The organism is Streptosporangium roseum DSM 43021 (assembly GCF_000024865.1).
Lineage (GTDB): Bacteria > Actinomycetota > Actinomycetes > Streptosporangiales > Streptosporangiaceae > Streptosporangium > Streptosporangium roseum.
Genome location: NC_013595.1, coordinates 7,542,080 through 7,772,765, shown reverse-complemented (window position 1 = coordinate 7,772,765; position 230,686 = coordinate 7,542,080). Strand labels below are relative to the sequence as shown.

The following is a 230,686-nucleotide window of genomic DNA, read 5'->3' as shown; positions in this document are numbered from 1 at the left end:
GCCGGGCGCAGCGTGGGCCGTGTCGCCAGCGGGTGGCGCTCCGACATCAACGCGTGGAGGGGTTCGAGCCGCAGGAGCCGGTGGGCCAGGTCGTCGGGCCAGGGATGGGGGAGACCGTGCACCCTCCCGAAGGCCACGTCGATCTCGGCGCGCTGCAGGGCCGACAGGGCGGTGCCCAGGCTGTGCCGGGTGCTCAGCTCCAGCGGCAGGTCACCCAGATCCGTGATCAGCCTGCGCAGCAGGGCGGAGGCGGCGATCGGGCGGAAGGTGTCGAGCCGCAGGGGTTGCCGGCCGAGCTGCGCCGCGGCCACTATCTCGTCGGCGACGGCCAGGGCCTGCCGCGAGAGGGGCAGCAGCCGCCGCCCGAGGTCGGTCAGCTCGACGACGTGATGGCCGCGCACGAACAGCGGTCCGCCCAGGGTGGCCTCCAGCCGCCGGATGCGGTGGGACAGGGCCTGCTGGGTGAGGAACAGCCGGCTCGCGGCCCGGCCGAAGTGCAGCTCCTCGGAGGTCGTGACGAAGGCCTGGAGCTGGCGGAGGTCGAGATCCACCCCAACAAGCTGCAGTGACAAGCGCTGCTTGTCAAGAAGGCGAGTTGTTGTTGGACGCCGCCGGGCGCAGGCGTTTGAGTGGATCACATGGATGAGGACGTCCGGTCCCGCGGGCCGGTTCAAGACTCGGCCGGTACGGCGGCCGCGGCGGATCCGCGCCGCTGGCGCGCGCTGGCGGTGCTGGCGCTGGTGCAGTTCATGTTCACCGTGGACAGCTCCATCGTGAACGTCGCGCTGCCGTCGGTGCAGCGGGAGCTGGGGGCGTCGACGGCGGACCTGGCCTGGGTGGTCAACGCCTATGTCGTGACCGCCGGCGGGCTGTTGCTGCTCGGCGGGCGGCTGGCCGACCTGTGGGGGCGGCGCCGCATGTTCCTCGTCGGCACGGCGGTGTTCGCGGTGGCGTCGCTGACCAGCGGCATCGCCGCGAGCACCGGGATGCTGGTGGCCAGCCGGTTCGGGCAGGGGCTCGGGGAGGCGCTGGCGGCGCCGGCCGCCCTGTCGATGATCGCGCTGATGTTCGCCGACAGCCGCGAGCGGGCCCGCGCCCTGGCGATCTGGGGAGGGCTGAGCGGGCTGGGCGCCACGGCCGGAGTGCTGCTGTCGGGGGCGCTGACCGAGCTGGCGGGCTGGCGCTGGGTCTTCTTCGTCAACCTGCCGGTCGCCGCGGTCGCGTTGCTGGTCACCCCCCGCCTGGTGGCGGCGCGGCCCGGTTCCGGCGGCCGGCGGGTGGACTGGGCGGGCGCGGTGCTCGTCACCGCCGGTCTGATCGCGCTCATCGCCGGTCTGCTCGCGGCCGGCCACAACGGGTGGACCGCCCCGGCCGTCCTTGTCCCGCTGGGCGCGGGGCTGGCCGCACTGGCCGGTTTTGTCGCCGTGGAGACGAGGACCGCCGAGCCGCTGGTGCCGCTGCGCTTCTTCGCCAGCCGCGTCCGCCTCTCGGCGAACCTGGCGACGATCATGCTGACCAGCGGGATGGCGGCGACCATGTTCCTGCTCACCCTCTACATGCAGAACGTGCTCGGCTACCAGCCGCTGGCCACGGGCCTGGCCTACCTGCCCTTCTGCGTGGCCTTCCTTGGCGGCCTGATGGCCTCGACCGCGCTGACCGCCAGGCTGGGCACCACGGGCACCATCTGCGCCGGTCTTCTCCTCAGCGCCGTCGGGATGGCCTATCTGGCGCTCCGCATGTCGGTCACCAGCGGTTACGCCGCCGACGTGCTGCCCGCCACGGTGATGATCGCCGCAGGGCTGGGGATCGCCTTCCCCACGCTGCAGAACGCCGCCCTGCACGGGGTGACCGACGACGACGCCGGGCTCGGCTCCGGGGTGCAGACGACCATGCAGCAGCTGGGCAGCGCCCTCGGCCTGGCCGTCTTCGCCGCGATCGCGATAGGCCGCACCGGAGCGGCACTGGCCTCCGGGGACTCCGCCCCGGCGGCCGCCGTCAGCGGCTACCAGTGGGCCTTCTCCGTCGCCGCCGGGGTGCTGGTCCTCACCGCCCTGCTGATGCCGGTGACCGTCCGCTCCGTGCGGGAGACCGGGGACGAGGCGCGCGCCGGCGGATGATCGTGATGTCCCGGCCGGTCGGCGTGGCCGCGGTCACGCCGACCGGCGAGCAGTGCGGTCACGGCCGGTCACGGTCAAGGCCCTGCCGTGTCTCACGGGCGCTTCCCGACCCCGGGCAGCTGTTCGCGGCAGGCCTCCATCGCCTCCCTGCTCTGCGACGTGCCCACTTTTATCCCATTTTCGCCAAATCGCACCTTTCCATGGGAAAAGTCGGGATCTTCCACTTCGGCGCCGTTCTCCCTCATGCACCGGGCGAAGCCGAGAATGGCGTCCTGAAACTCGCGGGTGGCGACCGTTCTCTTTCCCGGGCCGGTCGGGCTGTATTTCTCGCAGGCCCTGGACGCCCTCTCCAGATTCTTCTTGTTGATTTTCCCGCGGATTATGACGGCGTCGCCGCCCGGTTCCGGATCGGGCATGTCGACGCCGTTCTCCCGCATGCACCGGGCGAACTTCAAGCCGTCGGCCTGGGGTGACGTGGACGGGCTGGCCGACGGCGTCGCGCCCGTCACGGAGGCGGCCCCGTCGCTCCCGGCCTGTCCGCACGCCGTCAGCGCGGCCAGGGATGCGATCGCCACCGCCATGACTTTTCTCATTTCGATTTCCCTCCTGTTGTCACAGGTATAGCGGGAACCCTGTTAAAAACTCTTCAAACGAATCCGTTTGAACGGTCTTCATCTCCGTGCTCCGCCGGAAGCGGGCGATCTTCGCCGTTCGGGTGTGCAATGCTTGGGCAAAGCGTGTAAAGGGGTACATACGAGGGGTCGGCGATGCCGGAGATCAGACCGCTGCGGCCTGGGGATCCGCCGCAGCTGGGGAGCTACACGCTCAGGGGCAGGCTGGGGGAGGGCGGGCAGGGGGTCGTCTACCTCGGGGAGTCCGAGGACGGGGAGCGCGCCGCCATCAAGCTGCTGCACGTGCGCTTCACCGGCGAGGCCCAGGCGCGTTCCCGCTTCGCCCGCGAGCTCACGGCGGCCCGGCGGGTCGCGGCCTTCTGCACCGCCCGGGTGCTCGTCGCCGACCTCGACGGCGAGACGCCGTACATCGCGAGCGAGCTGATCGACGGGCCCTCGCTGCGCCAGGTCGTCGAGCGGGACGGGCCGCTGGGCGGGGAGGCGCTCGAACGCCTCGCCATCGGCACGGCCACCGCGCTGACCGCGATCCACCAAGCCGGGATCGCCCACCGTGACTTCAAGCCCGACAACGTGCTGCTCGCCGCGGACGGTCCCCGGGTCGTCGACTTCGGCATCGCGAAGATCATCGATGAGAGCGGGACGATCACCACCCGCGCGGTCGGGACCCCCGCCTACATGGCGCCCGAGCAGATCGCCGACGAGCACGTCGGCCTCCCCGCCGACGTGTTCGCCTGGGCCTCCACCATCGTCTTCAGCGCCACCGGAAAGGCTCCCTTCGGTGGCGACACGATCGTGGCGACGCTCAACCGGGTCATCAACCACGAAGCCGACCTGAGCGCTCTCCCCGGCGACCTGCGCGCGACCGTCGCCTCCTGCCTGAACAAGGACCAGAGGCTCCGTCCCACCTCCGACGAGGTGCTCAAACGCCTGCTCGGCCATCCGGTGGACGAGTCCGAGGCCTCCGAGGAGGTGCTGGCCGAGGGCGCCCAGGCCGCCACGGTCGACCTGACCCGGGTGGAGACGCGGCCCACGGCCCGGCGGCGGCGCCGGATGGCCGCCACCGCGGCCGCGACGGCGGCCCTCGGCCTGGCCGCGACCTTCGCCGTCCTCCAGTTCGGCCCCGCCTTCGGCGGGAACGCCACGGTCCTCCCGGGGCGGGGCACCCCGACCCCGGCCCCGGAGAGCACCGTCCGCTCGCCCCTGCTCGACCGGATCAAGGCCGGGGGCGTGCTGAGAGTGGGCTACCGCGACGGCTTCCCGGGGGTCTCACTGGGCGTCCCGCCCACCGGCTTCGAGGTCGAGGTGGCCGAGTACATCGCCAGGGCGCTGAAGGTGCCCGAGGGAAAGGTCAGGTTCGTGCCCGTGGGCTACGCCGACCGGGAGGCGGCGGTCGAGCGGGGCAAGGTGGACCTCGTGATCGCCAACCTCTCGATCGACAGCGCCGACCGCAGCCGGGTCGCCTTCGCCGGGCCCTACTACGTGGCCCATCGCGACGTGCTGGTCCGGGCCGGCATGAAGATCTCCGAAGTGGGGCACCTGCGCGGCAAGAAGCTCTGCCTGGCGGCCGGCCAGAGCACCGGCTCCATGATCAGCGACATGGGCGTCACCTTCGTCGCCGTCCACGACAACGACACCTCCAGGTGCGCGAACCGGGTGGCCGACGGCAGGGCCGACGCCCTGCCCGGTGACGACGTGCTGATCGCCGGGTTCGGCGCCCGCCTGCGCGGGCCGGGACTCAAGATCGCCGGAATCCGGCTCACCACCGAGCGGTACGGCGTGGCCCTGCGATCCGGCGATCCCCGGGCCTGCCAGGCGATCAACGGGGCGATCCGGGCCATGTACGCCGACGGGACCATGCAGGCACTGCTCGAACGCAACTTCGGCAGGGTCGGGTTCCGTTTCGAGACCGGCCTGCCCCGGCTGGAGGACTGCCGGTAGCCGGCACGACCCCGCGGCGGGCCGCCGTACCGCCGGCGGCGGGCGGTCCGCCGCCGGTGGTACGGCGGGAGCGCTGTCCCCCGCCGCTCAGGACACCCATGACGCGGGGCAGGCCGTGGCGGGGCCCTCATCGACGCGGGGCAGGCCGTGGCGGGGCCCTCATCGACGCGGGGCAGGCCGGGCCGGGACCGCCGCGCTGGGCGCTCAGGACATGGGGCAGGCCGGGTCAGGACGCGGGCGGGGCAGTCAGGACATGGGGCAGGCCGGGTCAGGACGCGGGCGGGGCAGTCAGGACGCGGGGCAGGTCGTGTCCTTCGCGGGAGTCCTCCCGTCGAGCAGGTAGCCGTCGACGACCTTCTTCACGCACGTGTCGCCGGACAGGTACGCGCCGTGGCCCTCGCCCTTGTAGGTGACCAGCACGCCGCTTCCGAGCTCCGCGGTCAGCCTCGGTGCCCACTCGTACGGCGTGGCGGGGTCGCCGGTGCCGCCGACCACCACGATGGGCGCCGAACCGGTGGCGTTCACCTTCCTGGCCTCGTCACTGCCCGGGACCGGCCACACCCGGCAGATGGTCCCCAGCCCCGCGCTGCCGAACAGCGGCGAGATCTTCAGCGCCGCCTTCTCGATCTTGGCCAGCTCCTGCGGGGTGGGCCGTTCGGCGGTGTCCGCGCAACTGATGGCCGGGAAGCTGCTCATGAGGGTCGTGTAGGACCCGTCGGGCTTGCGGCCGTTGTAGTTGTCGGCCAGGGCCAGCAGGATCCGGCCGTCGCCCGTGAACCCCTGGCTCAGGGCCTGCTCCAGCAGCGGCCAGCTCAGCTTGGAGTACAGCGCGGCGGCGATGCCGGTGCCGGCCAGTCCCTGGGTGAGCTTGCGGTCGCCGACCGGCAGCGGCTTCTCCTTCAGGTCGGCCAGGAAGTTGTCGACGCTCTTGTTCGCGATGGTCACGTCGGCGCCGACCGCGCACTCGCCGGGCCCCTTGACGCAGTCCTTCAGGAAGGACTCGTAGGCGTGCTGGAACCCGGACGTCTGGACCAGCGTGCGCCGCGCCAGGGTGACGCTGGGGTCGAGCGGGGCGTCCAGCACGAAACGTCCCACGTTCTCGGTGAACTCGGTGGCGTAGACCGCGCCGAGCTGCGTGCCGTACGAGATGCCGAAGTAGTTGAGCCGGTTGTCGCCCAGGGCCCCGCGGAGCCGGTCCATGTCGCGGGCGGCGTTCACCGTGCCGACGTAGGGCAGGACCTTGCCGGAGGTCTGCTGGCAGGCGTTGGCGAACTCCTTGATGACCCTGTCCATCTCGGCCTGCTCCGCCGGGCTGGTGGCCACGCTGTTCATCGAGGTGAACCTGTCCATGATCCGGCTGTCGCCGCACCGGACGCCGTCGCTGCGCTCCACCCCTCGCGGGTCGAAGCTGACCAGGTCGTAGCGGGTGCGCAGGGTGCCGAACACCTTGACGGCCTGGGCCAGGGTGTCGACACCGGACCCGCCGGGGCCTCCGAAGTTGAAGACCAGGGAGCCGATCCGCTCACCGGGACCGGTGGCCTTGGCCCGGATCACCGCCATGTCCACGGTCTCGCCGGCGGGCTTGGCGTAGTCGAGGGGGACCTTGAGCGTCCCGCACTGCAGGTTGGGATCGGGCTTGGCCGGGGCCTGGCCGTCGGGACGCGCGATGTCGGTGCACGGACCCCAGGCGATCGTGCCCGACGGCTGCACCGAGCCCTGTGCCGAGCTCTGGACGGACCCCGGCGTGGAGGGACCGCCGGCGGCACCGTACCCGTTGGGCGAGGTGCCGCCGCCGCAGGCGGCCAGCGCAGTGGACAGGACCGCCGTCACGGTGGCGGCCGTCAGGATTCTTCGCACGGAGTGCTCCCCTCGTAGCGTTCGCCGGGGGGAGCGATTCAACACTAACCGGACGGGGCCTTCCAAAGAAGGACCCGCCCGGCATAGATCACAGACCCATGGACTGCGTGTCGTTGCTCTCGGCGCCACCCGCCTCGGTGACACCGTTCTTCAGGTGGTACCTGGCGATCGCGTCGTTCAGCACCGCCGAGTCGAGCTCGCCCCGCCTGACGAGCTGGGTGAGCACGGCGAGCGTGATCGAGGCCGCGTCCACGTGGAAGTGGCGGCGCAGCGCCGACCGGGTGTCCGACAGGCCGAAGCCGTCGGTGCCGAGCGAGGTCCAGTCACCCGGGACCCACTGGGCGATCTGGTCCTGCACCGCGCGCATGTAGTCGCTGACGCCCACGAACGGCCCCTGGGCCGCCGACAGCGCCTGGGTCACGTACGGCACGCGCTGCTCGGAGTCGGGGTTGAGCAGGTTGTGCTCCTCGGCGGCCAGCGCCTCGCGGCGCAGCTCCGCCCAGGAGGTGGCCGACCAGACCTCGGCCGCCACGCCCCACTCCTCGGCCAGCATCCGCTGGGCCTCCATGGCCCACGGGCCGGCCACGCCGGACACCAGGATGTTGGCCTTCGGACCCTGTACGGCCGGCGCCGGGGCGAACCGGTAGAGGCCCTTGAGCAGGCCCTCCAGGTCCAGGTCGGCGGGCTCGGCCGGCTGCGGGTAGGGCTCGTTGTAGACGGTCAGGTAGTAGAAGACGTTCTCCGGCTGCTCGCCGTACATCCTCCGCAGGCCGTCCTTGACGATGTGGGCCACCTCGAAGCCCCACGACGGGTCGTAGGACACCGCCGCCGGGTTCGTCGAGGCGATCAGCGGGGTGTGACCGTCCTCGTGCTGCAGGCCCTCGCCGTTCAGCGTGGTGCGTCCGGCGGTGGCGCCGAGCAGGAAGCCCCGGCCCATCTGGTCGGCGAGCTGCCACATCTGGTCGGCGGTGCGCTGCCAGCCGAACATCGAGTAGAAGATGTAGATCGGGATCATGTGCTCGCCGTGCGTGGCGTAGGCCGAGCCCACGGCGATCGTCGAGGCCATCGAGCCCGACTCGCTGATGCCCTCGTGCAGGATCTGACCCTCGGTCGACTCCTTGTAGGACAGCAGCAGCTCGCGGTCCACGGCGTCGTAGGTCTGGCCGTGCGGCGAGTAGATCTTGGCGGTCGGGAAGATCGCGTCGAGACCGAAGGTGCGCGCCTCGTCCGGGATGATCGGCACGAATCGGTGGCCGATCTCCTTGTCGCGCATGAGGTCCTTCAGCAGCCGGACGAACGCCATGGTGGTGGCGACGTTCTGCTTGCCGGAGCCCTTCTTGAGCTGCGCGTAGGCGGCGTCGCCCGGAAGCTTGACGGGCTTGGCGCGCATCACGCGCTTGGGCAGGAAGCCGCCCAGGGCCGCGCGGCGCTCCTTCATGTATTCGATCTCGGGGTCGTTCTCGCCCGGGTGGAAGTAGGGCGGCAGGTCGCCTTCGAGCGCGGAGTCCGGGATCGGCAGGTAGAGCCGGTCGCGGAACTCCTTCAGGTCGGCCTTGGACATCTTCTTCATCTGGTGCGTCGCGTTGCGCGCCTCGAAGTCCTTGCCCAGCGTCCAGCCCTTGATGGTCTGGGCGAGGATGACCGTCGGCTGGCCGACGTGCTCACGGGCCGCCTTGTAGGCCGCGTAGACCTTGCGGTAGTCGTGGCCGCCGCGCGACAGCTTGCGGATGTCCTCGTCCGACAGGTGCTCGACCATCTTGCGCAGCCGGGGGTCGCCGCCGAAGAAGTTCTCGCGGATGTATTCGCCGCTCTCGACGGAGTAGGTCTGGAACTGGCCGTCGGGGACGGTGTTCATCTTGTTGACCAGCACGCCGTCGACGTCGGCCGCCAGCAGCGGGTCCCAGTCGCGGCCCCAGACGACCTTGATGACGTTCCAGCCGGCGCCCCGGAAGTAGGACTCCAGCTCCTGGATGATCTTGCCGTTGCCGCGCACCGGGCCGTCGAGACGCTGCAGGTTGCAGTTGATGACGAAGGTGAGGTTGTCGAGCTCCTCGCGGGCGGCCAGGCCGATCGCGCCGAGCGACTCCGGCTCGTCCATCTCGCCGTCGCCGAGGTAGCACCAGACATGGCTGCGGCTGGTGTCCTTGATCTTCCGGTTCAGCAGGTAGCGGTTGAACCGGGCCTGGTAGATCGCGCCGATCGGGCCGAGGCCCATGGAGACTGTGGGGAACTCCCAGAAGTCCGGCATCAGGCGCGGGTGCGGGTAGGAGGGCAGGCCCTTGAAGCCGTGCGACAGCTCCTGCCGGAAGGCGTCGAGCTGGGCCTCGTTCAGGCGGCCCTCCAGGAACGCCCGGGCGTAGATGCCCGGCGCGGCGTGGCCCTGGATGAAGACCTGGTCACCGGACTCGCCGTGGTCCTTGCCGCGGAAGAAGTGGTTGAAACCCACCTCGTAGAGCGACGCGGCCGAGGCGTAGGTCGCGATGTGGCCGCCGACGTTGGTGCGGGCGTTGGCCCGGGTCACCATGACGGCCGCGTTCCACCGGATGTAGGCACGGATCCGGCGCTCGACGTACTCGTCGCCAGGGAACCAGGGCTCTCGCTCCGGGGGGATGGTATTGATGTAGTCGGTGCTGCGCAGGCCGGGGACCCCGACCTGGTTCTCGCGGGCCCGCTCCAACAGGCGAAGCATCAAATAACGGGCCCGAGTGCGACCTTCCGTCTTGATGACGTTGTCGAGCGACTCGAGCCACTCCTGGGTCTCGCTGGGGTCGACATCAGGGAGCTGACTGGGTAGGCCGTCGCTGATGACCGAGAAACGCTGGCGTCCGGAAGCCACTGGGTCTCGCCTTCCGAGGATGGACTTTTGTCTGGTGTAGGTCGTCTTCCATCCTGGTCTCTTACCCCGGAAAGTGCATCTCTACTGACCGGTAACCAGGAGGTCCCTGCTGGCAGGGGCCTGTAAGTGGCCTAGACCACCGATGGTAGGACGAATAGCCACCAAAGGTTACATCCATGTCCCTTCTTTCTGGAGGGCTGGGCCATGCGAATCCGGAAACCCGTCATGGCGGCCGTGCCGGATGGGGCGGCCGGGGTCCGCGGGACTCCGGATGCCGGGCCGCCGCGGCGCGGGAGGCGCGGTGGCGGCCGGGAAGGCGCGCGCCGGGTCTACCAATCCGGTAAAGAAAGATCCTTGATCCGGCCGGTATCGAGGGCGCACCCCCTTGTATGGTGCGGTTCGGCGGCAGATATGCGCATCCGGTGCCACCCTTACCGCGCGCTGTCGTCGTCCCAGCTCAGGATGGATCGTAGGATCGGGTATGTGAGATCTCAGACAATCGAGGTGGTAACGGGCTCCCGGGAGCGGGTGCACAACATCACCGCCGAGTGCGAGAGCTTCGTCCGGTCGTGTGGGGGAGATGGTCTGCTGAACGTCTTCGTGCCGCACGCGACCGCGGGGATCGCGCTGATCGAGCTCGGCTCGGGCAGTGACGACGACCTGATCGCGGCCTTGAAGGACCTGCTTCCGGCCGACGACAGATGGAGGCATGCGCACGGATCCAGAGGGCATGGACGGTCGCATGTCATGCCGGCTCTCATTCCTCCGTACGCCACCGTCCCGGTTCTGTCCGGGCGGCTCGCACTGGGCACCTGGCAGTCCATTGCCGTTGTGGATCTCAACGTCGACAATCGGGAACGCCAGGTCCGTTTGTCATTTTTGTCGGACTAATTCATACGTAGCCCAGTCGTTGCCGTGGCGACCGTTGACGACCGAGGGTCACAGCGTGTGGACTGTGCCGAAGCACTTTGAGCACCGTGTAATCGCGGGGCCATTCAAGCAGGAGGGACAAACGTGAGCGCGACCGCGGGTCAGGCGCAGGGCGAACGCAGCCTGGCCGAACGACTCGGTCTCAAGCCGGGTCAGGTGGTGCAGGAGATCGGATGGGACGAGGACGCCGATGACGATCTGCGCGACTCCATCGAGGAACTGACCGGCAACGAACTGGTCGATGAGGACTTCGAGGACGTCGTCGACATCGTGCTGCTGTGGTGGCGCGACGGAGACGGTGATCTGTTCGATGCCCTGAGCAGCGTGCTGACCAACCTGAGCGAGGGGGGCCAGATCTGGCTGCTCACCCCCAAGGCGGGGCGGGACGGGCACGTGGAGCCAAGCGACATCGGGGAAGACGCCACGACGGCGGGTCTCTCGCAGACCAGCAGCATCAGCGCTGCCCCCGACTGGTCGGGGACGAGGCTGGCCACGCCTAAGGCGCGCCGCTAAGGGGACCTGCCCTGCCGTACGGCTCGCGCGAGCCGTACGGCAGGATGATGGCGCGCCCATCATCCGTTGAAAGGACCTCTGATATGGCAGTCGAGGTAGGCTCTCCGGCTCCGGACTTCGAGCTGAAGGATCAGCACGGCACTCCGGTCAAGCTTTCGGACTACCGGGGCAGGAAGGTCGTGTTGATCTTCTACCCCCTCGCGTTCAGCGGCGTCTGTCACGGTGAGCTCTGCGCCATCCGCGACGAGTTCATCGCCACCGCGCCCGAGGACGTCCAGGTGGTGACCGTATCGGTCGACTCGGTGTTCACCCACCGGGCCTGGGCGGACCGGGAGGGCTACACCTTCCCGTTGCTCTCCGACTTCTGGCCGCACGGACAGGTCGCCCAGGCGTACGGTGTGTTCGATGAGGAGAAGGGGCTCGCCACCCGAGGCACCTTCATCATCGACGGCGAGGGCGTGGTCCGCTGGAGCGTCGTGAACCCGATCCCGGAGGCGCGCGACGTCGCCGAGTACCGCAAGGCACTCGCCGAACTTTCCTGAGTGGTGATCCGGCGGATGCTCACGGGGCGTCCGCCGGTCCCGACCTTCCGGAGGCGATCATGCCCTGCTTCTCCTGCGGGGCCAGGCAGAGCGACCCGATCCGTGGTGCCAGCCCGTGGAAGCGCGGGGTGCGCCAGGAGGCGCAGGTGCTCATCTGCCCGGACTGCCAGCGCGCGCACGATCTCGATCTCGACACGTGCTCCACGTGCGGTTCCGTCGCGCTCATCTGCCGGCTCGGCGAGGTGGAGTGCCGTTCCTGCGGCGCCGTGCGACCGGCGCGGGCCGGCGGGCAGGCCGCGGTCTCCTGCGCGCCCGGCCTGGCCGACGAGGTCGAGGCCGCCCTGAACCGCGTTCTCGGCCGCGTCCATTGATGCTCATATATCGGCTTTAAGAGCATTTACGAGCATGTGGGGTGATCTGCCGATATCTCCATGCGCTAAGGTCGGGCTCGGCCCCGCCCCTTCGACCTGCTGGATGCGTGCATGAGCTCCTTCGTTGTGGCCCTTGACGTCGGCGGCACGTCCATGAAGGGCGGTCTCGTCACCCGCTCGGGCGAGATCCTCCGCACCGACCGCCGGGCGACCCCGCGCGACGAAGGACCCGCCGCCGTCGTCGCGACGATCCGGTCCTTCATCGACGACCTCGCCGTCGCCGGCGGCGGCACCCCCGAGGGAGTCGGTCTGGCCGTACCGGGTCTGGTCACCGCCGACGCGGCGCTCTACTCCGCCAACATCGGCTGGCGCGACGTCCCCGCGGCCGACTTCGTCCCGCTCGACGTGCCCGTCATGCTCGGCCACGACGTGCGCACCGGCGGCCTCGCCGAGAGCGTGCTCGGTGCCGGCCGTGAGGTCTCCGACTTCCTCTTCCTGCCCATCGGCACGGGCATCGCCGGCGCCGTGATCGTCGACGGCGAGCCGTACGGCGGGGCCGCCGGATGGGGAGGTGAGATCGGTCACATCCCGGTCTTCCCCGAGGGGGAGACGTGCGCCTGCGGCCAGATCGGCTGCCTGGAGACCTACGCCTCGGCCTCCGCCGTCAGCCGCCGCTACTCCGCCCGGGCCGCCTCGCCCGCCACGGCCGAACAGGTCGCCGCGCTGACCGTCTCAGGTGACCCTGTGGCCGCGGAGGTGTGGGACGACGCGGTCGAGGCCCTGTCCCTCGCCCTGGCCACCTATACGCTGCTCCTGGACCCCTCCGCGATCGTCCTGGGCGGTGGCCTGGCCGAAGCCGGCCCCCTCCTGGCCGACCCGCTGGCCGACCGCCTCCGCAAGCGCCTGACATTCCGCGCCGCCCCGCCGCTCCGGCCGGCCGCCCTGGGCGTCAACGCGGGCATGCTCGGCGCGGCCCTCCTCGGCTGGCGCGCGGCCGGAGTCCCCGACGCCGGCACCACGTGGTCATTGGATGTGCTGAAGTCCCCCCGGGTGGCGTAAGGTGTTATCCCGTCTGTCGGACGGGATTCCCGGGGCGCTTAGCTCAGCGGTAGAGCGCTCGCCTTACAAGCGAGATGTCACTGGTTCGAACCCAGTAGTGCCCACCAGCCAGAACGCCCCGTTCCTGATCTTCGGAACGGGGCGTGAGTGACTAACTGGGTGACTAACTCTTGAAGATGTCGTCCATAGCCTCCGCGCCCTGCATGAGCACGGGGCGGATCTGCTTCCTGTAGACGGTCTCGGTGACCCCTGTGTTCCGGTGGCCGACCAGGCGTGAGATGTCCTCGATCGGGACGCCGGAGTCCGACAGCAGCGAGACGAAGCTGTGCCGCATCTCGCGAGGAGTCCAGTCGGTGGCCCGTAGCCCCGCCTTCTCAAGGATCTTCCGCATATCCCGGCGCACGTTGCCCGCGCTCATGGGAGTCCCCTTCGAGGTGGAGAAGACAAGGCCCGCTTCTGTCTCCGCCTTCTCCTGTTCCTCCCGGAGCGCTCGCAGCGCGTCGACGCACCGCCGAGGGAGCTTGAGGGAGCGGCGCGACTTGACGGTCTTGGTGTCTCCCTTCTGCCGTACGGACCGCCAGACGTAGATCGCGAATTGCTCGTGATCCCAGCCCGTATCGGCTACCGGTAACCACGCCTTGCGCTCCTCGTCGAACGCGACCACGTGGGACCAGAGGAGCGCGCGTAACTCCTCGGTTCGGGCGCCGATCAGCAGCGAGAGCACGATGTACGCTCGCATGCGCGCGTTGGCCTTCTCTGCCAGGGCGATGACGGATTCCGCCTGAGCGAGCGTGAGCGCCTTGGAGGTACGGCCCGCGCGTCCCTCCGGGATCTCGCAGAGGTCGACGACGTTCCGCTTCACCTTGTCGCGACGCATGGCGCTCTTCACCGACCGGTTGAGGATGCCGTGGATCAGCTTGAGAGATCGGGTGCTCAGCTCACCCGTCTTGCTCGCCAGCCACCGGTCAACGTCCTCCACCGACAGGTCACGCAGCTTGCGCGCTCCCACCGCGGGGATCACGTGGTTGTCGGCGAACGTCGTGTACATCTTGACCGTGGTTGCCGAGCGCCCGCCCAAACCGTGCTGCAACCAGTACTTCACGGCGTCGGCCACCGTGTAGTTGGCCGGAGCGATGGCCAGGCCGTCGTCGTAGTCGCGCATGATCTCCTTGAGCCTGTCCTTGGCCTCCGTCTTGGTCTTGCCGCTGGCCTTCTTGACGATGCGCTTTCCGGCCGGGGTGTAGCCGACCGTCACCGAGGCGATCCAGCGCTCCCGTGTCTCGTCCCAGTGCAGTCCGCCGTCTCCCCGGCTGCGTCGTGTGGTCATGATGCCCTCGTTTCCTGTTCGAGTAGTGCGATGTAGTCGGAGATGGCCGAGGCCGGGATGAGCCGGGTACGGCCCTGGGTGACGGAGCGCAGACGGCCCGCCCTGATCTGCTCGTAGATCACGCTGCGGCTCATGCTGAGCAGGTGCATGGCGTCGCATATGCGATACAGCCGCCGTTCGCCGGGCGGTCCGGGTGCTGTCATCCGTCCTCCCGCTCGGTGGCGATCTTCCGAGCGGTGGCGACCTTCTGGCGGATGTGTTCGGCCATGATCGCCTCACCGGGGGAGTAACCCGATCCGGTGAACCGCCAGTGACCGAGAACGAGGGTCGTCTCGTCGCCAAGGGGCGGAAGGCCGTGCCGTTCGCGTGCTTCGGTGGCCCGGTGTGTTGTGCGAACCTGCCGGAGATCACCGAAGGTGGTGGAGTAGCGACGGGACTTCGTGGAGAAGTGGCCCCGAAACCCCAGCATGTGCGCCCACGGCCGTAGACGGAGAGCCTTGTACTCAGGACGTGCGCCCAGCTCCCAGCAGGTGCGGATCATGCGCCGGGCGTGCTCGGTCACTGGAAGCGCATCCAGGTGCAGGCCGGGTTTGAGGCCGGTGCCGTGACAGCGCCCGCAGGAGGCCATCAGGCTCAGCCGCCCCCGCCCCTTGCAGGCCGGACACGACAGCCGATGATCGACGGTGCCGGAAGCTTCGGCGCCCTTCGTTGCGTACTTGGCGATGTAGCCGGCCACCGCCCGCTCGCTCAGCCCGTCCGGGCCCTGGTCGAGCAGGATGGGCCGGATGTCGAGCTGATCACCCCAGACCAGATCCCACCGGCCGAGATCACTCGGGGGAGAAGTGACCGTGACCCGCTGGACCGCTGGAGGGATCGCCCGAGTGAGCAGACCATGATCAGCCCAGTCCGGAGGGATTTCACTCCCGCCGCCCAGACCGTCGAGCCTGACGATGGCGTGGAAGTGCACCAGGCCGCGCCGCTGATACTCGGCCACCTTGGCGAACGACACCCGGACCCGCTTGGCGAACTCCCGACGGCTCAGTCCAGCCTCGCTGGCGAGGGTGCGCCGCACTTCCAGGGTGAAGCGATGCCACAGCGCGCCCGCGTGAGCCTGCCAGAGCACCGCGCCCACGTAGTCGTAACACTGGCCGCATATGGGTTGCCCGAGCCGTTCGTCTCCCGGCTCGTGGCGAGCATGGCAGCCGACCGGATGCCCGTGCTCACAGATCTTGTCGCGCTTACGGGGACGGCAGGCCCGTACCGTCCCGCCCTTCTCCCGCCGTGTGTGCACCGGTCCGAACGAGGGAGCGGTGAGCGTGACGAACGCCCGAGGGTGCCCGCTCACCTCCTGTGGGACACCCTTGCCGCCGGACAGGCCCGCCCGGATCAACTGGAAGGTGTCGGCCCGGTAGACCTCCGAGCAGGCCGGACAGACCGAGGCCCGCCGGTTGCCGCAGGCCACCAGCAGATGCCCGGACGGCTCATCCGTTGTGCGGTAGCTGTGCAGCACCTCACCGCTGGTCGCATTGACGATCAATGCCTCGCCCGCCAGGTGCACCGGGTGGGCACACCCTCCAGTCGCCGCGACCATCGAGCGCCACCGGGCGTAGCCCGGATCGTTGATCACCCGTGCGAGATCGACCAGCCATTCCGGCTGCTGGTCGATGGTGCGGTGCTGCGGTTCCTCCTTGCTGTTCATGACGTCCTCCTTTGCTCGCTCCCGACAGGTACTCCAACACGTGCTACGTCTTGGCCCATGTGGACATGGTAAACAACACGTGCTACCTCTTGTAAAGAGCAAACGTGGAAGAAGGAGAACTCGGCATGACCGACGAGAAGGGCACCGCCCGGTGGCGAATCATCGCCGACCTCTTGCGTTCAGACGTGGTCCAAGACCACTACCAGCCCGGGCAGGCACTCCCCGGCGAAGCGTTCCTCGCTTCTGAGTACGCCACCTCACGCCCGACGATCCGCAAGGCCATCGCCCAGCTCGTCGGCGAAGGATTACTCACCGTCGCCCACGGCCGAGGCACCTTCGTCCGCCCCACCCCTGACCGCCGCCTCATCCTCATGGGTGGCTCGGAACGCGAAGACCTGCTCAGCCCCACGTACGACCCCGCCAAGCAGGGATGGGAACACGTCACCGTCGCCAGCGAGGCCGAACGCACCGCAGGCGGTGTCACTCCCAACTCGGCACTGTTCATGATCATCGAGGGCAGCAAAGCCGATGTCCTGGGCGTGCGCCGAGGCCGCATGAGCGTCTACCGCTACGCGTACTGGCAGCACACCAAGACCCGCGCCCGCATCCACCTGTGCTCCTACCTCCTGGCTGACCAGGTCGCCACCATCACCGGCGAAGGCAGAGGCATGGAGATCGACTCCGAGATCGAGCCCGAGGACTACTACGCCCACCTGGAGCGCACCCACGGGCCACTGCGCTGGATCACCTCGGTTCACACCCAGATGCCCTACGGCGAGACCTACGAGGACCTCAACATGGAACCCATCGGTACACCCTTGTTGCTGGTTCGCCGGCTGATGCTCAGCAAGGACGGCCGCCCGCTGGAGTTCACCGAGATCGAAGCCCCCGGCGACCGCTTCGAAGCCGCAGCAGCCAGTGAGCATGACCAGGCCGGATCAGATGGACAGGTCTCGCTCAGGGTGTAGTGGGCTCAGACTTTCTTTACTGGTTCAAGGCAGTCCGCCTGCGGCGGCCTGCGCGCGTCGGGCGATCGCTGGCCGCGCTGCGGCTCTCCGGCCGGTCGCGGCCAGCGCCGCCCACGCGCCCGATCACCACAGCGAACGGTCAGGCCGATCGAACATCATCATTGAGCATAGCCAGGCGACCGTCGTATCCGCTGCAACCGGTGGCGGCCGGAGCATGGCTCCGGGTGATCGCGGCGGGCATGAGGTGGGCCGTGAGTGGCTGATGTGAGCCAGATCTTCCCGTCCGCCTCGTCCAAGCTGACGGGAGAAGCGAGCCGGAGAAAACATGCGAGCAAATAGGTCGTACTATCTAATTCTTAATACGCACTTTTCCTAGAGAGGCTTTTTCACCCAAGCTCAGTGCGAGATCGCGAATGCGTACAGACTTGCCCGTTCGAATATTAACTCCGTAATAGCCAAACGAGCCTCCGGGCTCTGGAGTCTCAGCCTGAAGGATGTATTCATCGTTATCAATCCAGCCATACCCGATAGCGTCGCTTGGCTCCGATAGAAGTCGAAGGGTGAGCGTACGTACGACCTTGCCAGTCTTAGCTTCACGGATGACAAGATGCTCCTTGCCGCCCTCCCCGACGCTGGCAAGCACCTCGACCAGCAGACGACCATCCGGAGAAAGGTCGTCCACGGAGTCTCCACCCTTCCACTCGCCAGTGACCAAGCCTTGGCGGTTCAGTATGGTTATGGTGTCGCCGTTCGGTTCGTCTTCCCCGATATCTGTACAGGCTCGTTTAGCTGCGATCACGGCAGCGGCCTGACTTAGGCCAAGCACACGGCAGAAGCCAGGGAGTGTAGAAGTCTGACCTGTGGTGAAGTCGGTTACCAACAGCCGTGGCTGGGCGCCGGAGAACGCGACCGTGAAGAACCGGCCGTCGGGTGAGATGTTCACACTCTGTAAATCGTTGAGCGCCTTTGCGTCTAGACGTGGAGAGATGGCTTTGCGTTGCCCGGCTCGCAGGTCCCATCCGACATACCGCATCCATGATTTACTGAAGTATGAGATGAAATGGCCGTCGGGAGTGATACGAAGTGGCACACCTTGGCGGTAAGAGCCATCTATCTGAACTTTGCTTGCCGCGTCAAAGAGTTGGATATCACTCGAACAGTCGTCTTCATCGTTTTTAAATCCAGCACAGCCCATTCCGTAAGGGAGGTCTAATTCCTGCCTGCCTTGACCTTTTTTGTAGTTCACGTGCAACGTCCACTCGCTACACAGGACCAGCTTCGCCTTGGTGTCCTCCGTCGCATCCGTAAGGCGGTCGCGGCAATCCGAGACTTCTGGTATAGACGCATACTGCACCGGCGGGTCGAATGGGCCTGGCTGCCATTCCGGTATCGCCTTTGACTCGCCGTGCCGGTTGAAATAGAGAAAGCCCACTCCTATTACGAAGACAAGGAGAATGAATAGGCCAGTCCGTCGCAACGACCCGGGCCGAGCGCTGCGTCGTTTGACTTCAAGCAAAAATCTTCTCCCTTCTACCCAGCCAGAGCTGGTCCTGTTCATACCAGAGAGACCCTCGGGGCGGCGGGTTCTACGGGTGAGGCCGTTCAGAGTAACCAGTTCTGAAGGGTATTGTCCACCAAAAGATTTACCGCTGCCTGACGACAATATGCACTGATGTCATCACAGAACGCCAACCGTCCACAGCACTCAAAACAGCATGTCTACCAGACAGCTAAGGCGATCGGTTTGCCTAAAATGGAAAATCATGCTGCCGCGAGGCTTCCGCTCCTCGGGCCTGGCGGCCCTGCGGTACGTATCCTCTTGCCATCGAATGACGGGGCGGACCGTCGGTCAGAGCTACTGTGTACAGCAGCGAATACAGCAACGTCGCCATACACGATCACACGCCACCGGGTCGCATCTGCCACGTGACCAGGGTGAGGAGCCCTCTACGTCGTGACCGGCTCCCGTTTGCAATCAGACAGTCATGCTGCCGCGTAACGTTCGCTCTGGACTTGGCGCTTTGGTTTGTTATCGATGGATCTGCTCCTTCTGGGAGACGTGGCGACATGGGTCCCTCCAGATCCCACGCCGCCACGCCCGTCTTACCGGGCTCTTCCGGACAGCAGCGCCGCCCACATCGCCCGAGCTTCACTGATCGGCCAGGTGGAGGTCTCGTGGACCTGATGGCCGTCATCGAGTTGGAGGGTTCGCCGGACGAACGCTCGGCCGCCGCCCTCGCACAGTTCGTAGACCGTGGCACGGCACCAACAGGTCCAGGCCACCGAGCGTGCCCGTTCAAGCGTCGGGTATGGCTCCCGCCAATCCAGACGAATGTGATCTCGCTGTGGCATTACCACATGCGGACTCAGGCACTCATCGAGCAGAATCACGACGTGCGCTCCACGACACCCCTGGAGTGATGGGACGCCTTACGGAGTTCTTCGTACCGCTGAGCGACGCAGTGGGCGACGGTGATCGGGTTGTCCACGGCGTAGACCCTGTACAAGCGGCGGCCCGTCTTCGCTGAGATCTTTCCCGTCCACCATCGGTAGGCGAGCCCGTCCGTCCAGACCACGAGATTGGTCCAGACGGAGACCAGGGAGACGCCGTAGCCCTGGTGGACGTCGGCCGAGATGCCGCAGTGTTCGAGGCCGATCTGCAGGCGCTCAGCAGCCAGGGCGGCCGGGCATCGTTGGGCCGGCTCTTTCCTGTCGTGGGCGCTCATGACTCCAGCCCCTCCTGATCGCGGAGCTGCTGGGCGAGTTCGGCAACGTCGTCGGCGTCGATCGTCTGATAGAGGCCACGACTCACCTCTCCGTCTGTAAGGTGCTGACCGTTCCGGGTGGCCCACAAACGGCCCGCAGAACTACGCCAAATGCACCATCCAGGAAAGGCCGCCTGGAGGTCCTCCAGAATTACGGGGGTTGACATGGAGTAAGCGTCATTCCATTTGAGTGACGAACCCACCGCGTTCCAGAGACGTCCAGGACGTTTCAAAGTTAGAGTCGAAAACGTCCCTGACGTCCTCACTTCACGAGGTGCACCGTGGCCAACGTCCCCTTACGCCGCGCCATGCTCGATGCGAAGCTGAGCAACCAGAACCTGGCGGATCGCTGCGAGGTGGATGTTAAGACGGTGGAACGCTGGTTACAGGATGAGGCACGAGTTCCGCACCTCCGGCATCAGTTGGCCGCCGCCGAGGCATTAGGAGTTGATACGTCCGTGTTGTGGCCAGAGGCTATCCGTAACACCGTGAAGACCGGTCCGGATCGAGAGGTTCTGACCGTTTACCCCTATCGGTCGGCTTGCCCCAAGTCGATCTGGCGCAACCTGATCAGTTCGGCCCGCAACGAGATCGTCTTCGCCGGGTACACCAACTATTTCCTGTGGCTGGAACACCCCAACCTCGCCAAGGTCCTCAAGCGCAAGGCCGAGCAGGGGTGCAAAATCCGCTTCCTGATCGGCGACCCGGACAGCGAGGTCACCCGCCGCCGGGAGGAGGTGGAGAACGTCCCGCTGACCGTCTCGACCCGTATCCGGATCACCCTCTCGGAGATCGAGCAGGTTCGGAACGTACCTGGCATCGAGGCGAGGTTCGGAGACGAGCACATTGCGATGAGCGTCTTCCGCTTTGACTCCGAGATGCTCGTGACCCCGCACCTGGCCAAGCTCGTCGGCCACGACTCGCCGATGATGCACCTGCGCCGCTACCAGGACGACGGCCTGTTCGACCGGTTCGGCTACCACGCCTCAGAGCTGTGGAGCAACGGCCGAGACGTCTGGGCGGAGGAGCCCAATAAGCGCACGGAGAACACCAGTTCTGGGTGACAACGGCCATGGACGAGGTTGGACCCGGATGCTTCACCGCGGTTTCGTACGTTGACCTGGGACCGCGCCGCCTGGGCACGTGCTCGCGCCGGAGAGGCCCAGCCGGCGCTGAGAGCGCTGAGCGAGGCGAGTGCGGTCCTGGCAAGCACGTCCGGAGCAGACAAAGACGTCCCCCAGGTGCGTGAGCTGCTGACCCGCTATCCCAGAGCGCCCGAGCCTGTCGGCAGACCGGTCTCCAAGCGGACCTGCCGATCAGTCATCCAGGGGTTCCTCGCCGGAGAAGCACAGCTCCAGCATCTCTGGGGAGAAGTGGAGACCGGTGATCCTGCTCGCCAGGGCGAACGATCTCTCGATCGGGAAGTCGATGCACGAGCCGTCTATGTCGATGTCGTAGTCGGGGTCCAGCCCGACCTCGCGCATCTCCTCGACGAAACGGTCCGGATCGGTGCCCGATCGATCGTCCGGGAGTACCGGGTCAAACTGGACGACCGGCTCACCGTCGACGATGTAGGCGAAGGTGTCCGAGGCGTAGTCATGGCGGCAGACCAACACGACCTCGGTTCCCTGTGAGATCGGGATGTATATCTCGGGGTCGACGGCGATCTGCCATCCTCCTGGTTCGACGACCAGGGTCCAGTCGCCGATCTTCGCGGTGCCGATGTAGGCGGCCGCGTCGTCCCCCATACTTTCCACCGAGCGCTGGCCCAGTTCGTCGACCGCCACCGTCTCTTCCATGGTGCTCCCGTCCACGCTGAATCGGCGGAGGACCTCCTCCGGAGCGAGACCCCGGACAAAGGACACACAGTAGATCTCAACCAATTCTTCACAGTCGGAGAGCCAGCGAAATTCCCCGGGGCACTCTGTCATCGTCACTCCTTTGATCATGTGAGGCGCATGATTGCAGTCGTCACCGACAGAAGGGTTCGGAGGTCCGATTGGTGAAGGAACGTCGGTGGACAACCTCGGCCCAGGGATGTCTTCTGGGTGACTATCTGGGTGACAACGACCACGGACGGGGTCGGACAACGGTGGACGGTCGTGGACCGTAAGCCCAGGTCAGTGCCGGTATCGGCCCTGGTCGCAGTCCTGCTCCGATCGCCTTACAAGCGAGATGTCACTGGTTCGAACCCAGTAGTGCCCACCCCAAGCCCTTGGCCTGCTGAGACAGGTCAAGGGCTTTGTTTTCGACCGGACCCTCTCTGCTCCATCGTTCGGTCACCTCGCTTCAGTAACTGGTCCGCGCATGAGCATGCGCCTGTGTCATTCCGTCCTTGGCGATTCAGACAGGGCGAGACAGGTCCTATGCCCGGCGCCATCGGTAACGGTTCGCTACCCTCGGTAATGTGCGTGCGTGGAGGGAGTCTCAGGTGCGCAAACCATATGGTTTTGAGATCGAGCCAGAGGTTCGAGAGTGGCTCGACAACCTGAGCGACAGCGACTTCAAACGGGTTGACGAGGTGGCTGGTCTTCTGGCGGAAAAAGGGGCAGAGCTTGGCGGTCCATGGTCGGATCACCTGGAAGGGTCGGTCTGGGAACTGCGTGTCCGGCTGCGTGATGTTGCAGCTCGGGTGACGTACTGGTGTACTCCGGGTAGGACGATCGTGTTGCTCACTGTTTTTCGTAAGACAAAGCAGCATGATCAGCGGCAGATCGACAGGGCGGTTCGGGCGCAGAAGATCTGCGAACGCGACCATCATGGACCGGTGGCCGAGATCTATGAGAGGCAGGCGTGATGACTGGTTATCACACCCGCTGGGTGCGGCCTGAACCCCTGGTTGAGGATCCCGAACGGATCATGATTCGAGAGGCGCTGGCCTTCGGCAAGGCGCTATATGACCGGCGTGGTGTGCTTGGGCTGAGCGTGGCGGAGCTGGCTGAGCGTGCGGGCATGACCGAGGATGAGATCGAGTGCATCGAGGAAGGCGGGACCGTGCCGACGATCGCCTTGCTGCGGCATCTGGCCGCGGCGCTAAACGCCGACGTTCGTCTCACCTCTGGTCATGATCTGGGCTCGGTCTGGTTCGAGCCACACGCGGCCTGATCGACGGACACCGGTCGCCCGGCGCGCCGAGAGCACGAGTTCTGGGTGACTAACCGGGTGACAACGACCACGGACGGGGTCGTACCGAGCGCCCGCCGCACCGAACGAACCCGCCGCCCGAGGTGCGCGCTGCCACCTGCCGCTGCGACCTCCGGCCCAACCGCTCCACGGACCCTTCGGGATGCCTCGGGCGTCGCACCGGCCGTCTACGCTCGGTAGGCAATCAGAGCTCTACGGCGTACCAATTCCATTGCTGGTCGATCAGCGTGACGGACCCCTCATCAGCCAGGCCATGCAGAGCGGAAACGAAGCTTTCGCGAGGCAGACGCCCGTGCCCCATAGACCTTGCGAACACTCCCACCCTCCAGACATCGAAGATGAGCACTCCTGGTCGAGGTCCAAGGTCGACGTCAACAACTGTCCGCTCGGGGAAAGCGATCGTCATGCAACAGCCGATCCCGTGCACGCGATAATGCACGCCACTGGGAAGCTGCCAGATCCTGGGAGCGCGACGTTGAACGACGGCCCGATGAAGAGCCCACAGGTCGTCTCCACCAGTCTGGTCCGCCATACCGGTCCCGATGTGCCGTGACAGTTCGCCGACACGGGCCGCGAACGCCCGTACCGGTTCGGTAGCGTCCACAAGCGATCTCCCTCATCCATTGGAAAGAGCCATTCCGCCTCCGGCGGGGGACTCCGGCTCCGAGAGTGTTGTGGCCGGCGGCGATCCGTAACACCGTGAAGACCGGCCCGGACCGGGAGGTCCTGACCGTCTACCCGTACCGGTCGGCGTGTCCCAAGTCGATCTGGCGCAGCCTGATCAGCTCGGCCCGCAACGAGATCGTGTTCGCGGGCTACACCAACTACTTCCTGTGGCTGGAACACCCCAACCTCGCCAAGATCCTCAAGCGCAAGGCCGAGCAGGGGTGCAAGATCCGGTTCCTGATCGGCGACCCGGGCAGCGAGGTCACCCGCCGCCGGGAGGAAGTGGAGAACGTTCCGCTGACGGTCTCCACCCGCATCCGGATCACCCTCTCGGAGATCGAGCAGGTTCGCGGGGTGCCCGGCATCGAGGCGAGGTTCGGAGACGAGCACATCGCGATGAGCGTCTTCCGCTTCGACTCGGAGATGCTCGTGACCCCGTACCTGGCCAAGCTCGTCGGTCACGACTCGCCCATGATGCATCTACGCCGTTACCAGGACGACGGGCTGTTCGACCGGTTCGGCTATCACGCCTCCGAGCTATGGAGCAACGGCCGAAATATCTGGGCAGAGAGCCAGACAGAGCGCGCCGACAGTGCGAGTTCGGGGTGATGTGCCTCGCGTTTCCGGACAGCTCGTCACCCGTGCACGGGATATCCGATCTGGGCAAGATCTCCTTCAAGGCTGGAAAGGTTGACATCTGGGTTCAGTGATGACACGACATTTTGAGTGAGGGGCTGCAAGGCATAGATGTGGCGAACGGCCCCGATGTTCACCATGACCTCGTAGTACTCCTCTGCGAACTGCTGGTATGCCTCGGGCCGGCCATCAACCAAGACGTCAAACAGCCACTTAGCGCTGCGATCGTCCTTCGCACCCTCCGGCAGGGCTTCGATGGCCCCAGACCTCCACTCCGTGTCAGCCTGCTCACGCCAGAAACACACCGTTACCCGTGGCGTTCCATCCTGGTCGCTGAACGCAGGCTCTGTGGCAAGGGGACAGAATGCCTCGGGCACCCCATCGAACAGACCAGGCCACGGAACCGGGGGCGTGACCCGATACGGGCTCATCGGCGACTCGTGATCGAAGCCGCGGGCATACGCACCCGTTGGAGAGAAGACAATCGAGTAGTCATTGCCGCACCCGTCCCGCATCGAGGCCACTTCTTGGTCTGGCGACCACTGGGAGTCAAACGAGTAGAACCGGTACTCCCACTCCGGGCTCATGATGGCGTCCAACACGGCCATGGCTCGGGAGCGATCCCGAACGATTGAGATCTCGGGCAGTTGACGGGTCACCTCATGGACATACACGGCCCCATCCAAGCCGAGCCCACTGACAAACATCTACCCCGCCCACCACACCGAACCCGGTGCGATTGCGGGGGCCTCTTGATGCTGTCCTCCTCTTCCTGAGTGACCAACTGAGTGGCAATGACCGGGAACGCCCATGGATACCGGTGGGCGACGGCGGATGGGAAGACCAGGATAAGCCGTCTCTCTAAGACGATCAGACTGACATCGGGATTGCAACGCAGCTGCTTTAGTTGCGCGGCATCGCGTAAAGCCGCAACTCGGTTGCGGCGCTTTCCTTATCAGTTCGAATCTAAATTTCCACAAAAGCTGATATGCGCGATAGGATGTCAAGCACCTCGACCTCCTCACGCATCGCCGCCCATTTGTGCACTGAGGAAAGCGTCAGGTTGTATTTTTTCACCACCTCGGACAGTGCCACCTTCGCCCGAGCCTCCACGACACCCTCGTCAGATCGGTCACAGACCGCTACCACATCAAGCTGCAATGGAGTAGAGCCGTCCTCGACGGGAGAGATTTTCAAAAAATACGGACCCTCAAAGAAATATGCATCGCCGGATTTTCCCTGACGAACAGCGGAGATGGCACTATGTAGCGTACCGAGTACCGAGAGTGGCTCGTCGGTCCAGAGGGCGCCCGGAAAGGTCACGCCTTCGATCTCAACCCACGCCTGTCCGCCAACGAAAAGCGGATATCGTGAGTCCACTTCAAGCGTCTCAACTGGGATGATTATCTCGAACAACCGAAACCTCTTCCTCGGAATCGCGTGTCCTTTATGGCATATGTCAATTGCGGCTCGCTGATCGCCCGTGAGTCTCCGTGATTGATCCTGATTTAGAACCTCCAGCAGAAGAGTCTTCGAGTCAGGAGTCGATCTCCCAGCGGAGGGCGCCAGCCTCGGCGGGGGTTTCGAGAATCTTGATGAGAGGCGTCGGGTCGGTACCAGGAGGAAGGTCTACAGCGAGATAAGTGCCATGGAGCCATTCGTGCGCCAGGCCGGACTCGACGGCCTTGCCATGCAGGAGTTCGTGCAGCCTGACCTGCTCTTGATCCCGAGGAACGAGCGCGACGCGCAGGGTGCGATGACCGGACTTTGTCACGGCCACATTCACTGCAGCGAGAGCCCTCGCCCGTGATGGGCGGGGGCTCTCTGCGTTGTACGGCTACAGGCAGTTGACCGACTCGACCCGTGAGCTGTTGTACGAGCAGGAGTCGATGAGCTTCCCAGATGGGTTGCGGATGTACCCCGTGTCCGCGGTCTGGTTCCAGATGTACGCGAACGTCCCGCCGGATCGACCCCAGTAGCGGATGGTCGAGGTGTCCGTACCCTTACCGGTCCGCACCGTGACCGTCTTCCCAGCGCCGAGGGTGAACGCCCCGAATGTGTAGACGTGATCAGACGCAGACGTCTTGTCGCGGAGGGTCCACCCCTTGAGGCTGATCGCCTTCCGGGTGGTGTTCTTGAGCTGCGCCCACTCGCCGTTCAGGCTGCTGTTCGCCCCGTTGTCCGGCGAGCCGGGCGAGTTGTAGTAGATCTTCATGAACTGGACCGCCGGGAGCGCGGCGGCCTGCGCTGGCACAACGGGAACAAGCACCACAGCCAAAGCGGCAGCGGACAGGGCCAGGGGGAGAAAGCGCACCGGCGGATCCTTCAATATGTGAGATATGGGGCGAATGTGAGACGGCTGGCCGACGGTGCGGGTTGGCACGTGAATGCAGTTTCCTTGGCGCCCCCGGACATGACGACACCCTCGCCCGATCGAGGAGTGAGGGTGCTGGCGTAGGTCCAGAGGTACGGCTACCGCGCGGCGAGGAATTCTTCCAGCGTCAGCGGCTCGTCTGTCTCTTGCATTTTGTCCGGCCCGGCCTCAGCCCGGGTGCCGATGGCGAACAGGGCGGCGGGGGAGACTGCTGCCATGTGCTCAGGTCGAGGCTGTCTCTGACCTTCGTCGGCCCGATCTAGGGTGTCGTATGGTCGAAGATCGATGGTTCCTCCTTGAGGATGACGATGAGCCCGATGAAGTTCAAGCTGCTTTCATCAACGCGCTGAGGGAGCGCGCAGCCTCATGGTCGCTGGCGGTCAACGATGTTGAGGTGCTGCTTCCGGACTACATCGCGTACGGGTACGACCTCCAACCGGGAGAAACATCCTTCGGCAAGCTGCTGGTCTACGCCGATCTTCCTGCCCCGGGATTCAACCGCAGCCTCTTGACGGTGGGTGCTTACCTCGATGGGTCCACGATTTACGGCGACAAGCTCCACAACCAGTTGTTCACCCTTCCCGCAGAGCCCACGCCGCTCGCCTTCACGGGGTCCGGCAGCCCTGAGGAGCTAGCGATGATCACAGGAGATTGGTTCGAAACCATCTGGAGACGCCCGGTCATTCGCCACGAGTGGCTCCGGTCTGGACAGATCTACGCTGATAGATTTCTTTTCGCGGACACAGGCCAGGGTCTGAGCGAAGGCAGAGTCCATACCGTTGCCCTCGGGGCGCCTGATCACATTGTCCACGTCCGAGGCGAATCAACCCTGCAGCGGGTGACGCGGGCGCTTCCCCTTGTAGGGGGAGGGCTGGGTGAGTGACCAACTGGGTGACAACGACCACGGACAGGGCTGGACTCCAGTGGATCACGACGGACTGTATGTCCAGGTCAGAGCTGGTATGGATCCTGGTCAGGGTCCCGTCCCGGTTGCCTTGCAAGCGAGATGTCACTGGTTCGAACCCAGTAGTGCCCACAAAAGAATCCCTGACCTGCATTGACGGGCCAGGGATTCTGTGTCTTCAGGGATGATGCCAAGTATTCGCCGCTTGATGAGCACTCGCTTCATCGGTGAGTGCTCCAAGGGCTGTTCCTGGTGAACGTAACCTGTTTCAGGCGACCTTGACGGAGTGCGGGCCGACGCTGATCGTGACGTCGACGTGTCCACCCAATGCGGCTGCATAAGCGCGGAGAGTCTCCAGCTCCATGGCGTCGAGATCACCGTTCTCGATCTGGGAGACCCGAGACTGGGAGATGCCGAGCGCGGCGGCGACGTCGGCCTGGGTTTTGCCGAGAGACTTGCGCAGTTCCTTCAAGTGGTAGCCGGCCACATAGGCATCCAGCTCGGCTTCGGCGGCGGCCTGTCGCTCCGGGGCGGCCAGCTCGGGATGGAGCCGGTGGGCCTCGGCCTTGACCTCCTGCCAGCGGCGCGCAGGACTCATCGCCTGTCCTCCTTGGTCTTCTCGGCCTTCTTCTCCGTGCAGTACTCCGCGTAGCGGGACTTGGCCAGCGGGATCGCCTCGTCATACCAGCGCGACCACTTGCCTGCCTTGTCCCCGGCCACGAGGAAGATCGCTTCTCTGTCGGGATCGAAGATGAAGACGATTCTAATCTCTGATCGCCCCCGGGAGCCTGGACGGAGTTCCTTCAGGTTGTTCAGGTCATCATCCTCCAGCGTGTCCACCAAGGGACGGCCGAGGGCAGGACCGGCCTCGGCGAGTCGATCGATAGCCCTCTCGATGAGGGTTGCGGAGTCAGGATCGCTTTCGCAGAGTTTGAGGAACCAGGATTCTACGGGCTCCAGTAGAACGATCTCCCACGCCATCTTCGAAATATAACCCCTGACTCATTTTTTGTCCGAAGGATCGGCCATGTCGAAGCGGCTTGGCCCGACCGGCGCCGCGAGCATGGAAGTGATCACACGCCGCCCCTGGAAATGGATGGACCGGATGCCTCAGCGTGGCTCCGCGGGCTGACCCGGCATCGCACCGCCTGGGCGTACGCCCGCGCCGGAGAGACCCAGTCGGCCAGGAGTGCGCTGGGCGAGGCGAGTGCGGCCCTGGACAGCACCACCGGGGCCGGCGAACCGGACTATCGGAGGAAGCGGCGCACACGGCCTCCTGGATGCTGGACCTGTCCGCAGACCTGATCGATGACCGCACCACCCAACGAGCTCGCGTGGTCCTGGTCCGTGTCTCACGCTCTACGCCGATGTTCCTCAAGTTCGGGAACTCCTGGCCCACTACCCCATGAGCGCCTGAGCCCGTTGACAGACGGTCTCCGCGTGGGCTTGCCGATCAACCCTCAAGGGGTTCCGCGCCGAGGAACCGCAGTTCCAGCATCTCCGAGGAGAAGGGGAGGCTGGTGATCCTGCTCGCCAGGGCGAACGAACGCTCCATCGGGAAGTCGATGAACGAGTTGGCGATGTCGATGTCGTGTTCGGGGTCCAGGCCGACCTCGCGCATCTCCTTGATGAAGAGGTCGGGGTCGCTTCCCGACCGGTCACCTGGGCACATCGGGTCGAAGTGGACGGCCGACTCACCATCAACAATGTAGGCGAAGCTGTCCGAGGCGGACTCATGGTGGCAGACCGACACGACCTCGGTTCCCCGCGAGACCGGGGCATATATGTCGGAGTCGACGGCGATCTTCCATCCGCCCGGTTCGATGACCAGGGTCCAGTCGCCGATCTTCGCGGCGCCGATGTAACCGGCCGCGTCGTCCCTCATACTCTCCACCGAGCGCTCGTCCAGCTCCTCGGACGTCACCCCTTCCTCCATGGTGCTCTCGTCCACGCCGAACCGGCGGAGGACCTCCTCCGGGGAGAGCCCTCGGACGAAGGACACACAGTAGATCTCACCCAGTTCCTCACGGCCGGAGAGCCAGCGGAACTCCTCGGGGCACTCTGTCATCGTCACTCCTTTGATCGCGTGGACGGCATGATCGCAGTCGTCGCCGACAGAAGGGGTTCGAAGGTCCGATCGGTAAGGGAACCTCAGGGATGCCCCTGATCTTAGGGATGTCTTCCGGGTGACCAACTGAGTGACAACGACCGTGGACGGGGCCGGACACCGGTGGACGGGCAGGGATCGCAGCCGCAGGTCCGGGCCGGTATCGGCCCTGGTCGGGGCCTGCTCGGGCCGCCTTCAAGCGAGATGTCACTGGTTCGAACCCAGTAGTGCCCACCAGTCAGTAGTGTTCACCAGGCAAAACCTCCCTCCTCTCACTTTTGGGCGCAGGGCGAGAGTGACTAACTCCTGAAGGCTTCGTCTGACGCCTCCGCACCTGTGAGTGCGCCGGGCGGATCTACTCGCGATATGCAGTTTCCGTGACGATCGCGTTGCGATGATCGACGAGGCTCGAGGTGTCCTCGACGGGAGCGTCAGGCCAAGTAGGGGTTGAGCGAACATGGCGAAGGCGCGCCCGCACGCATCGTGATCGGTCGGCGTGGAGAGATCCTCCGGTCGCATCCCCACCTGGGGTCAACCGGCCGCTTGGGCGACTCCGGCAAGGTCCCGGTCTGGGGCGGCCCTTTGTGAACACGCTTCAAGGGTCGACTATCCGTAACCTCAAGGAGCTGAGGCCTGGATCCAGCGGGCGGAGCGAGGTGCGAATGCTCTTCGTCTTCGACCCTTGGCGCCAAGCTGTGTTCCTGGTCGCCGGAGATAAATCCGGCGACTGGAGCGGTTGGTATGACGTGGCGATCAAAACGGCAGAAGTGCGTTTTGCTCGATACCTCAAGGAGGGGGCGCAATGAGCGATCAGGCGGTGACATGGGAGGAACTGCGTGCTGAGCTTGTCCAGCCCAGTGATGAGCAGGAGGTTGCCCAACTCCGCGATGGGCTCGTAGCTCGCCAGCGCGCGTACCAACTCGCTGAAGCCAGACGCAAGCTCGGCCTACGGCAGGAGGATGTCGCTCAGGCGATGGGCGTGTCACAGGCCCGCATCTCACAGATCGAGAGCGGAGTGATCAGCGAAGTTGCCACCCTGGCCGCTTACGTGACGGCGCTGGGAGGTCAACTCAAGGTCGTGGCCGACTTCGGTGACTCGGTCATGGTGCTTGATACTCCTTGCGGACGCCGTACGGGGTGATCTTGCCCATGACGGATGCCGTAGTTCCGGTGTCCTTCTCTCCCTTGCGGGCTTTCGTGCTGCTGCCGCGCCGTCCGGCCGCGTTTCGTAGCTGAGGACCAACTGGGTGACGACGACCCTGGGCGGGGCCGGACAACGGCGTGTGGTCATGGACCGTACACCCGGGTCAGTGCCGGGACCGCCCTGGTCGCGCTCCTGCTCGGATCGCCTTGCAAGCGAGATGTCACCGGTTCGAACCCAGTAGTGCCCACCAACCAGAACGCCTCGTTCCTGATCTACGGAACGGGGCGTGAGTGCCTAACTCTTGAAGATGTCGTCCATGGCCTCCGCACCCTGCAGAGCACCGGGCGAATTTGCTTCCTGTAGACCGTCTCCGTGACCACCGTGTTCCGGTGGCCGGCCAGGAGCGAGAGCACGATGTGCGCCGTACCGGGCGTCCGCCGCGCCGAACGGACCCGCTGCCGGTGGGGCGCGCTGCCACCTGCCATTGCGACCGTCAGCCCAACCGCTATGCGGCCCCTTCGCATTGGTGCCGGCCGCTGCGCTCTCCTCTGTGAATGATGGTGTCGCCCATGGGTGGAAGGGCAATATCATCCGACGCATGGGTGCGGATTCTGATCTTGGTATGGCTCTGGACCGTCTCTATGAGACCTTTTCGCGCTACCCGCTTCCGGACAAGATCGATGTATGTGACCACTGTGTGGCCCCTGAAAGCGTTCAAGCGGCACGTGCGGTACCGCTCCGCGCCCTCAGCGCGTCAGTCCTGGAATCTTATGCGTGGAACGCCCTGTCTACCTGGGGCGACATCGAAGACTTCAAGTACTACCTTCCCCGCCTACTGGAACTGCTGATCAGCGAGGAGCTCGACGGCTTCCTTCATGCCGACGGCCTCACGATTAAGGTCGGCGCTTACTGGCACGACTGGCCGCAGGATGAAAAATATGCTGTGGTGGCCGTCGTCAACGCGTGGTGGCGGATCACTCTGCACCACTATCCACGCGATGTCGACATCATGAAGATGATTGAAATCATCGCGGACAATCTCAAACTCGATCTGTGTGACTACCTGGCCGAATGGGAGTCCAACGCCGACAACGAGGCCGCAGCACTGCACATGGCGTGGTTGGTCGAGGACTTCCCCGTACAGTCGGCTCACGGCGCGGATTGGTATGTCCTGCTGGAGAACTGGATCGATGGTTCCGCCCCCGCCCGCATTCTTGAGGACGCGTTGTCCTCCCCCAGCTCAAGCCAGGTGGAGCAGGACCTGTTGCATGCTCTGGAGCATCACGAATGGTGGAGCCGGAGGCCGAAGTAACCCCGTGCTGGACTTGCCGCCTACGGCCGACTCATCGATGTGAGCGCCTCCGGCGGGGGACTCCGGCTCCGAGATGATCCACGACGGCCAGCCCGTAGCAGGCTGAGCTGGTGGCCCTGATCGTCTCGTCTGCCATCGCCCAGGCAGAGCCCAGCAGGCTGGCTCCTCCGGCTCAAGCCCGGCTGTGCGCGCAGGCCAACCAGTGCGCCAGGAGGTCACCGGGAACATGGACACACGAAGCCGGACTTGCCCCTCCCTCCCCGGCCTGCTGCCCCTCCGGGGTGGGCGACGGCAGACGAGAAGACCAGGGGGCGTGGAGCGCTGCTCAGCGATTGAACCAGAACAATGCGGCGGGTCGGGTCAACCAAAAGACCGCCACGATCCCCAGAATAAGACTGGCCAGCGTGCTGAGGTCACGTAGCCCGAATAACAAAACTAGAAGTACGACGACACCTTCGGTTATGAGGGTAGTGGTCTGTGTCCATTTCTTGCGAGAAAGAAAACTCGCTGCCAATACTCCGAGTAGTAGGGGGAGTGTGAGAGTCAAGAGACCTAGGGGTGGCAGCAGTGACTGCCATGAGGGGTATGTCTCAGTGACGATGAGGCCGATTCGAAGCGTGATAGCCACTAGCCCCACCGTCGATTGAATCCATATGAGCCGTTGAGCCGTTTTCACTTCCTGTGGAACCTGTGCGATCGTGTACGCCTCTGTCATGGAAGCCTCTAAAGGTGGGGATTATTCAGGATCTTGATCGAGTGTAGGGGGTCATCTGATCACAGACCATTGAGTTTGTGCATCAGTGCTTGTCTATCGCACCGTTCCGGATGGCGGGGCTTTCCAGATCATCCGTGCTTTGCCTGGCAGAGACCACGGCCTATCTCTTCGGCCGTGAGATGTCGACCATTCCGGGTAGCCCACAAACAGCCGGGAGGTCTGGTCGGAGGAGCCGCGCACGCCTGCGGAGAGCGCCAGTTCTGGGTGACTATCTGGGCGACAACGACCCCGGACGGGGCGGACAACGGTGGACGGTCGTGGGCCGTACGCCTAGGCCAGGGGCGGTATCGGCCCTGGTCGCGCCCTCGCTTGGATCGCCTTGCAAGCGAGGTGCCATCGGTTCGAACCCAGTAGTGCCCGTCTAAAAGACTCTGGCCTGCGTTGACGGGTTAGAGCCTCTTGCGTTTCCGGGGGCGGTGTCAGGGCTTCACCCTTTGGCGAGTGTTCGCTGTATCGGAAAGCCCGCAGGGCGGGGCCGGTTTCCCGGCCGGTTGTGTGCGATTCGCCGAGGGCGCAGCGCCCTGGGACCGTGTCCTCGGCGCGGATCCGGAGTGTCGTCGACGAGCGCTGAAGCAGGTGACACGGGGCTGAGCGTGGGTTCCGGCGTCCGTGGCCGCGGCACGGGACCCCGTGGAACCGGTGCGTGCCAGTCGCTACGCTCGGAGACACCGCCCGGCCCGCCACGGTCGCATCGAGAGGATCTTCGTGACTGAGCCCGCCCGCTCCTGGCCGCACCTGCTCGCAGCACTGTTGCGCGGGCACGACCTCACCGCGGACGACACCCGATGGGCCATGCTGCAGGTCATGGACGACGCGGCCGAACCCGTCAAGCTCGCCGGGTTCCTGGTCGCCCTGCGCGCCAAGGGTGAGAGCACCGCAGAGCTCCGCGGAATGCTCGACGCACTCATGGAACGGGTCGTGCCCCTCCCGGTCGACGGCGCGGACGTCGTCGACATCGTCGGTACCGGCGGCGACGGCGCCCACACCGTGAACGTGAGCACCATGGCGGCGATCGTCGTCGCCGCCGCCGGCGCCCCGGTCGTCAAGAACGGCGGCCGATCGGTGTCCAGCAAGGCCGGTTCCGCCGACGTCCTCGAAGCCCTGGGCCTGCCACTCGATCTCATGCCCGACGGCATCAGCCGGTGCCTGCGCGAAGTCGGCATAGGCTTCACCTTCGCCCCGCGTTTCCACCACGGGCTCCGTCACGCCCTCCCGGTGCGCAAGGCACTCGGCGTCCCCACCGCCATCAATTACCTGGCACCGCTGACCAATCCCGCCAGTCCCCGTGCCGCCCTTGTCGGCTGCTCCAACCTCGCCCTCGCCCCGGTCCTGGCGAGCGTGCTCGCCGAACGGGGCACCAGCGCCCTGGTCGTGCGCGGAGAGGACGGCCTCGACGAAATCACCACCGCCGCGCCTACCGACGTCTGGATCGCCGGCAGCGACGGCGTCCGGCAGGAGACGCTGGACGCCGCCGACTTCGGACTCGCGCGCAGCACACCGGACGGGCTCCGCGGCGGTGACGCCGCCTACAACGCCTCGGTCGTCCACCGGGTCCTGGCCGGCGAGCCGGGCGCCGCCCGCGACGCCGTCCTCGCCAACGCAGCCGGAGCCCTCGCCGCCCACCGCCGCCTCGGCGGAGGTCTCCACGACGCCTTCGCGACCGGTCTGGAGGAAGCGCGTCACGCCATCGACAGCGGCGGCGCCACCGCCACCCTCGGCAACTGGCTGAAGCTCGCGTCGTCCCTGGCCGACCGGCAGCGCTGACAGAATCCCGGCCGGCGCGCTGACAGAACCCCGGCCGGCGGCGCTGCAAGAACATGGCCGGCCGTGCCTTCCCGGGCCTCGACCCCGATCCGCGCCTGGACCGGCCGGTGTGCGCCATCGGCTGACCGCCGGCGCACGCGCCGTCCACTCGGAGATGCCCCCCGCACCCGGCCGGACGTCGATGAACCCGGCCTGCCGTACAGGGGCAGCGCCGACGGGCTCCGGGGCGTGGCGGCCCGCGCCTTCACCGAGTCGCGCCGCCCGCTGCGCGCCGTACCTCCGCTCGCCGGGGTGCTGACTCGCCACCCCATGCCCGCCCGAGCTCTACAACTGTCGGCCGTGCGAGCGGCACGCAATGACTCGCGTGGACAACGCAAGAAGCAAAGATAGCGCCGCAGCTACAAAGCAATATTGCGAAACTATTTTGCAGAGACCTTGTGGAACGGGGGGCGGGGGTCCTAATGTCACCTCACCCTCATGGCGCCGCTCTGCCCCGAGCGTCTTCAGGGGTTCGCCCCCCGAGAGAAACGAGCATTCGATGTCACGGAGCATCACAGGAGCTGTGGCGAGGTGGTCCGGCAGGCCGCCGCGGAGGGTCGCGGTGGCGGTCGCCGCGGTGACCGCGGCCACCCTCGGTCTCGGCGTCGTGCCCGGCGGCACGGCACTCGCCGGCACGGGCGCGGCCGGCGCCTCGACTCCCGCCGCGACGCGCGCCGTTCCCGTTGTGACGCGCGCCGCCCTCGACCCGTCGCTCGTCGCGGGCCGGGGCGCGGACGTCGGCTTCGCCGAGCAGGAGGCGGAGAACGCCGCGACGGACGGCACGGTCATCGGCCCGGACCGCTCCGCGTACACGCTGCCGGCGGAGGCGTCCGGACGCAAGGCGGTCAAGCTGACGCCGGGGCAGCACGTCGAGTTCACGCTGCCGGGCGCGGCCAACGCGATCACCGTGCGCTACAGCATCCCGGACGCGCCCGGCGGCGGCGGCATCACCGCGCCGCTCGGTGTCACGGTGAACGGCGGGGGCAGGAAGACCATGACCCTCACCTCGCAGTACTCGTGGCTGTACAACCAATACCCGTTCTCGAACGACCCGGACGCCGGGCTGCTGCACCCCGAGTGGTGGATCACCGAGTGCGCCTGTGTGCCCGCCACCACGACGCCGCCCCCGGTGATCACGACGCCGTTCCGCCCGAACCACTTCTACGACGAGCAGCGCCTCCTGCTCGGCCGGACCTACCGCGCGGGTGACAAGGTACGGCTCACGGTTCCCGCGGGGAGCAACGCCGCGTGGACGGTCATCGACCTGCTCGACTCGGAGCTCGTCGGCCGGCCGCACGTCGACCTCGTCGCGGCGAACGTGCTGGCGTTCGGCGCCGACCCGTTCGGCAAGCGCGACTCCGCCGACGCGTTCGACAGGGCGATCGCCTTCGCGCAGCGCAGGCACCTCAACGTCTACATCCCGCCGGGCACGTACCAGGTGAACCGCCACATCATCGTCGACAACGTGACGATCAGGGGTGCCGGCAGCTGGTACACGATCATCAAGGGCCGCGAGGTCGCCCTTCCCGTCCCGGCCCCCGACGGCTCGGTCCACACCGGTGTCGGCTTCTACGGCAAGGACGCGGCGGCCGGTGGCAGCAGGAACGTCCACCTGTCCGGCTTCGCGATCGAGGGTGACGTCCGCGAGCGCATCGACACCGACCAGGTGAACGGGATCGGCGGGGCGATGACCGACTCGACCATCGCCGGGCTCCACATCCGTCACACCAAGGTGGGCATGTGGTTCGACGGACCCATGACGAACCTGCGGATCACGGACAACGTCGTCGTCGACCAGATCGCCGACGCGCTCAACTTCCACACCGGCGTCACGAACTCGGTCGTGTCGAACAACTTCGTCCGCAACACCGGCGACGACGGCCTCGCCATGTGGTCCGAGAAGACCGCGAACGCCAACAACACCTTCGACCACAACACCGTGCAGACGCCGGTCCTCGCGAACGGCATCGCCGTCTACGGGGGTACGGACAACACCGTCTCGAACAACCTCATCGCCGACCCGATCCGTGAGGGCAGCGGCATCCACGTCGGTTCCCGCTTCGGCGCCGAGGCGTTCACCGGACACCTGCGGATCACCGGCAACACCACGGTCCGCGCCGGCACCTACGAGCTGAACTGGAAAATCGGGCTGGGCGCCATCTGGTTCTACGCCCTGGACAAGAACATCGACGCGGACATCCGGGTGGTCGGGAACGACTTCCTGGACAATACCTACAACGCGATCATGCTGGTCAGCGACTGGCCGGTGAAGGACCTGTACTCGATCACGAACGTCCATTTCAAGGACATCAGGGTCGACGGCACGGGCACCTCGGTGGTCAGCGCCCGGGTGAAGGGGGGCGCGTCCTTCGAGAACGTGGACGCCCGCAACGTCGGCGCGGTCGGCGTCAACAACTGCGGGTCGTTCAACTTCCCGTCCACCGGCTCGGAATTCTCGCTCACGGACCTCGGAGGCAACGACGGGGGTGGCACCACCGGGCCCTGGCTCGCCCCGTGGGAGCTGCCGAACACCATCACCTGTGATGACCGTCCCCCGGTCGTCGCGCCGCCGGCGCCGTCCCCGTGGTGACACTCCGCCGGGGCGCGTCCTAGGCGTCGCCGATCTGCCCGGGTGGCTGTCCGGGGGAGACCCGGGAAGCCACCCGGCTGCGTAAGGGCGCCGTCCCGGACGGCCCCATGACATTTGACGGGCGGGCGGTAGGCCCGAATATTCACGTGTGATGCGTTACGGCAATTGATAGCGTTGCCTCAGTTCGCCGGGTACGGAATGGGTGCGGAGTGAATGACGTCGGTTGTCTCTCTTCAAGAGATCGGGCCGGTGGCCATTCACGCATCCGCATTCTTTCCCGGTCCGGTGAGCTGGTCAGGTCTGGTGTCGGTACGGGTCGAAGCGCGTCGGTTATCGCCTTCTAAGCGGGTGGTCGCGGGTTCGAATCCCGTCACAGATTCGAGTCTGTGTAGCTCAGTGGCCAGAGCGCCTAACGGCCGGTGTGCGTCCCCACATCCGTGCCGGCTCCAGGCCTGACCAGCAGGGGAGAGCGGGTCGAAGTCCGTCGGTTATCGGGAACAGGTTGTCGCAGGTTCGAGTCCTGCCGCTGCGGCCCGGCCGCGGTGTAGCTCAGATGGAAGAGCGTCTGTCTAAACACCGGCGGGCATCACCACATCCGCTCTCCCCTTTCACATATCCGCCCTCGGGCGGGTCGAAAAAGGCCGGACGAGGCCGAAAAAGGCCGGAAAAGGGAGAACAGCAATGGCGCGCGACCCCCTCGCATCCGTATCGACGATCGCGACCCCGCAGACCCGGCGTATCCCCGGCCGCACCGACCAGGTCAGGAACGCCGCCGGCGGCTACGTCTTCGCCAAGGACACCTGGACGCGTCTGGAGGACTTCCTCGTCCTCGGCACGAACGGCGGCACCTACTACGTGGGCGAGGACAGGCTGACCGCGGAGAACGCCGAGGTGCTGTTCCGGGCGATCGCCGAGGACGGGCCTCGCGTCGTCGCCCTGCTCACGGATGTCTCCACCGCCCGCCCGTCGCGGGCGCCGAAGAACCGGCCCGCCCTGTTCGCCCTGGCCGCCGCGTACGCCAAGGGCGACGCCGACACCCGCCAGGCCGCCAAGCTCGCCCTGTCGAAGGTGGCCCGTACGACCGATCACCTGGCGACGTTCTTCGGCTACTACAAGAACCTCGGCGGCAAGGCGACTGGCCGCGGCACCGCCCCGGTGGCCGGTCGCAGCCTGCGCTCGGCACTCGGCTCGTGGTTCCTCACCGGCTCACCGGACGACGTCGCGTTCAAGGCGTGCAAGGCCGCCCAGCGCAAGACCCCGTCCGGCGAGGCGTTCTCGCTGCGAGACGTGCTGCGCATCGCCCACCCGGCCGCTGACGGCGACCAGCGCAGGACCTTGTTCGGGTGGATCGCGGGAAACGTCACCGACGGGCAGGCTCGCGAGGTGCTGCCTGCGGTGGACCGGTTCCTGACCGCCAAGACCGTCACCTCCGCCGCGGAGGCGGTCGGTGTGGTCACCGAGCGGCGGGTGCCGTGGGAGTTCCTTCCCGACGCGATGCTCACCGAGCCGTCGGTGTGGGACGCGCTGGTCGACACGGTCGGCATGACCGCGCTCCTGCGGAACCTGGCCCGCATGACGCGCATCGGCACGCTCGGCCCGATGAGCGACGCCACCCGCCGTGCCGTCGCCCGGCTGACCGACGCCGACGCGCTGGCGAAGGCGCGCGTCCACCCGATGGACGTGTTCCTCGCCCTGCGCGTCTACGGCTCCGGCCGCGCCCAGCCCAACCCGCGCGCCGCCGCGCACACCTGGCAGCCCGTCCCGGCCATCCGTGACGCGCTGGAGGAGGCATACGAGGCCTCGTTCGGCCACATCGAGCCGACCGGCAAGCGGCTGCTCGTCGCCGTCGACTCGTCGGGGTCGATGAGCTACGCCGGCGTCACCGCGGGCGGGTCCCGGCTCGGCACCGTGTACGAGGTGGCGTGCGCCATGGCCGTCATGCTCGCCCGCATCGAGAGGGACAACCTGCACGTCATCGACGTCGACACGGCCGTCCACGCCTCCAAGGTGACCCCGCGTACGAACTTGAGGGAGATCGCCTCGTGGCGGCCCTCGGGCGGCGGCACCGACCTGTCGCTGCCGTTCACCTGGGCGAAGCAGCGGAGACTGGAGGTGGACGGGGTGGTCGTGTTCACCGACAACGAGACGTGGTCAGGCCGCTCCCACCCGGTCCAGGCACTCGCCGGCTACCGCAAGTCGGTGAACCCGAACACGCGGGTCGTCGTGGCTGCGATGACCGCCGGCGGATACTCGGTCGGCGCCCCGGAGGACGAGGACGTGCTCAACGTCGTCGGGCTGGACGCGTCCCTCCCGATGATCGTCAACGGGTTCATCCGGGCCTGAGCCGCGCACCGGCTCGCCCGGAAAGCCGGCATGTCCGGAAGGCATGACGCGTCACCTTTGAGGAGGCATCGCCCCGGGGAAGGCCCGGTCCCCGGGGCCGGGAGATCATCGGTCAGCAGGCTTACCAACCCGGCATAACGCTCTCAACTGGGGGAATAAGGTGCCGATGGTCCCTGAAACCCTGCCTGCCGACGGTGACACCCGCAGTTTCCTCGGCGCGATCATACGTAATCCGCACCAGCTGGGCGCGATCGCGCCCAGCTCGAAGGCCGTCGCCTGCCTGGCCGCGTCGATCGTTCCGAGCACCGGCGAAGCCGTCGTCGTCGAACTCGGGGCCGGGGGCGGCGTGATCAGCGACGCGATCCGCCGCCGCCTGCCGCCGGGTGGACGGCAGCTCGCCGTCGAGCTCAACGACGGCATGGTCCGCCACCTGCGGCGCAGCCGTCCCTGGCTGGAAGTGATCGCCGGCGACGCGGGCGATCTGGGAAAGTTCCTGGGACGGGCCGGGGTGACACGGGTCGACGCGGTCGTCTCCTCGCTCCCCTGGACCCTGTTCGACGAACACCAGCAGAAGCGCATCCTGGACGAGGTGTCGGCCGTGCTCGCGGCGGGCGGGAGGTTCAGCACCGTCATCACCCTGGCCGCGATGCCGTTCCGGCGGTTCCGGCAGTTCCGCGGACTCCTGGAGGGCACCTTCGCCACCGTCGGCGTCCTGGGCCCGGTCTGGCTCAACGTCCCGCCCGCGCTGGTCTTCACGGCGTCGACGTCCTCTCCCTCCCCCGGGAGGATCACGTAGTCCTCCGGCAGCCTGCGGGAGCCGGACGGCCCGCCGTCTCCGCGTAACGACCTGCGGTCTCCGTACGTCCGCGCCGACGGAGCAGCTCGAAGCCCGGCTGGAGCGTCGGCCGCCGGCCCGGGGAATGGACGGGCCGCCCCATCCCAGTCAGGCCTGTGGGTTGCACTGCGGACTGGTACAGGGTGGCCCGTAACGCCAGATAATGCCGATGTCATGCACCGTTGACAAGTGTTTTACCTGCATAAACTCCAAATTGTGGACACTGTGAACAGTGAGACTGATGTGGCGACCCGCGGATGGGAGCGCACACCTCCGAGCCTCACGCGGGCCTTCCGGACGCGCCCTTTCGAGCCGACGGAGAGGACGCTCCCGCCCGCGCTCACATGAACGCCAGTTCGAGATCCTGATCGACACGGCCCCAGGAGGAGGCCGCGACGACGTTCGGGTGCTCGTCGCCGGGCGTCGGGCGCATGTCGCCGAGGACGCGGGAGTACGGCCGTCCGGCCTCCTCGCGCCGGCCGCCGGCCCGGAGGGTGATCGCCGGATTCGCCGAGCACGCCTGGGTGATTAGTGGCCCGGCGGGTTCGCGTCCGGTGAAGGCGCAGGCCGGGTTCTCGTAGGTGAACGGGGCGGACGGAGGGAGATCGGACTGATGCGCCACTTCCGCGATCCAGATGGAGATGACCTGTCCGCGGCTTTCGGTGAACGGGGCCACGGGCGCCGGCCCGCTCACTCCTCAGGGGGCGGGCCGAGGATCTCGATCGCGTGCTGGGCGGCGGCGTGACCCAGGACGGTGGGATCGACGGGGGCGGGGGCGGGAAGTCGCCGCTCGCGCGCGGGCTCGCCCACGGTGGCGGCGAAATCTTCGAAGCCGGACGGTGTGGTGATCTGCAGGACCCGCAGGGGCTCGTCCGGCCCGACGGTGAAGGTGTGCGCCAGCCCCACGGGGAGGAAGACGAGGTCGCCGGGTCCGGCGGAGAGGTCCTCCCCGTCGCAGCGGAACCGTGCCGTGCCGGACAGCAGGTAGAACAGCTCGTCTTCCTTCAGGTGCCGGTGGAGGGGAGCTGCGAAGCCGGGCGGATTGACGAACTCCGCGACAGTGAGGCGGCCGCGGGTCTCGGCGCCGGTGGTCTTGATGGTGACGAGGTTGCCGAGGAACCACAGCGTGTCGCCTTCGGCTTCGCCGCGGACGTATGGGCGGACCGGTGCGGTCTGGGTCATGGCCACCTCATTTGAATAGACGCTGGTATGTTGAATATAACGCTGGTATCTCGGATATGGTCAAGGGCCGGTGCTCGGAGGGGCGGGATCGATCATCGTTCCGTCAGGACGGCGCAGGACGGTGCAGGCGCATGGCCGCCGGATCCGACGGCGCCGGAGTGGTCAGCCGATCGCGCAGGTGAGCGAGTGCGCCACCGGTCCGTCCGGCAGGGGGCACAGGCGATGGCGGTGCGGGGACGGGAGCATCACTGCGCCGGGCCGCGACCGGCCGGAGGTGAGCCCGTACGGATTGGAGCCGCCGCCGGCCCGGGTCAGGCGTCGCGTACGGCGGGCCGGCCGTCCGGGCCGTCCGGGGCGCGGCGTCCAGGCGGCAGGGTGGGTACGTGGCTGTAGTTCTCGCCGTGGATGGAGGCGATGTCCTCGTACGTCACCCACTGCTCGATGACGCGGGCCTCGGCGCCCACCCGCGCCGACCAGTAAACGAGGGCTGTCCAGGCGCCGCGGTCGTCGCGGCGGCGGGCTCTCAGCCAGGCGGTGCCGTCCAGGTAGCGGACGAGCGGCGCGCGTGGCGGCAGCTCGGTTTCGTCCACGGCCGGATCGTATCGAAAGGGGAGGAAGTCGGGAAGCACGGATCTCGTCGGACTCCTCCGGCATGACGGACGCGGAGGAGCGCAAGGGCGAGCGGCAGCGCGGGCGATCCGTCTGGCAGGCACTGGTCAGGAGCTCGGTCAAGTCGGTGTACGGCGTCTCGGCCACGAGATCGCCCAGCCGGTCGGCGGACACGAGCACGAGATCGCCCAGCCGGTCGGCGGACAAGAATACGAGATCGCGTAGCCGGTCGGCGGACACGAGCGCCTGTTCCGGCGTCATACGGGGCTCGGTGCCGACGTAGTCCGCATCCAGGGAGTTGTGCCCGATGGTGTCCGGAGGTGACCCTCCTGACAGGGCGTAACCGGGAGGTGGGGCATGGGCGAGGGGCCGCTCCTGCGGGTGGTGCGCGGGAATCCGACACCTGAGGAACTGGCGGCGCTCATCGCCGTCGTGCTCGCGCGCGCGTCCTCGGCCGCCGCTGCGGAGGCGGTGCCGTCCGCCTGGGCCGACCGCTCGCGGTCCATGCGGCAGCCGCCCGTGCCGGGCCGCCGGGCGGTCAGTGACGACTCTCGGATTCCGGCCCCCTGGCGACGCCTGAAATTCTCCCCCTGACCTCCGTCGTGGTGCGACGGGCCGGGAAACGACGGCTCACATGGGAAATGCCTGTGCCGGACCGTGGGGGGCGGTCCGGCACAGGCCGTTCGGGGGGTCAGTGGTCGGGGTTGGTGGTCGGGTTGAGGTTGGTGGGGGTTAGAAGGACAGTCGGTGGTGGGGGTTAGAAGGACAGGGGGGTGGTTCCGCCGTCGAAGGCGTTGTTGAAGACGGCGATGACGGTGGGGGTGGTGGCGGTGTTGATGGGCCAGGTGCTGCCGTCGGCGGCGCTGCCGGTGAAGGAGCTGCGGACGGTGAGGGTTTTGGTGATGGTGCCGGTGGCGGAGGCGGTGACGTCGACGTTGGTGGCGGCGTTGCAGGCGAAGGCGTCGGGGCGGACGGCGGCGCACTGGCCGAGGTGGTAGACGCTGCCGGGCTGTAGGCCGGTGGCGGAGATGGTGATGGTGGTGTTGTCGCTGAGGCCGGTGGAGGGTGCGGCGGAGATGGCGGCGGCGGAGATGGATGCCCCCGAGGAGGCGGGGGTGGTGGTGGCGCCGGCGGCGGGCTGGAAGGCGAGGCCGAGGCCGAGGGCCAGGGCGGCGGTGGCGCCGAGCTTGGTGAGGAGCTTGCCCTTGTTGGTGTTCTGCATTTTCAATCCTTTTTTAGTGGGTTTGGTGGTGTGCAATGAGTTTTGTTGGTGGGAAACAGTCGGGGTCGGGGTCAATTTCGGGGTCGGGGGTCAAGTTCGTTGAGGGTTGATGGGGTCGGGGTTGGGGGTCAAGTTCGTTGAGGGTTGGCAGGTTGGGGTTGGGGGTCATGTTCGGGGTTGGGGGTTGAAATCGGGGTCGGGGTTGATGGGTTCGGGTTGGGGTCAGTTGGCAAGTCGGGGGTTGAGGGTTGGCGGGTCGGTGGTTGGGGTCAAGTCGGGGGTTGGGGGTCAGGTCGGGGGGTGGTGGTCGGGTCGGGTGGGGGTTAGAAGGACAGGGGGGTGGTTCCGCCGTCGAAGGCGTTGTTGAAGACGGCGATGACGGTGGGGGTGGTGGCGGTGTTGATGGCCCAGGTGCTGCCGTCGGCGGCGCTGCCGGTGAAGGAGCTGCGGACGGTGAGGGTTTTGGTGATGGTGCCGGTGGCGGAGGCGGTGACGTCGACGTTGGTGGCGGCGTTGCAGGCGAAGGCGTCGGGGCGGACGGCGGCGCACTGGCCGAGGTGGTAGACGCTGCCGGGCTGCAGGCCGGTGGCGGAGATGGTGATGGTGGTGTTGTCGCTGAGGCCGGTGGAGGGTGCGGCGGAGATGGCGGCGGCGGAGATGGATGCCCCCGAGGAGGCGGGGGTGGTGGTGGCGCCGGCGGCGGGCTGGAAGGCGAGGCCGAGGCCGAGGGCCAGGGCGGCGGTGGCGCCGAGCTTGGTGAGGAGCTTGCCCTTGTTGGCGATCTGCATTTTTTGGCCTTTCGTTGTGGTGGTTGTTTTGTTCTTGCACTTCAAATTCTGCTGATTCGACTTGCTGCAAACCAGGTTTGTCAGGGTCAGCAAGCTGCCTGGGGTTAGCCGTTTCCTGTCAGCCGAAACGCTGGACGGATCCACCCGCCAAATGAGATAGGGCGGCGCCGTACGAAGGGTGGTCCTGGCCGGGGTAAATGCTTCTACCTCGGGTTTTGGTCAGGGGTGCGGCGCGCGTGGATGTCCGGTCCTGGAACTCGGCAGCCGCCCACGGCGGACGGATCGTGTCCGAAAAATTCCCTGATGGGCATTTCGACGGTGGAGCAGCCCGCCTTCACCCGTGTTCCGTCCGGGGCGTCGGAGCGCCGCGAGGGACTGGCGGGCTCTCCATTCCGGGTGCTGAAGCGCTGCGAGGGCGTGGCAGGGCCTCCTGCCCAGGTGTTGAGGCGCTGCGAGGGCGTGGCGGAGTCTCCTGTCCGGGTGTTGGGGCGATGGCAGGGCGTGGCGGGGTCTCCTGTCCGGGTGTTGGGGCGATGGCAGGGCTTGGCGGCGGTTTCGCTCGGGTGCTGAAGCGCCGGCCGGGCTTGCCGGGGTTGCGTCCACGGATGTGGTGTACGGGGTCCGCCGGTGGCGGGCGGCGGTAGCGGCGCCCGTTCCCCCCACTCCGCCCCGCGGGTGTCCAGCTGTGCGGTGCCGTACGGGGTGGAAGGTCAGAAGTGCGGCGAGGGTGGGTGGAGTGGCCCGGGACGGTCCCTTCCGTGCGGCGCCGTGCGGAATGGGTCCTTTCCGTGTGGCGCCGTACGGAATGCTCCTCTCTGTCCTGTCCCGGGGGCATCGGGGCGCCGGTCGACGGGTTCGGGGTGGCCTCGGGGGTGCTCGTCGGCGGGTCCGGGCGCGTCTGGCGGGCCCCGTCACCAGTGCGGACACCTAAGAAATCATGGAATTCCGCCGCATTACTAAGCGGCTAATAATCACAAAGTGTCGCAATTCGGGAGATGTATCCCCAGATTCCACATATGACCATGGGAAGGTCCGGCTGATGGCCAGTGACCGCCGCCAGCCCATGGGAAGGTGAGGAGGGGCTTATGCCGACGCTGTTCGGTTCGCTGCGCAGGCTTCTGATGACGCCGTCGCTGGCCGAGGTGAGTTTCGAAGGGCGGGGATTTCCTGTCACGCCGTCGGATGCCACGCGACGCCTGGAAGCGATTCCCCAGGCGGTGATCTGTGGATTCGAATGGGGAATCGACGCGCGTGACCAGTGGGAGGTCGAGCGCCGGTTGAGCATGGTGGACCCCGAGCAGCGGGGGTTCGCCTACGAGGGCGCGACGATGGCCTTCACCATCCTTGACGCGATGGGGGGCGGCCGCGGCCACCGTACCCGTGACCTGTTGCTCGGTCCGGGGCAGCCGCACATCTTCCTCACCTACATCGGCATCGGTTTCGCCATGGCGCGTCTGCCCAGGCCGCTGTGGAAGAAGGTCATGCCCGACCTCAGCGGGTCGGCCTACTACCCGACGATGAGCTGGCTGGCGGTCGACGGCTACGGCTTCGACCGCGCCTACTTCGACACCCGGCGCTGGGTCGACGAGCAGCGGGTGCCGGCGTCCTACCCCTGGGAGGGCTCGCCCGACTACTTCCCGCGTGCAGTGGACCAGGGCATCGGCCGGGCGCTGTGGTTCATCCACGGCGGTCAGGTGCCCGACGTCGCCTCCGCCGTGGGCCGCTTCGCCAGTCACCGCCAGGCCGACCTGTGGAGCGGTGTCGGCCTGGCCTCGACGTTCGCCGGCGGCGCCGGCAGCGAGGCCCTCGCCACGCTGCGCCGGGAGGCCGGTGAGCATCGGGCGGAGCTGGCCCAGGGCGTGGTGTTCGCGGTCAAGGCGCGCGACTTCTCCGGGTTCGTGCCGCCGCACACCGAGGCCGCCGCCGCCGTCCTCGCGGACCTGTCCATCAAGGACGCCGTCGCGCTCGCCGACGACACCGCCGTGGACCCGTACGGTTCCGGGCCGGTTCCGCAGTACGAGTTGTGGCGGAGCAGGATCCGTTCGCATTTCACCTCGTCCGCGGATCTTCTTCTGAGCTGACCGCGCCGGCGCGTGATCACCGCTGATTTCGCATAAAGCGTTGTTTCCAGCAGTCGTTAAACGGGTCGACCATGCCCGGAAAATGGCTGCATTTCTCCGAGTGAGCACGTATGGAGTGGACCCGAGAACGGCTCCTATGGGTAGATTTATCTAGATTTATTAACCCTTGGATAAGAGGCAACCTGAGGGGCGGAGAGGTAATTGACTGGTTTTATGCGGGCATTGAGACGCCGCATTCTGACACCCGACATCTCAGAAACACTGCTCTCGACACGTGGTTTCCATGTGAAGAGCCCGAAGGCCCGGGAACAGCTGGAGACCATCGGCGCGACGTTTCTCACCGGCTATGCATACGCGGCGGAGGCGCGCACGCCCGCGGAGGCGGAGGAGTGGCTGGAGCAGGTCCCCCGGCAGTTCCGTGGCTTCGCCTACGAGGGCGCCGGCATGGCCTTCACCATCCTTGACGCGATGCCGGTCGGAGGCGGAGGCGGGGGCAAGCTCGCCGGCTTCCTGGCGGGACGCGGCAACGACCACATCTACATGGTCTACGTCGGGATCGGCTGGGCGATGGCGCGCCTGCCGCGGTTCCTGTGGCCGAAGAGCGGCACGCTCGACCCCCTGCTGCTCTGGCTCGTGCACGACGGCTACGGCTTCCACCAGGCCTACTTCCGCACCCAGCAGTACGTGTACGAGCAGTACCAGGCGCCCAGCTTCCCCTGGCCGGCCGACGACCCCACGTCGTACGCCAACCGGGCCCTCGACCAGGGCATCGGACGGGCCCTGTGGTTCGTCAACGGGACCGACGGCGACCGGGTCGCATCCATGATCGAAAAATTCCCCGAGTCCCGCCGCGCCGACCTGTACGGCGGCGCGGGACTGGCCGCCACCTATGCCGGTGGTGCGCACGAGGACGAGCTGCTGGCGTTCCGGGAGCGTGCCGGGGAGTACCGTTCCCTGCTCGCCCAGGGGAGCGCGTTCGCAGCCGAGGCCCGGGTCCGGGCCGACCTGCTGGTGCCGCACAACGAGGTCGCCGCGCGGGTCTTCTGCGGCGCGACGCCGGAGCGGGCGGCACGGGTCACTCACGAAACCCGCCCCGGCGGGACGGTACAGGGCCAGCTGCCGGCCTACGAGGTATGGCGGCAGCGCATCGCCAACGAGTTCGTATCCCTTGGAGGTGTTAGTCCGTGACCACGACAGCTGGCTGGCTGCGGAAGCAGCTACCCGGAATCGTCGCCCTCGTGCTGATGACGGGCGCGTTCGTAGTGAGCCGCCCGCCCACGTCGTCCGCCGACGAGAAGGCGGACATCGCGAGCAGGTACGGGTTCACCCCGATGAACATCGCGATGCCCGGAGGGTTCACCCAGAAGACGATGCGCGCGGTGAACAAGAGATACACGCACATCGACGCGTGGATCTCCTCGGTCGGCGCCGGCGTCGCGATGAACGACCTCGACGGGGACGGCCTGGCCAACGACCTGTGCATCACCGACCCCCGGATCGACCAGGTCGTGGTCACCCCCACGCCCGGTGAGCGGTCCGGCCGGTACGCGCCGTTCGCGCTCAACCCCGGCACCCTCCCCATGAACGAGGCCATGGCCCCGATGGGCTGCCTGCCGGGTGACTTCAACGAGGACGGCCGCACCGACCTGCTCGTCTACCTGTGGGGCCGCACGCCGATCGTCTACCTGGCCAAGGCCGACGCGCAGAGCCTCGGCGCCGGGGCGTACCTGCCCACCGAGCTGGTGCCGGGCGCCGGCGGCGCCGAGTACACGGGGCCGCTGTGGAACAGCAACACGGCCACCTTCGCCGACTTCGACGGCGACGGGCACGGTGACATCTTCATCGGCAACTACTTCCCGCACAGCCCGGTGCTCAACGACAAGATCAACGGCGGCGTGGAGATGAACGACTCCATGTCCCGGGGCCTCAACGGCGGCGAGAACTACTTCTTCCGCTGGACCGCGGGCAGCGCGGGCGCGCAGCCGTCGGCGACCTTCCAGAAGCTCGACCGCGTCCTGCCCAGCAACGTCTCCAAGGGCTGGGAGCTCGGCGCGGCGGCCGCGGACCTCGACGGCGACCTGCTGCCCGAGCTGTACCTCGCCAACGACTTCGGTCCCGACCGGCTGCTGTACAACCGGTCCAAGCCGGGTGAGATCAAGTTCTCGGTGGTGGAGGGCGTGCGCACGCCGCTCATCCCCAAGTCCAAGTCGATCGGCCACGACTCCTTCAAGGGCATGGGCCTCGACTTCGGCGACCTGAACGGCGACGGCATCTACGACATGTTCGTCAGCAACATCACCACCTCGTTCGGCATCGAGGAGAGCAACCTCCAGTTCATGTCCACCGCCAAGGACCAGGCCGACCTGCGCGCGAAGCTCGCCAAGGGCGAGGCGCCGTGGGAGGACCGCAGCGCCCAGCAGTCCACCGCCTGGACGGGCTGGGGCTGGGACGTCAAGATCGACGACTTCAACAACAGCGGCGACCTGGCGATCGCCCAGGCCACCGGCTTCGTCAAGGGTGAGGTCAACCGCTGGCCGGTGCTGCAGGAGCTGGCGACCGCCAACGACGGCGTCCTGCGCAATCCGAGCTCCTGGCCCAAGGTCCGGGCCGGTGACGACGTCGCGGGGCACCAGACCCTCGCCTTCTTCGCCAAGAACGAGGACGGCCGGTACGCCAACATCTCCGAGCAGCTCGGCCTGGCCATCCCGGTGCCCACCCGCGGCCTGGCCACCGGCGACTCCAACGGCGACGGCCTGCTCGACCTCGCGGTCGCCCGGCAGTGGGACGAGCCGGTGTTCTACCAGAACAAGAGCCCGAACCCCGGAGCCTTCCTCGGGCTGAAGCTGACCCACGAGGGCCCCGCCACCACCGGCGCCCCGGCCGCGGGCACGCTCCCGGCCCCGGGCTCGGCCGCGATCGGCACGGAGGTGACGGTCACCACGCCCGACGGGCGCAAGACCATCGCCCGGGTCGACGGCGGCAGCGGCCACTCCGGCCGGCGCAGCCACGACGTGCACATCGGCCTGGGGCCGAACGTGACCGGACCGGTGCAGGTCCGTCTGTGCTGGCGCGACAGGACCGGACAGATCCACGACCAGACCCTTCAACTGACCCCGGGCTGGCACTCCCTCCAGCTCGGCTCTCAGGCCAAGGAGAAGTGACGGTATGGCAGAGAAAACCAACAACCCGCCGCGTCACGACCCCAAGGTCGTCACGGCCCTGCGCAGGTTCGCCCTCTCGATGACGGTCTTCAACATCCTCGGCTACACGGTCCTCGGATTCGAGCAGCCGTGGCTGTGGCCCCTGATCGCGCTGGCCACCGGCTACATCGCGGAGATCGGCCTGGAGTACATCTCGGCCCGCAACGAGGGGCGCCCGCCGCGCTTCACCGGCGGCGGCGCCCGCGGGTTCATGGAGTTCCTCCTGCCCGCCCACATCACCAGCCTCGCGATGAACATGCTGATCTACGTCAACGACCAGGTCCTGGTCCTGATATTCGGCGTCCTCGTCGCGGTCGGCACGAAGTGGGTGCTGCGGGCACCGGTGCGCGGACGCCTGCGGCACTTCATGAACCCGTCCAACTTCGGCATCGCGGTCATCCTGGTGCTCTTCCCCTGGGCCAGCATCGCCCCGCCGTACCACTTCACCGAGAGCGTCTCCAACCCGATCGACTGGATCGTCCCGGGCATCATCCTCTTCTTCGGCACCATGCTCAACGCCAAGCTCACCAACCGGATGTGGCTGATCGTCGGCTGGGTGGGCGTCTTCGCCCTGCAGGCGGTCGTCCGCGGTCTCATCCTGGACACCTCCATCCCCGGCGGCCTGGCGATGATGACCGGGGTGGCGTTCATCCTCTTCACCAACTACATGATCACCGACCCGGGCACGAGCCCGTCCAAGCCGCTGTCGCAGTTCGCCTTCGGCGGCGGGGTGGCCCTGGTCTACGGCGTCCTCACCGGCATGAGCATCCCCTACGGGATCTTCTTCGCCACCGCCATCGTCTGCCTCATCCGCGGTGGCTTCCTGTGGTCGCTCTACATCGTCGACAAGTCCCGCGAGCAGGCCAAGGCGCAGGAGCGCAGTGCCGCCCAGGTGCCCGGTCCGGCCGTCGCCGGGTCGCCGGCCGGTGAGAAGGAGGTCGCGACCGTATGAGCAGGATCGCGATCGTCGGCATGGCGTGCCGCTACCCGGACGCCGCATCGCCGAGGGAGCTGTGGGAGAACGCTCTCGCCGGTCGCCGCGCCTTCCGCCGACTGCCCGACGTGCGCATGCGACTGGAAGACTACTGGGACGCCGACCCGGCCACCCCGGACCGCTTCTACGCGCGCAACGCCGCGGTCATCGAGGGCTACGAGTTCGACCGGATCGCCTACAAGATCGCCGGTAGCACCTACCGGTCGACCGACCTCACGCACTGGCTCGCGCTCGACATGGCGGGCCTGGCACTGGCCGACGCGGGCTTCCCGTCCGGTGAGGGCCTGCCCCGCGAGCGCACCAGCGTGGTCGTGGGCAACACCCTCACCGGCGAGTTCACCCGGGCCAACGTGATGCGCCTGCGCTGGCCGTACGTGCGCCGCACGCTCGCCGCGACGCTCAAGGAGCAGGGCTGGGACGACGACCGGCTGGCCACGTTCCTCGACGACTTCGAGGCCACCTACAAGAACCCCTTCCCCGCCATCGACGAGGACACCCTGGCCGGCGGTCTCTCCAACACGATCGCCGGGCGGATCTGCAACCACTTCGACCTCAACGGGGGCGGCTACACCGTCGACGGCGCGTGCTCGTCCTCGCTGCTGTCGGTGGCGACGGCGTCCAAGGCGCTCCTCGACGGCGATGTCGACGTCGCCATCGCCGGCGGGGTCGACCTGTCCATCGACCCGTTCGAGATCGTGGGCTTCGCCAAGACCGGCGCCCTGGCCAAGGGCGAGATGCGGCTGTACGACCGCGGCTCCAACGGCTTCTGGCCGGGCGAGGGCTGCGGGATGGTCGTGCTGATGCGCGAGGCCGACGCCCTGGAGGCCAGGCACCGCATCTACGCCACCATCGCCGGCTGGGGCATCTCCTCCGACGGCAAGGGCGGCATGACCAGGCCCGAGGTCAGCGGCTACCAGCTCGCGCTGCGGCGGGCGTACGAGCGGGCCGGGTTCGGCATCGACACCGTGGAGCTGTTCGAGGGCCACGGCACCGGCACGGCGGTCGGCGACAGGACGGAGCTCACCGCGCTGTCGGGGGCCAGGTCCGCCGCCAACCCCGACGCCGCGCCCGCGGCGGTCACCTCGATCAAGGGCATGATCGGCCACGCCAAGGCCGCGGCCGGGGTGGCCGGCCTGATCAAGGCGGTGATGGCGGTGCACGAGCAGGTGCTGCCGCCGACCATCGGCTGCGTCGACCCCCACGAGGTGCTGACCGAGGAGTCGTCGTCCCTGCGCGTGCTGCGCAAGGCCGAGCCCTGGCCGGCCGGCGCACCGGTACGCGCCGGCGTCACGGCCATGGGCTTCGGCGGCATCAACACCCACATCGTGCTGGAGAAGACCGGCCCGCGACGGCGCGTGCCGCTCCCCAGCCGCACCAGGATGCTGGCCTCGTCGCTTCAGGACGTGGAGCTGCTGCTCGCCGACGCGGCCTCACCGCAGGCGCTGCGCGAGCGGCTCACCCAGCTGATCGACTTCGTGCCGCAGGTGTCCTACGCCCAGCTCTCCGACCTGGCGGCCACCCTCCAGCGCGACCTGCGCGACCTGCCCTACCGGGCCGCGGTGGTCGTCTCCTCGCCCGAGGACGCCGAGCGGCAGCTCCGGCGCGTGCTGGAGGCACTCGACGCGGGCGAGACCAGCCTGTTCGCCCGGGACGGCCGGGCCTTCCTGGGCCACGCGGACGGAACCGGCCGGGTCGGCTTCCTCTTCCCGGGGCAGGGATCGGGCCGCGGCACCAGCGGCGGCGCGCTGCGCCGGCGCTTCGCCGAGGTCGAGGAGATCTACGCCAAGGCGGCGCTGCCCACGACCGGTGACATGGTGGCGACCGCGGTCGCCCAGCCGCGCATCGTCACCGGCTCGCTGGCCGGCCTGCGGGTCCTGTCCGCCCTCGGGGTGGACGCGGACATCGCGGTCGGCCACAGCCTGGGCGAGCTCTCGGCACTGCAGTGGGCCGGCGCGATGGACGAGGAGACCCTGCTGCACGTGGCGGGGGTCCGCGGCAGAGCGATGGCCGACAACAGCGCCTCGGGAACCATGGCCGGTGTCCGCGCGACGCCGGACGTCGTGACCGGGCTGGCTGCCGGCCTGCCCGTCGTGATCGCCGGATACAACGGGCCGGAGCAGACCGTCGTCGCGGGACCGGTCGAGGCGATCGAGGCCTTCGGGCGCAAGGCCGCCGACGCCGGCGTGCGGTGCACCCGCCTGTCGGTGTCCCACGCCTTCCACTCGCCGCTGGTGGCGCCGGCGGCCGACGCCCTCGGCGCCGAGCTCGCCGGCGAGGAGTTCGGCCCGATCGGACGGCAGGTCGTCTCCACCGTCACGGGGGAGGAGCTGGCGCCGGACACCGACGTCCCGGCACTGCTCCGCCGGCAGATCACCGAGCCCGTGCTGTTCACCCAGGCCGTGGAGCTGGCGGCCAAGGACATCGACCTGTTCGTCGAGGTCGGTCCGGGCCGGGTGCTCAGCGGCCTGGCGTCGGCTCTGACGAAGGTGCCGGCGATCGCGCTGGACACCGACGACGAGTCGCTGGGCGGGCTGCTGCGGGTGGCCGGCGCGGCCTACGTCGCCGGTGTCCCGATCATCCACGAGGAGCTCTTCCAGGGCCGGCTGATCCGGCCGCTGGAGGTCGGCGCCGAGTTCACGTTCTTCGCCAGCCCCGCCGAGCAGGCACCGGAGGTCAAGCTCCGCGCGGGTGTCCGCAAGGTCGACGAGCCCGTCAAGACCGTCGTCACCGGCACGCAGCAGCCGGAGGTGCAGCCGGGAGAGTCGAGCGTCGACCTGCTGCGCCGCCTGGCGGCCGAACGCGCCGAGCTGCCGCTGGAGATGGTGGGCGAGGACAGCCATCCGCTCGACGAGCTGCACCTGAGCTCGGTCACGGTGATGCACATCATCGACCAGGCGACCCAGCGGCTGGGCGTGCCGGCGGCGCAGGCGCCGACGAACCTCGCCACCGCGAGCCTGCGCGAGCTGGCCGAGGCGCTCGACGCGCTGGCCCAGAACGCCCAGGCCGCCGATTCCGCCCCGGCCCGCCTGGTGGCCGGATCGGCTCCGTGGGCCCGGCCGTTCGCGGTCGACCTCGACGAGGTGCCGCTGCCGGCGCGGACCACGCCCGAGGAGAACGGGCAGTGGCAGGTGTTCGGGGCCGGAGAGTCCCCGATCGCCGAGCCGCTGCGCCAGGCCCTCGAACGCGAGAAGGTCGGCTCCGGCGTGCTGGTGTGCCTGCCGCAGGACTGCTCCGAGGAGCATGTGGAGCAGGCGCTGCTGGGCGCCAAGGCCGCCGTCCGCGGCGCGCAGGACAGCCGGTTCGTCCTGGTCCAGCACGGCCGCGGCGCGGCCGGTCTGGCCAAGACGTTGCAGCTGGAGGCCCCTCACCTGCGGACCACCATCGTGCACGTGCCGGCGGGGCCCGAGGCGGTCGGCCGGGTGGTGGCCGAAGTGGCCGCGACCTCGGCCTACGCCGAGGTCCACTACGACGGCGACGGCGTACGGCGGGTGCCGACGATGCGCGCGCTGCCGGTACGGCCGGCCCGCACGCAGCAGCCGCTGGACGGGACCGACGTGCTGCTGGTGACCGGCGGCGGGAAGGGCATCACCGCCGAGTGCGCGCTGGCGGTGGCCGTCGACACCGGCGCCAAGCTGGCCGTGCTGGGCCGCTCGGATCCGGCCGACGACCGGGAGCTGGCCGACAACCTCCGGCGGATGGCGGACTCCGGGGTGAGCGTGCACTACGCCCGGGCGGACGTCACCGACCTGGACCAGGTGCGCCGCGGGGTCGCCGAGGTGGAGGCGGCCCTCGGGCCCGTCACCGCCGTGCTGCACGGCGCCGGCCGCAACGAGCCCGGCGGGCTGGCGAGCCTCGACATGGCCGCCTTCCGGCGGACCTTCGCCCCCAAGGTGGGCGGCCTGCGCAACGTGCTGGCCGCCGTCGAACCCGGCCGGCTGCGCCTGCTGGTGTCCTTCGGCAGCATCATCGGCCGTGCGGGACTGCACGGTGAGGCGCACTACGCCACCGCGAACGAGTGGCTGGCCGACCTCACTCGCGAGGTCGCCGAACAGCACCCGCAGTGCCGCAGCATCTGCATGGAATGGTCGGTCTGGTCCGACGTCGGCATGGGCGAGCGGCTCTCGGTCGTCGACGGCCTGGCCCGCAAGGGAATCACGCCGATCTCCCCGGAGCAGGGTGTGCAGATCATGCGGCGGCTGGTGGCCGACCCCGACGCGCCCACCGTCGTGGTGATCAGCGGGCGCACCGAGGGCATCGACACCGTCCGCTACGACCTGCCGTCGCTGCCGCTGCTGCGCTTCGTCGACAGGCCGCTGATCCGCTACCACGGCGTCGAGCTCGTCACCGAGATCGAGATGAACGCCGGAACCGACCTCTACCTCGCCGACCACCTCCTCGACGGCAACCTTCTCTTCCCCGCCGTGTTCGGCATGGAGGCCATGGCACAGGTGGCCTCCGCGGCCACCGGGTGGGAGACGGTGCCGGTGATCGAGCAGGCGGAGTTCCTGCGGCCCATCATCGTGCCGCCGACCGGCAGCACCACGGTCCGCATCGCCGCGACCGTGACCGACCACGAGACCGTCGAGGTGGCCATCCGCAGCGCGGAGACCGGCTTCGACGTGGACCACTTCCGCGCGCGGCTGCGCTTCACCGGTGACGGCGCGCCGGACGGCCCGCCGGGACAGATCGGCGAGGGACTGCCGGTGGTACCGCTGGACCCGGCCGCCGAGATGTACGGCGACGTGCTGTTCCAGGGCACGCGGTTCCAGCGCCTGCGCCGCTACCACCGGGCCGCGGCCCGGCACGTCGACGCCGACGTGGCGGCGGTGGAGGCGAGGGACTGGTTCGCCGCCTTCCTCCCCGGGGAGCTGCTGCTCGGAGACCCGGGCATGCGGGACGCGCTCATGCACGGCAACCAGGTCTGCGTGCCGGACGCCACCCTGCTGCCGACCGGGATCGAGCGGGTGCACCCCGGCGGCGCCGCGCTGGCCGAGGCGGGGGAGCTGCGCTACTGCGCCACCGAGCGGCAGCGCGACGGCGACACCTACATCTACGACATCGCGGTGCGCACCGCCGCCGGTGACGTCGTCGAGCGGTGGGAGGGCCTGCGCCTGCAGGCGGTGCGGAAGAAGGACGGGCGCGGCCCCTGGGTCACCCCCCTGCTCGGCTCCTACCTGGAGCGGACGCTGGAGGACCTGACCGGCTCGCGGGTCGCGGTCGCCGTCGAACCGCACTACCCGGACGTCCCGGAAGGGGACGAGGGGCACCGGGTCCTGGCGGCCGTGGCCGTGGGACGGGCGCTGGGCCACCAGGCCGAGATCCGGTACCTGCCGGACGGCCGCCCGGAGACCGGCGGCGACCGTACGGTCTCGGCCTCCCACACGGCCGGGGTGACCCTGGGCGTCGCGTCCGCCGGCACGGTGGGCTGCGCCGTCGAGCGGGTGACCGAACGGCCGGCGGAGGCGTGGCGGGAACTGCTCGGCGGGCACGTGCCCGTCGCCGAGCAGGTCTCCGCGCAGACGGGGGAGAGGCTCGACACCGCGGCCACGCGGGTGCGGGCCGCCGTCGAGTGCCTGCGGAACGCGGGCCTCTCGCCGGACGCCCCCCTCACCCCGGCCCCGGCCCAACGGGACGCCTGGGTGGTCTTCGCCTCCGGCGACCTGCGGATCGCGACGCTCGTCACGAGCCTGCGGGACACCCCGGATCCAGTCGTGTTCGCAGTCCTTACAGAAGGGCGGTCGTAGACCATGGGCAAGTACTTCGAATACCTGCACACGGTCGGTTTCGAGGAGACCAACCTCGTCGGCAACGTCTACTACGTCAACTACCTGCGCTGGCAGGGACGTTGCCGGGAGATGTTCCTGAAGCTGCAGGCACCGGAAGTGCTCGTGGACCTCCAGGACGACCTGAAGCTCTTCACGCTGAAGGTCGACTGCGAGTTCTTCGCCGAGATCACGGCCTTCGACGAGCTCTCCATCAGGATGCGCCTGGTCGATCTCACGCAGACCCAGATCGAGTTCAACTTCGACTACGTCCGGCTCGACGCGGGCGGCGGCGAGGCGCTCATCGCCCGCGGCCGGCAACGCATCGCGTGCATGCGCGGACCGAACACCCGGACGGTCCCCGCCAGGGTCCCTGAGGCGCTGGCCCGGGCGCTCGAACCGTACGCGCCGTAGGCGCGGATCCAGACAGTCAGCCAGGAGGTCAGCGTGACAGTCGACAACTCCACGTCATCTCGCGAGATGGCAGAAGCGAAGGCGCTGCGGCGGGCGTTCGGGACGTTCGCCACCGGTGTCACCGTGGTGACGACGGGCGGGACCATCCCGCACGCCATGACCGCGAACTCCTTCACCTCGGTCTCCCTCGACCCGCCACTTGTGCTGGTCTGCGTCGACCGCAGCGCGGTCATGCACCGGTGCCTCACCACCACGGGCTTCTTCGGGGTCTGCGTGCTGGCCGCCCACCAGGAGGCCGCGGCCCGGCACTTCGCCGACCGCTGGCGGACCCTGGGCGCGGCCCAGTTCGACGACGTCGACTGGCTGCCTGGCGAGAACACCGGTGTGCCGCTGCTCGAGGGCACCCTTGCCCGTTTCGAGTGCGAGCTGTGGCGCACCTACGACGGCGGCGACCACACGATCTTCATCGGAAAGGTGCTGTCCATGGAGCAGCAGACCGACCGGGACGCCCTGCTGGTCTTCAACGGCAAGTTCCGGCAGATCACCCCCGATTGGAGTGAGGTGCCTGCATGACCGTCACCGGGCGGGGTGCGAATGCCGTACCCAAGAGATCCTCTCCGGCATCCGGCACCCGCCGGGTGCCGCCCGGGCCGCCTTTCTGGGCCGGGCCGAGCCTGTTCAAGAAACTGGCGACGGACCGGCTCGGCATGATGACCCTCGCCGCGACGTACGGCGACGCGGCCCGGCTGTCCATCGGCCCCAAGACCCTCTACTTCTTCAACCACCCCGACCACGCCAAGCACGTGCTGGCCGACAACAGCGGCAACTACCACAAGGGCGTCGGTCTCGTTCAGGCGCGGCGGGCCATCGGTGACGGGCTGCTGACGAGCGAGGGCGACCTGTGGCGCAAGCAGCGCAGGATGATCCAGCCGGTGTTCCAGAACAAGCGGATCTCCCAGCAGGCCGGGGTCATCGCCAAGGAGGCGGCCAACCTGGTGGACCGGCTCCGGGCCCACGCCGGCGGGCAGCCGGTCGACGTGGTCCAGGAGATGACCTCGCTCAGCCTCGGCGTGCTCGGGCGCACCCTGCTCGATGCCGACCTCGGCGCGTTCAGCTCGATCGGGCACTCCTTCGAGGCCGTCCAGGACCAGGCGATGTTCGAGCTGGTGACGCTGAGCAAGGTGCCGATGTGGGTGCCCCTGCCCAAGCAGCTGCGCTTCCGCCGTGCCCGCGGGGAACTGCAGCGGATCGTCGACCACCTCGTCGCCGACCGCCTCGCGCGGTCCGGCGACGGCGGTGACGACGTCGTGTCCCGCCTGATCGCCTCGACCAGGCAGGAGGCCGACCCCCGGGTCGGCCGGCAGCGGATGCGCGACGAGCTGGTCACCCTGCTGCTCGCCGGGCACGAGACGACGGCCAGCACGCTGTCGTGGACCTTCTACCTCATCGACCGGCATCCGGAGGTCCGCGAGCGGCTGCACGCCGAGGCGGTGGAGGTGCTCGGCGACCGGCTGCCGGCCTACGAGGACCTCCACCGGCTGAAGTACACCGTGATGGTGGTGGAGGAGGTCATGCGCCTCTACCCGCCGGTGTGGATGCTGCCGCGGGAGGCCCAGGGAGACGACGAGATCGGCGGCTACCGCGTGCCGGCCGGTTCCGACGTCCTGATCAGCCCGTACACGCTGCACCGGCATCCGGCCTTCTGGGACGCCCCGGATCGGTTCGACCCGGATCGCTTCGATCCGGACCGCCCCACCGGCCGGCCCCGGTACGCCTACATCCCGTTCGGCGCCGGGCCCCGGTTCTGCGTCGGGAACCATCTCGGCATGATGGAGGCCACGTTCGTGATCGCGATGGTCGCCCGTGACCTCCGGCTGGCCGGCGTGCCCGGCCATCGGGTGGTCCCCGAGCCCATGCTGTCCCTGCGGGTGCGCGGCGGGCTGCCGATGAGCGTCCACTCCGCGACCGGCGCACGCGACGCGCGACCCCGGGCCGGTTCCCGGCGGGGCGGGGCGTGACGTCTCGGATCACACGGGCGCGACGGGCGCGGCGGAGGTCCCGGGAACGGCCGAAGGAGGACGGGCCCGGGACTCTCCCAGCGGGCCGCCGCGCCCTTCGCTCTCCGCCGCTCCGGGAGGTCCGGTTCCCGGGCGGCGCCCGGCGCCTCGCGGGCTCGCCGCCCAGGCCGCCGGGGTGACTTCCGACCTCATGCCTCAGGCCGCGGTACGGCCCCGCTCCCGCCTTCGGGGCGCGGGGGAGGGCTCCCCGGCCCCACCGCACCCGCGCCTGTACGGCCGGGTGCCGGGGTGGGGGTCAGGCCGTGTGCCGTGCCGCGGTCGCGGTCACCAGGTCACGTAGCGCGAGCAGCACCGGGGGGTCGAGGGTGCGCATCGGCTTGAGCTGAACGTCGGCGGGCTCGGTGCTCTTGCCGGCCTGGACCGTGATGGGCCCGTGGCGCCCGATGCACAGCGCCTCGTCGCCGCCGGGCGGGTGGTCGATGGCGTCCTCGCTGCCGGCGGCGGCGGACTGGGCGATCAGGTGCCACTGGCCTTCGGGGACGTCCTCCAGTACGTACGGTCCCGGTTGGTGGAGAATCGTGTAGCGAATGGGCCGGCCCTCAAGGATCCGGTCGGGGAACAGGCCGGCGAAGACCGGCCGGTCCTTCAGCGGCGACGAGATGTCACCGCGGACCGTCATGGTCGTGGTTCCCGCGAGGACGCGGTGGTCGTCGGTGAGGAGCTGTGGCATGACGGTTTCAAGCTGGCGATATTTACTCGGAGAAACACCCACGCTGCTGGTGAAACGTGAGCTGAAGGTGCCGACGCTGGAGTAGCCCACCCGATGGCTGATGTCCGTGACGGTCAACGAGGTCGAGGTGAGAAGCCTCTTGGCCTCGCGGAGCCGTACCGCCGACAGGAACCGGCCGGGCGACAGCCCGGTGACCCGTTGGAAGACACGGGAGAAATGAAACTTGCTGAACATCGCGGTGCGAGCCATGTCGTCAATGGTGATTTGATCACCCAGGTTGTCGTGCATGCTCTCGACGACTCGCAGGACGGCTTGCTCGATTACGTCGTTCATTACTCCTCCCGGGTATTGAAGGCGTCATCTCGATTAACCTTGAATTGACATGGCGAGAAAATTCGCCGTGCGCCCACGGCCTGCACATGTCCCACGAACGGCCTGGCCGGTACGTGTCTCCGTGCGTCTGCTCGAACGTCTCTAAATAGCCCCGGCCGCCGTCGGCGGCTGATTCCGCGGGATTGGGTCGGCTGGCTTCGCCGTCCGTGACGGATATTGGCCTGTTCGTTTATTACACGCGTCGGCGCGTGCGGAAGGCTGCATGGCAGCGCAGATTTCTTTGTAAATATTCGATGTAGCCGAGGGGTTACACAATGTGTGCGAACGTGCCGTGCATATGACCGGCTCTGTCCCGGCCTTTACGTGCGTTCAATTGATATGAATGACCGAGGAATGGTGGGCACGACGGGATGTCGCCGTGCGTTCGGCCGTGCGCGCGGGCAGGCTGCCTTCCCTGTGACGGGGGCGTCGCCCGCGGGGACGGCCGAAGAGGGGCTCTCCGGACCTCACGCCGGTCGCGGGGAGCTGCGGATACCCGTGGGCCGCGGTGGCGCGCCTGCGGCTGCGGCGGGGGAGCGGGTGCGTCGGCGACCGCCTGATTCCTGGCAGAGGCGACGTGGAGGTTGCGTGTCGCCGGCAACCTTCCGCTTTTCGTCTCCGCACTGCTCACGCCGAGATCGTATGCACGCCCCGATGTCGCAGGAATCGATCTCGGCGGTTTCTGGGGTACCCCCAATCGGATTAAGGGGGGTTAGGGGGTGAATAGGGGTTGCCGCCGGTGGGCGGGCCGGTCGATTCTGATGCCATTGGCTGGATGCCGTCGGCCTGCCGTTTTCGCGTGCCGTTTTTCGGGGGTGTGCGTCGTGAGCGGGGGCCGGTTGATGGTGATGGGGTGTGGCGGATGGCCGGGGCTCGCGAGGAGGAGTTCTCGCGTTATGTCAAGGAGGCCAGGCCGGGGCTGCGGCGGACGGCTTTTCTGCTCTCGTCGGACTGGTTCGAGGCCGACGATCTGGTGCAGCGGGCGTTGATCGCGATTCATGGGCGCTGGGAGAGCCTTGAGCATCGTGATCGGATCACGGGGTACGCGCGCACGATCATCATTCGGATGATCATCAGTGATCGCCGGTCTCATCGGTGGTCGCGTGAGGCGTTGGCGGAGGCGCTTCCGGAGCCGGAGCCGGCCGGGGATCCGTACGCGCTGCTGGGCGACCGCCTGGTGTTGATGAGGGCGTTGGCGGCGCTGGGGCCCCGGCAGCGGGCGGTGGTCGTCCTGCGGTACTGGGAGGACCGCAGCGTGGAGGAGACCGCGCTGGCGATGGGGAGCGGGGGCTCGACGGTGCGCAGCCAGACCGCGCGCGCGTTGAGCACGTTGCGTTCGGTGCTGCGGGGCGAGTGACCCGGTGCCGCGGGCCGGGCCTTCCGTCCCGGGGCCGGGGCCGGGGAAAGGCAACGCAGAAGATGCACCGGCAGGACGGCGCCCGGACGATGGAGTTGACCTGAGCCGAACCCGAGGTGAGGAAACGCCTATGACGCCGCGAATCCGAGACGAAGACCAGGTCAGGACGGTGACGCTGGAAGCGTTCGCGGACACCATCGTCCCCGGTGAGAAGCGGTCGCCCGACGACAGGGCCGTCGCGGGCGCCACCACCGGCGGCGGCGCGGTGGCAGCCGGCGCCATAGAGCTGCTGGAGTGGGACGCGACCGGGCTGAGCTCCGGACTGGACGATTTCGCCCGCCTGCTGAACGGCCACGCCCAGGCGTACGCGGCCGAGCACGAGCTGGCTCCCGACGAGTCGGTGCCGCCGTTCGTCGCGCTGCCCTTCGAGCACCGCACCGCCCTGGTGCAGCGGCTGACCACCCCCGGCCACCCGGAGAAGGAGTTCTGGGTCAGCCTCGCCCTGTTCAGCAACATGGCCTTCGACTCTGCGGCCCATCTGCACACCGCCGAGGCGCTCGCCGCCGGGCACCCCGGCCTGATCGCCATGGGCATCGAGCTGCCCGACCCCGACGGCCTGTGGCGGTTCCCCGCGTACTCCTACGGCCGGCAGCTGGCCCGGCTGCACCCGGACACGACCCCCTCAGGGAGCCCCGCATGACCAGCACCGAACGCACCGACGTCCTCGTGGTCGGAAGCGGCTTCGGCGGCGCGATCGCGGCCTACCACCTTGCCGCCGGCGGCGCGCGGGTCGTGGTGCTCGAACGCGGGCCCTGGCTGACGGGAAACGACTTCGACCACGACTTCAAGCTCGGATCGTCCTACACGCGGGCCTTCGACTTCACCGTGGGCGACGGCATGAGCGTGCTCGGCGGCAACTGCGTGGGCGGCGGCAGCGTCGTCTACTTCGCCGCGATGCCCCGCGCGCCGCGCTTCGTCTTCGAACGCCACGGCAGCATCGGCAGGCGGATGTGGCCCTCGGCCGTCAGTCGCGACACCCTTGAGCCGTGGTACGACCGGGTGGAGGAGTCGATCCCGGTCACCAAGCAGGAGTGGAGCGACGTCAGCTACGCCGGAGGGCTGTGGGCCGCCGCGTGCAACCACGCGGGCCGTACGGCCAACCCCCTCCCGAGCGCCATCGACAACAGCAAGTGCGCCAACTGCAACTGGATGATGGCCGGCTGCCGCTTCGACGCCAAGCGGTCCCTGCTGTTCAACTACCTGCCGGCCGCGCTCGCGCACGGCGCGGAGGTCCGGCCGCTGCACGAGGTGCAGCACATCTCGCGGACCGACGACGGCGACTACCGGGTGCACTACAACGTCGTCGACGACGAGGACTACCGGATCCAGGCGGGCAGCGGCACGATCGACGCCAAGATCATCGTTCTCGCGGCCGGCGCCGGCGCCACCCCCGTCATCCTGCAGCGCAGCGAGGCGACGCTCGGCACGATGCCGAACGCCGTGGGCAGATACTTCTCGGGCAACGGCGAGCGGCTCAACACCGCCGTCTTCAACGAGGACAAGGTGCGTGAGGTTCTCGGCCTGAGCCGGGGGGACGGCCTGGCCTACGAGGCCAACCAGATCGGCAAGGGGCCGACCGTGGCCAGCTGGGACCGTCTCGACGGCTCGCTGCCGGAGTACTCCCGCTTCTCGCTGGAGCAGCTCTACTTCCCGCCCGGCCTCGGCACCATCCTCGCCCAGGTGCCCGGCGCGACCGGCCCGAGCTGGTTCGGCGTGGACAAGAAGGAGCTCCTCAAGCGCTGGCGCTCCTGGCTGATCATCTTCCAGATGACCGAGGACGACAACGAGGGGGTGTTCGGCCCGCCCCCCGCCACCGGCAACGCCGACCGGATCTCGCAGCAGATGCTCGGAGTCGGCAGGCTCCGGTACAACCCGACCGCCAACACGCTGCGCGGCTGGGCCGAGGCGGACGCCGAGGTGAAGGACATCCTGGAACGCGACGGGCTGGCCGAGGTGGCGGCGTGGACCAACGACGTGGTCGGCGCCTACACCGTGCACCCGCTGGCCTCCTGCCGTATCGGCGACGATCCGGACACCTCCGCGCTCGACGACCGTAACGAGCTGCGCGGACACCCCGGAATCTTCGTCACCGACGGCTCCGCCGTACCGGGGGCGCTCACCGTCAACCCGGCGATGACCATCGCCGCGCTCGCCGAGCGCGCCGTCCCCGGCATCGTGCAGGCGGCACAGCAGCGGGGCGTGAACGTCACGTACGGCGCGCCGTCGCCGGACGGAGCCATCAGCGGGCGGCAGGGAGCGGCCCGGCTGGTGCCCACCCTGCTGCACAGGTAGCGAAGGAGCAGGCGATGGGCAGGATCCTCACCCCGGTGGCACGACGGAGCGCGCTGTCTCAGGTCCGCCATGTCTCCCCGGTCAGACCAGGCGCTGCGCGGGAGATCGTCGCGGGAGTCTACGAGCAGGCGGAACGGGACTTCGGCATGCTGGCGCCGCCGGTGATCCTGCACTCGCCCGCCCCGGAGCCCCTCGCGGCCTGCTGGCTGATACTGCGGGAGTCGCTCCTCGCACACGGGACGGTCAACAGGGCGATCAAGGAGGCGGTCGCCGCCGCGGTGTCGCTCGGCAACACCTGCCCGTACTGCGTGGACGTGCACAGCGCGACGCTGGGCAGCCTCGTGCGGGGAGACTACGCCGCCGAGATCGCCGGCGACCGCATCGAGGCGATCGCCGACCCCGGCGTGCGCCGGATCGCCGCGTGGGCGCGGGCGAGCGGCACGCGGGAGGCGGCCGCCCGGCACGACCTGCCGCTCCCCGCGGAACAGGTCGCGGAGCTCGTCGGGGTGGCGGTCACCTTCCAGTACTTCAACCGCATGGTCAACGTCTTCCTCGACGAGTCCCCGGTGCCGCCGCAGGTGCCCGCCGGGGTCCGCCCCGGGCTCATGCGGCTGCTCGGGCTGTTCATGAGGCCGGCGGCCCGCAGGGCTCACGCCCCGGGTGCCTCTCTCGACCTGCTGCCGGCCGCGCCGCCGCCGGCGGACCTGTCCTGGGCGGACGGTGCGGCCAACATCGCCGAGGCCTTCGCCCGGGCCGCCGCCGCCGTCGACAGAGCCGGGCACCGCTCGGTGCCGGAACCCGTCCGCGACCTGGTCACCGCCGAGCTGGCCGGGTGGAACGGCGCGCCGGCCGGTCTCAGCCGCTCCTGGGTCACCGACGCGGTGTCCGGCCTGCCGGCCGCCCAGCGCCCGGCGGGACGTCTGGCGCTGCTGACGGCCATGGCCTCCTACCAGGTCGACCAGCCGGTCATCGACGAGTTCCGCCGCACGGAGCCCGGCGACCGGGCGCTCATCGAGCTCACCTCGTGGGCGAGCCTGGCCGCGGCGCGCCGGATCGGAAGCTGGGTGCTGCCGGCCCGACCCGACGGCCCGCGCCAGACGGCTCCGGATGGCTGCCCGGTCGCCGCGCGGCTCTCCTGACCGCCTTCCGGCGGTGCCGGCCCCTCTTTTTCCCGGAAACGCAGGCCTTTCCTGGAAGCGCAGGCTTTTCCCGGGAGCGCCGGCGCCGCCTTTCGGCGGTGCCGGCCGGAGCCGGCGCGGGCCGCCCGCCGGATATGTCGGCGGCCGCGCGGTGAACACGGGATGCCGGGGCCACAGGGCATAAAGGGAGAAGACAGGGACATTTCTCCGATGCATTCTTTGTATAACGCATTCCAGTGGTGCCGCCGGCGAGCGGGATGTCCATTGTTCCACGCGCGCCGCCGACCGGGCCGGCACGCCGGGAATTGCTCTGCAGCCTCGAATCATTCGATCTCCAAGTGAGAGGACAAGGCGTGTGAGCGACCTGGACAACGTGCTCAGGGACCTGACCCGGGAGGGTGACGACGTCGACCGCCTGGTGGCCGGTCTCGACCCAGAGCAGTGGGCGCTGCCCACCCCCGCAACCGGATGGACGATCGCCGACCAGATCGCCCACCTGATCTTCATCTTCCGGCTGGCCGGGACCGCGGCCTCCGACGCCGACAGGTTCAAGGCCATGATCGCCGGGGCCGAGCACGATTTCGACGGGGCGGTCAACGCCGCGCTCGCCGACTACAAGGACGACCCGCCGGAGGTGCTGCTGGCCCGCTGGCGTGCCGAGCGCGCGGCCACGGTCAAGGCGCTCGCCGCCGTGCCGGAAGGCCAGACGGTCCCCTGGCTGGTCAACCCGCTGCCGCCGATCATCCTCGCGTGCGCCGGGATCATGGAGACGTTCGCCCACGGGCAGGACATCGCCGACACGCTCGGGGCGGAGCGGGAACGGACCGACGGCCTCAAGCACCTGGTCGTGTTCGCCGTGCTGACCAGGGACTTCGGCTACCTGTCGCGGGGCCTGACCCCGCCGGCCACCGAATTCCGCTTCGAGATCACCGGCCCGTCCGGGGAGCTGTGGGCGTTCGGCCCCGAGGACTCGCCGGAGCGGGTCTCCGGGCCCGCCGTCGACTTCTGCCTGCTCGTGACCAGGCGGCGGCACCGCGACGACCTCGCGGTCGTCGCCTCCGGCGCCGAGGCCGACGCGTGGCTGGACATCGCCCAGGCCTACCGCGGGCCGGCCGGGGCGGGCCGTTCCCCCGGCCAGTTCGCGACCGCCCGGCGATAGTCCACCTCCTGCGGACCGTGACGGGCGGCACGCGCACGGCATGCCCCCCGCGCAGCCACCCGGCGGACGCCGGCACGGGACGACGCCGTCCCGTGCCGGCGTCCGGTCCGCGTGGCGCGGCCGATGGCCCGGGCCGTTCCGGGATTTCCCCATATTGGTTTACACCGCAATCCGGGAGATGCCCGGAGCGGCGGCGGGATGCCAAAGTCAGGCGATGGGATGGATGCCCGGCCGTCGGCCATGATATACCGCGTCGACCCATCGCTTCATTGGTCCCAAGATGGGGAAGGTACGTCAATGGTGGCGTCAACGAAACAAATCGAGAAACCGGTCGAGAATGCGCCCGTCACCCAGAATCCCCGCCTGCCGTCACTGACGGGAATGCGGTTCATCGCCGCGGCGATGGTCTTTTTCTTCCACGTCGTGTGGCTGGCGAACATGTTCGGCTCGCCGGAGGCCAAGGTCGTCCTGGAGACGCTCTTCGGCCGGCTCGGCTTCGTCGGGGTGGGCTTCTTCTTCGTGCTCAGCGGCTTCGTCCTCGCCTGGTCGGTGCGTACCAAGGACAGGGCGCCGGCGTTCTGGCGGCGGCGGTTCTTCAAGATCTACCCGAGTCACGTGGCCACCTACGTCGTCGCCTTCCTGCTCGTCACCCTGGTGGCGCAGCAGGCCATCAGCAGCGAGGCCGGGATACTCAACTTCCTGCTGCTGCACGCGTGGTTCCCGCAGATGGACATCAGGTTCAGCGTCAACCCCATTGCCTGGTCGCTGGCCTGTGAGGCGCTGTTCTACCTCATGTTCCCGCTCCTGATGCGCTACATCGGCCGGATCAGGCCGGAGCGGCTCTGGGCCTGGGCGGCCGGGGTCGCGGTGGTCATCCTCGCCGTCCCGGTCGTGGCCGGCCTGCTGCCGTACCAGATGCGGTTCCCGTCCCCGGCGGTGACGGACACCGCGCACTGGTTCATCTACACGTTCCCGCCGGTACGGATGCTGGACTTCGTGTTCGGCATCCTGCTGGCCCGCGTGGTCATGACCGGCCGGAAGCTCCCGTTCGGCCTCGGTGGTTCCGTGGCGCTCGGCGTGGTCGTGTACGCCCTGACACCGCTGCTCCCGGGAGGTTACTCCCTCGGCCCCACCATGGTCGTTCCCCTCGGCCTCGTCATCGCCGCCGCCGCCGTCACCGATGTGAAGAAGCTCCCGTCGTGGTTGTCGGGCCGCATCATGGGCTGGCTGGGCGAAGTGTCCTACGCCTTCTATCTGTGGAACGCCCTGGTGCTGGTCTACGGCCACAAGTTGCTCGCCGACAGCCAGGGCCTGAGCACTCCGCTCGCGATCGGCATGGTCGTGCTGCTCTTCGGGGTGACCCTGCTGCTGTCCTGGCTGCTCTTCTCCCTGGTCGAACGCCCGATCATGCGCCGCTTCGCGACGTCGCGGCGCCGCCGGGACGGGGAACCGCAGAGCGTCGCCCGCCGGGGATCCGGCGGCTGACCGCTCCGCCGGGACGGTCCGTTCCCCCTCGCGAGACCGTCCCGGCACCCGCGTTCCGGCTCGTCCGGACAGCACCCGATCGGGCCGGAAGGCGCACACGCCGCCTTCCGGCCCGTACGCGTTCCCGGGCCGGTGCCCGTGAGGTCAGCCTTCGTCCCGCTTACACGCGTTCCCGGGCCCGCGCCCGTGACGCCAGCCATCTGTCATGCGCCGCGCGCACCCGCTCCCACAGCGCCATGCGCTCCGAATCCGGCACATCGGTGAGGATGACCCCGAAGCGGTCGGCGAGGGTCGCGTACCACTCGGCGGCGCCGCCCAGCTCCCACCTGCCGGCGTCGGCGCCGACCCGGGTCAGGACGCAGCCGCGCATCATGTCGCTGCCGGTGGCGTCACGCCGGTAGACCGTCAGGACACGGGTGAAACGGGAGGCGGGCGAGGTCGTCAGCTCGACGTGCCGGGCGGTGAAGTCGGCCATGGTGGCCTGCTCGACGACGAAGTCCATCGCGACGAAGCTGCCGTCCGGGTCGTGGTCGAGGCGCCATCCCCGCGGCTCGACCGGCGAGGGGCGCAGCCTGTAGGTGAACGGGCCCTGCCGGTAGGTGCCGGCCGCCAGCGGCAGCGGCTCGTGGAGCCCGTCGCCGAGGCCGACGTCGACGAGCCAGGAGCCGCCGGGGTTCTCCGGGCCGGGCAGCCCGTGGACGGTCACCGCCAGGTGGTTGGCGTCGGCGCCGGGCGCGGGCTGGCCGTGGGCGACCTGAACGCCGCCCCGGTGCCGGCGCACCTGGTAGCCGAGCGCCGCCAGCAGGGCCGAGAAGGCGCCGTTGAGGTGCATGCAGTAGCCGCCCCATCCATGGCGCACGATCCGGTCGGCGGAGGCGGACGGGGCGATCGTCGTCGGCCGGCCGAGGTGGATGTCGGCCGTCTGGTAGGCGACCCGCTCGACGTGCGCCCGGTGCAGCGACCTCAGCGCGCCGACGGAGGGCGGCCCCGGATGGGACACGCCCAGCCTCGCGAGGTAACCGGTGACATCGATGGCGTCATGACCGAGGAAACGGTCGTCAATGGTGAAATCGACCGGCGTACTGATTGAGTTCAACATTTCTAACCCTTTTCTAGGGCGATGGATTGTTCTCGCACAGACAACGATCCGCGCTTCACGTCCCGCAGGCCATGCTGGTCAGGTGCATCAAGCGGGCATTCCGGTGGCCTTTTCCTGCCAGCCGGGCGCCGGGCGGTCAGGGGCGCGGGGAGAGGAGGCGATGTTTCTCCGGATCGCCGCCGTCATGAGATCCGTACGTCTGTCGAGGGGCGCGGGGAATTCCCGGGGGTGAGGGAATTCCCCGCGCCGCGCGGGAACGGCTTGGCCGTACGGGAACGGTCCGGCCGGCCCCCGGGGGACGGCGGCGTGTCCGGCGCCGGGCGCGGGTCACGCCCGCCGGGCGGCGCGCGGCGGTCCTCACGTACGGCCGCGCGGACAGGCGGCGCCGCGTCCCGGCGTCCCCGGCCGCGGGGGGCACGGGCGTTACCGGGACGCGTGGCGCCGGCGCCGCTACCCGATCGAGACCGGGAGCCAGTTGTGGCCGCGCGCGAGCCACCGGGCGCGGAAGGTGGGGGTTCCGGCGACGGCGAGCTTCGGGAAGCGGCGGAGCAGCATGGGCAGGGCCACCTGGGCCTCCATCCGGGCGAGGGGCGCCCCCACGCAGTAGTGGATGCCGCCGGCGAAGCTCAGCGGCTGGATGTCCGGGCGGTCCGGGTCGAAGCGGTCGGGCTGGGGGAAGCGGCGGGGGTCCCGGTTGCCGGCGGCCATGAGGACCAGCACCTTGGTGCCGGCGGGCACCTCCGTGCCCATCAGGTTCACATCGGCCCCGGCCCAGCGGCTGGTGGCCTGCACCGGCGGTTCGAACCGCAGGGTCTCCTCCACGTAGTTGACCGTGAAGTCCGGGTCCACGCACAGCCGGGCGCGGAATTCGGGCCGTTCGAGCGCCTGCAGCACCCCGTGGCCGAGCAGGTGGGTCGTCGTGTCGAACCCGGCGTTCAGCAGCAACGTCAGATTGCCCATCAGCTCGTCCTGGCTGAGCCGGTCACCGTCGCTGTCGCGCACCTGGACCAGCGCGCTGACCAGGTCGTCCGACGGGGTACGGCGGCGGCGGTCGATCAGCTCACCCAGGTACGCCGACAGTTCGTCCACCGCGGCGTCCGCACGGGCGAGTTCGGACAGCGTGGTGAGCCCTTCCAGGGCGATCATCACGTCCGCCGCCACGGCGCGGAACCAGACCTGGTCCCCCTCGGGAACCCCCAGCATCTCGCTGATCACCGCGACGGGGAGCCGGAAGGCGAACTCGTTCATCAGGTCCATCGGCGATCCGTCCGCGCCGATCTCCGCCAGGCGGTCGAGCAGCTGGTCGGTCATCCGCTCCACCGCGGGCCGGAGCTCCGCCACCCGGCGGGCGGTGAACGCCCCGGTCACCAGGCGCCGCATCCGCGCGTGGTCCGGGGGGTTGGTGAACAGCATGGAGTTGGTGAACCCGCGCAGCGAGGAGTGCGAGCGCCATTCCGGGTAGACGATGTCGTAGCTGCTGGCGTCCTGGACTCTGAACTGAGGTTCCCGGAGGGCGCGGGAGCATTCGGCGTAGCCGACGGCGGCTATCAGGCCTTCCCTGACCTGCACCAGATCTCCGTGGGCCCGTATCGCCTCGTAGAGGGGATAGGGATTCAGGCGCCCCTCCGGGGCCACCATGGCTGCGATCGCCTCATCCGGCTGCATCACGTACACGGTCATCGGGATCTCCTTCTTCCGCAGGCCCACCCGGGCCTGCCTTCGACGCTCGGCTCGGACCAGTGCGGCAACCGCCTCGTGCGGGCCGGATCACGCCTCGGCGCGTGCCGCGCGTACGGGCGCGCCCGCACTGTCACCCAACGGTCAGTTCCAGGACCGACAACGTGCCGGCCGCGTGCACCGCCACCGGCCGGAGCCCGCAGCCGGCGGCCAGCGCGGTCAGCTCGTCCACTCCGCGCTCCTTGCCGCCGCAGTAGACGAGCATCCGCAGGTCCATTCCGGTGTGCGGAGCGCCACCGCCGGCGTCGACGCTCTCCACGACGAACACCCTGCCGCCGCTGCCCGCGGCCTCCGCGCAGCGCCGCAGGATCGCCCGGGAGGCGGTGTCGTTCCAGTCATGGATGATCCACGACAGCAGGTACCCTCCGGCGCCCGGCGGCAGCGGGTCGAAGAAGCTCCCGCTGACCACGTCGGCGCGGTCGACCAGACCGGCCGCCGCCAGTGCCTTGCGCGCGGCCTCGGCGGTGCCCGGCAGATCCACGACCGTGCCCCGCAGCTCCGGATACTCGGTCAGCAGCGCGGTCAGCAGCGAGCCGTCGCCGCCGCCGACGTCGATCACGTGTCCCAGCGATCCCCAGTCGTAACACGACAGGAGCTCGGGGACGCGGGTCGGGACGTTGGCGCTCATCCACGCGTCGAAAGAGGCGCCCTGTGCCGGATTCGCCGCCAGGTCCTCCCAGAACGAGCGGCCGAACTGCAGCGAGTAGGAGGCCTCGCCGGTGCGGACGCTGTGCAGCAGCTGGGCGAAGGCCAGCTCCGCGCGGCCCGCGCCCTCGATGTCGAGCAGGGAGCGCATGCCGGAAGGGTGATCATCACGCAGCGCCGCCCCCTGGGCGGTCAGGTCGTAGCTCCCCGATCCGTCGCGACTCAGGATCCCCCGGGCGGCGAGGTAGCGCATCAGCCGCTCCAGCGCGTCGGCGTCGGCCTTCACCGCCTCGGCCAGCTCGGGCGCGGTGCGCAGGCCGGCCACGATGTGGTCGGCGATCCGCAGCGTCGCCGCCGTACGCAACGCCATCGGCGTCCCAAGGTGCGCCATCGCCCACAATCCGGCGCCCGCTCCGTCCTCATCGGACAACACGCGTTCCTCCTTCGTAACGACCGCAGACCAGCAGGACCCACAGCGTCGGCAAGTCATCCCGCGGCGCGGGATACGCGCTTCATCGTCACGCCGGAGCACGCCTCGGCGCATCTTTCTGAGTGCGGCATATTCCGGAGTGCGGCATAGTCGTTTTATGGCGCGCAGGCCGCCGCCCGCCGGCTCCGGCGGCGGGGCGCGGGCCGTCCGGAACGGCGCCGGCCGTACGGCGTGCGCCCTCCGGTGAGCTGCGCGGCCCCCACGAGGAGCCATTCGGCGCCTATTGGCAGGAAGTGGTTACCCGCGAACAGCTTGCTGACTTCCGTCTGTCTGGTCCGCGCATCGCGGAAAGCGCAGGATTTGTTTTGCGAGAACAAATCCAGAGACCGATGAGACAGAGAAAGGTCGGCAGTAATATGGTAATCGTAATGGACACGGACGCCACTTCCACCGATATCCAGTCGATTGTCGAGCTGGTGGAGTCGGCGGGCGGTGAGGCATTCGTCAGCCGCGGTGTCAGCCGCATCGTCATCGGCCTGGTCGGTGACATCGACCACTTCGCCATGATGAACCTGCGGGGCATGCCGGGGGTCCGCAACGTCGTGCGGATCTCGGCGAAATACAAGCTGGTCAGCCGTGAACACCACCCCGACCGGTCGGTGGTGCAGGTCGGCGGGGTGTCGATCGGCCCGCAGACCGTCACGTTGATCGCCGGCCCCTGTGCGGTCGAGACACCGGACCAGACGCTCGCCGCTGCCCGGATGGCGCAGGCGGCCGGGGCGACCCTCCTGCGCGGCGGCGCGTTCAAGCCGCGCACCTCGCCCTACGCCTTCCAGGGCCTGGGGGAGCGGGGCCTGCAGATCCTCGCCGAGGTCCGGCAGGAGACCGGGCTGCCGATCGTCACCGAGGTCGTGGGAGCGCACGATGTCGCCATGGTCGCCGACTACGCCGACATGCTGCAGGTCGGCACCCGCAACATGCAGAACTTCACCCTCCTGCAGGCCGTCGGAGAGGCCGGGAAGCCGGTGCTGCTCAAGCGGGGGATGAACGCCACGATCGAGGAGTGGCTGATGGCGGCGGAGTACATCGCCCAGCGCGGCAACCTCGACATCGTCCTGTGCGAGCGCGGCATCCGCACCTTCGAGCCCGCGACGCGCAACACCCTGGACATCTCCGCGGTCCCGGTGGCCCAGCGGCTGTCGCACCTGCCGGTCATCGTCGACCCCTCGCACTCCGGGGGCCGCCGCGACCTGGTCCTGCCGCTCAGCCGGGCGGCCGTCGTCGCGGGCGCCGACGGCATCATCGTCGACGTGCACCCGCAGCCCGACATCGCGCTGTGCGACGGCCCGCAGGCGCTGGTCGCCGACGACCTCCAGGCGCTGGCCCGCACGATGGAGGACCTGGCCGGCTTCATGGGCCGCCACCTGGCCACACAACGGGACCTCGTAGCCGTCTGATCCGCGCGGCCAGGGCATTTCAGGAGAACTCATGAATACGACCACAGTCCGCCGCGTCACGGTCCTCGGCACCGGTGTGATCGGGACCTCGATCGCGCTCGCCCTGCGGCGCGCAGGCATCCACGTCGCACTGTCCGACCAGGACGTCGATTCGCTGGCGACAGCCGAATGCATGGGGGCCGGCATCGCCCTGATGCCCGGCGACCCCCCTGCCGACCTGGTGGTCATCGCCACCCCGCCGTCCACGGTCGTCAGCGTGCTGCGCGACGCCCAGGCCCGCGGGCTGGGCGCCGTGTACACCGACGTCGCCAGCACCAAGGCCCGCATCGCGGCCGACGCCGAGCTCGCCGGATGCGACCTCACGTCCTACGTCCCCGGGCACCCGATCGCCGGCCGCGAGCTCTCGGGGCCCCACGCGGCGCACGCGGACCTGTTCGCCGGACGGCCGTGGGCGCTGTGCCCGCACCCGGCGACGTCGCCCGAGGTCGTGCGGGTGGTGGCCGAGATGGTCGCCGTATGCGGGGGAGCGGCCAGGCTCCTCGCGCCCGACGCGCACGACCGGGTCGTCGCGGCGGTCTCGCACGCGCCGCACCTGGTGTCCGCGGCGCTCGCGGCCCGGTTCGCCGGCGCCGACGCGACCACCCTCTCGCTGGTGGGCAGGGGCCTGCAGGACACGACCCGGATCGCCACGGGCGCGCCCGGCCTCTGGTGCGACATCCTGGAACAGAACGCCGAATCGGTCGCCACGGTGCTGGAGGCGGTGGTGCGGGATCTGACCGAAGCCGCGTCCGCCCTGCGGAGATCCGACCGCGTCCGATCCGGCGCGCTGGCCGATCTGCTCACCCGGGGCAACCGCGGCCGGGAGCACATAGTCGCCGCGTGACCGCCGGGGAGGGCAGCCGCCGGGACGCGGGGGTGCGGGGGAGGGCAGCCGCCGGGACGCGAGGGGCGCGGGGAAGGGGAGCCGCCGGGACGCGAGGGGCGCGGGGGCGGAGCCGCCGGGAGGCCAGGGAAGAGCGGGAGGGGCGCGGGGAAGCCGCCGGGACGCGGGGAAAGGCCCATCGCGGGGGAAAGGCGCGTGACCGTCGGGAAAGGGCGCACGGCCGCGGGAAAGGCCCGTGACCGCGGGGAAAGAGCCGCACGGTCCGGGAGCGCAATCCGGAAGATGCGTCGAAGAGCAGGCGGATGACACGCTGCCTGTGTAGCTGGAATCGAGGGAAAAGCCGGCAGACGACAGCGGAGAAGGGCTTCGAATTCGGGGCCCCTGGCCGGCCTACTCATCGATGTGGTCCGCATTGAAAAGCTTTAGCCTCAGAGGAGGAAGAAGATTCGAATTCCTTTCCCGCCTCGACGACTGCAGACGTCGGGGCGGAAAGGGGCGTGACCACCCGGCTCGGGAGTCGATCCCCCGGCACGGCAGACGGGGCTCAACCGCCACCGGACACCTTTCCAGAATTCCTGCTTCGTCCTCGATACCCGTGACGCGTTTCGCTGGTGTGTTGGCACCTGACTTGCCCTACCGACGAGATCTTGGAGAGATCCATGGAGATTCGCTGCCCCGTCGCCCTCGACACCACCGGCCGGGACATCCACGCTGAAGCCGCCGGACTGCGGGCGCAGGGCCCCGCGACGCAGGTGGAGCTCCCCGGTGGCGTGCTCGCCTGGTCGATCAACAGCCACGCCGTGATCAAGCAGCTGCTGACCGACTCGCGGGTCACCAAGAGCGCCCGCAACCACTGGCCGGCCTTCATCAACGGAGAGATCCCGCCGGACTGGGAGATGATCAGCTGGATCGCGATGGACAACATGGTCACCGCGTACGGCAAGGACCACATCCGCCTGCGCAGGCTGGTCGGCAAGGCGTTCACGCCGCGCCGTACCGAGGCGATCCGGCCGCGGATCGTGGAGTTGACCAACCAGCTCGTGGACGCCCTGGAGGCCGCCGGGCCCGGTGAGGTGGTGGACCTGCGGGAGCGGTTCGCCTACCCGCTGCCCGCCCGCCTCGTGGCCGACCTGATCGGCATGTCCGAGGACGCCCGGGTGAAGACGGCCAAGGTCATCGACATGATGGTGGACACCACCGTCACTCCCGAGCAGGCCCAGGCCGTGCTGGCCGGCTGGCGGGGCGCGATGGAGGAGCTCATCGCCGCCAAGCGCCTGGAGCCGGGCGAGGACATCACCAGCGACCTGATCGCCGCCCGGGACGAGGACGGCTCGCGTCTGACCGAGGTCGAGCTGACCGACACGATCTTCGCGATCCTCGGCGCCGGCTCGGAGACCACGATCAACTTCTTCGACAACGCGATCACCGCGCTGCTCGCCCACCCCGAGCAGCTCCAGCTCGTCAAGTCCGGGCTCGCCTCGTGGGACGACGTGATCGACGAGACCCTCCGGGTGGAGTCGCCCCTGGCGCACCTGCCCCTGCGCTACGCGGTCGAGGACATCGAACTGGACGGTGTGACGATTCCCCAGGGCGACCCGATCCTCATCAACTACAGCGCGGTCGGCCGTGACCCGGCCCTGCACGGCGCGGGCGCCGACAGCTTCGACATCACCCGCGCCGACAAGGAGCACCTGTCCTTCGGCCACGGCCCTCACTTCTGCCTCGGCGCCGGTGTGGCCCGCCTGGTGGCGACGGTCGGCCTGTCCACGCTGTTCGAGCGCTTCCCCGAGCTGAGCCTCGCCGTCGCCAAGGAGGACCTGGAGCCGCTGCCGACGTTCATCATGAACGGTCACCGCGCCCTGCCGGTCCGCCTGACCGCCCCGGTGGCCGTCGGCGCCGACGCCCGCTGACCGGCACACGAGGATCCGGCGGGCCCATCCGGAACACAGCACGCCAGAAGAAGCGCCGGAGGGCGGGCGGGCGGAGGATGGGCCCATGGGATCGCGCGGTGTGACCTCTGGACCACCGGGAGTGGGCAGGTCCGGCGATCGGCGTACTCGCGAAACGGCGGGCGGGCTGTCATGACGAGGCTCGCCCGCCTGACGATTTTTCTGCCCTTGACAAATATTATTGTCGGTAGGACGATCGTCGCATGTGCGAGACGGCGGTGACGGAGAACCAGGCGGCGGCAGAGGCCCCGCCGGAGCGGATGCGCCCGGCCGCCGCCCGCCCGCGCTCCTACCAGGACGCGCGGGCCCGTCGCCGGCCCCGCGCGGGCCCCGGCGGGCGGCGCCGTCCGGTTCCGGGCACCGAGGTACGGCCCGGCGCGCCGGAGACCCTCCGGGGCGCCACGCGGCCCCGATCGCGCGCGGGCGGCCGCCTTCTCCGCCTTCTCCGTCTCGGAGGCGGCGGGGCGATCGCCGGACACCGTGTAACAACCGACATTCACGATGACAGTACGAGGAGATCAGAATGAGGAAGATCGCCGCAGGTCTGTTCGTGTCGCTGGACGGCGTCACGGAGTCGCCGGAGAAGTGGCACTTCACCTACTTCAGCGACGAGATGGGGGCGGCGGTCGGCGCGCAGATGGCCGCGGCCGACACGATGCTGCTGGGGCGGCGGACCTACGAGGAGTTCGCCGGCTACTGGCCGAGCCAGGCCGGCACCGGCAACCAGCTCGCGGACCAGATGAACGACACGCCCAAGCTGGTCGTCTCCACGACCCTGGACAAGGTCGAGTGGCAGAACTCGACCCTGATCAAGGACAACGTCGTCGAGGAGCTCACCAAGCTGAAGGAGCAGCCCGGCAAGGACATCTCGATCACCGGAAGCGCCACCCTGGTGCGCTCGCTCCTGCGCGCCGGCGTGCTCGACGAGCTGCGGCTGCTGGTCCACCCGATCGTCGTGGGCTCCGGCAAGCGCCTCTTCGAGGACGGCGGCGACCAGGTGCCCCTGAAGCTCATCGACTCCCAGACCTTCGACACGGGCGTCCTCTACCTCACCTACGCGCCGGCAGACAAGTAAGGCAACCGTGCCATCGGTGACCCGTCGGCCCCGCCCGGCCGCCCGGCCGGGCGGGCCGTTCCCGGGACCCGGGGCACCACCTACCGAAAGGACAACGCGCCATGGCTACCAAGTCCGTCGCACAGAAGCTGCTCATCAAGCCGGACACCGCCGTCTGGTCCTCGGACTCCTCCTACCTGGAGCTCATCCAGCCGCTCCCGGAGAACGTGCACCAGGCGGACGTGCCGGACCAGGCGGCGACCGCCCTCATCTTCGCCCGGAACGCCGACTCGCTGCGCGACATCCTCAGCGCGCAGGAGGGGCGGCTGGGCCGGCCGAACGCCCTGTGGGTGGCCTACCCCAAGGCGAACCGGGCCGACATCAACCGTGAGAGCCTGGCCACGATCATGGTCGAGCACGGGATGCGCCCCATCGGGCAGGTGTCGGTGGACGACACGTGGTCCGCGATGCGCTTCCGCACCGCCGACTAGCAGAGCTTGGTCGGGTGGGGACGGGCCGGGCGTGTCTGGGTAACGCGCGGCGGTAGGTGGGACAGGCCCCGGCCCAGCAGGCCAGGAGTAGTTGCGGCGCGGCGATGACCCGGTAGGTGGTCAAGCCGTGGCCGGGGCTTTCGGGTCGAGCCGCTGCAGGGGGCAGAAGGCGTGTGCGACCGAGACCAGGGTGACGTGGTGATGCCATCCGGTCCAGGTGCGGCCCTCGAAATGGTCCAGGCCCAGGCCGGTCTTCAGCGGACATCAGCACCGGAGGGCTGTCGCCCCCTGTCGCGAGGATCGCAAGGTGCCACCGGAGTACTAAGCCCAGGGGCGAGGGAAGGCGTCTCCGTCCAACCTGTCGCCCGCGGCGAGTCCGAGAGGGTCGGTCACGACGTGCTCGGTCCCGCTGTAGCGGGTCGCCTCGTCCATGTAGATGACGACGTGCGCGAGCCGGGCCTCGTCGGTGCGGTTGGGCAGCGCCATGTGTCCGGTGTAGCCGCTGTGGAAGGTGCAGTCGCCGGCGCGGAGCGGCACGGTGACACGGGGGATCCAACGCAGAGACGGGTCCATCCCGAACAGATCCTCCTCATGGTGGAGGTCCTGCGGGCGCAGGCCGGTTCGATCCTGGGTGCCGGGCAGGAAGGTCATGCAGCCTCGCTCCGGCGGAACATCGACCAGCGCTATCCAGGCCGACAGCGGAAGCCGATCTCCCGCATGCGGCCAGTACGGACGATCCTGATGGAACTCCGTGGCGGCGTTGTTGTGCGGCTCCTTGACCAGCATCTGGTCGTGCCAGAGCCGCAGCGGGAACCCGGCGAGCTGTTCGGCGATCCGGCCGAGCCGTGCGTCGAACGTGAGCTCCCGCAGCGTCCGGTCGTGTTGCCAGACGTTGACCAGCTGGCTGAAGACGCCTTGCTTCTCCAGGCTCTCCGCGCGATGCGCCTCCAGGAATGCCTTGGCGCTCACTCGAAAGCGCTCGACCTGGTCCGGCTCCAGGACGCCCCGTACTCGGACGAAACCGTATTCGTGGTATGCCGCCACAAGCTCGTCCGGTACACGGCCGTCGGCATCCACGTCCCTGCCGGACTGTTCGGTCGTCGTCGTTGTCATCACTGGCCTCCGAGATTCTTGCCGCTGGGATTGCACCCAGTGTCGTCGCGGTGTGCCGCCACGGGCTAGGCCGATCCCAGGGAGTAGTCGTACGATCCCGACATGCCTGCCACGCTGCACGAGCACGCGCTGTTCGCCGGGCGCCCCGTCTTGGGCGGTGTCCATCAGCTGAACCCCGGCATCGAGCCGCACGCGCACGACTTCCTCGAGATCGCGGTGATCGGAAGCGGTTACGGCCGGCACGTGACCAGTCAGGGTGAGCATCCGCTGCGGCGCGGGCAGGTCATCGTGCTTCGCCCCGGTGCCTGGCACGGGTTCCTGGACTGCGCCGACCTGACCGTCGCCAACTGCTGCCTGTCCGCCCAGGCTCTGAGGACCGAGCTGGCGGCGCTGTACGACATCCCGATGCTGCGCCGGATGCTGTGGACCGACCCGGTGGCATCCGGCACGCACGGTGTGGCGGTCACGACCGTCGATCCGGTGGCCGCCGAGGAGGCCATCGCGGAGATCGGCCTGCTCGAACGGGACCTCGGAGCCGATCAGGGCCGGCCAGGCCGTGTGCTGGGCCGGCTGGTCACCGTACTCGGTGTCCTGGCCGACGGGCGTGACCCCGAACGAGAGACGCCCGAGTCCGCCATCCACCCCGCTGTCGCCGCCACCATCGCCCGGTTCGAGGCAGCGCCTGCCCATCCATGGCGGCTGGATGATCTCGCCCGGGCGGTCAACCTGGATCCCGCCTATCTCGGCCGGCTGTTCGGACGGCACGTCGGGTTGACGCCGCTGGGCTTCCTGGCCCGGCTGCGGGCCGAGCGCGCCGCCACGCTACTGGCACACTCGACCCTGCCGGCCGCCCGGGTCGGCGCCGCCGTCGGCTGGGACGACCCGACATACTTCGCTCGCCGCTTCCGGACACTGGTCGGACTGACACCCACCGAGTACCGGCGACGTAGCCGATCAACCGCCCATACGGAGTTCAGCGCCTCGGCCGAGTCGACGCGGAAGAGTTCCTGACCCGCCCAGCAGGCTGGGCGGGCCGTTCGCGTCGGCGGCCGCGGTTACCCGATGTTGAACCGGGCCTTGGTGAGTTCCCGGTTCGCCATGGTCTTCAGGACGACGGCGTATCCGGCATGACTGTGAAGCATGGACATGTCACGCCACACCCGTTCGATGCGGTCACCATGGCGGACCGAGCTGGAACCGGCGGTGGGGAACAGCTCCCCCTCGACCGCGCGCCAGCACAGCCGGACCACCTCCCGGCTGATGGTGGCGAGCCGCCATTCCTGCTCCCTGGTGAACGCCTCCGGGCCCGCGGCGCACGTGTCACGCCATTGCTGGATCCCGTTCAGGAGAGCGGCCTCCGCCGTACTGATCATGCCGGTGGCTTCGCCGTACCTGAGCTGGAAGTCGGGATCCTCCACGCGCAGGACGATGGGCGGGTAGATCGTCGTCCGGGTCAGCATCAGGTCCTCGTAGGCGTCGAGCGCTCCCCTCGCCATGCCCACCGCGAGAGCGCCGAGTTCGAGCAGCATGAAGCTGAGCGGCCCGCCCCCGTACTCGGGGTTGCCGTGCAGCGCGAGGCCCGGGGTGCCCTCGGTGACGGTGACCTGACTCATGTGGAAACCACGGGTGAAGTGGTCGGGGATGCGCCCGTTGTCGATGGCGACGCTGTGCGATCCGCTCCCCTTCAGACCCAGCTGCTGCCCCCAGTCGTCCAGGCGCTTCCACTGGTCGCGCGGGACGATGAACAGCAGGGGAGCCGGCGGCTCCCCGTCCGCCTGCGGAACGAAGGTGTGACCGATGAAGTGCGTGGCGTACGGCGAGCCGGAGGCGTAGGACCAGACGCCGTTGAGCACCCAGCCGTCGGCCGTACGCTCGGCGGTGCCACTGGGCGCGACCGTGGCGGGGCAGATGAAGTCACCGGAGCTGAAGAGCTCGGCCTGCGCCCGCTCGTCGAACAGCGTGGCCACCGCGAGCGCGTGCGCGGCGCCGAAAAGGTACATCCAGCCGGTCGACGGGCACCCGCGCGCGAGCGCCATCGCCACGCGCAGGAACGTGTCGGTCCCGAACTCGTAGCCGCCGTAACGCCGGGGGACCAGGATCCGGTAGAAGCCGGCCCTCGCGAACTCCTCGTGGGTGTCCTGCGCGTAGAAGGTGCGCTGTTCGGTCTCGGCCTGGCGGCCGATCAGGGTCGGTGCGATCGCCTCGGCCCTCGCGATGATCTCCGCCGGAGTGAGGCGCGGCTCGGGCGGGGAAGGAAATGCGTGTTCGGGAACACTGGTGACGACTGTCATTGCTGCGCACATCCCCTATCTCGGATGGTTGGCTCACGACCAGTGACACGGTGGCCGCGTCGCGGGACTCAGATCTCCCGCAGCGGCCGATCGGGGCCGGTGACCGCGTTCCACAGCACCTGACGGAAGTCCGACACCAGGTCGACAATCGTGCTCTCGTCAAAGCGGTTGCGGTCGAACTTGAGGCTCCCGGCTATCTCCCCCGAGGGGAGGACGTCCATCGCCCACAGCGCGCCGTTCGGAATGTGCGAGCTCAGCGGCTGCGGCAGCACCCGCCGCCGTATCTCGGAGTACGTCAGGCCCCCGATCGCCTCCTCCTCCACCTCGGACGGAGCCTGGAGCACCTCGAAGGCGACGACGGCCACGCCGTCGTCCGCGAACGGGCTCACGAGCCCGGGGTTGCCGTGCGCGATCAGCGGGAACGGGATGTCGTTGCCGTAGGCCTCGAAACAGGTCGCCCGGGTCCGCGCGACCACGTCGCGGAAGGTCTCGCAGCCGGTGATGTCCGTCCTCAACGTCAGGTAGTTGAAGATGGGGCCGACGGTCTCCATGAAGCGCTCGTCGGACCGGCCCGAGGTGAACGTCGGGACGACGATGTCGGTGACCCCGGTCTTCTTGTGAAGAAGCACGTTGTAGGCCGCGACCATGACCATGAACGCCGAGCTCCGCGCCGCCTTGGAGAAATTCAGGGTCGCGGAGGTCAGCTCCCTGTCGAACACGAAGCGGTGCGCGGCGTACACGTTGGTGAGCCCGCCGTCGCGCGGCCGGTCCGTGGGGATGGCGAGGATGCGGGCATCGCGCAGCTTCTCCCCCCAGTAGTCGAGCGCCCTGCCCATCTCGGCGCCGGCCGCGCTCTCCAGCTGCCAGGCGGCGAACTCGCCGTACTGGTGGACGTCGGGGAGGACGGGGGCCTCCGATCCCCGGCGGGCGGCGTAGCGGGCGGCGAGGTCGCGGATGATGACCTGCATGGACCACGCGTCGCCCGCCGTGTGGTGCAGGACGAGCACGAGCACCGCGTCGTTCCCGTCGAACCGCCCCAGGCGGGCCCGCAGGTGGGGGAGGCTCCCCACGCTGTAGGTGCCGGCGTCGAGCTCGTTGAGGAACTCCTCCGCGCGGACGTCACGCGGACGGGGGTCGTCCGCCGGGAGGTCGCTGACCACCAGCTCGACTGAGCCGGGCGGGTGGATCCTCTGGTACCGGTCCTCGGTACCGCGGACGATCGACGTGCGGAGCGCCTCGTGACGTGCCACCACGTCGTCCAGGGCTCCCTGCAGCGCGCCGGTGTCGACCGCCCCGCTGAGCCGCCAGCCGAAGACCAGCGTGTGCCGGTTACCGAAGGCCCCGTCGGCCTCGCCGTTGTCGAACGCGCACAGGAACTCCTGGTTGAAGGCGAGCGGAGCGCGGCTCTCCAGGTCGTTCGGCGCGTGCGTCGTCTCGTGAACAGTCGCGTGCGTCGTCTCGTGAACAGTCATGGTGCCGTGCCTCTCAGGCGTCGCCGCGGGGGCTGTTCTGGTAGGCGGCGAGCCGCCACTCGCCGTCCCGCTTGACGACCACCCAGGAGGCCCGGACGGCCCGCTCGTCCGAGACCTCGGTCTCGCCGGGCGCCAGCACGCCGCCCAGCGTGATCAGCACCCCGGCCTCGGCGCTGAAGAAACGGATGTCGATGGGCCGGCCGGTCACCCGGGTGCCCTTGAACGGCCCGGCGAACGCCTGCGTCATGAACGAGCGGATGTCGTCGCGGCCCTTGCGGTAGACGCCGGGCAGGATCATCGACCCGTCCTCGGTGAAGACGTCGGCGAAGGCGGCGCCGTCGTGGCCGGCCCAGGCCGCGATGATGCGCTGCGGGATGGCGGCGACGGCGGCCTGGTCGTCGGCGGAGGGACCCGTGATGGTGGATGCGGGGGCGGTCGTGGTCATGTTCCTTCTCCGTTGAGTCGATGCGGAAGGCCGATGGCGGTCAGCGGTCAGAGGTAGAGGGTGTCGGGCTCCTGGCCGCAGAGGATCCGCCCGTACAGCTCGGCGTTGGTGTTCGGATGCATCAGGGCGTGCAGGTTGACGGCCTGGACATCGCGCGCGATCCGCTGGATCGGCTGGTTGCTGTAGACCGACGAGCCGCCGCTGGCCAGGGCGTAGATGTCCACGGCCTCCTTGCCGAGCCGGCACACCGCGCCCATGTCAGCACGTGCCCTGGCGCGCTCCTCCAGCGTCCAGGGCGCGCCCTCGGCACCCTTGGTGTCCACCAGCGTCGCCAGGCGGTGGGCGTGGAACTCCGCCTCGTCGATCTTCATCGCGGCCTCGGCGACCTGCAGGTGGGTCAGCGGCGCCTCGGCCTGGCTCGCGTAGCCGGTGTAGGTGATCTTGCGCTCGGGGAGCCGCTGGAAGAACGCCTCCCTGGCGGCCCTCGCCAGCCCGAGCACGGTTCCGACCGAGGAGGCGGAGGCGACGGGGAGCAGCGGTGCCCGGTAGATGGGGGAGCCGGCGTTCAGCGTCGAGGCGGACTGCCCCTGCAACACCGCGGGAAGGGGCAGGACCCGCTCGGCCGGGATGAACACGTCGGCCGCGACCGTGCTGACGCTGCCCGTGCCCTTCAGGCCCGAGGTGTGCCAGTCGTCCACGATCTGCAGATCCGACAGCGGGACCAGCGCCATGATCGGGTACGGCTCGCCGGCCGGCGGCACCAGGATCGCCACGACCTCCTGCCAGTGGCTGTGCAGGGCGCCGCTGATGAACGCCCACTTGCCGTTGACCACGACCCCGCCGTCGACCGGAGCGGCCATCGCGGTGGGGCTCAGCGTCCCGCACACCCGCACGTCGGGGGTCGAGAACACCTCGTCCTGCACGGCGTCCGGGAACTGGCACGTCATCCAGGTCGGAATCGTGTAGACCGACGCCACCCACGAGGTGGAGCCGTCGGCCTGGCCGAGCTCGGCGGCCACGTCGACCAGGGTGCGCGTGTCGGACTCGTATCCGCCGTAGCGGGCCGGCACCCGCATCTTGAAGATTCCGGCGTCGGCCAGTGCCTCGATCGACTCGTCGTGAATGCGCCGGTTCTCCTCCGACCAGGCCGCGTTCTTCCGAAGAACCGGAAGCAATTCGGACGCGCGACGAACAAGCTGCTCCCGCGTCGGGGCATCGGTCGTCAACACCATTTCCTCCCAAGGAATTCAGACGAGAAAGGGCAGCCGCACCGGTCCGCCGATGCTAACCATCCGACGGTCGCACCGGAGGTCCGGTGGACGCATCTTCTGGATTGCGAATGGATTCCCGGCCACCGCTTCCAGCAGGGCTGGCCAGGCGCGGGATCCCCGCTCAGGAACGGTTTCCAGAGCCGAGGCGAATGGGCCGGAGGAATGGCGCCGACCGGATCTCGCAACCTGGGAGAAGCCGCGCGCCGCCTCCGAATGCCAGCATCGGAACCTACAGCAGAATGCCGATGCGCCCGCCTGCACCGTGAAGCGGGACGCGTCGTCCGGAGCGCTCAGGCTTCGGCGTTTCCCGAGTTCTGCTGGCGCGCGTGCGGACGATCGCGAACTTCTCCGAGCACGTCCCGTCGGTCAGGAACGCTCGACAGCCACCGATTCATGCAGGAGTTGAGTTGCGAGAAGAGGGAGAAGCCCGATGACCGATCTTCAGGATGCCGCCCCCACGACCGGGGCGCGGCGGAAGACGCGTCCTCTGACCGGCGACGAGTACGTCGAGAGCCTGCGCGACGACCGTGAGATCTACCTGTACGGCGACCGCGTCAAGGACGTCACCTCGCACCCGGCCTTCCGCAATCCCGTCCGCATGACGGCGCGGCTGTACGACGCGCTGCACGATCCGGACAAGCGTGACGTCCTCACCGCGCCGACGGACACCGGCAGCGACGGCTACACCCACAGGTTCTTCACCACGCCGCGCAGCGTGGACGACCTGGTGGCCGACCAGAAGGCCATCGCCGCCTGGGCCCGCATGAGCTACGGATGGATGGGACGCAGCCCGGACTACAAGGCGTCGTTCCTCGGCACGCTCGGCGCCAACGCCGACTTCTACGAGCCCTTCGCGGACAACGCGCGGCGCTGGTACAGGGAGTCGCAGGAGAAGGTCCTGTACTGGAACCACGCGATCGTGCACCCCCCGGTCGACCGCAGCCGCCCCGCGGACGAGGTCGCGGACGTGTTCATCCACGTGGAGAAGGAGACCGACGCCGGTCTCGTCGTGAGCGGGGCCAAGGTCGTCGCCACCGGGTCCGCGCTCACCCACTACAACTTCATCGCCCACTACGGCCTGCCGATCAAGGACAAGAAGTTCGCGCTGGTGGCCACCGTGCCGATGGGCGTGCCGGGGATGAAGCTGATCTGCCGCCCCTCCTACTCCGCCACGGCCGCGGTGATGGGCAGCCCGTTCGACTACCCGCTCTCCTCGCGGCTGGACGAGAACGACACCATCCTCGTGCTGGACAAGGTGCTCATCCCGTGGGAGAACGTGTTCATCTACGGTGACCTGGGCAAGGTCCAGCTCTTCACCGGCCAGTCCGGGTTCATCGAGCGCTTCACCTTCCACGGGTGCACGCGCCTGGCGGTGAAGCTGGATTTCATCGCCGGCCTGCTGGCCAAGGCGCTGGAGATCACCGGCACCGCGGACTTCCGGGGCGTGCAGAGCCGGCTGGGCGAGGTTCTCGCGTGGCGGAACCTGTTCTGGGCGTTCTCCGACGCGGCCGTGCGCAATCCGGTCGAGTGGAAGAACGGCGCGCTCCTGCCCAACCCCCAGTACGGGATGGCCTACCGGTGGTTCTCCCAGGTCGGCTACCCGCGGATCAGGGAGATCATCCTTCAGGACGTCGCCAGCGGGCTGATCTACGTCAACTCCAGCGCCGACGACTTCAAGAACCCGGACATCCGGCCCTACCTGGACAAGTACGTCCGCGGGTCGGGCGGCGTCGACGCCGTGGGGCGGGTCAAGCTGATGAAGCTGCTCTGGGACGCGGTCGGCACCGAGTTCGGCGGCCGGCACGAGCTGTACGAGCGCAACTATGCCGGCAACCATGAGAACACCCGGGTGGAACTCCTGTTCGGGCAGCTCGCCAACGGCCAGGTCGACGACTACAAGGCCTTTGTCGACGAATGTCTGGGGGAGTACGACCTGGACGGCTGGACGGTGCCGGACCTGTCCACCTCCGGAGACCTGTGGCACGCCAGGAACGGCCTCCTCGACGGGTGAGGGCCGGGCGGAGACCGCCTGATGGAGCCGCCCCCGGCGACGTCGACAGCGGCGTCGCCATCGGCGAGGACCGGCCGTGTGACAACGGCCGGTCGCGTGGCGACGGTCGTTCATGTGGCAGCGGCCGCACGTTGAACAACGGTCGCCTGCGTTACAGCGGCCGCACGTTGAACAACGGTCGCCTGCGTTACAGCGGCCGCACGTTGAACAACGGTCGCCTGCGTTGCAACGGCCCCACGCGAAACAATGGTCGCCCATGTGGCGGCGGCCGTTCGCGAGAAAAGGGCCGTTCATGTGACGAGGCCTGTCGGGGCGGCAGAGGATCCGCGTGCGGAAAAGACCGTTCACGCGGACAACGGCCCGTACGGGGAAAACGCTGATTGTGCGGGAAAGGCTCCGCGCATGCCGGAAGCCGTCCGTATCGCGAAAATGGCGCGTGCGACGGAAAGGGTTCACGGGACAATGGAAGATTGCGCGGCTGCGGTGGAAAAGTCAAATGCCGGGCGAGAATACACCGCAACACAGGAGATGCCTCGCATAACAGGCGGATGTGATGCTGATGGCATGTCCGAATTTGAAGGAAAGACCGTACTGGTCACTGGGGGTGGCAGCGGCATAGGCCTGGCCACCGCGCGACGACTCGTAGGCGCCGGAGCGAGCGTGGTGCTCGCCGGGCGCAGCAGCGATCGGCTCGAGGCCGCTGTGAAGGACCTCGACGCCGGCGACAAGGTGCTCGCCGTTCCCACCGATGTGGCGCGCACCGGCGACCTCGACGGGCTCATCGCCCAGGTTCAGCAGCGGTTCGGCCGCCTGAACGGTGTGTTCGCCAACGCCGGGGTCGCGCTGTCCGCGCGCACCGCGGACGTCACCGAGGCCGACTTCGACCAGGTGGTCGGCGCCAACTTCAAGGGTACGTTCTTCACCGTCCAGAAGGCCCTGCCGCTTCTCGGCGACGGCGGGTCGATCGTGCTGAACGCGTCATGGCTGGTGCACCGCGGCGTCGGCCTGGCCTCGGTGTACGCGGCGAGCAAGGCCGCCGTGCTCAACCTGGCCCGCACCTTCGCCCCCGACCTGGCCGAGCGGGGCATCAGGGTCAACACCGTCACACCCGGCCACGTCACGACGGACATGTTCGACGCCGTCACCGGCGGCAACGAGCAGGTTCAGGAGTTCTTCCGGAGCCAGGTGGCACTGGGCCGGCTGGGCCAGGCCGAGGACATCGCCGACGCCGTCGTCTTCCTGCTGTCGCCCCGCGCGTCGTACATCACCGGTCAGGAGCTCGTCGTCGACGGTGGCCTGGTCGGTTCGGTCCCCAGCTGACCGGTCATCCTCCCGTTCGCTCTGGCCCCCGGCTGCCGCCGGGGGCCAGCGGCCGACAGGACAAGGCCGGGCTCGCGGCCGGCGGTAGCGGGGAAGTCAGGGATCGGCGGATCGATACATCCCTTCGGCGACGCATGATCCAAATCCGGGATTTGAGGAGGTAACCGTGAGCGATACAACCAATACTCGCGCGGTGGTGCTCGGCGGAAGCCTTGCTGGGCTGTTCGCGGCCAGGGTGCTCGCCGATGCTTACGACGAAGTGCTCATAGTGGACCGCGATGTCCTGGTCGGGGTGGAAGGGCCGCGACGTAGCTGTCCGCAGGGACGGCACATCAACGGGCTGCTCGCCCGCGGCCAGCTTGTCATGGAGGAGCTGTTCCCCGGAATCACCGAGGAGCTGTTCGCGGACGGCGTGCCGACCGGGGACCTGGCCGGTGACGTGCGCTGGTACTTCAACGGCAAGCGGGTGAAGCAGCAGCACGCCGGCCTGGTGTGCGTCGCCGCGAGCCGGCCGATGCTGGAGCGCCACATCCGCGAGCGGACGCAGGTCCTGTCCAACGTCCTCTTCGTCGAGAAGCACGACATCCTCGGCCTGGAGACGACGCCGGACCACAGCCGGGTCAACGGCGTGCGGGTGCAGAGCCTGGAGGAGGGCGGCGCCGAGGAGGTCATCAGCGCCGATCTGGTGGTCGACGCCACCGGCCGGGGCTCGCGCACCCCCATCTGGCTTGAGGACCTCGGCTACCCGCGGGTCAAGGAGGACCGTAAGAAGATCGGCCTGGGCTACGTGACCCAGCACTACCGGCTGACCGCCGACCCCTACCACGGCGACCTGTCGATCAACCCCGTCGCGTCGGCCGAGCTGCCCCGTGGCGCGATCTTCACCAAGACCGACGGCGACCGGGTCGAGCTGACCACCTACGGCATCCTCGGCGACCACCCGCCCACCGACCAGGCCGGCCTCTACGCCTGGGTGAAGTCGCTGGCGGTTCCGGACATCTACGACGCCCTCCAGCACGCCGAGCCCCTCGACGAGCCGGTGGCCTTCCGCTTCCCGACGACCCTGCGGCGCCGCTACGAGGACATGGAGCGGCTGCCCGACGGCCTGCTGGTGACCGGCGACGCCGTGTGCTGCTTCAACCCGGTGTACGCCCAGGGGATGACCGTGGCGGCGCTCGGGGCGCTGACCATCCGCGACCACCTGCACAGCGGCGCCGCGCCGCAGCCCGGCCAGTACTTCCGGGACCTCGCCCGTGACGTCGTCGACCCGCCGTGGCAGATGACGCACACCGTGGACCTCGGCTTCCCCGGCGTCGAGGGGGAGCGCACGATACCGATCCGGATCCAGCAGGCCTTCCTGGCGCTGGTCCAGAAGGCCGCGTCGCGCGACGGCGCGGTCACCGCCGCCTACATGCGGACGGCCGGCCTCGTCGAGCGTCCCGAGTCGCTCATGCGCCCGGCCATGCTCCTGCGCATCCTGTGGAAGGGGCTGTTCGGCGGCAAGGACGGAGCGGCACCCCGGCAGAGCACCGTGACCGGGGCGCCCGCGAAGAGGAAGGTCCCGGTCGCGTAGGAGGCCCGTGGGCGAAGGCTCGCCACGGGAAGTCGAGAAGTGGTGACGAGGGTCGGGACGACCGGCGATCTCGTCACCACTTCCTGCTGTCCGGCCCCGGACGATCCCCAGCCGCCTCCTGCCTCCGGCCCGGCCCCGGATGATCCCTCCCGTCTCCGGCCTCCCCTCTCCGGCCCGCTCTCCGCTCCGCTTCCTTGCCACGTCTTTCTCGCCCCGTCCCCCTCGGGGGCCCCGCCTCCGCCCTGGCCGTTCCCCGTCCCTGGCCGTTCCCGCCCTGGCTCCGTCGCCGCTCCCCGCCCCTGTCTCCGGTCCCGGTCTCTGTCTCCGGTCCCGGCCCGGAACGCGGTTCTGCCACCCGGCCGTGATCACGGCCGGGTGGCAGAGGGGGAGTCAGGGTATGTCGGCATCCGGCCCGCCGTCCGGATCTCTCCGGCGGGCGGGCCGGTGGGTCAGGCGGCGGCCTCTTCCCTGCTCTGCTGGAGCTCCACCGCCTGGTAGAGCGCCGAGATGTTGCCGCTGCCGAAGGAACGCGCCCCCAGCCGCTCGATGAGCTCCAGGAAGAACGTGTTACGCGGGTGCACGGATCGGGCGAAGATCTGGTAGAGCTGGCCGTCGTGGTCCTCGTCGACCAGGATGTTGAGCCTCCGCAGCTCGTCGACGGAGTACCGTCCCAGCTCCATCCGCTCCGGGAGCAGGCTGTAGTAGGCGTCCGGGGTGCTCAGGAACTCCACGCCCCGGGCACCGATGGTGCCCACCGCCTCCACGATGTCGCCGGCCGTGAACGCCATGTGCTGCACGCCGGCACCGCCGTGGTGCTTGAGGAACTCGTCGATGTGGCCGGCGACCTGTGACACGTCCGGCTCGATCAGGGTCAGCGTCACCGCGCCGGACCTGCTCTGCACCACCTTGATGGTCATCGCCTGGGAGCCGACGACGATGTGCTCGGTGAAGATCAGCTCGAAGTCGAGAATGTGCCGGTAGAAGTCGACTGTCGCGTCGATCTGGCCGGACTCCACGCAGACCGCGAAGTGGTCCACCTCGTCCAGGTTGCCGCCCGTGCCGGACGCCGACCCGTACACCGGCCGCAGCCCGGGAAGCGCGCGCTCGTCCGTGTCACCCGCGCGCTGCACGAAGGTGTGCGCCACGTCGCCGAAGCCCATGATCGTGGCTGTCACGACGCCGTCGTACCCGGCCGGCGGGGACACCGGGCGGGCGCCGCGCCGCACGGCCTCGTCGAACGCCGCGGCGGCGTCCGTGACCCGCAGCGCGATGTCGGCCACTCCGTCGCCGTGCTTCTCCACGTAGGCGGCACCCGGATGGTCGCCCACCAGCGGCTCGGTCAGCACGAGCCGGATCCGGTTGCCGCCGAGCCCCACCGAGCGGACCTCGGGCTCCTTCTCCGACGCGTCCGTGGTCGCGTACACCGAGAAGCCGAAGCTGTCGACGAACCAGTCCGTTTTCGCCGCGAGCTCGTTGACGTAGAACTCAACGTGATCGAGCAACATGTCTTCGAAGATCTGCGTTCCTGACGAGGCCATAGGTCATTTCTCCGTTAGTCGTCCAATTTGCCGTGCCGTACAGACGGAAGTCCGGCGGGTCGGTCCGGACAGGCGCCGGAGCGGGCTCAGGAGGAGGCGCCCATGCGGGCCGCGAGGCTGCGCGGCCGCATGTCGGTCCAGTTGGAGTTCACGTAGTCGACGCAGGCGCCGCGGCGGGCCGGGCCGTACGCGACGGCCCATCCCGCCGGCGCGTCGGCGGAGGCCGGCCACAGGGAGTGCTGGCCCTCCTCGTTGATCAGCACGGAGTAAACACCGTCCTGGAGGTCAAAAGGATTCGTCATCTCGCCCTCTCTCGGGTCTCCCAATCGGATAGGCGCGGCATCCGCTCATGCGGGCCGGCCGCGGACCGGTCCGTCCGGCTACTTCCTTCCGGAGCCGGGACCGACCTGCTTCGGGTCGCTGCCGAGCTGCCTGTCCAGGTCCGCCACGGTGGGGGCGTCGAACAGGTCACCGATCGACAGGTCCACGCCCAGCACCGCCCGGATGCGGCTGACCAGCCGCATCGCCAGCAGCGACTGGCCGCCCAGCTCGAAGAAGCTGTCGTCGATGCCCACCCGCGGCACCCCGAGCACCTCGGCGAAGATGGAACACAGGACCTCCTGCCTGGCGTCGCGGGGCGCTCGGTAGGGGGCCACAGCCTCGAAGTCCGGCTCGGGAAGCGCCCGGCGGTCCAGCTTTCCGTTGGGCGTCAGCGGCAGGGCGTCCATCGTGACGAACACCGTCGGCACCATGTACTCCGGCAGCGAGTCCATCGCGTGGGCGCGCAGGGCCGGGGTGTCGAGGTCGCCGGTCTCGGGGACGACGTAGCCGACGAGCCGTTTCTCGCCCGCCTCCGTCTCCCGCGCGACCACGGCGACGTGGGCCAGCCCCGGGTACCTCGCCAGGACGGCCTCCACCTCCGCCAGTTCCACCCGGAAACCCAGGATCTTCACCTGGTCGTTCGCGCGCCCCATGAATTCGAGCAGGCCGTCGTCGTTCCTGCGCATGAGGTCGCCGGTGCGGTACATCCGCTCGCCCGCGCCGCCGAACGGGTCCGCGACGAAACGCTCGGCCGTCAGATCCGGACGGCCGAAGTAGCCCCGCGCCACGCCCCGGCCGGAGATGTACAGCTCACCGACCGCGCCGGCGGGGACGGGGCCGAGGCGGTCGTCGAGGATGTGCAGGCGGACGTCGTCCATCGGGCCGCCGATCGCCACGACCGACCCCGCCTCGTAGGGAGCCGTCAGCGGCGAATGCGTGGAGAACAACGTCATCTCGGTCGCTCCGTACATGGCCCGGACCACCGTGTCCGGACACGCCTCCAGCACCCGCCGCACCGCCGTCGGGGCGATCACGTCACCGCCGGTCAGCACCTCGCGCACACCGGCGAGGCACTCCGGCGCCTCGTCCGCGACCACCCGGAAGAGCCCGGCGGTCAGGTGCACGCCGGTGATCCGCTCCTCGCCGATCAGGCGCCGCAGGACGCCGACGTCCAGGTCGCCGGGGGGCGCCACGACGATCTGACCTCCGTGCAGCAACGGCACCCACAGCTCGTAGGTGGACACGTTGAAGGCGTAGGGGGCGACCATCAGCACCCGCTCGTGCCGCCCGGTGTCCCAGATCTGGTCGAACGCCAGGCCCAGCACGTCTCGGTGCGTGACCGCGACGCCCTTCGGATGCCCCGTGGAGCCCGAGGTGTAGATCACGTATGCGAGCTGGTCCGGATCGGTCGCCGTCCCGGGGTCGGACACCGGTGACGCCGCCAGTTCCCGGTCGGCTCCGGCGATGAGGACCTGACCGCCTTGGGGAAGGCCTCGCGCCCGCATGACCTCGTCGGTCAGCAGCACCGGCGCCCCGGACTGGTCCATGATCCACTGCTTGCGCTCCAGGGGATACGCGTCGTGCACCGGCAGGTAGAACGCCCCGGCCTTGACGATCCCCAGGATCGCCACCACCACGTCGACGGAGCGCTCCATCAGCACCGCCACCGGGACCTCGGGGCCGGCCCCCAGGCCCAGCAGGCGGTGCGCCATCTGGTTCGCCCGCTCGTCCAGCTCCCGGTAGGTCAGGCGGACGTCGCCGGAAGACACCGCCACCGCGTCCGGCGTCCGGCCGACCTGCTCGGCGAAACGTCCATGAATGGTGGAAGAGGAACCCATCACGTACTCCAATCCGTTCATTCCCTGAGACCCGACGGCGGTGCCGGGCGGCCGCCGGCCCGGATCACCACGTGTTCGGCGCGCGCCGGCGCCGGCGGGGACCGCGACGACAGGGTGAACCGGAAGGCGCGATGGACCGCTGTACGGTGGCCCGGCCCACGCCGCTTGCTACCTCCGGCGATCAGTGTGGTTCTGCCTGTTCAGGCATGCACCCAGCGTCACATTCGCCTGCTCCGCGCGCATCTCCGGGATTGCGATGTTGTCTCCGCGGCGGCGTTTCCGGGGGCTTTCCCGTGACGGTGTCTCTTCGTCTCTTCGGGACGCCTTCCCGTGACGGCGCCTTCCCGTGACGGCGCCTTCCCGGGACGGATCGCACGCGTGCGGACGCGCTCAGAAGATCGCGGAGGCGTTGGGGGCGATATCGCCCCGGAACCGGCCGGAGGGGTCGACGCGCGCGCGGACCCGGTCGACGGCCTCCACCTGCTCCGGGCTGAGGTGGCGCTGCGGCTGCTCCAGGCGCTCCACGAAGGAGGGCACGGTCCGTCCGGTGTCCCACGGCTCCAGCGCGGCGCGCACCTTCGCGCAGTGGTCCACGAGGGCCCGCGCGACGTCCGGGTCGAACGGCACCCCCGAGCCCGCGTAGGAGTAGCGGGCGTCGAGGTGGTCGAGCGCGCCTCCCGCCGGGTCCGGTACCGAGAACGCGCCGCCGAGCTGGCGCAGCCCGGCGACGATCAGCGGGGAGCCGGACCCCTCGCCGACGACCCTGAGGAACTCCGCGGCGCCGTCGTCGCCGATCTCGGAGAGCAGCATGTGGTCGCCGTGGAAGGGAACGGGGTCGCTGGGATCCATGTGCGCGTGCAGCACCGCGGCGGGGGTGGTCAGCTCCCAGGTGTCCATCACCGGCTCGGCCACCGCCCGCAGCGGTCCGAGCAGGTCCTCGGCGTACCGCCGCGCGACGGTCACGTCGTCGGTCGTGCTGAGCACCGCACCGTCCACGGACAGCACCGGGCCGGCGGCCAGCGCGGGCGGGACGTCCGGCAGCGGCGGCAGGTTCATCACCCGCAGCGACGTCGTCACCTCCCGGGGCGCGTCCAGGGTCCACCGCCGCCACACCGACAGCAGCCGCTCGGCGTGGACGGCGGGCCAGTACGCCGCCCCGGTGATGACCTTGGCCGCGGGGAACAGCTCGATCTCGACGGCGGTGACGACGCCGAAACCCCCGCCGCCGCCGCGCAGCGCCCAGAACAGCTGCGGGTCGGACGAGGCGTCCACCCGGCGGAGCTCGCCGTCGGCGGTGACCAGCTCGATCGCGCGGACGCTGTTGACGGCCAGCCCGACCTGCCGGCCGTAGGGGCTCAGCCCGCCGCGCAGCAGGAATCCGACGACGCCGACGGTCGGCGACGAGCCGTGCGGCGCGGCCAGGCCGTACGGTGCCCCGGCCTCGGCCACGGCGCCCCACCGCGTCCCCGCGGGGACGCGCGCCACGCGACTCCGGGCGTCGATCTCGACGGCGCCGCCCAGCTCCGTCCGGATCAGCACCGCGCCGTCCATCGGGCGGGTGGCCGCCGAGGCGTGGCCGGTGGCGTGCACGCGCACCTGGAGTCCCTCGGACTCGGCGTAACGGATCGCGTTGCGGACCTGGTCGATCGTGTGCGCGGTGACCGCCGCCACCGGCCGAGCCGGAGCGGCCAGGTTGAAGACCTGCGTCGCGACGTCGTACGCCGCGTCTCCGGGCAGCGAGATGCTGGTGTCCTGTTCGCCGAGCATGGTCATGGGTGACGTGCCTCCGTTCGCGGGGCAGCGGCGACGGCTGCCCGTTCGGGCTGCGGCTCCACAAGTTCGGGGACCGGTCGAGGCCGTGCCGGACCAGCCGGTGCCGGCCTGCGTCCGGAGAGATATCGCCGATGAGATCGTCACATCGGCGTCCCGCCGAGTCTTCTTCCCGCGTGCTCAGCGCGTCGCGCGGACACTTCTGGTTCTTCCCAGGTGCTCGGCGCGTCGCGCGGGCGCGGCCGGTTCTTCCCATGCCTCTCCGCGTCGCGGGCCTTTCATCGGGGGCCGGACGCGGACCGGCAGGGCAGTCTAATCGGGCAATTCAGGAGATGCTCGTCCGTCGTCCGCTGCTCAATCATGGGCCTCAAGGTGGACCGCGCTCCCGATGACCCACGCGGGCACCGACCCGAGCCCTCTGGCGTACGGCCAGGCGAACATGCTCCGGCGATCACCGCTCGGCAAGCACCTCGCGTGCACGGACGATCGGGCCGCCATGCCCTGAAAAGCAGGAGGAGATCGAATGAAGAGCAAAACCGTAATCGACGTCTGGGTGGCCGATCTGACCTTTCCGGGGTACATGGACCGGTGGATGAAGTGGGGGGAGGAGTTCGAGGCGGCGCATCCGGAGTACCGGATCAACATCACGGGCCAGGACTTCCGGACGTTCCCCGTGGAGATCGCCCAGGCGGCCGCGGAGGGACGCGTGCCGGCCATCGCGGAGTACTACTTCTACATGGCCCAGGTGGCCCGCGACTCGGTCAAGCGGGACGGCAGCCCGCTGTTCACCTCGCTCGAGAAGGCGATCGCCGGCCGTACGGAGATCCTTGGCGAGCCGGTCGTGATCGACGACATCATCCCCGCGCTGCGCGAGTACTACACCTACGGCGGCGACCTGCTCTCCATGCCGTCGGTCGGCACGACGAGCCTGCTCTACGCCAACACGGACCTGCTCCGCGCGGCCGGCGTGACCGAGCTGCCGCAGACCTGGGACGAGGTCGAGGCCGTGTGCAAGACCATCGCCGCGCACGAGGGCGGCCCGTCCCACGCCATCACCTGGTCGAACCACGGCACGTTCTTCCAGCAGGCGATCGCCTCGCAGGGCGGCCTGCTCGCCGACCGGGACAACGGCAGGTCCGGCCAGGCCGAGAAGGTCGACCTCTCCTCGAAGGAGATGCTGACCTGGGTCAAGTGGTGGCAGCGGCTCCACCAGGACGGCCACTACCTCTACACCGGCAAGATGCCGGACTGGGAGGGCACCCTCAGGGCCTTCGCGGACCAGGAGGTGGCGATCAGGATCTCCTCGTCCAACGACGTCAACTACATGGTCCAGACGGCCAAGAGCCGCGGGTTCGGCATCGAGGCGGGCATCTTCCCCTACAACGACCACGTTCCGTACGGCGGCAACGCGGTCGCCGGCACCTCCCTCTGGCTGGCCGACGGCCTCGACGAGGCCACCCAGGACGGCGCGCTGGCGTTCCTGCAGTTCCTGCACAACCCGCGCAACGCCGCCGACCGGCACAAGGCGAACAGCTTCATCCCGCTCACCCACGCGTCCTACGACCTGCTGGAGGAGGAGGGCTGGTTCGACGAGCACCCCTACCACCGCGTGGCCAGCGAGCACGTCAACAGGTATCCCGGCCGGGAGAACGGTGGCGGGGCCAACGCCAAGGACGGCGCGCCGCCGTCGCAGGGGGCGCTCTTCGGTGACTTCGCCGGAGCCCAGGACGTCATGACGCACGCCATGGGCGACGTGCTGGCCCACGGTGCCGACCCCGACACGCGGTTCGCCGAGGCCACCGCCGAAGCCCAGCAGCTGCTGGACGACTACCACGCCGACCGCGCCGCCGCGGGTCCGCGCAGCCCCAACAGCCTGAGGGTGGAGTACTTCAGGGACGCCGAACCGTATTCGGGCGCCGACCTGGAAAACATCGTTCAGCTCAGCCGCTGACCTCGGCCTGTAAAGAAAGCAATTTGAAAGATGCGGGCGTGCCGTCCGGCGCGCACGCTTTCTGTCAAGACCGAGCTGAAACAGGAGTCGAAATAGTGAGCACTATGACGAAAGGATCAGTGACGTGACTGCTGGCGAAGTACCGACCAAAGCTGGACGGCGGGAGTGGCTTGGGCTGGCGGTGCTTGCCCTGCCCACTTTCGTCGTAGCCATCGACCTGTTCGTACTGTTACTCGCTCTGCCGAACCTGGCCACCGACCTGGGTGCGAACAGCACCCAGCAGCTGTGGATCATGGACATGTACGGCTTCCTGCTCGCCGGGTTCCTCGTCACGATGGGTACCCTCGGCGACCGGATCGGCCGCCGCAAGCTGCTCCTCATCGGCGCGGCCGCCTTCGGCGTGGCCTCGCTGCTGACCGCCTACTCCACGAACCCGGGCATGCTGATCGTCTCCCGCGCGCTGCTGGGCGTCGCCGGAGCCACCCTGGGCCCGTCCTGCCTGGCGCTGATCGTCACCATGTTCCAGGACGCCAAGCAGCGGGCTGCCGCCTTCGGCGTGTGGGGCGGCACCTTCACCCTGGGTGCACTGCTGGGCCCGGTCATCGGCGGCGTGCTGCTGACCAACTTCTGGTGGGGTTCGGTGTTCCTGCTGGGCGTGCCGGTCATGGTGATCGTGCTCATCGCGGGTCCGAAGCTGCTGCCCGAGTTCCGTAACAGCCAGGCCGGCCGGCTCGACCTGACCAGCGTGGCCCTGTCCCTCGTCAGCATGCTGGCGCTGGTGTACGGGATCAAGCAGCTGGTCCGCGACGGCTGGGACGTGCTGCCCGTCGTGGCGGTGGTGGTCGGCCTGGTGGCCGGAGTGGCGTTCGTCCGCCGCCAGAACCGCCTGACCAACCCGCTGCTGGACCTGCAGCTGTTCAAGAACCGCGCCGTCGGCACCGCGCTGATCGGTCAGCTGTCCTACAGCAGCACCGGCGGCGGCATGATGCTGTTCATGATGTTCTACCTGCAGCTGGTGCAGGGAATGTCCACACTGCAGGCGGGTCTGGCGCTGATCCCCGGAATGGCCGCGGCGACCCTGGGCTTCCAGGTCGGTCCCAAACTGGCCAACCGGTTCCGCCCCGCCTACGTCATCGCCGCCGGCATGGCCGGCATCGTGGCCGTGCTGCTGGTCTTCACCCAGGTCGGCGTCACCAGCGGAACCGCCACCCTGATCATCGGCTTCGCCATCCTGTCCTTCTGCGGCGCTCCGCTGATCGCGCTGGGCACCAACCTGGTGGTCGGCTCGGCCCCGCCGGAGAAGGCGGGCTCGGCCGGGTCCCTCACCCAGCTGAGCACCGAGTTCGGCGGCACCCTGGGCATCGCCGTCCTCGGCACCATCGGCACCGCCGTCTACCGCAACCAGATCGCCGACACCCTGCCGGCCGGCATCCCGGCTCCGGCGGCCGCCGCGGCCGGCGACAGCCTCGCCGCGGGCACCGCCGCCGCCAGCCAGCTGCCCGAGCCCGTGGCGACCTCGCTGCTGACCCCCGCCTACCAGGCCCTCGTCGACGCCCTGCACTCCGTCTCGATCATCGGCGCCGTCCTGATCGGCGTCGTGGCCATCCTGGTCGCCGTCCGGCTCAGGCACGTGCCCCCCGTCGGCCAGGCGGCTCCCCCCGCCGAACAGGCTCCCGCCGCCGAACAGGCTCCTGCCGCCGAAGGTGAGGACACGGCCCTCGTAAACGCCGGCGGATCGGCCTCGACGGTGGATGATAGAGCGGCTGTCAATAACTCCTCTATTTAGAGGAACAGGCGTCGGCTGGACACGTTCTCGGGAGAGTTGCCTATTTCGCCATAATCTGACGGTAAAAATGGAATAATAGAGTCACAGAATGACTCTTCACACACATAGTCATGGAGGTAAGTGAATGGGTGCCACGAAGGCAGACACTCTGAAAGTGCCAGGCGCGACGCTGTACTACGAGGTCCGGGGATCTGGTCCGCTGCTGCTGATGATTCCCGGTGGTCCGGCAGATGCCAGCACGTTCGAGGGCGTCGCCGAAGCTCTGGCCGACCGCTACACGGTCATCAGCTTCGACAACCGCGGCACCTCACGCAGCACCCTGGACGGCCCGCCGCCGGAGACCCTCTCCATCGAGGTCCAGAGCGACGACGCCCACCACGTGCTGAAGGCCTTCGCCACCGAGCCGGCCTACGTGCTGGGCTGTAGCGGTGGCGCGCTGACCGCCCTGGACCTGGTCGCCCGCTATCCCGAGCAGGTCCGGGCCGTGGTCGCGCACGAGCCTCCGGCCATGACGCTGCTGCCCGACGGCGAGCGCTGGCAGGCGACCTTCCAGGACGTGTACGACACCTACGTCAGCGAGGGCCTCGGCCCGGCGGGGCAGAAGTTCATGGCCACCCTGGCCGTGGAGGGAGAGGAGAGCGCGCCCCCGCAGATGCCGGACATGTCGCAGATGTCGCCGGAGATGCTGGAAGCGATGGGGAGGATGCAGGCCAACACCGAGTTCCTCTTCGCCCACCAGCTGCGGACGACCATCAACCACGTCCCCGACGTCGCCGGCTTGAAGGCGGCCTCGACCCCCGTCTTCGTGGCGGTCGGGGAGGGGTCCGTGGGACAGATGCCCCACCAGGCCGGCCTCGCGCTCGGCGAGCGCCTGGGCGCCGCACCGGTGTACGTCCCCGGCGACCACCAGGGCTTCGCCACCCACCCCGGAGGGTTCGCCGAGGTGGTGCACAAGTCCTTCCAGGAGAGCTAGCCGGGACTCCCGTCTGAGCCCGGTAGGGCACCGCGGGCTCCTCGCCGACATCGTCGGCGAGGAGCCCGCGCGCGTTCCGGCGGGCGCCCTCCGGCGGGCACGTCGGCCCGCCTCCGGCCCGGACTGACCCGGTCCCGGCGCCGGGCACGTCGGTCCGCCTCCGGCCGGGTTGATCCGGTCCGGGCGCCGGGTGCGGAGGTCTGCCTCCGTTCGGACGGACCCGGTCCGGGGCCGGGAGCCGGGTGCAGGGAGCCGGGAGCGGTCATTCCGCAATTCCGAAGATGTGCCGGGAAGAGCCCCGGCATGACGATTGAACCGCGCATCCGGTGATCGGCGGCGAGCCGGCGCTGTGATCGCGGCGGTCCGTGCGCGTTGCGAAGGAGGAAGACGTGTTGGCAGACGAAGACGGGGCGGGCGCCAAGCTGTGGGCCATGGCGCATCTCGCGACCCCGATGGTACTGCGCGTGGCGGCGACACTGCGGATCGCCGACCACATCGCCGCCGGACTGCGCACCGCGCCGGAGCTGGCCGAGGCGGTGAACGCCGACGCCGACGCGCTCGACCGCCTGATGCGATATCTCGCCGCCAGGGATGTGCTGAGCCGTGACGAGTCCGGCCGGTACGCGCTGACCGCCCGGGGCGAGGCGCTACGTGACGATCACCCCGCGGGTATGCGCGCCCTGCTCGACGTCGACGGCGCGGTCGGCCGTATCGAACTGTCCTTCGTCCAGCTGCTGCACAGCGTCCGTACGGGCGAGGCCGCCTACCCGGTCCAGTTCGGCCGGCCCTTCTGGGAGGACCTGGCGGCCGATCCCGCGCGTGCCGACTCCTTCAACGGGTGGATGAGCGCCAACGTCCCGGCGCGGGCACCCGGGCTTCTCTCGTGCTACGACTGGGGGTCGCTGGGACACGTGGTCGACGTCGGCGGCGGCGACGGTTCGCTGCTGATCGCGCTGCTGACGGAGTATCCGGAGCTGCGGGGCACGGTTCTGGACCAGCCGGACACCGCAGAGGTCGCGCGGAAGTCGTTGGCGGCGGCGGGTCTCGCCGACCGCGCCGACATCGTGGCCGGAAGCTTCTTCGATCCGCTGCCGCCGGGCGCCGGAGGCTACGTGCTCTCGTGGATCATCCACGACTGGAACGACACCGCCGCGCGCGCGATCCTGCGGCGCTGCGCGGAAGCGGCGGGTCCCGACGGCACCGTGTTCGTCCTGGAGACCATCGACGCCGGCGGTGGGGCGCCACACACCGGAATGGACCTGCGGATGCTCGTCCACTGCGGCGGCAAGGAGCGCGGGGTCGCCGAGATCACCGCACTGGCCGCCGGCTCCGGGCTCAAGGCGGTCGCGGTGTATCCCGCGGGCAAGCTGTCGATCATCGAACTGAAGCCCGTCTCATAGATCTTCACGAGCGAAGGAGTACGGCCGCCGCCGTCGCCGGTCCATCCTGATCGGGGTGTCGATGAGATGATCATCGACACCCCGATCGCCTATTGGTATGTTGACATAGGTATGTACTGATACCTATATTGTGAGGTATGCCCGCCTCCAGCGCCTCCCCTCAGGACATCGACCACGTGGCCTCCGCGCTCGTGGCGAGCCTGCCCGCGCTGCACAGGGCTCTTGAGCGGCAGGTCGACCGGGAGTTCCCGCATCCCAGGCTTCCGGAGGGCCAGCTCGCGCTGCTGTGGCTCGTCGAGGAGCGAGAGGGGATCACGGTCCGCGAGGCCGCCGACGCGCTGTTGATGAAGCCGAACAACGTCAGTGCCCTGGTCTCGCAGCTCACCGAGCTGGAGCTGCTGGAGCGCAGGCAGGACCCCGCCGACAAGAGGGTCGCCCACCTTCACCCCACGGCCACGGCCCGGCAGCGCCTCGCCGAGGTCCGGCGGCTCAAGACGGCCTACGTGGCGCACGCGCTGCGCGCCCTCACAGACGGGGAGCGGGACGCCCTGGGCTCGGTCCTGGGCGCGCTGACGTCACTGACGCGGCGTCTGCACCCCGACGCCGGCTGATTCCGCACCGTTTCCGCCACCGGAGCTCGTCCGCATGCGTGTACGGACCGCGTACACGGACCGGATGATCGGCCCGCGACGGTTTCCATGGCCGCGACCGGACGTTTTCACGTGCCCGCGGCCGCCCCGTAGTTCCCGGCTCGTTTCTACGACGTCCCGAAAAGCTCGCCTCTTCGACGTCCCGAAAACTTTCTCACAGACAAGGCATCTCCATGCCCTCCGCCACCTCGGAACACCGCGCCATGTCCGCGCACTCTCCACCGGGTCCCTCGCTGGGCCGGCGCTCCAACCCCTGGTTGACGTTGATCGCCGTCGCGATCGGCCTTTTCATGGTCAATCTCGACGCGTCCGTGGTGTCGATCGCAAACCCCGAGATCGGCCGGGACCTGAACGCGTCCACCGCCGACCTGCAGTGGGTCACCAACGCCTATCTCATCGCGATGGCCGCCGCCCTGATCCTGGGAGGCAAGCTCGGCGACCGCTTCGGGCGGCGGACGTACTACATGATCGGGACCATCGGGTTCACCATCGCCTCGGTCGCGATCGGCCTGGCCGGATCGATCGAGGGAGTCATCGCCTTCCGTGCGGCGCAGGGATTCTTCGCCGCGCTGCTGATACCGAACACGCTCGGCCTGCTGCGCGCGGTCTTCCCGCCGAAGAAGTTCGGCATGGCGGTGGGGCTGTGGGCCATGGTGGCGTCCTGTTCCACCGCGCTCGGGCCGATCGTCGGCGGGCTGCTCGTCGAGCGCGTCAACTGGGAGTCCGTCTTCTACATCAACGCCCCCATCGGCATCATCGCCCTCGCCGTCAGCGCGCTCGTGCTGCCGCAGAGCAAGAACTCCACGGGCCACCACCGCTTCGACATCCCCGGCGTGATCATGCTCGCGCTCGGCCTGGTGGCGCTGATCTTCGGTGTGATCAAAGGCGAGACGTGGGGCTGGACTTCCGGGGGAACGCTGGGCGCCCTCGTCGCGGGCGTCGCCATTCTGGTCGCCTTCGGCTGGTACGAGACCCGCGTCAGGCACCCGTTGCTGCCGATGCGGCTGTTCCGTAGCCCCTCGCTGACCATCGGCACGATCGTCACCGCGATCAACTTCTTCGTGCTGCTCGGTGTGATCTTCTTCCTGATGCTCTACCTGCAGAACGTCCGAGGCTTCACGCCTGTCGAGGCGGGCGTGCGCACCCTGCCGCTGAGCCTGGCCACCGTGGTCGCGTCGCCACTCGGTGCGGCGCTGACCGGGCGGTTCGGCGCACGCCTGTCCATGCCGATCGGCATGATGCTTCAGGCCGCCGCGTCCTTCTGGATGCTGACATGGGACGCGCACTCCTCGTACGCCGCCGTGTGGCCGCCGTTCCTCGCGCTCGGCCTGGGCGTCGGCATGGTGATGTCCGCTTCCTCCGACGCGATCGTCGGCAGCGCGCCGGCCAAGGACGGCGGCGTGGCGGGCGGCGTGCAGGCCACGGCGCTGCAGATCGGCGGGGCGCTCGGCACGTCCGTGCTGATCTCCCTGGTCAGCAGCCGGGTGGGCTCGACGCTCACCGGTGAGCTGATCGACGCCGGGGTCCCGGCATCCGCCGCGGGCGCCTTCGAGAAGGCCGGGGACGCCGTGGCGATGGGCATCTCGCCGGTCTCGGACGGCATGCCCGCGCGGTTGACGGCCGCCATCGTCGAGGGCAGCGGAAACGCGTTCATGAACGGCGTGCACTCGGCCGTGCTCCTCACCGGCGTGCTGTGCGTCGTGGGCGCGATCCTGGCCGCGGCCGGTGTACGGCGCAACCCCGAGGCCGCTCGCCCCTGAGGGCCGCCGGGCCGTCCGGCCCGGCCGGGAAACGCGCAGGTCTCCGTGGAGACGGTGGCCTCGCCCCCGGCCGGGCCGTTCGCATTCCCTTCCACGCGTACGCCGGCCCGGAGTCGCGGCCTTCGCGCCGGCGGCCAGCGAGGCGACGGGGCGCGTCCACGCCTGGATGGGCGCCCCGGCGGACGCGGGCCACCCCAGCGCCAAGACGCCTGTCGGCGCGGCCCACTCCACTTCCCAAAGGCTTGTTGGCGCAGGTCGCCCCATTCTTCAAAGACCTGTTGGCGCAAGACACCCCACTCCGCAAAGACCTGTTGGCGCAGATCACTCCTCTACCAAAACGCCTGTTAGGGAATTTTTCCGACACGGCCCATCCTGACCGGTGACTACCGGGGCCCAAGAACCGGCAGCCGGACCGGCCGCATCCCATTGCCGGAACCCGAGGCCAGGATGTTGACGCCGGTCAAAGCCATCTCCTGTACGGCCCCGGCCCGCCTGCGGCCCTCTATCTCATTTGGCGGGTGGATCCGTCCAGCGTTTCGGCTGACAGGAAACGGCTAACCCCAGGCAGCTTGCTGACCCTGACAAACCTGGTTTGCAGCAAGTCGAATCAGCAGAATTTGAAGTGCAAGAACAAAACAACCACCACAACGAAAGGCCAAAAAATGCAGATCGCCAACAAGGGCAAGCTCCTCACCAAGCTCGGCGCCACCGCCGCCCTGGCCCTCGGCCTCGGCCTCGCCTTCCAGCCCGCCGCCGGCGCCACCACCACCCCCGCCTCCTCGGGGGCATCCATCTCCGCCGCCGCCATCTCCGCCGCACCCTCCACCGGCCTCAGCGACAACACCACCATCACCATCTCCGCCACCGGCCTGCAGCCCGGCAGCGTCTACCACCTCGGCCAGTGCGCCGCCGTCCGCCCCGACGCCTTCGCCTGCAACGCCGCCACCAACGTCGACGTCACCGCCTCCGCCACCGGCACCATCACCAAAACCCTCACCGTCCGCAGCTCCTTCACCGGCAGCGCCGCCGACGGCAGCACCTGGCCCATCAACACCGCCACCACCCCCACCGTCATCGCCGTCTTCAACAACGCCTTCGACGGCGGAACCACCCCCCTGTCCTTCTAACCCCCCGACCTGACCCCACCACCAACCCCCGACCTGACCCCCAACCCCCGACTTGACCCCAACCACCGACCCGCCCACCCTCAACCCCCGACTTGACCCCAACCACCGACCCGCCAACCCTCAACCCCCGACTTGACCCCAACCACCGACCCGCCAACCCTCAACCCCCGACTTGCCAACTGACCCCAACCCGAACCCATCAACCCCGACCCCGATTTCAACCCCCAACCCCGAACATGACCCCCAACCCCAACCTGCCAACCCTCAACGAACTTGACCCCCAACCCCCGACCCCATCAACCCTCAACGAACTTGACCCCCGACCCCGAAATTGACCCCGACCCCGACTGTTTCCCACCAACAAAACTCATTGCACACCACCAAACCCACTAAAAAAGGATTGAAAATGCAGAACACCAACAAGGGCAAGCTCCTCACCAAGCTCGGCGCCACCGCCGCCCTGGCCCTCGGCCTCGGCCTCGCCTTCCAGCCCGCCGCCGGCGCCACCACCACCCCCGCCTCCTCGGGGGCATCCATCTCCGCCGCCGCCATCTCCGCCGCACCCTCCACCGGCCTCAGCGACAACACCACCATCACCATCTCCGCCACCGGCCTACAGCCCGGCAGCGTCTACCACCTCGGCCAGTGCGCCGCCGTCCGCCCCGACGCCTTCGCCTGCAACGCCGCCACCAACGTCGACGTCACCGCCTCCGCCACCGGCACCATCACCAAAACCCTCACCGTCCGCAGCTCCTTCACCGGCAGCGCCGCCGACGGCAGCACCTGGCCCATCAACACCGCCACCACCCCCACCGTCATCGCCGTCTTCAACAACGCCTTCGACGGCGGAACCACCCCCCTGTCCTTCTAACCCCCACCACCGACTGTCCTTCTAACCCCCACCAACCTCAACCCGACCACCAACCCCGACCACTGACCCCCCGAACGGCCTGTGCCGGACCGCCCCCCACGGTCCGGCACAGGCATTTCCCATGTGACATGACTGCGGGCCCGTTCTTTACGGGAAGCGGTACCGGCCCCGGTCGTGGTGCGCCGGGGTTGCGTCCACGGATGGGCTGCTGTACGGGGTCCGCCGGTGGCGGACGGCGGTAGCGGTTCCCATCCACCTCCGTTCCGGCCCAGGGGGCCTCCATCCGTGCGGCGCCGTACCGGGTGGAAGGTCAAAAGCGCAGCGAGGGGTGGGTGGAGTGGTCCGGGGCCGGCTCATCCGTGCGGCGCCGTACAAAGTGCTCCCCGCTGCGCGGGCGGGGGAGGGGCGGTGCGGGTTTTCCTTGATCTGTTGGGATTGGCGGCACTATGGACACCCAATCCCAACAGATCAAGGAAAACCCCTGATCATTACCGCTCCCGGGGCTCATCGGCGCCTACTCTGCCTCGTTCGGTCCACCACCGCCCCCTCGCCAGGCCTTCCCACACGCTCATCGGCCAGCCCTCCTGAATACCGCCCCCAGGCCACAAGACACCGGCCCGCGCGGATGGCTCGGCCCCGGGCCACTCCACCCGCCCCTCGCTGCGCTTTTGACCTTTCACCCCGTACGGCCTGCTGCCAAGGAAGCTGTCATCAAGTACAGGCGAGCGCGTTGTGCCTGGTCAGGGAGGCCTTCGTCGGCTTCTTGCGGATCTTTCGTGGAATCCGAGACGAGCCCGGTCACGTACGGCCAGCATTGATCCGGTTTCGGGAGGATGCCCGCAGAGGTCAGGTGACCGCCGGCCCGCGAGGAAGCCGGATGGGACGTGGCGCGTGTCATCGGCTCGGGGCTGGAGCAGGCCGGGAAGACCCTGACGTTGCGGATTGCCTCGCGGATCGACGAGGAGGTGGTCGAGCGCGTGCTCACGTTTCGCCCGTCGCCGCGCGCGCTGAATCACAGCAGGCCAGCGCGGACGGCCCCGCGACTTCGGGGCTGGGGACATCCTCGGGAGTCGCGGGCCGTGCCACGCCGGGCGGGTGCGGCCGGCGTCAGTCAGCCCGCAGGAGGGTGTGCAACTCGGCGGCTTCGAGGATGTGGGCCCGTGAGGGAAAGACCTGATGGAGCAGGACGTCGTGCACTTCGGGGTCAGGGTCGGCGACGCCGTCGGCCAGGACGTAGAGCCGGTAGTCCCGGTCGGCCGCGTCGAGGACGGTGGACAGGACGACGCCGCTGGTGCTGATGCCCGCGATGATCAGAGTGGTGATGCCGTGTTCGCGTAGCCGCTGATCGAGGTCGGTGGTGGACAGGCCGCCGTGACGGACCTTACGCACGATGATGTCTCCGTCCTGGGGAGCGAGACGTTCGTGGACAGCGGTGTCACGGTCTGCGTGGTGCATGAGGCGGTGCTGGGCGATCGGTGCGAAAGACCTGTTGGTGGGCGGGATCGCAGCCCAGTCGGCCTCGGTGAAGCCGACCCGGACATAGGCGATGGCGCCGCCCTTGGCGCGAACGTCGGCGATTACCTTCTCCATGCGTCCCAGCAGGGCTTCACTGTCTCCTTCGGGTAGCAGCGCGAGGATCGCGGGCTGATAGTCCATGACGAGCAGGGCGGTGTGTGCGGGGTCGAGCGCGGGGGCGGTGCTCATGCGAGTGTCTGCCTTTCCGGTGGCGCCTGGTCGGCGTTCTTGAGTAGGGGCGTGCGGTCGTGTCGGGGTAGGAGGAGCGAGGTCGCCAGAAGGAGAAGACCGGCGATCGCGATCGCGGTGCGGGGGCTGGTGAGACCGGCCAGCAGGCCCCACCCGCCGGTCATGGCCGCGACGGTGGCTTTATTGGTGATCGACCAGGCGGCCAGCGTGCGGGCGACCCGGTCCGACGGGAACTGTTCGAGCCGGTAGGTAGCGAATACCGGGTTGAACACGCCCATACAGGTGATCAGCCCGAATTCGACGGCGATGACGAGGAAGAGCCCGGCGGGGCCGGGACTGATGAAGGCCAGTCCGAGTGACCAGCACGCGCGCAGCGTCCCGGCGGTGAGCATGACCTTGTGCCGCCCGAACCGTGCGATGAGCGGGCGGGCCATCCGCGAGCCGATGAGGCCGCCGACGCAGGGGACGCCGAAGGCGAGGCCGTACTGCCAGGGCGCGAACCCGAGCTCGCCGAGCATGAGGACGGCGAGCAACGGCGAGGTTGCCATGATCAGGCCGCTGACCAGGACAGTGTTGAAGAACAACGGGCGCAGCGCCGGGCTGGCGAGGATGTACCGCCATCCCTCCAGCAGGTCGCCGGCTCCAGGCCGGGGCGGTGCGGCGGCTCGCGCGGGACGTGGCTCCCGCCCGCCGATGGCACGGATCCCCGCGGCCGAGAGGAGGAAGCTGACCGCGTTGGCCGCCACGCTCGTCACCGGGCCCACCAGCCCGATCGCGGCGGTACCGAGCGGCGGCCCGAGCGCGGTGGCGGTCCAGGTCGTGGCCTCGAACCGCCCGTTCGCGACGAGCAGGTCCTCGGACCGGACGAGTGCCTTCAGACATGCTCCGCTCGCAGCGGTGAAGGCGATGTCGGCCGCGCCGACGACGACCGCCACGACCAGGAGCTGAGCGAAGCTCAGCCGGCCGAGCACGTAGGCGGCGGGAACGCTCAACAGCGCCGCGAACCGGATCAGGTCCATCGCGATCATCACCGGCCGTTTGCGCCGGAACTCCACCCACGGCCCGAGCGGCACCGCGACCAGTGCCCCGACCGCGAGCCCCGCGGCGGCCAGAACCGACACCTCGGTAGGCCCTGCGTCCAGAGCGAGAATCGCGATCAGGGCGAACGTGTCGAACGCGAGCCATGTGCCGAACGCGCTGACCGCATACGCGGCCCAGAACCACCTGAACTGCCGACCCAGCGACCTTCCCAACGCGCACCCCGCCATCCCCAGGAGACAACCGTCCATTGATTTGAGAGATCAAAACGCGCGGCTCGTAGGCAGGTCAAACAACCAGCCGACCGAAATCACACAACCGTGAGTTGTGCACTAAGGTCGGTCGGCGTGGATCTTGATGCTGTGCGTACGTTCGTCGCCGTCGTGGACACCGGCCAGTTCCAGCACGCCGCCGCAGACCTGTCGATCACCCAGCAGGCCGTCTCCAAGCGCGTCGCCGGGCTGGAGAAGGACCTCGCCGTGCGGCTGTTCACCCGCACCGCGCGCGGGGCCCGGCTCACCATCGACGGGCAGGCGTTCCTGCCCCATGCGCGCGAGCTGCTGCGCGTCGCCGAGCGCGCGGTCGCGTCCGTGCTCCCCGGCAGCCGTCCGCTGCGCGTCGACGTGATCGCCTCACGCAGCGCGGCCTCGGGCCTGATGCGCGGCTTCCACCGCGCGCACCCCGAGATCGAGCTCGACGTGGTGATGCTGTTCGATGTCGGGACGGCCGTCGCCGCCATCCGGTCCGGTGCGATCGACGCGTCCTTCCGCGCCGTCGCCGTGCCCGGCCGGCCCCTTCCCGAGGACATCGAGTCCGTCCGGGTGCTCGACGAGCCGCTCCAGCTCCTCACCGGGCCCGCCCACGCGCTGGCGGGCGCCCGGTCGGTGACCGTCGCTCAGCTCGCCGGGCACCGGATCTGGATGCCCGGCATCGTCCCCGGAACCGAGTGGGCCGCCTACTACGACGATCTCGTCGCCGAGTTCGGCCTCACCATCGAGGCGACCGGCCCCAACTTCGGCTCCGACGCGCTCCTCGACACCATCGCCGACACCCCGGCCCTGGCCACTTTCATGAGCGAGCAGACCCGCCTGGTCTGGCCCGCCGACCACGGCCTGCGCCGCATCCCGGTGACCGACCCGACGCCCGTCTACCCGCACTCGCTCCTGTGGCACCGCGACAACCCCCACCCGGGGCTGGCCACCCTCCGCGCCCACCTCGCCGCCGCAGCGGCCGGCCATGACGCCGCCGGGACCTGGGCGCCTGACTGGGTGATTCGGCGCTGAGCGCCGCCGCGTCTGCGGTCATCGGATACTCGTGCGCCACGCCACCGGACGTGGCCTGCGCCGGCGGCGGTAGCCGGGCTCCGGGTGCCCGTCGATTCAGCAATCTGGAAGATGCGCCGCCTCGCGATCGCGCGTGATGATGTCACCGTCCGGCGTGTTCGGCGTCGAATGCGCGTCGCCCGGTTCTCTGTCCGTGAGCAGTAAGCCTCCGGGGAGGCGATGAATGCGCGATCAGGCAGTGCCGCACGCGAGCCCCCCGGTCGCCGTCCCCGATGTACGGGACCGCCGCGCGACCACAAGGGCGCGTGGTGGCCGGCCGGGCCTGCTGGGACCGTCCCTTGAAGGGACGCGGGTGGGGACACACGTCGGGCGGGAGGTGAGAGAGCGTTCACCCACCGCGGGCTCCGACGTCGGCTCTGGGCACTTCCCGTGAAAGGCCCTTGTCCCCGGAAATTTCCGCACTCAAGCGTAAGAAGTGAAAGGACTTAGTTTTCCATGAAATTTCGCACCGTAGTCATACTCAGTGGGAAGACCACGACCGGTATCCAGGTTCCGCAGGAGGTCATCGAGAGCCTCGGTTCGGGCAAGCGGCCGCGGGTCCAGGTCACGATCAACGGTTACACCTACCGCAGCAGCGTGGCGCCGATGGGAGGGGGGTACATGCTCCCCATCAACGCCGATCACCGCAAGGGCGCGGGCGTCGCCGGCGGTGAGGAGGTGGACGTCGAGATCGAGCTCGACACCCAGCCTCGCGAGGTGACGCTGCCGTCCGACCTCACGGAGGCGCTCGACGGCGAGGCGGGCGCCAAGCAGTTCTTCGACGGGCTGTCCTACACGCAGAGGCTGTCGTTCGCGACCTGGATCGAGAGCGCGAAGAAGGCCGAGACCCGGCAGCGCCGTCTCGATGAGACGGTCACCATGCTGCGCGAGGGCCGTACCCGGCGCTGAGCGCACGACAGACGATGGGGCGCCGGATCGCACCGGCGGCAGGCCGGGCCGGGCGAGCGCACCCGTGGGCCGCTTTCCCGGTGGGTCCGCGTCCCTTGCGGGTAGGCGCCCTCATCGTGCTCCGCGGATCCGGGCGAGGACCCTCATCGCGCTCCGGGGGTCCGAAGGGCAGGGGACGCTGGGACGAGCGGGGACCTGCCGGAGTGAGCGGGGCCTGGCCGGAGCGGGCGGATCGGCTCACGAGAACGACGACGGAGGGGCCGGCCGGTGGATCAGGGCCGGACGACGCCTGCGAACGGCCCGTCCGGGGCCTGGATCACCGTGGCGTCGACCGTGAGGTCATGCGCGCCGGTAGGTCAGGGCGACGGCGCCCGTGGAGAACTCCCTTGAGCTCAGGAGCTTCAGATCGATCGGATCGGTGAACAAGGGCAGCCCGCTGCCCAGCACGATGGGATGGACGATCAGCCGATATTCGTCCACGAGTCCCAGCCTCGACACCGACTGCGCGAACCTCGCACCGCCGGGCACGAAGATGTCCGTGCCGGGCCGCCGCTTCAGCTGCGCGATCTCTTCGGTGACGTCACCTGTGGCCAGCCTTGAGTTGTTCCACTCGACCTTCTCCAGCGTCCCGGAGAAGACGATCTTGGTCGCGTTGTTGATCAGAGGGGCGAGCCGGTCGGTCGAGTACGGCCAGTGCCCCGACTGCTCTTCGTAGTTGACGCGGCCGAGAACGTGCGTGTCCATCCGGCTCAGCGAGTCGATGGTCCATTCCGTGAGGTCGTCGTCCATGTCCGGGAAGATCCATTGCAGATCTCCGTCCGACCGCCCGACAAATCCGTCAAGCGAGACATGCATTAATAGAACGACTTTCCTCATGAATGGGATCTCCTGTACGTATCACATTTCAGCGCCGGGCCGGCGCGGCTGTGCTGGGCTACCCGTTCAAACCAGTGATCAACCCGGTTTCCCGGGTTGATCACCGTTGGTATGCCGAATAGGTCAGATCACATTGTTCTACGGCCGCCCGGCTCCACTCGAGGTGAACTCCGGCGCCGGCTTTCCGGCTTCGGAGGTCGCGACGCTCGGTGCCGCCTTTCCCTTGCCCAGCCGGTCGGTGAGCTTGAGGATCGGACGTTCGAGGACGTAGTAGCTGAGCGTCGAGATCGCGATGGTGCCCACCAACGTGGGAATCAGCAGCTCCCAGAAACCGAACTTGCCCAGCAGGGCCTGCACGGGGACGGTCTCGCCGAAGATGCTCCCGCTCTGGAACACGAGATACATGACGGCGAAGTGCCAGAGGTAGAGGCCGTAGGAGATGCGCCCGAGGAAGCGCAGCGGCCAGTTGCCCAGCGAGACCTCCATCAACCGCGAGGTTGCGCCCGGCACGACCAGCGGCACCATGACCAGGAAGGAGAAGATGAGCATCAGTGCGGAGCGGATGACCGCGGCCTCCGGTGAGAGCCAGTCGGCCGTGCCCGGGATGGAGAAGGGCTGGGCGCAGTTGATGACATAGGGCACCAGTGCCGCGAGCCAGAACAGGTTCGGCCGCTTGGTCGCCCAGCCGAAGAACTTGGGCGCCTTGTCCGGGGACACCTCGGTGAGGACCGACCACACCGCCATCGCCATGCCGATGGCGAACAGGCCGGACACTCCGAACGGGTAGAAGAACTGCGGCGGCCAGGGGCCGAAGCTCGAGTTGATGTAGAGGGCCCACCCGAGCTGGACCACCACGAGGAGGCCGAGCGGGATCAGCATCCGGCGTGCCTTCCGCGCCGGATCGGCGACACCGCGCGCGAGGCGGTGCATGACCCAGGCGATGATCGGCAGCGCGACGTAGAACTGGGTCTCCGCCGGTACGGTCCAGGCCACGTCGAGACCGGCGTACCAGTGGAAGTCGTAGATGTGCAGCAGCAGGAACGGCCGCAGCACGTCCCAGACCCCGGTGATGCTGGAGAGGTTGAGCACGATCAGGCTGAACGCGCACAGCACCCAGAAGGCCGGCAGGAGTCGCGAGGCGCGTCTCACGAAGTAGATCCCCAGCCTGGGCTGCGGGGTGCCGGCCAGGGTGGCCCGGGCGAACGGCCGGTAGAGGAACAGGCCGGACATGATGAAGAAGGGCCCGATCGCCCCAACCTGCCCCGCCCAGAGAATGGACCAGATTCCCTCGGTCGGCGGGCCCGCGGAGGACGGGAGAACGAATGTGGAGAAAGCGACGTGGGTGGTGACCACGATCATCGCGCACACGCCGCGTATCCCGTCGAGCGACGCGATACGTTTCTTATCTGGTGTCTTCACGCTGGGCCCACGCGCGGGTGTCGCCATAGCATGCTCCTTTCTGAATCATTTGACGTGCCTAGTGTTGACCCGGGCGCTTTCTCCGGCATCTCCTGTATTGCGGAATTGATGGTGTGCCGGCATGGCGGCGTGGCACGCCGTGCAGGCGCATGCGGAAGGGCCGCCGGTGCCGTCCGCGCAGGTTACGGATGTGCCGGCGCAGCCTCGGGGCCGGTCGGGGCGCCCAGGTCGGAGAGCTCCGCGCCGAGTAGCTCCATGGCGGTCACGAGCTGCGCGTCGGACAGGTAGGGTGCGGGACCGAACCGCAGATACTCCCCGCGGCTGTCGGTCCGTACGCCCCGCGCCGCCAGGCCGGCCTGCAGGCGGGCGGCGTGGGGCGACCGCAGCGCGAGGAACCCGCCGTACTCCTCGCGGGAACCACGGCGGTCGCGGGTGATCAGATGGTCGGGCGCGTCGAGCGCGTCGAAGCGCTCGGCCAGCAGGCTCACCTGGCGCAACGAGACCTGCCGGAGGAATTCCGGGGTCAGGCCGTGCTCGGCGAAGAAGTCGAAGACACGGGCGGCGCGGTAGTGGCTCGTGGGGTCGTAGGTGGACCCCGCGAAACGCGCGGCGCCGGCCGGATAGCCGACGGACCCCGCGCGATGGTCGCCGGCCAGCTCGGCGAACTCCGCGAACCAGCCGGTGATCACCGGCCGCAGCGTGCGGGCGTGCTCGGGCATCCGCAGGAAGCAGTTGCCCTCACCGAGCTGGAGATATTTGTAGCCGCCCCCGACGACCCACGCCTCCTCGACCTCGGCCACCGAGAACGGCACGGCGCCCAGGGCGTGGTAGGCGTCGACCAGCAGCTCCACGCCCCGCCGCCGGCAGGTCCGGGCGAGCGCGCCGAGCCCGGGGACGATCCGGGAGGTCTCGAACAGCACCGCCGACACCAGGACGGCGGCGGTCCGGTCGTCGACGGCGTCGGCCATGCGTACGGCGAGCGTGCCGGCGGGTTCGGCGGCGATCCTGACGACCTCGACACCTTCCTCGGCCAGCCGGGCGAGCTGCCGCCGCAGGGTGTGGAACTCCCCGTCGGAGGTGATCAGCCGGGGCCGGTCCCGCAGGTTCACGGCGGACAGGAAACGCAGCACGAGCTCATGCGTGCTGCCGCCGAGGGCGAGCTCGGCGGACGGGTCGCCGAGGAACAGGCGGAAGCCGTCCCGGACCCGCTCGGCCTTGTCGAAGGCCTTGCCCCACTTGTCGTCCACTTCGAGGGCGGCGTCGTGGAACGCGTCGAGCTGTCCGGCCAGAGCGACGTCCGGCCACGCCTGGTGCGAGTGGCCGGACAGCAGCAGGCGCCGCGACACGTGGAACTTCGAGTAGTGCGGCGCGAGCCACGGCGACGGGTCGGTCACAGCCGGCCCCGTACGGTCCACAGGTCGGGGAACATCGGTGTGGACAGGGTCGCGCGCAGGTAGGCGGCTCCCGAGGAACCGCCGGTGCCGGCCTTGTCGCCGATGATCCGCTCCACCATCTTCCCGTGCCGGTAGCGCCACTCCTGGATACGCTGGTCGAGATCCACGAGCCCCTCGCAGACCTCCGCCGCCACGTCGTCGTCGTGATAGACCTGCAGTAATACACTCTGCAGCTCCACCGACGGTTCCAGCGGCAGCGACACGTCCCGATACAGCAGGTCGTGCGGCACCGGGTAGCCATGGACCACGAGGTAGCCGAGGAAGGAGTCGAAGAGGGTCGGCCGGTTCATCGCCGACTCGATCCGGTAGCGCTCACCGCTCCCTTCCAGATAGCGCTCGAACGTCCGGCGGTCGCGCCGTCCCAGCACCGCCTCGATCTCACGGAACTGCGCGGACTGGAAACCGCTCGCGGTGCCCAGGTTGCCCCGAAAGCTGGTGAACTGGGAAGGGGTCATGGTCTCCAGGACGTCGATCTGAGCGATCACGGCCTTCAGAATGCCCAGTGACCGGCGCAAGGAGTGAAGGACGTGCGCGCTGTCGCCGAGGGCCAACTGCCGCTGCAGACCGGCGAATTCGTGCAGCAGTTGTTTGAACCACAGTTCGTGCACCTGGTGGACGACAATGAACAGCATCTCTTCATGCTCGTCCGAGTGCGGCCGCTGGGCCGTCAGGATCTCATCCAGCGCCAGGTACGAGGAGTACGTCAAAACGGGGGAGTGGTCGACGATCACGGCTTCATCAACCTCCACAAAAGGCAGGCATCGCGGTCGGTGTGAACGCGATGTAGGGCACATGGAAACAAGCGCGGTCCCGCACGGCGGAACCGCCGGGGATTTCCCCCCGGGACCCCGGTCGCGCAGGTGGCGGCTTCGCGTGGAAGCCACGGCGATGGCGTTCGGGGCCGTTGAGAAACGCGCCGTCATTCCATAGCGTCAGGCTACGGCGCGCGACACCCCACAAAAAAGAGATTGCGGAAATAAGGGTAGGAACAGCATTTTCGGAGAAAAAGGGCATTCGTAATCAAAGTGGATGCAATTCCCGGGGTCGTGCGCTCAATCCGGCCCCGGCTCCCCGTAGGGCATCGCGGGAGAGGCGTCGCGGACGGTCGGGGGCTGTGACCGTAGCCGGGGGACACCGGAGCCGGCCGCCGCGCCGTCATGCGGCTTCGGCCAGCTTGAGCGGGTGGATGTCCTGGTGGGAGACATCGCGGGACATCTCCTCCAGGGCCCGGCGGTCCAGCTTGCCGGACGCGGTGTGGGGAAGCCTGTCGACGAACTGGACGTCCCGCGGATACTTCTGCGGGGCCAGCCTCGACCGCACGAAGGACTGCAACTCCGCCGCCGTCACCTCGCCGTCGGACACGACGTAGGCGCGTGGCCGGGTCAGCCCTCCCACCTGGTAGCCGATCAGCGCGCACTCCACCACGGACGGATGCGCCATCAGGCAGTTCTCGATCTCGGCGGGCGCCACCCATATGCCGCCGACCTTCAGCAGGTCGTCCGCCCGGCCCCGGTAGTAGAAGAAGCCCTCGGCGTCCCGGGTGACCAGGTCGCCGGAGCGCACCGTGTGCTCGGCGGTGAACGTCTCGGCCGACTTCTCGGGCTCCTGCCAGTACTCCAGCGCGACCGCCTCGCCGCTGACCTCCAGGACCCCGACCTCGCCGTCCGGCACGGTCGCGCCGTCCTGGTCGACCACCCGCGCGCGGTACCCGGGAACCACCTGGCCGAGGCTGCCGGTCCGGGACCGGCCGGGCCGGTTGGACAGGTAGATGTGGTACGCCTCGGATGAGCCGATCCCGTCGATGACCTCCACGCCGAAGGTGTCCATCCACTTGCGGTGCAACTCCGCCGGCAGGGCCTCGCCGGCCGACGTGCACAGCCGCAGCGAGCTCAGGTCCTGGTTGGCCGCCTCCGGGTGGGCGACCATGGCGCTCATCATGGTCGGCACGTTCACCAGGATCGTCGGCCGGTGCTCCGCGATCAGCTCGAAGATCTTGTCTGCCGTGCTGCGCTCCGGGAACGCGATGCCGGCCGCGCCCACGCCGAAGGGGAACAGCGTGGTCAGGTCGCGGGAGTAACCGAAGAACAACTTGGGGACCGGCAGCACGACGTCGTCCGGCCGGATGTCCAGCACTCCGCGGGCATACCCCTCGAAGCTCAGCAGCGGGCTCCGCGCGGGCAGCACGCAGGCCTTGGGAGCACCGGTGCTGCCCGTGGTGAACTTCCAGATCGCGACGTCGTCGCGTGTCGTCGGGGCGGGAGCCAGGTCGGGCGACTGCGCGGCGACCAGGGTCTCGAAGTGGTGCTCGCCGTCGCGCAGGTCGTGCGGAGGCACCCCGACCACCAGCATGTTCCGGACCCCCGCCTCGCGCAGCCGGTCCAGGGTGACCGCGTCCGCCACGACGATCGCCGGCGACGCGTAGTTCACGTAGTAGCGGTAGTCCTTCGGCTGCAGATACGTGTAGACCTCGGCGGTGACGGCGCCGATCTTCTGCGCGCCGTACCAGGTCGCGACGGACTCGACCCCGTCGCTCAGCGCGGTCAGCACCCGGTCGCCCTGCCGCACTCCCAGCGCGTGCAGCGCGTTGCCCACCCGGTTGGCCAGCGCCGTCAGTTCGGCGTAGGTCGTACGGCCGGCGCCGGTGATCAGCGCGGTCCTGTCGCCGATGTTCCGGTCGAGGAAGTATTCGGCGATGTTGAATTCGGGGTGGTCGATTTGGCTTTCGAATGGGGAAATGATCGGCAAGGTGGCTAGAATCGTCATTTTCTTTAACCTTTTTCTCGAATGTCGATTTGTCCTCGCACAATCAACGGTGCGCGCCGCGGAGCCGCCGGACCAGGCGAATCAAAGGCAGCAAGCTGGCCGCCGATGGCAACTTCCTGCCAGCCGGATGCCGGACATTCCGCCGCGCGACAGGTGGGAGAGGGGGGCCGGGATCTCGCGGCCGTTCACGCCGGGGTCCGGCAATGTGGAAGACGGCGGATTCCCTCCGGGTTCGTACGCTTGACGTCGGTCCGTGCCGGTACGAGAGGGAGGTGGCCCTATGTGCATGGCCTCACCGAGCGGCCCCTCCGGAGGCCCGGTGGCGCCGGTCGCCCGTCCCCGCGCGGACGGCGTGCCCGTCGAGGAGCCCGCGGGGCGGGAGCTGAGCCCCCGGGAGGCGGGCAGGCGGGTCGAGGAGATCTGGAGGAGCGCACTCGGCCTCGCCGGCGACGGGACGGACGCGACGTTCGGGGAGCTGGGCGGCCGGGCGATCGCCGCGGTCCGGATCGTCGCCCGCATCGAGGACGACCTCGGCATCCGGGTCAAGCCCAGTGACCTGTACGGTCACCCTCGCCTGGACTCCTTCACACGCCATGTCGTGGAGGCGGGACAGGCCGTTCGCCCGCGGCCGCACGGGAGCAGTACGATCTCCGCATGGCTCTCCCCGACGTGCTGACCCGTCCGGCCATGCCTCCTGACCGCGTCATCGGCTACGGCGACGATCCCGAGCAGATCATCGATGTGCGGTCCGCCACGAGCGAGCCGGACGCGCCCGTCGTCATCCTGCTCCACGGGGGGTTCTGGCGGGCGAAGTACGACCGGGTCCACACCCGCCCCATGGCGGACGACCTGGCGGGCCGCGGGTATGTCGTCTGCACTCCCGAATACCGCAGGCTCGGCCAGCCGGGCGGCGGCTATCCGGGCACGTTCGACGACGTGGCCGCCGCCGTCGACGCGATCATGAGTGACCTCCCGGCCGCGGGAGGCGTCGTCCTCCTCGGCCACTCGGCCGGCGGGCATCTCGCCCTCTGGACGGCGCTGCGTCACCGGTTGCCCGTCACCTCGCCCTGGCACGCGAGCCTGAAGATCCAGGGAGTGGTGCCGCTGGCCGGCATCTCCGACCTGGGCTGGGGCATCGACGCCGGCATCGGCGGCGGCGCCTGCTCCGACCTGCTGGACGGCCGCCTCGCCCTGCTGCCCGAGACGGACCCGGTCCGCCTGCTGCCCTACGACCGGGGCCGCCTCGTCCTCGTGCACGGCACCGCGGACGTCCAGGTCCCCATCGAGATCAGCCGCCGCTTCGCCGAGCGGGAGAAGTCCGCCACGCTGGTGGAGCTGGAAGGACTGGATCACTTCGAGCTGATCGACCCGCTCTCCCCGGGATGGCCGTCGGTGGTCGAGGCCATCAGGTCGATCGTGGGCCCCGGCGGCCGGGTCGAGTAGCGGCCGCCCGCCCGACCCGCGCCGCACGAGAGGGACGGGACGCCGCGAGGCGGCAGGGTCTCCGCAGGGGTCTCCGCGAGGTGGACGGGAGCCGGCACGGACCGCGGAGCACGCATGGACCGCGGAGCACGCACGGACCGCGGAGCGCGCGCACGGAGCCGCCCCGGCCTGTGGTCATGCGCCCGGCACGGTCGCCGGCGCGGCTCCGGCCGGCGCGGCCGCCGGGGCACGTCCCCGTGCTGATCCGGCGGTGATCCCCGCGCGCTTTCCGGGGTTCCCCCCATCCGGATAAGGGCGACACTGCCGGATGAATAGGGGTTGTCGCCGGTAACACGTCGGCCAATTCTGATGGCGTCGGCTCAACGTGACCGATGTGTCATCGGTCTGTTGTCGAGTGCCTTTTCCGGGATTTCACACCGCTGACGGTGGGGTCCATTCGTTGTGACGGGGTGTGAGCGGATGGCCGTGGCCCGCGAGGATGAGTTCTCGCGTTATGTCAAGGAAGCCAGGCCGGCGCTGCGGCGGACCGCTTTTCTGCTCTCGTCCGACTGGTACGAGGCCGACGATCTGGTGCAGCGGACGCTGATCGCCCTTCACGGGCGCTGGGACAGTCTTGAGCGCCGGGACAGGATCGCCGGTTACGCGCGTACGGTCATGATCCGGATGATCATCAGCGATCGCCGGTCCCACCGGTGGTCGTGTGAGGTGCTGCCGGGAGTGCTTCCCGAGCCGGCCCCGGCGCCGGACCCGTACGCGCTCCTGGGGGACCGGCTGGTCCTGATGCGCGCCCTGGCCGTTCTCGGGCCGCGGCAGCGGGCCGCCGTGGTCCTGCGGTACTGGGAGGACCGCAGCGTGGAGGAGACCGCGCGGGTGATGGGGAGCGTGGGCTCGACGGTGCGCAGCCAGACGGTGCGCGCCCTGGACATCCTCCGCTCGGTGCTCCAGACCGAGGCGTACGGCCCGGCGGGCGGGCCGGTTCCGGCGCCGCGGGGGGACGGGCCGAGGGGATAGGCGGGCAGCGCCTCCTCGCGGCGGCCCGGTCGCCCCGCGGGCGGCCTGGTCTCCGGGCGGCGGCCCGGCCGCCCGCGCCGCGGCCTGGTCTCCGGGCGGAGGCCGGTCGCCCCGGTGAAACGCCGGAAAAGTTGACCCATGTTTTCCGGAAACGTCGGAACGGCTTATTCGAAAGCCTGCCGCCGTGTTATAAAAATACCTGCCGAGCCGTTCCTCCGCCGGGGCCGGAGAATGTTTCCGGCCGTCGCGCGACCGGTGATTCCGCGCCGGTCGCAATGCCTCTTCTTCCAAATTGCTGCATAGGCCTTTTCGCGTTGACGGTCCCGGACGCAGGCGTGTTGTATTGGTCTTGTGGCAGCACCTTGTGTGACCCACGACACGAATTGAGGTGCTGGATGCCGGGGAAGCCCGGCTCGCGGCCCTCGCTAATGGCAGGACCCTTCCGGTGGTGGCAGGTGGCCGCGGGCCGGAGGGCTTCACCATGGGCCCTCAGGGGGCCGGGATGCGTGGCGAGGAGGGACTGATGACGCCCACACCTGGAAGCTCTCGGTCAGCGGTTTCAGGGGCGTCGTGGTCGCCGTTGCCTCTGGAGGGGGTCGCCGAGTGTCTTGGCGGGGAGGTCCACCTCGCGTACGCGCAACGGCCCGTGTCCGGGGTCGTCACCGTCGCGGCCGGTTTCTCCCCGGACGCCGCGCTCACCAGGGCGGAGTTGCGGGCCACCGCCATGGACGCTCTGTACCGGATTCCCGACGGGGTCGCGCGGCCCTGCGGCGGCGACGACGGCAGGGAGCTGTGCCTGGCCGACTTCATGCCGGAACCCCCCGCCGACCGTCATGTGAGCGTCGCCGGCGTCGGCATGCTGAGCGGGGAGCGCTACCTTCTCCCGGCCGAGGTCGTATGGATGGGCGAACGGGACTGCCGGGTGGAGCCCACCGTGGTCGGCGTGGTGGACGACCGCTCCGACGGCGCCTCCGGTGCGATCGCCGACCTTCTCGCCCATGACGTTGTCACACGCTGGTGGGCGAGTCCGCGGATGCCGCTCCTGAGGGTCTCCGAGCACCTGGAGCGGTTGATTCCCGCGAGCGTCGCGTCCGCGGTGTCCGCTCTCGGGCTCTGGGTGTCGGCGTTCGTGCTTCCCGGCCCCGATTTCCAGATCGCCGTCGTCGGCGTCAGCGGGGAGGGGACCACGATAGCCACCGCCGCCGCCCGGTCGGTGAAGGCGGCGGTCGGCGAGGCGTTCCTGCGCGCGGTGGCGGCACGGGCACAGCCTTGGGACACGCTTCCCGTGGCCGACTCCCTGCGCCGCCTGACGGTGTGGCATCGCGAGGCCGACTACCTGGCCTACCTTGAGCGTTCCGCCGTCGACGCGGATCCGTCGCGGGCCGACGAGCCCGTCTCCCGGGACGAGGCGTTCGGCTGGGCCGACATCGCCTCCCGCCGGTTCGGGCACGAACCGGTCCTGGTCGGCTTCGGGGCATTCGATGACCCGGTGAAGGTGGTGTGCCCCGGCGCGGCCTGTTACCGGACCGTGCCGCCCGGCACGACGCTTCCGTGCCCCGTCCCCTGAGGACGCGCGGGCCCTCCGGCAGGCGCCGGACCTCCCGGGGACACGCCGGCCGTTCTAGGACGCACCGGCTCCGCTGGATTTCGCCGGAGGGCGTTCGTACACCAGGCGCCAGAGGAGCTTGTTGAACAGCTCGCGCTCGTCCGGGGTGAGCGGAGCGAGGAAGGCGTCCATGGCGTTCAGCATGGTCGGGGTGAGCTTGTGGCGCAGGAGGGCCTGTCCCTCGCTGGTGAGGCCGATCGCATACTTACGCCGGTCGTCGGGGTTGCGCGCCCGCTGAACGAGGCCGAGCCGCTCCAGCCCGTCGACGACGCTGACCATGGTGGTCCTGTCGATGCCGTGGGTGCGGGCGAGCTGCTGCTGGGACTGGGGTCCCATGGAGTCGATGGCGGTGAGCACGATGAAATCCTTCGACCGCAGCCCGAAGGGCTCTACCGCCGATTCGAAGATCTCGACGAAAAGATCGTTGGCCTTGCTCACCAATAGGCTGGTGGAGCTGGACATAAAGTCCGCAAGGGGAAGATCCGTACTCGGAGAATCAGCGCTCACATACGTCCCTTCAGCGGTCATGTGTTGCATAATGCGCCAAAGTGCCCATATCAAGCATGCTCATATATGGCAAGAGCGTCACACCCTATAAGCCAAGAGTGTCACACGCTGCCATGCGCAGCGCAACAGCCGAATCTAAATCATCAGCGATGCTGATTGACAGGAATGCTGAGGATCTGTGAAGCTGATTAATGTGGGAGGGTGGTGGGGACTCTGCTCAGGGTTCCGCGGCCGCCCTAGGTGAGGAGACTCCGTGTCCGAAGGCCGAGGCGGCCCTGACGCCGGCACCACGTGGGATGAGGTCCATGAGATCGTGCTCGGCGTGGACCTGTTCGAGGTGGCCGACGAGCAGGAAGGCTGACCGCTGATCCGCCGGGAAACCGCTGATCCGCTGGAAAGGGGTGGGGCTATGGGTGGAGACGGGAGCGAGCCCGCGCCGGCTCCGGGACTGCTGGCCGAGTCCACCGGCTGGCTGCTCAACGGTGCGGCGCGTGAGGTCACGTTGGAGCTGGAGGAGGTGCTGAAGGATGACGACCTCCGCTGGCGCGACTACGGCGTGCTCGGCGTGCTCGAAGCGTCCGGCCCGCTCTCGCAGCAGGAGATCGGTCGGCGGCTCGCCGTCGACCGGTCGACGATGGTGCACATCATCGATGTCCTCGAGCAGCGCGGGCTGGTCGTGCGGAGCCGTGACCGGGCCGACCGGCGGGCCTACTCGATCGAGCTGACCGACGCCGGGCGCGCCCTGCTCGTGGAGGTGCTCCATCCGGTGACCGCCGCGGTCCACGACCGCGTGATCGGCAGGCTGACGCGCGAGGACCGCGCTCATCTCAACCGGATCCTCGCGCAACTGGCGGGCGGGGCCTGAGCCGGTGCTATATGAGGGTTTACGAATGATCTGACGTCTGATAGTTTGTAAATATACATATCCATGGAGTTGGGCACGGGTGGAGTAGCCCGAAGTCGCCACCCTGCGTGAAAGTACATGGCCGGGAGGTGAGCCATGGACATTTCCGTCATCGGTATTTCGGCTGAGGCCGAGGAGCTCTACCGGTACTTCCTGCGACACCGTGGCGAGGGGATCGGCTCGGTACGGCAGGCGCTCAACCTGGATCCCGACACGATCGAGGCCGCGGCCGAGGTCCTGGGCCGGCTGTCCCTGCTCGACCTCACCGACCGTCACCGCGTGGTGGCGACGGAGCCGAGGATCGGGATCGAGCGCCTGGTGGAGCAGCGCCTGGACCAGCTCAACATGGAGATCCGCCGCGTTCTGGCGGCGCGCGACGCCATCGCCTCCCTCGTGGAGGACCAGCGGCACGGCGAGAACTCGACGCCGGTGCTCGACATCGAACGCGTGGAAGGTCTCGACCAGGTCCGGCAGCGGCTCGACGACCTCGGGTTCTTCTCCTACAAGGAGACGCTGTGCCTGCATCCGGGCGGGCCGCTCTCGCGGGGTGCCATCGAGACGGCGCTCCCGCTGGATACGCGCTCTCTGCGTCGCGGCCTTGCGGTAAAAGCGGTTTATCACCCTAAAGCACTTGACGATCCATTTATGGCGGCATATCTGCGTGACGTTGTCAGTCTTGGCGGGCAGATTCACATTACAGAAGACCCCATGGACCGTATGCTGATTTTTGATCGCAGCGTAGCGGTTGTGCCGATAAATCCGAAAGAGAGCTCGCGGGGCGCGCTACTCGTACGGGAACCCGGCCTGGTCTCCCAGTTGGTCACCTATTTCGACGGCGTGTGGCAGTCCGCCGTCGATCTCCGTGATTTCACCGAGCCTTCCACCGGCGCGCCGCTGCTGTCCGATCTGGAGAAGCGGGTGCTCGCGGTGATGGCGACGGCCGACAAGGACGAGATCGCCGCACGCGAGATCGATGTCTCCGTCCGGACGTACCGTCGTTACGTCGCGGACCTCATGGCGCGGCTCGGTGCCGTCAACCGCTTCCAGGCCGCCCTGCGCGCCAAGGAGGAGAACTGGATCTGACCGAGCCGCGCCGGCCGGGCCCGCGTCGCGGCCTTCCCGGGATCGGTGGGCTCCCGGCGGGCACCGGTGGGAGCGGGCTCCAGGAGGGACGGCAGGGGGCGAGGGGCGGCAGGGGTCAGAGGGCGTCCCTCCCCGGTCCGGGACGGCCGATGGTCAGGACGTGACAGTCCGCGAGCTCCCAATGGCTGATCGCGGGATCGGTGAGAGCCTCGATCGCTTCGGCCCGTATCTGCGCGCCGGTCACGTCCTCATCGGTGTGGACGCGGATCACGACGTCTCCGGTGGCCTGCCTGAGGTCCTTGCGCCATCTCTCCGGCAGAAGCGCCAGGATCCGGATCCCGTCGACCGGTGAATTGCCCACCGGCTCTCCTGCGGTCCGGCGCATCGTCAACTCGACCAACATGGCTGGATGCCTCCGCCTAGTCCCGGTTGGCGCCGGCCGGGCCGACGTGGAAGGGGCGCCGGCGGCTCACCGGATGATACCGGAGGCCGGTGGCTCGAAGGCGGCGCCGCCGGGGCGGCCGGAGGCTCCGTCCGCCGGCCGCGTGCGCGCCCCGGGGCGCCGCGCCCGTCCCGGCCGGCGGCCGTCTCCGCGCATCAGCGGGAATCTCCGCACGCCGGCGGGAAATGCCCCGGTGAAGCAGATCCGGCGGGATCGCCTTCCAAGGCGTTTCCCCGGAGTTTCGCGTGCGAGGGCGCGGTCGAATATGTCGGCGCGCGATTGTTTCCGGCCTTTTTCCCGAGCCGGAAAATCGGCTGTTGAACGCCGGTCCGGCGCAGCGGGGAAATCCTCTCCGGACGGTCCGCGCGGTTGCCCGCGGTTCCGTGCCGGCGGGTGAAGCACACTCGGAGATGACAGGAGGGAGGCAGGAGTATTTCACTGGGTGTGGATTAGAGGAGATGGTCTGATGCTGGTGAGCGCGACCGGCGGTACTGGATTCGTCGGTGCCCATTCGGTTGCGGCGATTGTGGGGATGGGCCACCGGGTCCGCATGCTCGTCCGCGACGTGTCCAAGGTGAAGCGCGCTCTGGCGCCGTTGAACGTCGACCTCGATGCCGTCGACGTGGTCACCGGAGACGTCACGGACGCGGACAGCGTGGCCCGCGCCGTACGGGGCGCCGACGCCGTGCTGCACGCGGCGTCGGTGTATTCCTTCGACAGCAGGCTCCACATGAGAATGCGGCAGGTCAACGAACGGGGTACCGAAATCGTGCTCGACGCCGCGCGGCGGGCGGGCGCGGACCCGATCATCCACGTCTCCAGCGTCGTGGCGATGTTCCCGGCGCGGGGACAGGTGATCCATGAGGACTCGCCCGTCGGCCGGCCTCGCGAGACGTACATGGCGAGCAAGGCCGCGGCCGAGGTCATCGCACGCCGGCACCAGGCCGAGGGAGCTCCGGTGGTGATCACATACCCGCCCGCCCTGCTGGGCCCGGACGACCCGAATCTGGGCGACCAGAACGCCCGGCTCCGCAGCGTGCTCCGCGGACTGACGCCTCTGTGGCCTCTGGGCGGGTTCCCGGTCGGCGACGTGCGGGACACCGCGGCGCTGCACGCCCGGCTGCTCGCCGCACCGGGTGACAGGCCGGGCCGCCACTTCGGACCGGGCCGCTACCTCTCCACACGCCAGTACGTGGAGGTGCTGCGCGAGGTCACCGGACGCGCACTGCCGACGATCTTCCTCCCGGCTCGGGGGATGATCCCGGTCGGGCGGTTCGTCGACCTCGTGCAGCGTGTGTGGCCGTGGCACATCCCGGCCGAGTACGGAGCCATCTACACGTGTGCCTGCGCCACGCGCCCGGCCGAGGGCGTCAGCACTCATGGGATCAGTCCACGGCCCATCGCCGAGACCGTCGGTGACACGGTGCGCTGGCTGCGGGAGAGCGGTCACCTGTCCGCTCGGCAGGCGGGTTCCGGCCGGCCGAGCCTGTCGTCTGTACCAACGCAATGACGGGAGATGCCCCCATGAGCGAGCGGACCGCCCGGAGGGCCGGAGCCTTGGGTAACGAGGGGGAGAAACGCCGATGAGCACCTCGGAGCTCGATTTCATTCTCGTTCCCCTGCCCGCGCCGGCCGAGGAGGGCGTCAACGGCCGTCCCGACGAGCACCCGAACGGGCGTCTTCACGCGAAGCCGCCGGCCCCGCCGCCGCAGATCCGGTCCATGAGCCTGCTGCGCGAGCAGCGCGAGCGACTGCGCGAGGAGGTCGTCGCCGGCCGCCGCCAGGCGGTCGACCGGCAGCACACGCTCGGCAAGCGCACGGCGCGGGAGCGGATAGACCTGCTGCTGGACGAGGGGTCGTTCACCGAGATCGACATGTACCGCCGCCATCAGGCGCACGGCCTGAGGATCGAGGAGCAGCGCCCGCACACCGACGGTGTGGTCACGGGGTCCGGCACGATCCACGGCCGCCGGGTGTTCGTCTACGCCCAGGACTTCACCCTCTTCGGCGGGTCGCTCGGCGAGGCGCACGCCTCGAAGATCCACAAGGTGATGGACCTGGCGATCTCCACCGGATCCCCCTTCATCGGGCTGAACGACAGCGGGGGCGCCCGGATCCAGGAAGGGGTGATGTCACTCAACGGCTATGGCGGGATCTTCCAGCGCAATGTCCAGGCATCCGGGGTGATACCGCAGATCAGCGTCGTGCTCGGGCCGTGTGCGGGGGGAGCCGCCTACTCCACGGCACTGGCCGACTTCACCTTCATGGTCCGCGACACCGCTCAGATGTACCTGACCGGGCCCGATGTCGTCGAGGCGGTGAGCGGCCAGCGGGTCACCCATGCCGAGCTCGGCGGTGCGGAGGTCCACGGCGGCCGATCGGGTGTGGCCACGTTCGTGCACGACGACGAGGAGAGCTGTCTTGAGGACGTGCGCTATCTCGTCTCGATGCTGCCCAGCAACAATCTGGACCTTCCCCCGAGTGCGCCCTCCTGCGACGCGGCCACGGATGTGCGGCCCCGGCTGGCCGAGATAGTCCCGGTCGAGCCGAACAAGCCCTACGACATGCGGCAGGTCGTCGCCGAGCTGGTGGACGACGGTGACTTCCTCGAACTGCATGAGAACTGGGCCCCGAACGTCATCTGCGTGCTGGCCCGGATCGACGGTGACGTGGTCGGCGTGGTCGGCAACCAGCCCATGGTGCTGGCCGGTGTGCTGGATGTCGCCGCGTCGCAGAAGGCCGCACGGTTCGTACGGTTCTGCGATGCCTTCAGCATCCCGCTGGTGACACTGGTCGATGTGCCCGGTTTCCTGCCGGGCACCGATCAGGAGTACGCGGGGATCATCCGGCATGGCGCCAAGCTGCTGTACGCCTACTGCGAGGCGACCGTGCCGCGGATCCAGGTCATTCTGCGCAAGGCGTACGGCGGGGCGTACATCGTGATGGACTCGCGTTCCATCGGCACCGACCTCTCGCTGGCGTGGCCGACGAACGAGATCGCCGTGATGGGCGCCGAGGGCGCCGTGAACGTCATCTTCCGCAGGGAGCTGGCCGCCGCCGCGGACCCCGCCGAGCTCCGCTCGGAGCTGGTCGCCGAGTATTCCGAACAGCTCGTGCACCCGCACTACGCCGCCGAGCGCGGACTGGTCGACGACGTGATCGACCCGGTGCAGACGCGGTCCGCGGTCGCCAGGGGGCTGGCGATGCTGCGCGACAAGCGCAAGCAGCCGCCGCAGCGCAAACACGGGAACGTGCCCCTGTAGACAGCGGCCGGCACCGGCCGGTGGGCACCGGCCGGTCCACGGCGGGCTGACCGCGCCGGCATGAGACCGGCGCGGCGGCCGGCCGCGCCGGTCTCACCGCGCCCACCGCCGCTGAGGCCGCGGGCGGATCCGCGCTCCTCCAGCCCTCCCGTGCCGCCGCCCGACCGCCGCTCGCTCCCGCACCGTCTCCGGGCGCCCGTGCCGCCTCCGGGCCCCTCCAAAAACCCTGTGCCGCCTCCGGGGCTCCGACGCACTCCCGTATCGCTTCCGGGGCTCCGACGCGCTCCCGTATCGCTTCCGGGTCTCCAGCGCGCTCCCGTATCGCTTCCGGGTCTCCAGCGCGCTCCCGTATCGCTTCCGGGTCTCCAGCGCGCTCCCGCGCAGACTCCTTCCCGCACGCCCGCACCGCCTCCGGGTCTTTCCACGCGCCCCGCACCACCCCCGGGCCTTCCCTGGCACCCCGTACCGTCCCGGAAGCCCGGTAGTGCCTTCCGGGCCTCCGCCACCTCTCGGTGTCACCTCCGGGCCTTCCACACAGCCTCCGGGCCTCCCACACAGCCTCCCCTTCCACGCGCAGCCTCCCCTTCCACGCAGCCTCCGGGCCTTCCCGGGCACCCGCATGCCTTTGGATCGTCCCGTGGCGCGCCCTGTACCGCCCCGGACCGCCTCCGGTCCGGGGCGGTCGTCGTTGGACGGGCGGCTGTCGCGTCCCTTGTCCCGGGAGGCGGGCGCCTGTGTCCCGGAAGGCGGATGTCTGCCGCCCGGACCCGCCACCGGCAGTTGTCCCGTTCCTGCCCGGTGCTCGCGGGCCGTCCGGCACCCGTTTGGCAGGAAGCGGCTAGCGGCAGGCAACTTGCTGCCTTTGATCTGCCTGGTCCATGGGCTGCGGAGAGCGCAGAGTTAGGTGTGCAAGAACAAATACGCAGCCCGAGAAAATGGATGAAGAAATGAAGATCCCAATCTTGTCCCCAGGCAGTTTCAACGTCACTGCAATGTTTTCGCCCGCAATTGTCGCCGGCGCTGTCCTGTGTTCCGCCGTCATCGGCGGCCACTCCGCGCCGGCCGCCGAGGGCGGCCCGTGGGGCGTCGAGTCGCAGTTCGCGGCCGCCGGCACCCCATGGGGCTCCGCGTCCACTGACGGCACCACCTGGGACTAGGCGGAGGTATCCACTCATGTTGGTTGAACTGACGATGCGGCGGACCGGGGGAGAGCCGTCGGGTAATTCGCCAATCGACGGAATCCGGATTCTGGCGCTTCTGCCGGAGAAATGGCGCAAGGACCTCAAGCAGGCCACCGGAGAAATAGTCATCCGTATCCAGACCGATGAGGACATAACAAGTGAGCAGATCTGCGTCAGGGTGGTTGCGATTCTCACCGACCCGACGGTCAGCCACTGGAAACTCGCGACATGCCACACATTGACCACTGAGAACCGCGAACCAAAGGAGGCAACCCATGATTACTCCCGTTTTGCAGACTGGAGAGTGCAGCGTGTGGTGGGCGGATCCACGGGATCAGCCGATCGACGTCCTGACCAGCGTGCTCAGTGGAACTGAGCTGAAGCGGGCCTCGACCTACCACCGTGATCAGGACCGGCGCCGCTTTCTCACGGCGTGCTGGTTGTTGCGCACCACCGCGGCGGCCCAGCTCGGCGTCCCTCCCGCGGCCGTCATCGTCGAGCGGCGGTGCCCGGACTGCGACAAACCGCACGGCAAGCCGTACGTCCGCAGCGTGGGGATCGACCTGCATGTCTCCGTCTCCCACGCGGGCAACCGCGTCGCGGTGGCCTTGAGCACCGCCGGGCCGCTGGGGGTCGACGTGGAGGAGGTGCCCACCGGCCCGGTCGACGGGCTCGCGCAGTGCGCGCTGTCGCCGGCCGAGCTGGCGGTCCTGCAGGCGCTCCCCGAGCACGAGCAGAACGCTGCTTTCGCCCGCATATGGGTATGTAAAGAAGCAGTCCTCAAGGCGACAGGCCACGGGCTGCGGATCCCTCCGGACCAGGTCGAGGTCAGCGGTCCACAGGAAGAACCCGCACTGCTCGGCTGGCCGCTGGACATCCATCCAAGTACGGTGCAAATCCACCCCCTTGCCCCTGGTGGCGGGTACGCCGGCGTCGTCGCGGTCCTCGCCGACGACCTCCCGATCATCGTGTCGGAGTCGGACGCCCTCGACCTTCATCTGATCCAGCTCTCCGCCCCGGTGAGCATGGCCGCCTGACAAGTCTTGACTAGACCGGTAAGAGGCTGCTGAATGAATGTGGAAAGTCATGGACGGCAAGGTGGCCGACCTGCGGACGTAATGTGCTAATAGGTCCGATTTCTACATTATTCAAGGCAGCCTTAGAGTAAAGGAGAGGAAGCTGACCTGCCGTGAAAAACCATTTCGTCTTGATTCCTGGCCCTTGGATGGGCGCCTGGGTCTGGGAGCCGGTGACCTGCGGCCTGCGCACGCTCGGTCATCACGTCCGCCCGGTCACGCTGTCGGGACTGGCCGCCCCTGATACCGATGTCTCCAGTGTGGGCCTGGCCACCCATGTCGATGATGTGCTGTCGCTCCTGGAGGCGGACGACCTGAGAGACGTCATTCTCGTGGGCCACAGCTATTCGGGCATCGTGGCCGGTCAGGTCGCTGACCGCGCCCCCGGCCGGGTGGCGCGCACCGTGTTCGTCGAAGGGTTCCTGCCCCATGACGGTGTTTCGATGCTCCAGGCCTTCCCGGAACGCCAACGTGCCGGCGAGCTCCAGTTGATCGACGAGAACCGGGGCCGCTGGCCGATCCCGGACGCCACGGTCGTGGCCGACGGGCAGGACCTGTCCGTCGAGCAGGCGCGGTGGCTGGTGGAGCGTTTCGTCGGCCATCCCGGGCGCACGCTGTCCGAGCCGGCCGTCCTGACGCGGCCGCTGGCACAGCAGCGGGCAAGCTACGTCATGTGCGAGATGGAACACTTCGACGGCAAGGTCTCCGACGACGTCGCGGCCATGCGCGCCGAGCCGAACTGGGACTTCCACACTCTCAAGACCGGCCACTGGCCGATGGTGTCGGCCCCCGAGCAGCTCGTCGCGCTGCTCGCCGGCATCGCCTCCCAGCAGAACTGACCGGGCGGCGAGCCCGCCCCGCGGAGATCACGACGTGGCGACGGTGCCGCGCACCTCTGCCACCCGATCCTGCCTTCCCGCCGGCGACCGACACGCTGTCACGGACGCCGGCGGACGCCTGACCCGAGGCCACCGCCCGGTGGCGGTCACCGGCCCGCGCAGGTGCCGCCGGCACGCGGACGCCGGTGCGGACATACCGGCACGGGTCCCCGGCACAGCCGTCGAAGCGGTCCGCCGCAGGTTCGGCATCCGGTCCGCCGTCGAAGCGGTCCGCCGCAGGCTTGGCATCCGGTCCGCGGTCGAACCCGGTCCATCGCAGGTTCGGCACCCGGTCCACCGCAGGCTCCGCATCCGGCCGCGGTCGAACCCGGTCCGCCGCAGGTTCGGCGTCCGGTCCGCAGGAGGCTCAGCGTCCGGCCAGGCCGCCCGCCAGGGACAGTGCCGGCTGCCCGGCGAGGACGGCGGCGATCCGCGTGGTCGGGGTCTCCTGGTGTCCGCGCGCGCCGCTGACCATGAACTCGTAGGTGTGCCCGCGCTCGGCGGGCACTTCCAGGCTGTCGGCGAGTATCGGCAGCGGTGACCTCTGGAAGCCCTGCCCGGCGGTGACATCACGCCAGTAGAGCCAGTATCCGCTCGCGCCGAACACGTGCGGCCACGAGACGCTGATGGACGAGTCGTGCGGGGTGGCGGCGATACCGGCCGGTGGGGAGATCGCAAGCGGGTCGGCCGTACGGGGGACCGGGTCGAGGAAGTCGATCCGGCCGCGACCGAACACCGCCGAGAAGGCGTCGGCGAACGCTTTGGCGATCTTGAACTCGCCGACGCTGTTCGGGTGGAGGCCGTCATAGGTGTCGCCACCGGGGTCGTAGACGCCGGCGAGGTCGACGGGGACGACCGCCGACCGAGCCGTCGACATCGCCGCCAGCGTGGACGGCAACCCCTCGTTGTACGCGGTGATGACGTCCGCCAGGCCGGGGCCGGAGTCCAGCGGGGTGCGGTGCACGACGTTGGCGACCAGGAACTGGACATCCGGATTGGCGTCGCGGGCCCGTTGAACGAAAGTCCCGAGGTCCGCGGTCAACCGGCCGGGGCCGGAAACCCCCCAGGCCAGGTCGTTGAAGCCGAGCTCGACCATGAGGTGGTCGGCGCCGTGGGCGGCGACGGCATCCCGGATGTTGTCCTTGGCCTCGTGGAGCAGGCGGCCCCATCTCGCGTAGTGCCTGCTGTCGCCGAAGTCGATCCCCGGCCGGTAGCGGCCGTTGTGGATGGGGTCCGCCGTGCGGGCCGGATAGTCACCCGGCTGGCTCGCGGGCAGCACCGAGGTGCCCGTCTCCGGCCCGGCGAAGCGGACCGGGAACCCGTGCTTGCCGAAGTTCTGCGACAGCCGGTACCGCCAGGTGTAGTCGCCCTCCAGGCCATGACTGATCGAGTCCCCGACGATCATTATGTTCGGGTGTGTGCCAGGGATGGCATGCCTCCGGAGTCGATGGGGGATGTGAACGGACCTGGCCGGCCCCGCCGTCTGCCGGGCGGCCGGTTCCGCCGTATGTCACCTGCCGGGCGGGTGCGCCGTGCCACCGGGCGTCACCCGCCGTCTCCTCTTCACGCGTGCACGGGGACGCAACCGTCCTCATGCGTGCGCGGGGACGCAACCGTCCTTACGCGTGCGCGGGGGCGCAGCCGCAGCGCATCGCGGCGCGCTCGGATCCGCGGGGGCGCCGGTGGAGGACCATCGCCACGACCATGGGCAGGAAGACGATCGCGTTGTAGAACAGGTGGAGTTCCACCCGCGGCACGATGAGCTGGATGATGCTGGTCGGCACGGGACGGCCCAGCAGGTTGGAGCCGGTGAGCGCCTGAAGGAGCAGGAGCAGGTGCTCAAAGTGGTGCCACACCTGGATTCCGAGTGACACGTTCCACCATGTCCGCGACCTGCCGGTGAAGCCCTTCCTCAGCAGGATCAGGCCGATCAGCATCAGCAGGGCGTAGCCGTAGTGCATCCACTCGGACTTCACCAGCCAGGGGAACGGCACCCCCAGAACGCCGCGCGCCTCGGGGAGCGGCCAGCCCAGGACGTACAACTGGATCGCCTGGGAGACGTGCTCCGCCCAGTGGGCTATGACTATCACCAGGTAGAGACCCAGCGCAGCCTTGTGATATCGGCTGTTGAGAGCTGATATCCAGGTGTGGGAATGACGAGCCGGAGCTGTCTCGGTTGCCATGGCGGACCTCGATCCCAAGAATCACGACCGTCTGTTCGCCGTGCGTTTCACGGCATGGTGGGCTCTGCCCTCGCCCCGCGTTTTCCGCGGCGGCACTGTAAAGCTGAATGCCTATTCTCGTGGGCAGGTCAGGACGGTGTCTTATTGGAGTTTGCTGTCTTTCCCGATGTCGTTGCATCGGGCGGCGGGAAGGCGTCTCCGGCGCCCGCGGGATCGGAAATCTCCGCCCGCGCCGCCGTCCTCACCCGTGGGCAGCTGCGGGCCGCGCTCAAGCGGGCCGGGCGAGTCCGCTGCTCCTAGGAACAGCCAGTCAGGATCAGCGCCGTGGTCAGGACAAGCGAGACGAGCGAGGTCCACCCTCCCGCACAGAGGGCTGCCGCCAGGGCGAACGGGACTGCGCTGAGCAACGACCACCACAGTGGGTCTGTCGTGGACAGTCCCAACTTGCCGAGGGCTGACGCCCCGGCGATCCAGCCGATCACCCCGAGAATCAAGATCGCGCCCGCCCACAGCACCCTGCCGCCCGGGGTCGCCGTCAGCGGTGAACCGCCTGGTGTCATGAGCGCCACGACATACAAAACAGCCATCGCGAAGAGCGCGGCGAAGACCAAGACGATCGGGCCCAGCCCGAGAACAAAGATAGCAACGACATACAGGCAAGGGCCGAGCAACGAACCCACGAGCCCCACTCCGGCGATCTGACCGAAGGTCCACGGCCATTTCCGGCCCGATAGGGCTGCCTTCCACCTGACGACTAACGCAGATGATCGCATTGCGAGATCGTAAGGTTCACGCGGCAACATTCAGGAATACTGCATGACGCGACAAGATAACGCTCTTGCGATCGCATCAACGTTCCGGCCTGTTCTGATGCCCTCATCTCATGATCGTCCGGCGGATAAGGCGGCACCCGCCTGTACTTCCACGACCCCGCCGGGCGGATCATCACCGGCGGCTCGGGCGGCCGGTCCGGGCCCTGCCCTCATGTCGGTGGGCCCTGACCGTCTGCCCCTTTCGCATTCGATCAGCTCACTGCCACAACGAGGAACAAGCTCTTTCTCACCGCCAACGGCTGTTCCGCTGTTCCTCAACCCCGGACCGCCAGCACCTGATATAAGAAGGCGAATGATCGTCGAACCTTCCCACATTGGCCCATACCGTTTGGAGGGGCTGCTGGGCGAAGGCGGGCAGGGCGCGGTCTACCTCGGAGTCGACCCGTCGGGCGGCCGGGTGGCGATCAAACTCCTGCACGCCAGGCTGGCCCACGACGCCGGCAACCGCCGGCGCTTCCTGCGCGAGGTGGAGGCGGCCCGCCGGGTCGGGCCGTTCGGCACCGCCCAGATCCTGGACGTCGACGTCCAGGGCAGCCAGCCCTACATCGTCAGCGAGTACATCCCCGGCGAATCGCTCCAGCAGCTGATCGCCCGCGAGGGGCCGCGCGCCGCCGGTGGCACGCGCCGCCTGATGCTCGCCACCGCGGCGGCGCTGAAGGCCATCCACGAGGCCGGGATCGTGCACCGCGACTTCAAGCCGAGCAACGTGCTGCTCGGGCCGGACGGGCCGCGCGTCATCGACTTCGGCATCTCCCTCGCGCTGGAGGGCACGACCATGCAGTCCAGCGCCGTGGTCGGCACGCCGCCGTACATGTCGCCCGAGCAACTGCGCGGCGCGGCCGTGGGGCCGGAGTCGGACGTGTTCTCCTGGGCGGTCACCATGGTGTTCGCCGCGACCGGGCGGCCGGCGTTCGGCCAGGACAGCATGCCGGCTGTGTTCAACCGCATCCTCAACCACGAGCCCGACCTGGCCGGCGTCCCGCCGGAGTTGCGAGGCCTGCTGGGCGCGTGCCTGGCCAAGGAGCCGCACCACCGGCCGGACGCGGGCGGGCTGGTGCGGCTCATCGTCGGGGAGGAGGCCGCGCCGCCCATGCCGCAGGCCGTGACACGGGTCCGGGAGCCTGACCCGGCCGGCGAGCGGCCCTGGGGTCTGGCCTTCGCGGCGCAGATCATCACGACCCTCGCCGTCGCGACGGTCTTTTTGACCGTCGCGGAGCTTGACTCCCGGCAGTGGCCGGACATCCCCGTTCCCGGGACGGCCGGCCTGCCGTTCTGGCCCGCGACCCTGACCGGCCTGGCCGCGGGCGGCGCGATCGCGCTGGTGCTGCGCCTGCTGACGAGACGGAGCTGAGCGTGGATCTCGCCTTGATGCTCGCCGTCCTCTTCGCCGCCGCGGTGGTGGCGGTCACCGCCCGGATCATCGCCGTCCGGGGCCGCACCTTCCTGGCGCGGCACCGCCTCCTGCTGGCCGTGACGCTGCTGCCGCTGCAGCCGGTGCTCGGCGTGGGCATCGGTGTGCTGCTGATCACCCAGTGGGACCACGTCGACGGCAACGGCGTGGTCTTCGGCGTCATCGCCTACCTCGCCGGGCTGATCGCCTTCGGCATCGTCACCGGCGTGCAGGAGCTGCGCCGAGCCTGGCGCCGCTGACGGCCGGGCCCGGGCGACCGCCGGCTGACTGATCGTTTCGAAACGGGGTCCGGATACGGCGCGGGCAGATGACGCTGCACGCCGGATCGAGCAGGCCCTGATGGAGATCGGCACGGTGTCCCTGGCGGCCTCCTCCCGAACGTGTCCCCAGCCGCCGCCTGGCGACGCGGTTCTGTTCGCGGCAGTGCCGAGCCGGGGTTCCGCCTCAGCCGTGCGTGTCGGGGGTCGAGGAACATCGGAGCCGGATCGTGCGCTTGTGCGCCCCGTCCAGGCGACACACGGCTGCGTGCGGAACCGGCCGCAGACCGGCCGGTCAGAGCGGTCGATCCGGAGCATGTTCGCGCCGCCTTCGACGGGTTGCCCGAGCGTGGCCGCGAGGTCGTGGCACTGGCCTGCGGGGAGGGCCTGACCGGTGAGCGGATCGCCAAAGTCGTGGGATGTACGGCCGTTGCCGCCCGGACCCGGCTGCGTCCACGCAAGCGGCCGGCGGCGGCGCGTCCTCCCACGGCGAAAGCGCCGATGGGCCGCACGGGGCCTCGTAGAATGACCCGATGGTTTCTCCCGTGAGCGGTCCCGAGGTGAGCGACGCGCTGCGAGTGCTGCACCGCGTCTTCGGCTACGACTCGTTCCGGGAAGGGCAGCAAGAGATCATCGACCACGTCGTCGCCGGCGGTGACGCGCTGGTGCTGATGCCGACCGGTGGCGGCAAGTCGCTGTGCTACCAGATCCCCGCCCTCGTGCGGGACGGCGTCGGCGTCGTCGTCTCACCGCTCATCGCCCTCATGCAGGACCAGGTCGACGCCCTGACGGCCCTGGGCGTGCGGGCGGGGTTCCTCAACTCCACGCAGGACCACGACGAGCGCCGTCAGGTCGAGTCCGCCTTCCTGGCGGGTGAGCTGGACCTGCTCTACCTGGCGCCGGAGCGCCTGCGGGTCGATTCGACGCTGCGGCTGCTCGACCGCGGCACGATCTCCCTGTTCGCCATCGACGAGGCGCACTGCGTGGCCCAGTGGGGGCATGACTTCCGGCCCGACTACCTCGCGCTGTCCGCGCTGCACGAGCGCTGGCCCGACGTGCCCCGCATCGCCCTGACGGCGACCGCCACCGAGGCCACCCACGCCGAGATCGCCTCCCGGCTGAACCTGGAGGAAGCCCGCCACTTCGTGTCGAGCTTCGACCGCCCGAACATCCAGTACCGCATCGCGCCGAAGAACGAGCCCAAGCGGCAACTGCTCAAGCTGCTGCGCACCGAGCACCCCGGGGACGCCGGCATCGTCTACTGCCTGTCGCGCTCCTCGGTCGAGAAGACCGCCGAGTTCCTGGTGCAGAACGGCATCTCGGCGCTGCCCTACCACGCGGGGCTCGACGCGCGCACCCGGGCGGCCAACCAGGCGCGGTTCCTGCGGGAGGACGGCCTCGTCATGGTCGCCACCATCGCGTTCGGCATGGGCATCGACAAACCCGACGTGCGGTTCGTCGCCCATCTCGATCTGCCCAAGTCCGTCGAGGGCTACTACCAGGAGACCGGCCGGGCCGGACGTGACGGCCTCCCCTCCGTCGCCTGGCTGGCCTACGGGCTCCAGGACGTCGTGCAGCAGCGCAAGATGATCGACACCTCCGAGGGCGACGAGACCCACCGGCGCCGCCTGGGCACCCATCTCGACGCCATGCTCGCCCTCTGCGAGGCGGTCGAGTGCCGCCGCGTGCGCCTGCTCGCCTACTTCGGCCAGGACAGCACGGCGTGCGGCAACTGCGACACGTGCCTGACGCCGCCGGAGTCGTGGGACGGCACGATCGCCGCCCAGAAACTCCTGTCGACCGTGCTCAGGCTCCTGCGCGAGCGGCGCCAGAAGTTCGGCGCGGGCCAGATCATCGACATCCTGCTCGGCAGGAAGACGCCGAAGGTCACCCAGTTCGACCACCACTCCCTGACGGTGTTCGGCATCGGCACGGAGCTGGGCGAGGCCGAGTGGCGCGGCGTGGTGCGCCAGCTGCTGGCCCAGGGCCTGCTGACCGTCGAGGGCGACTACGGCACGCTGCTGCTCACCGAGGCGAGCGCCGAGGTGCTGAGCCGGCAGCGCCAGGTCCTGCTGCGGCGTGAGCCCGAGCGGGCGGCGCGCACCAGATCCGAGCCGTCGGCACGGGCCGGTGGGGCCCGCCGCGCCACCCCCGCGGACCTGCCCGAGGAGGCCGTGCCGGTGTTCGAGCGGCTCCGCGCCTGGCGCGCGGCCACCGCCAAGGAGCAGGGCGTGCCCGCCTACGTGATCTTCCACGACGCGACCCTGCGCGAGATCGCGACCGGGGTCCCGTCCTCCCTGGCCGAGCTGGGAGAGGTGAGCGGTGTCGGCGAGAACAAACTGGCGAAGTACGGCCGGCAGATCCTGGACACCCTCGCGCAGGACGCCGTCGAGCCCGATCAGGCTCTCATCTTCCCCTGACATAGCCGACCGGTTCCCGCCAGGATGTGGCCCTCCTTACGGGAACCGGCCGGGGCTGTCTCGCGCGGCCCCCCGACCGGCGCGTTCAGAAGGTGGCGCAGGGCCACCGGTTCAGGAGGTGGTGCAGGACCACCAGGCGGCCGTGTCGGGCTCCAGGATCGCCTGGAGCCCGTCGCAGCGCGTGTCGCCGCTGGACAGCAGCAGCGTGCCGGGCGACTCCAGGACGACGGGGTCGGCGCCCAGGTTGACCGTGCACAGCAGTCCCGGCTCGCGGGTGAAGAAGAGGGTGTCCGGCGGCGAGTCCAGCCACCGCATCGTCCCCCTGCCCAGGGCGGGGTGGGTACGGCGCAGCCGTACGGCGTTCCGGTACAGGTTGAGGACCGACCCGGGGTCGCCGAGCTGCGGGATCACCGCCTGCCCGCCCCACTCGCGGGGGATCGGCAGCCAGCTCGGGTCGGCTCCCGGCGGGGAGAAGCCGGACGACGACTCGCCGTACGCCCACGGGATCGGCACGCGGCTGCCGTCCCGGCCGCGGTCCGCGCCGGCCGTACGTAAGAAGATCGGATCCTGCAGCACCTCGTCGGGAAGATCGAGGACCTCCGGCAGACCGAGCTCCTCGCCCTGGTAGAGGTAGACCGAGCCGGGCAGCGCCATGGTGAGCAGGGTGGCCGCACGCGCGCGCCTCGTGCCCTGCTCTCCGCCGCCGTAGCGGGTGACGTGGCGCACCTGGTCGTGGTTGGACAGCACCCAGGTGGTGGGCGCGCCGACCAGGTCGGTGGCGGAGATCGAGGCGTCGATCACCTGGCGCAGCGGGCCGGCTCCCCAGTCGGCGGCGAGGTAGTCGAAGTTGAAGGCCTGGTGGAGCTCGTCGTGCCGGACGTAGTTGGCCAGCCGGTCGGGGGAGGGCGGCCACACCTCCGCCACCCCGATGCGCTCGCCCGGGTAGGAGTCGAGCAGCCGCCGCCAGGAGCGCAAGATCTCGTGCACGCCGTCCTGGTCGAAGAAGGGCAGCGGGGCGCGGCCGAGCAGCTTCAGCTGGCCGGTGAATCCGGCGTCGGGCAGCCCCTCAGCCTTGACCATGCCGTGGGCCACGTCGACGCGGAACCCGTCCACGCCGATGTCCAGCCAGAACCGCATCACGTCCTCGAACTCGGCGCGGACCTCGGGGTTGTCCCAGTTGAGGTCGGGCTGCTCGGGGGCGAAGAGGTGGAGGTACCACGAGCCGTCGGGCAGCCGGGTCCAGGCGGGCCCGCCGAAGCTCGACTCCCAGTCGTTGGGGGGTTCGGCCCCGTCCTGCCCGCGCCCCGGCCGGAAGACGTAGCGGTCCCGGGCCCCGGGCTCGTCACGGAGAGCCTCCGCGAACCAGGGATGCTCCGAGGAGGTGTGGTTGGGCACGATGTCGATGAGCACGCGCATGCCCAGGCCGTGGGCCTCGCGGACGAGGGCGCGGGCGTCGTCGAGGGTGCCGAGCCGGGGGTCGACGGCGCGGTAGTTCGCCACGTCGTACCCGCCGTCGTTCATCGGGGACGGGTAGAACGGGGTGAGCCAGATGGCGTCCACGCCGAGGTCGGCGAGATAGCGCAGGCGGCTGCGTACCCCCAGCAGGTCCCCGATGCCGTCCCCGTTGCCGTCGGCGAAACTGCGCACGTAGATTTCGTAGATCACGGCGTCGCGCCACCACTCGGATGACGGGGGCGCGGACGGGACGGGTGACGGGGCGGCACACGGGGCGACGATCGGTTGCGTCACTTGTGCTCCTTGCAGGTGGGGACATCAAGCCCGGCGGTGTGGGGACTCCGGCGGGCCGTACCCGCTGCCGTGGAGGATCGGTGATCTCCGCGATCACATACATGCATGTTATGCATTCACGTTACATAGCCGTCAAGGGGGTGTAACCATGGATTCGCCGTACGCTCCGGAGTCCCGCGTCCGCGCGGGGGCCCGTACCCGCCCGCGAACCGTGTCCGTCCGGGGGGCGCGGCCGGCCCGGAGGCAGGCCGTCCGCGCAGGACGAGCAGCGGATCTTCCCGCCGGCCCGGGGCCGGTCATCCGCGCCGGACGGGTCGCGGATCCCCATGTCGGACCGGGGACGGATCCCCGCGCCCGTTTTCACTCACGTCACAGGCGTGACTACCCGTTTCGCGAACAAGCTGCCGACATTCTGGAATGATCGCGTCCATATCCTGTCGGACATCGAGACTGACGGACAGTGACTGATGCCCCCCATCGATCAAATCACCGCCTTCGCGTCGGACCACCCGGTCGGAACGGTCATCATCTGCGTGGTCGCGCTGGTCCTGCTGGGCCTGGCCTATCTCGCGCTCCGCGCCGTCTACCGTGCCGGTAACCGCTTCTTCCACCGTTTCGTCGCCCCCCGCCCGGCCGAGGACATCCTCACCATCGTGGCGGCGAGCATCGCCACGGGCGTGTCCGCCCAGGGCATGTGGCGCTTCTCCGGCGACGTGCTCGGCTTCGACGGCCCCCTGAGGCTCCTGCTCTTCGCGTTCATCGAAGTCGCCGTGATCACCAGCGCGGTGCGGGCCCGCCGCAACATGAGGGAGAACTACTCCGCCGGCATCGACGGCATCGCGGTGTGGACGCTCACCGGGCTGTCGGCGGTGCTGTCGAGCATGGACGCCCGCAGCCTCGCCGAGGCCGTGTTCCGGCTCGCCGCCCCGCTGGTGGCCGCGTGGCTGTGGGAGCGGGGCATGGCGATCGAACGGCACCGCATCACCGGGCGCGCCCGCATCAACTGGCGGATCACCCCCGAGCGCATGCTGGTCCGGGTCGGGCTGGCCGAGGCCAGCGACCGTACCGCGAGCGAGGTGGACGCCCACCGGAGGCTGACCCGTGTCGCGCTGGCGGCCAAGCGCGCCCGCGCCCTCCGCGAGGCCGGCGCGTCCGACCGGAGGATGCGCGCGGCGCTCACCAAGCTGGACCGGGCGATGGACCAGGCGGTGGAGCACACCGGCCTGGCGGTCGACGCGGGCCGCCAGGAGGCGCTGCTGTCCCAGATCGGAGCGCTCTACAACACCTCCGCCCTGATCGACCTGAGCCCGCCCGTCCCGTGGGCCCCCGAGCCCGAGGCGCCGCGGGCCTCCCCGGCCCTGCCCGCCGCCGGGTCCTACGACGAGGACGAGGACGAGGACGAGGAGGAGGCCGAGGTGGTGGAGACGGCCCTGCCGGTCGTCGACACGGCGCAGCGCGCGGCCCTGATGCGCGCGGCCCGGGAGTACTGGGACAAGCAGATCGAGCGGAAGTTCGTTCCCCGCGCCTCCGACATCGCCCACGAGACCGGCATCACGCTGGCCACCGCCCGCGAGTACCGCGCCCTGTGGAAGCTGGAGCCACGGGCGCACGCCCTGATAGAGGCCGCCTACAACGAGCACGGGATCATCGACACCGGCACCTTCCCCGCCATCGAGACGCCGGAGCGCGTCCTGACGGTGAACGGCTCGTCGCCCGCCCCCTGAGGTTCGTCACCCGCCCCCTCAGGCTCCCGCCCGCCGCCTGAGACTCCCTCCCGCCCCCTGAGACTCCCTCCCGCCCCCTGAGGCTCCCGCCGGTCGCCTGGTCCGCGCGGGCCGTCCGGTCCCTGAGACCACCTGTCCGCGCGGGCCGTCCGGCCCCTGAGGCCGCCCGGCTCACCGGGGTCCTCCGGGAGGGGGCACCCGTGGCTCCGGTCTCCGGGGGCGGGGCAGTGACCCCGCTCCCCGGGGGCCGGGGCCGGAAAAACGAAGGGCCATATCCGGTCGGATCTTCTCGATGACGCGCATTCCCAATTGCCGTCGCCGAGAATGTGTTCATGGGAAGCGGACGAGGGCCCGGAGGAGGTGCGATGGTCTGGTTGCGGCGGCTTATCGAGGACCTGAGAATCCGTCAGAACGTCGATGCCCATGTCGTGACCGTCGTCGTGTTCGCCTTCGCCGTCGTCTCGATCTTCGGGGACGTGGTCCCCGATCAGTTGAAATGGGCGGCGCTCCTTTCCGGAGTGGGAATTCTGGTCTACCGGCTCACATTGCCGGAAGAGCGTCCGGAGATCTCCACGAGCATTCTGGGGGACAGGTCCGCGTTCGACTCCGTGCCGCTGTCGTCGGCCCTGGCCAATGCGCGTGACGTGAGGATCTTCGCGCCCTCCGCGGTCAACCTGCTCTCCGCCCATACCTGTGAGACTTTGCGCAGGACCGTGCTCGCCCGCGCGGGCGGATCGGTCCGTGTCGTGATTCTCGACCCGGCGGAGAAGGCCGCGGTGCGGATGGCGTCCAAGCAACTGGACGATTCCGTTGATTTCCCGATCCAGAGACTTCCCGCCGCGCTGGACAGTGCGATCGAGCGGCTGGATCTCATGAGCAAGTGGGAGGTCGAGGGGCGTTTCCGGTATCGGCTCCTGCCGTACAGTCCCGGATTCAGCATCGTGCTCATCGACCCGGACACCTCGAAGGGCCGGGTGGTCGTCGAAATCCACGGGTTTCACAACCCGTCGACCTCGTCGCGAATGCATCTGGAGCTGAGCCGCGCGCAGAACGAGCGCTGGTACTCCTACTGGGTCCGGCAGTTCGACTACATCTGGCGGGAGGCCACGCAGGTGGACGTCAGTTCGGCGGCGGAAGCAGACGACGGGCCTGCTCCCGCAGATGCTCGGGAAGGGCGGGATCGTCCGCTCTGATCGCCTGGGCCGCCAGGTCCGCGCCCGCCACGGCGTTGCCGAGGATGACGCGGATACGGGCGGCCCGGAGCAGCACGGGGCCGTTGCTCCCGGCGTTCGCGATCGCGTCGGCCGCCTCCTGCTCCGCGGCGTCGAAGCGGCCGGCCAGGGCCAGTGCCAGCGCGCGGGCCGCCAGGGTCGCGGGCTGCTGGTGCTGGCGGACGAGGTCGAGGTCGCGGAGCGCGGCCTCGGGCTGGTCCAGGTCGGCGAGGATCACCCCGCGAAGGGCCAGGGCGTCCAGCAGGGCGTCGCCCCCGACGGCGAGGGCGCCGTTCAGGACGATCAGGGCCGAGCGCGGCTGCCCGACGTGCCACAGCGCCTGCGCGAGAGCGGTCTGCGCGGACATGTCGCCCGGTACCCTCGCGACGGCGGCGCTGAGCGCGCTCACCGCCGTGGGGTAGTCGCCCAGGTTCAGTGACAGGCGGCCCTTCGCGGCGAGGACCCGGCCCACGCCGTCGGCCCGCTGCAGCACGGCGAACATCTCCGCCGCCGCGTCGTAGCGTCTCCACGCGGTCGCCGGATCCCCGGTGCCGACCGCGACGTCACCGAAGATCGCCTCGGCCTCGGCGCGTACGCCCAGGTCGTCGAACTCCGCCGTGCGCACCGCGTCCTCGGTCAGCTCCCGCGCGTGGGTCCACTGGGCCCTGGAGAGGGCGGTCCGCGCCGCCTGGAGGAACGTCTCGGGATCGGTGTGCCGGATGGCGGCGATCAGGCGGTCGTGCTGCAGTTCGTACCAGCGCGCGCCCGCGCGGTACTCGGCCTTGAGGATGTGGCGGTCCTCCAGGGACCTGACCAGGGCGTTGGGCATGCCGGAGGTCTGGTGCAGCCCCTCGTAGGCGGTGCCCCGGGTGCCGTGCTCGGTGATGAAGGTGCGCCTGAGCCAGGATCGGATGCTGCCCTCGGGCACGCCGTGCCGTTCCGCGACCTCCCTCAGCATCCGCCGGCAGAAGCCCGCCAGGAACCGGTCGACGTTGGCGTGCAGCCGTACGTGGTCGACGGTGATCTCGTGGACGTCCGGCGGCAGCGACTCCCACAGCGCGGAGCAGACCACCTGGAGCTGGACCGGTTCGACGCCGCTGACCCTCAGCACGGTCTTCTCGCCCTGCTCGCTGTGGATCGTCACGGTCTGCAGGTCGTCCACGAGCAGCTCGGCCGCGTTCTCGCCGAACCTGCGGTCGGTGCCCTCCAGCGGCCGCCGGGTGGCGTCCAGCGCGGCCTCCCGCCGGAAGGGCAGCAGGTGGAACCAGGATCGGGACCCCTGACCCAGCACGCGTTCGAAGGGCACGATGGAGGCGAGGTACTCCTGGCGCATCGACAGCAGCAGGCGCAGCCCCGCGTGCGCCTGGAGGGCGTCGGCCAGCTGGGCGACGAACTCCTCCAGGTCGGACTCCCGGTAGGGGGCGCCGGTGAACATCTCCTCGGCCTGGTCGATGGAGATGAGCGTCGGGATGGGGTCGTCGTAGCGGTCGACGCGCGCGGGGCGCTGGTCGAGGTAGTCGCGGACCGTCAGCTCGGCGAGTTCGGCGGGCGGCGCGGCGGACCAGGAGGACAGCAGGCTCAGGACGTAGACGCTGCGTACCGGTGTGGTGGAGACGAGGAGAGCCGGGTCCGGGGCGACCCGGCCCACCGGCAGGATGTCGACGCGGTCGGAGCCGAGGAACGGCAGCACCCCCGCGTGCAGGAGGGAGGTCTTGCCGACGCCGGAGGCGCCGTAGAGCACGGTCAGCCTGTCGGCCTGCCAGAGGGTGGCGATCTCGCGCGCCTCCCGCTCGCGGCCGAAGAACAGGCCCCTGTCCTGCTGCCGGAAGGCGCGCAGCCCGACGTACGGCTGGCCCGTCTCGTTCTGCACGTGGCCCGCGGAGGTCATGCGTCCGGTCCCAACCGGCGCCGCAGCTCCTCGCAGAACTGGGCCGCGGTGCCCCAGAAGATCGAGATACGCCATCCCGCGTCCAGGTATCGGACGAGGTACTGTTTCGCCCGCTCCTCGGCCTCGGCTATCGGCGTGTTCACCGGCGGCAGCAGCTGCACGCTCACGTGGCGTCGCAGGCGGACGGCGGGTATGGCGCGGAGCAGACCGTGGAAGAGCACGCGGAACGTCCAGTCCTGCAGGCTGTAGCCGACGAACAGAAGGGGGCGGGTGGTCATCGCGCGCAGGACGGGGATGGGGATCAGCGTCCGGTTGCCGGACGCCTGGGCCGCCGCCACGTTGGCCAGATATTCGAGGTAGTCGTCTTCGATGAGAACCAGGGACGAGGGTTCCGCCCAGCTCCCGTGGAGATGGTAGACGAGCGGCTCCTCGACCGAGGGCTCCGGCAGCTCCGGCGTTTCCTGGGGATTGCGGTCGGCCCAGGAACATATCGCCGTGTGGGCCGCCTTGCCCTCGCCGGCCAGCGCCTCCATCAGGAAGTTGTCGTAGTTCGTGGTGAGGAAGACCCTCAGCTTGAACTTGGCCAGGAGGGCGTGGGGCTCGCCGGCATGGCTGAAAGCCGGTAGCCCGTGCGATCGGAGGTATTCGCAGATCTGCTCTTTGAGGTAGACCGGGTCGCCTTCCAGCACCGCCGCGTACTGCATCACCCGGGCGAGATCGTGGTCATCAGGAAAAGGGTATTTGTAGCTATTTGCCCATTTTCTGCTGAGTTCAGAGCCGGTCGGCAGGGTGCCATAACAGGCCCCCGCACCGAGAAAGGGCGTGCAGTCCCCGCTGCGGAGTTGGTCGATCAGTCGCCGCCAGTCCGCGTCGTCCACGACACCGCCCTGGTTATTGGTGGAAGGTCCCTTTGTGACACCTTGTCTCGCACATCCAGGGCGGTGCCGTCAAGTCTCGCTAGATTGACGATGTGAATCCGGCGACCGGGCCGGTGTCCTCCTCGCTAAGCAACCGGCGCAGTGCGAGCGCGAGGCTGGACTCTCCTACTTCGTCGAGGTCACTCAGTCTTATGTCGGTCACATCGATGAGGTCTGTGCCGAAATCCGTAGCTTGCTCACCCACCTGGGCTCCCTGGCTCCTCAAACATCTTGACGCCTACATCCTTCCATGTTATGAAGTCAACTTCGACCGCGGGGTAGACGGGGACGTTTGTAGCTATTGGGGAGATTTGCGACTTGCGGCTGCGGGGACGGAAGCTCCTTTTCGTCATCCGTTGTCACGGAAGTGTTTCAAGTTGAACGATCCGAATAGAAGGTTCTGTCTAACCGGTTTATAAACACTTAGTTAAACCGGGTCTAGGATGAGCGCAGAATCAGGTCAGTGGAGGCGATCGCGTGTCTGTTTCGCACCCTTCCGGAGCGTCGCGGACGCCGGGACGGTCACCGGATGTGTGGGGCAAGGTTCCGCAGCGGAACAAGAACTTCACCGGCAGGGACGACCTGCTCGAACAGCTGCGCAAGGGGGTGACCGCCGAGGTGACCGCGGTCGTCCCGCACGCCCTCCACGGGCTGGGCGGTGTCGGCAAGACCCAGGTCGCCATCGAGTACGCCTACCGCTACAGGTCCGCCTACGACCTCGTCTGGTGGGTCCCCGCCGACCAGCCCATGCTGGTCCGCTCCGCCCTGGCCGGGCTCGCCCCCTACCTCGGCCTGCCGTCGGCGGCGACCACCGGCATCGAGGACGCCGCCACGGCGGTGCTCGACGCCCTGCGCAGAGGCGAGCCGTACGACAAGTGGCTGCTGATCTTCGACAACGCCGACCAGCCCGAAGACCTCAACGAGATCGTGCCGCGGGGGCCGGGACACGTCCTGATCACCTCCCGCAACCACCGGTGGCAGGGCGTCGTCGACACCGTCGCCATCGACGTGTTCGGCCGCGAGGAGAGCATCGAGTTCCTGAGCAAGCGGGTGTCCAAGGCGGTGAGCCGCGAGGAGGCGGACCGCCTCGCCGAGGAGCTCGGAGACCTGCCGCTGGCGCTGGAGCAGGCCGGCGCGCTCCAGGCCGAGACCGGCATGTCCGTCGACGAATACCTGCGGCTGCTCCACGAGCAGACGGCACTGCTGCTGGCCGAGAGCAAGCCGTCCGACTACCCGGTGTCGATGACCGCGGCCTGGTCCCTGTCGGTGTCGCAGCTCGTCTCCAAGATGCCCGAGGCGGTCGAGCTCCTCCGCTGCTGCGCCTTCTTCGGCCCCGAGCCCATACCGAGGGACGTGTTCGCACCGCTGTCGGAGCAGGCCGAGGCGGAATCGCGCCTCGGCGCGCTGCTCGGCAACCCCATCCTCGTCAGCCGGGCCATCCGCGAGCTCGGCCGGTACGCCCTGGTCCGTCTCGACTCCGTCAGCCGGACCATCCAGGTCCACCGGCTGGTCCAGGCCCTCCTCCGCGACGAGCTCAGCGCGGAGGACAGCGATGGCTTCCGCCACGAGGTGCATCTCCTGCTCGCCGCCGCGGCCCCCGACGAGCCCGACGACAACACGGCGTGGCCCCGCTACTCCGAGCTGCTCGGCCACGTGACCCCCGCGCGCGTCGCCCAGAGCCGCGAGCCGCAGGTCCGCCGCTTCGTCCTCGACGTGGTCCGCTACCTCTACTCCTCCGGCGACTTCAGGTCGGCGCGCGTGCTGGTCGAGAGCCTTCTCACCCAGTGGCGGGAGGACTCCAGCGGCGACGACGAGTACGTCCTCTCCGCCCAGCGGCACCTCGGCATCGTCGTGCGCGAGCTCGGCGAGTACCAGGCCGCCTACGACCTCAACCGGGTGACGCTGACCCGGATGGTGGAGGTGCTCGGCCCGGACCACGCCGAGACCCTGCTGCTCACCAACAGCTACGGCGCCGACATCCGGGCGCGCGGCGAGTTCTCCGCGGCGCTGGAGCACGACAAGGAGTCGCTGCGCCAGCACGAGACGGTGTTCGGGCCGGACCACCGGCGGACGCTGCGCGCGATGAACAACCTGAGCATCGACTATCTCCTGCTCGGCGACTACACCGCGACCCGCCGGCTGCTCGAGAGAACCTACATGGTGCAGAGCAGAGCCGGCTCCGGCTCCAGCAAGCAGAACATCCTCGCCTTCCGCAACGGCCTCGCCCGCGTCGTACGGCTGAGCGGAGAATACTTCGAGGCCTGTGACCTGGGCGAGGACGCCATGGAGTACGGCCTGCAGGAGCTCGGCGCCGACCACCCCTGGACGCTGCGCACCGCCAAGGACCTGTCCATCGCCAAACGCCGGGCCGGAGCGATCGAGGAGGCGCTGGAGCTCGCGGAGAGCACGTTCGAGCGGCAGGAGCGCATCTTCGGCCGGGACCATCCCGACACCCTCGCGGCGGCCCTGTGCCTGGCCAACGCGCTGCGCGCCAGCGGGCGCACCGGGGAGGCACTCGAACTGCTCAGAGACACCTCCACCCGCTATCCGACGATGTACGGCGAGGACCATCCCTTCAACTACGGGTGCGCCACCAACCTCGCGCTGCTGCTACGGGTCCACGGAGACGCCGAGCAGGCCCGGCAGCTCGACCGGATATCGCTGGAGGGGCTCAACCGCACGCTCGGCGTCGACCACCACTACTCCCTGACGTGCGCGATCAACCTCGCCAGCGACCTCGCGGTCCTCGGCGAGCTTGACGAGGCGCTCGCCATGAGCCAGGACACCCTGGTGAGGCTGCGCGACGTCCTCGGTGTGGACCACCCGCTGACCCTGGCCTGCGCGACCAACCTGGTCCAGGACCTGCGGGCGGAAGGCCGTGACGACGAGGCCGACGTCCTGCGGGCCGACACCTTCGAGCGCTATCACCGGGTGCTGGGACAGAACCATCCCGACGTCATCGTGGCGGCCCGCAACGACCGCCTCGACTTCGACTTCGACCCTCCGGCGATCTAGGCGCTCCGGCGGTTGCGCTCGACCCACCGGTCGCGGTGGCGCCGGCTCGCCTCGTGGGCCAGCGTCAGGGCCTCGTCGGGGACGGGCTCGGCCGCGCACCCGTCCAGCCGCGCGATCATGCCGGACACGAAGATCTCTCCCGCCCGGGTCAGCCGCCCGCTGCCCGCCAGCGTCCCGCAGACCATGCGGGCCGCCTCACGCCACTGGGCGAACTCGGCGCTCGCCAGGACGGCGGCCTTGCCCTTCTCGTGCGCGCGCTGGCGCCGCCAGAACTCGGTGACGCCCAGGTAGGCGTAGGCGCCCTGGAGCAGCCCGCCCAGCGGGCGGGGGTCGTCGCGCCAGGGCGCGTAGTGCCGGGAGCCGTCGTCGGGCGCGAGCAGCGTGACGACGTCGAGCAGCGCGGAGAGTTTGGCGTGCTGCACCTCGTGGGCGAGCGTCACCGCCAGCGAGCATCCGTCCAGCGGTTCCGAGAGCGCCACGCAGCCGAACGTCTCGCGGGAGGACGCGCTCGACTGTCCCCCGTTCTCCGGGGCCATCGGGGCGAGGACGGAGACCACCGTGGCGGTCTCGCCGGCCACCGCCGTGTGGTGCCGGACGAGGAGCTCCCAGGCGGAGTCGAGCGTGGACTGCCAGTACGCCATCCGCGTCGCGTCGAGCCGGCCGCTCAGTGCCGCCGAGCCCGGCATGCGATAGGGGTCGAGGTCGTCGACCAGGACCCGCAGATGCCTGTCGCCGGCTTCCGCCGTCAGCGCCCGCAGGGGCCGCCATCCGGGCGCGTCGGCTCCGGAGGAGACGGCCGAGGCGGGGAGCTCGATCCGGAAGCCTTCTCCCACGACCTCCGCCCCTGCCGGGGAGCAGCGGATCGTCGCGCCTGCGGCGCCGCCGGGGACGAGGACCTGCCCCACGGAGGGCAGCGTGATGACCCCGTCGGTCACGGGCACCTCGACCGTGCAGGCCGTACCGGCTCGCAGTGCCGCGGCGGCGGCCAGCGCGCCGAGCTGCGCCGGCACGGCGGGGGCGCCGGGGTCGGAGAGCCTCCTGACGGTGTGCCGGGCCCACGCTCCGACCGACGGGTAGCGCAGCACCGCGTCGACGGCCTCCGGGTGCCCGGCCTGGACGGCGGTGAGGAGGTCGTAGCCGCGGCGCGCGGCGCCCGCCTGGGGGTGCCCGGTCGCCCGCGCGGTGTCCACGACCCCGCGTACGAGAAGCACGTGCTTGCTGTACTGCGTGGCCGCGAGCAGGCGCGCCGCTGTCACGCCGCCCCCGCCCGCGGCCAGATCGGAGAACGTGTCCGCCGGAATCCGGTGCTCGCGGAGGTTCATCGGGATCCTTTCAGCGTGGACACATCGGCGGCGACGGCTCGCCTGATGTGGGTGATGAGGCGGAGAAGGTCGGGGCTGTAGACCGAGGGGTTGGCGAAGCCGGTCCCGTCGCGGTAGCGGTGGGCGTAGAGGCCGCCGCCGCACACCCGGGCCACCGGGCAGGACCTGCACTGCGGTGCCAGGGCCAGCTCGCCGATCTGGCGCGCGGCGATGGACGGGAGCGTCAGCGCCGCGTCGAAGGGGTCACGCGCGACGTGCAGGCCGGTGGCGGCCGCGCCGTCGTAGGCGGACTTGAGGATGTCGGACTGCTCGATCCCCCCGTCGGTCTCGACGACCACCATCCCCGCCGGGGAGAGCCCCACCTGCTCGTTGCTGGAGGACCCGCCGAGGAGCAGGTGCATGATCTCGCCGAAGAGCCGGATGCGGGTCGGCTGGCGCGGGGCCCCGTACCACCGGTCGAAGACGGTGATCAGCCAGTCCGCGTACGGCGTGGCGTCCGAGCCCGGCACGAGGCCCGGCGGGGGAGCCGACCAGTTGCCGTGGGGGAGGAGGAAGTCCACGGCCGGCGGGTCGAACCCGACAAGCGCCTCGTAGGTCGCGATCGGGTCGTTGCGCAGGTCGACGGCGCACAGCAGGCCGGCGAACAGGTGCCGGAAGGAGGGCGACGAGAGCCGGCCCAGGGCGGCGGCGACCGCCGCATGGCTGCCCTCGCCGTTGGGACGCCGCCTGTTCCTGTCGTGCATCTGCGCGTCGCCGTCGAGGCTGACACCGATCCGCACGTCCAGCTCGTCGAAGAGGCGCAGGTAGGAGGTGTCGAGCAGGGTCGCGTTGGTCTGGAGGCTGACGTCGACGCGGGTGCCGGGGCCGACCGCGGAGCGGATCGAGGAGACCGCCTCCCGGATCGGCTCCCGGCCGGCGAGCAGCGGCTCGCCACCGTGCAGGATCACCTCGATCGAGGGCAGGGCGTGCGCGCGGGCGTGCTCGGCGATCCGGCCGGCGACGGCGGCCACGATCTCCGGGGGCATCCGGCGAGGACGGGAGCGCCAGCTCTGATCCGCCATCTCGTACATGTAGCAGTAGTCGCACGCGAGATCGCAGCGGCTGTGGATCTTGAGGATGAACTGCCGGAACGGGGTCGGGCGCCAGCCGCCGGCCATCAGCTCCGTCACGTCGAGAGTGGACGGCCATTCGGGCACGGATAAGCCTCCACGCTGAGACCTGATGTGTAGCCCGCCGTGACGGGAGAGATCAGCATAGCGAAACCCCTCCGGCGCACCGGGTATTTCGCCGACGTCGCGGGCGAGCCCCGGCGGCGGAGCGGGCCCTCGGACGGGACGCGGTGTGGCCGGGCTCCGGCGCCGGAGCCCGGCCACGCTCAGGGAGTGCCGTGCGCCGGGATCAGACGGCGATCCGGCCGGCGCCGGCGCCGGCGCTCACGACCGACTTGACGTTGGCCGCGGGGTCGAGCGAGTAGGCGTAGGGGATGGCGGCCACGCTGCCCCCGGCGTCCCCGGCGCCGGAGTTGACGGAGTGGTTGTTCCGGGCGACCAGGCTGCCGGGGTCCGACGATCCCTCACCGCGGTGGTAGGGGTCGGCGGTGTTCTCGAAGTAGTTGCCCTCGACCAGCACGCCGGCGCCCTCGGTGGACGCCACGCCGTACCCGCCGCCGCTGCCGACGCCGGCGTAGTAGTTGTTGTAGACGTGCACCGGGTTGCCGAAGCGGACCCGCGGGTGGCGCTGGTTGGTGCCGTCGAACCAGTTGTGGTGGTAGGTCACCCGGAGGTGCCCGCTGTCCTCGCCGCCGTTGCCGTCGCTGTGGCCGAGCAGCATGGTCTTGTCGTGGTCGAAGAACCTGTTCCACGAGACCGTGACGTAGTCACTGGCCCGCTTGATGTCCAGCGCGCCGTCGTAGCCGTCGCTGAAGGAGTTGTGGTCGAGCCACACCCGGGTCGAGTACTGCACGTTGATGCCGTCGTCGTCCCAGCCGCGGAAGTTCAGGTTGCGGACGATGACGTTGGAGGCCTCGGAGATGTTGAGCCCGCAGCCGGCGATGGTGGCGCCGGAGTTGCCGAGGACGGTCTTGTCGGAGGTGACCTTGAGCATGCCGGAACAGGAGATCGTGCCCGACACCCGGATCACCGCCGCGCCGGCGGAGGAGAGCGCGCTGGTCAGCGCCGAGGCGCTGGTGACCGTCACCGGTGCCGTACCGCCGCCGCCGGTGGTGCCGCCGCCCTGCGTCGCCCAGCCGACCAGGCCGCCCGTGCTTCCGGGCGGGGGCGTCACCGTGGGGGTGGCCGTGGGCGTGACGGTCGGCGACGGGCCGGAGCCCGCCGGGACCAGCCGCCACTGCTTGGTCGCCACCGAGTCGCAGGAGTTCTGCTGGACGAGGGCGCCGGCGGAGGTCGCGTTGTCCTTGGTGTTGAGGCACTTGCCGCCGTTGGCGTTGACCACCCGGTAGTCCGTGCCGGACTGGGTGAGCTGCCAGGTCTGGGAGGCCGCGCCCGAGCAGCCCTCCTGCTGCACGGCCTTGCCCGCGGAGGTGCTCGCGTCCTTGACGCCCGCGCACTTGCCGCTGTGGGTGGCCTTGAGCTGGAACCCGCTACCCGCGGCGGTCAGGCTCCACGCCTGGCCGGCCGCGCCGTCGCACCCGTTCTGGACGAGCTGCACGCCGTCGGACGTGCTTCCTCCGGGTACGGCGAGGCAGAGGCCGCTCGCGGCGTTCACCAGGGTGTAGGTCCCGGGAGCGGGCGCCGCGGAGGCGACCGACACGCCGACCGCCAGCCCTGAGACGACGACCGTGCCGGTGATGACGGCGGTCGCGGCCTTGCCGCTGATCCTACGTTTCACTTCGAGCTCCTTGCTGGTCCGGCAGGCCGTACGGCCTGCGATTCGGGTCCCCCCAGCGAGCACTCACTGTTCACATATGTGATCGCTATGCACATGAGCGAACAATGACAAGGTAGGAAAGCGTTTTCCCGCTGTCAATCGGCTGTGAAACTTTCACGGCATGGAGCGCCGTCGTGGCCCGGTTCCGCGGGGGCGGGGCAGCACGGAGGGCCGCGGTGAGGCCGTAACCTCACCGCGACCCCCTGTGGCGCTGGTACGGGTCAGACCCGCGCCGGGACCTCCGTGGCCTCGTGGTCGAGGTGGGCGCGGAGCTGCTCACCCTCGATGTCGACGTTGGGCAGGACGCGGGCGAGCGGGCGGGGCAGCCACCACGCGCTGTCGCCCAGCAGGGACATGACGGCGGGCACGATGGTCATGCGCACCACGAAGGCGTCGATGGCGACGCCGACGGCGAGGGCGAAGCCCATGGATTTGATGATCGGGTCATCGAGGAGCACGAAACCGCTGAAAACCGAGATCATGATGAGCGCGGCGGCGGTGACGACGCGGGCGCCGTGGCCCGTGCCGGAGATGGTGGCCTGCTGGGCGGTGTCGCCGTGGACGAAGTCCTCACGCATCCGGGAGACGAGGAAGACCTGGTAGTCCATGGCCAGGCCGAACAGGATGCCGATGAGCAGGATCGGCAGGAAGCTGACCAGCGGCCCCGGCGTGTCCACCCCGAGGAGACCGGCGAGCCATCCCTGCTGGAAGACGGCGACGGTGATGCCGAAGGTCGCGCCGACGGTGAGCAGGAAGCCGAGTGCCGCCTTGACGGGGACGAGCACGGAGCGGAAGACCAGCATCAGCAGCAGGACGGACAGCCCGACGACGAGCAGCAGGTAGACGGGCAGGGCGTCGGAGAGTTTCTCGGAGACGTCGATGCCGATCGCGGTCATGCCGGTCAGGGAGACCTGGGCGCCGTCGATGCCGCGGACCTTTTCCCGGATGTCGTGGACGAGGGTCTCGGTGGCGGCGTCGGTGGGACCGGTGGCCGGGATGACGGCCAGCAGGACCGTCGTTCCCGAGGCGTTCGGCTGCGGCGGGGTCACCGCGATGACTCCCTTGGTGGCCTGGATCAGCGCGGTGGCCTCCTTGGCGGCCCGCCCGGTGGCCTCGGCGGAGCCGCCGGAGACGACGGCGGCGAGACGGCCGTTGAAACCCGGTCCGAAACCCGCGCTGATGAGGTCGTAGGCCTCACGCGCCGGAGATCCGGCCTGCGCGGTCCCGGCGTCGGGCAGCGCCAGCCGCATCTCGGCGGCGGGTACGGCGAGGCCGCCCAGGCCCAGCACTCCGGCGAGGATGACCAGGACGCGCCAGCGGGTGACGATGTAGGCCCAGCGGAACCCGAAGCCGCCGCGCTCGCCGGGCACGGCCTGCCGCGCGGTGCGGTGCTTGCGGGGCAGGATCCGGTGACCGGCGAAGCCGAGCAGCGCGGGCTGGAGCGTGATCGCCACGAGAACGGCGACGGCGACGGTGCCCGAGGCGGCCAGACCCATCACGGTCAGGAACGGAATGTTGACCACGGCCAGGCCCGCGAGCGCGATGACCACGGTGGCGCCGGCGAAGACGACGGCCGATCCGGCGGTGCCGACCGCGCGTGCGGCGGCCTCCTCCGGCTCCAGCCCGTCGAGCAGGTTCTGGCGGTGCCGGGAGGTGATGAACAGCGAGTAGTCGATGCCGACGGCGAGGCCGAGCATGAGGGCGAGGACCGGGGCGGTGCTGGTCAGCTCGATGGCGCTGCTGAGGGCGAACAGCCCGGCCATCCCGACGCCGACGCCGATGAGCGCGGTGAGCATGGTCATGCCGGCGGCCACGAGCGATCCGAAGGTGATGACGAGGACGACGGCCGCGACGGCGACGCCGAGCGCCTCGGTCGATCCGATCTCCGGCTCACTCGTCATCACCTCACCGCCGTGCTCGACCCGCAGCCCGGCGGCTTCGGCGCCGGCGCCGACCTTCGCGTACGCCGCGCGCTGGCCGTCGGTCACGCGGTCGTTGACGGCGGCGAACTGCACCTGCACCAGGGCGTGGCGGCCGTCGGGGGAGACGGCCCCGATCTGGAACGGGTCGACGGCGGCCACCACGCCGGGCAGCCCGGAGGCCTCCTTGGTGAGCGCCCCGATCGCCTGGCGGGCCTGCGGGGTCGTCAGCTGCTTCCCCTCGGGGGCGGCGACGACGATGGTGCCGGTCGCCCCTCCGGCTTCGGGGAAGTGCTTGGCCAGGGCGTCGAGCGCGCGCTGCGACTCGGTCCCGGGCATGGTGAAGTTGCTGGCCGTCGGGCCGATGAAGGCGGCGGTGGCCACGCCGAGGGCCGCCAGTACGGCGAGCCACAGGGCGAGGACCAGCCGTCGGCGGCGGAACGAGGCTCGGCCGAGCCGGTACAGCAAGGTGGCCATGGAGCATCCTTGTCGGGGTCAGAGGGGTCAGAGGGGTCAGAGGGGTCAGAAGGGGCGCTTCGCCGATGGAGGCGGGCATGGGGGGAGGCCCGCATCGGGGGAGTCCGGCTGAGGAGCGGTGCGCAGAGCCGGGGAAGCAGGGGGAGAGACGGGGGAGTCCGGGAGCGGGGACGGCGGTGCGCAGGGACGGCGCCCGCCGTCACGCTCGGCGGAGGTCCAGGGTCCGGGCCGCGCTCCGCGTCAGGATGGAGCGCAGCTCGTCGTCGCCGATCTCGGTGGGTTTCATGCAGACGACGGGGACGGAGCCGAGCACCATCAGCGCGGTGATGCGGGCCGCCGGATCCGGGGAACGGGCGGCCAGCGCGTCGAGAAGCCGGTCCGACATCTCCTGGACGCCGGCGAAGGCGGGGCGCTGGAGCAGCGCGGGCATGTCGTCGTACAGGACGGTGACCTCCCGCCGGAAGCGCATCACGAGGTCCACGTATCCCTCGACGGCCGCGAGCTGGACGGCGTCGTCACCGAGACCGGCCAGCCGGGCGTCGAGCGTCGCCAGCGCCTCGAGGGGCGGCGCCAGCAGTTCGGTGAGGATCGCGTCCTTGCCGTCGAAGTGATACAGCAACGCGGCCTTCGAGCAGCCCACCTCGCCGGCGATGTCCTGCAGCGACGTCCCCTTGAAACCGGTCGCGGCGAAGAGACGGGCCGCCGCGTCGAGGATCTCCTCACGGGTTCCCGAGCGTGTGCCGCGTGACATGAAATCACCTCCACCACCAGGATGCCTGACCGATCGGTCAGAATCTGACCGATCGGACAGTTCAGGGGTGTGGCGTGCGGCACATTCGGAGCGCGGAAGGTCGCCGGACCCTAGTCGACCTCGGCGCTGCCGTTCACGCGGAGCTTGCGGCGGGCGCGCTCGTAGAAGCTCGTGGTGCCGAGCCGGACGACCCAGGCGGCGGCCCGCACCGCGGTGACGGTGAGCCGGTCGCCGGGCGACAGATGCGCGCCGATGGCCCCGTCCACCTCCATGGCCAGCCGCCCGCTCGTCGAGAGCACCTCAAGGCTGACCTCCTCGTCGGCGGAGAGCACCAGGGCCCGGTTGAACGCCGAGTGGGCGGCCGCCGGCACGACGAGGAACCCCTCGACCGTCGGCGACACGATCGGGCCGCCCGCCGAGAAGCTGTAGGCGGTCGACCCCGTGGAGGTCGCCACGATGACGGCGTCGGCCGCGTAGCGGACGAAGGGGTGGCCCTCCACCGAGATCGCCACCGCGGACAGCCCGTCGCCGGGGGTGCGCACCAGGGCGACGTCGTTGAAGGCGGTCACCGTCTCCCCCTCACGGAAGGTCGCCCGCACCGCCATGCGGGGCTCGACCGTGTACTCGTGGCTGTCGATGGCCGACAGCGCGGAGGACAGGTCCTCGACGTCGATCTCGGCGAGGAAGCCCAGCTTGCCGAGGTTCACGCCGAGGATGGGGGTGGGTCGTCCGGCGATGAGCCGCATGGTGCGCAGCATGGTGCCGTCACCGCCGAGGCTGACGAGCAGGTCGGCGCGGTCCACCAGGGTGTCGGTGTCGACCGGCACCGCGCTGCAGTCGATGCGTCCGACCTCCTCGGGCAGGCCGAGGACGGTCACGCCGTGGGCGCGAGCCCACTCCACGATCGTGTCGATGGCGACCTTCGAGTCACGTTGCGGGTGCAGCACCAGGCCCACCGTTTCGACCATGCCCATGCCGCCACTGTACGGCGCGCCGCCTCGCGGCCGGTCCCCGGCGATCCGGCGCCGGTCGGCGGGGATCCCGCCGGCCGGCGCCGTGACGTGCGCAGGGCGGGGCGCACCCGCCTCTGAGCGGCGTCCTCAGCTCTGGCGTTCCCGCTTCATCCTCTGAGCGGCGTCCTCAGCTCTGGCGTTCCCGCTTCATCCTCTGAGCGGCGTCCTCAGCTCTGGCGTTCCCGCTTCATCCTCTGAGCGGCGTCCTCAGCTCTGGCGTTCCCGCTTCATCCTCTGAGCGGCGACCTCAGCTCTGGCGTTCCCGCTTCATCCGTGCCTCGTAGAGATGGCGGCGGCCGCCGGCCAGCTGGTCCCTGATCCGTTTCTCGAGGCCGGCGAAGAAGCGGTAGTAGCCGTCGTCGTACTCCTCCATGATCTGGAAGGTCCACCGGTCGGGCAGCACGTTGCGGCCGATCAGCTCGTCGGCCACGACGTCGGCCAGGTCGGGGTGGCCCGCGGCGCGCAGCAGCTCCACCACCCGGTCGAGCTGCAGGTCGGCATGGCCGGTGAGCTGATGGAAGGAGTAGAGATGGCCGCGGGCCCGTTCGGTCGTCTCCAGTGCCTCGGAGAGCCTGCCCAGTGCCTCGACGGTCGTGTCGTCGATGTCGGGTGGCGGGGAGCCGGCCGGCCGTTCGTCGATGGTCACGAGGTCTCCTCTCAACGGTCCCCGCCGGTCTGGGCAGGGCAGGGTGACGGGCCCGAGGGCCGCGGGCCGGGTCGGACGGCCTCCGCCCCGCCCCGGCCCCGACGGCCCTGGCTGGGTCGCCGCAGCCCTTCACGTCCTGAGCTGCGGGAACATTTCTCTACCCGCGCGGTGGGGGGCGAATCGCCGGGGGCCGCGCCGGGAACGGGGCGTGGCCAGGGTGATCCGGCGGTCAGGCGGCCCGGCGCGACGGGCGGAGCGAGCGTCCCCCGGCGTCGCGCTCGTCTTTCCATGTGTCATGCCCTTCTTCCTGGGCATACGTCCGGCAGCCGAGTAGTGGGAGCGTGGAACATGACAATTACCGGCATCATCACCGCCATCGTCATCGGAGCGATCATCGGCGCCCTCGGTCGTCTGGTCGTGCCGGGGAAGCAGGGCATCCCGATCTGGCTCACCATCGTGATCGGTATCGTCGCGGCCCTCATCGGAACGGCGATCGCCGGCGCGCTGGGAGTAGGTGCCACCAAGGGGATCGACTGGATCGAGCTGATCATCCAGGTCGTCCTGGCCGCCGTGGGAGTCATCCTGGCGGTCAGCATGTACAGCAGGCGCGGAGTCCGCTAGCGGATCGGAGGCCTCCACCGGACATCCGGTCCGCCGACACGGGCGTCGACCGTTTCGAGGTGGCCCCGGCCCGGGACCTCCCGGGCCGGGGCCACCGCCGTACGGTCCGGGCACCGGTGCGGCGCAGGGAGGGCGGCCGGTCCGCCCCGGCCGTACGCCGGCGGCGAGGGGCCCGGCGGAGCCGGCGCGGCGGGCACGTGACCGGGGACGCCCTCCACGACGGGTCCCCGCCCGCGCGGGCTGTGACCAGCGGGTTAGCGTGGTGGACACGGCTGGGCGCACGGGCCGGAGCGGCCCCGGGCGCCGGAGGAGGGGCGAGGTGACGTCCGTGTCATCGCATCGCGGCGTGGGCGGGACCGGAGAGGGGAGCCCGCGGTGAGCATCGCCCTGGGCCTTCTGGCCGTCCTCCTGCTGACCCTGGCCACCGGTTACTTCGTCGCCCAGGAGTTCGCCTACGTCACCGCCGACAGGCTGGCCCTGTCCCAGCGGGCGGCGGCGGGGGACAGGAAGGCCGCACGCGCGGTCAAGGTGATGGGGCGGCTGTCGTTCATGCTCTCGGGCGCCCAGCTCGGCATCACGGTCACCGCGCTGGTCGTCGGCTTCATCGCCAAACCCGCGCTGGCCGAGCTGGTCGCCCCCGCGCTGCGGGCCGCCGCCGTGCCCGAGGCGGCGGTCGGCGGCATCGCCCTGCTGCTGGGCCTCATCGTCGCCACCGTGGTGCAGATGGTGCTGGGCGAGCTGGCCCCGAAGAACCTGGCGCTGGCCAGGCCCGAGCCGCTGGCCCGGGCGCTGGCCTCGTCCACGCTGGTCTACATGACGGTCGCCGGGCCGATCATCCGGCTGTTCGACGGGGCGGCCAACCGGCTGGTGCGCGCGGTGGGGATCGAGCCGGTGGAGGAGCTGCGCCACGGCGCGACGCTGGAGGAGCTCGGGCACATCATCGGCGAGTCCGAGGCCTATGGGCACCTGCCCGGCGACCAGGCCGACCTTCTGGAGCGGGCGCTGGCCTTCTCCGACCACACCGCCGAGGAGGTCATGGTCCCCCGCGTGGACGTCGTCACCGTCAGCGGCTCCGTCCGGATCCCGGACCTGGACGAGCTGATCGCCCGGCACGGCCACACCCACTATCCGGTCCTGGGCGACAGCCTGGACGACGTGATCGGGATCGCGGGCCTGCGCGAGGTCGTGCCGATCCCGGTGGACAAGGCGGCGCGGACCCGGGTGGCGGACATCGCGAGAGAGGCCCTGGTCGTGCCCTTCTCGGCGTCACTGCCGGATCTCGTGGCCCAGATGCGCGCCCGCCACGAGGAGGTCGCCTGCGTGGTCGACGAGCACGGCGGGCTGGCCGGGCTGGTCACCTGGGAGGACGTCGCCGAGGAACTCGTCGGCGAGATCGCCGACGAGAACGACCTCGACATGCCCGCGGTCGAGCGGCGCGGCGACGGCTGGGAGGCCGAGGCCGGTCTCCGCATCGACGAGCTGGCCCTGGCCACCGGCATCGAGCTCCCCGACGAGGACGACTACGACACCCTCGGCGGCCTGGTCCTGCAGCGGCTGGGGCGCTTCGCCGTACCCGGTGACGTGGTCACCGTCGAGCCGGTCCCGTCCATGGACGCCGGCGCGCCCACCCACGTCGAGATCGAGGTGCTCACCATCGACCGGCACGTCCCCGGACGGGTCAGGCTCCGCCCGGTCCGCCGTGCCGGGGAGAGCCGGCAGGGGGCGTCGTGAACCTGCCCATCGGTCTGGTCCTCACCATCGCGCTGCTGGCAGGCAACGGGTTCTTCGTCGCCGCCGAGTTCGCGCTGGTCGCGGCCAAACGCCACCGGCTGGAGAAGGCCGCCGCCCGCGGTGACCGCGCCGCCGCCGCGGCCGTGAAGGGCATCAAGGAACTGTCGCTGATGCTCGCCGGCGCGCAGCTCGGCATCACGCTGTGCTCGCTCGGCCTGGGCGTGGTCTCCGAACCGCTCATCGCCGGCAGCCTCGCCCCCCTCTTCGCCGACCTCGGCCTGCCCGGCGCCGCCGCGCACGCGGTCGCCTTCGTCATCGCGCTGGGCATCGTGACGTTCCTGCACATGGTGTTCGGCGAGATGGCCCCCAAGTCCTGGGCCATCGCCCACCCGGAGCGCTCGGCCACGGTCCTGGCGCTGCCGTTCCGCGCCTTCACCATGGCCGTCCGGCCGGTCCTGAAGACGCTCAACGGGGTCAGCGACCTGCTGCTGCGCATGGCCGGCGTGCGGCCTCGCGGGGAGACGGCCACCCCGCGCACCCCCGAGCAGCTCCAGCACCTGGTGGAGGAGTCACGGCGGCTGGGCCTCATCGACACCGATGACCACGTCGTGCTCACCCAGGCGCTGAACGCCCCCAACGCCCCGATCGCCCGGCTGGTCACGCCGAGGGAGGCCATCGTCGGGGTGCCCGCCGGGGCGGAGCCCCAGGACGTGATCGACACCTCTGCCCGGACGGGCCGCACCCGCCTGGTCGTGTGGGACGGCGACCGCCCGGCCGGCGTCGTCCACGTCCGTGACGCCTATCTCGCCCGCAGGCGTGGCCTGCGGGCCCGCGCGGGTGATCTCCTCCACCGGATGCCGGAGCTCGCGGCGACGAGCTCGATCGCGGATGCGGTCGCCCGGCTGCGTGCCGCCCACAGCCAGTTCGCGCTCGTGCGCGCCGCGGACGGCACCCTGGCCGGGCTGGTCAGCCTGGACGACCTGCTGACCACCCTGCTCGCCCCGGCCTAGCGGCAGACCGCCCGGCGGCGGTCGCACATGGGCCGTTCGGCTCCGTGGAGGGACAGACCGCCAAGCGAGGCAGCAGACCGGTCGAGACCTGCGATCACCGACAAAAATGACATTTAATTCCAATCTGACATTTCGCGATAATGGCGATACCAGCTTTTGACCTGATCATATTTAATGCTTGACAGGCTATTTAATTGAACTCCAAAATTAGCCCTGTTCGCGATGGCGGTCTGCATCCGGATTTTCGTGCCGGAATTGGGAAAGTACGGCGATCTGACGACGGTCAATCCGATGGCTTCCCATTTCCTGGTTCAAACCTTCAGTTTCTCCCTTTCGACACGAGTGCGAACAGGTGGTGTGTTGTGACGGAGTTCGACGCCGGCAGGACGCAGTTGAGTCTCGGTACGGCCGCGGCGCGCAATCTCGCGACGACGACCAAGACAGTGCCGCAGATGCAGGAGATCTCCTCGCGGTGGCTGCTGCGGATGCTGCCGTGGGTGCAGGTGTCGGGCGGCACCTACCGGGTGAACCGGCGGCTGAGCTACACCATCGGCGACGGGCGGGTGAGCTTCACCACCGTGGGGTCACAGGTGAAGGTGGTCCCGGCCGAGCTGGGCGAGCTGCCGACGCTGCGCCACTTCGACGACCCCGAGGTTCTGGAGGCGCTCGGCGAGCGGTTCGCGCAGCGGGAGTTCTCGCCCGGGGAGGTGCTGGTGGAGGCGGGCCGGCCGGCCGACGAGGTCGTGCTCATCGCGCACGGCAAGCTCAACAAGGTCGGCAACGGGCCCTACGGCGACCAGGTCGTCCTGGGAGTGCTGGCCGGCGGCGACCACTTCGGCGACGAGACGCTGGCGGGGCCGCAGGGGGACTGGGAGTTCACGGTCAAGGCGGTCACCGCGGGGACGGCGATGATCCTGCCCCGCCAGGCGTTCCAGGAGCTGACCGACCAGTCCGAGTCGCTCCAGGCCCACCTGCGCCGCGTACAGGCCGGTCCGAAGGGCCCGCAGAACAAGTACGGCGAGGCGGCCATCGAGACGGCGGCCGGGCACGCGGGCGAGACGGACCTCCCGGGCACGTTCGTCGACTACGAGCTCGCTCCCCGCGAGTACGAGCTGAGCGTCGCCCAGACCGTGCTGCGCGTGCACAGCCGGGTGGCGGATCTCTACAACGACCCGATGGACCAGATCGAGCAGCAGCTCCGGCTGACGATCGAGGCGCTGCGCGAGCGGCAGGAGCACGAGCTGGTCAACAACCGCGAGTTCGGGCTGCTGCACAACGCCGACCTCAAGCAGCGGATCCACACGCGGACCGGGCCGCCCACCCCCGACGACCTCGACGAGCTGCTCAGCCGCCGGCGGAACACGCAGTTCATCCTCGCCCACCCCTACGCCATCGCCGCCTTCGGCCGGGAGTGCAACCGCCGCGGGCTCTACCCCCTCGGCATCGACGTCGGAGGGAACACGGTCCCCGCCTGGCGCGGTGTCCCGATCTTCTCCTGCAACAAGATCCCCATCACCGGCACCCGCACCACGTCGATCCTCGCCATGAGGACCGGGGAGGACAACCAGGGGGTCGTCGGCCTGCACCAGACGGGCATCCCGGACGAATACCAGCCCAGCCTGTCGGTCCGCTTCATGGGCATCAGCGAGAAGGCGATCATCTCCTATCTGGTCAGCGCCTACTACTCCGCCGCCGTGCTGGTCCCCGACGCGCTCGGCATCCTCGAAGACGTCGAACTCGGCCACTGAGGGCGCGGGCACATGCGGCCCCCTGAACTCACCGGCTGGGGAACGCCCGGATCCGGTACGGCCGCCGCACACGATCTTGCGCTGGGGGCCGGGACGGTGGCCCGGCCCCCAGCGCGCCCGGCGTCATCGGAGACGCCGGGTCCGGCCACAGAGCGAGGAGACGGGAAACATGACCGCGGTTGAGGTGACGGCCGAGGGACGATCGGCGCGGGAGGTGCTGGCCTGGAGCCGCGACCTGGTCGAGTCCGCACTGCGCCCGGCGGCCGACACGCTGCCCCCGTCGATGCGGCGCATCGCCGGCTACCACTTCGGCTGGTGGGACGAGCACGGCCGGCCGGCCGGGGCGGACGGCGGCAAGGCGATCCGTCCCGCCCTGGTCCTGCTGGCGGCCGAGGTCGTGGGGGGAGGCGCCGCCGCCGCGTTGCCCGCGGCGGTCGCCGTCGAGCTGGCGCACAACTTCTCCCTCCTGCACGACGACGTGATGGACGGTGACAGGACCCGCCGCCACCGTCCCACGGCCTGGACCGTCTTCGGCGTCAGCCCGGCGATCCTGGCCGGCGACGCCCTGCTGACGCTGGCCTTCGACGTGCTCGCCGCGGGCGGGCATCCGGCCACCCCGCGGGCGGCGCGGATCTTCAGCGCCGCGATCCAGGAACTGCTGGAGGGCCAGCACACGGACGTCGCCTTCGAGCGGCGCCAGGACGTCGAGCTCGCCGAGTGCCTGAGCATGGCGGCGGGCAAGACGGGCGCCCTGCTGGGGTGCGCCTGCGCGCTCGGCGCGCTGTTCGGCGGTGGCAGCCTGGCGCAGGTCGAGCATCTGCACGCCTTCGGCAGGGACCTGGGACTGGCGTTCCAGTTCGTCGACGATCTCCTGGGCATCTGGGGAGACCCGGAGGTGACCGGCAAGCCGGTCTACTCGGATCTGCGCAGCCGTAAGAAGTCCCTTCCGGTCGTGGCGGCGCTCAGCTCCGCAACCCCGGCCGGGCGGGAGCTGGCCGGGCTGTACCACGGAGAACACCCCCTGTCCGACGCCGACCTGGTCCACGCCGCGGGGCTCGTCGACGCCGGGGGCGGGCGCACCTGGAGCCAGGCGCAGGCCGACGAGCTGCTGACGCGGGCGCTGGGCCACCTGCGGTCGGCCGGGACGGTCCCGGGATCGGTCGCCGAGTTGGGCGCGCTCGCCCGCCTCGTCACCCGCCGCGACCACTGAACGGCGTGGAGCCCGCCGGGTCGGCCACGGCCGGGCTCTCCCCGGCTTCCCTCTCGGCCGGCGTCAACGGCCGGGCTCTCCCCGGCTTCCTTCCCGGTCGGCGTCAACGGCCGGGCTCTTCCGGGCTTCCTTCCCGGTCGGCGTCAACGGCCGGGCTCTTCCGGGCTTCCTTCCCGGTCGGCGTCAACGGCCGGGCTCTCCCCGGCTTCTCTCTCGGCCGGCGTCAGACGAAGGCGCCGACGCCGGTGATCGCGCGGCCCACGATCAGGCTGTTGATCTCGCGGGTGCCCTCGTAGGAGTAGATGGCCTCGGAGTCGGCCACGAACCGGCCCATGCCGTAGTCGAGCACGATCCCGTTGCCGCCCATGATCTCCCGGCCCCAGCCCACCGCCTCGCGCATCCGCACGGTGCAGAAGGCCTTGGCCATGGCCGAGTGCTCGTCCTTGTAGACGCCCGCGTCCTGGAGCTGGGCCAGCCGCACCACCATGCCCAGGGAGCAGGTCACATTCCCTAGCATCCGCACCAGCAGGTCCTGCACGAGCTGGAAGCCCGCGATCGGCCGCCCGAACTGCTCACGGTCCTTGGCGTACTCCAGCGCCAGCTCGTAGGCGCCCATCATGCAGCCCACCGCCTGCCAGGCCACCCCGCCCCGCGTCTGCCGCAGGATCGCCGCGGTGTCGCGGAAGCCGTTGGCGTCGCGCAGCCGGTTCTCCTCCCGCACCAGGCAGTTCGTCAGCGTGATGTCGGCGTTCTGGACCGTCCGCAGCGCGATCTTGTTCTCGATCTTCGTGGCGGAGAACCCGGGCGTGCCCTTCTCCACCACGAACCCCTTGACCTGGCCGTCGGCCTCGTCCTTGGCCCACACCACGACCAGGTCGGCGAAGGTGGCGTTGCCGATCCACCTCTTGGCCCCGTTGAGCACCCACACGTCGCCCTCGCGCCGGGCCGTCGTGCGCAGTCCCGCCGCGACGTCGGACCCGCCTTCGGGCTCGGTCAGGGCGAACGCCCCGATCTTCTCCATCGCGGCCATCGGCGGCAGCCACCGCTCCCGCTGCTCGTCGGAGCCCAGCCGGTCGATGCTCCCCATCGCCAGCCCGTTGTGCACGCCGAAGAACGTCCCCATCGAAGGGTCCACCCGGTTCATCTCCAGCACCAGGAACCCGGTCAGCAGGCTCCGCGCCCCCCGGTACGGCAGGCCCGCGATGTCCAGCTTCGCGAACTCGGGGATGAGCTGGTGGGGGAAGCGGGCGTTGGTCCACGACTCGTCCGCGATGGGCGCGACCTCCCGGGCCATGAACTCCCGCACCCGCAGCACGATCTCCTTCTCGTCCTCGTCCAGAAGCTCGAAGTAGTCGTAGAAGTCGCCTGTCATCATCGTTCTCCGTCCCCCTCAGGTCCGTGTGCCCGCACACCTGCCCAGGGACCGGGGGATCAAGCCGTGACCCGCCTCACAGGCCGGCCGTCCCGCGGAGGGACTCGGGGCCACGTCCGGTGGCGTGGTGCACGGGTATCCGGTGCCGGTGCTGGGGCCGAGGGCGATGCCGGTCACCTCTCGCTGTGCTTTTGACCTGCGACCCCGTATGGCGCCGCACGAAAGAGCGGGTCCTCGGCCACCCCACCCACCTCTCGCTGCGCTTTTGACCTTCCACCCGGTACGGCGCCGCACATATGGACACCCACTGGGGCAGAACGGGGTGAACGGGCACAGCTACCGCCGCCCGCCACCGGCGGAACCCGTACATCACATCCGTGAACGCAATCCGCTGGGCGACGATCGGGCCGACCCGTACGACGGCGCGCGCCTCGTCCGGGTCGCGCCCGTTCCGCCCGGCCGCCTCCCTGACCGTGTTCCACATGCCCGTCAGCGTGGCGGGGGCGCGGACGTCACGAGCCGTCCGCCGGCGGAGCGGCCGCCGCGGCGGCGCCGGTCCGGGGCGGACGGACATCAGGCCTTCCTGCCCACGCCGCACATGATGAGCGTCCGCTCGGGGTCGTCGTGGCGCTGGTATCCCTCCGGCCGCCACCTGGGCAGCCAGACGAGCCCCGGATCCACCAGCTCGAACCCGTCGAACAGTTCGAGGATCTCCTGCCGTGAGCGGAGGACGAGTGGTGAGTTGGCCCGCTCGTAGACCTTGGTGCCCCTGGCCACGGCCGCGGCCCGGGAGTCGCGGGTCCCGTGGGAGAGGACCAGATAGCTGCCGGACGGCAGGGCGTCCCGCAGCGTGGCGATGATGCGCCGGGGGTCGTCGGACTCGGTGATGAAGTGCATGACCGCCACGAGCAGCACGGCGATGGGCCTGGAGAAGTCGAGATGGTCATGTATCTCGGGGGATTTGAGGATCTCCTCCGGCTGCCGCAGATCGCCCGAGGCGACCAGGACCTCGTCCCGGCTTCCGCGGAGGAGTGCTCTGGCGTGCACGAGGACGATGGGGTCGTTGTCGACGTAGGCGACGCGCGCGTCCGGTGCGATCTGGTGGGCCACCTCGTGGACGTTGCCCCGGGTGGGCAGCCCGGTGCCGATGTCAAGGAACTGCTCGATCCCCGCCTCCGCCATGAACCTGACGGCCCGGCCGAGGAAGGCGCGGTTCTCCCGGGCGGCCATGCGCAGCTCGGGGACGGCCGAGAGGATCTCCTCGGCCGCGGCGCGGTCGGCGGCGAAGTTGTCCTTCCCGCCGAGATAGTAGTCGTACAGCCTGGCGACGCTCGGAGTGTTGACGTCGATTCCCCGCCGTACCCACTCTTCTTCCGCCATGTTCCTCCTCGCCTGAACAGTCGCGAAGATCCTTCTATCGAGAGTAATGCCCTATCTGTCGGCGTAGGCGAGGTTTTTTGCGGAAGAACGACGGAAGCCCAGGTCGCCCTGGGCTTCCGCGTCATCGAGATGTGCCTGTCCGGGCAGGCGTCGTCCGCGAGGGACTACCGGCGCCAGACCCGGATCCGGTCGGACCGGCTGGTGCTGTCTTCGAGCCGGTCGTCGCCGTCGAAGACCGCGCGGTACTCACCGCTCTTGGAGGCGCGGGCCTTGGCCCGGAACGAACCCTTCCACCCGGTGTCGGCGGAGGTCACCCACTTCCAGGCGCTGGAGCCGCGGGGACGGAAGTAGATCTCGACCTCCTCGTCCCTCACGCCTCGCCACTCGTGACCCCTGCTGACCTGGAGGCGGCCGGTGAAGTAGACCCAGCGTCCCTTGCGGACCGCCTCCGGGTCCGCGCGGAACCCGGTCAGCCGGGTGTCGGCCTTCTCCTGCTCTTCGTGCTTGACGGAGAAGTTGACCTGGTCGGTCACCTTCTTGCCGTCCTTGTCGTAGGCCTCGGCGATCGCCAGCCAGCGGCCCTCGAAGTCGTCCTCGTCGAAGCTCGTGCTGAAGCGCCACAGGTCGCCCTCGTGGATGATCCTGGGCTCGCGCACGTCCAGCGCCCGGAACTCGTCCGAGACCGGCTTGAGGCGGAGCTCGACGCGGGTCGCCTCGGTGGTGCGGACCTCGATCGTGACCCTCGTGTCCTCGCCGTCCTGGACGACGACCGGGTTCGGGTTCACGCTGTCGATGCGCACGCTGAGAGCGGTGCGCTCGGCGGAAGCCGTACCGGCGGACAGGAGCAGCGAGCCGCCCACAGCTGCGGACAGTAGGCCGACGGCGATTCGTTTCATCAAGACGTTTTCCTTCTCCCCGTTGTGAGAGGCGATCGGGGGTGATCGCTTCCACCTCTATAAGACGGGTCTGGCGGAAGAAATGTTGTCTGAAGTCTCGAAAAAGGCCGGATAAAATTTCTGTAAGGTAACGTTTCGCCGTGAGTCCGCAGGTCGCGCCAGTGCCAGGGCGACGCCACGCTGTTGGATCTTGACTCGAAATCTGTCCGATTTGTCGGGAATACGGTTGGCGCCGGAGTCCGGCTGCCGGACGTCGGAGTCCGGATCCCGGACGACCGGGTCCGGTGGGAGGGACGGGCCCCCGTCGCCGGATACCGTTTCCCCCATGAGTGCCACCATCGTCGCCAAAGATCTCGCCGCAGGACACGGCGACCGCGCGCTGTTCTCCGGACTGGACCTGGTCGTCGCCCCCGGCGATGTGATCGGCCTGGTCGGGATGAACGGGGCGGGCAAGTCCACCCTGATGCGGATCATGGCCGGACTGCTGCCCCCGGAGCACGGTGCCGTACGGCTCAGCCCGCCCTCGGCGGCGGTCGGCTACCTGCCGCAGGAGCGGGAGCGCCGGGCGGACGAGACGGTCGCGGCCTTCCTGGCCAGGCGGACCGGGGTGGCCGACGCCCAGCGTGAGCTGGACGCCGCGACCGAGGGACTGGTCGAGGGTCGCCCCGGCGCCGACGACGCCTACGCCGCCGGCCTGGAGAAGTGGCTGGCCCTGGGCGGAGCCGACCTGGAGGACCGCGCCGAGGAGGTCGTCGCCGAGCTCGGCCTGGCGGTGGACCTGGACCGGCCGATGACGGCGCTCTCCGGCGGCCAGGCGGCGCGGGCGGGAATGGCCTCCCTGCTGCTCAGCCGCTACGACGTCTTCCTGCTGGACGAGCCCACCAACGACCTCGACCTGGAGGGCCTGGAGCGGCTGGAGCGCTTCGTCGTCGGCCTGCGCGCCGGGACGGTCCTGGTCAGTCATGACCGCGAGTTCCTCGCCAGGACGGCCAACCGGGTCGTCGAGCTGGACCTCGTCCAGCAGCGGATCGGGATCTACGGCGGCGGCTACGAGGCCTACCTCGCCGAGCGCGAGGTGGCCCGGCAGCACGCCCGCGACGAGTACGAGGAGTACGCCGGCACCGTCGCCTCGCTCAAGCAGCGGGCCGGGATGCAGCGCGCCTGGATGGAGAAGGGCGTCAAGAACGCGCGGCGCAAGGCGAGCGACAACGACAAGGTCGGCCGGAACTTCCGTACCGAGGCGACCGAGAAGCAGGCCGCCAAGGCCCGCCAGACCGAGCGGATGATCGAGCGGCTGGAGGAGGTCGAGGAGCCCCGCAAGGAGTGGGAGCTCCGGATGGAGATCGCTGTCGCCCCGCGGGCGGGGGCGGTCGTCGCCACCCTTCGCGGAGCGGTCGTCCGGCGCGGCGGCTTCACCCTCGGCCCGGCGGACCTGCAGATCGGCTGGGCCGAACGGGTGGCGATCACCGGGGCCAACGGCTCGGGCAAGTCCACGCTCCTGGCCGCGCTCCTGGGGCGGCTCCCGCTGGAGGAGGGGAACGCCTCGCTCGGCTCGGGTGTGGTCGTCGGCGAGGTGGACCAGGCCCGCGGGCTGTTCCTCGGCGGCGAACCGCTGCTGGACGCCTTCGGCGCCGCCGTGCCGGACATGGCCCCCGCCGACGTGCGCACGCTGCTCGCCAAGTTCGGGCTGCGCGCGGCGCACGTGCTGCGCCCGGCCGCGACCCTGTCACCCGGGGAGCGGACCCGGGCCGCACTCGCGCTGCTCCAGGCCCGGGGAGTGAACCTCCTCGTCCTCGACGAGCCGACCAACCACCTGGACCTGGCGGCCATCGAGCAGCTGGAGTCCGCGCTCGTCTCCTATCCCGGCACGCTCCTGCTGGTCACCCACGACCGGCGGATGCTGGACGCCGTGCACACCACCAGGCACATCCACGTCGACGCCGGGCGGATCTCGGAGGTCTAGGGCCTGTTCTCAAAGTTGATCAGTGCGTGATCCGAGGGTCACCGCCCACGCGGAGACACCGTCCTCAGCACCGTCCCTCAGCGAGAACACGCGTGTGAGTCCGCTCGGGCGCGCGCGGCCCTGGTGTCGGGCGAGTTCCGCGAAATCCTGCGATTGTCGGTGTCGATCCCTAGAGTCTCGGTCGTTCCGCTTGATCAACACCGTCGATCGGAGACGCCATGTCGGTGCGGCAGCTCGGTGCCCCCGAAGATCTGGAGACGCCGCGTCCCCTCCCCGCGCGTTCACCCGTTCCCGAGCGGATCACCGCGATCGCGGCCACCGCGGACCTGAGCCGGGTGGCGATCGCGACGGCCACGCCGTGGTTCCGAGAGTTCTCCGAGGTGCTGCTCCTGGCGGAGGGAACCGTGGTCCGCCTCTCCGTCCCCGGTCGTCGGCGCGTCCTCGATCTCGTCTTCGACCCCGACGGATCGGCGCTGACGGCCATGGAAAGCGGCAACTCCATCTACCGCTGGTCGTTCAACGCCCCCGGCGAGCCGTGGACGCGAGCCATGACCGGGGGCGGTGGTGGCGACGGTCCGGACCTCGCGCAGGCCGCGGCCAGCGGCGACGGCCGGTTCTTCGCCACGTCCAATGCGTTCAGCCGGAACGTCGTCGTCCGGGACGCGGCGACCCGGCGCGTCGTCCACGACATCGAGAACATCTTCGAGGGCCTCGCCCACCAGGATCGAATTCAGGGTGAGGGCACCGTCGCCTTGAACGCCGACGGATCGCGGCTGGCCTTCTCCACCGCCCGCCGGTGGTCCTCGAAGGAAGGAGTCGTCGTTCAGGAGATCGGTAGCCGCGCGTGTACCGAGTACCGCACAGGTATTCCGTGGGTGAACGGTCTGGCGTTCGGCCCGGACGGGGCCGCGCTCGCCGTCGTGGGTGCCCGGCCCGACGAGACGGTGGCCACGGTCGTCGATCTGGACGACCCGGCGGCCGGACCCGAACCGATGGTCCTGCCGACCGGCGAACGGGTCGACCGGATCAACCTGCGGCCCGTGTGGTGCGGTGCCGAGCCCCTCGTGCCGATCGTGGACCAGCGCCGCGTCACCGTCTGGAACCTTGCCACCGCATCCGCCCGCCTGTCGGTGGACGCCCCCGGCCCGCGGATCGCCGCCGCGCTTACCCCCGACGGCCGCACCCTGGTGATCGCTTCTCCCGACGACGGCGTGCAAGCCCACTCCCTTCCCTTCTCGCCTCCAGATGAAGAGGACCCGCTGCGATGAGCTCTCTGGACGGACTCCTGAACGCGCGCCCGACCAAGGAGGTCTGGCAGGAGGTCTGCCTGCGTCTCGCCGAGCTGGACGAGGAGGAGCTGGCCGCGGTCGCGCCCCGGGTGCTGTCCTGGCCCGCGCAGCAGCGGCCGATGCCGGACGACGACGTCCCGGCCGAGCAGAAGGCGTTCGGTCCTGTCGCGTTGGACGCGAGAGGCCGGCTGCTGGCGCACACGGCACCGGATGGCCGTGTGGTGATACGCGAGGCCGACGGCGGCGCCGTGCTGGCCGCCGCCCAGACCGGGCTCACCGATGTGAACGCCCTCGCCTTCGCCCCGGATGGCGCCGCCCTGTTCGCCGTGGGCGGCGCGGTCGAGGGCGCCGCGGTCCGGGGCGCCCAAGCCGGCCCGGCCGCCCGGATGCTGAACCTGGATCCGGCGCCAGATCATCCGTCCCTCACGGCCGGTGCGCTGGTCCGGTCGGCGGAACTCCCGGGAGAGCTCGATGCGGCCTCCCCGTTCGCCGCGACCTCGACCCGCGCGGTGTGGGCCGACCGCGGACCGTTCGCCTTCGTCGCGTCGGACCACGGCTCTGTGCTCTTCGACTCCGTGGGGCGGACGCTGTGGGCGCACCCGAGCGGCCAGATCGTCTCGTTCACTCCCGACGGGCAGGCGATGGTGACCGTCGGCGAGAGCATCGACGCGTGGTTCCTGGCCGGTCTCGCCGTACCGGAACGGACCGGGCCGGGCGCCGCCGACAGGACGGCCGGCGCACCACGCTGAGACAGGACAGCAAGAAGGGTGTGCTCTCGAACCGGCGCACCCTTCCGAACTGGCGGAGGACGGGAGATCTGAACTCCTGACGGGGTGCCTCACCCTCATCTACTGACTTCGAAACGGACTCTGGACGGCGGCCTCCATGGCCTCGGCACCCCGCGGCCTGCCCGGGTGGTGGAGGGCGCGGCGGCCGGTCGGAGGCGGTGCGGCGCGGGGCGTTCCCCGCCGTGCCGGGAGGGCGGGGAACGCAGGGGAAATATGCGATATCTTTCGCAAAGATCCGCAAATACTTGCGCCTAATGCCGTATGGTTTCGTCATGACGCGACGGCTTGCAGAGGTGGCCAAGAAGGTCGGCATGAGCGAGGCGACGGTGAGTCGCGTGCTCAACGGCAAACCCGGGGTGTCCGAGGCGACGCGGGAGGCCGTGCTCACGGCCCTCGACGTGCTCGGCTACGAGCGGCCGACGCAGCTGCGCGGTGACCGGGCGAGGCTGGTGGGGCTCGTCCTGCCGGAGCTGCAGAATCCGATCTTCCCGGCGTTCGCCGAGGTGGTCGGGGGAGCGCTGGCCCAGCAGGGGTTCACCTCGGTGCTGTGCACCAGGACGCTGGGCGGGGTCTCCGAGGCCGAATACGTGGACCTGCTCCTCCAGCAGCAGGTGTCGGGCGTGGTGTTCGCCGGAGGCCTGTTCGCCCAGGCCGACGCCTCCCACAGCCACTATGAGCTGCTGCTGGAGCGCCGGCTGCCGACCGTGCTGGTCAACGCCGCGGTGGAGCATCTCGCCTTCCCCCAGGTCTCCTGCGACGACGTGGCGGCCGCCGAGATGGCGCTCGGGCACCTGCGCTCGCTCGGGCACGAGCGGATCGGCATGGTGCTCGGCCCGCCGGACCACGTGCCCTCGCGGCGCAAGCTGCAGGCGGCCGGCCTGGCCCCGGAGTTCGTCGAGCACACCATGTTCTCCCTTGAGGGCGGGCACGCGGCGGCGACCCGGTTGATACGGCGGGGCGTGACCGGCGTCATCTGCGCCAGCGACGTCATGGCGCTGGGCGCGATCCGGGCGGCGCGCCGGGCGGGGCTGTCGGTGCCCGACGACATCTCGGTGATCGGCTACGACGACTCCGCCCTGATGAACTGCACCGACCCGCCGCTGACCACCCTGCGCCAGCCCATCGACGCGATGGGCCGCGCGGTCGTCGACCTCCTGGCGGCCCAGATCGACAAGGCCCTGGTCCCGGCCGACGAGCTGCTCTTCGAGCCCGAACTGGTGGTCAGGGCCTCGACGGGCCCCGTCAAGCGCTGAGGGCCCCCGGCGGGACCGGGCCAAGCGCTGAGGACCTCCGGCGGGACCCGTCAAACGCTGAGGACTCTCGGCGGGACCGGGTCAAGCGCTGAGGGCCCCGGCGGGGTGAGGTACCGCAGGTGGGCGTCGTGGTCCAGCCCGGTGCCCTCGGCGAACCGGGCGGCGAAGGCCTCCTCTCCCAGGGCGTCGCGGGCCCGGGAGGTGATGCGGTCCACGTCGCCGCGTTCGGCGGGGGGCAGGGGAGCGCCCACGGACGCTCTGACGGCGGTCGCCGTCCCCAGCAGGCGGGCCGCGTGGCCGTGGTCCCCCGCGAGCGCCTGCGCGCCGGCCAGGCCTTCGAGGGCGAGGGCGATCGCGCGGGGGTCGCCGATCTCGCGTGCCGCGGCGAGCCCTTCGAGGTGGAGCGAGCGGGCCTGGCCGGCGTCGCCGCGCTGTTCGGCGATGAATCCGAGCTCAGCCAGGAGCAGCGTCACGCCGTAGAACGGCACGCCGTAGTCCGCTTCCAGCCGGCGGTTCCAGTCGAGCGAGTTGCGCAGGTGCGTTTCGGCGGTCTCCAGCTCGCCCTGCCGTCTGGCGCCGAGCCCGAGGCCGACCTCGGCGAACTCCTCGGCGAACTTGTTGGACTGCTCGGCGGCCAGTCGCATGGCCCGCTCGTGGAGCTCCCCGGCCTGGGCGAAGTCGCCGGTCAGCAGGGCGATCCGGCCGAGGCCGGAGAGGCGGTAGGAGACGTCGGTCCACAGCTGGAGTTCCTCGGCGACGCGCAGGCCGTCCCGGTGCAGGCGGGCGGCCCGCCCGTGGTCGCCGGTGACCTCGGCCAGGTAGCCGAGCGTGTCCGTGGCCTGCAGCCGGCCCCAGCGGTCGCCCAGCTCACCGAAGAGCGCGGCGCTCTCCGAACCGCTCCGTCCGGCCGCGGGGAAGTCGCCGCGGAACATCGCCTGTCTGGCCTGGCTGCCCAGCGCCGCGGCCACGCCCCAGCGGTCGTCGAGGGCGCGGAAGCGGGCCAGGGCCCGGCCGGCCAGGTCCCCGCCGGTGGACACGTCGCCGAAGTGGAGATGGGCGAGTCCCAGAAACCACTCCGCCCTCGCGTGGTGCTCGGGGTCGTCGACGCCGTCATAGGTTTTCAGAGCCGTACGGCTCTGCCGCACGAGGTCCGTGCCGTCGCCGGCCAGCATCGCGAACCCGGCCTGCCAGGTGGTGGCCCTGGCCAGCGCGGCGGCGGACACCGGTCCGTCCACGGCCAGCGCCGTCGTCAGCAGGCGGTGGCCTTCCCGGTGGCGTCCGCGCAGGAACCAGTACCAGGCCGCCGCGTTGACCAGGCGCAGTGCGAGATCGGCTTCCCCGCGCCGCGCCGCGCCCTGGAGCGCGCTGCGCACGTCCGAGGTTTCGGCGTCGAGGCGCTGCAGCCACAGGCGCTGGCCGGGGCCGTACAGGTGCGGCTCGGCCCGCTCGGCCAGCTCGGTGTAGTAGACGTCGTGCCGACGCCGTACGCGGTCGGTCTCTCCCGCCGCGTGCAGCCGTTCGAGACAGTAGGCCGCGACCGATTCGAGCAGCCGGTACCGGGGGCCGTCCGTGCCGTTCACGGTGGCGACCAGCGAGCGGTCCACCAGGCGGATCAGCAGATCGAGCACGTCGGCGGTGTCCAGATCCTCGCCGGGACAGACCGCCTCGGCCGCTTCCAGGGTGCAGCCGTCGGAGTGGACGGCCAGCCGGCGCAGCACGACGCGCTCGGGCTCGGTGAGCAGCTCCCAGCTCCAGTCGATCATCGCCCGCAGGGTCTGCTGCCGGGCCGGGGCACCCCGCTTGCCGGTGGCCAGCAGGCGGAAACGGTCGTCCAGCCGCTCGGCCAGCCCGCGCGCGCCCAGCGCCCGGATCCGGGTGGCCGCCAGCTCCAGCGCGAGGGGGAGGCCGTCGAGCCGTCTGCAGATCGCCGCGACCGCGGGGGCGTTGTCCGCGTCGAGGACGAAGCCCGGTGCGGCCGCCGACGCGCGCGCCACGAACAGGCGTACGGCGCTCGACCGGCGCAGGTCGGAGAGTTCCGTGCCGGCGGCGGGGCCGGGGAACTCCAGCGGCGCGACCGCCTGGAGCACCTCTCCGGAGACGGCCAGGGGCTCCTGGCTGGTCGCCAGGATGCGCAGCCCCGGTGCCCGCCGCAGCAGCAGCTCCGCCAGCTCGGCGACCGGCTCGACCACGTGCTCGCAGTTGTCCAGTACGAGCAGGAGCCGCTGGGGGCGCAGGGCGTCGGCGAGCCGGTCGGTCAGGCCGGCGGGCCGTACGCCGGGGCGGGAGCCCGCGGTGGTCCCGTCGCGGATCCCCAGGACCGCGGCCACCGTCTCGGCCACCTCGCGCACCGCGGCCACCGTCTCGGCCACCGCGCCCACCTCGGCCGTTTCGCCCACCTCGGCCGGCGCCGGCCGGGTGTCCGGTCCGCCGGCGGGCCGGCGCCCGGCGAGCTCGACGAGCCACACACCGTCGGGGAACGCCCCGGTCAGCTGGGCGGCCGTCTCCAGGGCGAGCCGGGTCTTGCCGACGCCGCCGGGACCGGTGAGCGTCACCAGCCGGGCCGATTCGAGCAGCGCGCGCAGCTGGGCCACCGCTCCGTCCCGGCCGATCAGGTCGGTGAGCGGGGCGGGCAGATTGGTACGGGGCCGCGCCGCCGACGTGGCCGGGGCCGGGATGGCGGACAGGGCGGGGTCCTGTTCGAGGATCGCCTGGTGGAGGGCGGTCAGCTCCGGGCCGGGGTCCAGGCCGAGCTCCTCGGCGAGCTGTTCCCGCAGCTCGCCGTAGCTGTCCAGGGCCTCTTTCCGCCTGCCGGCGCGGTAGAGGGCGCGCACGTGCGCGGCGCGCAGCCGCTCCCGGAGCGGGTGGCGCGCGACCAGGTCGCCGAGCTCGTCGGCCAGCAGGCCGTGCTCGCCGAGCTCCAGCCGTACCTCGGCCTGCTCCTCCAGGACGGTCAGCCGCTGCTCCTCCAGGCGGGTGATCGCCGCCCGGGTGAACCCCTCGTCCCCGAAGTCGGCGAAGGCGGGGCCGCGCCACAGCGCCAGCGCGTCCGACAGCAGCGCCGCCCTCGCACGGGGATCGCCGCTCTCGCGTGCCCGGACCACCAGATCGGCGAACCGGCGCGCGTCCACCGCGTCGGCCTCGATCCGCAGCAGGTAGCCGGCCGGGAGGTAGGCCACCAGGCCCCGGCCTCCGGGCTCGGCCTGCTCCAGGGCCCGGCGCAGCTGGGAGACCTTGGTCTGCAGGGTGTTGGCGGGGTTTCCGGGCAGGTCCTCGCCCCACAGGTCGTCGGCGAGCCGGTCGGCCGGCACCGGCCGTCCCTGGTGCACCAGCAGGTCGGCCAGCAGGGCGCGGACCTTCAGCTCCGGGACCCGCACCGGCCTGCCGTCGGTCGTCCATACCGCCAGCGGACCAAGTACCCCAAAGCGCATGGCATCACGTTAACGGAGCCGAACGGCGTGAGAACGGCAGGCCGGCGCCCGGCCGTGCGCCGACCCCCAGCGGACCCCCAGCCGATCGTGCGCGCCGGTCGGCACAGTTGAGCCTGACGCGGCCGGGAAACGGGCCGGTCGATTCCCCACCCAGCAGAAAGAGGCGGTCGCCATGTCTTCGAACGTCACCCCGGACAAGCAGATCATCGGCCGGGAGATCCGGCTCGCCTCCCGCCCGGCCGGCGAGCCGGGCCCGGAGAACTTCGAACTCGTCCGGACCGAGGTGCCGCAGCCCGGCGAGGGCCAGATCCTGGTCCGCAACACCTGGATGTCGGTCGACCCGTACATGCGGGGCCGGATGGACGACGCCGAGTCCTACATCCCGCCGTTCCGGCTCGGTGCCGCGCTGGAGGGCGGGGCAGTCGGCGAGGTCGTCGTCTCCCGGTCGGAGGCCGTCGCGGTCGGGGCGACCGTCTCGCACTTCCTGGGCTGGCGCGAGTACGCCGTCATGGACGCCTCCGCCGCGACCGTCGTCGACACCGCCGCCGTCCCCGCCCAGGCCTACCTGGGAGCGCTGGGCACGACGGGCCTGACCGCGTACGCCGCCCTCACCGAGGTGGCCCCCGTACGGCGGGGCGACGTGGTCTTCGTGTCGGGCGCGGCCGGAGCCGTCGGCAGCGTCGCCGGGCAGCTCGCCCGCAAGCTCGGCGCGGCGAAGGTGATCGGCTCGGCCGGCGGGCCGGCGAAGGCCGAGAAGCTGGTCACCGGCTTCGGCTTCGACGCCGCGATCGACTACCGGGCCGGCTCGATCGCCGCCCAGCTCGCCGAGGCCGCCCCCGAGGGCATCGACGTCTACCTCGACAACGTCGGCGGCGACCACCTGGAGGCCGCCATCGGCGCGATACGCCATGCCGGCCGCATCGCGCTGGTCGGCGCCATCAGCGCTTACAACGCCACCGCGCCGGTCCCCGGCCCGGACAACCTCTACCGGGCCGCGTACAAGGAGGCCACCCTGCGCGGCATGCTGGTCACCAGTTACCTCCACCTCTTCCCCGAATACATCGAACGGGCCGCGGGCTGGCTCGCCGACGGCACCCTGCACACCGAGGAGACCGTGGCCGAGGGGATCGGCCAGGCACCCGCCGCCTTCCTGGGGGTGCTGCGCGGCGCCAACGTCGGCAAGATGCTGGTCCGCCTCGACGGCATCGGATGACCGGTCGGACCGTGCGGCACTTCGGGCATTACCGGTGCATCTCCCGACGGACTCTTTGCCGTTATCGTCACTCTGGGTAGTTATTGAGAACTTAAGGTGATCGCGGTAGGTGGAGGAGATCCATCGCTTGCCCGCCCCCCGAGGACATGTACGGCCATTCGGAAGGAAGAGACCTTGCGCAAGAGATCCATGACGCTCACCTCGGCGGGCGCGGGTGTGCTGATGTTCCTGCTCGCGGCGCCGGCGGTGGCCGCCCCCACCGATGACACCCCGATCACCTTCGAGGTGTCGGCGGGCAGCCTGGACGTCAGCGCCCCCGCCGGCCCGGTCGACCTCGGCAACGCCCCTCCGGGGGGCGAGATCACCGGTCAGCTCGGCCCGGTGTCGGTCTCCGACACCCGCGGCGGGGCCACGTCGGACTGGACGGCGTCGGTGTACGCGACGGACTTCACCGTCGCCGCGCTGACCATCCCCTTCAGCGCGCTGGAGTACTGGTCGGGGGCGGGCACGGCCCCCAGCGGCGGTGGCACCTTCACCCCGGGCCAGCTCACCGAGGACGACAGGGTCACGCTGACCGGTACGGCCGGCACCGCGGTGACGGCCTTCTCCCACTCGGGAGGCACCGGCGGCAGCACGGTGACCTGGAACCCCACCCTGGTGATCTCGATCCCCCTCACCGCCCAGACGGGCACCTACAACGGGACGGTGACACATCAGGTGGCCTAGCCGGGTCGCCAGGCCGTGCGCGTTGACGCTGCTGGCCGCACTCTGCTCGGGTGCGGCCGGACCGCCGGCCGGCGCGAGCGGGCAAGCGGTGGAGGACACCCACGGCAAGATCGGCATCCGGCTCCTGGAGGCGCCCGTCAGCCGCCGGGACGACCCTCGGGCACGCTCCTACATCGTCGATCACCTTTCCCCGGGGACCACCATCAGGCGGCGGCTGGAGATCTCCAACACGTCCGGCGACGCCCAGCACATCGACCTGTACCCGGCCGGTGCCGACATCGTGCGCAACAGGTTCGCCATGGCGCGGGGGCGCACCCCCAACGAGCTGACGGGCTGGGTGTCACTCGACCGTTCCTCGCTCGACCTGCCTCCGGGGGGCCGCGGGACCGCCCGGGTCGCGATCGAGGTGCCGCCGGCCGCCTCGCGGGGCGAACGCTACGGCGTCGTCTGGGCGCAGGCCGTCGCCGAGGCCGACGCCGCCCACCCCGTACGCGTCGTCAGCCGGGTCGGGATCCGCCTCTACCTCGACATAGGCCGCGGGGGTGAACCGCCGTCGGATTTCCGGATCGAGGAGCTGACGCCCGTACGGGCGCCGGACGGCAGGCCGCAGCTGGCGGCCCTGGTCCACAACACCGGTGCGCGGGCCCTGGACATGAGCGGGTCGCTGTCGCTGTCGGACGGGCCGGGCGGCCTGTCGGCGGGGCCGTTCGCCGCCGACCTGGGGGTCACGCTGGCCCCCGGCGCCGCCGCCCCGGTGACCGTGACGCTGGACCGGCGGATACCGGACGGCCCATGGAAGGTGGAGCTGACCCTGATGAGCGGCATGGTGAAGCGGACGGTCAGCGCCACTGTCACCTTCCCGAGGGCCGGCGCGGGCACGCCCGTCCCGCCGGACTCGGGCCTGCTGTCCCTCTTCGGCGTCCTCGGGGGGCTGGCCGCGCTGCTGGTGGCGGTCGCGGTCCTGGCCGTCCGGCTCCGCCGGCGTCGCGCCGCCGCGGGCTGACGGCACGTGACCGGCGGCGCCGGCAGCCCGGGCCTCCGGGGGCTCCTTCTCGGGGCTCTCGCCTGCCGTGAGGCCCTCCTGCGGTGTCTCCTCCCGCCGTGTTCCCCCTGCCGTGCTGTCGTGACGCCCGCCGTACGGGCTGTCGTGACATCCGCCGCACGCGGTGACCCGCCCGGCGCGGAAGCATCAGTGCCCCGTCACGGGGAAGGAGCCCGGAGCAGGAGGTGGATGTCATGGAAGCGCTGGGAATCGACATCGGCGGATCCGGGATCAAGGGTGCGCCGGTGGACGTCGTCAAAGGTGAGCTGACACGGGAGCGCCTGCGGATCCCGACGCCCGTCCCCGCCACCCCCGAGGCGGTGGCCCCGGTGGTCGCGCAGATCGTCGAGCACTTCGCCTGGAACGGACCGGTCGGCGTGACCTTCCCGGGGATCGTGACCGACGGGATCACGAGGTCGGCCGCCAACGTGGACGCGGCGTGGATCGGCGAGGACGCGCAGGCGCTGTTCGCCAAGGCGACGGGCCTGCCCGTGGTGGTGCTCAACGACGCCGACGCGGCCGGTACGGCCGAGATGGCGATCGGCGCGGGCCGGGGCAAGACCGGGGTGGTGCTGGTGCTGACCTTCGGCACCGGGATCGGCAGCGCCCTGTTCGTCGACGGCCACCTGGTGCCCAACACCGAGCTCGGGCACCTGGAGATCAGGGGCAAGGACGCCGAGAAGCGTGCCTCCGACCACGCGCGCGAGGATCACGAGCTGAGCTGGGACAAGTGGGCGGGGCGGGTCGAGGAGTATCTGCAGCACGTCGAGGCGCTGTTCTCCCCATCGCTGATCATCATCGGCGGCGGGGTCAGTAAGAAGTCGGAGAAGTTCCTGCCCAAGGTGCGGGTGCAGACCACGGTCGTGCCGGCCACCCTGCAGAACGAGGCCGGCATCGTGGGCGCGGCCATGGCCGCCGCGAAACCCTAGGGAGTCCGTACGGCCATCGCGGGACCCTAGGGAGTCCGTACGGCCATCGCGGGCGCCGCCGTGGCCCGCCGCGAAGCCCGGGGAATCTGCGGCATATGCCGGGAAGGCCGCTCGGATTTTGATCTTCTTTTGACGGACACGCTCTCCGGCCTGGGTAGGTAGCGATCGATAGCAAGATCGTATCTGCTGGAGACGGAGGGACGTGATGCAGTCGACGGGAGTCCTGACCCGCTGGGTCGCGACGGCCGGGGTGGCGGCCGTCGTGGTCGCGGGGGCGGCGTGGCCGGCGGCGGCGAGGGGGGACGACCAGGAGGTGAGGCTCTCGCCGTACCGGGTGCGGCCGGGGCAGGACATCGAGATCGCGGCGCCGGCGTGCGACGGGCCCGCCTTCGCCCGGTCGGCGGCCTTCCGGAACGAGGTGGAGCTCGGCGGTCCGGGGTTCCAGGAGGGCGCGGGGTTCGAAGGGGACGGCTCCGGCGGTTTCGGCGACGGTTTCGGCGACGGGCCCGGACGCGGGTTCGGTGACGGTTTCGCGGGCGGGCCCGGGGACGGGTTCGGGGACGGTTTCCAGGGCGGGCCCGGGGACGGGTTCGGGGAGGCACCTCCCGTCACGGCCGGCTGGGCGCAGGTGGACTACGACGCGCCGTGGGGGGCCTACGCCGTGGAGGTGGACTGCCAGGGTGACACCCTCTACGGGGAGCTCTACGTGGTCGACGGCTCCGGTCCGAACACCGGCGGCGGCGGTCTCGCGCTGGCCGGGGACGCGGCCGCGCGCGGGGCGGCGGCCGAAGAGGGGGAGAGGCCGGCCGCCGTGCTCGGCTGGGGGATCGGCGCGGCCGCCGTCCTCGCCGGTGCCGGTGGGCTGACGCTGATGAGGAGACGCCGGGCGGCGGGGCGTGGCTGAGCTCCGGACCGTGACGGCCCTGGGGGCTCTGGGGGCCCTGGGAATGGGAGCCGTCCTCGTGCTCGCCGGCTGCAGGGTCGTGGGAGGTGAGGAGGCGGATCCCGCCCTGGTCCGCGCCCTGCCGATCACGGCCCCCGCCGCGCCGCGGCCGGGTGCGACCACCGCGCCCGCCGCCCGGGGAAAGGGCGGCTGGCCCCGGGCGCTGCCCCGGTTACCGGGCGCGTCCGGTCCGGTGGCGCTGGTGGTGCCGCGTGCGGAGGTGAACGCCCCTGTCACCCCGATCGAGTCCGGTGTGGACGGCGCGCTGGAGCCCCCCTCCCTCGATCAGGCCGATCTCGCCGGCTGGGACCGCCTGGGGCCGGCGCCCGGCGAGCCGGGTTCCGCGGTCGTCGTCGGTCACCTCGACACCAGGACCGGGCCCGCCGTGTTCGCCGGGCTGTCACGGGTGCGCAAGGGGGACGCGGTGGTGGTGACCCGCGAGGACGGGACCGCCGTGGTCTTCCGGGTCTCCGCGATCGAGCGGGTCCGCAAGTCCGCCTTCCCGGTGAAAAAGGTCTACAGGTCGTTGCCGCATCCGACGATCAGGCTCGTGACCTGTGGCGGCGCCTACGACGTCGAGCGCCACTCCTACGACGACAACCTGATCGTCTACGGCGACCTCGCGGGCTGGTACCGCCTGTCGGACTTCTCCCGCGCCTGACACTCCGGCGGCCCCGGCGGGGACCGGCCGCCTGCCCGTCAGGTGCCCTCGGCGGGACCGGCCGCCTGCCCCGCCGGCATGGCGCGCACGACCCGGTGCCGGGGGACCTTTGAAACTTTCATCGGATTCGAAAAGCGTTCGGTGAGGTCAGGGGCGGGGGCGGTCCCGGCACGGGCCCTCCGGCGCGCAACACGCTGTACACACGCCTGAAACATCCGGACTATGGGAGCGCTCCCACCCTCGTCCTGGAGATGATCACGAATGAGAGTTCATCCGCGCCGTCAAGCCTGGCGCAATCGGGCGGTGACCACGGCGGCCCTGCTCGTGGCCGCGGCCGGTCTCGCCACCGGGCAGGCCGCCACGGCACACGCCGCAGTCTCGTGCGACGTCGCCTACAGCACCAACGAATGGCAGGGCGGTTTCACCGCCAGCGTCACGGTCAAGAACCTCGGTGACGCGCTCGCCGGCTGGACCCTCGGCTTCGCCTTCCCCGGCACCCAGCAGGTCCAGCAGGGCTGGTCGGCGACCTGGAGCCAGACCGGCAACCAGGTCACCGCGAAGAACCTCGACTGGAACGGCAACCTCGCCACCGGCGCGTCGACCAGCATCGGCTTCAACGGGTCGTGGAGCGGGAGCAACCCCAAGCCCACCGCCTTCACGGTCAACGGCGTCACCTGTGGCGGCCAGCCGCCCGTAAACCAGGCTCCGACGGTCAGCCTGACCAGCCCGGCGAGCGGCGCCTCCATCCCCGCGGGCTCCGCCGTACCGCTCGCGGCGACGGCCGGCGACGACGGCGCGGTCAGCAAGGTCGAGTTCTACGTCGACGGCGCGCTCGTCAACACCGACACCTCCGCCCCGTACGGCTACTCGGCGACGGGCGTGGCGGCGGGCAGCCACACCGCCAGGGCGAAGGCCTACGACAATGGGACCCCGGTCCTGTCCGCCGAGACCGCCGAGGTCCCCTTCACCGTCGGCTCCGACGGGGGCACCGCGGCGGTCGTCGCCTCCGCGACCTCGGTCAGCGTCCCCGAAGGCGGCTCCAAGACGGTCGGCTTCAGGCTCAGCAAGGCGCCCAGCGGCAACGTCACGGTCAACCTGACCAAGACCGGTGACGCCGACCTCACCATCGCGCCCTCCACGCTCACCTTCACCCCCGCCAACTGGAACACGGCGCAGAACGTGACCGTCTCGGCCGCCCAGGACGCCGACCAGACCGACGGCACCGCCACCATCGCGGCCGCCGCCACCGGGCACACCGGTGTCTCCGTCACCGCGACCGAGTCCGACGACGACGTCGTCACGCAGCCCGGCGAGCACGTCGAGAACCCGTACGCCGGGGCCACCGGCTACGTGAACCCCGACTGGGCGGCGAAGGCCGCGGCGGAGCCGGGCGGCGACGCGGTGGCCGACATCTCGACCGGCGTGTGGCTCGACCGCATCGCCGCCATCGAGGGCACCGCCTCCGCCAGGGGCCTCCGCGCCCACCTGGAGGAGGCCCTCAGGCAGGACGCGGCCAACGGCAGCAAGCCCCTGACGATCCAGTTCGTCATCTACAACCTGCCCAACCGCGACTGCTCGGCGCTGGCCTCCAACGGTGAGCTGCTCATCGCCCAGAACGGGCTTAACCGCTACAAGACCGAGTACATCGACCCGATCGCGGCGATCATGGCCGAGCCGAGGTACGCCACGCTCCGGATCTCGACGGTCATCGAGATCGACTCGCTGCCCAACCTGATCACCAACCTCAACGTGCCCAAGTGCCAGGAGGCCAAGTCGAGCGGCGCCTACGTCGACGGCGTCCGCTACGCCCTGAACAAGCTGCACGCGATCAAGAACGTCTACACCTACATCGACGCCGCGCACCACGGCTGGCTGGGCTGGGACACCAACTTCGGCCCCTCGGCCGACCTGTTCGCGAGCACCGTCGCCGGTACCACGGCTGGGTTCGACAGCGTCGACGGCTTCATCACCAACACCGCCAACTACTCGGCTCTGAAGGAGCCGCACTTCACCATCAACACCACCGTCAACGGCACCACGGTGCGCCAGTCGCGGTGGCTCGACTGGAACTTCTACGTCGACGAGCTGTCCTACGCCCAGGCCTTCCGGACCCTGCTCATCCAGAAGGGCTTCAAGCCGGGCCTCGGCATGCTGATCGACACCTCCCGCAACGGGTGGGGCGGTACGGCCCGCCCGGCCGCTCCCAGCACCTCCACCGACGTGAACACCTTCGTCAACCAGTCGCGGGTGGACCGCCGCATCCACGCCGGCAACTGGTGCAACCAGAGCGGCGCCGGTCTCGGCGAGCGCCCGCAGGCCAGCCCCGCCGCCGGCCTCGACGCCTACGTCTGGATCAAGCCCCCGGGCGAGTCCGACGGCGCCAGCAAGCTCATCCCCAACGACGAGGGCAAGGGCTTCGACCGGATGTGCGACCCGACCTACACCGGCAACGAGCGCAACGGCAACAACATGACCGGCTCCCTGGCCGACGCCCCGCTCTCCGGCCAGTGGTTCTCGGCGCAGTTCCGTGAGCTGCTCAAGAACGCCTACCCCGCCCTGCCGTAACCCCTGATCCCGGGCCCCCGCTCCGGCGGGGGACCCGGCGGCCCGGCAGCCGGACGAGCACGGCCCCGCCGCTCCCCGCGAGGGAACGGCGGGGCCGTACCCTTTTCCGGAAGGCGGTCTCCAGGTTTCCGGAAGGCGGTCTCCAGGTTTCCGGAAGGCGGTCTCCGCGGTTTCCAGGAGGCGGTCTCCGTGGTTTCGGGGAGGCGGTCTCCGCGGGCCGCGGTCGTTTATTGGGATGCGGCCGGGCGGCGGCTCAGGCACGATGGGCGGTTGGCTCCTGACTTGCGGGCTGAAAGTATTCTGAAAGCAGTATGGGAACGCCTCCGTTGACATCTCCACTCGCCGACCTCCACGCACGCCTGCCCGAGCTCACGCTGCGCGACCAGCGACGGCTGCGGCGCAGGCTCGACGGCGCGCGCAAGGTCAGAAACCGCGCCACGCAGCAGAAGATCGCCGCGGAGATCACCGCCGACATCGAGAAGGCCGAGCGCCGGGTGGCCGCCCGCAGGGCCGGGGTGCCGGTGGTCACCTACCCGGAGGCGCTGCCGGTCAGCCAGCGCAAGGACGACATCCTGGAGGCGATCCGCGACCATCAGGTCGTGATCGTCGCCGGCGAGACCGGTTCCGGCAAGACGACCCAGCTCCCGAAGATCTGCCTGGAGCTGGGCCGGGGCGTCCGGGGCCTGATCGGTCACACCCAGCCTCGCAGGATCGCCGCCAGGACCGTGGCCGAGCGCGTCGCCGAGGAGCTCGACACCCAGCTCGGCGACGCCGTGGGCTACAAGGTGCGCTTCACCGACCAGGTGAGCGACGGCACGCTCGTCAAGGTGATGACCGACGGCATCCTCCTGGCCGAGCTGCAGACCGACCGCGACCTCGACCAGTACGACACGCTGATCATCGACGAGGCGCACGAGCGCAGCCTCAACATCGACTTCATCCTCGGCTACCTCAAGCAGCTCCTCCCGAAGCGGCCGGATCTCAAGATCATCATTACCTCGGCCACCATCGACCCGGAGCGCTTCTCCCAGCACTTCGGCGACGCCCCGATCGTCGAGGTCTCCGGCCGGACCTATCCGGTCGAGGTCCGCTACCGTCCGGTCGCCGAGGACGACGACCAGATCCAGGCGATCAGCAACGCCGTGGACGAGCTGTGCGCCGAGGGGCCGGGCGACATCCTGGTCTTCCTCAGCGGCGAACGCGAGATCCGCGACACCGCCGACGCGCTGTCCAAACGCAAGGACGCCGAGATCCTCCCGCTGTACGCCCGGCTGTCGGCGGCCGAGCAGCACAAGGTCTTCCAGCGGCACTCCGGCCGCCGGGTCGTGCTGGCCACCAATGTGGCCGAGACCTCGCTGACCGTGCCCGGCATCAAATACGTGGTCGACCCCGGGTTCGCCCGCATCTCCCGCTACAGCCACCGCACCAAGGTCCAGCGCCTGCCGATCGAGGCGATCTCCCAGGCCTCGGCCAACCAGCGCAAGGGCCGCTGCGGCCGTGTCTCCGAAGGCGTCTGCATCCGGCTGTACGAGGAGGACGACTTCCTCACCCGGCAGGAGTTCACCGACCCGGAGATCCTGCGCACCAACCTCGCCTCGGTCATCCTGCAGATGACCTCCATCGGCCTGGGCGACATCGGGGCCTTCCCCTTCGTCGAGCCGCCGGACCAGCGCCAGGTCAAGGACGGCTACGACCTGCTCCAGGAGCTGGGCGCCTTCGACCAGGCCAGGCAGATGACCCCGCTCGGCCGCAAGCTGGCCGGCCTGCCGGTGGACCCCCGCCTGGCCCGCATGGTGCTGGAGGCCGACCACAACGGCTGCGTCCGCGAGGTCATGGTGATCGCCGCGGCGCTGTCCATCCAGGACCCGCGCGAGCGGCCGGCCGACAAGCAGCAGGCCGCCGACGACAAGCACCGCCGCTTCGCCGACAAGGAGTCGGACTTCGTCTCCTACCTGAACCTGTGGGAATACCTCCAGGAGCAGCAGAAGGAGCTGTCCTCCAGCGCGTTCCGGCGCCTGTGCAAGTCCGAGTTCCTCAACTACCTGCGCGTACGCGAGTGGCAGGACGTCTACAGCCAGCTCCGCCAGATGTCGAAGTCCCTCGGTGTGACGCTGAACAGCACCCCCGGCGACGAGCAGAAGATCCACTTCTCCCTGCTGTCCGGCCTGCTGTCCCACGTCGGCGTCAAGGACATCGACAAGAAGACGGCCAATGACGGCCCCCGCCGTCCCGTCACCGAATACATCGGTGCCCGCAACGCCCGCTTCGCCATCTTCCCCGGCTCCGCGCTGGCCAAAAAGCAGCCGCTGTGGGTCATGTCCGCCGAGCTGGTGGAGACCTCCCGCCTCTGGGCCCGGGTCAACGCCAAGATCGAGCCCGAGTGGGTCGAGCCGCTCGCCCAGCACCTGATCAAACGCACCTACTCCGAGCCGCACTGGGAGAAGAACCAGGGCGCGGTGATGGCCTACGAGAAGGTCACGCTGTACGGCGTGCCGATCGTGGTCCAGCGGAAGATCAACTACGGCCGCATCGACCCCGAGCTGAGCCGCGAGCTGTTCATCCGGCACGCCCTGGTCGAGGGCGACTGGGAGACCCACCACGCGTTCTTCAAGGAGAACCGGAAGCTTCTCGAAGAGGTCGAGGAGCTGGAGGAACGGGCCCGCCGCCGCGACATCCTCGTCGACGACGAGACGCTGTTCGACTTCTACGACCAGCGCGTCCCCCAGGACGTCGTCTCCGGGCGCCACTTCGACTCCTGGTGGAAGAAGACCAGGACCGACCAGCCCGATCTGCTCAGCTTCGAGAAGTCGATGCTGATCAGCGAGTCGGCGGGTGACGTCAGCCAGCGCGACTACCCCGACGTGTGGCGCCAGGGCGGCCTGCGCTTCCCGCTGACCTACCAGTTCGAGCCGGGCACCGACGCCGACGGCGTCACCGCGCACATCCCGCTCGCCCTGCTCAACCAGGTGAACGTCGAAGGCTTCGACTGGCAGATCCCCGGCCTGCGCGAGGAGCTCCTCACCGCGCTCATCCGGGCCCTGCCCAAGAACATCCGGCGCAACTTCGTGCCCGCCCCCAACTACGCCAAGCAGGTGCTCCAGCGGGCGGAGCCCACCCAGGAGCCGCTGCTCGCGGTGCTGGAGCGGGAGCTGCTCAACCTCACCGGCATCCAGGTGCCGCGCGAGGCGTGGCAGTCCGACCTCGTCCCCGACCACCTGAAGATCACCTTCCGGGTGGTCGACGGCCGCAAGCACAAGCTGGCCGAGAGCAAGGACCTGGCCGCCCTCAAACGGCGGCTCGCGCCCAAGCTCCGCCAGACCCTCTCAAGGGCCGCCGACGGGCTGGAGAAGTCGGGCCTGACCACGTGGAACGTGGGGGAGCTGCCCAAGACCTTCGAGCAGCGCCGGATGAAGGCCTATCCGGCGCTGGCCGACGAGGGCGCCACGGTGGCCGTGCGGATGTTCGAGACCGAGGCCGAGCAGCGCCGTGCCATGTGGGAGGGCACCCGCAGGCTGCTGCTGCTCAACACCCCCTCCCCGGCCAAGTGGGTGCTGGGCCGTCTGAACAACCAGGCCAAACTCGCCCTCAGCCGCAGCCCGCACGCGGGTGCCACCGCCCTGTTCGACGACTGCATCGCCTGCGCCGCCGACGAGCTGATGAGCCAGTACGGCGGGCCGGTCTGGGACCAGTCCGCCTTCACCGCCCTGCACGACAAGGTCCGCGCCGAGCTCTTCGACACCACCGCCGAGGCGGTCGCCAGAGTGGAGGGCATCCTCCGGGTCTGGCACTCGGTCGCCACCCTCCTGCCCGAGGCCCGTTCCACCCCCGCGATCGAGGACATCCGCGACCAGGTCGCCGACCTGGTCTACCCCGGCTTCGTCACCGACACCGGCTACAAGCGCCTGCCGGACCTGCTCCGCTACCTCAAGGCGGCCGAGCGGCGGCTGGAGAAGCTGCCCGACGACCGGCTCCGCGACGAGGAGCGGATGCACCGGGTCCATGACATCGAGGACGACTACCACGACCTGGTCGAGAAGCTTCCCCCCGCCCGCCGTTCCGACGACGACGTCCGCCAGATCCGCTGGATGATCCAGGAACTCAGGGTCAGCTACTTCGCCCAGACCCTCGGCACCCCGTACTCGATCTCCGACAAGCGCATCCGCAAGGCCATGGACAACCTGTAGGGCGGAGACGCCCTCGACGTCAGACGCTGTCGCCCACCGGAGCGAACAGGGACTCCGGGTCGGGCGGTGGCAACGGGACGCCGAGCCGCTCGAAGGACTTGCGCAGTGCTGACTCGCTGGCGATCACCAGATCGTAGACGTTCGCCGAGGTCTGGGCCGCGACGATCTTGCCGAGGAGATCGAGCAGGTCGCGGGCGTTGTCACGACGTTCGTTGAGCATGTCCTGGAGGATGACGGCCGCATTCTGCGGGTCTTCTCCCAGCTGGATGGCGTAGCGCGCCATCCAGCTGTCCATCGCCTCAGACAGGAACCGCTCGCAGGCCGCCCGAGACTCGCGGAGCGTCTTCATCTGGCGTTCCGTCTCTGTTGCTCTGGCCTCGATCTCAAACATCGCGTTGAGATGCCGTCGCCGAGGTTCCTTCACTTCGTCCGGCAGGGCGAGCTCGGCCTGCGCGCGCCATCCAGGTAGTAGGGGAGAGGGGTGGGACAGTTCCCGGTCAAGGCAGAGGTTCACCGCCTTCTCCGCCCTGTCCGGTTCGAGGATCGGATACTGCCGCGTCGCGGAACGCACGGTGCTTCGGATGATCTCGCGAGCCTGCTCCTTCAGCTCCGCGGAGAATCCCCACGGGGTGAAGCCCCTGCGCTTGGCGCCAGAGATCCGCGACAGCCTTACGGTGACCGAGAAATCGAAGGTGTCGCCCTGGGACGGTGAGGTGAAGGACAGCGTTGTCTCCTCCTGTTTCGAGGTCCCTTCAGCGTTGTAGTGGTTGTAGAGCAACGCCATGAGTCAGTTCCCTTTCGTGAGACGGGTCAGGTGGTCGCAGAACTCCGGTGAGACGCGACACCGGATCTTCCATAACGTGAGGTGGAGGAGGCAGGCCCGGCGGAGCCGGGGATTCCTGGCCGCCTCGGCGAAGACGGTCTCGGTCGGCCCCCGCAGCGCAGGCTGATCGACAGAGAGGGCGACCCAGCCCGCGAGCAGGTCCCAGGCCTCGGGGGTGAAGGACCGTTGCGATCCGGCGGGTGGGCCGGACGAGAGGCCCCAGACGAGGGCGTTGAGCCACAGCCGCGCGAGTTCCGATCCGTGAGGATGGTCGATCGGTGATGGGCGCTGAGGATTGTGCTCGCGTAGGGAGAGCAGCCGGACGAGGGCGAGTGCGGCCGTGAGCTGCTGTCCGGGGCTGTTGTCGGTCCCCGTCCACCTAGCGAGTTCCGTCACGATGCGATCTGCCGTCTCGCTGGTGTAGACGTCGGCGACAGATCGGGCGACCGCGTCACACAGGCGGCTGGCGACCGCGGTGAGAGTGATCGTCTGGAAGGCGCGAAGCGCCTCTTCGATGTTGTCCACGCCGATCTGCGAGCCGTACGCCAGCGCTGCCGTCAGCCGCTGGCCCGCGAGTTCCGATGTCGCCCAGGACTGGAGCCGGCCATGCACCCTGTCCGCCATGTGCGGGTCACGGATCGCAGCCTCCATTGCCCATGCGGCCAGCATCTTGGGCAGTAGCCGCCGGTCCCGGCTCCACGGGTCAAGAAACTCCCTGTCGATCTCCTGAAAGTCGCAGGTGGCCAGTCGTCCGACCGCGTGCGCGGTTTTGAGTGGGACCTCCCAGTCATCGCTTTCCCCCAGCGCCTTCAGCCACGTGTAGAGGGGGGAGCGGATCACGGGCAGCTCTTCCCAGACCAGCCGCAGGACGGCGGGGGCCAGGCCACGTCGCAGTTCGATCCGCGGTCCGTCACCCCAGCCAGACGGCCGCGCGCTGAGTCCTCCATAGTCCATCCAGCTCTTCAGCTGCTCCCAGACGGGAATGCCCTCCTCGTCCTTCCTGTCCTCCTTCGCGCGCACGAGGTCCGCCAGGTCCAGTGTCGCCCGTGAGACGGTCACCTCCGGTAGGCCGTGCAGCACGGCGCTGCTCATCAGGAAACAGCGGCTCAGCATGGAGGAGCCATCATCAAGCCGGTTGCGCAGCCGCTCCAAGGTGAAACGGGGTTGGTTCTGCAGGACATCGGAGACCGAACGGCCCTGCCGAAGCCCTTCGGCCACCTGTTCGGCGAGCTGCGCGGCTTCGGCGGGTCTGCAGTCGACGACGAGCTCCGTGACGGTCGTCGCGTGCTGGTGGAAGTCGTGTGTGCGCCAGACATCGACGTCGTCTAGACAGTAGGCGAGCGTCCTGCGGAACACCTCCTCAGCCGGCGGGGGTAGATGTTCGACGATCCCGGTCACCCGGTGCTCGCCCGTCACCAGGACGACCATGCGGCAGCTTCTCGTCATGGCAAGTTCGCGGAGGCGGGCGATGGTCTGGTCGGGATCACGGACCCATGGGCTCGAGCTGGCGTCGACCAGATATCCGAGTCCGGCCTCCAGATCCGTCTCTGCCGGTGTGGCGGTGCCGGTTGCGAGGCTCAGCTGGGCGACGGGTACCTCATCTTCCTTGCCAGATGCTCTGGCCCAGGCCAGCAGCGCGGCGATGGCGGTCGTCTTCCAGCCGCTCTCCGCCTTACCCGCCAGGAACACCACGGGCTCATCGTTGAGAGCCTTGACCAGGCGCTCCTGGGAGCCGGTGACCACCAGGCAGCCCAGAAGGCGCGAGGCCCGGTCGGGCTGGAGCCGGATGAGCTGCGCCCCGGATCGCCGCCCGGGGGCGCCGACGTAGATGGTGTCCGCCCGGTAGACGGTTCCTCCGCCCGATACCCGGTAGGCCGAGTCGCCGATCCAGTCACGCCCGGCGATGGATCGCGTCTCCTCCCCGTACAGGGTCTCCAGGCTCTCGGCGCGGAGCCGCCGCTGTCTCTCCTCTGCCTCGATCCGCCTGCTCAGGGGTATCTCGTCGGGGGATGAGTCCTGTTTCTCCTTGTCAGCCCCTCCGTCGTGCCGCGTGGTGGGCTCCACCGATTCCACTGAGGGGCTGGCGGCGTCCGCTTCCTCCTGGGCTGGGACGGGTGCATTCTCCGCGGGATCGGCGCTCATCGTGGCTGTCCTTTCCGTCTCACCGGTCCTTTGCTGATGTCGCCTTGCGCGATCTGCACGGTCCCCCCGCCCTTGACCTTGAACATGTCATTCATCGCCAGGTCCCGCCCAGCCGCAATCGAGGTGCCGCCCGAGCCCTCCGCAGGCGTCCCGGGTTCCGGATCCGGAGCGCCGGGGTCGGTGAGGTCGCCCAGCGCGTGCACGTTGTGGCCGGGCAAGTGAATGTGGGCGACGTAGCGTTCCTTCTTCTCTGCGACCTCCACGCGCCGGAAGTCATCCTTCGACGGTCCTGCGTCGCTCTGGCCGACGTAGTCCTCGAATATCCGATCGGAGACGATCACCCCCAGGTTCGCTCCGGGACGGGCTCTCATCGCGGCTTTCAGCGCGGCGGCGTTCACCAGCCGGTTGGTCTGCACGGCGTGCGCTCCGGGAACGCCGTTGGCTCCGTCGAGCAGGATCGGGCCCTCGTGGATCGACAGCCGCAGCCGCATTCGGGACGCCAGGGTGTTGTATCCGGCCAGGACCTCGCCGAGTTCGGCGACGAAGACTCGCAGGACGGCGATCGGCTGGACGCCCTGGGGAAGCACGACGAACTGGCCGTCCCCCTGTTCCTGGCGTCGCCAGTCGAGCAGGCCGAGTCTCGCCAACCCCCCGGCGTGGTCGAGTGCCCGGACCAGATCTCGCTGAAGCGTCGCCTGCTCGCCGCGGTTACGGCTGGTGTAGTCCTCGATGTCGCTGCAGAGCATGACGCGGTGTTCGGTGTGATGTTTCATGTGGCCCTCCGTGCCGGTGGCGTGGTGACGGACTCCACGATGACGCCGGAGGCACAGACGGACCCGTATCAGTAGGGCTTGAGCTGATCGATCACTTCCGGCGTTCCTGCGAGCTCGGCCAGCTCCGCTACCCCTGTGATGACCACGCCCCGCCGGACGCGTCGTATCAGTCCCCGGTCCGCCAGCTCGCGCAGGGCCTTCTGGACGGTCACCTCCTTCGCGCCGATGAGCTCGCCGAGCTCTGCCTGTGTGAGAGGGACTCCCATGTCCAGTTCGCTGGAGACCCACCGGCCATGGCGGGCCGCGAGTGTCAGCAGAAGGCGCGCGAGGCGGATGCCGGCGTCGTAACCTGCGAAATCGAGCCTGCGCTCGTTCGCCCACCGGAGCCGGTCGCCGATCAGGCGGCTCAGGGCCAGGCCCGCCTCGGGGGTCTTGCGCAGGAAGTCGAGGAAGATCGGGCCTTTGATCGCGCAGATGGTCGATCTGCGACAGGTCGTCACCGTCGCCGAACGCGGTCCCCCGCTCAGCGCCGCCATGTCGCCCACGATGTCTCCGCTCACCCGGACCGCCAAGAGCACCTGGCTGCCGTTCTCGGCCCGTGCGGTGATCTTCGTGATGGCCTCCATAAGGACGAAGACGATGTCGTCCATCGTGCCCTGCCGGATGAGATCGTGTCCGGCGGCGCGTTGCGCGACCGTCCCGAGGCCCAGCAGACGTTCTCTCACCGGGGCCGACAGTTGGGTGAGGAAACTTCCCCGGGCGAACGGGTCACCTGGCTGCCTCCTCGTCACTCGCCCACCTCCACGGAAGTCGTGCTCATGGTGACGAATGTTTCACCGGAGGGCGGGGCTATCAACGCGGTGCCCCGCACGCCGCACCCGGCTTCCGGCGGCCGCGTCGCCGGGCCGTCGTGGACAGGGGAGCCACTGGGCGACCTGGGTGACTCTCCGGCAGTGCTTTTCCGGCCGGCTTCCGGCACTCGGACAGGCTTCGGTACGGCTGCGCGTCAGGTCGGACCCCGCGCACAGAAAACCCGCCACGGTTATGGAGGGACGCCGTGGCGGGTCGCCGAAGGTCGGGGGACTACAGGAAGATCGAGGTGTCCAGCTCGAAGTCGACGGGGGCGGGGATCCGGACCGGCTTGCCCATTTCGGTGCGCGTGGTGGTCCGGTAGGCGCCGTCCTCGGGATTGCTGAGGACGGTGACCGTTGCCGGGGAAGCGACGGGATCGATGATCAGCATGATCGGAATACCGCAACCCGCGTAGATCCGGGGCTTCGTGGCGCGGTCCGTCTCCATGCTCCCGGGCGAGACAATCTCGGCCACCATGATCAGCCCTGAGGAGAGGATCTCCCGGTCACCCCAGAGCGGAGCGTCTCTGAGGGCCAGGCAGTAGTCGGGGATCACGGTGTCGCGTGGCCCTTCGATGCAGACGTCGACGTTTCCCGCAAAGCTTTCCCATCCGTGTTCGTCCAAGATGGGAAGCAACGCGAAGGCCATGTGCATGGCGATGCGGCCGTGCCGGGGGATGCCTGAAGGGCTCAAGATTAGGTTCCCGTCGATGATCTCGGCGCGGAGGCGGAGGGTGGGGGGGAGGGACTCGAAGAACTCCCTCGGCGTGCGGGGTAGTGGGTGGTCTTCGGCGGGGGTGTGCCGAGGGAGTCGTCCCTGTGCTGTCATCACCATGGGTTCGTGCCCCTTCGTGTTCGAACAAACACCCTAAGTGTTCCATGGGGTTCCCTGGGGACCGTGAGATATGCGCAGCGGTTATCGGTGCGCGACCGGGTGCAGACAGATCCCGACAGGTCATGTTCCGGCAGGACCTGTCCGGCGTGGCCCCGCCGTACTCCCGTAGGATCGGTGGGCCGAGCGGAGGGGGAGCATCGTGGTGCGGGCGTTGGTGTTCGATGTCGGGGAGACGCTGATCGACGAGACGCGGATCTGGTCGCGCTGGGCCGACCGGCTGGGCGTCACCCGGTTCACGATGCTCGGCGTGCTGGGCGGCGTGGCCGCGCTCGACCGGCCGCACTCCGACGCCTTCGAGCTGATCAGGCCCGGGTTCGACCTGGAGGCGGAGCAGGAGGCCTGGAAGCGGGAGGACCCCGACGGGCTCCGGGTGAACTTCGACGCCGACGACCTCTATCCGGACGTGCGGGCCGGCCTGGCCGCGCTGCGCGACCTGGGATACGAGCTGATCATCGCGGGCAACCAGCCGCCGCAGGCCTACGACGCGCTGACCGCGATGGACCTGCCCGTCGACGCGATCCACACCTCCGACGGCTGGGGCGTCTCCAAGCCCGACCCCGCTTTCTTCGCCAAGGTCGTCGCGGTGTCGGGGCGGGAGCCGGGGGAGATCCTCTACGTGGGCGACCGGCTCGACAACGACATCCGTCCCGCCCGCGCGGCCGGCATGTGGACCGCGCTGATCCGCCGGGGTCCCTGGGGTCACCTCCACGCCGCGCGGCCCGAGGCGGGTGAGGCCGACTTCGTCGTCGACGACTTCCCCGCCCTCGTCGCGGCGCTGACCCACAAGACGGCCGGGTGACCTCCGCCGGTCACCGGCGTGCGGTCACCGGTGGCGGGCCGCCGGTGGTGTCCCCGCCCGGGGAACCCGCCGGTGACCCGGGCCGGGGCCGTGGCCCCGCGTCAGGCGTCGGGGTCGATGTGGATGGCGCGCTCCTCGGCTGACAGGTCGCCGTCGTCGGCCCCGACGTCCCGGGCGTACTCCTCGGACGTCTCGTCCGGGCCGATGCCCTCGTCCGGTGCCACGAGGCGGTTCTCGTCGCGCGGGGCCCGCTCGCGCTCCGGGGCTTCGCGCCAGAGGCGTTCGTCGAGGGTGTCCCGGTGCTCGGGGTCGTCCTCGCGGATCTCGTGGTTGAGGCCGAGGTCGTCGGTCCACTCCTCGACCTCGACCGCCTGCTCGTCGCTCAGACCCTTGCGGTCTGGGGGCATTTCGCTCATATCGCCGCCCTACCCGTTCTGCCGCCGAAAACCCCCGGTCAGAGTCCGGCGGCGGCCCCGATGATCGACCGCGGGTCGGCCGCCCCGGCCAGGACGCCCGAGGGCAGCAGGTCGATCAGGTGGGCGTGGCCGAAGGTGGAGCCGTACGGCGCGGCGCCGACGGGGTGGCCCCGGTCGCGCAGGCCGTCGCCCCACGGACCGCCGGCCTCGACCTCGACCATGGCCTGGTCGGGGGCGTCCCAGGTGTCGAAGCCGGTGCCGCCGGAGGCCAGCCGCCAGCGGGCGGCGCCGATGGCCTCACCGGGTGTCTGGCCGTGGGCGAGCAGGCGGGTCAGGACCTGGAGCAGGATCTGCGGCTGGGCGTCGCCGCCCATCGTGCCCACGACCGAGCGGAGCGACCCGTCGGGGCGGGTGACGAGGGCGGGGACAAGGGTGTGCGGCGGGCGCCGGCCGGGACCGTACTCGGCGGGGTGGCCCGGGACCAGCGAGAACCCGATGCCGCGGTTGTGCAGGTTGATGCCGGTGCGAGGTTCGAAGACCATTCCGCCGAACCCCGCGGCGTTGGACTGGATCAGCGAGACGCCCATGCCGTCGCCGTCCACCGCGCACAGATAGGTGGTGTCGCCAGGCGAGGTGAGGTCGCGGACCGCCACCCGGCGGGCGGGGTGGATCAGGGCGCGGCGCGCGGCGGCCGAGCCCAGCGCCTCCTCGACGGAGGCGCCGTCGAACAGCAGCTCCGGCCGGTCGTGCCCGGCCATCCGCGCGGCCTCCACCAGCAGGTGCGCCCAGAGCGGATCGCCCGGGTCGGAGGGCAGGTCGAGCCCTTCGGCGATGCCGAGGGCCAGCAGCAGCAGGTATCCCTGCGAGTTGGGCGGCATGGTCCACACGTCGTGCCCGAAGGCCCTCACCCGCAGCGGATCCACCCATTCGGCGCTCGCCTTGGCGAGGTCGTCCTCGGTGTACTCGCCGCCGCCGACCTCGAGCAGCCCCTGGCCGAACTCGCCGAGGTAGAACCCGTCGCGGCCGTCGGCCAGGGCCTCCAGCGCCCGAGCCACCCCGGGCCGCCTGATCAGGTCACCGGCCCGCCGGGCCGAGGCGAAGTCCTCGCACAGCGGGCCGACCGTCTCCAGGGCGGGGATCATCAGCGGCGAGGCGGGGAAGCCGTCACGGGCGTGCCCGATCGCCGGTGCCAGCACCTCCGCCGCCGGCAGCCTGCCGTACCGGCCGTGCAGGGCCAGCCAGCCGTCCGCGCAGCCCGGCACCGGGGTCGAGCGGACGTCGTGGCGGTGCGGCATGCGGTCGTGCCCCTCGGCGCGCAGCCGCTCGGCGTCGGCGCCCGACCCCGCCCGCCCGGAGGCGTTGAGCGCCGCGGGCGCGCCGGTGCCGTCGTGGACGAGCGCGAACAGATCACCGCCCAGTCCGCACATGTGCGGGGCGGTCACCGCCAGTACGGCGTTCGCCGCGATCGCCGCGTCGGCCGCCGAACCTCCCCGCTCCAACATGGCCACGCCCGCGCTGGAAGCGAGGTGATCGACCGTGCAGACCATTCCAGAGCGCGCATAGCGGGTGTTGAGCATGACGAGAGCGTACGGCTTCCTTCCTCTGGATCGACGTGCCGGCCGGTTTCACCGGCCTGGCCGGCCTCCTCCTCATCCACCGTGCCGCTCCGAACGGCCCGCCGCTGATGCTCGTCTCCCTGGTCCTGGCCGCCGCCACCGGAACCGTCGTCATCGGCCACTTCGACCCGTCCACCGCACCTTCAGCTGGATCTCCGCCGGCCACCCGCCCCCCGTCCTGGTCCGTGACGGCCGGGCCACCTTCCTGAAGGGCGCCCCCGGCACCATGCTCGGGGCGTTCGAGGTTATGGAGTACACGGTCAGCTTCTCGGCCGTAAACGACCGAGCTTGCAGCTCCTCGCCGTCGATGGGTTCGACGGTTCAGGCCGCGTCGTCGGCAGCGTGACTCACTGCCCAGCCCGCCACACCGCGCGAGGCGATGTTGCGGGCCGCGTTGACGTCGGCGTGCTCAGCGAAACCGCACGACGTACAGCGGAAGGTCTCCTGGTCCGGCCGGTTGCGTCTGTCGATGTGCCCGCACGCCGAACACCCCTGCGAGGTATAAGCCGGGTCGACGTACACCACCGCGACCCCGGCACGACGGGCCTTGTAAACGACGAACCGGCCGAGCTGGTGGAAGCTCCACGAATGCAACGTGACCCGCTGGGGCTTACGGAGCCGTACCCGGTCGCGGATGCCCTGGAGGTCTTCCAGGGCGATCCCTTGCCCGGTGCGTGTCGCCTCGGTCACGATGCGTTTGGCAATGGTGTGGTTGGTGTCCGCGGCGAAGCGCGCTTCTTTGCGGCGGCGTTTCCTCAGCAGCCGCTTGGCGGACTTGGTCTGCTTGGCCTGCAAGCGGCGGCGCAGCTCGCGGTGACGGTGGCGGACCGCGTTCAGAGCCCTGCCACTGTGGCGAACCCCGCCACTGGTGGTCGCGAGGTTGGCGATCCCCAGGTCCACTCCCAAAAATCCGTCCGGGGTGGTGGCTGGCCGGTCGGGAATGTCACAGGTAGCGATCAAAAACCACCTGCCATCGCGGTACAGAAGGTCCGATTCGCCCTTGCGGTAGGCGGCCAACGTCGTGAGCTGATCGGCCGAGGCGGTGAACGCCACGCTCTTCATCCGCCCGCACGTGGTCCAGATCGACACCGTCCGCGACTCCATCCGCCAGGACAGACAGCGGTCGTCGAACGGCTGGGCCGCGCCGGGGCGAAAGACGATCGGCTTGGCCAAGGCCCGCTCGCGCCGCGCGGAGCCGGGTCTGCCCACCTGTCCGTTGCGGAGATTGGCGTGCAGCGTGGCGTAGGCGTCAGTGACCTTCTTGATGACATGCTGCGCGGCCTGAGCCGCCAGCCCGTAGTTGTCCTTGATCCGCCCGTAGGCGTGCCGGCGCAGGTCGTAATTGCGAAACACCCGCTGGTGGTGGGCGAGCGCCGAGACCCAGGTGGCCGCCTCGTTGACCGCGCGCAAAGTCGCCGCCAGCGCCGCCGCCTGCTCAGGCGTCGGCAGGAGTCTCACCTGCACCACCAGCTTCACATCGCCCACGGTATCTTTTGGTCCATGTCACCGTGATGGGAATTCGACAAGGGCGCCTCGGCCCGTCTGCTGCGCACGGAGTACTCCGCTCACGTCCGCGAGTATCTGTGGGGCGGCCATTTGCGGTCGCCGTCCTACGTCGCCACCTCCTGTGGCGGCGCACCCTTGAGCATCATCAAGGGATGCATCGAAAACCTCAAACCGCCCGGACTGACGACCGGACGTTCACACCTCCAGGACCGGGAATCGATTCCTCCCGGGAGTGAGCGCCGAGGGTTCCTCGCTAGATAACGCTGAACACGGCGCACTTCGACGCGGGCGACATGCTGTTCTTCTATACCGACGGCATCGTGGAGCGCCGGGGCCGGGATCTCGGCGACGGTCTGAACGCGCTGCTCGACGCGGCGGCCCGGTGCGTCGAGGGCGACCTGGAGAAGGACATCACGTGCGTCCTCAAACAGCTCGGCGGCGACCAGTCCGACGACGACATCTGCATGCTGGCCCTGCGCGTCCTGTAGGGGCCGGCCGCGCCCGTACCTCTCAGCCGGAGGTGTCCGGCAGGCCGCCCGGCAGGTAGACGGGGCGCCTGTCCCTCCGGGCGAGGTGGGCGGCGGGCAGGCGGGCGGCGGTGTGCGCCGGAAGCAGGGTGACGGCGGTGTCCCAGGGGAGGAAGGCCGCGTCGTCGAGCTCCTCGACCTGCAGCCTTATGCGGGCCGGATCGCTCAGGACGCCGCCGTCGAACAGGAAGTTGATCATGGAGCGGGGGCGTTCCTCCGACGGCGGCGACCAGTGGACCACGAGGAGCTCGCCCGCCTCGACGGACACGCCGAGCTCCTCGGCGACTTCGCGCACGGCGCCGTCGTGCGGCGCCTCACCGGCCTCGACGATCCCACCGGGGAAGCTCCAGCCCGGCCGGTAGTTGGGTTTGACCAGCAGGACGCGGTCCTCGGTGTCGGTGAGCAGCAGGCAGGCCGAGGTGAACACGCTGGGCAGGGTGGCATACCACTCGGCCGGTTCCAGGTAGGTCTTGCTCATCCCGGCTACGTTACCCCCGCGGGCCGCGGTCATCGGGGACGCCACGGGCGGGGTGTCGCGCGTGAAGCCGGCCGATCCGCAGCCGGTCGGCGGCCGACGGAGGCCGGGCACGATCAGGTGCAGGCCCTGCTCGCAGGTGTGCCGGGGCCGGGCGCCGGGGGGACGCGTCCCGTTCCGGGGTCCTTCAGGCGGCGGCGGCCACGGGCTCGTCACGCCGGACGAGGGCGGCGTAGGGGCCGTCGGCGGCGAGGAGCTGGGCGTGGGTGCCGCGCTCGACGACGCGGCCGCGCTCCAGGACCACGATCTGGTCGGCGTCGCGGACCGTGGACAGGCGGTGGGCGATCGTGATGGTGGTACGGCCGTGCGACAGGGTGTCCAGGGCTTCCTGGACCGCGCGCTCGGTCTGCGTGTCGAGGGCGCTGGTGGCCTCGTCGAGGATCAGCACGGGCGGGTTGCGCAGCAGCGTGCGGGCGATGGCCAGGCGCTGCTTCTCGCCGCCGGAGAACCGGTAGCCGCGCTCGCCGACCATGGTGTCGTAGCCGTCGGGCAGCGACATGATGTGGTCGTGGATCCGGGCGGCGCGTGCGGCCTCGACGAGCTCGGAGTCCGTCGCGGAGGGCTTGGCGAAGCGGAGGTTGTCGGCGATCGAGGAGTGGAACAGGTAGGTCTCCTGGGAGACCACGCCGACCGTCTCGGCCAGCGTCTCGAAGGTCAGCTCGCGCACGTCCACGCCGTCGACGGTGACGCGGCCGCCGGTCACGTCGTAGAGGCGGGGGAGCAGGTAGCTCAGCGTGGTCTTGCCGGAGCCGGTCTCGCCCACCACGGCCAGGGACGTGCCCGCCGGGACCGTGAGGTTCACCTCCGACAGGGTCGGAGCCTCGCCGTAGGAGAAGTCCACGTGCTCCAGGCGGACCTCGCCGCGCACCTCCGCCAGCGTCCGGGTGCCGGGGTGGATGTCCACGGACAGGTCGAGATACTCGAAGATCCTGGCGAACAGGGCGAGGGAGCTCTGCACGTCCACGCCGAGGCGCAGCAGCGACACGGTGGGCCGGAACAGGTTCATCTGGAGTGTGGTGAAGGCGACGACGGTGCCGATGGAGACGGCCGAGGTCAGCCCGGTGGCCCAGTAGATCATCGCGGGCATGGCCGCCATGATGATCTGGATGGTGGACTGCCGCCACCGTCCGGCCATGCTGGAGCGGACCTCCAGGTCGGCCAGCTCGTCGGAGGCGGTGGAGAAGCGCCGGGTGAGCTCGGGGCCGCGGCCCATCGTCCGGCCCAGCAGGATCCCGCTGATCGACAGCGATTCCTGGACCATCGAGGAGAGGGCGGCCATCTTCCGCTGCCGCTCGGAGGTGATCTTCCGGCGCTCGCGGCCGACCCTGCGGCTGATCCCGACGAAGACGGGCAGCAGCAGCAGCGACACGACGGTCAGCCGCCAGTCCAGGACCAGCATCGCGATGATCGTCGCCACCACGGTGGTCAGGTTCGAGACGATCGAGGCGGCGGTGGAGGTGACCACCGACTGCATGCCGCCGATGTCGCTGGCGATGCGCGACTGCACCTCGCCGGTGCGGGTGCGGGTGAAGAAGGCCAGGGACATGCGCTGGAGGTGGCCGTACACGGCGGTGCGCAGGTCGTGCATGACGCGCTGGCCCACGGTGGTGGAGATCAGCGTCTGGACGACGTCGAGCACGCTGGTGGTGACGGCGACCGCGACCATGCCGAGTGCCAGCAGCGTCAGCAGGCCGGTCCTGCCGTTGGGGATGGCGTCGTCGAGCACCTCGCGGAGCATGAACGGCGACGCGAGGGAGACCAGCGAGGACAGCGCGATGAGGGCGCCGACCACGGCCAACCGGCCTCGGTAGGGGCGGAACAGGGCGACGATGCGCCCCAGGGGAGCGCGGGGTTCGTCGTTCATGTCTGGTGTTTCGTCCCGGGGGACTTCTCTGGTTCGCTCGGTCATGCATCTCCTTTGTGATGTTTGCTCAAACGGAGGTTAGCTCACAATCATTCCCGCGGACAATGAGATAAGTTCAGGGCGTGGAGACGGAACTGGCCGATCTCGTGCACGGCGTCGGCCATCGACTGCGGCGCGGTTACGGCGAGCGGCTCGGGCCGCTCGGGTTGAGCCCCGGCCAGGCGCGGGCGCTGCGCGTGATCGCCGACGCCGAGCCGCCGCTCAAGATGGTGCAGCTCGCCGAGAGGCTCAGGATCGTGCCGCGCTCGGTCACTCCCGTCGTGGACGCCCTGGAAGAGGCCGGTCTGGTCCGCCGGGAGGTCGATCCGGCCAGCCGCCGCTCCACCCTGCTGGTGATCACCCCCGAGGGCAGGACGGAGTACGGCCGGGTGCGCGAGGCGCGCAGGAAGGTGGCCGAGGAGCTGTTCGCCGTGCTCACCCCCGACCAGCGGGAGCAGCTCAGGGAGCTGTTGAGCGTGGTCGACCACCAGGCCGGCTAGAGCCCGTCAGCCCCGCCGGTCCGTCAGCTCACCGGCCGCAGCCCCGCCGGTCCGCCGGTCCGGTGGGGGACGCGTGTGTCCGGCCGGTGCGAGGCGCTCCCGGTCAGGCGGGACGCCTTGTCTCGGTCTTCCGGCCGTCGCCGGTACGCCGGCTGCGGCCGCCGACGACCGTGGCCACGCACCGGCCCGGTCCCTCGCGGAGCAGGGCGGTGTAGGCGGTCCGCTCGTCGGCCTCGACGGCGAAGACGGCGAAGTCGGCCCGGCTGTCCCGGCCGAGCGAGCCCAGTCGGCCCGGCCCCTCGGCCATGCCCAGGGCCCGCGCCCCACCCAGCGTCACCGCCTCGACCAGGAGCCTGTCGAGGGCGGTGCCGGGAGAACCGTCGCGGGCGAGCGCGCGGGCGGCCGCCAGCGGGTCGCCGCCCGTCCGGGTGCCGAACGCGATGGTGACCTCTCCGTCGAGCAGCCCCTCGGCGGCGAACGGCGACGCGATCGCCACCGCCGTGCCCCGGATCCGCAGCAGCTTGCGGTCCGCCTCGTCGAGCGGACCGGAGATCGCCACGTGGCAGCCTGGCCCGAGGGCCCCCACCTCGTCCAGGAAGCCGGCCGGATGGCGCCCCAACTCGACGTGGAGCCGGAGCCCGAACGTCCGCGACAGGATGGCCAGATCCTCCATGACCACGGGGTCGGGGGAGTGCGGGGCGATGCCGACGACGCCCGGGTGGCCCACCTCGCGGATGGCGGTGATCAGCCGGTCGCGCCCGTCCCTCTCCCACCGTGCCTCGTCCTCGCAGCGTGTCTCGAGGTAGGTCACGCCGCCGAGGCCGGCCTCGGCGGCCGAGGACGCGGCGTCCAGGTCGCCCGCCACGCCCGCGACCGCGGTGACGCCGTGGACGGCCGACCGGGCCGGAGCCCGGTCGAGACGGAGGTGGGCGTCGACCAGTCCCGGTACGATCATCCCGGGCCACCGGACCGGAGTGAGGTCGGGGTGGGCGGCCTCGATCTCCCGGCGCGGGCCGATCCGGATCACCCGGTCGCCCCGGACGGCGACGGCGCCGTCGACGACGGGCGGCTCGCAGACGGGGAGGACGAGAGGCGCGGTGTGCACGACGACCTGCGGGAGCGCACGCGTGCCGATGCCGTGGCCCGCACGCGTGGGCATAGACACTCCTGTCTGTTTGTCCCTTTAGAGAGATTAAGGGCATCGACCTGCCGATCTCAAATGTCGCATCGGCGGACCGCGGCACGGCGCGTTTTCCTACACCTGACAGATGACCTTCCTACAGAAGATGATTGATCGCTGCGAAAGCGATCTATAGCGTCATTTGTCGTGACTCGACCCCCCAGGTTACTGAAAGCACTGATCGCAGCGGTGGTGCTGATCCCGATCGGCATCGCCTCCGTCCCCGCCTCCGCCGACCCCTCTCCCGCGCCCGAGCATCCCTGGCGACTGGACCACTGGCCCCAGACCCAGCCCTGGCAGCAGGACGAACCCGCGGCCACGCTGCGCGCCAAGCCCGGCGCCCCGGCCCCGATCGACCCGCAGAACTGGAAGAACCCGGACCACATGACGTGGGCCGACTACAAGAAGCCGCCGGGCACCAACTGGGCCGATCCCGCGGTCAAGGGTTCCAAGCGCACCTTCCGCGGCGCGCTGGTCCTGCTCGACTACCCCAACCAGCCGTTCGTGGTCACCCAGCCCCAGGGGTCGACGGTCTTCAAGAACCCCAGCGCCGAGGCCCACGACATCCCGCGCGAGCAGGTCGCCGGGTTCTACAAGGACTTCCTCAACACTCCCAACCAGCTCAACCGCGGCCACACCATCCACGAGTACTGGATGGAGGACTCCGGGGGCCGTTACGGCGTCGACCTGACCGCCTTCGGCCCGTACCAGATGCCGGGCAAGTCCCACGAGTACGCCATGGAGTTCCAGGCGGGGACCGGCTGCCCGGCGGGCGACAGCTGCAACAAGAACATCAGGACCGACGGGCGGGCCGCGTGGGTCGGCGCCGAGGGCCCCGAGATCCCCGCGGGGTTCGACTTCGTCTTCTTCCTGAGCGCCGGCCAGGACGAGTCGGCCACCTGGCAGGAGTTCGGGCCGATCAAGTTCCCGGCCAAGGAGGCGGTGACCGACGACTTCGGCCCGCCGGACCCCGCACTGCCCAACTGGGCGAACACCCGGTACGTGGAGTGGACCTCCTGGGCCTCGGCCTCCTCCATCTGGCCCAACGCCGGAGGCGGATCGTCCACCCAGGCCGAGAGCTCGGGCCAGGGCGTCTACGCCCACGAGCTCAGCCACATCCTCGGCATCGGAGACAACTACAACAACCCGTTCGGGGTGCCGCCGCGCCGGGCCTACACCGGTATCTGGGAGATGCTCAGCCGGGGCAGCTTCAACGGCCCGGGCGGCCCGCACAGCCGCTGGATGATCCCGCCCACCGGAGGCGGTTCCATGGGCGCCCAGCACATGCTCCGCAACAAGATCAAGCTTGAGATGGTGGACGAGCAGAACGTGCTGCGCCTGTCCCGCGAGGCGCTGGCCGACTCCGGTCTCGTCGTGGCCAAGGTGACGGCCCGGGTGGTCCAGCCGGGACCGACCGGCCTGTCCGGGGTCAACATCGCCTTCGGCGACGGCGACCGCAGCCCCGCCTGCGCCATCGCCACCGACCCGTTCTGCGACGGCGGCGGCTACGACAACTACACCGTCGAGGTCGTCGACCGGATGGGCGCCGACTCCTTCACCCCCGACTCCGGCGTGCTGCTGGCCAAGACCAAGAACCAGGACCGCGCGCCCTTCGAGTGGGTCGTCGACGCCAACCCGCAGGACATCGGCATGACCGACTACGTCCTGCCCGACGGCACCGCCGTGCCCATCACGATCGGCGACTACCGCCAGCTGTCGGACGCCCTGTTCCACGCGGGCGCCGACTCCGGGGCCGAGTTCGAGTACGTGGACGAGGCCAACAGGCTCCACTTCTACGTCCTCGACCTGCAGCGCGACCGCAAGGGCGTGCTGTCCTACACGGTGGCCGTCCGCTCCCTGGACGGCGCCGGGCCGCAGAAGCGCGGTGTGAAGCTGCTGCCCGCCGCCGGGATCCCCGACGGCAAGGGCCTGTCCTTCTGCAAGTTCCCGCTGTTCAACACCGGCAGGTCCGCCCCCGCCCAGGGGCAGCACCCCGAGGACGTGAGCGCCTACCTCAAGAGTGACGTCTACCGGCTGTCGGCCACCGTCGAGGGCAACGGCTGGACGGCCTCGGTGCCCAACCGGCTCGCCGGCGTGGACTTCGGCAAGCAGGCGCTGGTGGGCGTCAAGGCCCAGCGTGCCTCCGGAGGCAGCCGGCTGGCCAAGGTCACGCTGACGGCCACCTCCGAGAGCGACCCGTCCAAGACCGCCAAGGCCACCTGTCACGTGATCGGCCTGTAGAGGGCCCCGGCCGGAAGGCCGCAGGAGTCCCGGAAGGGCGTGACGGGGTGCGGCGGGCCGCCGTACCCCGTCACCGCCGGCCGGGCATCTGGTTGAATCAATCTTGAGACAACACGTCGGCTGGGTCGGGGGGCCGCGGGCGTGCCGCGGTTCTTTCCGGAGGGTGTGGATGCCCGGGCCGTCAAACGTGCCTGATCGTCGTGGTTCCCGACCGTCGAGGCGGTCGATCTCGCTGGCGGCCCCCGCCGCCGCGGGAATCGCCGCCGCGGTGGCCAGCATCCTGGCCACGTCGCTGGACGTCTGGGACCTGCCCACCGAGGCCAAGGTCGGCGTCACCGTGCTCGCCGCCCTCCTGGTCGGCCTGCTCACCTGGGCGACCGCCGGCACCCGGGCGGAGAAGCCCGCAGCGGGAGACGGCCCGTCCTGGCGCCCGCCCGACCAGTGGCCCCCGGTCTCCGCGCACTTCACCGGGCGGACCGAGTCGCTGGCCGAGCTGCGCCGGGTGTTCGCCGGGCACCAACGCTCCCGTGGCCGCGACGGGGACAACTCGCCGCTGGTCGTCTCGGTGTACGGCAGAGGCGGGGTGGGCAAGTCCATGCTCATCGCCAGGTTCGGGCACGAGGTCGCCGACCGCTTCCCCGACGGGCGCCTCTACGCCGACCTGCGCGGCGCGGTGGAGGCGCCGATCCAGGCCGAGGAGGTGCTGATCGGCTTCCTGCGGGCGCTGGGGGTGCGGCTCACCACCGACCCCGGCGGCCCGGCCGAACTGCGCAAGCTCTGGCTGACCTGGACCAAGGGCAAGCGCATCCTGATCGGCCTGGACAACGCCCAGGACGGAGACCAGGTCAAGGACCTGATCCCGGCCGAGCCGGGCTGCGCGGTCATGATCACATCACGGCAGCCGCTGTTCCTGCTCAACACCTACGACAAGCAGCTCTCGGTGTTCAGCGAGGCGCAGGGCGTGGAACTGCTGGCCCGGCTGGCCGGGGACGACCGGGTCGCCGCCGACCTGGAGTCGGCCCAGGAGATCGTCCGGATGTGCGACCACCTGCCGCTGGCCATCAGCATCTGCGGCGGCCGCCTGGCGACCCGGGAGAACTGGACCCTGCGCGAGCTCGCCGACCGGCTGAGGGACGAGCGCCGCCGCCTGGACCACCTCGAACTCGCCCGCAGGCTCGACAAGAGCGTGCGCGCCTCGCTCCAGCTCAGCTACGACGACTGCACCGGCCTCCAGCGCCGGCTGCTGCGCCTGCTCAGCCTCCTCACCGCCCCCGACATGCCCGGCTGGGTGGCGGGGGAGCTGCTGGCCACCTCCGAGCTGGACGGGGCCGACCAGCTTGAGGCGCTCATCGACACCCAGCTCGCCGAGTGCTCGGGCATCGACTTCTCCGGCGTGATGCGCTACCGGCTGCACGACCTGGTCCGCATCTTCGCCCGCGAGCTGGCCGTCTCCGACGAGGACGACGGTCACCGCAGGGCGGCCATCGAGCGGGTCCTGTCCGGCTACCGGCGCCGAGCCGAGACCGCGGCCATGGCCCGCTGGCCCCAGGACTGGGGCCGCAGCGGCAGGAACGCCGACCCGGCGACCACGACGGTCGCCCAGGCGTCGGCGGCCGACTGGCTCAACGCCGAGCGGCGGACCCTGGTCGCCATGATCCACCAGGCCCGCGCCTTGGAGATGTGGGATCTGGCCTGGGGCCTGGGCCGCGCCTTCTGCTCGCTCTGCCACTCCCTGCGGGCCTACTGGTCCGACTGGCGGGCGGTCGCCGAGATCGTGTGCGAGGCCGCGGCCCACATGGACGACCGGCGGGCCCTGGGCATCGCGCTGCTGGACCGGGCGGCGGTGAGCGGCGGGCAGGGCAGCCACCAGGTCGCCAGGGCGGACGCCGAGCGCGCGCTGGAGATCTTCACCGACCTGGGCGAGTCGTGGTGGTCCGCGCGGGCGATGCGGGCGGTCGGCATGGCCCTGTTCAGCGACGGCAACCTCGACCCGGGCCAGGGCTACCTCATCGAGGCGATCACGGCCTTCAAGGGGGAGGGCGACCGCTGGTGGTCGGCCAGGACGCAGCGCAACCTGGCCGAGCTCCGGCTCGCCCAGCGCAGGCCCGAGCAGGCCAGGAAGCTGCTGGAGGACGCCCTGGAGGTCTTCAAGTACGACCGTAACCGCTACTCCGAGGCGCAGACCCTGCGCGCCTACGGGGAAGTGCTCGGCGCGACCGCGCGGACGCTGCACGCCCAGGGGGAGACCAGGGCCGCCGCGGAGGACTTCACGCGGGCCGGGTTCAGCCTGGACCGGGCGGCGGAGACGTTCCGGCTCAGAGGCGAGCTCTGGGAGGAGGCCAGGTGCCTGCGCGCGGCCGGTGAGGTCGGCAATCCCGCCGACGGACTCCGCGAACTGGCCTACGTACGGCGGGCCACGGAGATGCTGGCCGCCCTCGGCGACTCCTGGGGCGTGGCCCGGAGCGAGCTGTCGGCGGGACGCGCACACAGCCGGCTGGGCCGTACCCGGGAGGCGCGGGAGTCGCTGGAGCGGGCCGTGCACGCCTTCGAGGAGCTGGGTGACCGCTGGTGGATGGCCCGGAGCCTGCGCTACCTCGGCGAGGCGCATCTGGAGGCGGGTGACCAGGAGGCGGCGCTCCCCCCGCTCAGGCAGGCCCAGGACATCTACCGGAGCCTGGGCAACCAGGCCGGGATGGGCCGCACCCTCGAACTCCTGCGCCGCGCGGGGGAGTGAGCCGGACCGGCCGCGTCCTCGTGCCCCCGGCGGGGGCGTCGCCGTTGCGGCAGCGAGCATCCGGGCGTCCGTCCTCAGCCGTGGGCCCGCGCGGTGTGGGGGTGTCGCCGTTGCGGCAATGAGCACCTGGCGTTAACTGCGCGGACATACCTCGCCGTATAGGCTCGTGAGTGATGAACGACTTCACGCGATGGATTGATCTTGAAGGTGCCGTCAACGTTCGCGACCTCGGCGGGCTCGCCACGGTGGACGGCGGGACCACGCGCCCCGGCCGGCTGTACCGGTCGGACAACCTGCAGGGACTGACCGAGCACGACATCGAGCTGCTCGTCGGAGAGCTGAAGCTCCGTCACGTCGTCGACCTGCGCTCCGGCGCCGAGGTGTCCCTGGAGGGCCCCGGGCCGCTCATGGCCGTGCCGGAGGTGAGCATCCACCACCACACCCTGTTCGCCGAGGGGGGCAGGCACACCGACGTCGAGGCCGACACGATCGACGCCGACAAGGTGCTGCCCTGGCAGGAGCGGGTCGAGGAGGATCTCGCCGAGCTCAGGGTGACCGGCTTCTACTACGCCTACCTGCGCGACCGTCCGGACTCGGTGCTGGCCGCCCTGCGCGCCATGGCCCGCGACGACGGCGCCGCCGTCGTGCACTGCGCGGCGGGCAAGGACCGCACCGGCGTCGTCTGCGCCCTGGCCCTCGAAGTCGCCGGGGCCACCCGGGAGGCGATCGTCGCCGACTACACCGCCACCGGTGAGCGCCTGGAGGGCATCCTGGCCCGCCTGCGCTCCAGCGCGACCTACCGCGACGACCTCGACTCCCGCCCGGCCGACGACCACCGGCCGCGCCCGGAGTACATCGAGCAGTTCCTCCGCGTCCTCGACGACCGTTTCGGCGGGCCCCTGCCGTGGCTCGCCTCCCAGGGCTGGACCGAGGCCGACTCCCGGTCGCTCCGTTCCCGCCTGCGCGACTGACATCGCCCGCGAGGGACCCCCGGTCCCTCGCGGGTCTCAGAGGGCGACGACCCGGTGCTCTGCGGCCGACCGGCGGGCGGCCTCCAGGACGGTGAGGGCCTCGATCACCTCTGCGGGGTCGACCGGCGGCGGGGCGCCGTCACGCAGGCTCGCCGCCACCGCCCTGTAGAAGTCGGCGTAGGCGCCCGGTTCGGTGCGGACGGGGTGGTTGGCCTCGTCGGTGCCCAGGGTGCCCCACCGCTCCCGAGGCTCCTCACCGAAACCCGGGGAGTCCGGGGTGAGACCGGCGCGCAGCCGGTCCTCCTGGACGTCCAGGCCGTGTTTCACGTAGCCGGCCTCCGAGCCCAGGATCCGGAAGCGGGGACCGAGCCGGGGCGCGACCGCGCCGGCCCACAGGTGGGAGCGGGCACCGCCGGCATGGGTCAGGGCGATGAAGGTGTCGTCGTCGGAGGCGACCCCGGGACGGCGGATGTCGGACTCGGCGTAGACGTGGGTGACCGGGCCGAGCAGGCGCAGGGCCTGGTCGACCAGATGGCTGCCGAGGTCGTAGAGGAGGCCGCCGATCTCCTCGGCGCCGCCGAGCTCGCGCCAGCCGCCCTTGGGGATGGGGCGCCAGCGTTCGAACCGCGACTCCAGCCGGCTCACGGTGCCGAGCTCCCCGGAGGAGACCAGCCGCTCGGCCGTCAGGAAGTCGCCGTCCCAGCGACGGTTCTGGAACACGGTCAGCATCAGGCCCAGCTCGCCCGCCAGCCGTACCAGGGCGCGGGCCTGTGCCGCCGTCGCCGCCAGCGGCTTGTCCACCACCACGGGCAGGCCCGCCTTCAGGGCGGCCTCGGCCAGCGGGACGTGGGTGCGGTTGGGGGAGGCGACCACGATCAGGTCACTGGAGTCCCACAGCTCGGCGGCGTCGCCCACCGCCCGCGCGCCGTACTTCTCCCGCACCTCGGCCGCGCGCCCGGGGTTGCCGGTCACCACGGCCGACAGGCTCAGCCCCGGGGTCGCGGCGATCAGCGGGGCGTGGAAGAACGCCCCGGCCACGCCGTACCCGATGAGGCCGACGCGCAGGTCAGTCACCGCGCTGCTCGTCACGCTCGGCGAGGAAGGCCTCGAACTGGGCGGCGAGCTCGTCGCCGGTGGGCATCTCGGAGGGCTCCGCCATCAGGTTCTCGCGCTTGGACCCGGCGGCGAACGCGTCGTACTGCTGTTCGAGGCCGGTGATCGCGGTGGACAGCTCGTCGGAGGCCTCGATCTGCTCGGCGATCTCGGTGTCGGTGCTCCGCGCGGCCTCGCGCAGGCTCTCCAGCGGGAACACCAGCCCGGTGCTCCTGGTCACCGCCTCCAGGGCGGTCACCGCCGCCGCGGGATACTCCGCCTGGGCCAGGTAGTGCGGGACGTGCACGGCGTAGCCGAGGGCGTCGTGGCCCTCGGCGCCGAGCCGGAACTCGATCAGGGCGGCCACGCTGCCGGGCACCTGGACCTTGCCGAAGGCGCTGGTCTGGCCGGTGACGAGCTCGGGGCGGGTGGCGTGACCGGTGACGCCCAGTGGGCGGGTGTGCGGGACGGCCATCGGGATGCCGTGGGTGGTGACCAGCTTGCTCACCTTCAGCCGGGTGGCCAGCGTGCCGAGGGCGGCGGTGAACAGCTCCCACTCGCGGTCCGGCTCGGGGCCGGTGAGCAGCAGGAACGGCGTGCCCGTGGAGTCCTGGACCAGGTGGAGGGCGATCTCGGGGCTCTCCACGCTCACCCACCGGTCGGTGTCGAAGGTCATGATCGGCCGCCGGGACCGGTAGTCGAGCAGGCGGTCCACGTCAAAGGTCGCGACGACCCGGTGCTCCAGCTCGCCGAGCAGGTGGCCGATGGCGAGCCGTCCGGCGCCACCCGCGTCCACGAACCCGTCGAAGTGGTAGAGCAGCACCGGATCGGTCAGCTCAGGGACGTCTCCGCTGAGCCGGTAGAGATCCGTCGGGTCGAACACCGTGTTCCAGCCTTTCGTCGGTCGTCTCTTCTCATGAACCCGTGGGGTGCCCGGTGAATTCCGCCTACCCGCGGCGATCACTGGGCACCCTATCGGGGCACAATGGATCCCATGCAGCCTGACCCGGAGCTCGAGGAGTTCGCGACCCGCCTGTTCGACCTGGCCAGGACCGGGCAGACCGAGCAGCTCCGCGCGTATGTCGAGGCCGGGGTCCCGGCCGACCTGTGCAACGATCGGGGCGACACGTTGCTGATGCTCGCCGCCTACCACGGCCATGCGGAGACGGTCCGGGCGCTGACCGCGCTGGGCGCGGACCCGGGGCGGGCCAACGACCGGGGGCAGACGCCGCTCTCCGGCGCGGTCTTCAAAAAGGAGCCCGAGGTGGTCCGCGCCCTCCTGGAGGCGGGCGCGGATCCGGACGCGGGGAGCCCTTCGGCGACGGACGCGGCCCGGATGTTCGGCCAGGATGAGTACCTCAAATGGTTCGGACATTAACCCTTATTCAGGACGTGTCATTACTTTCAGATATATATGAAATCACTCAGGGTTAGGCCATCCTTGACGGGTGGGAACTACTACTACGCACAAGTTCGATCGGCCCCTCCGCCTGCCTCCGCTTCCCTGTCCCTTCCCGAGTGAAGTCAATCCCTATGTCGAGCAGGTCGACAAAGAGACCCTCGAATGGCTCATCGACTCGGAAATGCTGGATGACGCAGAGACGGTGGAGCGCTACAGACAGGCGAAGTACGGATGGTTGTCCGCCCGGACATATCCCTACGCCGAGCATCACACCCTCCGGCTGGTGAGCGACTGGTGCGTGTGGCTGTTCGCCTTCGATGACGCCTTCTGCGAGTCGGACAGGCGCGCCGCGGAGATCGCGCGAGCACTGCCGCAGCTCTACGCCGTCCTGGAGGATCTGGACGTCGGCTCCGAGGTCGACGACGTGTTCGCCAAGTCCCTGCTGGAGATCAAGGGCAGGATCGCGGCCTACGGCGACGACGAGCAGCTCGACCGGTGGCGCAACGTCACCAAGGACTACCTGTTCGCCCAGGTGTGGGAGGCGGCCAACCGGGAGGACGAGGTGGTGCCCTCCCTGGAGGACTACATCTTCATGCGCCGGCGGACCGGGGCCATGCTCACGGTCTTCGCCCTCATCGACGTCGCCAGCGGCCGCAGCCTGAGCGCCGACGAGTGGCGCCACCCCGGAATGCGCGCGATCACGGAGAGTGCCAACGACGTCGTCGTCTGGGACAACGACCTCATCTCCTACGCCAAGGAGAGCAACAGCGGCAACTCCCGCAACAACCTGGTGAACGTGCTGGCCGAGCACCGGCACTACTCCCGGCAGGAGGCGATGGAGGAGATCGGCGAGATGCGCAACCAGGCCATCGCCGACATGGTGGCCGTACGCCCCTCGCTGGAGGCGCTCGGCTCGGACGCGGTGCTCGCCTACGTGCGCGGCCTGGAGTTCTGGATCAGCGGCAGCGTCGACTACTCGCTGACCAGCTCCCGCTACACGGACGCCTGGCGGACGGCCCGGCAGCCCTCCATCCGGTGATCACATCTGGGGGAGCGGGTCGTCCGATTCCTGGTCTCCGAGTGCGAGCTCGATCAGCTCCTCCAGATTCAGCTTCTTGCCCTGCGCGAACGCCTCATCGTGCGCCTGGTCGCCGAGGACGCGCCTGCACTCCTTGACGCACCGGTCGTGCTCGGCGTTGAAGAACGGCGAGTTCATCTGGGGCATCCCGAAGGTGCGCCAGTTGGCCTGACCGGCACCCATCAGCCGGGCCGCGAGCACCGGCTGCCCGTCGTCCAGCGCCTGCTTGGCCACCACCTCGATCGCCAGGCCGATGCCGAGCACGTCGTGGAAGTTGCGCTTGAGCCGGAGTGCCTCGCGCGCGTTGGCCATGGACTCGGGGGCGCGGCCCATCGCCTGGTGGACGCTGGCCAGCGCGTAGATGGCGTAGGAGCGCAGCCACAGCTCGCCGCGCTGGGTGCAGACCGCGATGCAGTCGCGCAACAGCACCTCGGCCTCGGCCGGATCGTTCTGCATGAGCAGCACCATCGACAGCTCGACGATCGAGGGGAGCAGTCCCGGGTTGAGCTCCCGGCCGCTCTTGTGGAACCCGAGCAGCGCGCTGGCCTTCTGCAGGTCGCCCTGGAGGAACGCGGCCGTGCCGAGCATCTTGGTGGCCAGGATGACCGCGCCGGAGTCGCCCACCCGGACGGCGTCCGAACTGCACTTCTCGGCAGCCTCGACGGCGCCGGAGATGTTGCCCTGCGCGCTGTGGATGTAGGAGAGCACCCACAGCGCCTTGCACCGCTCCGGAGTCGGCTGGGAGCTCAGCTCCAGGGTCTTCTCCAGATAGAGCCTGCCCTCGCGGGCCAGCCCGCAGGCCACCCACATGAACCACAGGGAGGACAGCAGCTTCAGCCCCGCCTGCACCTCGGAGGGGTTGCGCAGGCAGTAGTCCAGGGCCACGCGGATGTTGTCGTGCTCATGGCGCATCCGGATGTACCAGTAGACCTGGCGGGCACCGGACCAGGCGTCCTCGCTCCTCGTGGCGAGCTGCAGGTAGTAGTCGCGGTGCCGCTCCAGGACGGCGGAGGTCTCGCCGAGCTTCTCCAGCCACTCCTCGCCGTACTGGCGCAGGGTGTCGATCAGCCGGTAGCGGTGCCCCGAGGGCGTGCCGTCGCTCAGCAGGATGGACTTCTCCACCAGGCTGGCGACGAGGTCCATGACATCCTCGGCGGGCAGGCTCTCCCCGGAGCAGACGTAGCGGGCGGCGTCCAGCTCGAAGTCGCCGGCGAAGACCGACAGCCGGGCCCACAGGAGCCGCTCCGCGGGCTCGCACAGCTCGTGGCTCCAGCCGATCGCGGCGCGCAGCGTCTGGTGGCGGGGCAGCGCCGTACGGCTGGCGCCGGCGAGCAGGCTGAACCGGTCGGCCAGCAGTCCGAGGATCTGCTCCACCGACAGCGCCCGCATCCGGACCGCGGCCAACTCGATGGCGAGCGGGATGCCGTCCAGGCGGCGGCAGAGCTCGGCCACGGGGCCGATGTTCTGCTCGTCCAGCATGAAGTTGGGCACCACCGCGCCCGCCCGCGCGGTGAACAGCTGCACCGCCTCGTTGCTGAAGACGTCTTCCCCGGGCGACTCGCCGGGGACGGTCAGCGGCGGGATGGTGACCGTGTGCTCGCCCCTGGCGTTCAGCGACTGGCGGCTGGTCGCCAGAATGGTCAGGCCCCTGGCGCTGCTCAGCAGCTCCTCGAAGAGCGCGGCGCAGGCGTCGACCAGATGCTCGCACGTGTCGATGATCAGCAGGATCTCGCGGTCGCCCAGCCATTCGACCAGCGTCTCGTTCGCCGAGCGGGAGGACTGGTCGGCGATCCCGAGCGCCGAGGTGATCGTGTGCCTGACCATCCCCGAGTCCTGCAGCCGGGCCAGGTCGGCGAACCACACGCCGTCCCTGAACTGGCCGCGCATCAGGTGCGCGATGCGCAGCGCCGTGCGGGACTTGCCGACGCCGCCGATCCCGGTCACCGTGACCAGGCGGTGCTCGCGGAGCCGCTGCCGGAGGGTGGTCAGCAACCTGGTGCGTCCCACGAAGCTGGTTAGCTCGTTGGGGAGATTGCCGTCTCGCCGCCATCCTGATGGCGTTGCCATGGCCGCCTCACGGGGGGTAGCTGACACTGCCTCCGCATCGTACCCGCCGGACCCCTCGGCTGTCCTTGGCGCTGCGGGGCTGTGGCGGCGAGCTTTCCACCGCGGGAGAGACACGCCTTGTCCCCGATGGAGAAATGACTCACCGTCACGGTGGCTAGCATGGAGGCGTGACATCGCATGAACCTGACGACCTGCGCCCCGTCGACCTCTCCGACGACGGGCCGCCGATCCTGCCCGACCAGACCAGCGACGACACCGACCTGGGGTGGGGCGACTGGCGGGAGCCGGACGACGACGCCCGGTTCCTGGAGGACCGTCCGCCCCACTGGGGCTAGGGCGTCGCTGCTCGGCTCCGGCGCGTCAGCGGCTCTCGGCAGCCATGCGCAGGCCCAGGGCGACGAGGACCGTGCCGCTGACCGCGTCCAGCCGACGCCGGATCACCGGGCGGCGGAACCACGCCCCGGCCCGCCCGACCGCGGCCGCCAGCGCCAGATACAGGACGGTCTCGATGGCCACCTGGAGCACGGCGAGCAGCGCGGTCGTGGCGAACAGCGGCCGGTCGACCGGTACGAACTGCGGATAGAACGCGATCATGAAGGCGGCGGCCTTCGGGTTGGCCAGCATCACCACCGATCCCTCGCCGAACGCCCTCCACCAGGTCAGCGCCGAGCCGCGCTCCGGTTCCCCGGCAGCGACCTCCTCGGCCGCTCCGCCCGTTCCGCGGCTGCGCCACGCCGAGCGCCAGGTCTTGATCCCGAGGTACAGCAGGAAGGCCGCGCCCACCACGCGCAGGACGAGGAAGGCTACCTCCGAGGCGGCGACCAGGGCGGCGAGCCCGGCGGCGGCGAGCAACGCCCACAGGTACAGGCCGGCCTCCAGGCCCAGCACCGTGGGCACCGCGCCGGAGAAGCCGCGCAGGGCCGCGCGGCGCAGGATCAGCGCCATCGCCGGGCCCGGCGAGGCGGAGATCAGCACCACGGCGAGGACGAAGGCGGGCAGAGAGGAGCTGAGGTCCATGAGTGCATCATGCTTGTGCGCGTACTGCCTGTTCAACGCGTTTTGCGCAGAACATGGCAGCTGACGGGCTCTGCCACCGTGCCTCCACGTGCAGGTCCGGGGCTGAGGATCCACATCCGACCGGTCCGGGCACCACCACCGCGACCCGGTGAACCTTCCCGGTCACAGCACCGGCCGTGCCCGGGGAGCCGCGGGACGTGCCTGGGGGAGCCGCGCGATCGCGGCCGGCCGGGCGGACCGCCGCCGCGAGCCCGGTCGGTCCACGGGCCGGTCGGTCCACGGGGAGATACGGCCCGATCAGTCCACGGGGAGAAGGGTCCCCAGGGGGCCGAGGTCGAGGTTGAGGTCGGACGGGGACAGGTCGAAGCGCTCGCACAGCTCCGTCATGGCCTCTTCGAGGCGCATCAGGGTCAGCCCCAGCGTTTCGATCTGCTCGTCGGACAGGTCTCCCTGGTCCATCCGCCGCACGCACTGCCGCTCCACCAGCTGGCGTACGAGCTCGACGAGGGTGAGGACGAGACAGGTCAGGTCCCGCTCGACCCGCTCGGGGTCGGTATCGACGCGCCAGCGGCCCGAACGCGCCGTGTCCGGCGCCGCCGCGGCGCTCACCGCGAGAGGCTCACTCCCAGGCCGGTTCATATCCGTGCTTCTCATGGCCGTTCTTCCGCTCGGTCGTGAAGGACCCGTTGACAGAGGTGATCAGCACGCGCAGGGAGACACGCACCAGGTCGATGTCGGCGATGGAGAGGACGAGGTCGCCGGTGACGACGACGCCGCCGGCCAGCAGCCTGTCCAGCAGGTCGACGAGTGCCACCCGCTCGGGCGGAAGGCGCCCCTCCGCGGCCAGCGCGGCGCCTCGCGAACCCTCAGGCGCCATCGCGTGACTCCGGATCACCGGTGTCGAGGTCGAGGTCGAGGGTGGTGAAGGAGTAGGGCGCCCAGGGGCCGGTGAGCTCCACGTCGATCCCCCGCCCGCGGAGGCTGTCGAGGACGGCGGCGAACTCGTCGCCGCGCCCGTCGTCGACGAGGTAGGCGCCGTTGAGCACCATCCACTCGTCGCGGCCGGACAGGCTCGGGTCCTGGGGCCTGTGACGCCGGCTCGCGACGGCGACGGCCGCCAGCGCGGTGTGGATGCGCTCGGCCTGGGCGGCCGCACGCCGCCAGGTGTCCTCCCGGCCGCGCAGGCTCGCCTGGCGGCGTTTCAGGTAGGCGATGCCGGGGCTGTCCGCCTCCGGTCCGTCACCGTCGTCCGCCCGGGGAGGTTCCTCGGCCTGCCGCACGTATGCCTTCACCCCCCACTCCTTCCGCCCGGTGACGTGGGAGAGCAGCGTGACGAAGTCGTCGTGCCGCCGTTCCAGCAGCTCGCCCACCTGCTCCTGGCTGCTGTAGACGGTCACGAGCCGGATGGGCGCCGTGGCGGCCGTCTCCGCCACGACCTCCACGACGTGGTGGTGGGCGCGGGCCGTTCCCCCCAGCCAGTCCAGGTCCTCCAGGGACCGCCGCAGCGGCTCCTCCCCGAACTGGTCCAGCGGCACGGTGCTCACATAGGCGACGAGCCCGGCGCGCTCGATCGTCCACACGGGCGTGCCGGCCACCCCCGTCAGGCCGGCCGGGTGGGGACGGCCCACCTCGCGCGCGACCGCGTAGACGTACGTGCCGAAGTCAGCCACCGTCGTCCTCCGCTCCACGCGCCCGCCTCCTGGCGGTCCTCCGCCGGGGCTCGGCTGTACGGCGCTCGCCCCGGTCGTCGAGGTCGTCCCGCTCGTCGCGGAGCCCGCCCCGGCGTTCCCTGCCGCCCGCCTCGTCGCGAGACTCCGCCCGGCGGTCCCGGCCCTCCTCCAGCTCTCTGCGGTCCATGTCCGAGAGCTCTCCCCGGTCACCCTCCGCGGCGACGAGCCGTTTGCGGAGCCGGCGGTTCTCCTCGACCAGGTCACGGTCCTTCGAGCTGAGCCACGGATCGTGCTCCCACCAGTCGATGCCCAGCTCCCTGGCCGTGTCCACCGAGGCGATCAGCAGCCGCAGCTTGATCGTGAGCAGCTCGATGTCCAGCAGGTTCACGCGGATGTCTCCCACGATCACCACGCCTCTGTCGAGCACCCGCTCCAGGATGTCGCCGAGGTTGGTGGACGACCCCTGCCGGGCGGGCGGCCTGCCGTAGCCCTGGGACATCGGGGAACCGGAGCGCACGGGGTCGGCCATCTCAGTGCGCCTCGCCGTCGTCGCCTCTGCCGCGCTTGTAGCGCCGCGTCCTGCGGTACGAGAGCAGGTCTCCCCTCCGGTCCATGTCGATCTCGTAGAGCGCCAGGATGTCGCCCGAGGAAGGGACGCGGCGGTCCTCGACGACCTCGATCCCGACCCGCCAGCCGTCCTGCTCGGGCTGCACGAAGACGACGCCCTCGGCCTCGCGCCCGGTCAGCTCGGCGATGTGACGAATCCCGACCCGGCCGGCGGTCACCGCGGAGAGGGCGCGCGGGCGGGTGCCGGAAGCCTCCTCCTCCTCGTCCTCGGCGGGAACGTCCTCGTCCTCGTCCTCGCCCTCGTCGAAGGCGTCGTCCTCCTCGTCGAGCGGCGCCTCCTCGTCCTCGTAGAGGTCGTCGGAGACGTCCGCGTGCTTGTCATGGGTTCTGCGGCTGACGGGCACGAGGTCACTCCCCCTCTCCGCTTCTCCGCGGCACGTCCGCGCCGGGGAGATCCGGCTGGACCACCATCTGTTCGAGGATCTCCGCTGTCGCCCGGGCCTCCTCCTCCTCGGAGATCTCGCCGGAGAGCCTGGCCTCCTCCAGCTCCTCCAGCCGGCGCCGGACCGCCGCCGGGTGCCGCATTTCGAGCTCGGCCTGTTCCTGTATCAGCTCTCCGATCCGGATGAGCGCGCGGATCGGCGCGAACGGCAGGCCGATGGTCAGACCCAGCAGATCCATCTGTCATCCCCCCTGTCCCGGTGCCATGACGAAGTCGTACGGCGCCAGCGGGCCGAGCAGGCGCAGATCGATCCGGCCCGCCCATCGCTCCCCGAACTCGTCCAGGATCTTCTCGAACTCCGCCTGCCGGTCGGTGTCCACGAGGACGGCCACGTGCACGGCGTCCTGCTCGTGGGTCGGCTCACGCACGACGACGCCGGCGCACTTGGGAGCGAGGGCGTCGACCAGCGCGGCCGTGTCCGCGTCGCGCTTGGCCGCGACCGCCTCGCCGATCATCTGCCCGAGCTGGATCCGCGCGTCCCAGGTCGCCTCCTCCGGCCGGCCGCGGATCTCCTCGCGAAGCCGGGTGGCCTCGGGGTCCTCCGCGAGAACCTCGCCGATCACCACCCGCTCGACGTACCGGCCCTTGACGACGTACTCCGCCCGTCCCTCCAGCTCTTTCAGGGCGGCGAGGAAGTCGTCGTGGTTGGGGCCCAGCAGTTCCTCGACGACCGCCTCGGAGTCGGACACCACAGCCCCGAAGCGGAACGGGAGCACGGGCACCTCGGCCGCGGTGGCGTCCAGCAGCCGCTGATGGGCCAGCAGGTCGTCCGGCCGGCCGAGCGGGCGGTCCAGGACGATGTCGCTCACCAGCGCGGCGATCTCGCCGTGCCGTACCAGGCTTATCCGCCCGGGTGGATCGCCCACGCCGCGGGCCTCGGGATCCAGCTCGACGTCCGCCGGCACGACACCGTAGACGTAGGAATTGCTGTCCTGGTCACGCCGGGCGGTCTCCCCGGCCTCGGCGGTCCTGGTTTTTCCGGTGGAGCCGGGCATCTCACTCCTCCTCTCGCCGCCGCCGTCTGCGGGGCGCCGGCTCTTCCTCTTCCTCGGGCTCGCCGATGATGTCGCGCAGTTTCTCTCCGGCCGTTTCCAGCGCCCCCTGGGCGATCCCCTTGGTCTTCGACTTGCTCACGCCCTGTGTCGTGTCCTGCAGGACTTCCGGCAGGCCCTTTCCGCCGGTCTGCGTGAGATCCAGCCGGTTCGTGGCCTCCGCGAAGCGGAGGTAGGTGTCGACGCTGGCCACGACGATGCGCGCGTCGATCGTCAGGATCTCGATGCCGACGACGGAGACTCTGACGAAGGCGTCGATGACGAGGCCCTTGTCGAGAATCGTGTCGATGACGTCGGCCAATCCCGACGAGGACCCACGACCGCTCGCCCCGCCACCCGAAGGCTGCACCATGGTCATCCGCTGTCTCCTCGGCTCTGTGCCCGCTTTCCGGCAGTCGGGTCATGCGCCTCGGGCGGCGGCCCGGCGGCGGGCGGGGCGTGGAGGCGGCCTGTCGTCCGCCTCCGCCTCCGCCTCACGGCGCCGGCGACGCACCGGACGTCTTCTCTGCTCCGGCTCCTCGGGCTCCTCTTCCTCGGGCTCGGGCTCCGGCTCTTCCTCCTCCTCGGGCTCTTCCTCTGTCTCCCCGCGCTCCTCCTCGGGCTCCTCCTCGGGCTCTCCCTCTTCGGGTTCTCCCTCCTCGGGTTCCCCTTCGAGTTCCTCCGCCGTCTCCTCTTCCCGTCCGGGCTCCTCGGGTTCCTCCTCGGGCCCCTTCTCGCGCTCCTCCTGCTCCTGCTCCTCGCGGAGTGCGGTCTCGTGGTCCTTGACGACCTTGCTGTCGCGTATCTCGCCGCGCCAGCCCTCGATCTCGTCGGGATGGAGCAGCGCCTGCATCATGACGTGCCGCCGGAAGTGCTTGAACTCCAGGCGGGCCCGCCGGCCCTGGGCGCGCCAGATGTTGCCGGTGCGCTCGAACAGGCCTTGCGGGTGGTATTCCAGCACCAGCAGGACCCGCGTCATGTCAGGGGAGAGCTCATGGAAGGTCACGGCGCCGTCGACGTAGCCCTTGGCTCCCTTCGAGCGCCAGATGATCCGCTGGTCCGGCACCTGCTCGACGATCGTCGACTCCCAGGTCCGGTGGGACCAGAAGACCTGCGCCTTCCACGTCGTCTTCTCGTCGGACTGCTGGTCGACCCCTTCGACCTTCTTCATGAAGCTGGGGAAATCCTGGAACTGGGTCCACTGGTCGTAGACGAGTCTCCGGGGGGCGCCCATGTCGAGCGTCTCGACGATGTTTATGAGCTTGAGCTTCTTCCCCTTGCCGCCCTTGCCGCCTCCGGTGATCTTCTGCATCAGGCCGCCGGCCGCCATCTTGGCCGCTCCCTTGAGCCCGGCGGCCACGGGATGCTTCGATCCGATCACCGACCCTATGAGGCCCAACGCGCCCGATCCGCCCGATCCGCCTGATCCGCCGCCCTGCGCGTAGTCGGTCAGCCGGCTGGTCAGGCCGCCGATCTTCTCGGTCGCCGACGACAGGATCCGCTCACCGAGCGCCTCGGCGAGGTTGCGCAGTTCCCGGGTGAGCTGGTCGATGGGGAGCAGCTGCTCGCTCTCGCGTGCCGGCTGGTCCTTGGAGCCTTCGGCCATCGAGCTCACCCCCGCGCCCGGCGGACGGGCCGGCTGCGCGCGGGCGTCGTCTCACGCTGCACGCCGCCACGGCGCCTGGCCCCCCTGGGCCTCGGCTCCTCTTCCTCCTCTTCCTCCTCGGGCTCCTGCTCCTCGCGGGCCTTGGCGGCCGGCCGGCGGCGGGACGCCGAGGGGCGGCGCCGGGGAGCGGGTTCCGGCTCCTCCTCCGGTTCCTCTTCGAGTTCTTCCTCTTCCTCGGGCTCCTCCTCAAGATCCTCTTCGTACTCCTCTTCCTCTTCCTCGGGCTCCTGCTCCTCGCGGGCCTTGGCGGCCTTCCGGCCCCGGCGCTTGGGAGCGGGCTCCGGCTCCTCTTCCTCGGCCTCCTCGGCGCCTCCGGGCTTGCCGGGGGTCCGGAGCATGTCCGCGCGCTCGTGGAGCTTGGAGGTCAGCGCGTCGACCTGCTTGGTCGCCGCGGCCTTGGCCGCGGCCTTGCCGACCTCGAACAGCTCCCCCCGGACGCTGTCGACGATCTTCTCCAGTTCCGGGACGGTCCCGAGCTTCTTCAGCACCTGCTGCACCAGGTCGCTCCCGCTCGCGCCCAGCCGGCCGGTCGCACCGGCCGCCGCCAGCGCGACCGCCATGCGTAGCCTGCGATTCCGGCCAAGAAGATAGCCCGCGCCCACGGCCAGGGCTATCTGCGCTCCGCATTTCACGATCACCACTCCCCAATCGATCACTCCGCCTTGGGTTCCGTCCATCCGCGAGGCTTCGATCGGCCGGTCGGACGGGAGGGAGGACGTCGTCAAGGACTGACGCCTGTCGCTGTGAAGGTGTCGGAAGCATCGCGCTTCCGAATCGGCCTTTTCCTACCCTAGAGCGTGATAAAGAAACTCATATGGGTAAAAAACGGGCATAGCTCGCCCGGAGGGAAAGACTTCCGGGCGAGCTATGCCGGCGGCGCTCCACGGCCGATACTTCGCTGTGAATGCGTCAAGAATCAGGAAGTGGTCCTGAACGTTAAGAAACGACATCCTTCCGCCGGAACCTGCGGAAGGCGAACGCGATCAGGATCACCGAGTAGGTGACCGAGACGGCCACACCCTTGATCATGCCGCTGTAGTCGGGCTGCGGGGCGAGGGCGTCCAGCCAGGCCGTGTTCCAGAACGTCGGCAGGAACTCCCGGAGCGAGCCGAGCGCCTCCACCGCCTGCAGGATGCTGCTCACGATCACCAGGCCGACCGCCCCGCCGACCGCGCCGAGCGGGGAGTCGGTGCTGACCGAGAGCAGGAAGGCCAGCGCGGCGACCACGAACTGGCTGATCAGGGCATAGATGATCACGACGCCGAAGCGGGGCAGCACCTCCAGCGCGGCGATGGTCTCGCCGGTGCCCGGCACGCGGACGTCGTTCCAGCCGAAGGCGAGGGTCCCGGCCAGCAGCGCCATCAGCGGCAGGCAGATCACCGCCGCCGCCGAGTAGCCCATCGCGACGATCAGTTTCTGCCGCAGCAGCCGGTCGCGGGGGATCGGGGCGGCCAGCAGGTAGCGCAGCGAGGACCAGTTCGCCTCGCTGGCCACGGTGTCGCCGCAGAACAGCGCCACGGCGACGACCAGCAGGAAGCTCGCCGACACCGAGAGCGCGAACGCGGCGAAGTTCAGGCCGCCCTCGGTCGCCAGGTCGGAGATGCGCAGCGTGTTGCCCGGCTGGCTGGAGCGGGCGCCGACCTTGAAGGCGATCACCAGGATCCACGGCAGCGCGAGCAGCAGGCCGAACATGACCAGCGTGCGGCCGCGCTTGAACTGGCGGACCACCTCCACCATCAGCGGCAGCGTCCGCCCGGCCAGGTAGCCGGGCGTCGAGCCGTCCCCCGGGGAGCCGGTGCTCGCCGGGGAACCGGCGAGAGCCGTACCGGGGCCGTGGGCGCCGTTCATGCCTTTTCTCCGATCAGGTCCAGGAACACGTCCTCCAGGCGGGTGCCCGAGCCGTTGGAGGCGGTACGGCCGCTCAGCAGCTCGCTGACCGGGCCGGCCGTGACGAGGCGGCCGCGGTGCATGACCACCACGTGGCTGCAGGTCTGCTCCACCTCGGCGAGCAGGTGGCTGGAGACGATGACGGTACGGCCCCGCGCGGCGTAGGCGATCAGGACCTTGCGCATCTCCCTGATCTGGGGCGGGTCGAGACCGTTGGCGGGCTCGTCGAGGACCAGCAGGTCGGGCAGGCCGAGCATGGCCTGGGCGATGGCCAGGCGCTGGCGCATGCCCTGGGAGTAGGTCCGCACGGCGCGCTCCAGCGCGCCGCCGAGCCCGGCGATCTCCAGGGCCTCGGCGAAGTGGGCGTCCTCGGCGGGACGGCCCGTCGCCTTCCAGTAGAGCTCAAGGTTGGCCCGGCCGCTCAGGTGCGGCAGGAAGCCGGGGCCCTCGACGAAGGAGCCCAGCCGGGACAGGACGGGGGCGCCGGGGACGATCCGGTGTCCGAAGATCCGGATCTCGCCGGCGTCGGGGTGGATCAGGCCCATCAGCATCCGCATGGTGGTGGTCTTGCCCGCGCCGTTGGGGCCGAGCAGTCCGAGCACCTGGCCGTGCTCGACGGTGAAGGACAGGTCGTTCACGGCCAGCTCGCCGTTGCTGTAGGCCTTGGTCAGGCCGTTGATCCGCAGGGGGACGGCCTCCAGGTCCGGGTCGTGTTCGTCCCGGCGGCGCCGGCGCCCGGACAGCACCAGGGCGACCGCGACCACCACGGAGGCCAGCGGCAGCGCCCAGGTCCACCAGGCGGGACCGGTGGAGGGGGTCCGCAGGGAGGTGTCGGTCGGGACGGTCACGGCCGGTGCGGCCAGGCCGACGGTGTAGACGGCGGGGGCGGCCGGCGTGCTGTAGCCGAGGTCGGTGGTGGTGAACGTGACGCGCAGCCGGTGCCCCGCGTCGAAGCGGTGGTCGATGGCGGGCAGGCTGACCGTGGCCTCCCCGGCGCCGCCCTCGGGCAGGGTGATCCGGACCGGGGCGGCGAGCCCCTCGGGCAGGATGGGGGCCTGGGTGTCGCCGGCCACGTCGTAGAGCTTGGCGAACAGCGTCACCTCACCCGGGCCGGCCTTCCCGTCTCCGGCGCCGGAGGCGGCCCCGGGCTCGGAGCGCACCCGCACCTTCACGGTGGAGCTGCCGGTCACCTGGAGCGGGGCGGTGAGGGGGGCGGAGTCGAAGTCGGCGCTCTGCCCGGCCATGTCGACCGACACGTTCAGGTTGCCGGCGCCGGCGGTGAGACCGCCGAAGCCGGGGACGGCGGAGATCGAGGCGGGGGAGCCGCCCGGCGGATTGGCCACCGGCTGCTCGGGCCCGATGAGCGGCACCGAGGTCTGGCCGGTGCCGGACAGGCCGGGGTAGCCGCCCGAGGTGGCGTGCAGCTGGACCGGCCGGCGGGTGCCCGGGTCGCGGCCGCCGTCGCGGGTGACGGTGAACGCGCTGTTCACGCTCTCTCCGCCGGTGGCCTTCTTCAGATGGCGGTCGAACCAGCCGAGGGTCTGCCCGTGGAGCCAGTCGACCTCGCCGTTGCCGCCGTCGTGGCCGCCGTCGAACCAGGCGACGCCGACCGGGGCGCCCGTCGCGGCGATCGCCCTGGCGTTGGCGTCCGCCTGGGCCAGGGGGAACAGCGAGTCACGCTGCCCCTGGAGCAGCAGCGTCGGAATCCTGATCTTCCCCGGCACCGAGACCGGGCTGGACCTGCGCAGGGTCTCGACCGCGCTCGGGGTCGGCCGGCCGGTCTCGGCCACCTGCTGGTACATGTCACAGATCTCCGGCAGGAACCGGCCGCACCGGACCTCCTGCGCGTTCAGCGGCGCAGCGGGCTGGGCGGGCCGGGCGGAACCGCCCAGCGCGGCGGCCACCCCGGCCTCCGGCGCCGGGCCGCCCCGGCTGAAGAACAGCCCCGCCCACATCCGCTTGAACACGCCGCTCTGCGGCCCCTGGCCGGTGGCGTTGGGGAAGAGCGCGTCGGCCAGGTCGTGCCAGGTGACCTGGGGGACGATCGCGTCGATCCTGCTGTCGTGCGCGGCGGCCATCAGAGCGATGGCGCCGCCGTACGAGCCGCCCGCGATGCCCAGCCGGGGGTCGCCGGCCGCGTCGAGCTGGACCTCGGGCCGCCTGGCCATCCAGTCCACGAGCTGGCGGACGTCCTTGACCTCGTAGTCGGGGGAGTTGAGCGCGATCTGCCCGGTGGACCGACCGAAGCCCCGTGCCGACCAGGTCAGCACGGCGTAGCCCTCCTGCGCCAGCCGTACCGCCGCGTCCCGGACGCTCTGCTTGCTGCCGCCGAAGCCGTGCGCCAGCAGTACGGCCGGAGCCCTGCCGCCTCCGGCGGGCGGGAAGAAACTCGCGTCGAGCGTGACCTTCTGATCGTCCTGCGGCCCGTCGAGCACCGCGATCTTCTGGTCCTGGGCCCGCACGGACGGTGCGGACGGCCACAGCAACCAGGTCGCGACACCGACGACCAGCACGATGACCACCGCGACCCAGGTGGCCGGTCCCCTCGCAAGCTTCATGCCGAGAGCCTACTGAGAGGAGCTGAGAGCGGACTGAGACGGCTCAGCCGGCCGCCGGAGGTCAGGCGCCCGCGGCGGCGAGGGGGAGCCGGTAGTGCACCTCGGAGACCGGGAAGGGCAGGCCCTCCACGTCCTTGACCCGGCCGGAGGGGGTGAATCCGAACCGCTCGTAGAACGCGCGGGCACGGGCGTTGCCCTCCAGGACCCAGAGCCCCGCCTCGATGTGCCCCATCTCCCGCAGCCGGGCCACGGACCGTTCCATCAGGGCCAGTCCCAGCCCGGTCGACCAGTGCGCGCTGAGCACGTAGATCGCGTAGATCTCCCCGCCGGTGAGCCCCTCGTCGCGCGCGGGCCCGAACAGGCCGAAACCGGCGACCTCGCCGGCCGCCTCACCGATCACGAGGCGGCCGGCGCCACAGGAGAGCCTTCCCCTCCAGACCTCCACCGCCCGGGGCTCCACCCGCAGGTCGTCGAGGTAGTCCTGGGGAAGGAGCCCCCGGTAGGCCGTCTTCCACGTCTCGGTCCTGACACGCAGGACGTCCGCGGCGTCGTCTGGGCGGCCATCTCGTACAAAAGCTCCCATAGCAGGTAATTATCTCGACATGAAGGTCCGCCCATGCCAATGCCTGGACGATGCCTAAGGGATGTCCCCGATTGCGCACCAAGGTAAAGGCCAGGCATCATTTCGACGCGTGAAGCCAGTCGAGAGCCTGAAACGAAGAGCCACTCCAGTCGTCGAGTGGGCCCTGCCCTACTGGAACCGGGGGAAGGCCGGCCGGGAGACGCCGGAGGATCTGTTCCGGCTGCTCTACCTCGGATGGCTGGTGGCGTTCTCCTTCAAGGTGCTCGGCGCCTCCTGGGACGTCTCCTGGCACTTCAAGTGGCTCCGTGACGATCTGGCGCCGCCGCACCTGCTCAACAGCGTCGGCACGGCCATCGCCCTCGTACTCACGATCATCCATCTCTACACCGGCTACGGCGTGGACCGGACCGCGCAGCGCCTCATCGGCTGGGGCACCGGGATCTTCCTTGTCGCGGTGCCGCTGGACCTGATCAACCACCGCGTCAACGGGCTCGACATCACCTCGTGGAGCCCGTCGCACATGATGCTCTACATCGGCACGTTCCTCATGGTCTGCGGGGTGATCCGGGGCTGGTTCATGGGGGCGCCCCCCGGGCGGATGCGGACGCTGGTGCTCGGCGGGCTCTTCGTGTTCCTGTTCGAGAACGTCTGGTTCCCGGCGCAGCACCAGGAGTACGGCGTGTTCGGCATCGCCGCCTGGGACCGGGGGCAGCCGGAGGCCGAGCCCATCCTGCTGCAGTTCGCCGCCGACCAGATGGGCCGTTCGGTGGACCGGCAGATGGTGGTCAACTTCTCGCTGCCGGTGCCCGACCAGGTGTATCCGATCTACGCCGCGGTGGCCGCCATGATCGTCCTGGTCTTCGCCCGCGCGATGATCGGCCGGATGTTCTCGGCCACCGCCGTGATCGGCGTCTACCTCGCCTTCCGCACCCTGATCTGGCCGCTCCTGGCGCTCGCGGACTTCCCGCGCTCGGCGGTGCCGATCTTCCTGATCGCCGGCGCGCTCGCCGTCGACCTGGCGTTCCTGATCCGGATCCCGGCGGTCAGGGCGCTGGTCGGCTCGCTCGGGGCGACCATACTCGTCGACCAGGCGCTCCGCCTCCAGAGCGTGGCCTACTACACCCCGCCGCTGGTGACGCCCATGACCATGCTGGTCGGCGGCCTCATGCTCGCCGCGCTGTGGCTGGGTGCCGAGTGGGCCTCCACCCGGCACGGCCTCCGGGCTCAGGACATGGACGCCGTGGTCAGAGCCACCGCGATGCCGTAGGCCAGGCCCATCACGGTGATCTCCGCCGCCGCCCACGCCGCGACCGCCGTCCCCTGCCGCTCAGCGATGCGCGGCAGCAGGCGGAAGCGGATGTGGGCCGCCAACGGGACGAGCAGCGCCACGCAGACGGTCTTGGCCACCACGAGCAGCCCGTAGTCGCTGGTGAACACCGCGCCCGGCAGCTCCACCCCCTGGGTGAGGGCCATCGTGGCCAGGCCGTTCACCAGGCCGGAGACGCTGACCAGGACCAGCGCCAGAGTCGCCAGCCTGGAGAACTTCGGCAGGACCCGGGCCAGCAGCTCACGGTCCGCGGCGACCAGCGTGATGATCGTGAGCAGCCCGCCCGTCCAGGCGGCCGAACCCATCACGTGCAGCTCCATCGAGATCATGATGGGGTCGTGCCAGACCGAGTCGACCGCGTGGCCGGTGACCGGGATCGGCAGCAGGCCGAAGAAGGCGATCACGATCCGCAGCTCGGCCGGGACCTTCTCGCCGAACCGCACGGCCAGCAGCCCGATCCCGGCGTAGGCGAGCGCGCAGGCGGCGCTGAAGAGCATCCCCTGGCCCGCGCCCACGCTGTCGACGTAGTCGGCGATCATCCCCGGGGTCGGGAGCGCCCCCGGGTTCAGCTCGGCGGTCTGGAACACGATGACGACCAGCGCCAGCACCGCCCACGCCCACGCGAACGTCACCGCCAGCGGCCGTGCCCGGCGCATCACCGGCTCGGTCCGCTCCGGATCGTCGAATCCGAGCATCTTGGGCAGCAGGCTCAGCCCGACCACGGCCACCGCGGCCAGGTCCAGCAGCACCCGCAGCACCGGCAGGCCGTACTCCACCAGCGGGCCGGGCAGCGCGATCCCCGGCACCGCCTCCTCGGCGGTGAGCGCCGTGACGACCAGCACGGAGAGCACGGCACCCGAGACGAGGCCGCCGACCACCAGCCTCCTGACCGTGCCCGACTCGGGGGCACGCTCGACGGTCGCGGTCATCCGGTGGACCCCTGCTCCCTGGTACGGCGCAGCGCCACGACGGTGGCACCGCCCAGCAGGACGAGGGCGGCGGCGATCCACAGCACCGCCATCCCGGCCCCGCCGTTCTGCGCCGCCTCGGCAGCCTGGGCGCTCAGGTCGGGAGCCTGGGGCGCGGCGGCCGAGGGGGCCGGGACCGGCTGGGACGCGGTGCCCGGACCGGCGGCGGTCAGGGTGAAGGTGACCTTGCCGGACACCGGATGGCCGTCGGAGGACAGGATGCGGTATCCCACGACGTACTGCCCGGCCGGTCCCAGGGGCCTGACCCCGATGCCGACCTTCTGGCTGTCGACGGCCGTCTTGCCGTCCTCCCAGCGGCTCCCGTCGGGACCGGTCACGCTGATCTGCGCGAAGCCCTGCCGCACCGGCTGGTCGAAGGTGAGTGTGATCTTCGCGGGCCCGGTGGCGAGCTGGGCGCCGTCCTTGGGGTCGCTGCCGATCAGCACGTTGTGGGCCTGCGCGGGGGTGACCACGCCGAGCAGCGCGGCACACGCGAACAGCAGGACCGTGAGTAGCCGCCTCACTGATCGTGGCCTTCCGTTGGGTTTTTCATGACCCGGCCATGCTCCCACCACTGCCTCGCGCCCGGGGAATCGAGTGAGTCCGTACCCGCGCGTGCGCCGGTCCGCCGTGGTCGCCGGCGGTCCCCCGGTCCCGGTCCCGCGGTCCGGGGCGCCTCCGGGGCCGCGGCGCGCGAACGCGCCGGCGCCCGGCCGCGTCGGTGGGACGCGGCCGGGCGCCGGGGGGTTCGGCGGGATCAGGGGACGGGGCTCAGCTCAGGCGCAGCCAGAGGGCCGGGACGTTCGAGGGCTCCCAGCCCGCGGAGGCGGTGTGGGGCTGGCGGCACTCGTAGTCGGCGCCGGAGTGGGAGACCCGGGTGCCGGTGGTGTAGGCCGTGCCCGCCTTCCAGGCCGGATAGGCGCCGGTGGGGGTGACCGTCGGCGTCGGCGTGACGGTCGGGGTCGGGGTCGGGGTGGGCGTCGGCGTGGCGGTCGGTGTGACGGTCGGGGTCGCGGTGGGCGTCGGGGTCACGGTGGGGGAGGGGGTGGCGCAGGCCCCGAGGTCCTTCCAGACGTCGTTGGTGCCGGGCTCGTTGTTCTGGGTCCACCATTTGGCCTCCCACTGCCTGCCCTTGTAGGAGACCTTGTTGCCGCCGGTGTAGACCTGGGTGGCCGACCAGGCGGGGGCGGAGCAGTCGCCGCCCGGGCCGCCGGTCGGGCCGGTCGTCGGGGTCGGGTTGACGATCACGCCGCCCCGGGCGTGGTCGGCCGTCAGACCGTAGGTCCTGCCGCCGAAGCTCACGGTGAAGTTGGCCGGCGCCGGGGCGGGCAGGTAGTAGACGTAGTCCATGTTCAGCGAGGCGCCGGGGGCCAGCGGCTCGTTGGCCCGCAGCTTGAAGGAGATCCGGTTGAAGTCGCCCTTCAGGCCGCCGATGTTGTTGCCCGCGCCGTGCTCGCTGCTGATCACGGTGACGCCGAAGCCGGACTGGTCCTTGGCGTTCTTCGGGGCCGAGCTGGCGTAGTCCCACTGGAACTCCGCGCCGCCGGGGATCGTCGTCGCCGACCTGTTCGTGATCTTCAGCTTGCCGGTGATCGGATAGTTGCTGTCACCGACCGGGAAGCCGCCGATCTCCACGCCCACGTCGAGCTTCTCGTTCGGCACGGCCACCTTGGCGCGGGTCGCGCCGTACGGCGTGGCGGTCTTGAGCGCGTCGTACATCTGGTTGGTGAGGGTGTTGCCCATGAACCACTCGCCCTTGGGCGCGTCCCATCCGTAGTCGCCGGCGAGCTCCCAGATCATCAGGCCGCCGATGCCCCGGTCCTTGACGTAGTCGGTCTTGACGCCGATGGACTGGTCGTCCTCGGTGGACAGGAAGACCTTCTTGGTGGAGTTCCACAGCCACGGCGCGACGAGGGTGGAATCGTAGTTGCGGGTGTAGGTGCCGGTCAGCCTGTCCTCGGGGTCGGCCGGGTCCAGGCCGTAGGCGGGGCCGTAGGAGCCGACGCGGCCGTCCTGGAGGTTCTTGGCGTGCCACAGCGGGTTGCCGCCGCCGCTGACCTCGGTGTTGTTCTCCTCGTCGTGCCAGAGGTTGTCGATGCCGCGAGCGCCGTCACCGCAGGAGGTCAGCCCGGTGGGGCAGCCGCCGGTGCTCTTGGACGTGCCCCACAGGCCGTTGACGCCGCCGGTGACGTTGCGCCAGCCGCGGGTGTAGTACGGCACGCCGATGTTGATCCGGCCGGCCTGCATCGCGCCGCGGAAGTAGTGGTAGGCCCAGTCGGTGTTCAGGTAGCCGAGCCCGCCGTACGCCTCGGTGTTGTAGACGTTCCACTTGGCGAGCTCGGCGTCCTTGCCGTCGTCGTAGAGCGCGGCGTTGGGGCCGACGAACTCGTTCCACGCGCCGTGCAGGTCGTAGGACATGATGTTGACGTAGTCCAGGTACTGGGTGACCTGGAAGGTCTCCATGCCGCGCAGCAGGTAGCCGGACGACGGGGCGGCGATGGTCAGCATGTAGTACTTGCCGTCGGCGACCGAGGCGGCGTTGAGCTTGTCGCGCATGGTCTTCATCAGGACCGCGTAGTTCTTCATCAGCGACGCGCGGCGGGCGTTGGCGACCTGCCAGTCCAGCGGGTGGCCCGCGTCCTTCATCGAGGTCGGGTACTCGTAGTCGAGGTCGACGCCGTTGAAGCCGTACTTCCTGACGAACTCCACCGAGGAGTCGGCGAAGGCGTTGATCCCGGCCGTGTTGGCGGAGCCGTCGGCGTTGGTGGTCATCGTGTAGAAGCCGCCGGAGGGCTTGCGCGCGCCGGAGGCGTCGAAGTAGCCGCCGGTCTCGGCCCAGCCGCCGACGCTGATCAGCGTCTTGGCGTCGGGGTTGGCCTTCTTGTACTTGTTCAGCAGGTTGAAGTGGCCCTTGTACGGCAGGGCGGGGTCGAGCGTGTCGATCCCCGGCCATTCCATGCCGGTGGCCGCGTTGTCCGGGCCGTCGGTGCCGACCGAGATCCTGTTGTCCGGGCCGACGTGCGCGAACGCGTAGTTGATGTGGGTGATCTTGCCCCACGGGATGTCCTTGGCCAGGTAGGACGGCTGGCCGTTCTTGCCGGTCCGCCACCCGGTGAAGTAGCCGATGATGCGGCGCGGGTGGCCGGCGCCCATCTTCTCCCGGCCGGCCTCGTCGTAGACCTGGCAGAAGGGCACGCTGAGGCCCGGGGTGGTGTAGAGGCCGTCCGGGCGGCAGGACTCGTCGTCGGCCGCGGCGGCGGCCGTGCCGGCGAGCGCGCCTGCGATCAGGGCGAGTGACGCGCCGGCCGCCGCGAGGCCGGCGCGTAGACGTGAGGACATGGGAGAGCTACCTCCGAGCAGGGGAACATAGCCGTGATCCCGCCCCCCACGGGTCATTGAACGGGAAACTATGCGCTCCCATCAGGCCCGTCAATGCTTTCTTTTAAGAAAGTTTCCTGATAATTAATGGGTGTGGAGCAATGGCGGAGGAGAATGCGGCGACGTGGCGGAGAGGGGGAAAGGGAATGCGCTCACCGCTCCGAGGTGCCGTCCCCGGGGCTCTCCAGCGCGCTCCTGAGTGCGCCGAGGAACTCGGCCGACTCGCGGCCGTTGACGAAACGGTGGTCGTAGGCGAGGCCCAGCATGATCACCTTCCGGACGGTGAAGCCGCCGTCGCGGGTCTCCACGACCTCCGGACGCGGCGCGGTGAGCGACAGCGCGCAGACCTGGCCGGGGAAGACGACGGGGGCGGCCATGACCACGGCGGCGTCGGTGTGCAGGGTGACCATGATGTTGCCGCCCCGGAGGTCCTGCTCCCTGAAGGCCCCGTTCAGCGCTGTCCGGCGGAACCTCGTCAGCTCGCGGGCGATCTCGCCGAGCGGGCGCCCTCCCGCGTCCCGCACCACCGGGACGAACATCCCCCTGCCGACGTCGACGGTCACGCCGACCTCGGCCGTCGCGGCCCGGCGGGCCCGGCGGCCGTCGACGGGCGTGGCGAAGAACAGCGGGAAGCGGTCGAGCAGCCGGCCGGCCGCCTCCACCAGCAGTTCGGGAACGCCGACGAGGACGCGCAGCCGCTTGGTCTCCCGGCGGGCGAACAGCAGGGCGTCCGTCACGTCGACCCGCATGA

At 69.8% G+C, this 230,686-nt stretch carries 196 protein-coding genes, 1 tRNA gene and 2 pseudogenes (2 of these 199 cut by a window edge); 103 read left to right on the top strand and 96 right to left on the bottom strand.

Annotated elements, in window-relative coordinates; genetic code table 11:
- A protein-coding gene (locus tag SROS_RS50185; protein WP_012893477.1) for a LysR family transcriptional regulator crosses the window boundary here: on the bottom strand, positions 1 to 551 show its 5' portion. It extends 436 nt beyond the left edge of the window; 551 of the gene's 987 nt are visible here — the first part of the coding sequence; its start codon is at positions 549 to 551; its stop codon lies off the left edge, out of view.
- Positions 552 to 638: 87 nt separating this feature from the next.
- On the opposite strand from SROS_RS50185, the gene SROS_RS33975 reads away from it, so the two are divergent.
- Entirely contained in the window at positions 639 to 2,117 is a 1,479-nt protein-coding gene (locus SROS_RS33975) for an MFS transporter (RefSeq protein WP_012893476.1), read from the top strand.
- A gap of 92 nt (positions 2,118 to 2,209) precedes the next feature.
- On the opposite strand, the gene SROS_RS50180 is transcribed toward SROS_RS33975, so the two are convergent.
- The gene (locus SROS_RS50180; protein ID WP_012893475.1) at positions 2,210 to 2,710 is read right to left on the bottom strand and encodes a hypothetical protein; all 501 of its coding nucleotides are present in this window, start codon (positions 2,708 to 2,710) and stop codon (positions 2,210 to 2,212) included.
- A gap of 174 nt (positions 2,711 to 2,884) precedes the next feature.
- On the opposite strand from SROS_RS50180, the gene SROS_RS46400 reads away from it, so the two are divergent.
- Entirely contained in the window at positions 2,885 to 4,687 is a 1,803-nt protein-coding gene (locus SROS_RS46400; protein ID WP_012893474.1) for a bifunctional serine/threonine-protein kinase/glutamate ABC transporter substrate-binding protein, read from the top strand.
- Between the two features lie 288 nt (positions 4,688 to 4,975).
- Here the strand turns inward: SROS_RS46400 and SROS_RS33960 are convergent, their stop codons facing one another.
- Entirely contained in the window at positions 4,976 to 6,544 is a 1,569-nt protein-coding gene (locus SROS_RS33960) for an alpha/beta hydrolase (protein WP_012893473.1), read from the bottom strand.
- An 88-nt stretch (positions 6,545 to 6,632) separates the two neighbouring features.
- On the bottom strand, positions 6,633 to 9,380 hold the full coding sequence (gene aceE, locus SROS_RS33955; RefSeq protein ID WP_012893472.1) for a pyruvate dehydrogenase (acetyl-transferring), homodimeric type: 2,748 nt from the start codon (positions 9,378 to 9,380) through the stop codon (positions 6,633 to 6,635).
- A 483-nt stretch (positions 9,381 to 9,863) separates the two neighbouring features.
- Here aceE and SROS_RS33950 point away from each other — a divergent pair, with 483 nt between their 5' ends.
- The 6 genes from SROS_RS33950 to SROS_RS33925 all read left to right on the top strand — a co-directional run bounded on the left by SROS_RS33950 (position 9,864) and on the right by SROS_RS33925 (position 12,902).
- A complete protein-coding gene (locus tag SROS_RS33950) occupies positions 9,864 to 10,271 on the top strand; it encodes a secondary thiamine-phosphate synthase enzyme YjbQ (RefSeq protein ID WP_012893471.1) in 408 nt (135 codons plus the stop codon).
- Between the two features lie 123 nt (positions 10,272 to 10,394).
- Positions 10,395 to 10,823, top strand: a complete 429-nt coding sequence (locus tag SROS_RS33945) for a DUF3052 domain-containing protein (RefSeq protein ID WP_012893470.1) — start codon at positions 10,395 to 10,397, stop codon at positions 10,821 to 10,823.
- A gap of 83 nt (positions 10,824 to 10,906) precedes the next feature.
- Positions 10,907 to 11,365, top strand: a complete 459-nt coding sequence (locus SROS_RS33940; protein ID WP_012893469.1) for a peroxiredoxin — start codon at positions 10,907 to 10,909, stop codon at positions 11,363 to 11,365.
- Between the two features lie 59 nt (positions 11,366 to 11,424).
- Entirely contained in the window at positions 11,425 to 11,736 is a 312-nt protein-coding gene (locus SROS_RS33935; protein WP_012893468.1) for a hypothetical protein, read from the top strand.
- Positions 11,737 to 11,847: 111 nt separating this feature from the next.
- Positions 11,848 to 12,795, top strand: a complete 948-nt coding sequence (locus SROS_RS33930; protein ID WP_012893467.1) for an ROK family protein — start codon at positions 11,848 to 11,850, stop codon at positions 12,793 to 12,795.
- 32 nt (positions 12,796 to 12,827) lie between these two features.
- Positions 12,828 to 12,902: transfer RNA gene (locus SROS_RS33925), tRNA-Val, on the top strand.
- 56 nt (positions 12,903 to 12,958) lie between these two features.
- Here SROS_RS33925 and SROS_RS33920 read toward each other — a convergent pair.
- From SROS_RS33920 to SROS_RS33910, 3 genes are read right to left on the bottom strand one after another with little or no spacing between them, the layout of a single operon-like run.
- Complete coding sequence (locus SROS_RS33920) at positions 12,959 to 14,122, bottom strand: site-specific integrase (protein ID WP_012893466.1); 1,164 nt, start codon at positions 14,120 to 14,122, stop codon at positions 12,959 to 12,961.
- Entirely contained in the window at positions 14,119 to 14,325 is a 207-nt protein-coding gene (locus tag SROS_RS33915) for a helix-turn-helix domain-containing protein (protein WP_012893465.1), read from the bottom strand. Before SROS_RS33915 ends, SROS_RS33920 begins: the two co-directional genes overlap by 4 nt.
- Entirely contained in the window at positions 14,322 to 15,821 is a 1,500-nt protein-coding gene (locus SROS_RS33910) for a replication initiator (RefSeq protein ID WP_012893464.1), read from the bottom strand. Before SROS_RS33910 ends, SROS_RS33915 begins: the two co-directional genes overlap by 4 nt.
- A gap of 104 nt (positions 15,822 to 15,925) precedes the next feature.
- On the opposite strand from SROS_RS33910, the gene SROS_RS33905 reads away from it, so the two are divergent.
- The gene (locus SROS_RS33905) at positions 15,926 to 16,789 is read left to right on the top strand and encodes a GntR family transcriptional regulator (protein WP_148269291.1); all 864 of its coding nucleotides are present in this window, start codon (positions 15,926 to 15,928) and stop codon (positions 16,787 to 16,789) included.
- 349 nt (positions 16,790 to 17,138) lie between these two features.
- Here SROS_RS33905 and SROS_RS50175 read toward each other — a convergent pair whose 3' ends face one another.
- Both SROS_RS50175 and SROS_RS33895 read right to left on the bottom strand, forming a co-directional pair.
- Entirely contained in the window at positions 17,139 to 18,221 is a 1,083-nt protein-coding gene (locus SROS_RS50175; RefSeq protein ID WP_148269290.1) for a hypothetical protein, read from the bottom strand.
- A gap of 955 nt (positions 18,222 to 19,176) precedes the next feature.
- Positions 19,177 to 19,515, bottom strand: a complete 339-nt coding sequence (locus SROS_RS33895; RefSeq protein ID WP_012893460.1) for a hypothetical protein — start codon at positions 19,513 to 19,515, stop codon at positions 19,177 to 19,179.
- A gap of 320 nt (positions 19,516 to 19,835) precedes the next feature.
- On the opposite strand from SROS_RS33895, the gene SROS_RS33890 reads away from it, so the two are divergent.
- Positions 19,836 to 20,618 carry a hypothetical protein gene (locus SROS_RS33890; protein WP_012893459.1) on the top strand — a complete coding sequence of 261 codons (783 nt, stop codon included), beginning with the start codon at positions 19,836 to 19,838 and terminating at the stop codon, positions 20,616 to 20,618.
- Between the two features lie 252 nt (positions 20,619 to 20,870).
- Here the strand turns inward: SROS_RS33890 and SROS_RS33885 are convergent, their stop codons facing one another.
- Positions 20,871 to 21,485, bottom strand: a complete 615-nt coding sequence (locus SROS_RS33885) for a DUF6461 domain-containing protein (protein WP_012893458.1) — start codon at positions 21,483 to 21,485, stop codon at positions 20,871 to 20,873.
- A gap of 500 nt (positions 21,486 to 21,985) precedes the next feature.
- Between SROS_RS33885 and SROS_RS48090 the strand changes: the two genes are divergently transcribed.
- Positions 21,986 to 22,351, top strand: coding sequence for a type II toxin-antitoxin system RelE/ParE family toxin (locus tag SROS_RS48090; RefSeq protein ID WP_012893457.1), 366 nt, complete (start codon positions 21,986 to 21,988; stop codon positions 22,349 to 22,351).
- Entirely contained in the window at positions 22,351 to 22,659 is a 309-nt protein-coding gene (locus SROS_RS33880; RefSeq protein ID WP_012893456.1) for a helix-turn-helix domain-containing protein, read from the top strand. Before SROS_RS48090 ends, SROS_RS33880 begins: the two co-directional genes overlap by 1 nt.
- 223 nt (positions 22,660 to 22,882) lie before the next feature.
- Here SROS_RS33880 and SROS_RS54600 read toward each other — a convergent pair whose 3' ends face one another.
- Entirely contained in the window at positions 22,883 to 23,302 is a 420-nt protein-coding gene (locus tag SROS_RS54600; RefSeq protein ID WP_425358621.1) for a DUF6896 domain-containing protein, read from the bottom strand.
- Positions 23,303 to 23,397: 95 nt separating this feature from the next.
- Here SROS_RS54600 and SROS_RS33875 point away from each other — a divergent pair, with 95 nt between their 5' ends.
- Entirely contained in the window at positions 23,398 to 23,973 is a 576-nt protein-coding gene (locus SROS_RS33875) for a DUF5919 domain-containing protein (protein WP_218919729.1), read from the top strand.
- Positions 23,974 to 23,999: 26 nt separating this feature from the next.
- On the opposite strand, the gene SROS_RS33870 is transcribed toward SROS_RS33875, so the two are convergent.
- The 4 genes from SROS_RS33870 to SROS_RS33865 all read right to left on the bottom strand — a co-directional run bounded on the left by SROS_RS33870 (position 24,000) and on the right by SROS_RS33865 (position 26,254).
- On the bottom strand, positions 24,000 to 24,608 hold the full coding sequence (locus SROS_RS33870; protein WP_245564371.1) for a hypothetical protein: 609 nt from the start codon (positions 24,606 to 24,608) through the stop codon (positions 24,000 to 24,002).
- A gap of 358 nt (positions 24,609 to 24,966) precedes the next feature.
- The gene (locus SROS_RS50170; protein ID WP_148269289.1) at positions 24,967 to 25,416 is read right to left on the bottom strand and encodes a hypothetical protein; all 450 of its coding nucleotides are present in this window, start codon (positions 25,414 to 25,416) and stop codon (positions 24,967 to 24,969) included.
- A 121-nt stretch (positions 25,417 to 25,537) separates the two neighbouring features.
- Positions 25,538 to 25,774: a DUF4265 domain-containing protein gene (locus tag SROS_RS50165; RefSeq protein WP_169369435.1), complete on the bottom strand. Its 237-nt coding sequence runs from the start codon at positions 25,772 to 25,774 to the stop codon at positions 25,538 to 25,540.
- Between the two features lie 63 nt (positions 25,775 to 25,837).
- Positions 25,838 to 26,254 (bottom strand): lamin tail domain-containing protein, encoded by a 417-nt coding sequence (locus SROS_RS33865; protein WP_148269287.1) that lies wholly within the window; start codon positions 26,252 to 26,254, stop codon positions 25,838 to 25,840.
- A gap of 391 nt (positions 26,255 to 26,645) precedes the next feature.
- On the opposite strand from SROS_RS33865, the gene SROS_RS33860 reads away from it, so the two are divergent.
- Positions 26,646 to 27,257 (top strand): hypothetical protein, encoded by a 612-nt coding sequence (locus tag SROS_RS33860; RefSeq protein ID WP_012893449.1) that lies wholly within the window; start codon positions 26,646 to 26,648, stop codon positions 27,255 to 27,257.
- Between the two features lie 289 nt (positions 27,258 to 27,546).
- Here the strand turns inward: SROS_RS33860 and SROS_RS33855 are convergent, their stop codons facing one another.
- From SROS_RS33855 to SROS_RS33845, 3 genes are all read right to left on the bottom strand, one after another.
- A complete protein-coding gene (locus SROS_RS33855; RefSeq protein ID WP_012893448.1) occupies positions 27,547 to 27,876 on the bottom strand; it encodes a helix-turn-helix domain-containing protein in 330 nt (109 codons plus the stop codon).
- Positions 27,873 to 28,259 carry a type II toxin-antitoxin system RelE/ParE family toxin gene (locus SROS_RS33850; protein WP_012893447.1) on the bottom strand — a complete coding sequence of 129 codons (387 nt, stop codon included), beginning with the start codon at positions 28,257 to 28,259 and terminating at the stop codon, positions 27,873 to 27,875. The genes SROS_RS33855 and SROS_RS33850 overlap by 4 nt, the downstream gene beginning before the upstream one ends.
- Positions 28,260 to 28,731: 472 nt before the next feature.
- A complete protein-coding gene (locus SROS_RS33845) occupies positions 28,732 to 29,346 on the bottom strand; it encodes a DUF6461 domain-containing protein (RefSeq protein ID WP_012893446.1) in 615 nt (204 codons plus the stop codon).
- Between the two features lie 452 nt (positions 29,347 to 29,798).
- Here SROS_RS33845 and SROS_RS54245 point away from each other — a divergent pair, with 452 nt between their 5' ends.
- From SROS_RS54245 to SROS_RS33815, 7 genes are all read left to right on the top strand, one after another.
- Positions 29,799 to 30,191, top strand: a complete 393-nt coding sequence (locus tag SROS_RS54245; protein ID WP_081453283.1) for a type II toxin-antitoxin system RelE/ParE family toxin — start codon at positions 29,799 to 29,801, stop codon at positions 30,189 to 30,191.
- A complete protein-coding gene (locus tag SROS_RS33840; RefSeq protein WP_012893445.1) occupies positions 30,188 to 30,526 on the top strand; it encodes a transcriptional regulator in 339 nt (112 codons plus the stop codon). Before SROS_RS54245 ends, SROS_RS33840 begins: the two co-directional genes overlap by 4 nt.
- 601 nt (positions 30,527 to 31,127) lie before the next feature.
- Positions 31,128 to 31,841 (top strand): hypothetical protein, encoded by a 714-nt coding sequence (locus SROS_RS46395; RefSeq protein ID WP_012893444.1) that lies wholly within the window; start codon positions 31,128 to 31,130, stop codon positions 31,839 to 31,841.
- A gap of 1,480 nt (positions 31,842 to 33,321) precedes the next feature.
- The gene (gene trpD / locus SROS_RS33830) at positions 33,322 to 34,380 is read left to right on the top strand and encodes an anthranilate phosphoribosyltransferase (RefSeq protein ID WP_012893443.1); all 1,059 of its coding nucleotides are present in this window, start codon (positions 33,322 to 33,324) and stop codon (positions 34,378 to 34,380) included.
- A gap of 562 nt (positions 34,381 to 34,942) precedes the next feature.
- Entirely contained in the window at positions 34,943 to 37,009 is a 2,067-nt protein-coding gene (locus SROS_RS33825; protein ID WP_218919728.1) for a glycosyl hydrolase family 28-related protein, read from the top strand.
- A 681-nt stretch (positions 37,010 to 37,690) separates the two neighbouring features.
- Positions 37,691 to 39,352 (top strand): TROVE domain-containing protein, encoded by a 1,662-nt coding sequence (locus SROS_RS33820; protein WP_012893441.1) that lies wholly within the window; start codon positions 37,691 to 37,693, stop codon positions 39,350 to 39,352.
- Between the two features lie 166 nt (positions 39,353 to 39,518).
- Entirely contained in the window at positions 39,519 to 40,148 is a 630-nt protein-coding gene (locus SROS_RS33815) for a class I SAM-dependent methyltransferase (RefSeq protein ID WP_012893440.1), read from the top strand.
- Positions 40,149 to 40,527: 379 nt separating this feature from the next.
- Here the strand turns inward: SROS_RS33815 and SROS_RS33810 are convergent, their stop codons facing one another.
- From SROS_RS33810 to SROS_RS33800, 3 genes are all read right to left on the bottom strand, one after another.
- Positions 40,528 to 40,809 carry a hypothetical protein gene (locus tag SROS_RS33810; protein WP_148269286.1) on the bottom strand — a complete coding sequence of 94 codons (282 nt, stop codon included), beginning with the start codon at positions 40,807 to 40,809 and terminating at the stop codon, positions 40,528 to 40,530.
- Between the two features lie 68 nt (positions 40,810 to 40,877).
- Positions 40,878 to 41,369: a cupin domain-containing protein gene (locus SROS_RS33805; protein ID WP_012893438.1), complete on the bottom strand. Its 492-nt coding sequence runs from the start codon at positions 41,367 to 41,369 to the stop codon at positions 40,878 to 40,880.
- A gap of 311 nt (positions 41,370 to 41,680) precedes the next feature.
- Positions 41,681 to 41,959: a hypothetical protein gene (locus SROS_RS33800; RefSeq protein ID WP_148269285.1), complete on the bottom strand. Its 279-nt coding sequence runs from the start codon at positions 41,957 to 41,959 to the stop codon at positions 41,681 to 41,683.
- Between the two features lie 376 nt (positions 41,960 to 42,335).
- On the opposite strand from SROS_RS33800, the gene SROS_RS33795 reads away from it, so the two are divergent.
- Positions 42,336 to 42,572, top strand: coding sequence for an acyl-CoA carboxylase subunit epsilon (locus SROS_RS33795; protein ID WP_012893436.1), 237 nt, complete (start codon positions 42,336 to 42,338; stop codon positions 42,570 to 42,572).
- Positions 42,573 to 42,735: 163 nt separating this feature from the next.
- Here the strand turns inward: SROS_RS33795 and SROS_RS33790 are convergent, their stop codons facing one another.
- Both SROS_RS33790 and SROS_RS33785 read right to left on the bottom strand, forming a co-directional pair.
- Positions 42,736 to 43,200 (bottom strand): enediyne antibiotic chromoprotein, encoded by a 465-nt coding sequence (locus SROS_RS33790; protein ID WP_012893390.1) that lies wholly within the window; start codon positions 43,198 to 43,200, stop codon positions 42,736 to 42,738.
- A 323-nt stretch (positions 43,201 to 43,523) separates the two neighbouring features.
- Entirely contained in the window at positions 43,524 to 43,988 is a 465-nt protein-coding gene (locus tag SROS_RS33785; RefSeq protein WP_012893435.1) for an enediyne antibiotic chromoprotein, read from the bottom strand.
- A 1,085-nt stretch (positions 43,989 to 45,073) separates the two neighbouring features.
- Between SROS_RS33785 and SROS_RS33780 the strand changes: the two genes are divergently transcribed.
- The 8 genes from SROS_RS33780 (at position 45,074) to SROS_RS33745 (ending at position 58,457) form a co-directional block, all read left to right on the top strand.
- Positions 45,074 to 46,069: a DUF1702 family protein gene (locus SROS_RS33780; RefSeq protein WP_012893434.1), complete on the top strand. Its 996-nt coding sequence runs from the start codon at positions 45,074 to 45,076 to the stop codon at positions 46,067 to 46,069.
- Positions 46,070 to 46,282: 213 nt separating this feature from the next.
- Positions 46,283 to 47,257 (top strand): DUF1702 family protein, encoded by a 975-nt coding sequence (locus SROS_RS33775; RefSeq protein WP_012893433.1) that lies wholly within the window; start codon positions 46,283 to 46,285, stop codon positions 47,255 to 47,257.
- Positions 47,254 to 49,230 carry a CRTAC1 family protein gene (locus tag SROS_RS33770; RefSeq protein WP_012893432.1) on the top strand — a complete coding sequence of 659 codons (1,977 nt, stop codon included), beginning with the start codon at positions 47,254 to 47,256 and terminating at the stop codon, positions 49,228 to 49,230. The genes SROS_RS33775 and SROS_RS33770 overlap by 4 nt, the downstream gene beginning before the upstream one ends.
- A 4-nt stretch (positions 49,231 to 49,234) precedes the next feature.
- The gene (locus tag SROS_RS33765; RefSeq protein WP_012893431.1) at positions 49,235 to 50,221 is read left to right on the top strand and encodes a hypothetical protein; all 987 of its coding nucleotides are present in this window, start codon (positions 49,235 to 49,237) and stop codon (positions 50,219 to 50,221) included.
- A complete protein-coding gene (locus SROS_RS33760; RefSeq protein WP_012893430.1) occupies positions 50,218 to 56,007 on the top strand; it encodes a type I polyketide synthase in 5,790 nt (1,929 codons plus the stop codon). Before SROS_RS33765 ends, SROS_RS33760 begins: the two co-directional genes overlap by 4 nt.
- 3 nt (positions 56,008 to 56,010) lie before the next feature.
- Positions 56,011 to 56,439, top strand: a complete 429-nt coding sequence (locus tag SROS_RS33755) for an acyl-CoA thioesterase (protein WP_012893429.1) — start codon at positions 56,011 to 56,013, stop codon at positions 56,437 to 56,439.
- 33 nt (positions 56,440 to 56,472) lie between these two features.
- The gene (locus tag SROS_RS33750; RefSeq protein WP_012893428.1) at positions 56,473 to 57,012 is read left to right on the top strand and encodes a flavin reductase family protein; all 540 of its coding nucleotides are present in this window, start codon (positions 56,473 to 56,475) and stop codon (positions 57,010 to 57,012) included.
- Positions 57,009 to 58,457 carry a cytochrome P450 gene (locus SROS_RS33745; protein ID WP_012893427.1) on the top strand — a complete coding sequence of 483 codons (1,449 nt, stop codon included), beginning with the start codon at positions 57,009 to 57,011 and terminating at the stop codon, positions 58,455 to 58,457. Before SROS_RS33750 ends, SROS_RS33745 begins: the two co-directional genes overlap by 4 nt.
- 295 nt (positions 58,458 to 58,752) lie before the next feature.
- Here the strand turns inward: SROS_RS33745 and SROS_RS33740 are convergent, their stop codons facing one another.
- Entirely contained in the window at positions 58,753 to 59,520 is a 768-nt protein-coding gene (locus tag SROS_RS33740) for a helix-turn-helix domain-containing protein (protein ID WP_012893426.1), read from the bottom strand.
- 778 nt (positions 59,521 to 60,298) lie between these two features.
- Between SROS_RS33740 and SROS_RS33735 the strand changes: the two genes are divergently transcribed.
- From SROS_RS33735 to SROS_RS33710, 6 genes are all read left to right on the top strand, one after another.
- Positions 60,299 to 60,916: a SigE family RNA polymerase sigma factor gene (locus SROS_RS33735; RefSeq protein WP_245564369.1), complete on the top strand. Its 618-nt coding sequence runs from the start codon at positions 60,299 to 60,301 to the stop codon at positions 60,914 to 60,916.
- 130 nt (positions 60,917 to 61,046) lie between these two features.
- A complete protein-coding gene (locus SROS_RS33730; RefSeq protein ID WP_012893424.1) occupies positions 61,047 to 61,616 on the top strand; it encodes a DUF5987 family protein in 570 nt (189 codons plus the stop codon).
- On the top strand, positions 61,613 to 63,268 hold the full coding sequence (locus tag SROS_RS33725) for an FAD-dependent oxidoreductase (protein ID WP_012893423.1): 1,656 nt from the start codon (positions 61,613 to 61,615) through the stop codon (positions 63,266 to 63,268). The genes SROS_RS33730 and SROS_RS33725 overlap by 4 nt, the downstream gene beginning before the upstream one ends.
- A 14-nt stretch (positions 63,269 to 63,282) precedes the next feature.
- Positions 63,283 to 64,407, top strand: a complete 1,125-nt coding sequence (locus SROS_RS33720; protein ID WP_012893422.1) for a carboxymuconolactone decarboxylase family protein — start codon at positions 63,283 to 63,285, stop codon at positions 64,405 to 64,407.
- Between the two features lie 355 nt (positions 64,408 to 64,762).
- Positions 64,763 to 65,566 (top strand): TIGR03084 family metal-binding protein, encoded by an 804-nt coding sequence (locus SROS_RS33715; protein WP_012893421.1) that lies wholly within the window; start codon positions 64,763 to 64,765, stop codon positions 65,564 to 65,566.
- Between the two features lie 381 nt (positions 65,567 to 65,947).
- Positions 65,948 to 67,051 carry an acyltransferase family protein gene (locus tag SROS_RS33710; RefSeq protein ID WP_043653472.1) on the top strand — a complete coding sequence of 368 codons (1,104 nt, stop codon included), beginning with the start codon at positions 65,948 to 65,950 and terminating at the stop codon, positions 67,049 to 67,051.
- Between the two features lie 160 nt (positions 67,052 to 67,211).
- On the opposite strand, the gene SROS_RS33705 is transcribed toward SROS_RS33710, so the two are convergent.
- From SROS_RS33705 to SROS_RS33695, 3 genes are all read right to left on the bottom strand, one after another.
- Positions 67,212 to 68,150 (bottom strand): arylamine N-acetyltransferase family protein, encoded by a 939-nt coding sequence (locus SROS_RS33705; protein WP_012893419.1) that lies wholly within the window; start codon positions 68,148 to 68,150, stop codon positions 67,212 to 67,214.
- 450 nt (positions 68,151 to 68,600) lie between these two features.
- Complete coding sequence (locus SROS_RS33700) at positions 68,601 to 69,830, bottom strand: cytochrome P450 (RefSeq protein WP_012893418.1); 1,230 nt, start codon at positions 69,828 to 69,830, stop codon at positions 68,601 to 68,603.
- Between the two features lie 130 nt (positions 69,831 to 69,960).
- Positions 69,961 to 70,965, bottom strand: coding sequence for a methyltransferase (locus SROS_RS33695; protein WP_012893417.1), 1,005 nt, complete (start codon positions 70,963 to 70,965; stop codon positions 69,961 to 69,963).
- 413 nt (positions 70,966 to 71,378) lie between these two features.
- On the opposite strand from SROS_RS33695, the gene aroF reads away from it, so the two are divergent.
- The 5 genes from aroF (at position 71,379) to SROS_RS33670 (ending at position 76,796) form a co-directional block, all read left to right on the top strand.
- A complete protein-coding gene (aroF, locus tag SROS_RS33690) occupies positions 71,379 to 72,419 on the top strand; it encodes a 3-deoxy-7-phosphoheptulonate synthase (RefSeq protein ID WP_012893416.1) in 1,041 nt (346 codons plus the stop codon).
- Positions 72,420 to 72,450: 31 nt separating this feature from the next.
- Positions 72,451 to 73,302: a prephenate dehydrogenase gene (locus tag SROS_RS33685; RefSeq protein ID WP_012893415.1), complete on the top strand. Its 852-nt coding sequence runs from the start codon at positions 72,451 to 72,453 to the stop codon at positions 73,300 to 73,302.
- Positions 73,303 to 73,961: 659 nt separating this feature from the next.
- The gene (locus SROS_RS33680) at positions 73,962 to 75,212 is read left to right on the top strand and encodes a cytochrome P450 family protein (RefSeq protein ID WP_012893414.1); all 1,251 of its coding nucleotides are present in this window, start codon (positions 73,962 to 73,964) and stop codon (positions 75,210 to 75,212) included.
- A 562-nt stretch (positions 75,213 to 75,774) separates the two neighbouring features.
- Complete coding sequence (locus tag SROS_RS33675) at positions 75,775 to 76,326, top strand: dihydrofolate reductase family protein (RefSeq protein WP_012893413.1); 552 nt, start codon at positions 75,775 to 75,777, stop codon at positions 76,324 to 76,326.
- A 101-nt stretch (positions 76,327 to 76,427) separates the two neighbouring features.
- Positions 76,428 to 76,796, top strand: coding sequence for a hypothetical protein (locus tag SROS_RS33670; RefSeq protein ID WP_012893412.1), 369 nt, complete (start codon positions 76,428 to 76,430; stop codon positions 76,794 to 76,796).
- Positions 76,797 to 76,916: 120 nt separating this feature from the next.
- Here the strand turns inward: SROS_RS33670 and SROS_RS50160 are convergent.
- Both SROS_RS50160 and SROS_RS33665 read right to left on the bottom strand, forming a co-directional pair.
- Positions 76,917 to 77,054: pseudogene (locus tag SROS_RS50160) on the bottom strand (IS701 family transposase); the annotation flags it as partial.
- 63 nt (positions 77,055 to 77,117) lie between these two features.
- On the bottom strand, positions 77,118 to 77,909 hold the full coding sequence (locus SROS_RS33665) for a phytanoyl-CoA dioxygenase family protein (RefSeq protein WP_012893411.1): 792 nt from the start codon (positions 77,907 to 77,909) through the stop codon (positions 77,118 to 77,120).
- Between the two features lie 102 nt (positions 77,910 to 78,011).
- Here SROS_RS33665 and SROS_RS33660 point away from each other — a divergent pair, with 102 nt between their 5' ends.
- Positions 78,012 to 78,920, top strand: coding sequence for a helix-turn-helix domain-containing protein (locus SROS_RS33660; RefSeq protein ID WP_012893410.1), 909 nt, complete (start codon positions 78,012 to 78,014; stop codon positions 78,918 to 78,920).
- A gap of 44 nt (positions 78,921 to 78,964) precedes the next feature.
- Here the strand turns inward: SROS_RS33660 and SROS_RS33655 are convergent, their stop codons facing one another.
- From SROS_RS33655 to SROS_RS33640, 4 genes are all read right to left on the bottom strand, one after another.
- On the bottom strand, positions 78,965 to 80,200 hold the full coding sequence (locus SROS_RS33655; protein ID WP_043653466.1) for an acyl-CoA dehydrogenase family protein: 1,236 nt from the start codon (positions 80,198 to 80,200) through the stop codon (positions 78,965 to 78,967).
- Between the two features lie 68 nt (positions 80,201 to 80,268).
- Positions 80,269 to 81,672: a condensation domain-containing protein gene (locus SROS_RS33650; RefSeq protein ID WP_012893408.1), complete on the bottom strand. Its 1,404-nt coding sequence runs from the start codon at positions 81,670 to 81,672 to the stop codon at positions 80,269 to 80,271.
- A 13-nt stretch (positions 81,673 to 81,685) separates the two neighbouring features.
- Complete coding sequence (locus tag SROS_RS33645) at positions 81,686 to 82,117, bottom strand: SgcJ/EcaC family oxidoreductase (RefSeq protein ID WP_012893407.1); 432 nt, start codon at positions 82,115 to 82,117, stop codon at positions 81,686 to 81,688.
- Between the two features lie 47 nt (positions 82,118 to 82,164).
- On the bottom strand, positions 82,165 to 83,349 hold the full coding sequence (locus tag SROS_RS33640) for an acyl-CoA dehydrogenase family protein (RefSeq protein WP_174435272.1): 1,185 nt from the start codon (positions 83,347 to 83,349) through the stop codon (positions 82,165 to 82,167).
- Between the two features lie 469 nt (positions 83,350 to 83,818).
- Between SROS_RS33640 and SROS_RS33635 the strand changes: the two genes are divergently transcribed.
- From SROS_RS33635 to SROS_RS33625, 3 genes are all read left to right on the top strand, one after another.
- Positions 83,819 to 85,399, top strand: coding sequence for a 4-hydroxyphenylacetate 3-hydroxylase family protein (locus tag SROS_RS33635; RefSeq protein ID WP_012893405.1), 1,581 nt, complete (start codon positions 83,819 to 83,821; stop codon positions 85,397 to 85,399).
- A gap of 564 nt (positions 85,400 to 85,963) precedes the next feature.
- A complete protein-coding gene (locus SROS_RS33630; protein WP_012893404.1) occupies positions 85,964 to 86,719 on the top strand; it encodes an SDR family NAD(P)-dependent oxidoreductase in 756 nt (251 codons plus the stop codon).
- A 166-nt stretch (positions 86,720 to 86,885) separates the two neighbouring features.
- The gene (locus SROS_RS33625) at positions 86,886 to 88,292 is read left to right on the top strand and encodes an NAD(P)/FAD-dependent oxidoreductase (protein WP_012893403.1); all 1,407 of its coding nucleotides are present in this window, start codon (positions 86,886 to 86,888) and stop codon (positions 88,290 to 88,292) included.
- A gap of 449 nt (positions 88,293 to 88,741) precedes the next feature.
- On the opposite strand, the gene hppD is transcribed toward SROS_RS33625, so the two are convergent.
- The 4 genes from hppD to SROS_RS33605 form a co-directional block, all read right to left on the bottom strand.
- Complete coding sequence (gene hppD, locus SROS_RS33620; RefSeq protein WP_218919727.1) at positions 88,742 to 89,797, bottom strand: 4-hydroxyphenylpyruvate dioxygenase; 1,056 nt, start codon at positions 89,795 to 89,797, stop codon at positions 88,742 to 88,744.
- A 119-nt stretch (positions 89,798 to 89,916) separates the two neighbouring features.
- A complete protein-coding gene (locus SROS_RS33615; RefSeq protein ID WP_012893401.1) occupies positions 89,917 to 90,132 on the bottom strand; it encodes an MbtH family protein in 216 nt (71 codons plus the stop codon).
- A 78-nt stretch (positions 90,133 to 90,210) separates the two neighbouring features.
- Entirely contained in the window at positions 90,211 to 91,989 is a 1,779-nt protein-coding gene (locus SROS_RS33610; protein WP_148269283.1) for a non-ribosomal peptide synthetase, read from the bottom strand.
- A gap of 390 nt (positions 91,990 to 92,379) precedes the next feature.
- Positions 92,380 to 93,762: an FAD-binding oxidoreductase gene (locus SROS_RS33605; protein WP_012893399.1), complete on the bottom strand. Its 1,383-nt coding sequence runs from the start codon at positions 93,760 to 93,762 to the stop codon at positions 92,380 to 92,382.
- A gap of 520 nt (positions 93,763 to 94,282) precedes the next feature.
- On the opposite strand from SROS_RS33605, the gene SROS_RS33600 reads away from it, so the two are divergent.
- The 8 genes from SROS_RS33600 to SROS_RS33565 all read left to right on the top strand — a co-directional run bounded on the left by SROS_RS33600 (position 94,283) and on the right by SROS_RS33565 (position 104,277).
- Positions 94,283 to 95,710 carry an ABC transporter substrate-binding protein gene (locus SROS_RS33600; protein WP_012893397.1) on the top strand — a complete coding sequence of 476 codons (1,428 nt, stop codon included), beginning with the start codon at positions 94,283 to 94,285 and terminating at the stop codon, positions 95,708 to 95,710.
- Positions 95,711 to 95,834: 124 nt separating this feature from the next.
- Positions 95,835 to 97,496 (top strand): MFS transporter, encoded by a 1,662-nt coding sequence (locus tag SROS_RS33595; RefSeq protein WP_012893396.1) that lies wholly within the window; start codon positions 95,835 to 95,837, stop codon positions 97,494 to 97,496.
- A 154-nt stretch (positions 97,497 to 97,650) separates the two neighbouring features.
- Positions 97,651 to 98,469 carry an alpha/beta hydrolase gene (locus tag SROS_RS33590; RefSeq protein ID WP_245564367.1) on the top strand — a complete coding sequence of 273 codons (819 nt, stop codon included), beginning with the start codon at positions 97,651 to 97,653 and terminating at the stop codon, positions 98,467 to 98,469.
- A 389-nt stretch (positions 98,470 to 98,858) separates the two neighbouring features.
- Entirely contained in the window at positions 98,859 to 99,869 is a 1,011-nt protein-coding gene (locus SROS_RS33585) for a methyltransferase (protein WP_012893394.1), read from the top strand.
- 137 nt (positions 99,870 to 100,006) lie between these two features.
- On the top strand, positions 100,007 to 100,480 hold the full coding sequence (locus SROS_RS33580; RefSeq protein WP_012893393.1) for a MarR family winged helix-turn-helix transcriptional regulator: 474 nt from the start codon (positions 100,007 to 100,009) through the stop codon (positions 100,478 to 100,480).
- Positions 100,481 to 100,692: 212 nt separating this feature from the next.
- Positions 100,693 to 102,279 (top strand): DHA2 family efflux MFS transporter permease subunit, encoded by a 1,587-nt coding sequence (locus SROS_RS33575; RefSeq protein ID WP_012893392.1) that lies wholly within the window; start codon positions 100,693 to 100,695, stop codon positions 102,277 to 102,279.
- 662 nt (positions 102,280 to 102,941) lie between these two features.
- Positions 102,942 to 103,406 (top strand): enediyne antibiotic chromoprotein, encoded by a 465-nt coding sequence (locus SROS_RS33570; protein ID WP_012893391.1) that lies wholly within the window; start codon positions 102,942 to 102,944, stop codon positions 103,404 to 103,406.
- A 406-nt stretch (positions 103,407 to 103,812) separates the two neighbouring features.
- The gene (locus SROS_RS33565; RefSeq protein ID WP_012893390.1) at positions 103,813 to 104,277 is read left to right on the top strand and encodes an enediyne antibiotic chromoprotein; all 465 of its coding nucleotides are present in this window, start codon (positions 103,813 to 103,815) and stop codon (positions 104,275 to 104,277) included.
- A gap of 1,107 nt (positions 104,278 to 105,384) precedes the next feature.
- On the opposite strand, the gene SROS_RS33560 is transcribed toward SROS_RS33565, so the two are convergent.
- The gene (locus SROS_RS33560) at positions 105,385 to 105,981 is read right to left on the bottom strand and encodes a cysteine hydrolase family protein (protein WP_012893388.1); all 597 of its coding nucleotides are present in this window, start codon (positions 105,979 to 105,981) and stop codon (positions 105,385 to 105,387) included.
- Positions 105,978 to 107,234: an MFS transporter gene (locus SROS_RS33555; RefSeq protein ID WP_245564365.1), complete on the bottom strand. Its 1,257-nt coding sequence runs from the start codon at positions 107,232 to 107,234 to the stop codon at positions 105,978 to 105,980. Before SROS_RS33555 ends, SROS_RS33560 begins: the two co-directional genes overlap by 4 nt.
- 132 nt (positions 107,235 to 107,366) lie before the next feature.
- Here SROS_RS33555 and SROS_RS33550 point away from each other — a divergent pair, with 132 nt between their 5' ends.
- A complete protein-coding gene (locus SROS_RS33550; protein ID WP_043653455.1) occupies positions 107,367 to 108,302 on the top strand; it encodes a LysR family transcriptional regulator in 936 nt (311 codons plus the stop codon).
- A gap of 495 nt (positions 108,303 to 108,797) precedes the next feature.
- On the top strand, positions 108,798 to 109,250 hold the full coding sequence (locus tag SROS_RS33545; protein WP_012893385.1) for a YdeI/OmpD-associated family protein: 453 nt from the start codon (positions 108,798 to 108,800) through the stop codon (positions 109,248 to 109,250).
- A 339-nt stretch (positions 109,251 to 109,589) separates the two neighbouring features.
- Here the strand turns inward: SROS_RS33545 and SROS_RS33540 are convergent, their stop codons facing one another.
- The 5 genes from SROS_RS33540 to SROS_RS33520 all read right to left on the bottom strand — a co-directional run bounded on the left by SROS_RS33540 (position 109,590) and on the right by SROS_RS33520 (position 115,762).
- The gene (locus tag SROS_RS33540) at positions 109,590 to 110,126 is read right to left on the bottom strand and encodes a dihydrofolate reductase family protein (protein WP_012893384.1); all 537 of its coding nucleotides are present in this window, start codon (positions 110,124 to 110,126) and stop codon (positions 109,590 to 109,592) included.
- Positions 110,127 to 110,264: 138 nt separating this feature from the next.
- Positions 110,265 to 111,572 carry an acyltransferase family protein gene (locus SROS_RS33535; protein ID WP_012893383.1) on the bottom strand — a complete coding sequence of 436 codons (1,308 nt, stop codon included), beginning with the start codon at positions 111,570 to 111,572 and terminating at the stop codon, positions 110,265 to 110,267.
- Between the two features lie 155 nt (positions 111,573 to 111,727).
- Positions 111,728 to 112,939, bottom strand: coding sequence for an aminotransferase class V-fold PLP-dependent enzyme (locus SROS_RS33530; protein ID WP_012893382.1), 1,212 nt, complete (start codon positions 112,937 to 112,939; stop codon positions 111,728 to 111,730).
- Complete coding sequence (locus SROS_RS33525; RefSeq protein WP_081453281.1) at positions 112,936 to 113,793, bottom strand: tryptophan 2,3-dioxygenase; 858 nt, start codon at positions 113,791 to 113,793, stop codon at positions 112,936 to 112,938. Before SROS_RS33525 ends, SROS_RS33530 begins: the two co-directional genes overlap by 4 nt.
- Positions 113,794 to 114,154: 361 nt before the next feature.
- Positions 114,155 to 115,762 carry a benzoate-CoA ligase family protein gene (locus SROS_RS33520; RefSeq protein WP_012893380.1) on the bottom strand — a complete coding sequence of 536 codons (1,608 nt, stop codon included), beginning with the start codon at positions 115,760 to 115,762 and terminating at the stop codon, positions 114,155 to 114,157.
- Between the two features lie 286 nt (positions 115,763 to 116,048).
- Between SROS_RS33520 and SROS_RS33515 the strand changes: the two genes are divergently transcribed.
- From SROS_RS33515 to SROS_RS33500, 4 genes are all read left to right on the top strand, one after another.
- On the top strand, positions 116,049 to 116,438 hold the full coding sequence (locus SROS_RS33515) for an acyl carrier protein (protein WP_169369433.1): 390 nt from the start codon (positions 116,049 to 116,051) through the stop codon (positions 116,436 to 116,438).
- The gene (locus tag SROS_RS33510) at positions 116,417 to 117,205 is read left to right on the top strand and encodes an alpha/beta hydrolase (protein ID WP_012893378.1); all 789 of its coding nucleotides are present in this window, start codon (positions 116,417 to 116,419) and stop codon (positions 117,203 to 117,205) included. Before SROS_RS33515 ends, SROS_RS33510 begins: the two co-directional genes overlap by 22 nt.
- A 459-nt stretch (positions 117,206 to 117,664) precedes the next feature.
- Entirely contained in the window at positions 117,665 to 118,216 is a 552-nt protein-coding gene (locus SROS_RS33505) for a SigE family RNA polymerase sigma factor (protein WP_012893377.1), read from the top strand.
- A 646-nt stretch (positions 118,217 to 118,862) separates the two neighbouring features.
- Entirely contained in the window at positions 118,863 to 119,783 is a 921-nt protein-coding gene (locus SROS_RS33500) for a hypothetical protein (RefSeq protein ID WP_043653451.1), read from the top strand.
- Between the two features lie 54 nt (positions 119,784 to 119,837).
- Here SROS_RS33500 and SROS_RS33495 read toward each other — a convergent pair whose 3' ends face one another.
- Positions 119,838 to 120,260 (bottom strand): MarR family winged helix-turn-helix transcriptional regulator, encoded by a 423-nt coding sequence (locus tag SROS_RS33495; protein ID WP_169369431.1) that lies wholly within the window; start codon positions 120,258 to 120,260, stop codon positions 119,838 to 119,840.
- A 478-nt stretch (positions 120,261 to 120,738) separates the two neighbouring features.
- Between SROS_RS33495 and SROS_RS33490 the strand changes: the two genes are divergently transcribed.
- Both SROS_RS33490 and SROS_RS33485 read left to right on the top strand, forming a co-directional pair.
- The gene (locus tag SROS_RS33490; protein WP_012893373.1) at positions 120,739 to 121,194 is read left to right on the top strand and encodes a MarR family winged helix-turn-helix transcriptional regulator; all 456 of its coding nucleotides are present in this window, start codon (positions 120,739 to 120,741) and stop codon (positions 121,192 to 121,194) included.
- A 135-nt stretch (positions 121,195 to 121,329) separates the two neighbouring features.
- Positions 121,330 to 122,316 (top strand): helix-turn-helix domain-containing protein, encoded by a 987-nt coding sequence (locus SROS_RS33485; RefSeq protein ID WP_012893372.1) that lies wholly within the window; start codon positions 121,330 to 121,332, stop codon positions 122,314 to 122,316.
- Positions 122,317 to 122,431: 115 nt separating this feature from the next.
- On the opposite strand, the gene SROS_RS33480 is transcribed toward SROS_RS33485, so the two are convergent.
- A complete protein-coding gene (locus tag SROS_RS33480; RefSeq protein WP_012893371.1) occupies positions 122,432 to 122,719 on the bottom strand; it encodes a hypothetical protein in 288 nt (95 codons plus the stop codon).
- A gap of 505 nt (positions 122,720 to 123,224) precedes the next feature.
- On the opposite strand from SROS_RS33480, the gene SROS_RS33475 reads away from it, so the two are divergent.
- From SROS_RS33475 to SROS_RS33455, 6 genes are all read left to right on the top strand, one after another.
- Positions 123,225 to 124,268, top strand: coding sequence for an NAD-dependent epimerase/dehydratase family protein (locus tag SROS_RS33475; RefSeq protein WP_012893370.1), 1,044 nt, complete (start codon positions 123,225 to 123,227; stop codon positions 124,266 to 124,268).
- A gap of 73 nt (positions 124,269 to 124,341) precedes the next feature.
- Positions 124,342 to 126,021 carry an acyl-CoA carboxylase subunit beta gene (locus tag SROS_RS33470; RefSeq protein WP_012893369.1) on the top strand — a complete coding sequence of 560 codons (1,680 nt, stop codon included), beginning with the start codon at positions 124,342 to 124,344 and terminating at the stop codon, positions 126,019 to 126,021.
- A gap of 992 nt (positions 126,022 to 127,013) precedes the next feature.
- On the top strand, positions 127,014 to 127,178 hold the full coding sequence (locus SROS_RS51360) for a hypothetical protein (RefSeq protein ID WP_169369429.1): 165 nt from the start codon (positions 127,014 to 127,016) through the stop codon (positions 127,176 to 127,178).
- Positions 127,179 to 127,194: 16 nt separating this feature from the next.
- The gene (locus SROS_RS48080) at positions 127,195 to 127,578 is read left to right on the top strand and encodes a hypothetical protein (RefSeq protein WP_174435271.1); all 384 of its coding nucleotides are present in this window, start codon (positions 127,195 to 127,197) and stop codon (positions 127,576 to 127,578) included.
- Positions 127,562 to 128,239, top strand: a complete 678-nt coding sequence (locus tag SROS_RS33460; RefSeq protein WP_169369427.1) for a 4'-phosphopantetheinyl transferase family protein — start codon at positions 127,562 to 127,564, stop codon at positions 128,237 to 128,239. Before SROS_RS48080 ends, SROS_RS33460 begins: the two co-directional genes overlap by 17 nt.
- Positions 128,240 to 128,409: 170 nt before the next feature.
- Complete coding sequence (locus SROS_RS33455; RefSeq protein ID WP_043653446.1) at positions 128,410 to 129,117, top strand: alpha/beta fold hydrolase; 708 nt, start codon at positions 128,410 to 128,412, stop codon at positions 129,115 to 129,117.
- A gap of 406 nt (positions 129,118 to 129,523) precedes the next feature.
- Here the strand turns inward: SROS_RS33455 and SROS_RS33450 are convergent, their stop codons facing one another.
- The 3 genes from SROS_RS33450 to SROS_RS33440 form a co-directional block, all read right to left on the bottom strand.
- A complete protein-coding gene (locus tag SROS_RS33450) occupies positions 129,524 to 130,561 on the bottom strand; it encodes a GDSL-type esterase/lipase family protein (RefSeq protein ID WP_012893364.1) in 1,038 nt (345 codons plus the stop codon).
- A gap of 214 nt (positions 130,562 to 130,775) precedes the next feature.
- Entirely contained in the window at positions 130,776 to 131,246 is a 471-nt protein-coding gene (locus tag SROS_RS33445) for a hypothetical protein (protein ID WP_245564363.1), read from the bottom strand.
- A 389-nt stretch (positions 131,247 to 131,635) separates the two neighbouring features.
- Positions 131,636 to 132,019 (bottom strand): hypothetical protein, encoded by a 384-nt coding sequence (locus SROS_RS33440; protein ID WP_012893362.1) that lies wholly within the window; start codon positions 132,017 to 132,019, stop codon positions 131,636 to 131,638.
- Positions 132,020 to 132,464: 445 nt separating this feature from the next.
- On the opposite strand from SROS_RS33440, the gene SROS_RS33435 reads away from it, so the two are divergent.
- The 3 genes from SROS_RS33435 (at position 132,465) to recQ (ending at position 136,260) form a co-directional block, all read left to right on the top strand.
- Positions 132,465 to 133,523, top strand: a complete 1,059-nt coding sequence (locus tag SROS_RS33435) for a serine/threonine-protein kinase (RefSeq protein ID WP_012893361.1) — start codon at positions 132,465 to 132,467, stop codon at positions 133,521 to 133,523.
- Between the two features lie 2 nt (positions 133,524 to 133,525).
- Positions 133,526 to 133,822, top strand: coding sequence for a hypothetical protein (locus SROS_RS33430; protein ID WP_043653441.1), 297 nt, complete (start codon positions 133,526 to 133,528; stop codon positions 133,820 to 133,822).
- A 551-nt stretch (positions 133,823 to 134,373) separates the two neighbouring features.
- Positions 134,374 to 136,260 (top strand): DNA helicase RecQ, encoded by a 1,887-nt coding sequence (gene recQ / locus SROS_RS33425; RefSeq protein ID WP_012893360.1) that lies wholly within the window; start codon positions 134,374 to 134,376, stop codon positions 136,258 to 136,260.
- Between the two features lie 111 nt (positions 136,261 to 136,371).
- On the opposite strand, the gene SROS_RS33420 is transcribed toward recQ, so the two are convergent.
- Positions 136,372 to 138,009, bottom strand: a complete 1,638-nt coding sequence (locus SROS_RS33420; RefSeq protein WP_012893359.1) for a glycoside hydrolase family 13 protein — start codon at positions 138,007 to 138,009, stop codon at positions 136,372 to 136,374.
- A gap of 467 nt (positions 138,010 to 138,476) precedes the next feature.
- On the opposite strand from SROS_RS33420, the gene SROS_RS33415 reads away from it, so the two are divergent.
- A complete protein-coding gene (locus SROS_RS33415) occupies positions 138,477 to 139,733 on the top strand; it encodes a hypothetical protein (RefSeq protein ID WP_012893357.1) in 1,257 nt (418 codons plus the stop codon).
- Positions 139,734 to 140,098: 365 nt separating this feature from the next.
- A complete protein-coding gene (locus SROS_RS33410; protein ID WP_012893356.1) occupies positions 140,099 to 140,926 on the top strand; it encodes a hypothetical protein in 828 nt (275 codons plus the stop codon).
- On the opposite strand, the gene SROS_RS51355 is transcribed toward SROS_RS33410, so the two are convergent.
- The 3 genes from SROS_RS51355 to fxsA form a co-directional block, all read right to left on the bottom strand.
- Positions 140,853 to 142,832 carry an nSTAND1 domain-containing NTPase gene (locus tag SROS_RS51355; protein ID WP_012893355.1) on the bottom strand — a complete coding sequence of 660 codons (1,980 nt, stop codon included), beginning with the start codon at positions 142,830 to 142,832 and terminating at the stop codon, positions 140,853 to 140,855. The two genes, SROS_RS33410 and SROS_RS51355, sit on opposite strands and share 74 nt — an antisense overlap.
- Positions 142,829 to 143,710 (bottom strand): SIR2 family NAD-dependent protein deacylase, encoded by an 882-nt coding sequence (locus SROS_RS33400; RefSeq protein ID WP_012893354.1) that lies wholly within the window; start codon positions 143,708 to 143,710, stop codon positions 142,829 to 142,831. The genes SROS_RS51355 and SROS_RS33400 overlap by 4 nt, the downstream gene beginning before the upstream one ends.
- A gap of 79 nt (positions 143,711 to 143,789) precedes the next feature.
- A complete protein-coding gene (gene fxsA, locus SROS_RS54595) occupies positions 143,790 to 143,912 on the bottom strand; it encodes an FxSxx-COOH cyclophane-containing RiPP peptide (protein WP_362966914.1) in 123 nt (40 codons plus the stop codon).
- A 368-nt stretch (positions 143,913 to 144,280) separates the two neighbouring features.
- Between fxsA and fxsT the strand changes: the two genes are divergently transcribed.
- Positions 144,281 to 146,764 (top strand): FxSxx-COOH system tetratricopeptide repeat protein, encoded by a 2,484-nt coding sequence (gene fxsT / locus SROS_RS33395; protein ID WP_148269282.1) that lies wholly within the window; start codon positions 144,281 to 144,283, stop codon positions 146,762 to 146,764.
- Here the strand turns inward: fxsT and SROS_RS33390 are convergent.
- The 7 genes from SROS_RS33390 to SROS_RS33360 all read right to left on the bottom strand — a co-directional run bounded on the left by SROS_RS33390 (position 146,761) and on the right by SROS_RS33360 (position 155,778).
- Positions 146,761 to 148,086, bottom strand: a complete 1,326-nt coding sequence (locus tag SROS_RS33390; protein ID WP_012893351.1) for an HEXXH motif domain-containing protein — start codon at positions 148,084 to 148,086, stop codon at positions 146,761 to 146,763. The two genes, fxsT and SROS_RS33390, sit on opposite strands and share 4 nt — an antisense overlap.
- Positions 148,083 to 149,282: an FxsB family cyclophane-forming radical SAM/SPASM peptide maturase gene (locus SROS_RS33385; RefSeq protein ID WP_012893350.1), complete on the bottom strand. Its 1,200-nt coding sequence runs from the start codon at positions 149,280 to 149,282 to the stop codon at positions 148,083 to 148,085. Before SROS_RS33385 ends, SROS_RS33390 begins: the two co-directional genes overlap by 4 nt.
- 202 nt (positions 149,283 to 149,484) lie before the next feature.
- Entirely contained in the window at positions 149,485 to 150,933 is a 1,449-nt protein-coding gene (locus SROS_RS33380; protein ID WP_012893349.1) for a pectate lyase family protein, read from the bottom strand.
- Positions 150,934 to 151,193: 260 nt separating this feature from the next.
- Positions 151,194 to 153,368 (bottom strand): MMPL family transporter, encoded by a 2,175-nt coding sequence (locus SROS_RS33375; RefSeq protein WP_012893348.1) that lies wholly within the window; start codon positions 153,366 to 153,368, stop codon positions 151,194 to 151,196.
- Between the two features lie 199 nt (positions 153,369 to 153,567).
- The gene (locus SROS_RS33370) at positions 153,568 to 154,119 is read right to left on the bottom strand and encodes a TetR/AcrR family transcriptional regulator (RefSeq protein ID WP_012893347.1); all 552 of its coding nucleotides are present in this window, start codon (positions 154,117 to 154,119) and stop codon (positions 153,568 to 153,570) included.
- Positions 154,120 to 154,229: 110 nt separating this feature from the next.
- A complete protein-coding gene (locus tag SROS_RS33365) occupies positions 154,230 to 155,093 on the bottom strand; it encodes an NAD(+)/NADH kinase (RefSeq protein WP_043653436.1) in 864 nt (287 codons plus the stop codon).
- Between the two features lie 286 nt (positions 155,094 to 155,379).
- The gene (locus SROS_RS33360; protein WP_012893345.1) at positions 155,380 to 155,778 is read right to left on the bottom strand and encodes a hypothetical protein; all 399 of its coding nucleotides are present in this window, start codon (positions 155,776 to 155,778) and stop codon (positions 155,380 to 155,382) included.
- Positions 155,779 to 156,126: 348 nt separating this feature from the next.
- Here SROS_RS33360 and SROS_RS33355 point away from each other — a divergent pair, with 348 nt between their 5' ends.
- The 5 genes from SROS_RS33355 (at position 156,127) to SROS_RS33335 (ending at position 162,098) form a co-directional block, all read left to right on the top strand.
- Complete coding sequence (locus tag SROS_RS33355; RefSeq protein ID WP_012893344.1) at positions 156,127 to 156,399, top strand: GlsB/YeaQ/YmgE family stress response membrane protein; 273 nt, start codon at positions 156,127 to 156,129, stop codon at positions 156,397 to 156,399.
- Between the two features lie 375 nt (positions 156,400 to 156,774).
- Positions 156,775 to 158,130 (top strand): hemolysin family protein, encoded by a 1,356-nt coding sequence (locus tag SROS_RS33350; RefSeq protein WP_012893343.1) that lies wholly within the window; start codon positions 156,775 to 156,777, stop codon positions 158,128 to 158,130.
- A complete protein-coding gene (locus SROS_RS33345; protein ID WP_012893342.1) occupies positions 158,127 to 159,140 on the top strand; it encodes a hemolysin family protein in 1,014 nt (337 codons plus the stop codon). The genes SROS_RS33350 and SROS_RS33345 overlap by 4 nt, the downstream gene beginning before the upstream one ends.
- Before the next feature lie 362 nt (positions 159,141 to 159,502).
- Positions 159,503 to 160,888: a family 2B encapsulin nanocompartment shell protein gene (locus SROS_RS33340; protein ID WP_012893341.1), complete on the top strand. Its 1,386-nt coding sequence runs from the start codon at positions 159,503 to 159,505 to the stop codon at positions 160,886 to 160,888.
- Positions 160,889 to 161,057: 169 nt separating this feature from the next.
- Positions 161,058 to 162,098 (top strand): family 2 encapsulin nanocompartment cargo protein polyprenyl transferase, encoded by a 1,041-nt coding sequence (locus SROS_RS33335; RefSeq protein WP_012893340.1) that lies wholly within the window; start codon positions 161,058 to 161,060, stop codon positions 162,096 to 162,098.
- 223 nt (positions 162,099 to 162,321) lie between these two features.
- On the opposite strand, the gene SROS_RS33330 is transcribed toward SROS_RS33335, so the two are convergent.
- From SROS_RS33330 to SROS_RS33315, 3 genes are all read right to left on the bottom strand, one after another.
- Entirely contained in the window at positions 162,322 to 163,473 is a 1,152-nt protein-coding gene (locus tag SROS_RS33330; RefSeq protein WP_218919725.1) for an acyl-CoA dehydrogenase family protein, read from the bottom strand.
- A gap of 570 nt (positions 163,474 to 164,043) precedes the next feature.
- Positions 164,044 to 164,850: an SAM-dependent methyltransferase gene (locus tag SROS_RS33320; RefSeq protein WP_012893337.1), complete on the bottom strand. Its 807-nt coding sequence runs from the start codon at positions 164,848 to 164,850 to the stop codon at positions 164,044 to 164,046.
- A 164-nt stretch (positions 164,851 to 165,014) separates the two neighbouring features.
- Positions 165,015 to 165,746: a PH domain-containing protein gene (locus tag SROS_RS33315; RefSeq protein WP_012893336.1), complete on the bottom strand. Its 732-nt coding sequence runs from the start codon at positions 165,744 to 165,746 to the stop codon at positions 165,015 to 165,017.
- Positions 165,747 to 166,071: 325 nt separating this feature from the next.
- On the opposite strand from SROS_RS33315, the gene SROS_RS33310 reads away from it, so the two are divergent.
- The 4 genes from SROS_RS33310 (at position 166,072) to SROS_RS33295 (ending at position 171,039) form a co-directional block, all read left to right on the top strand.
- A complete protein-coding gene (locus SROS_RS33310) occupies positions 166,072 to 167,709 on the top strand; it encodes an ABC-F family ATP-binding cassette domain-containing protein (protein ID WP_012893335.1) in 1,638 nt (545 codons plus the stop codon).
- Positions 167,710 to 167,927: 218 nt separating this feature from the next.
- Complete coding sequence (locus SROS_RS33305; protein ID WP_012893334.1) at positions 167,928 to 168,977, top strand: WD40 repeat domain-containing protein; 1,050 nt, start codon at positions 167,928 to 167,930, stop codon at positions 168,975 to 168,977.
- Positions 168,974 to 169,747: a WD40 repeat domain-containing protein gene (locus SROS_RS33300; protein WP_012893333.1), complete on the top strand. Its 774-nt coding sequence runs from the start codon at positions 168,974 to 168,976 to the stop codon at positions 169,745 to 169,747. The genes SROS_RS33305 and SROS_RS33300 overlap by 4 nt, the downstream gene beginning before the upstream one ends.
- Before the next feature lie 311 nt (positions 169,748 to 170,058).
- On the top strand, positions 170,059 to 171,039 hold the full coding sequence (locus SROS_RS33295; protein ID WP_012893332.1) for a LacI family DNA-binding transcriptional regulator: 981 nt from the start codon (positions 170,059 to 170,061) through the stop codon (positions 171,037 to 171,039).
- A 50-nt stretch (positions 171,040 to 171,089) separates the two neighbouring features.
- On the opposite strand, the gene SROS_RS33290 is transcribed toward SROS_RS33295, so the two are convergent.
- Positions 171,090 to 174,467 carry an AfsR/SARP family transcriptional regulator gene (locus SROS_RS33290; RefSeq protein WP_012893331.1) on the bottom strand — a complete coding sequence of 1,126 codons (3,378 nt, stop codon included), beginning with the start codon at positions 174,465 to 174,467 and terminating at the stop codon, positions 171,090 to 171,092.
- 172 nt (positions 174,468 to 174,639) lie between these two features.
- Here SROS_RS33290 and SROS_RS33285 point away from each other — a divergent pair, with 172 nt between their 5' ends.
- The 8 genes from SROS_RS33285 to hrpA all read left to right on the top strand — a co-directional run bounded on the left by SROS_RS33285 (position 174,640) and on the right by hrpA (position 186,730).
- Positions 174,640 to 175,680 carry an NADP-dependent oxidoreductase gene (locus SROS_RS33285; RefSeq protein ID WP_012893330.1) on the top strand — a complete coding sequence of 347 codons (1,041 nt, stop codon included), beginning with the start codon at positions 174,640 to 174,642 and terminating at the stop codon, positions 175,678 to 175,680.
- A gap of 174 nt (positions 175,681 to 175,854) precedes the next feature.
- A complete protein-coding gene (locus SROS_RS33280) occupies positions 175,855 to 176,406 on the top strand; it encodes a hypothetical protein (protein ID WP_012893329.1) in 552 nt (183 codons plus the stop codon).
- A 22-nt stretch (positions 176,407 to 176,428) separates the two neighbouring features.
- Complete coding sequence (locus tag SROS_RS33275) at positions 176,429 to 177,409, top strand: COG1470 family protein (protein WP_043653428.1); 981 nt, start codon at positions 176,429 to 176,431, stop codon at positions 177,407 to 177,409.
- Between the two features lie 233 nt (positions 177,410 to 177,642).
- Positions 177,643 to 178,377, top strand: coding sequence for a polyphosphate--glucose phosphotransferase (gene ppgK / locus SROS_RS33270; protein ID WP_012893327.1), 735 nt, complete (start codon positions 177,643 to 177,645; stop codon positions 178,375 to 178,377).
- Positions 178,378 to 178,582: 205 nt separating this feature from the next.
- Positions 178,583 to 179,281 carry a hypothetical protein gene (locus SROS_RS51350; protein WP_012893326.1) on the top strand — a complete coding sequence of 233 codons (699 nt, stop codon included), beginning with the start codon at positions 178,583 to 178,585 and terminating at the stop codon, positions 179,279 to 179,281.
- A complete protein-coding gene (locus SROS_RS33260) occupies positions 179,274 to 179,981 on the top strand; it encodes a class F sortase (protein WP_012893325.1) in 708 nt (235 codons plus the stop codon). Before SROS_RS51350 ends, SROS_RS33260 begins: the two co-directional genes overlap by 8 nt.
- 303 nt (positions 179,982 to 180,284) lie before the next feature.
- Entirely contained in the window at positions 180,285 to 182,546 is a 2,262-nt protein-coding gene (locus tag SROS_RS33255; RefSeq protein WP_281047975.1) for a glycoside hydrolase family 6 protein, read from the top strand.
- A gap of 311 nt (positions 182,547 to 182,857) precedes the next feature.
- Positions 182,858 to 186,730: an ATP-dependent RNA helicase HrpA gene (gene hrpA / locus SROS_RS33250; protein WP_012893323.1), complete on the top strand. Its 3,873-nt coding sequence runs from the start codon at positions 182,858 to 182,860 to the stop codon at positions 186,728 to 186,730.
- A gap of 19 nt (positions 186,731 to 186,749) precedes the next feature.
- On the opposite strand, the gene SROS_RS33245 is transcribed toward hrpA, so the two are convergent.
- The 5 genes from SROS_RS33245 to SROS_RS46385 form a co-directional block, all read right to left on the bottom strand.
- Entirely contained in the window at positions 186,750 to 187,514 is a 765-nt protein-coding gene (locus SROS_RS33245; RefSeq protein WP_012893322.1) for a hypothetical protein, read from the bottom strand.
- A gap of 3 nt (positions 187,515 to 187,517) precedes the next feature.
- A complete protein-coding gene (locus SROS_RS33240) occupies positions 187,518 to 189,617 on the bottom strand; it encodes a hypothetical protein (RefSeq protein ID WP_148269281.1) in 2,100 nt (699 codons plus the stop codon).
- A 74-nt stretch (positions 189,618 to 189,691) separates the two neighbouring features.
- Positions 189,692 to 190,468: a hypothetical protein gene (locus SROS_RS46390; protein ID WP_012893320.1), complete on the bottom strand. Its 777-nt coding sequence runs from the start codon at positions 190,466 to 190,468 to the stop codon at positions 189,692 to 189,694.
- Positions 190,469 to 190,536: 68 nt separating this feature from the next.
- Positions 190,537 to 191,193, bottom strand: coding sequence for a Crp/Fnr family transcriptional regulator (locus SROS_RS33230; protein ID WP_245564359.1), 657 nt, complete (start codon positions 191,191 to 191,193; stop codon positions 190,537 to 190,539).
- A 358-nt stretch (positions 191,194 to 191,551) separates the two neighbouring features.
- Positions 191,552 to 192,148 carry a Uma2 family endonuclease gene (locus SROS_RS46385; RefSeq protein WP_245564780.1) on the bottom strand — a complete coding sequence of 199 codons (597 nt, stop codon included), beginning with the start codon at positions 192,146 to 192,148 and terminating at the stop codon, positions 191,552 to 191,554.
- Positions 192,149 to 192,353: 205 nt separating this feature from the next.
- Here SROS_RS46385 and SROS_RS33220 point away from each other — a divergent pair, with 205 nt between their 5' ends.
- Positions 192,354 to 193,013, top strand: a complete 660-nt coding sequence (locus SROS_RS33220; RefSeq protein ID WP_012893317.1) for an HAD family hydrolase — start codon at positions 192,354 to 192,356, stop codon at positions 193,011 to 193,013.
- A 101-nt stretch (positions 193,014 to 193,114) separates the two neighbouring features.
- Here the strand turns inward: SROS_RS33220 and SROS_RS33215 are convergent, their stop codons facing one another.
- Together SROS_RS33215 and SROS_RS33210 are read right to left on the bottom strand one after the other, a co-directional pair.
- Entirely contained in the window at positions 193,115 to 193,429 is a 315-nt protein-coding gene (locus tag SROS_RS33215; protein WP_012893316.1) for a DUF5709 domain-containing protein, read from the bottom strand.
- A 38-nt stretch (positions 193,430 to 193,467) separates the two neighbouring features.
- Complete coding sequence (locus SROS_RS33210; protein ID WP_012893315.1) at positions 193,468 to 195,006, bottom strand: gamma-glutamyltransferase family protein; 1,539 nt, start codon at positions 195,004 to 195,006, stop codon at positions 193,468 to 193,470.
- A 35-nt stretch (positions 195,007 to 195,041) separates the two neighbouring features.
- Between SROS_RS33210 and SROS_RS53435 the strand changes: the two genes are divergently transcribed.
- Both SROS_RS53435 and SROS_RS54590 read left to right on the top strand, forming a co-directional pair.
- Complete coding sequence (locus SROS_RS53435) at positions 195,042 to 195,254, top strand: hypothetical protein (protein ID WP_043653422.1); 213 nt, start codon at positions 195,042 to 195,044, stop codon at positions 195,252 to 195,254.
- A complete protein-coding gene (locus tag SROS_RS54590; RefSeq protein WP_362966909.1) occupies positions 195,197 to 195,391 on the top strand; it encodes a SpoIIE family protein phosphatase in 195 nt (64 codons plus the stop codon). The genes SROS_RS53435 and SROS_RS54590 overlap by 58 nt, the downstream gene beginning before the upstream one ends.
- Here the strand turns inward: SROS_RS54590 and SROS_RS33200 are convergent.
- Positions 195,367 to 196,521: an RNA-guided endonuclease InsQ/TnpB family protein gene (locus SROS_RS33200; protein ID WP_043653419.1), complete on the bottom strand. Its 1,155-nt coding sequence runs from the start codon at positions 196,519 to 196,521 to the stop codon at positions 195,367 to 195,369. The two genes, SROS_RS54590 and SROS_RS33200, sit on opposite strands and share 25 nt — an antisense overlap.
- Before the next feature lie 60 nt (positions 196,522 to 196,581).
- Between SROS_RS33200 and SROS_RS54585 the strand changes: the two are divergent.
- Both SROS_RS54585 and SROS_RS33195 read left to right on the top strand, forming a co-directional pair.
- Positions 196,582 to 196,812: pseudogene (locus tag SROS_RS54585) on the top strand (hypothetical protein); the annotation flags it as partial.
- Positions 196,809 to 197,039, top strand: coding sequence for a SpoIIE family protein phosphatase (locus SROS_RS33195; protein WP_342632947.1), 231 nt, complete (start codon positions 196,809 to 196,811; stop codon positions 197,037 to 197,039). The pseudogene SROS_RS54585 and the gene SROS_RS33195, both read left to right, overlap by 4 nt.
- 22 nt (positions 197,040 to 197,061) lie before the next feature.
- Here SROS_RS33195 and SROS_RS33190 read toward each other — a convergent pair whose 3' ends face one another.
- Both SROS_RS33190 and SROS_RS33185 read right to left on the bottom strand, forming a co-directional pair.
- Entirely contained in the window at positions 197,062 to 197,556 is a 495-nt protein-coding gene (locus SROS_RS33190) for an NUDIX domain-containing protein (protein ID WP_043653412.1), read from the bottom strand.
- 184 nt (positions 197,557 to 197,740) lie between these two features.
- Positions 197,741 to 199,477: an ABC transporter ATP-binding protein gene (locus SROS_RS33185; RefSeq protein WP_245564357.1), complete on the bottom strand. Its 1,737-nt coding sequence runs from the start codon at positions 199,475 to 199,477 to the stop codon at positions 197,741 to 197,743.
- Positions 199,478 to 199,599: 122 nt separating this feature from the next.
- Here SROS_RS33185 and SROS_RS33180 point away from each other — a divergent pair, with 122 nt between their 5' ends.
- Positions 199,600 to 200,016, top strand: coding sequence for a MarR family winged helix-turn-helix transcriptional regulator (locus SROS_RS33180; RefSeq protein ID WP_012893311.1), 417 nt, complete (start codon positions 199,600 to 199,602; stop codon positions 200,014 to 200,016).
- A gap of 103 nt (positions 200,017 to 200,119) precedes the next feature.
- Here the strand turns inward: SROS_RS33180 and SROS_RS33175 are convergent, their stop codons facing one another.
- Positions 200,120 to 201,175 carry an amidohydrolase family protein gene (locus SROS_RS33175; protein ID WP_012893310.1) on the bottom strand — a complete coding sequence of 352 codons (1,056 nt, stop codon included), beginning with the start codon at positions 201,173 to 201,175 and terminating at the stop codon, positions 200,120 to 200,122.
- Positions 201,176 to 201,343: 168 nt separating this feature from the next.
- Between SROS_RS33175 and SROS_RS33170 the strand changes: the two genes are divergently transcribed.
- From SROS_RS33170 to SROS_RS33160, 3 genes are all read left to right on the top strand, one after another.
- Positions 201,344 to 203,437 (top strand): M6 family metalloprotease domain-containing protein, encoded by a 2,094-nt coding sequence (locus tag SROS_RS33170; RefSeq protein WP_043653409.1) that lies wholly within the window; start codon positions 201,344 to 201,346, stop codon positions 203,435 to 203,437.
- Between the two features lie 268 nt (positions 203,438 to 203,705).
- Positions 203,706 to 206,171, top strand: a complete 2,466-nt coding sequence (locus tag SROS_RS33165) for a tetratricopeptide repeat protein (RefSeq protein WP_043653406.1) — start codon at positions 203,706 to 203,708, stop codon at positions 206,169 to 206,171.
- Between the two features lie 173 nt (positions 206,172 to 206,344).
- Positions 206,345 to 207,142 (top strand): tyrosine-protein phosphatase, encoded by a 798-nt coding sequence (locus SROS_RS33160; RefSeq protein ID WP_012893307.1) that lies wholly within the window; start codon positions 206,345 to 206,347, stop codon positions 207,140 to 207,142.
- 36 nt (positions 207,143 to 207,178) lie between these two features.
- Here SROS_RS33160 and SROS_RS33155 read toward each other — a convergent pair whose 3' ends face one another.
- Both SROS_RS33155 and SROS_RS33150 read right to left on the bottom strand, forming a co-directional pair.
- Complete coding sequence (locus SROS_RS33155) at positions 207,179 to 208,216, bottom strand: Gfo/Idh/MocA family oxidoreductase (RefSeq protein WP_012893306.1); 1,038 nt, start codon at positions 208,214 to 208,216, stop codon at positions 207,179 to 207,181.
- Complete coding sequence (locus SROS_RS33150) at positions 208,209 to 209,117, bottom strand: proteasome assembly chaperone family protein (RefSeq protein WP_012893305.1); 909 nt, start codon at positions 209,115 to 209,117, stop codon at positions 208,209 to 208,211. Before SROS_RS33150 ends, SROS_RS33155 begins: the two co-directional genes overlap by 8 nt.
- Positions 209,118 to 209,219: 102 nt before the next feature.
- On the opposite strand from SROS_RS33150, the gene SROS_RS54050 reads away from it, so the two are divergent.
- Both SROS_RS54050 and SROS_RS33140 read left to right on the top strand, forming a co-directional pair.
- Positions 209,220 to 209,612, top strand: coding sequence for an ankyrin repeat domain-containing protein (locus SROS_RS54050; RefSeq protein WP_012893304.1), 393 nt, complete (start codon positions 209,220 to 209,222; stop codon positions 209,610 to 209,612).
- Between the two features lie 70 nt (positions 209,613 to 209,682).
- On the top strand, positions 209,683 to 210,675 hold the full coding sequence (locus SROS_RS33140; RefSeq protein ID WP_012893303.1) for a 4-epi-cubebol synthase: 993 nt from the start codon (positions 209,683 to 209,685) through the stop codon (positions 210,673 to 210,675).
- Here the strand turns inward: SROS_RS33140 and SROS_RS33135 are convergent, their stop codons facing one another.
- Positions 210,676 to 212,721, bottom strand: coding sequence for an ATP-binding protein (locus tag SROS_RS33135; protein WP_245564355.1), 2,046 nt, complete (start codon positions 212,719 to 212,721; stop codon positions 210,676 to 210,678).
- A 227-nt stretch (positions 212,722 to 212,948) separates the two neighbouring features.
- Here SROS_RS33135 and SROS_RS51345 point away from each other — a divergent pair, with 227 nt between their 5' ends.
- Positions 212,949 to 213,116, top strand: a complete 168-nt coding sequence (locus SROS_RS51345) for a hypothetical protein (RefSeq protein WP_012893301.1) — start codon at positions 212,949 to 212,951, stop codon at positions 213,114 to 213,116.
- A gap of 25 nt (positions 213,117 to 213,141) precedes the next feature.
- On the opposite strand, the gene SROS_RS33130 is transcribed toward SROS_RS51345, so the two are convergent.
- The 14 genes from SROS_RS33130 to SROS_RS33065 form a co-directional block, all read right to left on the bottom strand.
- Positions 213,142 to 213,798 (bottom strand): LysE family translocator, encoded by a 657-nt coding sequence (locus SROS_RS33130; protein WP_012893300.1) that lies wholly within the window; start codon positions 213,796 to 213,798, stop codon positions 213,142 to 213,144.
- Positions 213,799 to 214,095: 297 nt separating this feature from the next.
- Positions 214,096 to 214,407 (bottom strand): gas vesicle protein K, encoded by a 312-nt coding sequence (locus tag SROS_RS33125; RefSeq protein ID WP_043653397.1) that lies wholly within the window; start codon positions 214,405 to 214,407, stop codon positions 214,096 to 214,098.
- A 10-nt stretch (positions 214,408 to 214,417) separates the two neighbouring features.
- The gene (locus SROS_RS33120; protein ID WP_012893298.1) at positions 214,418 to 214,675 is read right to left on the bottom strand and encodes a gas vesicle protein; all 258 of its coding nucleotides are present in this window, start codon (positions 214,673 to 214,675) and stop codon (positions 214,418 to 214,420) included.
- The gene (locus tag SROS_RS33115; protein WP_012893297.1) at positions 214,665 to 215,486 is read right to left on the bottom strand and encodes a GvpL/GvpF family gas vesicle protein; all 822 of its coding nucleotides are present in this window, start codon (positions 215,484 to 215,486) and stop codon (positions 214,665 to 214,667) included. The genes SROS_RS33120 and SROS_RS33115 overlap by 11 nt, the downstream gene beginning before the upstream one ends.
- The gene (locus SROS_RS53415) at positions 215,461 to 215,997 is read right to left on the bottom strand and encodes a gas vesicle protein (protein WP_012893296.1); all 537 of its coding nucleotides are present in this window, start codon (positions 215,995 to 215,997) and stop codon (positions 215,461 to 215,463) included. Before SROS_RS53415 ends, SROS_RS33115 begins: the two co-directional genes overlap by 26 nt.
- A gap of 1 nt (position 215,998) precedes the next feature.
- Positions 215,999 to 216,439, bottom strand: a complete 441-nt coding sequence (locus tag SROS_RS48055; RefSeq protein WP_012893295.1) for a gas vesicle protein GvpO — start codon at positions 216,437 to 216,439, stop codon at positions 215,999 to 216,001.
- A 4-nt stretch (positions 216,440 to 216,443) separates the two neighbouring features.
- On the bottom strand, positions 216,444 to 216,716 hold the full coding sequence (locus tag SROS_RS33100) for a gas vesicle protein GvpG (RefSeq protein WP_012893294.1): 273 nt from the start codon (positions 216,714 to 216,716) through the stop codon (positions 216,444 to 216,446).
- Positions 216,717 to 216,719: 3 nt separating this feature from the next.
- Positions 216,720 to 217,532 (bottom strand): GvpL/GvpF family gas vesicle protein, encoded by an 813-nt coding sequence (locus tag SROS_RS33095; RefSeq protein ID WP_012893293.1) that lies wholly within the window; start codon positions 217,530 to 217,532, stop codon positions 216,720 to 216,722.
- A gap of 1 nt (position 217,533) precedes the next feature.
- Positions 217,534 to 217,947: a gas vesicle protein GvpJ gene (gene gvpJ / locus SROS_RS33090; RefSeq protein ID WP_012893292.1), complete on the bottom strand. Its 414-nt coding sequence runs from the start codon at positions 217,945 to 217,947 to the stop codon at positions 217,534 to 217,536.
- Positions 217,948 to 217,989: 42 nt separating this feature from the next.
- Positions 217,990 to 219,174, bottom strand: a complete 1,185-nt coding sequence (locus SROS_RS33085; RefSeq protein ID WP_012893291.1) for an SRPBCC family protein — start codon at positions 219,172 to 219,174, stop codon at positions 217,990 to 217,992.
- 5 nt (positions 219,175 to 219,179) lie between these two features.
- Positions 219,180 to 219,866, bottom strand: coding sequence for a hypothetical protein (locus tag SROS_RS51340; RefSeq protein WP_043657328.1), 687 nt, complete (start codon positions 219,864 to 219,866; stop codon positions 219,180 to 219,182).
- A 304-nt stretch (positions 219,867 to 220,170) separates the two neighbouring features.
- Positions 220,171 to 221,082, bottom strand: coding sequence for an ABC transporter permease (locus SROS_RS33075; protein ID WP_012893289.1), 912 nt, complete (start codon positions 221,080 to 221,082; stop codon positions 220,171 to 220,173).
- Positions 221,079 to 223,679, bottom strand: a complete 2,601-nt coding sequence (locus SROS_RS54045) for a CocE/NonD family hydrolase (RefSeq protein WP_012893288.1) — start codon at positions 223,677 to 223,679, stop codon at positions 221,079 to 221,081. Before SROS_RS54045 ends, SROS_RS33075 begins: the two co-directional genes overlap by 4 nt.
- Positions 223,680 to 223,740: 61 nt before the next feature.
- A complete protein-coding gene (locus SROS_RS33065; RefSeq protein WP_012893287.1) occupies positions 223,741 to 224,262 on the bottom strand; it encodes a GNAT family N-acetyltransferase in 522 nt (173 codons plus the stop codon).
- A gap of 109 nt (positions 224,263 to 224,371) precedes the next feature.
- Between SROS_RS33065 and SROS_RS33060 the strand changes: the two genes are divergently transcribed.
- Positions 224,372 to 225,529, top strand: coding sequence for a hypothetical protein (locus SROS_RS33060; RefSeq protein WP_012893286.1), 1,158 nt, complete (start codon positions 224,372 to 224,374; stop codon positions 225,527 to 225,529).
- Here SROS_RS33060 and SROS_RS33055 read toward each other — a convergent pair.
- The 4 genes from SROS_RS33055 to SROS_RS33040 form a co-directional block, all read right to left on the bottom strand.
- Positions 225,487 to 226,518, bottom strand: coding sequence for a copper resistance D family protein (locus SROS_RS33055; protein ID WP_012893285.1), 1,032 nt, complete (start codon positions 226,516 to 226,518; stop codon positions 225,487 to 225,489). The genes SROS_RS33060 and SROS_RS33055 overlap by 43 nt on opposite strands.
- A complete protein-coding gene (locus tag SROS_RS33050; RefSeq protein ID WP_012893284.1) occupies positions 226,515 to 227,081 on the bottom strand; it encodes a copper resistance CopC family protein in 567 nt (188 codons plus the stop codon). The genes SROS_RS33055 and SROS_RS33050 overlap by 4 nt, the downstream gene beginning before the upstream one ends.
- 247 nt (positions 227,082 to 227,328) lie before the next feature.
- Positions 227,329 to 229,896, bottom strand: coding sequence for a chitinase C-terminal domain-containing protein (locus tag SROS_RS33045; protein WP_012893283.1), 2,568 nt, complete (start codon positions 229,894 to 229,896; stop codon positions 227,329 to 227,331).
- Positions 229,897 to 230,087: 191 nt separating this feature from the next.
- Positions 230,088 to 230,686, bottom strand: partial view of a 2-oxo acid dehydrogenase subunit E2 gene (locus tag SROS_RS33040; RefSeq protein ID WP_012893282.1) — the 3' portion only. Its footprint extends 592 nt past the window's final position; the window shows 599 of its 1,191 coding nt (coding positions 593–1,191); its start codon lies off the right edge, out of view — the gene reads right to left on this strand; it ends in the stop codon at positions 230,088 to 230,090.

Coding starts and splice junctions, on each gene's coding strand:
- hppD (WP_218919727.1), bottom strand. CDS start 89,797: ATGTTGCTCGATCACGTTGAGTTCTACGTCAACGAGCTCGCGGCGAAA.
- SROS_RS33915 (WP_012893465.1), bottom strand. CDS start 14,325: ATGACAGCACCCGGACCGCCCGGCGAACGGCGGCTGTATCGCATATGC.
- ppgK (WP_012893327.1), top strand. CDS start 177,643: ATGGAAGCGCTGGGAATCGACATCGGCGGATCCGGGATCAAGGGTGCG.
- SROS_RS33290 (WP_012893331.1), bottom strand. CDS start 174,467: ATGCGCTTTGGGGTACTTGGTCCGCTGGCGGTATGGACGACCGACGGC.
- SROS_RS33390 (WP_012893351.1), bottom strand. CDS start 148,086: ATGAACCTCCGCGAGCACCGGATTCCGGCGGACACGTTCTCCGATCTG.
- SROS_RS33655 (WP_043653466.1), bottom strand. CDS start 80,200: ATGACAGTCGTCACCAGTGTTCCCGAACACGCATTTCCTTCCCCGCCC.
- SROS_RS33410 (WP_012893356.1), top strand. CDS start 140,099: ATGGTCTGGTTGCGGCGGCTTATCGAGGACCTGAGAATCCGTCAGAAC.
- SROS_RS33635 (WP_012893405.1), top strand. CDS start 83,819: ATGACCGATCTTCAGGATGCCGCCCCCACGACCGGGGCGCGGCGGAAG.
- SROS_RS48080 (WP_174435271.1), top strand. CDS start 127,195: ATGTTGGTTGAACTGACGATGCGGCGGACCGGGGGAGAGCCGTCGGGT.
- SROS_RS33540 (WP_012893384.1), bottom strand. CDS start 110,126: ATGAGGAAAGTCGTTCTATTAATGCATGTCTCGCTTGACGGATTTGTC.
- SROS_RS33315 (WP_012893336.1), bottom strand. CDS start 165,746: ATGAAACGAATCGCCGTCGGCCTACTGTCCGCAGCTGTGGGCGGCTCG.
- SROS_RS54050 (WP_012893304.1), top strand. CDS start 209,220: ATGGATCCCATGCAGCCTGACCCGGAGCTCGAGGAGTTCGCGACCCGC.
- SROS_RS33525 (WP_081453281.1), bottom strand. CDS start 113,793: ATGTGCCCTACATCGCGTTCACACCGACCGCGATGCCTGCCTTTTGTG.
- hrpA (WP_012893323.1), top strand. CDS start 182,858: ATGGGAACGCCTCCGTTGACATCTCCACTCGCCGACCTCCACGCACGC.
- SROS_RS33475 (WP_012893370.1), top strand. CDS start 123,225: ATGCTGGTGAGCGCGACCGGCGGTACTGGATTCGTCGGTGCCCATTCG.
- SROS_RS33480 (WP_012893371.1), bottom strand. CDS start 122,719: ATGTTGGTCGAGTTGACGATGCGCCGGACCGCAGGAGAGCCGGTGGGC.
- SROS_RS33805 (WP_012893438.1), bottom strand. CDS start 41,369: ATGACCCAGACCGCACCGGTCCGCCCATACGTCCGCGGCGAAGCCGAA.
- SROS_RS33565 (WP_012893390.1), top strand. CDS start 103,813: ATGCAGAACACCAACAAGGGCAAGCTCCTCACCAAGCTCGGCGCCACC.
- SROS_RS33765 (WP_012893431.1), top strand. CDS start 49,235: ATGGCAGAGAAAACCAACAACCCGCCGCGTCACGACCCCAAGGTCGTC.
- SROS_RS33670 (WP_012893412.1), top strand. CDS start 76,428: ATGGCTACCAAGTCCGTCGCACAGAAGCTGCTCATCAAGCCGGACACC.
- SROS_RS33600 (WP_012893397.1), top strand. CDS start 94,283: ATGAAGAGCAAAACCGTAATCGACGTCTGGGTGGCCGATCTGACCTTT.
- SROS_RS33815 (WP_012893440.1), top strand. CDS start 39,519: ATGGTCCCTGAAACCCTGCCTGCCGACGGTGACACCCGCAGTTTCCTC.
- SROS_RS33545 (WP_012893385.1), top strand. CDS start 108,798: ATGAAATTTCGCACCGTAGTCATACTCAGTGGGAAGACCACGACCGGT.
- SROS_RS33300 (WP_012893333.1), top strand. CDS start 168,974: ATGAGCTCTCTGGACGGACTCCTGAACGCGCGCCCGACCAAGGAGGTC.
- SROS_RS33920 (WP_012893466.1), bottom strand. CDS start 14,122: ATGACCACACGACGCAGCCGGGGAGACGGCGGACTGCACTGGGACGAG.
- SROS_RS33840 (WP_012893445.1), top strand. CDS start 30,188: ATGAGCGATCAGGCGGTGACATGGGAGGAACTGCGTGCTGAGCTTGTC.
- SROS_RS33660 (WP_012893410.1), top strand. CDS start 78,012: ATGCCTGCCACGCTGCACGAGCACGCGCTGTTCGCCGGGCGCCCCGTC.
- SROS_RS33175 (WP_012893310.1), bottom strand. CDS start 201,175: ATGCCCACGCGTGCGGGCCACGGCATCGGCACGCGTGCGCTCCCGCAG.
- SROS_RS33850 (WP_012893447.1), bottom strand. CDS start 28,259: ATGGCGTGGGAGATCGTTCTACTGGAGCCCGTAGAATCCTGGTTCCTC.
- SROS_RS33130 (WP_012893300.1), bottom strand. CDS start 213,798: ATGGACCTCAGCTCCTCTCTGCCCGCCTTCGTCCTCGCCGTGGTGCTG.
- recQ (WP_012893360.1), top strand. CDS start 134,374: ATGGTTTCTCCCGTGAGCGGTCCCGAGGTGAGCGACGCGCTGCGAGTG.
- SROS_RS33185 (WP_245564357.1), bottom strand. CDS start 199,477: ATGAACGACGAACCCCGCGCTCCCCTGGGGCGCATCGTCGCCCTGTTC.
- SROS_RS33055 (WP_012893285.1), bottom strand. CDS start 226,518: ATGACCGCGACCGTCGAGCGTGCCCCCGAGTCGGGCACGGTCAGGAGG.
- SROS_RS51360 (WP_169369429.1), top strand. CDS start 127,014: ATGTTTTCGCCCGCAATTGTCGCCGGCGCTGTCCTGTGTTCCGCCGTC.
- SROS_RS33210 (WP_012893315.1), bottom strand. CDS start 195,006: ATGCTCAACACCCGCTATGCGCGCTCTGGAATGGTCTGCACGGTCGAT.
- SROS_RS33575 (WP_012893392.1), top strand. CDS start 100,693: ATGCCCTCCGCCACCTCGGAACACCGCGCCATGTCCGCGCACTCTCCA.
- SROS_RS33790 (WP_012893390.1), bottom strand. CDS start 43,200: ATGCAGAACACCAACAAGGGCAAGCTCCTCACCAAGCTCGGCGCCACC.
- SROS_RS33910 (WP_012893464.1), bottom strand. CDS start 15,821: ATGAACAGCAAGGAGGAACCGCAGCACCGCACCATCGACCAGCAGCCG.
- SROS_RS33665 (WP_012893411.1), bottom strand. CDS start 77,909: ATGACAACGACGACGACCGAACAGTCCGGCAGGGACGTGGATGCCGAC.
- SROS_RS33725 (WP_012893423.1), top strand. CDS start 61,613: ATGACCAGCACCGAACGCACCGACGTCCTCGTGGTCGGAAGCGGCTTC.
- SROS_RS33515 (WP_169369433.1), top strand. CDS start 116,049: ATGGCCTCACCGAGCGGCCCCTCCGGAGGCCCGGTGGCGCCGGTCGCC.
- SROS_RS33285 (WP_012893330.1), top strand. CDS start 174,640: ATGTCTTCGAACGTCACCCCGGACAAGCAGATCATCGGCCGGGAGATC.
- gvpJ (WP_012893292.1), bottom strand. CDS start 217,947: ATGACCATGGTGCAGCCTTCGGGTGGCGGGGCGAGCGGTCGTGGGTCC.
- SROS_RS54045 (WP_012893288.1), bottom strand. CDS start 223,679: ATGAAGCTTGCGAGGGGACCGGCCACCTGGGTCGCGGTGGTCATCGTG.
- SROS_RS46385 (WP_245564780.1), bottom strand. CDS start 192,148: ATGACAGCACAGGGACGACTCCCTCGGCACACCCCCGCCGAAGACCAC.
- SROS_RS33370 (WP_012893347.1), bottom strand. CDS start 154,119: ATGTCACGCGGCACACGCTCGGGAACCCGTGAGGAGATCCTCGACGCG.
- SROS_RS33785 (WP_012893435.1), bottom strand. CDS start 43,988: ATGCAGATCGCCAACAAGGGCAAGCTCCTCACCAAGCTCGGCGCCACC.
- SROS_RS33375 (WP_012893348.1), bottom strand. CDS start 153,368: ATGGCCACCTTGCTGTACCGGCTCGGCCGAGCCTCGTTCCGCCGCCGA.
- SROS_RS33705 (WP_012893419.1), bottom strand. CDS start 68,150: ATGTTGAACTCAATCAGTACGCCGGTCGATTTCACCATTGACGACCGT.
- SROS_RS50180 (WP_012893475.1), bottom strand. CDS start 2,710: ATGAGAAAAGTCATGGCGGTGGCGATCGCATCCCTGGCCGCGCTGACG.
- SROS_RS33335 (WP_012893340.1), top strand. CDS start 161,058: ATGACCGCGGTTGAGGTGACGGCCGAGGGACGATCGGCGCGGGAGGTG.
- SROS_RS33795 (WP_012893436.1), top strand. CDS start 42,336: ATGGGCGAGGGGCCGCTCCTGCGGGTGGTGCGCGGGAATCCGACACCT.
- SROS_RS33295 (WP_012893332.1), top strand. CDS start 170,059: ATGACGCGACGGCTTGCAGAGGTGGCCAAGAAGGTCGGCATGAGCGAG.
- SROS_RS33075 (WP_012893289.1), bottom strand. CDS start 221,082: ATGAACGGCGCCCACGGCCCCGGTACGGCTCTCGCCGGTTCCCCGGCG.
- SROS_RS33845 (WP_012893446.1), bottom strand. CDS start 29,346: ATGACAGAGTGCCCCGAGGAGTTCCGCTGGCTCTCCGGCCGTGAGGAA.
- SROS_RS33630 (WP_012893404.1), top strand. CDS start 85,964: ATGTCCGAATTTGAAGGAAAGACCGTACTGGTCACTGGGGGTGGCAGC.
- SROS_RS33120 (WP_012893298.1), bottom strand. CDS start 214,675: ATGGCGCCTGAGGGTTCGCGAGGCGCCGCGCTGGCCGCGGAGGGGCGC.
- SROS_RS33355 (WP_012893344.1), top strand. CDS start 156,127: ATGACAATTACCGGCATCATCACCGCCATCGTCATCGGAGCGATCATC.
- SROS_RS33680 (WP_012893414.1), top strand. CDS start 73,962: ATGGAGATTCGCTGCCCCGTCGCCCTCGACACCACCGGCCGGGACATC.
- SROS_RS33645 (WP_012893407.1), bottom strand. CDS start 82,117: ATGACCACGACCGCCCCCGCATCCACCATCACGGGTCCCTCCGCCGAC.
- SROS_RS33535 (WP_012893383.1), bottom strand. CDS start 111,572: ATGGCGACACCCGCGCGTGGGCCCAGCGTGAAGACACCAGATAAGAAA.
- SROS_RS33485 (WP_012893372.1), top strand. CDS start 121,330: ATGGACATTTCCGTCATCGGTATTTCGGCTGAGGCCGAGGAGCTCTAC.
- SROS_RS33675 (WP_012893413.1), top strand. CDS start 75,775: ATGAGGAAGATCGCCGCAGGTCTGTTCGTGTCGCTGGACGGCGTCACG.
- SROS_RS33160 (WP_012893307.1), top strand. CDS start 206,345: ATGAACGACTTCACGCGATGGATTGATCTTGAAGGTGCCGTCAACGTT.
- SROS_RS33880 (WP_012893456.1), top strand. CDS start 22,351: ATGACTGGTTATCACACCCGCTGGGTGCGGCCTGAACCCCTGGTTGAG.
- SROS_RS33305 (WP_012893334.1), top strand. CDS start 167,928: ATGTCGGTGCGGCAGCTCGGTGCCCCCGAAGATCTGGAGACGCCGCGT.
- SROS_RS33245 (WP_012893322.1), bottom strand. CDS start 187,514: ATGGCGTTGCTCTACAACCACTACAACGCTGAAGGGACCTCGAAACAG.
- SROS_RS33415 (WP_012893357.1), top strand. CDS start 138,477: ATGCCCCCCATCGATCAAATCACCGCCTTCGCGTCGGACCACCCGGTC.
- SROS_RS33740 (WP_012893426.1), bottom strand. CDS start 59,520: ATGAACGACGTAATCGAGCAAGCCGTCCTGCGAGTCGTCGAGAGCATG.
- SROS_RS33745 (WP_012893427.1), top strand. CDS start 57,009: ATGACCGTCACCGGGCGGGGTGCGAATGCCGTACCCAAGAGATCCTCT.
- SROS_RS33755 (WP_012893429.1), top strand. CDS start 56,011: ATGGGCAAGTACTTCGAATACCTGCACACGGTCGGTTTCGAGGAGACC.
- SROS_RS33510 (WP_012893378.1), top strand. CDS start 116,417: ATGGCTCTCCCCGACGTGCTGACCCGTCCGGCCATGCCTCCTGACCGC.
- SROS_RS33085 (WP_012893291.1), bottom strand. CDS start 219,174: ATGGCCGAAGGCTCCAAGGACCAGCCGGCACGCGAGAGCGAGCAGCTG.
- SROS_RS46390 (WP_012893320.1), bottom strand. CDS start 190,468: ATGAAACATCACACCGAACACCGCGTCATGCTCTGCAGCGACATCGAG.
- SROS_RS33520 (WP_012893380.1), bottom strand. CDS start 115,762: ATGACGATTCTAGCCACCTTGCCGATCATTTCCCCATTCGAAAGCCAA.
- SROS_RS33490 (WP_012893373.1), top strand. CDS start 120,739: ATGGGTGGAGACGGGAGCGAGCCCGCGCCGGCTCCGGGACTGCTGGCC.
- SROS_RS33895 (WP_012893460.1), bottom strand. CDS start 19,515: ATGAGCGCCCACGACAGGAAAGAGCCGGCCCAACGATGCCCGGCCGCC.
- SROS_RS33780 (WP_012893434.1), top strand. CDS start 45,074: ATGCCGACGCTGTTCGGTTCGCTGCGCAGGCTTCTGATGACGCCGTCG.
- SROS_RS33760 (WP_012893430.1), top strand. CDS start 50,218: ATGAGCAGGATCGCGATCGTCGGCATGGCGTGCCGCTACCCGGACGCC.
- SROS_RS33505 (WP_012893377.1), top strand. CDS start 117,665: ATGGCCGTGGCCCGCGAGGATGAGTTCTCGCGTTATGTCAAGGAAGCC.
- aroF (WP_012893416.1), top strand. CDS start 71,379: ATGGTAATCGTAATGGACACGGACGCCACTTCCACCGATATCCAGTCG.
- SROS_RS33215 (WP_012893316.1), bottom strand. CDS start 193,429: ATGAGCGAAATGCCCCCAGACCGCAAGGGTCTGAGCGACGAGCAGGCG.
- SROS_RS33940 (WP_012893469.1), top strand. CDS start 10,907: ATGGCAGTCGAGGTAGGCTCTCCGGCTCCGGACTTCGAGCTGAAGGAT.
- SROS_RS33775 (WP_012893433.1), top strand. CDS start 46,283: ATGCGGGCATTGAGACGCCGCATTCTGACACCCGACATCTCAGAAACA.
- SROS_RS33885 (WP_012893458.1), bottom strand. CDS start 21,485: ATGACAGAGTGCCCCGGGGAATTTCGCTGGCTCTCCGACTGTGAAGAA.
- SROS_RS33470 (WP_012893369.1), top strand. CDS start 124,342: ATGAGCACCTCGGAGCTCGATTTCATTCTCGTTCCCCTGCCCGCGCCG.
- SROS_RS33365 (WP_043653436.1), bottom strand. CDS start 155,093: ATGGGCATGGTCGAAACGGTGGGCCTGGTGCTGCACCCGCAACGTGAC.
- SROS_RS33730 (WP_012893424.1), top strand. CDS start 61,047: ATGACGCCGCGAATCCGAGACGAAGACCAGGTCAGGACGGTGACGCTG.
- SROS_RS33045 (WP_012893283.1), bottom strand. CDS start 229,896: ATGTCCTCACGTCTACGCGCCGGCCTCGCGGCGGCCGGCGCGTCACTC.
- SROS_RS33100 (WP_012893294.1), bottom strand. CDS start 216,716: ATGGATCTGCTGGGTCTGACCATCGGCCTGCCGTTCGCGCCGATCCGC.
- SROS_RS33605 (WP_012893399.1), bottom strand. CDS start 93,762: ATGACCATGCTCGGCGAACAGGACACCAGCATCTCGCTGCCCGGAGAC.
- SROS_RS53415 (WP_012893296.1), bottom strand. CDS start 215,997: ATGGCCGACCCCGTGCGCTCCGGTTCCCCGATGTCCCAGGGCTACGGC.
- SROS_RS33720 (WP_012893422.1), top strand. CDS start 63,283: ATGGGCAGGATCCTCACCCCGGTGGCACGACGGAGCGCGCTGTCTCAG.
- SROS_RS33095 (WP_012893293.1), bottom strand. CDS start 217,532: ATGCCCGGCTCCACCGGAAAAACCAGGACCGCCGAGGCCGGGGAGACC.
- SROS_RS33450 (WP_012893364.1), bottom strand. CDS start 130,561: ATGATCGTCGGGGACTCGATCAGTCATGGCCTGGAGGGCGACTACACC.
- SROS_RS33975 (WP_012893476.1), top strand. CDS start 639: ATGGATGAGGACGTCCGGTCCCGCGGGCCGGTTCAAGACTCGGCCGGT.
- SROS_RS33330 (WP_218919725.1), bottom strand. CDS start 163,473: ATGATGACAGGCGACTTCTACGACTACTTCGAGCTTCTGGACGAGGAC.
- SROS_RS33930 (WP_012893467.1), top strand. CDS start 11,848: ATGAGCTCCTTCGTTGTGGCCCTTGACGTCGGCGGCACGTCCATGAAG.
- SROS_RS33560 (WP_012893388.1), bottom strand. CDS start 105,981: ATGAGCACCGCCCCCGCGCTCGACCCCGCACACACCGCCCTGCTCGTC.
- SROS_RS33580 (WP_012893393.1), top strand. CDS start 100,007: ATGCCCGCCTCCAGCGCCTCCCCTCAGGACATCGACCACGTGGCCTCC.
- SROS_RS33935 (WP_012893468.1), top strand. CDS start 11,425: ATGCCCTGCTTCTCCTGCGGGGCCAGGCAGAGCGACCCGATCCGTGGT.
- SROS_RS51355 (WP_012893355.1), bottom strand. CDS start 142,832: ATGACCTCCGCGGGCCACGTGCAGAACGAGACGGGCCAGCCGTACGTC.
- SROS_RS33700 (WP_012893418.1), bottom strand. CDS start 69,830: ATGACCGTGTACGTGATGCAGCCGGATGAGGCGATCGCAGCCATGGTG.
- SROS_RS33820 (WP_012893441.1), top strand. CDS start 37,691: ATGGCGCGCGACCCCCTCGCATCCGTATCGACGATCGCGACCCCGCAG.
- SROS_RS33610 (WP_148269283.1), bottom strand. CDS start 91,989: ATGGGTTCCTCTTCCACCATTCATGGACGTTTCGCCGAGCAGGTCGGC.
- SROS_RS33310 (WP_012893335.1), top strand. CDS start 166,072: ATGAGTGCCACCATCGTCGCCAAAGATCTCGCCGCAGGACACGGCGAC.
- SROS_RS33870 (WP_245564371.1), bottom strand. CDS start 24,608: ATGGCCGTGTTGGACGCCATCATGAGCCCGGAGTGGGAGTACCGGTTC.
- SROS_RS33650 (WP_012893408.1), bottom strand. CDS start 81,672: ATGACTGTTCACGAGACGACGCACGCGACTGTTCACGAGACGACGCAC.
- SROS_RS33570 (WP_012893391.1), top strand. CDS start 102,942: ATGCAGATCGCCAACAAGGGCAAGCTCCTCACCAAGCTCGGCGCCACC.
- SROS_RS33860 (WP_012893449.1), top strand. CDS start 26,646: ATGGTCGAAGATCGATGGTTCCTCCTTGAGGATGACGATGAGCCCGAT.
- SROS_RS46395 (WP_012893444.1), top strand. CDS start 31,128: ATGGGTGCGGATTCTGATCTTGGTATGGCTCTGGACCGTCTCTATGAG.
- SROS_RS33320 (WP_012893337.1), bottom strand. CDS start 164,850: ATGGCGGAAGAAGAGTGGGTACGGCGGGGAATCGACGTCAACACTCCG.
- SROS_RS46400 (WP_012893474.1), top strand. CDS start 2,885: ATGCCGGAGATCAGACCGCTGCGGCCTGGGGATCCGCCGCAGCTGGGG.
- SROS_RS51350 (WP_012893326.1), top strand. CDS start 178,583: ATGCAGTCGACGGGAGTCCTGACCCGCTGGGTCGCGACGGCCGGGGTG.
- SROS_RS33190 (WP_043653412.1), bottom strand. CDS start 197,556: ATGAGCAAGACCTACCTGGAACCGGCCGAGTGGTATGCCACCCTGCCC.
- SROS_RS33685 (WP_012893415.1), top strand. CDS start 72,451: ATGAATACGACCACAGTCCGCCGCGTCACGGTCCTCGGCACCGGTGTG.
- SROS_RS33615 (WP_012893401.1), bottom strand. CDS start 90,132: ATGACGAATCCTTTTGACCTCCAGGACGGTGTTTACTCCGTGCTGATC.
- SROS_RS33855 (WP_012893448.1), bottom strand. CDS start 27,876: ATGAGTCCTGCGCGCCGCTGGCAGGAGGTCAAGGCCGAGGCCCACCGG.
- SROS_RS33065 (WP_012893287.1), bottom strand. CDS start 224,262: ATGGGAGCTTTTGTACGAGATGGCCGCCCAGACGACGCCGCGGACGTC.
- SROS_RS33710 (WP_043653472.1), top strand. CDS start 65,948: ATGCGGTTCATCGCCGCGGCGATGGTCTTTTTCTTCCACGTCGTGTGG.
- SROS_RS33640 (WP_174435272.1), bottom strand. CDS start 83,349: ATGGTGTTGACGACCGATGCCCCGACGCGGGAGCAGCTTGTTCGTCGC.
- SROS_RS33435 (WP_012893361.1), top strand. CDS start 132,465: ATGATCGTCGAACCTTCCCACATTGGCCCATACCGTTTGGAGGGGCTG.